Below are 230,686 nucleotides of genomic sequence, written 5' to 3'. Positions count from 1 at the left end.
TCGGATCCACCGGCGTGACGAACGGAATACCGTGCTCGGCCGCGACGCGCGCGACGCTGCCGAACCAGATGTTCTCGGTCGCGCTGTCTTCGTGCGTGACGACGAGCGCGACGTCGACGCCGCGCGCGAGCAGCGTCAGCAGGCAGCGGACGCCGACGTTGTGATAGGCGAAGACGACGGCGCGCGGTTTCATCGTTCGGGTCCCTGATCGGCGGTGGGGCGGCTGTGCGTGGTGGTGGTGAGCGGCGACGGCTGCACCGCCGGCTGCACGCTCATGTAGCCACCGCCGCCCGCGCCGCGCTCTTCCAGGATGGTCTGCACCAGATAGCGCGGCCGCGCGCGCACCTGCTGGTAGATGCGGCCGATGTACTCGCCGAGCAGGCCGAGCGCGAAGATGATCACGCCGAGCAGGAAGAACGTGATCGCGAACAGCGTGAACACGCCCTGCACTTCCGCGCCGATCACGAAGCGGCGAATCAGCAGCAGCACGAAGAGGGCCGCCGAACCCGCCGACAGGATCACGCCGATGAACGACAGCCATTGCAGCGGCACCACCGAAAAACCCGTGACGAGGTCGAAGTTCAGACGGATCAGGCTGTAAAGCGAATACTTCGATTCGCCCGCGAAACGCTCCTCGTGCGCGACGTCGATTTCGACCGGGTTCTGCGCGAACGTGTACGCGAGTGCCGGGATGAACGTGTTGATCTCGCCGCAGCGGTTGATCGTATCGACGATATGGCGGCTGTACGCGCGCAGCATGCAGCCCTGGTCGGTCATCTTGATGCGCGTGATGCGTTCGCGCAGCCGGTTCATCGCGAGCGACGCCTTGCGTCGCCACAGGCTGTCCTGGCGCTGCATGCGGATCGTGCCGACGTAGTCGAACCCTTCGCGCATCTTCGTGACGAGCTTGCCGATTTCCTCGGGCGGATTCTGCAGGTCGGCGTCGAGCGTGATGACGATGCTGCCGCGCGACTGCTCGAAGCCCGCGAGAATCGCCATGTGCTGCCCGTAGTTGCCGTTCAGCAGGATCACACGGGTCGCGTCGGGTCGCGCGCGGAACTGCTCGGCGAGGATCGCGGCGGAGCGGTCGCGGCTGCCGTCGTTGATGAAGATCACCTCGTAGCGCGTGCCGAGCGCATCGAGCGCCGGGTAGAGGCGCGCGAAGAGCGCGGCCAGTCCGGCCTCTTCGTTGTAGACCGGGATGATCACCGAGACTTCCGGTGCGCTCGTCGCGTGATGTTCCGTTTGACTCATGTGTACCTGTGTTCCGATTGTTCTTGGCGCTCGCCGCCGGTGTGCGCGTTCGCGCTCACCTCATGTGCCGCATGTGCTGCGCCTGTTTTTCGACTGCCGTCCCAAACCCTTGTTGCGACTGCTGTTCCGAAACTGGTGCCGGTTGGCCGCCGGATCAAGCCTGCTTCGCGAACTGCGTACAGATGTCGTTCACTGCGCGGCAGACGCGTGCGATGTCGTCGCCGGTCATCTGCGTGAAGAGCGGCAACGTGACCGTGCTCGCGCCAAAGCGCTCCGCATGCGGGAACATGCCCTCCTTGAAGCCCCGTGCGCGGTACAGCGAGAACAGGTGCAGCGCCGGGTAATGCACGCCCGAACCGATGCCGCGCTGCTTCAGTTCTTCCATGAACTCGCCGCGGCTGATCGACAGGCGCTCGATCGGCAGCGTGATCTGGAACATGTGCCAGTTCGTGTGCTCGAAGTCGCGCACCGGCAGGCCCACGCCGAGCTTGACCGCCGCGCCGCCCTCGAAGCCGTCGAAATACGCGCGCGCGAGTTTCCTGCGCTGCTGCGTAAAGCGTTCGAGATGCGGCAACTGGCCGAGGCCGACACGCGCCGCGACGTCCGTCAGGTTGAACTTGCCGCCCAGCACGTCGCAATCCATGCCGTCGTGGCCGCTGCGCGTGATGCCCTGCAGCCGGTACTTCTGCGCGAGCTTCGCTTCGTCCTCGTTGTTGAGCACGAGCGCGCCGCCTTCGATCGACGTCAGGTTCTTGTTCGGATGGAAGCTGAAAGACACGATGTCGCCGATCGCGCCGATCCGCTTGCCGTGCCACGTGGAGCCGAGCGCCTGCGCGGCGTCTTCGATCACCCGCAGATTGTGCGCCTTTGCGATCGCGTACAGGCGGTCCATGTCGACCGGCGCGCCCGCCAGATACACCGGGATCAGCGCCTTCGTTCGCGGCGTGATCGCCTTTTCGAGCAGGTCGAGGTCGATGTTGCGCGTGACGGGATCAATATCCGCGAACACCGGCGTCGCGCCGACTTCGAGGATCACGTTGCTGGTCGCGACCCACGTGGCGGGCGTGGTGATCACTTCGTCGCCGGGCCCGACGCCCGCGATCCGCAGGCCGATTTCGAGCGTCGCGGTGCCGGAGTTGAAAGTGCGCACCGGACGGCCGCCGCAGAAGGCCGAGAGCGCCGCTTCGAACGCCTGGTTCTGCGGGCCGGTCGTGATCCAGCCGGAGCGCAGCACTTCGACGACACCCGCGATCGTCTCATCGTCGATTTCAGGGCGCACGAACGGCAAAAACGGAGCGGAGGACTGGGTCATGAATGCAGGTCTCGTTGAAGGTGGAGCGTGTCCGGTTCAAAGGCGAGCCACGCTGGCGCGCCCGCGTGGCTCGCCGGTTGCCGCGCGCCGGTTGCAATGATCGGGCGGCAGCGGCCGGCTGGCGACATGCGCTGCGATCGCGGCCCAAGCGGCGGCACGAGCGGTTGTGCAGGGCGTCGAACGCCGGATCCCGCATCAGCTGCGCGCCAGGATAAACACGCCGACGAGGATGATGCCGATGCCGATCAGCCGCTGCACCGACAGCACTTCGCCGAACAGATACCACGCGGCGATCGCGTTGACTACGTAGCCGAGCGACAGCATCGGATACGCGATCGACACGTCGACTCGCGACAGCCCGACGATCCACACGCCCACGCTGACCACGTAGCACGCGAGTCCGCCCATGATCGGCAACTGCATCGCAATCTTGAAGCCTATGGGCAGGATGTTCGCACGGGTGAATTCGAAGTGTCCAACGGCGTTCACGCCCGCCTTCAGCAGCAGTTGGGCGCACGCGTTCAGCGCCACGCCGAGCAGGATACAGAAGAGGGAAACCGGGTTCATCAACGGTCAGACTCCGAAAGGTTCGGTAAACGGGGTTCAGGAAGGCTCGTGCCGCACCGCGCGTCCGTTCGAAGGCGATCCGTAAGAACGATGCGGCGGCGCGTCATGGCCGGGCGGCGCAAGCGCGCCGCGCGAGACTGTAACTCAATGCTGGGGCGGCGTGGCAAGCGGCGTGCTGGCCGCGCCCGATGCAGCCTGCGCGGACGATGCCGAGGCGGCCGCGGCCGGTGCGCTCGCGTCCAGCGGCGGCTTTTCGACGATCACGCGGCGCAGGTCCCGCGCCACCACGACCATCGGCAGATGCTCGGCGGACAGTTTGCGGTAGCGGTCGGGCGGCATCAGCGCGAGCGCGTAGCGGTCGGCCATCCAGCGTTGCTTCCATTCGGCGACGGTCGGCACCCATTTCTGCGGTTCGACCGATACGCCGAACGCCAGTTCGTCCGCGTGCTCGACCATGATCGTCGTGTGGCCGACGTAGAACGGCAGCGTGTGATCCAGCACGCCGACCGAATAGAACGGCGTGTCGGGCGGCATCGTTGCGAGCGCAGCTTTGACCGCCGGCGCGAGCGGCGCGCCCGAACTCAGTTTGCCGAACACGTCGTGGCCGGTGCCCGCGATCGTGCCGAGCAGCAGCCAGCCGGCGCCGAACGCGATCGCGGCGCGCGCCACGGTGCCGTTGCCCGCAGCGGGGCGAACCGGCGCTGCGACGGCCGACGCCGCATCCGCAGACGCGCTGCGCCGCAACAGCCACAGCGCGACCAGCGTCAGCAGCAATCCGACGGCGATCGCCGCCCACACCCACACGCGGAATTCGACCCACAGCGCATTCGGATTGCGCGCATCGCCGAGGCTGCCGAGGAAGGTCGCGCCGATCAGACCGGCCGCGAGACCGACCGCGTAGCCTGCCAGATGCTTGCGCAACCGTTCGCGCCCAACCAGTGGCAGATACATGCCGATCACGAGCGCGAGCGACGGCGCGACCGGCAGCGTGTACGACACGAGCTTCGAATGCGACGCGCTGAAGAACAGGAAGATGAACGCGGACCAGATGAGGAGCAGCGGCACCGGCGCGAAGCCGTTGGGCTGGCGCGGCACGCGCAGCGCATGGCGCACGCTCTGCACGCTGACGGACAGCCACGGCAGGAACCCGACCAGCAGCACCGGCACGAAGTACCAGAACGCGCCCGGGCGGTTCTGCTCGGGCGTCAGGTAGCGGCGGAACTGCTGCACGATGAAGAAGAAGTTGAAGAACTCGGGGTTGCGGTCCTGCACGAGTACGAACCACGGCGTCACGATCGCGAAGAACACGATCAGGCCGCTCACCAGGTACAGGCGCCGCCACAGCGCCCAGTTGCGCGTCGCGAGCGAGTACAGCACGAGCACAGCACCAGGCAGGATCAGCCCGACCAGGCCCTTGGAGAGCACCGCCAGCGCCATCGACGCCCAGCACACCCACATCCAGCCGCGCACGCTGCGGTCGGGCAGGTTCGGGCGCTGCGCGAGCAGCAGCGAGCAGAGCGTGAGTTCCATCCAGAACGACAGGGCCATGTCGAGCGTGTTGAAGTGGCCCATCAGGTTCCAGTACGGGCAGGTCGCGAGCACGACCGCGGCGAAGAGGCCCGTCGACGCATTGAACACGCGGCGGCCCGTGAAGCCCACCAGCAGCACGCCGGCGAAGCCGGTGAGCGCCGTATAGAGGCGCGCCTGCCATTCGCCGATGCCGAACCACATGAAGGTCAGCGCGTTCGCCCACGTCTGCAGCGGGGGCTTCTCGAAGTACTTGTAGCCGTTGTAGCGCGGCGTGATCCAGTCGTGCGTGATGAACATCTCGCGCGCCATTTCGGCGTAGCGGCCTTCGTCGCTCGGCAGCAGATGGCGCCAGCCGAGCGGCACGAACCAGACGACGGCGAGCGCCAGGATGAGCAGCAGCAATGCGGTGCGGTTGAGCGGTAGCCGGTCCGGCGTATCGTTCATAAAAGATTCAGCCTGTTGTTTCTTTTCGACGCCGGGCAGGGCGTGGCGGAGGGGCGGTCGGACGGATGCTGCCCGACCAGAGTTATAGCAACCTGTGCTGCAGGCGCTGTCAGATCGCGATCCGCGAACGCCGCGGATCGCAAAAGCGAAAGCGGCTCGCAGTTTACGCTATTCGACTGATCGGAACCTTAACTGGCTCGACTGCGTGGCCTCAACCGCGCATCGGGCGTCCGCTCCCCGACCCGCGGCGGGTGCCCGATGGTGCTCACGGCTCGATCAGGATCGCGGCCGCGACCTTGCGGCCCTCGGCCATCAGGATGTTGTAGGTCCGGCACGCGGCCTGCGAGTCCATCGTCTCGACGCCGATGCGGCGCGCCGCGAGCGCGGCCGTGAGGCGCGGATGCGGAAAGCGCAGCCGGCCGCCACTGCCGAACACGACCACCTCCGGCGCGGGTTCGATCAAGAGCGCGAAGTGTTCGGCCGAGAGCGCATCGAACGACGATACCGGCCACGGCATGACCGGTGCCTGAGGCATCACGATGATGCTGTGTTCGTGGCGTTCCAGATTGATTTCGACGTAACCGGCGCCGTAGGCGGTGACGGTGTTGAGCGCGCCGCTCGTGTCCTGATGCAGTTTCAACTTGATGGTCCGTCAAGGCATCGCGTGCGGCTGCCGTGGCTGCCCGCGGTGGTTTTTCAGGCAGAACGGCTCGTGGCCGTGCACGCCTGGTGGATTCGGAAATCGCGAGGATGGGTGCAACGCGACGCGCGGGAGGTCCGCGCGGCCGGCTTGCCGCATTGCGGAAACCAGCCAATATCCGCTAAATTATAACTTTTTAGCCGTCCGCCCGTGCCAGGGCTCCGCGCACCGCCACAAGCCGCGTGCCGCCGTGCTAAAGCCACTGGCCTCAATCGGGCCTGAAAACGGGCCTGAGAATGGGCCTACAGTCGGTTTTGATCCGCGGCAACATCCCGCCGCCGTGCCAGTTCACCGCGCCAGAGTCACACCCCAACGTTTCTCCTGGTTCGCCAGGCCCATTGATCCACGCAGTATCCACGCTGAAGTGCCCGCCGTGAAACCGATCCTGAAATCCAACAAGCTGTTGAACGTCTGCTACGACATCCGTGGGCCGGTTCTCGAACACGCGAAGCGCCTCGAGGAAGAGGGGCATCGCATCATCAAGCTCAATATCGGCAACCTCGCGCCGTTCGGGTTCGAGGCGCCGGACGAGATCATCCAGGACATGATCCGCAATCTGCCCAGTTCGTCGGGCTATTCGGATTCGAAGGGCGTGTTCGCGGCGCGCAAGGCGATCATGCATTACGCGCAGCAGAAGGGCGTGCTGGGCGTGGAACTGGACGACATCTACATCGGCAACGGCGCGTCCGAACTGATCGTGATGGCGCTGCAGGCGCTGCTGAATGACGGCGACGAAGTGCTGCTGCCGGCGCCGGATTACCCGCTGTGGACGGCGGGCGTGAGCCTCGCGGGCGGCACGCCGGTGCACTACATCTGCGACGAGAACAACCGCTGGATGCCGGACCCGGACGACATCCGCCGCAAGATCACGCCGAACACGCGGGCGCTCGTCGTGATCAACCCGAACAACCCGACCGGCGCGCTGTATTCCGACGAACTGCTGCTCGAACTGATCGGCATCGCGCGCGAGCATGGTCTCGTGATCTTCGCCGACGAGGTGTACGACAAGATCATCTACGACGGCAAGACGCACACGGCGATCGGCGCGCTGTCGGAAGACGTGCTGACGGTCACGTTCAACAGCCTGTCGAAGAGCTACCGCTCGTGCGGCTATCGCGCGGGCTGGATGTACCTGTCGGGCTTGAGCGGAGAAAATCGCCGCCGCTCGAAAGATTATTGCGAAGGGCTCGGCATTCTGGCTTCGATGCGCCTGTGCCCGAACGTGCCGGGCCAGTACGCGATCCAGACGGCGCTCGGCGGCTACCAGAGCATCAACGAGCTGATCCAGCCGGGCGGCCGCCTGTACCGGCAGCGCGAACTCGCGTACGACATGCTCACCGCGATTCCGGGCGTCACGTGCGTGAAGCCGGAAGCGGCGCTCTACATGTTCCCGAAGCTCGATCCGAAGCTGTATCCGATCGAGAACGACCAGCAGTTCATCCTCGATCTGCTGCTCGAAGAGCGGGTGCTGCTGGTGCAGGGCACCGGTTTCAACTGGAAGTCGCCGGATCACTTCCGCGTGGTATTTCTGCCGAACGTGGATGACCTCGCGGATTCGATCAACCGCATTGCGCGCTTCCTCGACGGCTATCGCAAACGGCATTCGGTCTGAGCGCGCTCCATACGGGCACGGTAGAGCGGATGCAGGACGGAATTTCAATCACTTAATCGACATACACGCTGCATGGAACCGATCAGAGTTGGACTGCTGGGCTTCGGCACGGTAGGCAGCGGCACCTTCACGGTACTGCGCCGCAATCAGGATGAGATCAAACGTCGCGCGGGCCGCGGCATCGAGATTGCGCGCATCGCCGTGCGCAATCCGGCGAAAGCCACAGCGGCCCTCGGCAACGAAGCGGGCACCGTCGAAGTCACCGACGACTTCAACGCGGTGGTCGACGATCCGTCCATCGCGATCGTCGCCGAGATGATCGGCGGTACGGGCATCGCACGCGAACTCGTGCTGCGCGCGATCAAGAACCGCAAGCATGTGGTGACGGCGAACAAGGCGCTGCTCGCGGTGCACGGCACCGAGATCTTCGAGGCAGCGCGCGCGAACGGCGTGATGGTCGCGTTCGAGGCGGCGGTGGCGGGCGGCATCCCGATCATCAAGGCGCTGCGCGAGGGCCTCACGGCCAACCAGATCGGCTACATCGCCGGCATCATCAACGGCACGACGAACTACATCCTGTCGGAGATGCGCGACCGCGGCCTCGACTTCGCGACCGCGCTGAAGGCCGCGCAGGAACTGGGCTACGCGGAAGCGGACCCGACCTTCGACATCGAAGGTGTCGACGCCGCGCACAAGGCGACGATCATGAGCGCGATCGCGTTCGGTGTGCCGGTGCAGTTCGACAAGGCGTACGTGGAAGGCATCAGCAAGCTCGCCGCGATCGACATCAAGTACGCGGAAGAGCTCGGTTACCGGATCAAGCTGCTCGGCATCGCGCGCCGCTCGCCGAAGGGCATCGAGCTGCGCGTGCACCCCACGCTGATTCCGGCGAAGCGCCTGCTCGCGAACGTGGAAGGCGCGATGAACGCAGTCGTCGTGCATGGCGATGCGGTCGGCACGACGCTCTACTACGGCAAGGGCGCGGGCGCGGAGCCGACGGCGTCCGCCGTGGTCGCCGATCTGGTCGACGTGACGCGCCTGCATACCGCCGACCCCGAGCACCGCGTGCCGCATCTCGCGTTCCAGCCGGACCGCCTGTCCAGCACGCCGATCCTGCCGATCGACGAAGTGACGAGCGGCTATTACCTGCGTCTGCGTGTGGCGGATGTGACCGGCGTGCTCGCCGACATCACGCGCATTCTCGCGGACGCGGGCATTTCGATCGACGCGTTGCTGCAGAAAGAATCGGAGCAGGTCGACGCCGCGCACAAGGGCGAGACCGACATCATCCTGATCACGCACGAGACGGTCGAAAAGCAGGTCAACGCGGCGATTGCGCGTATCGAGGCGCTGCAGACGGTCGTGTCGAAGGTGACGAAGCTGCGCATGGAGTCGCTCAACTGAAGCTTCGCTGAGGCGCGCCGGGCGCGTTCCGTGCGTGCCCGGCAGGCTTTCCCGGGCGTTCCCAACCACGACTCGGCTCAACGCAATGCACCCCGAACGATTCGCGCGGGGTTCAACAAGGTCAGACAGATGAATTACATTTCCACGCGCGGCGCCGGAGCGGGCGAGCGCCATACGTTCTCGGACATCCTGCTCGGCGGCCTCGCGAAAGACGGCGGCCTGTACCTGCCGGCGCAGTATCCGCGGGTGAGTGCCGACGAACTCGCGCGCTGGCGCGCGCTGTCTTACGCGGACCTCGCGTTCGAGGTGCTGTCGAAATTCAGCGACGACATTCCCGCCGCCGACCTGCGCGATCTCGCGCAGCGCACCTACACCGCCGCGACCTACTGCAACGTGCGCAACGACGAGAGTGCGCAGCAGATCACGCCGCTGAAAACGCTCGGCGTTGAGAACGGCGCGCCGCTGTCGCTGCTGGAGCTGTCGAACGGCCCGACGCTCGCGTTCAAGGACATGGCGATGCAGCTGCTCGGCAACCTGTTCGAGTACACGCTGAAGAAGCACGGCGAGACGCTGAACATCCTGGGCGCCACTTCCGGCGACACCGGCAGCGCAGCCGAATACGCGATGCGCGGCAAGACCGGCGTGCGCGTGTTCATGCTGTCGCCGCACAAAAAGATGAGCGCGTTCCAGACCGCGCAGATGTACAGCCTGCAGGACCCGAACATCTTCAACCTCGCGATCGAAGGCAACTTCGACCAGTGCCAGGACATCGTCAAGGCGGTGTCGAACGATCACGCGTTCAAGGCGAAGCACAAGATCGGCACGGTCAACTCGATCAACTGGGCGCGCGTGGTCGCGCAGGTCGTCTACTACTTCAAGGGCTATTTCGCCGCGACGAAGTCGAACGACGAACGCGTGTCGTTCACCGTGCCGTCGGGCAATTTCGGCAACGTCTGCGCGGGGCACATCGCGCGCATGATGGGCCTGCCGATCGAGAAGCTCGTCGTCGCGACGAACGAGAACGACGTGCTCGACGAGTTCTTCCGCACGGGTATCTACCGCGTGCGCGAAGCGAAGGAGACGTATCACACGAGCAGCCCGAGCATGGACATCTCGAAGGCGTCGAACTTCGAGCGCTTCGTGTTCGATCTGCTCGGCCGCGATCCGGCGCGGGTGTTGCAGCTGTTCCGCGACGTCGAGGAGAAGGGCGGCTTCGACCTTGCCGCAAGTGGCGATTTCACGCGGGTGCAGCAGTTCGGATTCGTGTCCGGACGCAGCAGCCATGACGATCGTGTCGACGCGATCCGCGACGTGTTCCAGCAGTACGACACGATGATCGACACGCACACGGCGGACGGCGTGAAGGTGGCGCGCGAGCATCTGCAGCCGGGCATCCCGATGATCGTGCTCGAGACCGCGCAGCCGATCAAGTTCGGCGAGACGATCCGCGAGGCGCTCGAACGCGAGCCGGAGCGGCCGGCCACGTTCGTCGGACTCGAAGCGCTGCCGCAGCGCTTCGAGGTGCTGCCGGCGGATGCGCAACAGGTGAAGGCGTTCGTCGCCACGCACACGGCCGACGCCGCATAAGCCGTCGAATAAGCAGCTGAATGCGCGCTTGAATGTGCATTCGGGCGATGCGGACCCAACGCACCGCCCGCGCGCCGCTACAATGATCCTTTCTGCTCACGCATGCACGGATCGATGTCCACGCCCACTCAAGCGGCGCCCCGCGCGCCGATGATCTCGACCGCCGAGGCGCTCGCGACGCTGCTCGACGGCGCCCGCCCCGTCGGCGGAACGGAAACGCTGCCGACGCTCGACGCGTTGAACCGCGTGCTCGCAGCGGACGTCGTGTCGCCGCTCGACGTGCCGCCGATGAACACCAGCGCGATGGACGGCTACGCGGTGCGCGTCGCCGATCTCGCGTCCGGCGACCGGCGTCTGCCCGTTTCGCAGCGCATTCCCGCCGGACACGCGCCGCAGCCGCTCGCCGCGGGCGCGGCGGCACGCATTTTCACCGGCGCGACGGTGCCGCCCGGCGCCGATGCGATCGTGATGCAGGAACAGACCGAAACCGCCGGCGACACCGTGACGATCCTGCACACGCCCGTTGCCGGCGAGTGGATCACGAAGCAGGGCGCGGACATCCGCAGCGGCTCGACGATCCTGCCGGCCGGCACGCGCCTCACGCCGGCGGCGCTCGGGCTCGCGGCGTCGGTGGGCTGCGCGGAACTGCACGTGATGCGGCGCGTGAAGGTCGCGGTGTTCTTCACCGGCGACGAACTGACGATGCCCGGCGAGCCGCTCAAGCCCGGCGCGATCTACAACTCGAACCGCTTCACGCTGCGCGGGCTGCTGCAGAAGCTCGGCTGCGAGATCACCGATTACGGCATCGTGCGCGACCAGCTCGATGCGACCCGCGCGACGCTGCGCGAAGCGGCGCGCGAGCACGATCTGATCGTCACGTGCGGTGGCGTGTCGGTGGGCGAGGAAGATCACGTGAAGCCCGCCGTCGAAGCCGAAGGGCGGCTCACGATGTGGCAGATCGCGATGAAGCCGGGCAAGCCGCTGGCGTTCGGCGCGGTGCGGCGCGAGGGTGCCAAAGCAGGTGCCGACGCGGCGCAGGAAAGCGAAGCATTCTTCATCGGCCTGCCGGGCAACCCGGTGTCGAGCTTCGTCACCTTCCTGCTGTTCGTGCGGCCGTTCGTGCTGCGCCTCGCCGGCGTGCAGACCGTCGCGCCGCGCGCGGTCACGCTGCGCGCGGACTTCACGCAGTCGAAGGGCGACCGGCGCAACGAGTTTCTGCGCGCGCGGATCAATCCCGCGGGCGGCCTCGACCTGTACTCGAACCAGAGCTCGGCCGTGCTGACCTCGACCGTGTGGGGCGACGGCCTGATCGACAATCCGCCGAACCATCCGATCACGGCGGGCGAGACGGTCCGCTTCATTCCTTTTTCCGAACTGCTGAACTGACGTGGTAGTGATGAAGATCGACCTTCGATATTTCGCGAGTGTGCGGGAAGCGCTCGGCAAGGCAGACGAAACGGTGACTGTGCCGGAAGGCGTCGCGACCGTTGGCGACGTGCGCGCATGGCTGCGCACGCGCGGCGGCGCGTGGGCCGAGACGCTCGCCGAGGGGCGCGCGCTACGCATGGCGTGCAACCACGAGATGACCGATGCTGGCACGCGCCTCACGGACGGCTGCGAGGTCGCGTTCTTTCCGCCCGTGACGGGAGGCTGAGCGCATCCACCACGGCACGAACGCAAGGAGAATCGAGCGATGACCGTACGCGTGCAAACCGGGGATTTCGACCTGAGCGCCGAAGTGGCGGCGCTGCGCGCGCGCAATCCGAAGATCGGCGCGGTCGCGTGCTTCGTCGGCACCGTACGCGATCTGAACGACGGCAGCGCGATCGAGACGATGGAGCTCGAACACTATCCGGGCATGACCGAAAAGTCGCTCGAAGCGATCGTCGATGAAGCGCGCGAGCGCTGGCCGGGCATCGACGTGCTGATCGTGCATCGGGTCGGCAAGCTCGTGCCGCTCGACCAGATCGTGCTGGTCGCGACCACGGCCGCGCATCGCGGCGACGCGTTCGCGTCGTGCGAGTTCGTGATGGACTATCTGAAGACCCAGGCGCCGTTCTGGAAGAAGGAAAAGACGCCGGACGGCGAGCGCTGGGTGGACGCGCGCGTGTCGGATGACGCGGCGATGGCGCGCTGGGAGCGTTGAACTGCTGTACTGCTACTGCCCGAAAGAGCAGCGAATAAGCACGCTCACACGTTATCGTCAGTGTCCGGTTCGTCGAGCGGACGCCCGATGATCTTCGCCGGGAACGGCTCGCCGCGCGGCCGCTTCGCTGCCGCGTCGCGCTCGTCGTCGCCTTCGCGCGGCAGCCGCGGCGCGACGCGATCGAGCAGCGCCTGCTGCTCCGCCGGAATCTGGTAATCCCAGCCGAAACGGCTCAGCTGAAGGCTCTGCGCGATGCGCAGCGCCGGCTCCATGAAGCGCACCGCCGCGGCGGGCTCGTAACGGCCTTCGACCGTATCGAGGAACAGATACAGCCAGTGGCTGAAATGACGCGGCTCGATGCCCGGCAGCGGCGCATGGGCCTGCTGCACGTTGCCGCGATACTGCTTCGCGCCAAGCACGAGGCTCGACCAGAACGCGGTCATCTTAGGCATATGCTCTTCCCAGCGGCCGTCGAGCGCGGCGCCGAAGATCGGACCGAGCAGCGCATCGGCGCGCACGCGCCGGTAGAACGCGTCCACCAGCTCGCGGATGTTGTCCGGAGTCGGCTCGGCTTGCCGTTCGACGGCTTCGGCGGGAGGAAAAGACGGCTTCATACGATGACGGCTGGATGACGGCCTGCTGCGACGGCGGCAGGCCTGGAACGGCGGCGGCCGTTTGCCTTCTCGCGTCGTGCACGCGCGCGCATACTGCCGCAATGTGACGCGGATCAAGTCAGCTTATCACGCGATGTCGTATGAATACGGGGCGGCCTTGCCGCAGGCAGGGGCAATGAAACGTATGAACCCGTCGACCTGCAGGCGGTCATGGATGCAGACAGAGTCGCCGTGTGATGCGGTCGTCACGTGGTCGTCGCGATCCGGAACGGACCAAACTTCGGCCTGGCCAAGATTTTGCAGTTTGTCACGAAAAAAGCGCTTGAAACCCACTTAAATCGCCTCATTTTGGTGCTATTCAGAAATTCAGAAACTGGAGGTCTCTTGAATGAGAGTCGACAAACTCACCACCAAATTCCAGGAAGCACTGGCGGATGCCCAGAGCCTCGCGGTCGGGCGTGACAATCAGTACATCGAGCCGGTTCACCTGCTCTCGGCCCTGATCGCCCAGCAGGATGGCTCCGCGCGTTCGCTGCTGTCGCGCGCGGGCGTGCATACCCAGGCGCTGCAGAGCGGCCTGAGCGAGGCGATGTCGCGTCTGCCGCAGGTGAAGGGCACCGACGGCAACGTGCAGGTCAGCCGCGAGCTCACGGGTCTGTTGAACCAGGCCGACAAGGAAGCGCAGAAGCTCAACGACACGTTCATCGCGAGCGAGATGTTCCTGCTCGCGGTCGCGGACGACAAAGGCGAAATCGGGCGCCTCGCGCGCCAGTACGGCCTCACGCGCAAGTCGCTCGAATCGGCCATCGCGGCTGTGCGCGGCGGCGCGCAGGTGCACAGCCAGGACGCGGAGAGCCAGCGCGAAGCGCTCAAGAAGTACACGATCGACCTGACCGAACGGGCGCGGGCGGGCAAGCTCGACCCGGTGATCGGCCGTGACGACGAAATCCGCCGCTCGATCCAGATCCTGCAGCGCCGCACGAAAAACAATCCGGTGCTGATCGGCGAACCGGGCGTCGGCAAGACGGCGATCGTTGAAGGGCTCGCGCAGCGCATCGTCAACGGCGAGGTGCCGGAAACGCTGAAGGGCAAGCGCGTGCTGTCGCTCGACATGGCGGCGCTGCTCGCCGGCGCGAAGTATCGCGGCGAGTTCGAGGAACGCCTGAAGGCCGTGCTGAACGACATCGCGAAGGACGAAGGCCAGACCATCGTCTTCATCGACGAAATCCACACGATGGTCGGCGCGGGCAAGGCCGAAGGCGCGATGGATGCGGGCAACATGCTGAAGCCGGCGCTGTCGCGCGGCGAGCTGCATTGCGTCGGCGCGACCACGCTCGACGAATACCGCAAGTACATCGAAAAGGACGCCGCGCTCGAGCGCCGCTTCCAGAAGGTGCTCGTCGACGAACCGTCCGTCGAGGCGACCATCGCGATCCTGCGCGGTCTGCAGGAGAAGTACGAGCTGCACCACGGCGTCGATATCACCGACCCGGCGATCGTCGCCGCGGCCGAGCTGTCGCATCGCTACATCACGGACCGTTTCCTGCCGGACAAGGCAATCGACCTGATCGACGAGGCCGCGTCGAAGATCAAGATGGAAATCGACTCGAAGCCGGAAGAGATGGACCGGCTCGACCGTCGCCGTATCCAGCTGAAGATCGAGCGCGAGGCGGTGAAGAAGGAGAAGGACGAAGCGTCGCAGAAGCGTCTGCAACTGATCGAGGAAGAGATCGAGCGGCTCGACCGCGAGTATGCCGACCTCGACGAGATCTGGACCGCGGAGAAAGCTGCGGTGCAGGGCAGCGCGGCGCTGAAGGAAGACATCGAGCGCACGCGCGCCGAGATCGCGCGGCTGCAACGCGAAGGCAAGCTCGAGAAGGTGGCCGAGCTGCAGTACGGCAAGCTGCCGAAGCTCGAAGCGCAGCTGAAGGAAGTGGCGCAGGCCGAGGCGCGCGAGCAGAACAATCCGACCCGTCCGCGGCTGTTGCGCACCCAGGTGGGCGCGGAAGAAATCGCCGAAGTGGTGTCGCGCGCAACCGGCATCCCCGTGTCGCGGATGATGCAGGGCGAGCGCGAGAAGCTGCTGCAGATCGAGACGAAGCTGCACGAGCGCGTGGTCGGTCAGGACGAAGCGATCAGCGCCGTCGCGGATGCGATCCGCCGCTCGCGCGCTGGCCTCGCGGACCCGAACCGGCCGTACGGTTCGTTCCTGTTCCTCGGGCCGACGGGCGTCGGCAAGACCGAGCTGTGCAAGGCGCTGGCGTCGTTCCTGTTTGATTCGGAAGAGCATCTGATCCGCATCGACATGAGCGAATTCATGGAGAAGCACAGCGTCGCGCGGCTGATCGGCGCGCCGCCGGGCTATGTCGGCTACGAAGAGGGCGGCTATCTGACCGAGGCCGTTCGCCGCAAGCCGTATAGCGTGATCCTGCTGGACGAGATCGAGAAGGCGCATCCAGATGTGTTCAACGTGCTGCTGCAGGTGCTCGACGACGGCCGCATGACCGATGGCCAGGGACGCACCGTGGACTTCAAGAACACGGTGATCGTGATGACGTCGAACCTCGGTTCGCAGGTGATCCAGGCGATGGTCGACCAGCCGCAGGATGCGGTGAAGGATGCCGTGTGGGAAGAAGTGAAGCTGCATTTCCGCCCGGAATTCCTGAACCGGATCGACGACGTCGTGGTGTTCCATGCGCTCGATCGCGCGAACATCCAGTCGATCGCGAAGATCCAGTTGCAGCGTCTGCAGGAGCGGCTGGCAAGGATGGACATGCAGCTCGACGTGTCGGAAGACGCGCTCGAGCAGATCGGCAAGGTGGGCTACGATCCGCTGTTCGGCGCGAGGCCGTTGAAGCGCGCGATCCAGCAGGAGATCGAGAACCCGGTCGCGAAGCTGATTCTCGCCGGCAGGTTCGGTCCGAAGGACGTGATTCCGGTGGGCGTGCAGGACGGCAAGTTCATGTTCGACCGCGTCGTGCATTGATCGACGCGGCGGCTTGGGTAGCTTGAGCTGTTTGTGACGAAGGGCAACGGAGGGATCCGTTGCCCTTTTTGTTGGGTGGGTAGGTAGAAAATCTGCGCGCTCGCAAGGATATCGTCAAAATCACCGTCCACTGGGGTTAAATCCGTGCAATCGCATGGAATATCCATTTTGGCAGCTTGTAGACAGGATAATCCATGCAATTGCATGGATTATCGGAGTGTCCTACAATGATTCAATTAAAATCCATCCGATTGCAAGGATTTTCAATGAACATCCGTGTCAGCGATCCTGCCGATCTTGGCGTTTTCGTGCGTGCTGCCCGTAAAGCTCAGCAACTGCGGCAGGACGACGCAGCAGGCAGTCTCGGTGTCAGCGAAAGCTTTCTCGGCAAGGTCGAGAACGGCGCGGACGGCGTCCATTGGGGCAAGTTGTTCGGCGTGCTCGAAGGACTTGGCGTGCGGCTCAGCGTGGACCTGCCTCGCGATGCGGCCGCGCTCGTCGAGGACGAGCGGCGCAAGCTCGCTATGCGCCTCGCTCGTGTCGCGAAACGTGAGGCGGGGGACGACGAACCGGATACCGCCCGTATGCGCCGCAGCGATGAAGGCGACCAATGATGTCGCCGGACCAACATGACGGCGCACCGCCATCGAAGGGGCTAGCGGTTCACGAAGCGTCACAGGGCAGCAGCGCGTCAGCAACGCCGAGCGCGTCGCGTGAACTCATCGCCAGCATCAACGAGGTGACTGTCGGCGCATTGCGCGACGAGAATGACATCTGGAGCTTCACATACGCGCCCCGTTGGCTCGAACGCGCCGACCGATATCCGTTGAGTCCCGCATTGCCGTTGCAGGTCGAGCCGCTACGCGACGGCAGCAGCCGCCGCCCGGTGCAGTGGTACTTCGACAATCTGTTGCCCGAGGAAGGCCAGCGCGTACTGCTCGCGCGCGACGCGCACCTGCGCAGCGAGACCGACGCGTTTGCGCTGCTCGCGCACTATGGTGCGGAGTCTGCGGGTTCGGTGACGCTGCTGCCTTCGAGCGTCGCAGCGTCAGACCGTTCTCGCGGCGGTTTGCGTCCGCTGTCCGATGCGCAGCTGTTCGCGCGCATCGCCGCGTTGCCGCAGCTGCCGCTCACGCACGATGCGATGAAACGTATGTCGCTGGCAGGCGCACAGCACAAACTTGCCATGGTGCTGCGAGATGGCGAACTCTACGAGCCGTCGGGCCCTACGCCCTCGACGCACATCCTCAAGCCCGATCATCAGGATCGCGATGACTACCCGCATTCGGTAATCAACGAGTGGTTCGTGATGCGGCTCGCGGCGCGCGTGGGTCTCGAGGTGCCCGCGGTACACCGGCGTTACGTGCCGGCGCCTGTATATCTCGTCGACCGCTTCGATCGCGTCGAGGAGCGTGGCGAATGGTTGCGGCGGCATACGATCGACGCATGCCAGCTGCTCGACCTTGCACGCACGTTCAAATACGAGCAGGGCAGTGTCGAGCGGCTGGCGACGATCGCATCGCTTTGCCGCAATCGGGCCGTAGCGCGTACCCGGATCTTTTCGTGGCTCGTGTTTAACGTGCTGACCGGCAATTCCGATGCACACCTGAAGAATCTGAGCTTTCTCGTGTCGGACGAGGACTTTCAGCTCGCACCGTTCTACGACCTGTTGAGCATCGCGGCGTGGAGCACGCCGATGTATCAGAAAGGCGACTGGCCGGACCGTGTGCCTTTCGCCTGGGATATTGCCGGTAAGCGCTACTTCGCGGATTTCGATCGCGCATTGCTGCTCGGCGCTGGTGCGACCATCGGACTCGCATCACGCACAGCCGAACGCCTGCTCGACGCGCTGCTGGATCAAATCGAAAGTGCGGCCGCAGCCTTGTACGAAGAGACGGAACGGGACAACACTGCAATCATGGGTGAACGTCCCGAACTCACGGCGACACTGGGCGGCGAATTGACATGCCTGCGTGTGATCCGGTACACCATCATCGCGGAGATGGTGCGCCGGTTGTCGCGGTGAACTACCTCACCCCTGCTTGTTCCCAAACAGCGAAGCCAGCCCGCCCAGCGCGCCGAGCACCGTATCGGAATTGAGCTTGCCATCGGCGGGCACTTCGCCTTGCGGCGTGGCCGCGTTGACGACGTGCGGCAGGATCTGCGACAGCAGACCGCCGGCCTGCTGCGGATCGATGCCGGCCTTCGACGCGAGATTCGCGACGACGTCCGAGCCGAGCACGTTTTGCACGGTGTCCGCCGAAATCGGCTGGTTCTCTCCGTTGCTGACCCACGAATTGATGATGTCGCCCGCGCCGTTCTCGTGGAAGCGCTGGATCAGGCCGTTCAGGCCGCCCGGCTGGTTGTTGACGAATTCGAGGGCCGCCGAGACCAGCGCCTGCTGGCTGCCGCCCTGGGCGTTGCCGCCCATCAGGGAACCGAGGGTATCGAGTAGGCTCATGATGTTCTCTCTGTCAGGCCGGCACGCGAACGCGCACCGGCGGAAACGCCGCGCGGGACGCGCGGCAGGGAATGGGTCGATTGTGTTTGCCGCGGGTTTGTCACTGCAGCAAGCTCAGCGACACGCAACGCGGTAACGGCTAGCGGCATCAGCCGCCGGAAGCCGCGGCAGCGGATGCCGCCTTGCTCTTCTTGCCTTTCTTCTTCGATGCCTTTGCCGACGAAGCGCCCGACGCCGCAGCAGCCGTCGGCGTGCTCGCCGCCGGAGCAGCGGCCGCCATCGTGCCGGCGGGCGCCGATGCCGCTTCGGCATCCTTCGCTTTCTTCTTCGACTTCGTCGCCTTGGTGCCCGACGCGGCCATCATCATCATCGCGGGCGCGGCGCCGGACGATGCGCCGTTGGACGGCGCGGCCGACGTCTGCGCGGCGGGCGCGGGAGCCTTCATCGAAGCAGCCTTGCTGGCGTTCGACGACGCACCCTTGGCGCCCGTGGGCGGCGCGGACGAGCCGTTGACCGTGAGGCCCGCCGTTTCGAGATTCGTGACCGACTTCTGGCCGAGGCCCTTCACGCGCGAAGCCAGGTCGTCGGCGTCCTTGAACGGACCATTTTTCGTGCGTTCGTCGATGATCGCTTTCGCGTGCACCGGACCGATGCCCTTAACCGACTCGAGCGCGGTTTCGTCCGCGGTATTCACTTCGACGGCGTTCGCGAGGGCGGACCCGAGCGACAGCAGGACGATGCAGAGCATCAACAGCTTCTTCAGCATGGCACACACTCCATTGAGGGCAAAAGTTGAGCCGGGAACGGATTGCAGTCAGCGGACGCTGCCAACAAGGATAGGACAGAATCGCGCCCGTTTCGTGAAAGCCGCCGATTTATACCGGTCCGCGCAGGCGCTGTAAATTGCCTGCCGCACGATTTGACACTTGATGACATCTTCACCGCCGGTCGCGCGTCGCGCGAAGCCCTTCGTTTGGGCTTCGTCGCTGCGCACGACCCGTCACCCCTGCGCAGGCCGACGCGAAGCTGCCGCGCCGGACGCACCCGCCGGTCCAACAGGCCCCGCCGCCTTGCGGGCTGTCGCGCCGCGCACTTCGAAGTGCACGGTATCGGCGACGTTCCCGTTCGGATCGAGCAGTTCCAGCGTATGACGGCCGGGCCACGGCAGCCACGCCACCCGTTCGATCTCGCCCATCGGTTTGCCATCGAGCCGCCACGCGCTCTTCGGCGGGCTGCCGCTCGCGCGCTCGAAGCCGATGCGCTGACGGCTCGCGGGAATGTCGGGATCGAGCGCGAAAATGGTGCCGTCGGTGGGCGATGCGATGCGCGGCGAGCCTTTCGTCGATGGCCCCGTGCGCGCGCTGCCGGCGTCGGCAGCCAGCGCGACGTTGTCGATCTGCGTGCCGGCGAGGAACCAGTCGTCGCGCGCGGGTTCGACCGCGTTCTCGAAGGTCACGTGACTGCGCACGACGCCCGCGGGCGGCGCAGGCGGGCGGCTCGGAAACTGCCGGTGCAGATAGCCGACGACCGCGGCCCAGATCGGCGACGCGCCGGTCACGCCCGACACGTCCCACATTGGCGAGCCGTCCGCGTTGCCGACCCACACGCCAACCGTATAGCGCGACGTGAAGCCGACCGTCCAGTTGTCGCGCATGTCCTTGCTGGTGCCCGTCTTCACGGCCGAATAGAAGCGTGTGGCGAGCGGACTGTCGAAGCCGAACGTGCGCGTGCGCGCGTTGTTGTCGGACAGCACGGTGGTCACGATGTACGCGGCATCGGCGCTGAACACACGCGTGCCGGCGGGTGGGTGCGTAGTCGACCCCCGCGGCAGATCGAACGTCGGCCGCGCAACGCCGCCATTCGCCAGCGCTCGATACGCGTTGGTCAGCGACAGCAGCGTCACGTCCGCGCTGCCGAGCGCGAGACTGAAGCCGTAGTAGTCGCCGTCGTGCGTGAGCGGCAGGCCGAGTGTGGCGAGCGTGCGGCCGAAGCGGTGCGGCGTCACCATCACGAGCGTGCGCACCGCGGGCACGTTCAGCGATGAACCGAGCGCCGTGCGCGCGCTGATCCAGCCCTTGAAGTCCTTGTCGTAGTTCTGCGGAATATAGAGGCCGCCGCCCGCCGGCAGATCGAGCGGCGCATCGTTGAGCAGCGACACGGTGGTGAGACGCCGCTCGTCGATCGCCTGCGCGTACAGGAACGGCTTCAGCGTCGAGCCGGCCTGGCGCAGCGCGAGCACCGAATCGACGTCGCGCGCCGCCGACAGCGCGCCCGACGAGCCCACCCATGCGAGCACGTTGCCCGTCGCGTTGTCGAGCACCACGACCGCGCCGTCCTGCACGTTGCGCCGATGCGCAGGCGCGTTCAGTTCGGTGAGCGTGCGCGTCAGCGTATCGCGTGCGAAGCGTTGGAGCGGCGCATCGAGCGTCGACGTGACACGCTGTCCTGCGACAGGATGCAGTTCGGCGGCGACGCGTCGCGCGAAGTGCGGCGCGAGCATTTCGTCGGCGGGCGAGGTGGTCAGCAGCGCGGGAGCAGGGCGCGCGAATGCGAGCTGCAAGAACGCGTCGAGCCCTTTGCATTCGCCGTCGTCATGCATGTCGTGCAGGATCCGGCACGCGCGCGCGCTGACCTTCACGGCGGGCGCGTTCGGCGAGCGCACCAATGCGGCCGCGACCGCGGCCTCACGATCGTCGAGGCCCGATGGCGCCTTGCCGAACAGCGTGAGCGACAGCGCGGAGAGGCCGACCGTCTCGCCGCGAAACGGCACGAGATTCAGATAGGCCTCGAGAATCTGGTCCTTGCGCCACGATCGCTCGAGCCACAGCGCGCTCATGGCCTGGCCCGCCTTCTGTGTAATCGAGCGCTGGCCGGAGTGCTGCGGATCGTCGTCGAGCAGGCCGGTCAGCTGCATCGTCACGGTCGACGCGCCGCGCGTGCGCGAATTCCACAGGTTCGCCCACGCAGCGCCGGCCGCGCCGCGCCAGTCGACGCCGCTATGTTCGTAGAAGCGCTTGTCTTCCGACACGACGATCGCTTCGCGCAGCGCCGGCGACACGTCCGCGAGCGCGACCCATTCGCCGCGCCGCGCGCTGCGGTCTACGCGCGTGCGTTCGAGCACTTCGCCATCGCTCGCGAGCAGCAGCCAGTCGGAGCTGCGCCACTGCGCGTGCACCTGGTCGAACGACGGTAGCGCGGAGGCTGCGGAGGGCATCGCGAATGCAAGCACGAGCGCGGCGCGCAACATCACACGAACGCGGACAACGTCACGCTTCATCTCGTTGTGTCCATCACGTTCTCCACCTTTACTTTGCCGCAGCCACCGGCTGCACAGTCACCGGCGCATTCGGCACTACGCCGAACGCGGACGGCGCGTACAGCGCTTCGACGCGCGTCGGCGGCAGACCGAACGTGCCGACGTTGTTCAGGCGCACCGTGTACTCGACCGAGAAACGTCCCTTCGGCAGATAGTCGTAGTACGCGCGATAACCGTCGAAGCCGCGCTCGATGAACGCGGGCCACGCACCCTTCGGCGACTTCTCGTCGTTGGTCGCGGCAGCGGAATCGCGGCCGAGCCCCGAGCCGAGGATTGTCGAACCCGCCGGCACCGGGTCGTTCACAACCACCCACGTCATGTCGCTCTGCGCATCGATGTCGAGATGCACGCGCACGATGTCGCCGCGCGTCAGCACACCCTTCACCGCGGGGTCGACCGGCGTCACGGTCTTCGTGATCCGGTAGCCGGACGCGAACGGCGCCTTCAGCGCGACGGCCGCGAGGCTCTCGATCGTCGCCCACGGCTTGCCGGTGCCTTGCTGCGTGAGCGTCAGCGTCGACGGTGCGCCTTGCGCGGTCTTCGGATCGGGCCACGGCAACAGCGTACTGCGCGCCGCAGCGCTTCGGGTCGCGGGCGTTGCAGAAGCGGTAGAGGCCGCAGCGGCACCCGAAGCAGCCGGCGCGCCCGCCGACCAGCCGATCGCGCGCTCGATCGCATCGAGCTGCAACTTCGTCTGCCCGTTGACTGGCGTGCTCTCGAACACCTGCGAGAAGCGCTCGACCGCGAGCGAGCCCCACAGGTTCGCGGTCGTCGTGTCCCACGCGCCGCGCTGCTGCAACGCGAGCAGCCCGGCCACGACGCGCGGCATCTCGTCCTTCCACGCGGGCGCATCGACGAAGGTCAGCGCGAGCCGCGCGGCGTTGGTCTCGGGGCCTTCCATCAGCCACCAGAGGTCGTCGTCGGCTTCGGTCGAAAACGTGAGGCGCGTGCCCTGGTAGGTGAGCCGCGCGCGCAGGATCTGTTCGACCTGCGCGAGCTTTTCGTCTCGCTGCGGAATGTCCTTCACGCGCGACAGGATCCCGTAGTAGTCGATCACCGCCGAGGTCGGCCACTGGTTCGGCGCGATCTCGATCGAGCCGAGCATGCGGCCCTGCGCGGCCCCGTAGCGCGACAGCGCGTCGATCGCCGCGAGCTTGCGCAGGTCGAGGTCCTTGCGCGGCGACCACGCATCGCGCTGGATGCGGCCTTCGACGAAGCCGGTCAACCCGCCTTCGAGCTTGCTGACGAGGTCGTCGGGCAGCGCGAAGCGGTCATCGAGCTTCGACGCTTCGTCGGCGATATCGAGCAGGTACGCGGTCAGCGTGACGCTGCCGGTCGCGCGGCTGTCGTCGTACGGCGGGAAGTAGTTCGCGAGGCCGTCGGAATCGAGATACACCGGCATTTTCGCGATCACTGCCTGCCACTTCGCGGGGTCACGCAAACCGAGCGCGATCGAGCTCTGCTGTTCGAGACAGCCGTACGGATAGCGCTGGAACCAGCGGCGCACGCCAGGCAGTCCGTCGGCGAGCTTCGACTGCAGCGACACCGCGATGCCGCCACGCAACTGGCCCGCATTCGGACCCGCCTGCGACGACGTGGCATCTGGCGGCGGTGCGACCGGCAACGACAGCGTGCCGTCGACCTGTGCAAGCGTCGCCTGCTGCACCGTGACGGGCACGGCCGCCATCACGCGCTGCGCGACTTTCAGCGCATCGCTCGCGTGCGGGCCGCCTTGCTCGGCCGCGGTGAGCGTCCACGTGAGCGACGGCGTCGGCGTATCCGCGAGACCGTCGGGCACCGTGACGGTCCACGAGATTTCGCGCGACGAATCGGGGCCGAGCTGTACCGTTTGCGGATTCAGCACGACACCCGGCGCGTTCGGCGTGACGACGACCTGCATCGTGCGCGTGGTGGTATTGCGCAGCGTGAACTGCGCGCGGAACGCGTCGCCTTCGCGCACGAGCGGCGGCAGACCCGAGATCACCTGCAGGTCCTGGGTGCTGCGGATCGACGTGCTGCCGGTGCCGAACTGTCCGCTGCCCACCGCCGCGATCGCGACGATGCGGAAGCTCGTCAGCGAATCGTTGAGCGGCACGTCGAGCGTGGCGTCGCCGTTTGCGTCGAGCGTCACGCGCGGGTTCCACAGCAGCAGCGTGTCGAACAGTTCGCGCGTCGCGGCATGTCCGCCGCCGCCGCCCGCCGGCACCGCCTTGCGCCCAAAGTGGCGGCGCCCGACGATCTCCATCTGCGCAGTGGCGGTTTCGACGCCGTACGCCCGCCGCTGCAGCATCGCGTCGAGCAGGTCCCAGCTCTGGTTCGGCATCAGTTCGAGCAGCGCTTCGTCGACGGCGGCAACCGCGACCTGCGTGCCGCCCGGCGCCGCCTTGCCGTTCGGCAACGTCACATGCAGTTTCACGTGCGCCTTGCCGCGCACGGTGTACGACTTCGCGTCGGTGGTGACGGTCACGCCGAGGCGATGCGCGGCGGTGCCCACCTTGATCTCCGCGAGCCCGTAGCGGAACGCGGGCTTCGACAGGTCGACGAGCGGCGTGGGCGCCTCATACTGGCGGCCTTCGTACCAGAACGCGCGCACCCATTCGAGCGGCTGTTTCCAGCCCCACGTGAAGAACGAGTACCACGGCACTTCGTGAATCCGGCCGCGCAGCGCGAGCACCGACACATAGACGTTCGGCCCCCACGACGGATCGACCTTCAGCTCGACGGTCGGGTTCTTGCCGTCCAGCTGCACGACGCGCGTATCGATGATGCCTTCGCGTTCGATCGCGACGAGCGCCGTCGCGAAACGGAACGGCGTGCGCACCTGGAAGCGCGCGGTTTCGCCCGGCTCGTAGGTGGTTTTCTCGGGCAGCACGTCCATCCGGTCGGTGTTGTCGCCGCCGAACCAGAGGTCTTCCTCGCGCGTGACCCACATCGAAGTGGTGGCGGTCGATGCATGGCCGTCGCCGTCCTTCGCGGTGACGACGAGGTCGACGTTGCCCGCTTCCTTCAGCTTCGCGTCGCACAGCATCAGGCCGTGGTCGTCGCTCTTGCCGCTGCACAGCGTGCCCAGATCCTTCGTTTCGGTGTGGTTGTCGTACGCATAGAAACCGCCGACCATCCGCTTGCGGGTCGTCGTCGTGATGCGCGCGATGCCGCGTACTTCGAGCGGCACGCCGGCGCGCGGCTTGCCCTGCAGATCGACCGCGAGCGCCTTCACCGGCACCGTGTTGCCGACCGACACCCACTGCCCGGACTTCACGCCCGCGACCACGGCCGCCGGCCATAGCGTTGCGTTGCCGCTGATGGTCTGCACCTCGCCGTTCGGATCGGCGAAGGTCGCTTCGAGCGCGAGCTGCTTCGGCGCCTTCACGTCGGGCAGATCTTTCAGCGTCAGCGTGCCTGAGCCGTTGCGATCGAGCGTGAGCGCGAGCTTGTCGGCGATCAGCTTCGCTTCGTCGCTGTCGGGCGTGGAGTCGGCGGTGTTGTCCCCGGGGTTGTCTTCGTCCGACGTGGTCTGGTCGTCGTTGGTGCTCCTGCGCGGCTGCCACGACACGAAGCTGAAGTCGGGGTAGGTGTCCTCGAACGACGGCGACGTGCTGCGCATCAGCGCGGACACCTGCACCGGCAGGTTCGACGCGGCGCCGCCCGACACATAGTCGAGCTGCACGGCCACATCGGCGGATTTCGCGGCGACAAGCGGCTGGGTCTTCTCGTTGCGTACGCCGATCGTTCCTTTGAACACCGGCAGGCGGAATTCCTCGACGCGGAAGCTGCCGGAGTCGTAGCTCATGTGCACCGACGCGTCGCTGCTGTCGCTGTCGCTGTCGTCGTTGCTGTTGTTGTCGCCGCTGTTGTCGTTATTGTCGGCATCGTCGCTGGTGGCGTTCGGGTCGCCGTCGTCGAGCGTTACGTCGTATTCGCCGAGCTTCGCGGCGGTCGGGATCGTGAACGTCGAGTCGGCGCTGTGATCGGCGGACCACTTGAGCGGCAGATGGTAGGTCTGGCCGCTGCCGAGATGGCGGATCGTCACGCGGGTCGGATAGCGCTTCGGGAAGTCGAGGCCGTGCATCGTCTCGACGCGAATGAAATGCTTCATCGACACGGTCTCGCCCGCGCGCAGCAGCGTGCGGTCGAACACGGTGTGCGCGCGCACGGTGTCGTTGCTGCTCGTGTCCGTCGGCACGTTGAAGCGCCACGCCTCGATGCCCTGATTCCAGTCGGAGCGCACGAAGGCCATGTCCGGGCCCGTCTTCGGATCGTTCACGCGGGCCGACACGAAGAAGCCGGAGAAGCTGTCTTCGCCGCAACGCTTCAGCGCTTCGAGCGGCTTGCCGATCGTCAGTACGCCGCGCGGGTCGGTCTTGCCGGTCGCGATTTCGTCGCCGTTGCAGTCGGTCACGCGCACGTCGGCGTTCGGCACCGGCTGACCCTTGTCGAGCGACGTCACCCACACGACGCTGTTTTCACGGCCGGCCTTCAGATGCACGCCGAGGTTCGTGATCAGCACGGCGGTGCGCACGTACATCGGCAGCGGCCGGCCGAGCAGCGACGCGCCGAGGCGCGGCGACGACAGTTCGATCACGTAGAAGCCCGGCTTCGCGACCGGCACGCCGACCACTTCGAACGGCCGCAGCTGCTTCGGATCGGCCTTCGGCAGCGTGAGCGCTTCGACGCCTTGCTGGCCCGCCAGCAGCGACAGGGAGCGGATGTCGATCTGCGGGTCCTTGTTGCCCGCATCCTCGCCGTCCGTATGGCGCACGATGATCGAGCCTTTCGAGCGCTTCAGCAGCCCCGGGTCGAGCTTCTCGATGCGCGAGCGCGACATGTCGTAGCCATCGAACTGGTCGACGAGATCCATCCAGCGGCGGACCTGGCCGTCCTGATCGATGCGCAGCTTCGCGAACTGCGCGTTGGCCGTGTTTGCGTTGAGTCCCGCGATATGCAGGTCCGCTTCCACGTTGCGCAGCGTGACCGGCACGAGCGCGGGCGAATCCGGCTCGGCAAAGCGCTCAATGATGCCGAAGCTGCCCGACGAGAACTTCGCGAGCGGCGGCATCGGCGCGGTGGGCGTCTTGAACGGAAACTGGTCCGCGTTCGACAGCGGCCGGCCGCTCACATCCTTGAGGCCGGGCGGCACGGTGATCGTCAGGTCCGCGTGCTCGGGCAGCGGCGCGGCGAATTGAACCGTCGAGGTTTCGGTGTCCTTGTCGTCCGGAGAGAAGGTCGGCGCGATCGCGCCGTTCGGGCCGTTCAGGCGGATTTTTTCGGCATCGCTGCGCGCGATCGGCGCGTTGAACTCTAGCCGGATCGGGCTCAGCGGCGTGCACGCCGCTTTCTCATTCTCGCGCTGGCAGGAGAAGCTCGCGGCAAATGCCTGACGCACGTCGAAATCGAAGCGGCGTTCGACGTCGTTCGCGATGCCGCTCGGGCTCGCGACGCCCTTGCCATACACGAGCTGCATCTTCGTGCCAGCCGGCATCAGTTGCGCGCACGACAGCGTCAGCACGCGCGCGGCGTCTTTTTCGAGCGAGAAGCGCTTGAGGAGCGCGGCGCGGGCCGCGTTGTCGAGCGACTTCACCGGCACGCGGTTGCCGAGCCCGCTGGATTCGCACCAGATGTGCTCGCGCACAGACGCATCGGTGGCGGGGCCGTTCAGCGTCAGCACGAACGCCTGGTTTTCCTCGATCTCGCCGCCGTACGGCTGGACGTTCTTCACGAACGGACCGCCGGTCTGGAACGCGTAGCGCGCGGCGCCCGTCACCGGGTGGCCGCTCACCGCCTTCAGGTCCGGCGTCAGGTTGACGGTGCAGCGCACGCCCGGTGGCATGTCGGCCGCGAAGTCCCACGCCCACGTTTTCTCGTCGATCCAGCGGCCCTGACCGACGCCCGCGGCGGCGTCGCTGCACTGCACGCGGCCGGGGGCGGCCGCGCCGGGCGAGCCGAACGGCACCATCGCCTCGTCGAACTTGACGACCACCTGGCGGACCTGCGCGACCTTGCCCTGCGGCGTGACGCTGACCGCGCGTGCCGCGTCGGCGCGCCATGCGCTGCCGGCCAGCGTGAACGCAAGCGCGGACATCGCCGCGGCCAGGAACCATTGTTTTCGTTGACGACGGGTGCCGCTACGCATTGACCGCGCTCCTGAGGCTTTCAGAATGCCCGCGATTCTACCGACGCTTGTTGCGCTTCATGCAATGCTTGGTAAAAAAATTTGCGATGGATCAGGTCGGACGTCGCTTGAAGCGTGCATTACGTGCAAGGGTAGGGCGTCAGCGCGGGTGACAGCATCCAGTGCTTGACTTAGAGTGCACTCGAAGTCCTAACCTGAGTTCCGTCATGTCGAAAGCACTCACGATCGGTCAGGTGGCCGCGGCCACCGGCCTCACCGCACACACGCTGCGCTACTACGAGCAGGCCGGCCTGCTGCAGGCGACCGGCCGTACGGCGGCGGGGCATCGGCTCTATTCGCCGGCGGATCTGGACTGGCTGCAGTTCGTGATGCGTCTGAAGGCGACCGGGATGCCGATCGTCGGAATGCAGGCGTTCGCGAAGCTGCGCGCGCAAGGCGCGGCGACCTACGACGCGCGCCGCGAGATGCTCGACGCGCACCGTAGCGCGGTGCTCGCGCGGATCGGCGAACTGCAGACGAATCTTGCCGCGATCACGGACAAGATCGACTGGTACGACGATGCGATCCAGGCCCCGCCGGCGGTCACGACGCAGCAGCCTGGCCAAGACGCCGATCGGCATGACGAATTTTCTCAATCGCAACCACAGGACGAGGATTCGCCATGGATAACGCACACAACACCCGCTACACGCAGGGCTGGCAAAAGCTGAAGGAAATCGACGGGGAGGTCGGCGAGAAGGTGATCGCCGTGCTCGCGCCCATCGCACCGGATTTTGGCCGGATGCTGATCGAGTTCGGCTTCGGCGATATCTACAGCCGGCCGCAGCTGGACCTGCGCGCACGCGAAATCGCGACCATCGCGGCGCTTGCCGCGCTCGGCAACGCGGCGCCGCAGCTGAAGATTCATATCGAGGCGGCGCTGAACGTCGGTTGCACGCGCGACGAAATCGTCGAGGTGTTCATGCAGATGGCGCTGTACGCGGGTTTCCCGGCGGCGCTCAATGCGCTGTTCGCCGCGCGCGAGGTGTTCGCGGCGCGAGGGATGGCGGATCTGCCGCCTGAAGAGGTCGCGATGCTGGAGACGGCGTAGCCCGGACGAGCGGGTGACGTTCAACGCTGATCGGGCGCGCTGACGGCGCGTGATAGCGGAGCGCGCTAACTGAGCGTAGTAACTGAGCGTAGTAACGCCGTGTACAGCGATTCTGCGCCAGCTATGCAGCCGGATCGCCGTGCGTCGCGCGGTCGGAGAGGAGCCGCCGGCCGCTGATCACACGCCAGTACACGAGCAGCCCCGCGCCGGCGACCGCCAGACTCGCCATGTTCGCAAGCCAGAAACCGCGCGCGCCGGTCAGCGCGACCGGCACGCCGCCGCTCACGTTGAAGCCGAGTAGATACCCGCCGCCGAGCCCGACGCCCCACAGCGCGACCGCGTAGATCACCGTCGGCACGACCGCCACGCGGTACGCGCGCAGCACGAACGCGGTGGTAACCTGCAGCGCGTCGAACAGGTGATAGAACACGACGATCAGCACGAGCGGCATCGCGGCCATCGCGACCTGCGCGTTCGGCGTATAGCCGGCGATGATCAGCGGGCGCAGCGCGAGCACGATCGCGCCGTACACGAACGCGATCGTCACCGCCATCGCGATGCCGTGGCGTGCGATCGTATGCGCCGCCTGGATGCGGCCGCCGCCGAGCGCCTGCGCGACCAGCGTCGACGACGCGATGCCGATGGAAAGCGGCGTCATGTACAGCACCGCGCCGACGTTGCCGGCAATCTGATGGCCGGCGAGCGTCGTCGTGCCGAAGCGCGCGATGAAGAGCGCCATGAACGTGTACGACGTCACTTCGATCAGGTACGACAGGCCCATCGGAATGCCGAGCTTCAGCAGTTCGAGCTGCCGTTTCCATTCGGGCAGACAGAAGCGCGAGAAGATCGCGAAGGGCGTGAACACTTCCACCCGGGCGAGTAGCGTCATGCCGACGACGGCGAGCAGCCAGTTGATCCCGGTGCTCGCGAGCGCGCAGCCGGGGCCGCCGAGCGCCGGCACGCCGAGCCCGCCGAAGATGAACCAGGTGTTGAGCGGAACCTTGATGAGGAGCGCGCCGACCTGCAGGATCATCACGAGCCGCGGCTTGCCGACCGCGTTGGTCAGGCTGCTGTACACGCGAAACGCGAGGCTGGCGGGCAGGCCGAACGCGAGAATCTGCAGATACGACACCGTGCGCTCGCGCAGCGCCTCGGGCGCGTGCGCGATCTGCAGCAGCGGCTGAGGGTGGTACAGCAGCACGAAGCCGATCAGCATCAGCGCGAACGCAAGCCACAGCGCCTGGCGCACTTCCGCGCCGATCTCGTCGTAGCGCCGCGCGCCGTAGAGCTGGCCCGCGATCGGCTGCAGCGCGGTGAGAATGCCGGTGAGGCCGATATAGATCGAGATGTAGATCGACGAGCCGAGGCCGAGCGCGGCCAGATCGGTAGCGGAATAGCGTCCGACCATCGCGGTGTCGATCACGCCGAACGCGATGATCGCGAGCTGGCCGATCAGCACGGGCCACGCGAGTGCGGCGATCTTCCGCACATCGGCGAGCATGCCCGGCACGGTCACTGTTTCCTGTAGTGCTGTTCGTGGCGCTTGACCGGCGGCACCGGCCGGTCGATGCGCACGTACAGGCGGAAGCGCTCGTCGCGGTCGGCGACACGGCGTCCTTCCCACACGAGCTTCCAGATGTAGGTGGGCATCGAGCTCGGCTCGCCGAAGTCCTGGGTGTCCTGGCGCAGGATCACGTCGCAGTCGTCGTCGAACGAGAAGTGCATGTTGCCGAAGTACGCGAACGTCGCGATCTGAGCATCGCCTAAGCGCACGGGCGAGATGCAGGTGTAGTCGGCGGGCAGGTGGCTTGCAATCTGCTGCGCGACGTCCTTGTACGTACGGCTGTAGTTGACGACCGGCAGCCACAGCGTCATCAGCAGCACCCACATCAGCGTGGTGCCCGCGCTCGACAGCACGACACTGCGCCACAGCACCTTCGGATGCCGCGCGATGCGCCATTGCACGAGCGCGATCCAGCACACCGTGACCGCGATCGCGCAGACGAAGGAGAGAATCTTGAACTCCGGCGTGAAGCCGGGCGCGAGACGCGCGAGGTTGCGCGCGAGCGGATGCGGAAAACCGGTGAGACCCGCGAGCCACACGAGCCACACGAAGCTGCCGAGAATCGTGAAGCTCAGCACGGCGAACCAGTCGAACGCGTTGATCGCGCCGCGCTTCAACGTGGGCAGCGCAAACGTGGCGAGCACCGACAGCGCCGGCAGCAGCAGCATGTACAGCCGGTTCGACTGATGCGCCTGCAGCACGACGAGAATCAGCAGCGGCACGATCACGGACAGCGGAATCGCGACGTGCGGCGCGCGGCGCAGGCCGGCCCAGCTGAAGAACGCCCACAACGCGAGCGGCCACGCGGGCCACGTGAAGAGCGGCATGTTCTTCAGCGCATATTGCAGCGCGGGCCCGGCCGAGCCACCGACCGACGCGAGGCTCGCGTAGACCCACTGGTTCAGGAACCAGACGCCGTCGTCCGGGAAGCGTGCGATCGCAACGAGCGGCCACGACAGGCCCAGCACCAGCGCAACCGGCAGGCCCACGAGCGCGAGCCAGCGCCAACGCCAGCGCGATTCGCGCACGAACACGCACATCGCGATGGTGCCGACGATCAGCGCGCCCACCAGCACCGGATTGCTCGCGAGGGTGACGAGACCGACCGCGAGGCCCCACCAGAGCGCGCCCTGGATCGGCTTGTCGATCATCCGCACGAGGCCGTAGACGAGCATCGCGACGAGCACGAACTGCATGACCTGCGGCGTGGTTTCGTGGCCGCGTTCGGCGAGACCGAAGCAGGCGAGCAGGATCAGCAGCGCGCCGTCGGCGAGCGTGCGGCCGTAGTCGCGCGGCTCGGGTTCGCCGCCGAACGCGTACTTGAACGGCTGCACTTCGGCGCGGCGGCCGAGCAGATAGGTTGCGTACCAGACGAACGCGCACGCGGCGCAGAACAGCAGGCCCGTGAATACGCGCGACGCGTTGCTCGCATCGACCCACGGCGCGAGCCCGCGGATCGACGCGGCGCCGAGCCAGTAGCCGAGCGGGCCGTCGGCGGTCATGTATTTGCCGACGAGGTTCGGCAGCAGCCAGTCGTGCAGGCCGCCTTTGGCCATCGTCCACATTACGCCGAAGCCGGCGGCGTCTTCGTTCTTCCACGGGTCGCGGCCGAACAGCCCGAACGATGCGTACACGATGCAGATCGTGAGCAGCAGCGAGCGCGGCAGGGCGCTGGTCGCAGAGGCTGTGAGACGAACGACTGGTTTCATGCGGATGTGAGCGACGAGGAAAGCGGTTCAGCCGGCGCGGGCGGGCAATGTTCGAATGGGTACGCGGCGTAGGTCATGACGTCTGGCGCGTGCTGTTATTGCATGCGCGCCGCGCGCTGCATCGGTTACCCCGTGCCGCGAAGCTGGCCGATCTGGAGCATCCGGCATTGTAGACGGGGCGGGCAGCCAGCGTCATCTCGGCTAAAGCGGGTGTTTCCGGACTGTCTTACCGATATGCAAGGCGCGTAACTCAGGGCGCTAATTCAGGGCGCTAATTCAGGGCGCTAATTCAGGGCGCTGATTCAAGGCGCTGATTCAAGGCGCTGATTCAAGGCGCGGTATGGCTAGCCCGAAATGCAGCGCGCATTGGCTGGCGCATTGATCGGCGATGAAATGCGCTGCCCCAGCCTTGCGCGAAACAGGCGCCGGAAACGAAAAGGGCAGCCTGGGCTGCCCTTTCGATAGACCGGCCGATTCGTTGATCCGCCGGTGTGAAGCCTTGCAGGCCGGCGCGAACTTACTTCGTGACCTTGCCCGTGGCGCGTGCGCCGAACTTCTTGTTGAACTTCTCGACGCGGCCGGCCGTGTCCATGATCTTCTGCTGGCCCGTGTAGAACGGGTGCGATTCCGACGACACTTCGATCTTCGCGAGCGGGTACGTCTGGCCGTTGAATTCGGCCGTTTCGCGCGTCTGGATCGTGGAGCGCGTCACGAACCTGAAGTCGTTCGACACGTCGACGAACAGGACTTCGCGGTAATTCGGGTGAATGCCTTCTTTCATGGTCTTTCCTTTATCTGGCGGTAGCCAGCCCGCGACGGCTGTTCCGGCGGGATGCCGGTTGACCGGGGTGCGAACCACTTGCCTGAGGTCGAAAAACGGCGATTATGCCAGATAATCAGACGCTTGGCGAATACCTGGGGAGTTTTTTGCGAGGCAATCAGGGCGTGCCGCCCTCCAGCGCGCCGACCTTCGCCGGGTCCTGCCGGTAATAGCGCGCGAGCAGCCGGTACAGCTCCGGATATTCGGCCTCGAACCCCTTCGGCTGGACGAACAGCGCCTCGCTGCAGACCGCGAAGAACTCCGACGGGTGGTCGGCCGCGTACGGGTCGATCAGCGATTCGCGCTCGAAGCGCGCCCAGCGGCGCTCCGGCACCGCGTCGACGCGCGCGCAGAACTGGTCGTACGCGTGATCGAACACGTCGGCCCACGCGGTGTTGTCGAGCGGCGCGTGCCAGCGCCGGAAGAGGGGCGGATGGCCGTCCGCTTCGCCCGTCAGCATGTCGATCTTGTGCGCGAACTCGTGGATCACGACGTTGTACGCGTCGCGCCCGCCGGTCATCTGCGCGTCTTCCCACGACAGGATGACCGGACCGCCTTCCCACGCTTCGCCGCTCGCTTCCTGCTCGATTTCGTGCACGACGCCGTCCTCGTCCTCCACCGTCTTGCGGATCACGAACTCGCCTGGATACACGACGATCCCGACCCAGCCGCGATAGAGATCGAGGCTCAGGTTCAGCACCGGCAGGCAGGCCTGGACCGCGATCGCGACGGTCATTTCATCGGTAAGTTCGAGTTCGTGCGCGGTCGAAAACGACTTCTGCGCGATGAAGAGGCTCGTCAGCTCGCGCAGACGGACGAGGTCGCCGGCATCGAGGTGCGTGAGGAACGGCAGGCGCAGGAGCGTGGTCCGCCAGAGCGCATCGGCGATCGCGAAGTCGCGCAGCGTTCGTTCGCGACGGCGGGCGCCGAACCACTGGTTGAGTCTGGAAAGCATGAGCTACCTGGCTGGTCGATCGGTTGCTGCAGCCTTGGATTATAAGGAGTCGCGAGGTCGGCGAGATGTGTGTTGTGCAGCGCCTGAAATGAACAAGGCCGTCCGGTTGCCCGGACGGCCTTGTTTTGCCTGTGCAGACGCGCGCGCTTAACCGCCGCGACGCATCATGTCGAAGAATTCGGAGTTGTTCTTCGTCTGGCGGATCTTGTCGAGCAGGAATTCCATCGCCTCGACTTCGTCCATGTCGTGGATGAACTTGCGCAGCACCCAGATTTTCTGAAGGATGTCCGGCTTGATCAGCAGTTCTTCGCGACGCGTGCCCGACTTGTTCAGGTTGATCGACGGGTACACGCGCTTTTCCGCGAGACGGCGCTCGAGGTGCACTTCCATGTTGCCGGTGCCCTTGAACTCTTCGTAGATCACGTCGTCCATGCGGCTGCCGGTTTCGATCAGCGCGGTGCCGATGATGGTGAGCGAGCCGCCTTCCTCGATGTTGCGCGCGGCGCCGAAGAAGCGCTTCGGACGTTGCAGCGCGTTCGCGTCGACACCGCCCGTGAGCACCTTGCCCGATGCCGGCACGACCGTGTTGTAGGCGCGCGCGAGACGCGTGATCGAGTCGAGCAGGATCACCACGTCGTGCTTCATTTCGACGAGACGCTTGGCCTTCTCGATCACCATTTCGGCGACCTGCACGTGACGCGCGGCCGGTTCGTCGAAGGTCGATGCGATCACTTCGCCCGCCACCGAGCGCTGCATTTCCGTCACTTCTTCAGGACGTTCGTCGATCAGCAGCACGAACAGCACGACGTCCGGATGGTTCTGCTTGATCGCATGCGCGATGTGCTGAAGCATCACCGTCTTGCCCGACTTCGGCGACGCGACGAGCAGGCCGCGCTGGCCCTTGCCGATCGGCGCGATCATGTCGATGATGCGGCCCGTCACGTTTTCTTCGCCGCGCATCTCACGTTCGAGCAGCAGCACCTTGTTCGGGTGCAGCGGCGTCAGGTTTTCGAACATGATCTTGTGCTTCGACGCTTCCGGCGGCTGGCCATTGACCTTGTCCACCTTCACGAGCGCGAAGTAGCGTTCGCCGTCTTTCGGCGTACGGACTTCGCCTTCGATCGTGTCGCCGGTATGCAGATTGAAGCGGCGGATCTGCGAGGGGCTGATGTAGATGTCGTCCGTGCTCGCGAGGTACGAGGTTTCCGGCGAGCGCAGGAAACCGAAACCGTCCGGCAGGACTTCGAGCGTGCCGTCGCCGAAAATCGTCTCGCCCGTCTTGGCGCGCTTCTTGAGGATCGCGAACATCAGTTCCTGCTTGCGCAGGCGGTTCGCACTTTCGATCTCGAGGCCATTGGCCATCTCGATCAATTCGGACACGTGCAGAGACTTAAGCTCGGATAAATGCATACGGAGAACCCGCCGGGGAGGAGAAGCTGCGACGAAAGAATTTGGGAGGAGAAGTGAGCGGAACCGCTCAAAGACTTAGACGTCTTGTAGACGTTCTGTGGATTCTAGCATAGCACATGCCGATTTCCGCCTGTCGGGCAAACCGGCATGTGTTCACTGCGCGTGTTGTCGGGTCACAACAGGAACGGCTTAGAGATTGCCGTCGAGGAACGCGGTGAGTTGCGACTTCGACAGTGCGCCGACCTTCTGCGCGGCGACCGCGCCGTTCTTGAAGAGGATCAGCGTGGGGATGCCGCGCACGCCGAACTTGACCGGCGTCGATTGATGCTCGTCGACATTGATCTTCGCGATCTGCAGACGGTCCGCGTAGTCTTTCGCGACCTCGTCGAGGATCGGGGCAATCATCTTGCAGGGACCGCACCATTCGGCCCAGAAATCGAGCAGGACCGGCTTGTCGGATTTCACGACGTCCTGTTCGAACGATGCGTCGCTGATATGTTTGATCTGTTCGCTCATTGATGAAATACCTCTTCTGGTTCGAGGCCCGCCTGAATTGCTCGCCACGATACACTAAAAACGCACCTGGTTCCGCGCGCCTGCTTCAGCGCGCGACGTTCCGCTATGTTCCGGTTACGCAGCAGTCGAAACGGCCACCGAATCGCGGATGCGCAACACATCGGTACGCCAGTTTAGCCCAAATTGCTATGCGTTGCCCGTGGTGATAGTGCCCATACGGACAGTGGGGGTAGTTCCCTCGTAAAGCCTGTCCGGCGCGGGTTTCGCAGGATGCTCGTGCAGTGCTTGTTCCGCATCACGACGGCTAGATGGAGGCGTCCGCAGCGAACGCAAGAGGGCGCGTGCGCGCTGCCTGCTGGTGGCACGGCATTCTGCCTGTCGGCGGCGCGGCATTGTGCAAGTGCATCAATCGGCAGTCGCGTTGTGCGCTCACCAATGGTAGAATGCTTCGTGACGGGCCTCCTCGCATGGAGGGGCGGTGAACCTGGTCAGGTCGGGAACGAAGCAGCCACAGCCGTTATCCGCCAGTGCCGAGGGTTGGGCTCGTCACCTTCCTCCTGTAGTTCCTCTTTGGTGTTCCCCTTTAGCAGTTTCCCCTGTCGTTCCGCCACGCATGACAGACACGTCTTCGCACGGGTTTTTCGCAGTGTCGTCGCGGTGTCATGCTCGCTGGTCTCTGCGCTGGTTCCTGTTTTAGCTTCCGGTTTTTCCTCTCCAGGCACCTGCATTGCGCGTGGTCGCGCGTCGCGCTGTCCTGGCTGCCATCGCGCATAGGCCGCATGGCTCGATCCGGCCGTTTTGCGCGTCATTGTTACTGATACAATTTCCGGATGACCTATCAAGTTCTCGCACGCAAATGGCGGCCGAAGGATTTCGCGTCGCTCGTCGGACAGGAGCACGTGGTGCGCGCGCTCACGCACGCGCTCGACGGCGGCCGTCTGCACCATGCCTATCTCTTCACCGGCACCCGCGGCGTCGGCAAGACGACGCTGTCGCGCATCTTCGCGAAGGCGCTCAACTGCGAAACCGGCGTAACCGCCACGCCCTGCGGCGTGTGCCGTGCGTGCCGCGAGATCGATGAAGGGCGCTTCGTCGATTACGTCGAGATGGATGCAGCGAGCAACCGCGGCGTCGACGAAATGGCCGCGCTGCTCGAGCGCGCGGTGTACGCGCCGGTCGATGCGCGCTTCAAGGTCTACATGATCGACGAAGTGCACATGCTGACGAACCACGCGTTCAACGCGATGCTCAAGACGCTGGAGGAGCCGCCGGCGCACGTCAAGTTCATCCTTGCCACGACGGACCCGCAGAAGATTCCGGTCACCGTGCTGTCGCGCTGCCTGCAGTTCAACCTGAAGCAGATGCCGGCCGGACACATCGTGTCGCATCTGGAGAACATTCTCGGTCAGGAGCAGATTCCGTTCGAAGCGCAGGCGCTGCGCCTGCTCGCGCGCGCCGCGGAAGGTTCGATGCGCGACGCGCTGTCGCTGACCGATCAGGCGATCGCCTATTCGGCGAACCAGGTGACCGAAGACGCGGTGCGCGGCATGCTGGGCGCGCTCGACCAGAGCTATCTGATCCGCCTGCTCGACGCGCTCGTAGCCGGCGATGGCGCGGCCGTGCTGGCCGTCGCGGATGAAATGGCGCTGCGCAGCCTGTCGTTTTCCACCGCGCTGCAGGATCTGGCGAGCTTGCTGCATCGGATCGGCTGGGCGCAGGTCGCGCCGTCGTCGGTGCTCGACGAGTGGCCCGAAGCCGCCGATCTGCGGCGCTTTGCCGGCGAGGTGTCGCCGGAGCAGGTGCAGCTCTTCTATCAGATTGCGACGATCGGCCGGGCCGAGCTCGGTCTCGCGCCGGATGAATACGCCGGCTTCACGATGACGCTGTTGCGGATGCTGGCGTTCGACATGGCGTCGGGCGGTGCCGTCGGCGGTGCGAGCGGCGCGGGTCCCGCGGGCGCGACGGGTGCAACAGGCGGCGGTAGTCGTACAGGCGCGGCAGGCGTGCGGACGCCGCCGGTAGCTGCTGCGTCCGGCGCGACAGTCGAGACGCCAGCCGCACGCGCGGCGGCAGCAGCTCCGGCGCGCGAGGTTGCCGCGCCGGCGTCCACGTCCACGTCATCGGTCGATGCCGGCAAGCCGGCAGCCGATCGAAGCGGTGCAGCGGATCGGAACGCGGCCCCGACCCAGGCAGGCGCACCGGTCGATGAAGCGGCCGCCGTGCAGCCGCGCGAATCGATCGTTGAGGCCGTCGAAGCCCCGACCGATGTACAACCGCGTCAAGCCGACTCGCAAGCTGATTCGCTGGCGCAGCCCGAGGTTGCCGCGGACGCTTCAGCGTCGCGAACCTCCACGCCCACGCATGCCTCCGCGCCCACGCAACCCGTTGCGGCACAACCCAGCGCGCAAGCACCGGCCGAAACGTCTGCGCCTCGCCGGGGCGGCGGTGCGAGCGCCGCGCTCGACGTGCTGCGCAACGCCGGCATGAAAGTTTCGACGGACCGAGGCCGTGCAGGTGCAGCAGCGCCCGGCGCGACGTCCGCACATACAGCCACACCGGCGGCACCGGCGGCACAGAAACCCGCCGCCGCACCGCGCGTCAACGTGCCCGTGCCGACGGTCCCGACACCCGGCGCGCCACGCCGTCCAGACCCGTCCGCATCTCGCGATGCCGCGCCGGCGGCGCGCGCCGCAAAGCCGCAGTCGACCGACACCGGCGCGAGCGCGGCACCGCCCTGGGACGACGTGCCGCCAGACGACTACTTCGTACCCGCCAGTGCCGACGACGGCTACTTCGCACCGCCCGACGATCACTTCATGCCGGTCTTCGATAGCGGCCCCGACGACGTCCGCGTGCGCGAAAGCGCAACCAGCACACCCGCCGCGCCGCCTGTCGATTTGCGTCCGCTGCCGGCCGGGATCGCGCTGAACGCGATCGGTTTCGACGGCGACTGGCCCGCGCTTGCTGCGAGCCTGTCGCTGACCGGCATCGCGTATCAGCTCGCGTTCAACAGCGAGCTGACTGCACTCGACGGTCGCACGCTGAAGCTGAACGTGCCGGTCCCGCAGTACGCCGATGCGGCGCAGGTCGCGAAGCTGAAAGCGGCGCTCGTCGAGCGTCTGCCCGAAGCGGTCGACGTGACCGTCGAAGTCGGCCCGGCTCGCCGCACCGCGGCCGCGCTCGATGCGCTCGCGCGCGCCGAGCGTCAGCGCGAAGCGGAGCGCGAGATCGGCGCCGATCCGTTCGTGCAGTCGTTGATCCGCGATTTCGGTGCGAGCATCGTGCAAGGCTCGATCCGCCCGTTGTCGAACGACGCATCGCGTGGCGCGGCCAGTCCGCGCTGACGCCATGACCCATACGGCCGGCGAGGGCATCGTGCGCTCCCGGCCAGCCATCCCACACGATCCAGAAGGAGCACGTCCATGATGAAAGGCCAACTCGCCGGGCTGATGAAGCAGGCCCAGCAGATGCAGGAAAACATGAAGAAGATGCAGGAACAGCTCGCACAGATCGAAGTCGAGGGTCAGTCGGGCGCGGGCCTCGTCAAGGTCGTGATGACCTGCAAGAACGACGTGCGTCGCGTGTCGATCGATCCGAGCCTGCTCGCCGACGACAAGGACATGCTCGAAGACCTCGTCGCGGCCGCGTTCAACGACGCCGTGCGCAAGGCCGAGGCCACCGCGCAGGAAAAGATGGGCGGCATGACCTCCGGCCTGCCGCTGCCGCCGGGCTTCAAGCTGCCGTTCTAAACTGCGTCCGCCGCGCGTGCGTCGGGCCCGGGTCGTGACCGATCCGTGGCCGCGACGCGCGCCGGCAAGGCCGCACGCTCCCGCACCGTGACCGGCCAACCGTCCGACGATCCTGCATGAAACCACCTTCCGCTCTATCTGCGCTCGTCGAAGCGCTGCGTGCGCTGCCGGGCGTCGGGCCGAAATCCGCGCAACGGATGGCCTATCACCTGATGCAGCACGACCGCGAAGGTGCCGAAAAACTCGGCCGCTCGCTGCTGTTCGCGACCGAGCATCTGCGGCACTGCGAGAAGTGCAACACGTTCACCGAAGCGCAGATCTGCGAGGTCTGCCTCGATGAAGAGCGCGATCCGACGCTGCTGTGCGTCGTCGAGACCCCTGCCGACCAGATCATGCTCGAACAGACGATGACCTGGCGCGGCCTGTATTTCGTGCTGATGGGACGTCTGAGTCCGCTCGACGGCATCGGCCCGAAGGAAATCCATTTCGACCGGCTCGTGAAGCGCGCGTCCGACGGCATCGTGAAGGAAGTGGTGCTCGCCACCAATTTCACGAACGAAGGCGAGGCGACCGCGCATTACCTCGGCCAGGCGCTGAAGGCGCGTGGGCTTGCCGTCACACGGCTTGCGCGTGGTGTGCCGGTGGGCGGCGAACTCGAGTACGTCGATGCGGGCACGATCGCCCGCGCGATGCTGGATCGCCGCTCGTTGTGACGGGTCGGCAGCGACGGTTTTGCATGGGACCAGAGTAAGCGCTAAAGCGCTAACTGCGGTCGACAAGGAGACAACCATGAGCGTAACGCCTCCCGGCGCCACCGGCCCGCTCGCCGGCGTCAAGGTGCTCGAGCTCGGCACGCTGATCGCCGGGCCGTTCGCCGCGCGTTTTCTCGGCGAATTCGGCGCCGACGTGATCAAGATCGAAGACCCGAAAGGCGGCGACCCGCTGCGCAAGTGGCGCAAGCTGTATCCCGAAGTGGGCGGCACGTCGCTGTGGTGGGCCGTGCAGGCTCGCAACAAGAAGTCCGTGACGGTGAATCTGAAAGCCGACGAAGGCAAGGACATCGTACGGCGGCTCGCGAAGGAAGCCGACATCGTCGTCGAGAATTTCAGGCCGGGGCTGCTCGAGAAACTCGGTCTCGGCTACGACGTGCTGTCCGCCGAGAACCCCGGGCTCGTGATGGTGCGCCTGTCGGGCTACGGGCAAACGGGCCCGTATCGCGATCGTCCGGGCTTTGGCGCGATCGCGGAATCGATGGGCGGGCTGCGGCATATCACCGGCTATCCGGATCTGCCGCCGCCGCGCATCGGCATCTCGATCGGCGATTCGATCGCGGCGCTGCACGGCGTGATCGGCGCGCTGATGGCGCTGCATCATCGCCAGGTGAACGGCGGCAAAGGGCAGGTGGTGGACGTCGCGCTGTACGAGGCCGTATTCAACATGATGGAAAGCGTCGTGCCCGAGTACGGCGTGTACGGCATGGTGCGCGAGCGCACCGGTGCTTCGCTGCCGGGCATCGTGCCGTCGAATACCTATCCGTGCCGCGACGGCAGCATCGTGATCGGCGGCAACAGCGATCCGATTTTCCGCCGGCTGATGATCGCGATCGAGCGCGAGGATCTCGCCAACGATCCCGAGCTCGCGCACAACGATGGCCGCGTGCCGCGCACGGCGGAGATCGATGGCGCGATCGCCGCATGGCTCGCGCACCGCACGATCGACGAAGCGCTCGAAGTGTTGAACGCCGCCGATGTTCCCGTGGGCCGCATCTATTCGGTCGCGGATATGTTCACCGATCCGCAGTTCGCGGCACGCCAGATGATCAGCCATTTCAGTTGGCAGGACGGCCGCGATATCGCGCTGCCCGGCGTCACGCCGAAACTGTCCGACACGCCGGGTGAGACGCGCTGGCTCGGACCGGAACTCGGCGAACACACCGACGAGGTGCTGCGTTCCCTCGGCTTCGACGATGCCGCGATCGCGCAGTTGCACGCTCAACAGGTGGTGTGAAGCGTGTGAACGAGGGCGGGGCGGCCCGCCCGTTTACGGCACGATCACGATCTTCCCGGTGACCTTGCGCGCCGCCATGTCCTGCAGCGCGCGCGGCGTGTCGGCGAGCGCGTAGCGCGCCGACACGAGCGGGCGCAGCTTGCCTTCCCTCAGCCAGCCGAGCATCTGCGCGAAGCCCGCCGCATTGCGCTCGGGCTCGCGCCGCGCATAGTCGCCCCAGAACACGCCGACGATGCTCGCGCCTTTGAGCAGCGCGAGATTGAGCGGCAGCTTCGGGATCTCGCCGTTCGCGAAGCCGACCACCAGATACCTGCCGCGCCACGCGATCGAACGGAACGCGGGCTCCGCATAGTCGCCGCCGACCGGATCGTAGATCACGTCCGGGCCTTTACCATCGGTGAGCGTCTTGAGCTGCTCGCGCAGGTCGTCGCGCGCGTAGTTGATGGTCGCGTCGGCGCCGTGCTCGCGGCACACCGCGAGCTTCTCGTCGCTCGACGCCGCCGCGATCACGCGCGCGCCCAGCGCCTTGCCGATCTCGACCGCGGCGAGGCCGACGCCGCCGCTCGCGCCGAGCACGAGCATTGTCTCGCCGGCCTTCAACGCCGCGCGATCGACCACCGCGTGATGCGACGTGCCGTACGCGAGCGTGAACGCGGCGGCGACGGACAGATCGGCATCGGGCGGCAGCGCGACGCACGCCGATTCTGCGGCGCTCGCCTGTTCGGCGAAGCCACCGGTGCCGACGTACGCAACCACGCGGTCGCCAGCCCTGAACTGCGTGACGCCCGCACCGACTTCGCGCACGACGCCCGCGACTTCCGCGCCCGGCGTGAACGGCAGCGGCGGCTTCATCTGATAGCGGTTCTGGATGATCAGCACGTCGGGAAAATTCACCGCGGCCGCTTTCACGTCGATCACGACGTGACCGGGCTCGGTATGCAGGTCGGGGAGGTCGTCGAGCGCGAGGCTCTCGGGAGGACCGTACTGGTGGCAGCGGATGGCGCGCATCGTGTCTCCGGATCGAGGATGAACGGAATCGAACGACGAGTGTAACGGCAATGCGAACGGTCGTGCGGCGTAGTCGCGAACGCAGACACGAACGGCGCCGCGACGCCGCATCCGGTTTGCGGCAAGGCCGCGCGGGCATGTCGTTCGCGTGCCTTCTTTCCTCGGTTACAATCGCCGCATGCGAATCCTCCTGAGCAACGACGATGGTTACCTGGCGCCCGGCCTCGCCGCGCTTTACGAAGCGCTGAAGCCGTTCGCCGATGTTACCGTGATGGCGCCCGAGCAGAACTGCAGCGGCGCATCGAATTCGTTGACGCTGTCGCGGCCGCTGTCGGTGCTGCGCTCGTCGAATGGCTTCTACTACGTGAACGGCACGCCGACGGATTCCGTCCACATCGCGCTGACGGGCATGCTCGACGACAAGCCGGACCTCGTCGTGTCGGGCATCAACAACGGCCAGAACATGGGCGAAGACACGCTGTATTCGGGCACCGTCGCCGCCGCCACCGAAGGCATCATGTTCAACGTGCCGGCCATCGCGTTCTCGCTCGTCGACAAAGACTGGCTTCATCTCGATGCCGCCGCGCGCGTCGCCGCGGACATCGTCGCGCACTACGTGCGCAATCCGTTGCCGGGGCATCCGCTTCTCAACGTCAACATCCCGAATCTGCCGTACGCCGAACTGCGCGAGTGGCGCATCACGCGGCTCGGCAAACGTCATCCATCGCAGCCGGTGATCCGGCAGACGAACCCGCGCGGCGAACCGATCTACTGGATCGGCCCGTCGGGCAGCGCGCGCGATGCGAGCGAGGGCACGGACTTCCACGCGGTCGCGAACGGCCATGTGTCGATCACGCCGCTGCAACTCGACCTGACCCATACCCAGATGCTGCCCGCGGCGCGCGAATGGGTGCGCGCCGGGAGCGGCGGTTCATGACGGGCGAGCGCGCGAAGCGCTTTCCGCTTGGGCTCGCCGACGTGCGCGAGCGCCGTCGGCCCGACGCGCAGCGCAGCGATGCGCGCGCATCGAAACCTGGCGGCGCGAAGGCATCCGGCGCGGCGAGCCGTCCGGCTGGCGCGGCGGCAAACAACGGAACCCGCACGGGCACCAAAGCTGCCACGTCGCTCAAGTCCACCGGTTCGACGGCACGCGCGTCTTCATCTGGCGCGAGCGCCATCGCCAACCCAGCGAAGAAGGCGCCCGTCACGCCGATCGCTTCCACCATGAAGCCGCGCGTGTCCGCGCCTTCGCCTGCGCCATTGGCGGTCAAACCGCCGGTGCTCGCGAAACGCACCATCGTCACCGCGCCCGCATCGGCCGCACCGAAAGCGACCGCGACCGTCCTGCGCGCCGCCGCGCAGGCGAGCGTGGCGATGCCGCTCACGCAGGTCTCCGGCGCCGCGCAGCAGAGCGTCGAGATTGCGGCGCAGGCGTTGACGTCGGAACGGGTTCGCGAGCGCATGGTCGAACGGCTGCGGGCGAACGGCGTGACCGATCCGCGCGTGCTGCATGCGATGTCGGTGGTGCCGCGGCATCTGTTCGTCGATCCCGGCCTCGCGACCCAGGCCTACGAAGACGCCGCGCTGCCCATCGGTCATCACCAGACCATCTCGAAGCCGTCGGTGGTCGCGCGCATGATCGAACTCGCAGCGGGCGGACGCCAGCTCGCGAACGTGCTGGAGATCGGCACGGGCTGCGGGTATCAGGCCGCGGTGCTGAGCCAGGTTGCGCGCGACGTGTATTCGATCGAACGCATCAAGCCGCTGTACGAACGCGCGAAGACGAACCTGCGGCCGCTGCGCATTCCGAACATCCGCCTGCACTACGGCGATGGCAGACTCGGGATGCCGAAAGTCGCACCGTTCGACGCGATCGTGATCGCGGCCGCGGGGCTCGATGTGCCGCAGGCGCTCTTCGAGCAGCTCGCGATCGGCGGGCGGCTCGTCGCGCCGGTCGGCGACCAGCATGCGCAGTCGCAGGTGCTCACGCTCGTCGAACGTGTCGGGCCGGCACAGTGGCGGGAGTCGCGGCTTGATCGCGTTTTCTTTGTACCCTTAAAATCCGGAGTGATCTGAAACCGATGAGTATGTTGCGCATGATGCAAAGAACCAGTCCAACCGTGCGCCTGACGGTAGTTCAACGCAGCGTATGCGTGGCCGCGCTTTCCGTGCTGACCGCGTGCGCGACGCGGCTCGACAATGCGCCCGTCGTCGATCGCTCCAACACGTTCGGGACGCAGAACGCGCAGCAGCCGGGCGCGGCAGCGGCGCAGCCGCCTGCACCGCTCGGGCCGCCGCCTCCGGGTTACTACCGGGTGAAGCCGGGCGACACGCTTTACCGGATCGCGCTCGAGAACGGCCAGAACTATCGCGACATCGCGACATGGAACAATCTCTCGAATCCTAACCAGATCGAAGTCGACCAGCTGCTGCGCGTGGCGCCGCCGGGCGCGAACGTCGCCGCGGTTACGCCGGGTGTCGCGACGTCGCCGATCGGCGGCGGTACGGGTACGGTCGAAACGGCGCCGCTGAATCCGCCGCCCGCTCCCGGTGCAAACGCGGGCGCGCCAGGCGCGACGCCGCCGGTCTACGGATCCGGTTCCACCGCGACGACGATTCCGCCGCAGCCGCCCGCAAGCGGCGCAGCGGCCGCGGCGTCCGGCACACCGAACTTCGCGTGGCCGGTGCGTGGTCCGATTCTGAATACATTCGACGACTCCACCAACAAGGGTGTCAATATCGGCGGGGCTCCGGGCGATCCGGTGAAGGCCGCGGCGGACGGACGGGTCGTTTATGCCGGAAATGGGCTGCGCGGATACGGCAATCTCATTATCATCAAGCATGACGCGACTTACCTGACAGCGTATGCACACAACCGCGCTTTGATGGTAAAAGAGGGGGACGCCGTGACCAAAGGGCAGAAGATCGCCGAGATGGGCAACAGCGATTCCGACCGCGTGATGCTGCACTTCGAAGTCCGGAAGCAGGGAAAACCCGTCGACCCGTTGAAGTACTTGCCGCCGCAATAACCGATTACGACCATGCCGAAATCGAAGCGCCGCCCGCCGCAAGCCGAGACTGAGACGATCAGCCGTGCCACGCATGCCTCGGTGGAGGACGGCGGCGCTTCGGACGACGAGAGCAACGACGAACTCGAAGTTCGCGACGCCGAGGAATCGTCGGGCAACGACGAAGCCGAGGGCGACAGCGAGGAGGGCCGCGCCGAAGCGCCTTCCGACGCCGACGATTTCCGCGCGCTGCTGCAGGCCGAGCTCACGGCCGACACGATCCAGCACTACCTCAACCGCATCAGCGTGAAGCCGCTGCTCACCGTCGAGGAAGAGCAGCGTTACTCGCGTCTCGCGAAAGCGGGCGAGTTCGAAGCGCGCCAGGTGATGATCGAGCGCAATCTGCGGCTCGTGGTGAGCATTGCGAAGGGCTATCTGAATCGCGGCGTGCCGCTTCTCGATCTGATCGAGGAAGGCAATCTCGGCCTGATGCACGCGATCGAGAAATTCGATCCGACGCGCGGCTTCCGTTTCTCCACCTACGCCACGTGGTGGATCCGTCAGAGCATCGAGCGCGCGATCATGAACCAGGCGCGCACTGTGCGGCTGCCGGTGCACGTGATCCGCGAGCTGAACCAGGTGCTGCGCGCGAAGCGCCACCTCGAGAAGAATTCGATGAACACGGCCGAGGCGGGCGACCGCCGCGACGCGAGCATCGACGACATCGCGTACCTCACCGGCAAGACCTCCGACGAAGTCACGGACATCCTCGCGCTGAACGAGCACACCGCCTCGCTCGACGCGCCGCTCGATCTCGATCCGGCGAGCAGCCTGCTCGATCTGCTGTCCGACGACCAGAGCCAGTCGCCGGATGCGGAAGTGCAGCACCGCGAGCTCGAAACACTCACGCGCGCGTGGCTCGCGCGCCTGTCGGACAAGCATCGGCATGTGATCGAGCGGCGTTTCGGCCTCAATCACATCGAGCCCGCCACGCTCGAAGAACTCGCCGACGAAATGGGCCTCACGCGGGAACGCGTGCGGCAGATCCAGCAGGAAGCGCTGGTGCGGCTGAAGCGCTTCTTCGCATCCAACGGTGTGCGCAAGGACGCCGTTCTCTGACCGTTTTCCGATGACTCCGGTTCTGGTATTCGACATCGAGACGATTCCCGATGTCGACGGCATTCGCCGCCTCGAAGATCTGCCCGCGAACCTCACCGACGCCGAGGTCGCCGACTACGCGTTCAGCGCGCGCCGCGAGAAAACCGGCAGCGATTTCCTGCCGCATCACTTGCAGCGGATCGCCGCGATTTCGTGCGCGTTTCGCGACAACCAGGGCTTCCGCGTGCGCTCGCTCGGCACGCTGCAGGACGGCGAGGCCGCGCTGATCCAGTCGTTCTATCGCACCATCGAGAAGTACACGCCGCAGCTCGTGTCGTGGAACGGCGGCGGCTTCGATCTGCCGGTGCTGCACTATCGTGCGCTCGTGCACGGTGTGCGGGCGTCGCGCTACTGGGATCTCGGCGAGGACGACCGCGAATTCAAATGGAACAACTACATCAGCCGGTATCATTCGCGTCATACCGATCTGATGGATCTGCTCGCGATGTATCAGGCCCGCGCGAATGCGCCGCTCGATGCGCTCGCGAAGCTGTGCGGCTTTCCCGGCAAGCTCGGCATGGACGGCGGCCAGGTGTGGAACGCGTTCCAGCAGGGGCGCATCGAGGAAATCCGCAACTACTGCGAAACCGACGTCGTCAACACCTACCTGCTGTACTGCCGCTTCCAGCTGATGCGCGGCGGCTTTTCCGCGGACGAATACGCGGACGAAGTGGCGCTCGTGAAGCAGTCGCTGTCGACCGAAGCGGCACCGCACTGGGCCGAATATCTCGCGGCGTTCGAAAGCTGATCGCTTTGATGGCTGACCAAGGGCGCGCGAGGCAATCGCGCCGTCAGGCAAATTCCACGATAAGAGGCTGATGATCGGACGCATGCGAGTGCGGATCGATGTCGCAACGGCGCAGCCGGCCGCGCAGATCCTCCGTGACGAACACGAAGTCGCACGTCATCTCGCCCGACGACCATTGTTCCTTGTCGTACACCCCGGCCGACGGCGGCGGCGTTTTGCCCGGATGCAGCGTTGCCCATGCATCGACGAAGCGCGGGCTGTCCGGGATCGGTTCGAGCATGCGGTGATACGCGGCACTGTCGAATGGACTGTTGAAATCGCCGCAGACGATCGCGCTGGCCGGCCGTGCCGTCGCCGCGAACGGGCCGCTGTCGTTCTCGGCGGGCGCTGGCCGCGCCGCATGCGCGGCGGCTTCCTGCTGCAGGCGCCGCAGCGCGTCGACCTGTGCGAGCCGCTGCTGCTCCGAATAGAACTCGAGGTGCGTGACAAGCACGCGCAGCGCACCGATGTCCGACTGCAGCACCGCTTCGAGCGCGACGCGCTGCATCGACGGCGCCCGCGGATCCACCGGCCACGGCAGCGCGTGCCGGATCGCGAGCCCGACGGGCAGCCGCGTCGCGATCGCGTTGCCGAACTGGCGGCGCTTTTTCCCCGACTCAGCGCCCAATGCCGCATTTGATACTGGCGCGAGCGGGGGCAGATCGGCGCCGATCGCGTCGATCACCGTATAGCCCGGCAACAGCGCCTCGAGTTCGGCGAACTGGTCGTCGCCGGGATGGCCTGGCAGCGCGCCGAAGCCGCGCGTCACTTCCTGCATGCACAGCACGTCGAAGTCGCCGAACTGCCGGGCTTCGCGTACCGTCCGCGCGAGATCGACGACACCTTCCGCGCTTCGACCCCACTGCACGTTCCAGCTGATGAGCCGCATGTTGACCTCCGAGGTCGGGTCTTCGTTGCCCCATTCGTCTACAATCTCGCCTTTCCCCACGAATTCGCAGGTATCCGCAGGTGTCCGAAACCGCTTCTGAAACCCCTTCTCAACGTCCGTCGAAAGGCAAACGGGGCGCATCCAAAGGCAGCACGACGCATGCCCCGGCCGGTCCGCTCGACATCGATTCGCTCGACATGGAAGCGCGCGGCGTCGGCCGCGTCGTGACCGAAACCGGCGAGCCGGGCAAGGTGATTTTCGTCGAAGGCGCGTTGCCGGGCGAGCGGGTCACATACCTGAGTTTCCGCCGCAAGCCGAGCTACGAACAGGCCCAGGTGGTCGATATCCTGCGCGAAAGCGTGATCCGCACGAAGCCGCAATGCCAGTTCTTCGGCACTTGCGGCGGCTGCTCGATGCAGCATCTCGACGTGCGTGCGCAGATCGCCGTCAAGCAGCGCGTGCTCGAAGACAACCTCGCGCATCTCGCGAAGCTGCGCGCGGAGACGGTGTTCCGGCCGATTCACGGGCCGTCGTGGGGCTATCGCTATCGCGCGCGTCTCACCGTGCGCAACGTCGTGAAGAAGGGCGGCGTCCTGGTCGGCTTCCACGAGCGCAAGAGCAGCTATGTCGCGGACATGACGAGCTGCGAGGTGCTGCCGCCGCACGTTTCGGCGATGCTGGTGCCGCTGCGTCAGCTGGTGGAAGGGCTGTCGATCCGCGATCGCATGCCGCAGATCGAGCTCGCGGTGGGCGCGTCGGTCACTGCCCTGGTGCTGCGCATTCTCGAACCGCTCACCGACGCCGACGAAGCGCTGCTGCGCACGTTCGCGGATGAACACAACGTGCAGTTCTGGCTGCAGCCGAAGGGCCCGGATACCGTCGTGCCGTTCTATCCGCTCGACGCACAGCTCGACTACACGCTGCCGGAATACGGTATCCGGATGCCGTTCAAGCCGACCGATTTCACTCAGGTCAATCACCAGATCAACCGCGTGCTGGTGGGCCGCGCGTTGCGCCTGCTCGCGCCCGCGCCGGGCGACCGCGTGCTCGACCTATTCTGCGGCATCGGCAACTTCACGCTACCGCTCGCGCGGCTCGCGCGCGAAGTGGTGGGCATCGAAGGCAGCGACACGCTGACCACGCGCGCGCTCGCGAACGCGCGCGAGAACGGCGTGGACGGGCACACGTCGTTTGCGTGCCGCAACCTGTTCGAAGTCACCGCCGACGACATGCGCGCGCTCGGCCACTTCGACAAGTATCTGATCGACCCGCCGCGCGAAGGCGCGCTCGCGGTATCGAAGGCGCTCGCGGAGATCGCGCAGAGCGGCGAGGGTTCGCTGCCGAAGCGCATCGTCTACGTGTCGTGCAATCCGTCGACGCTCGCGCGCGATGCCGGGCTGCTCGTGCACGAAGCCGGCTACCGGTTGAAGGGCGCGGGCGTGGTCAACATGTTCCCGCATACGTCGCACGTCGAATCGATCGCGCTGTTCGAGCGGGATTGAGCACAGCGTTGCGGCTTTAGCGGGACACCGGTCATCGTGCGAGCTGCGACGCAAATACAAAAACGCCACGGCAGGATGTGACTGCCGTGGCGTTTCGCTTTGTAGTGCCGGTGTGCGTCAGAGGCTGATCAGAACTGCCACCAGGACTTCTGCTGCGTACCCGGCCGCGCATGACCGGTGATGTACGGGCTGTCCGGGAACGTTGCGGCGAGCACGCGCTTCGTGTCGTCGGCGAGTTGCGGCTCGTTCAGCTTCTGGTACGACAGCATCATGATGTGCAGCGCATCTTCGATGGCGGGCGCGCTCTTGTATTCCTTGATCGCGAGCTGCGCGCGGTTGATCGCGGCGACGTACGCGCCGCGGCGGTAGTAGTAGTCCGCCGCGTGCACTTCGTGCGAAGCGAGCGCATTCACGATGTAGCGCATGCGCTGCGCGGCATCCGGCGCGTACTTGCTCTGCGGGTACTTGTCGACCACCACCTTGAACGCGTCGTACGACTCGCGCAGCGACTTTGGATCGCGCTCGCTCATGTCCTGACCGGAGAAGCGGCCGAACAGGCCCAGGTCGTCGTTGAAGTGGATCATGCCCTTCAGGTAGTACGCGTACGCGATATCGGGGTGATCCGGGTGCAGCTGGATGAAGCGGTCGATCGCCTGATCGGCCTGCGCGGTTTCGTCATCCTTCCAGTGGCAGTACGCGACGTTGATCTGCGCCTGCTGCGCGAAGTGGCCGAACGGGTCGCGGCCTTCGAGCGCCTCGAAGTATTTCGCGCACTTTGCCCAGTCGCCGCCGTTCAGTGCGTCCTGTGCCTCGTTGTACAATTTATTGTTGGTCCACACGGCTGTTTCGTCGGTCTTTTCCGGCAGGCCGTGACAGCCCGCGAGGATGGCGACGGCTGCGACGCACGCAACAAATCTGGCCATGTTCCTGGCCATGTCTCGGGCCGTGTTAGTGATCGTATTCAAGGCTCGCATTTTCCAGTTCAGCTTTACGTCCAGGTGACCCTGTCTCAATGACCCGCTCAAGGAAGGTGGATACCGCTGCCGGTACCCGGAACAGCAGCAAGGATTATAGCCCAGGCGCAGACCCTCACGACGCTCGACCGGTGGGCGCGGTTCCCGCCGAAGCAACAGCGGGCGCGCCGGCCGGGGCGCGGAGCACGAGCGTTACAGCGTCTTCCTCGCCTGCTTCGGCAGGCAATCCCGATGAAACGCCGCGCCGCGCGCGGGTGCCGCCCGAACTCGCCGGCGAGCGACTCGACAAGGTGCTGGCGAAGGTATTCCCCGAATTTTCGCGTAGCCGCCTGCAAGGCTGGATCGAGTCGCAGCGCGTGAAGGTGGACGGCGCGCCGGCAAAGATCCGCCAACCCGTGCCGCTCGACGCGACGATCGAACTCGTCCCCGATCTGTTGCCCGAACAGCTTGCGTTCACGCCGGAGCCGGTACCGCTCGAGGTGATCTATGAAGACGACGCGATCGTCGTGATCAACAAGCCGGCGGGGCTCGTCGTGCATCCGGCCGCGGGCAACTGGAGCGGCACGCTCCTGAACGGTCTGCTGCATCGTTACGGCGACGCGGCGGCTGGGCTGCCGCGCGCCGGCATCGTGCACCGGCTCGACAAGGAAACCTCGGGGCTGATGGTGGTCGCGCGCACGCTGGAGGCGCAGACCGACCTCGTGCGTCAGATGCAGGCGCGTACCGTCAAGCGCCGGTACTTCGCGCTCGTGTGGGGCAACCTGCCCGACGAAGGCACGATCGACGCGCCGATCGGCCGCGATCCGCGCGAGCGCACCCGCATGGCGGTCGTCACGGGCGCCGCCGGCAAACCCGCGCGCACGCATTTCCGCCGCATCGATGCGACGGTCTGGCAGCGTCAGCCGGTGTCCGCGATCCACTGCGATCTCGAAACGGGCCGCACGCATCAGATCCGCGTGCATTGCGCGCACATCGGTCATCCATTGCTTGGCGATCCTGTGTATGGCCGCGTGCGCGGACAGCGCTCGGTCACGCCGCTGCCCGACGGGTTTGCGCGCCAGGCGCTGCACGCGTGGCGGCTCGGGCTGATCCATCCGCAGACGCGCCGCGCGCTGCACTGGGAAGCGCCGGTGCCCGACGACATGGCCGCGCTTGCAGCCGCGCTCGGTCTCGGCGAAGGCGAGGACGAAGCGGACTTCGATACGTTCGAATTCGACGCCGCGTACAGCGACGAAGGCTATGTGATCGGCAGCGACGAAGACGACTACGCGGACGAAGACGACGATGAGGGCGACAACGAATGAGCGAGCATCGGAAGTTGCCGGAAGACATGGCAGCGGACCCGGCGAATCTGCCGGAGCTGACGGAAGCAGACGTGCTGCGTCCAGCATGGCGCGTGTCGCCGCGCGTGAAGGCGCTCGTCACCACGCGTAACGGCGGCGTGAGCCTGCCGCCCTATGGGCGTTACGCGGATGGCGTGGATGGGCCCGGCGGCCTGAACCTCGGCGTGAGTACCGATGACGATCGCGACCGCGTCCTGATCAACCGCAGGCGTCTCGCCGCGATGACGGGGGCACCCGTCGCGTGGCTCCAGCAGATCCACGGCGCGGACGTCGTCGATGCGTGCGATGCGCTCGCCGCCACGCGCGAAGGCGTCGGTACGCTGCGCGCCGACGCGAGCGTGACCGACCGGTCGGACACCGTCTGCATCGTGATGATCGCGGACTGCATGCCGGTGCTCATCTGCGACAGCGAGGGGCGCGCGGTCGGCGCCGCGCATGCGGGCTGGCGGGGTCTTGCCGCGGGCGTGATCGAGAACGCGGCGCGGCGGGTCGCGTCGCTCGCGGGCGGCAGCACGGCGACGCTGCACGCGTACCTCGGGCCCTGCATCGGACCCACGGCGTTCGAGGTCGGGGCAGACGTCCGTGACGCTTTCATGACGGGTGTCGACGGCGAACAACGTGACGCGACGTCTGCCGCATTCATCGCTCATCCGCAGACGCCGGGCAAATTTCTCGCGAATCTGCCGGCGCTCGCGCGCGTGCGTTTGCAGGCAATCGGCGTGACGAACATCACCGGCGGCGATGCCTGCACGGTGACTGAGCGCGATCGTTTCTACTCCTATCGACGCGACCGCGTGACCGGCCGGATGGCAGCACTGATCTGGCTCTCCGACTAGCACGCCGTTGTTTCGAACACCGCGGGCGAAGCAGTCAAACGATTGATCTCGCGACGCGTTCGACGCGGGTCAAGCAGGAGTTCGGCGCGCGCCGGATCGAATCGCATCGCCCGCATCGCAGTGCGCAAATTGCTGCGCCCATGCTGCGCGGCGAGCCCCTTGCCGCGCGCCTGTTTTCAAACGTCTGAACGATGTTTTTCGAGGCCTGAAAACAGCGGGGTTTCCCTAATGATTTCAAGGCGCTTTGCGCATCGTCATGCGCCATGCACGCACATGGGGAAAACGATAATTAAAAAAATATCGCACTGCGTCAAAATCGGGAACAAGCATTGACATGCCTTGCGATGGGGAGCAAAAATGTTTCCCACACTGGGGCAGGGCGTGACGAGGTCGCGAGCAATCGCCCACGTGCGCGGTAGTCCTGCCTCTCCAACCAGTCCGCGATGACTAACCGGCATATGCGCGGCACATGCCGGTTCGAGCGGGGTCTCAAGCAGGGGTCAAAGGCAGGTATGGCTGCATCACAACGTTCCTCCAGTTCTTCCTCCAGCACCGACACTGCTTCGGAAAGCAACGCGCAAACCGCGAACGGCGCCGCCGGCATGCAGCAGATGTTCGACGCGTGGATGAACGCGTGGAGTTCGGTAGCAAAGACCGCGCAGGACAACATGACGTCGAGCGGCGGTCCGTCCGCCGCGCAGACGCACAACGCGTGGTGGCCCACCGGCGCGCCGATGGGAGCGCAGATGGGCGCGGCGAATGCAGCGAATCCGTTCTCGGCATTCCAGTCGTTCCAGATGCCCAACCTCGCGTCGATGCCGGACTTCAGCAAGGCCGCCGCGACGCTTTCGCCATTCGCGAACATCAAGCTGCCCGGCGCGATGCTGCCGCCCGAGCGTCTGCAGAAGTTGCAGTCCGACTATTCGCGCGAAGCGATGCAACTGCTCAAGCAGACCACGGAAAGCTCGTCCACCGCACCCGAACTGAACGACCGGCGCTTCAGCGCCGACGCATGGAAGGCCACGCCGGCCTATGCGTTCACGGCCGCGTGGTATCTGCTCAACGCGCGCTATCTGCATGAGCTCGTCGAAGCGATCGATACCGATCCGAAAACGCGCGAGCGCATCCGCTTCGCCGTGCAGCAGTGGACCGCGGCCGCGTCGCCCAGCAACTTCCTCGCGCTGAATCCGGAAGCGCAGAAAACGCTGCTCGACAGTCACGGCGAGAGCCTGCGGCAGGGCGTGATGAATCTGCTGTCCGATCTGCAGCGCGGCAAGATCTCGCAGACGGATGAATCGCGCTTCGTGGTCGGCAAGAATCTCGCGAACACCGAAGGTGCGGTCGTGTTCGAGAACGACCTGATCCAGCTGATCCAGTACAAGCCGCGCGCGGCTACCGTGCGCGAGCGGCCGCTGCTGATCGTGCCGCCGTGCATCAACAAGTTCTACATCCTCGATCTCCAACCTGAGAACTCGCTCGTCGCGCATGCGCTCGAAGCGGGGCATCAGGTCTTCCTCGTGTCGTGGCGCAACGCCGATCAATCGATCGCCGGCAAGACGTGGGACCACTACGTCGAAGAGGGTGTCCTCACCGCGATCGAGACGACGCGCCAGATCAGCGGCCGCGAGCAGATCAACACGCTCGGCTTCTGCATCGGCGGCACGATGCTGGCCACCGCGCTTTCGGTGGCGGCCGCGCGCGGCGAACATCCGGCCGCGTCGCTGACGCTGCTCACCGCGATGCTCGATTTCTGCGACACCGGCGTGCTCGACGTGTTCGTCGACGAGGCGCACGTGCAGATGCGCGAGCAGACCATCGGCGGCAAGAACGGCGCGCCCGCGGGACTCATGCGCGGCGTCGAGTTCGCGAACACTTTCTCGTTCCTGCGTCCGAACGACCTCGTGTGGAATTACGTGGTCGACAACTACCTGAAGGGACGCACGCCCGCGCCGTTCGACCTGCTGTTCTGGAACAGCGACTCGACGAATTTCCCGGGGCCGGCGTACGTCTGGTACCTGCGCAACACGTATCTCGAGAACCGGCTGCGCGAACCCGGCTCGTTGACGGTGTGCGGCGAGAAGGTCGACCTGTCGCGCATCGACGTGCCCACCTTCATCTACGGTTCACGCGAAGATCACATCGTGCCGTGGAAGACCGCGTACGCGTCGGTGCCGCTCCTGACAGGCCCGTTGCGCTTCGTGCTCGGCGCGTCGGGCCACATCGCGGGCGTGATCAATCCGCCGGCGAAGAAGAAACGCAATTACTGGGTGATGCAGGGCGAAGGACGCGAGCTGCCGGAAGACGCAGACGCATGGCTTGGCGAGGCGACCGAAGTGCCGGGCAGCTGGTGGCCCGAGTGGACAGCATGGCTCGATCAATACGGAGGGAAGAAAGTCAAGCCACGTGCGCAGCTCGGCTCGGCGGAGTACCCGGAGATCGAGCCCGCGCCCGGGCGTTATGTGCAGCAGCGCGACTGAGGCCGTTCTTTCTGGCTTCGGGTGGTGCCTGATGTTGCGATGAAGGCCGCGACCGACGTGGCGAAGGCTACGGCGGCGCTGCGCGGGTTGCGGCGGCAGAACTGGCGGCAAGGACTTGTTTTTTCAACTTGGACGGGCGAAAGCGCCGCGGGCCGGTAGGACACGGCAGGCAGGCGTGACGCCCAGAGGACATCGCAATGACTGACGTAGTGATCGTATCGGCCGCACGGACGGCCGTGGGCAAATTCGGCGGGTCGCTGGCGAAGATCGCCGCACCCGAACTCGGCGCGAAGGTGATCGTGGCAGCGCTCGAGCGGGCCGGCGTGAAGCCGGACCAGGTCAGCGAAGTCATCATGGGCCAGGTGCTCGCCGCGGGCTCGGGTCAGAACCCCGCGCGCCAGGCGCTGATCAAGGCGGGCCTGCCGGACATGGTGCCCGGCATGACCATCAACAAGGTGTGCGGCTCCGGCCTGAAGGCGGTGATGCTCGCGGCGAACGCGATCATCGCGGGCGACGCGGAGATCGTCGTGGCGGGCGGCCAGGAAAACATGAGCGCGGCACCGCACGTGCTGCCGGGCTCGCGCGACGGTTTCCGGATGGGTGACGCGAAGCTGATCGACACGATGATCGTCGACGGTCTGTGGGACGTGTACAACCAGTACCACATGGGTATCACGGCCGAAAACGTCGCGAAGGAATACGGCATCACGCGTCAGGCGCAGGACGAACTCGCCGCGGCGTCGCAGAACAAGGCCGAGGCCGCGCAGAAGTCGGGCCGTTTCGACGACGAGATCGTGCCGGTCGAGATCCCACAACGCAAGGGCGAGCCGCTGCGCTTCGCGACGGACGAATTCGTGCGTCACGGCGTGACGGCCGAGTCGCTCGCGGGTCTGAAGCCTGCCTTCACGAAGGAAGGTTCGGTGACCGCCGCGAACGCGTCGGGCATCAACGACGGCGCGGCAGCGGTCGTCGTGATGTCGGCGAAGAAGGCGGAAGCGCTGGGCCTCACGCCGCTCGCGCGCATCAAGGCGTACGCGAACGCGGGCGTCGATCCGAAGGTGATGGGCATGGGTCCTGTGCCGGCATCGCGTCGCTGTCTCGAGCGCGCGGGCTGGTCGCCGGCGGATCTGGACCTGATGGAAATCAACGAGGCGTTCGCCGCTCAGGCGCTCGCCGTGCACAAACAGATGGGCTGGGACATGTCGAAGGTCAACGTGAACGGCGGCGCGATCGCGATCGGTCACCCGATCGGCGCGTCGGGCTGCCGGATTCTCGTGACGCTCCTGCACGAAATGCAGAAGCGCGATGCGAAGAAGGGCCTCGCATCGCTGTGTATCGGCGGTGGGATGGGCGTCGCGCTGGCGGTCGAACGCGGCTGAATTCGGCTGGATTCGGCAGCGTGATGCCACGACAGGAGGCTGCCGGTCGGCACCTCGGACAACGATAATGGAGTGAGGTTTATGTCACAGCGAATTGCATATGTCACGGGCGGGATGGGCGGCATCGGAACCAGCATCTGCCAGCGCCTGCACAAGCAGGGGTTCAAGGTCGTCGCGGGCTGCGGCCCGAACTCGCCGCGCCGCGTGAAGTGGATCGAGGATCAGAAAGCGCTCGGCTACGACTTCATTGCATCGGAAGGCAACGTCGGCGACTGGGATTCGACGAAAGAAGCGTTCGACAAGGTGAAGGCCGAAGTCGGCGAGGTCGATGTGCTGGTCAACAACGCGGGCATCACGCGCGACGTCGTGTTCCGCAAGATGACGCGCGAAGACTGGACCGCGGTGATCGACACGAACCTGACGAGCCTCTTCAACGTGACGAAGCAGGTGATCGACGGCATGGTCGAGCGCGGCTGGGGCCGTGTCATCAACATCTCGTCGGTGAACGGCCAGAAAGGGCAGTTCGGCCAGACCAACTACTCGACCGCGAAGGCCGGTATCCACGGCTTCACGATGTCGCTCGCGCAGGAAGTGGCGACCAAGGGCGTGACGGTCAACACGGTGTCGCCGGGCTACATCGGCACGGACATGGTGAAGTCGATCCGTCCGGATGTGCTCGAGAAGATCGTCGCGACGATTCCGGTGCGCCGTCTCGGCCAGCCGGATGAAATCGGCTCGATCGTCTCGTGGCTCGCTTCGGACGAGTCGGGTTTCTCGACGGGCGCGGACTTCTCGTTGAACGGCGGTCTGCACATGGGCTGATCCGGCAGGCGCGCCGGCCGCATCCGTAACGGGCCGGCGCACCCGATGGGTCAGATGTTGATGGGCTGCGTTCCACTTTCAGGTGAACGCGGCTTTTGCGCTTCACGGGCGCTCAAAGGCGTTACATGACGACTACTACAAAGAAAACAGCCGAACGACTCATCAAGAAATATCCGAACCGTCGGCTGTATGACACGGAGACGAGCACGTACATCACGCTGACCGACGTGAAGCAGCTCGTACTGGACCAGGAGGATTTCAAGGTCATCGATGCGAAGAGCAACGAGGACCTGACGCGCAGCATCCTGTTGCAGATCATTCTCGAAGAAGAGAGCGGCGGCCTGCCGATGTTCTCGTCGTCGATGCTGTCGCAGATCATCCGCTTCTACGGTCACGCGATGCAGGGCATGATGGGCACGTACCTGGAAAAGAACATCCAGGCGTTCATCGACATCCAGAACAAGCTCGCGGATCAATCGAAGAACCTTTACGAAGGCAACGCGATGAATCCGGAGGTCTGGTCGCAGTTCATGAACATGCAGGCGCCGATGATGCAGGGCATGATGACCAGCTACATCGAGCAGTCGAAGAACATGTTCGTGCAGATGCAGGAGCAGATGCAGAACCAGGCGAAGTCGATGTTCAGCACATTCCCGTTCAAGCAGCCGGCGGGCGCGGATAATCCGGAGCCGGAGAAGAAGTAACTTCGAAGAGCGGTGCTTCTTCTTGCATCGGGCAAGGATGAACGTGACTGCGGAAAGGGCTGAATCGATTGGTCCGGCTTCGTTTTGCTTTCGAAAGTGTTGACGCATCGAATCTCGTCTATTACGATCTCCTCACGATCAGGCAATGCCTGAGTCGCTCGTCGAACGGGGAAACCTGGCGACAAATACGGTCACAGACCGCCAAACAGCCGCTTCAAGCGGCTGTTTTCATTTCCGGGGCCGATTTGTCGTATATCTGTTACATCGATGAGGCGGGTTGCAGCGCTCCGTTGCCCGGCAGGAAAACCGACATCCAGCCGCTGCTGGTGATTGCCGGTCTGATCGTCCAGCAGGATGCGCTTGCCGATATCACGCGCGAATTTCTCACACTGAAGCGCAGGTACTTTCCGGGGTCGTTCAAGTCGATCCACCTGCTCGATGACGTGCGGGAGGAAATCAAGGGTTCCAGCCTGTGAAGCTCGATCCGCAGAAAAGCGCATCACGCGCGCATCGAACTGCGGTTCATCGATGACACGCTCGAGCTGCTCGAACATTTCGAATGTCGCATCCTGGCGGACATCTGGGTCAAGGGCATTGCAATGCCATTCAAGGCACGGGAGACCTACACCGGATCGGTCCAGCATGCGTGCCGTACGTTTCAGGCGTTTCTGGAGAGCAAAAGGTCCAGCGGCTTCATCGTCGCGGATTTCCGGACGACGCAACTCAACGACCAGGTCGCCCATTCGATCTTCACGCAAAAGTACCGCGCAAGGGGCGACCCGTTCGCACGCATCCTCGAGCTACCGACGTTTGGCGTGAGCAACAATCATGTCGGCCTGCAGATGACCGACGTCCTGTGCTCGGCGTTACTGTTCCCCATGGCATCGTCGGTCTACTGCTTCGGTCACGTGAGCGGCGTCCACGTGAATGCGCGTGATCTTGTGGTACGGCGTCGCTATTGCAAACGCCTGAAGAAGCTTCAGTTCAAGGCAGGTGGCGGCTGGAGCGTATGGGTGTCGGACAAGCACTGAAGGCGCTCGTCGGCGGAGCTGTTCGTGAGCCCGCCCATTGTGTGCAAAGGCGGGACGGCGCCAGAATCCCACATGGCGGCGAGAGACAGGCCGGGTATCGAACTGCGGGCGGTGCTGGACAACCTGCCTCCAGGGTCCGATGACCACGTAGCTCCTGCGATGCCGCTGGGAGAAGGCGGATTCCGGTCGCAGGGCGATCCTGCGGGCGCGGTACAATGACGGGCTGCGTGTGCCGCACACGCCCACTCCGTCGTCGCTCACCCGCTGGACCACTCACATGTCGCAAACCGCTTCCCCCACCGCGCCCGCCACCGCATCGGCGAACGCCCCCAAAGTCGGCTTCGTCAGCCTCGGCTGCCCGAAAGCCCTGGTCGACTCCGAACAGATCATCACGCAGCTGCGCGCCGAGGGCTACGACATCGCCGGCACGTATAACGGCGCGGACCTCGTCGTCGTGAACACCTGCGGATTCATCGACGAAGCGGTGCAGGAAAGCCTCGACGCGATCGGCGAAGCGCTCGCCGAGAACGGCAAGGTGATCGTCACCGGTTGCCTCGGCGCGAAGCAGAGCGCGAGCGGCTCGAACCTGATCGAGGAAGTGCACCCGAAGGTACTCGCCGTGACCGGTCCGCACGCTGTTGGCGAAGTGATGCAGGCGGTGCACAGCCATCTGCCGAAGCCGCACGATCCGTTCGTCGATCTGGTGCCGGCCGCGGGCGTGAAGCTCACGCCGCGCCACTACGCGTACCTGAAGATTTCCGAAGGCTGCAACCACCGCTGCACGTTCTGCATCATCCCGTCGATGCGCGGCGATCTGGTATCGCGTCCGGTCGCGGAAGTGATGCTCGAGGCGGAAAACCTGTTCAAGTCCGGCGTCAAGGAACTGCTCGTGATCTCGCAGGACACGAGCGCGTACGGCGTCGACGTGAAATACCGCACCGGCTTCTGGAACGGCAAGCCGGTCAAGACCCGCATGACGGACCTCGTCGGTGCGCTCGGCGAACTCGCCGCGCAGTACGGCGCGTGGGTGCGCCTGCACTACGTCTATCCGTATCCGAGCGTCGACGAGATCATCCCGATGATGGCCGCGGGGCCGCTGAAGGGCCACGTGCTGCCGTACCTCGACGTGCCGTTCCAGCACGCGCACCCGGAAGTGTTGAAGCGTATGAAGCGTCCCGCGAACGCGGAGAAAGTGATGGAGCGGGTGCGCGCATGGCGCGAGATCTGTCCGGATCTCACCATCCGCAGCACGTTCATCGCCGGCTTTCCGGGTGAAACGGAGGAGCAGTTCGAAACGCTCCTCGACTTCATCCGTGAAGCGGAACTCGATCGCGTCGGCTGCTTTGCCTATTCGCCGGTCGAAGGCGCCAGCGCGAACGAACTCGACGGCGCGCTGCCCGACGAAGTGCGCGAAGCGCGCCGCGCGCGCTTCATGGAAGTCGCCGAGCAGGTGTCGGCGAAGCGCATCGCGAAGAAGGTCGGCAAGACGCTGAAGGTGCTCGTCGACGAAGTGAACGCGGATGGCGGCATCGGCCGCACGGCGGCGGATGCGCCGGAAATCGACGGCGTCGTGTACGTCGCGCCGGCTACCAAGGCGTCGAAGCGCTACAAGGTTGGCGACTTCGTGTCGGTGAAGATCACCGGCGCCGACGGTCACGATCTGTGGGGCGAGGTCTAAGCGCATGGCGACCGCCCCGGCTGGCCATCCGCAGATCCTCGCGCTCGGCGAGGCGATGATCGAATTCAATCAGGCGTCGGCCGGCAATCCGTCCTACCTGCAGGGCTTCGGCGGCGACACGTCGAACTTCTGTATCGCGGCGTCGCGTCAGGGCGCGCACACGGGTTTCGTGTCCGCCGTCGGCAACGACCAGTTCGGGCGTCTGTTGATCGAACTGTGGCAGCGCGAAGCGGTCGATACGTCGACGGTGCGCGTCGATCCCGCCGCGCCCACGGGCGTCTATTTCGTGTCGCACGGGCCCGCCGGCCACCAGTTCGACTATCTGCGCGCCGGCTCGGCCGCAAGCCGCTACGCGCCACAGGATTTGCCGCTCGATGCGCTCGCCGCCGCGAAGGTCGTGCATCTGTCCGGCATCAGTCTCGCGATCGGCACGCAGCCGTGCGATGCGGCGTTCGCCGCGATCGCGCATGCGCGGGACAACGGCGCACGCGTGAGCTTCGATACGAACCTGCGGCTGAAGCTGTGGCCGCTCGCGCGGGCGCGCGCGGTGATGCGCGAAGCGCTGCGCCAGACCGACATCTGCCTGCCGAGCTGGGACGACGTGACCGCGTTGACGGGCCTCACGATGCGCGACGACATCGTCGATCATCTGCTCGCGCTCGGGCCCACGGTGGTCGCGCTGAAGCTCGGCAAGGAGGGCGCCTACGTCGCGACGCCGACCGAGCGGCGCATGGTGCCGGGCCACATCGTCGAAGCGGTCGATGCGACCGGCGCGGGCGACTGCTTCGGCGGTGCGTTCATTGCGCGGCTGATCGAAGGCGACGATCCGTTCACGGCGGCGCGCTACGCGAACGTGGCCGCCGCGCTGTCCACGCAGGGCTTCGGCGCGGTCGCGCCGATCCCCGACCGCGCGCTGGTCGAGCGCGTGCTGGCAGGCTGACACGCCGCCGCGCGCGGCCGCCATGCATAACGACGCCCGTCGAACCTCGAACGGGCGCGGCAGCAGATCCGGTTCAACCTCATCTGGGAGCGAGCGATGCAACGTGAAGTCGTGGTGGTGAGCGGTGTACGGACGGCAATCGGCGATTTCGGCGGCAGCCTGAAAGATTTCGCGCCGACGGAACTGGGCGCGAAGGTCGTGCGCGAGGTGCTGTCGCGCGCGGGCGTCGGCGGCGACGAGGTCGGGCACGTGGTGTTCGGCAGCGTGATCCACACCGAGCCGAAGGACATGTACCTCGCGCGCGTCGCCGCGATGAACGGCGGCGTATCGAAAGACGCGCCGGCGCTGACGGTGAACCGGCTGTGCGGCTCGGGCCTGCAGGCAATCGTCTCGGCCGCGCAAAGCGTGCTGCTCGGCGATGCGGACATCGCGATCGGCGGCGGCGCTGAAAGCATGAGCCGCGCGCCGTATCTGGCGCCTGCCGCGCGCTTCGGTCAGCGCATGGGCGACGCAAAGCTCGTCGACATGATGCTGGGCGCGCTGCACGACCCGTTCCAGACCATCCACATGGGCGTCACCGCCGAAAACGTCGCGAAGCAGTACGGCATCTCGCGCGACGCACAGGACGCGCTCGCGCTCGAATCGCATCGCCGCGCGGCGAAAGCGATCGAAAGCGGCTACTTCAAGGATCAGATCCTGCCCATCACGCTCGCGTCGAAGAAAGGCGACAGCATGTTCGACGCCGACGAGCACGTTCGTCACGACGCCACCGCCGAAGACTTCTCGAAGCTCAAGCCTGTGTTTGCGAAAGAGAACGGCACGGTGACGGCGGGCAACGCGTCAGGCATCAACGACGCGGCCGCGGCCGTCGTGCTGATGGAGCGCAAGGTGGCCGAAGCACGTGGCGCGAAGCCGCTCGGCCGGCTCGTCGCTTACGCGCATGCAGGCGTCGATCCGGCGTACATGGGCATCGGCCCGGTACCGGCCACGCAGAAGGTGCTGCAGCGCGCGGGCCTCACGGTGAACGATCTCGATGTGATCGAGGCGAACGAGGCCTTCGCGGCGCAGGCGTGCGCGGTGAGCCAGCAGCTCGGCCTCGATCCGGCGAAGGTCAACCCGAACGGCTCGGGCATTTCGCTCGGCCATCCGATCGGCGCGACGGGCGCGCTGATCACCGTGAAGGCGCTCTACGAACTGCAACGCATCGGCGGGCGCTATGCGCTCGTGACGATGTGCATCGGCGGCGGGCAGGGCATCGCGGCGATTTTCGAGCGCATCTGACACGAGCGCGTGGCGTGGCGCGGCGCTGCGCGACGCCGCAGATCACACCGCCATCCGCGCCATCGCCAGTACCACAGCACTCCAGCACTACGAAGGAAGCAATACGATGCAGCAACCGCATTCGATCGACTCACTGCTCCAACGCCCGCGTCGCCATCGTGCATGGCCGGCGCTAGTCTGCTCGCTGGCGTGGCTGGCCGGTGCCGGCGCGCTGGTCGCGCTGCCGGTCACGGCACACGCCCAGAGCGACGCGGTGAAGGAACTGGCCGCGCCGCCGCCGATCCAGTTGCCGCTGAAACCCAATCCCGAATTCGCGAAGTTTCCGCGCTACGTCGGGATGCTCGGCAACCGCCAGATCGTGCTGCGGCTCGGCCCGAAAACCGACGATCCGTCGGGCGTGCACGGCGAATATCAGTACGCCGATAACGGCGAGGTGATCCTGATCGCGGGCGACCGCGAGGACACGACGCTCGAAGTCGAGGAATCGAACGACGGCACGCATATCACCGGCAACTGGGTCGGCAAGTTCGCAGCGAACGGCGTGCTGGACGGCGACCGGATGGACGTCGACGATTCGAACCCGCTGCCGTTCGACCTGCATCCGCTCGCGGCCGGGCAGCCGCTGCCGTCGAAGGACGAAAGCCAGCGCGAGGCCGCGGCGGCGCTCAAGGCCATGCCACCTGACGCTGCATCGGGCGCGGGCGATGCGGGCAACGCGGGCAACGCGCAGGACAACGCCGGCGCGCAGCAATCCGCACCGTCGCAGCAAAGCGCGCCAGCCGCAGCGGCGCAGGCACCCACCACGGCCGCGCCAGCGAAACCCCAACCCGGCCATCAGGTCAACGGCGTCAGCAACCTGACGACCGGCGACTGACACTTTCAAACGACGCCTGCACTGCGGCAGCCCATCACTGCGTACGAACCCACGGCGCTCGCCCCAACGCCGCCTGAACCCTACGTCGGCCGCCGCGCATCCGTCCTAACCAGAACCGTGACCTTCTCCCGTCCATCATGAGCCAATCCCGTTCCAGCCGGTCGCAGCAGACCCGCATCGTGCACGCCGAAGACAAGATCACGCCGGGCTTCGATTCGTTTTCGGTGCCGGTTGCGCGTGCATCGACCGTCGTGTTCCCCGATCTCGCGACCTTGCGCGCGCTCGACTGGCGAGATGACACGCAGTGGCGCTACGGCCTGCACGCGACGCCGACCTCGGCCGCGCTGACGCAGCGGCTCGCCGCGATCGAAGGCGGCGAGCACGCGCTGCTGTATCCGTCGGGGCTGTCCGCGATCTCGGGCGTGTACTTCGCGTTCGTCAAATCCGGCGACGACGTGCTGATTCCGGACAACGTCTATTCGCCGAACCGCGATCACGGCGACTGGCTCGCGCGCGACTTCGGGCTGTCGGTGCGCTACTACGACCCGATGATCGGTGCGGGCATCGCCGACCTGATCCGGCCGGAGACGAAGCTGATCTGGCTGGAAGCGCCCGGTTCGGTGACGATGGAAGTGCCCGACACGCGCGCGATCACCGCGGTCGCGAAGGCTCGCGGCGTGCTGACGGCCACCGACAACACCTATTCCGCTGGCCTCGCGTTCAAGCCGTTCGAACTCGGCATCGACATCTCGGTGCAGGCGCTGACCAAGTACCAGTCCGGCGGCAGCGACCTGCTGATGGGCGCGGCGATCACCGCGAACCACGACCTGCACCTGAAGCTGAAGGCGGCGCGGATGCGCGTCGGCATCGGCGTCTCCGCCGACGACTGCTCGCTCGTGCTGCGCAGCCTGCCGAGCATGAAAGTGCGCTTCGAGCAGCACGATCGCAGCGCGCTCGCGCTCGCACGCTGGCTCAAGACGCGTCCGGAGATTGCCGCTGTGCTGCATCCGGCGCTGCCGGACTGCCCGGGCCACGAGTTCTTCGCGCGCGATTTCAGCGGCGGCGCCGGCGGGCTGTTTTCCGTCGTGTTCGATGGCCGCTACACGCCCGCGCAGGTCGACGCGTTCTGCGAAGCGCTGGAGCTGTTCGCGCTCGGCTGGAGCTGGGGCGGCGCGCACAGTCTCGTGATGCCGTACAACATCGGCAGCATGCGCAGCGCGGCGCAATGGCCGCACGCGGGTACGCTGGTGCGCTTCTACGTCGGTCTCGAAGACGAGGCGGATCTGCGTGCCGACATCGGCCGGGCGCTGGATGGCCTCGACCAGCAACCGGAAATCGGCAGCGTGAAATAAGCGCTCGTACCTGCGCTCAATTCCGCGTTCGCAGCCGCGCTTATACCCTGTAACCCATCCGCAACCCGCCCCAGTGACGCCCCGCGACCGTCACGGGCGCGGAGGCATCCTTCATCAGCACGAACTCGCCGCCGCCCATGTCACGGCGATAAGTCTGCAGCAGGAAGCGTTTGGTGTTCGCGCCGGCCGCGGCGCCGGTGCGGTCGTTGAAGATGCGCCGGTTGCGGCAGTTCGCGGCGTTCCAGACCGGATCGTCGCGTTGCGGCTGTGAAAACTTCAGGTTGTGGGTCGGCAGATAGCCGCGCCGGTCGATCGCCGCGCAGAACGCGACACGTGGGTCGAAGCCGGAAAGCGGCTCCTGGATGGGCGGCAGCACGCGATCGGTGAACGCGGTGAAGCGTGTCATGTACTGCGGCGGATCGGTGCCGCGAATCGGCTCGTAGCGTTCGTCGAACAGGTCGGCGAGCGTGATCTCGCCGCGCTCCACTGCCGCTTCGAACAGCTTGCCAATCTTCGCGGCGGCTTCCTCGACGGCCGCGATGAAGCGCGTATCGTCAGTTTCGATGCCGGTCGCGGCCGTCAGCTCGATCAACGTTTCCGACACACCGAGCAGCCTGCCGAGCCGCGTCTTCGCCTGCACGAAGTTTTCGCTCGATTCCTCGACCTCGCCGGCCATTTCCAGCACCTGCGCCTCGAGCCCCGTGCAGCGCGTTTCGATGTCGCCGGTCAGGTTGGCGATCTGGTCCGCCTCGCCGTTCAGCTGGGTGATCGCGTGGCCCGTCGAATGCACGATGTCGCCGATCGTCCGCGTGCCTTCGCGAACCCGGTGCGCGCGCTCGGTGTTCACCGAGCCTTCGCTGATAAGCTGCTCGGTCTGCTGCCGCAACTGCGCGAGCGTGCTTTCGATCTGGCTCGTCGCCTGCGCGGTCTTCGACGACAGGTTCTTCACTTCCGCCGCGACCACCGCGAAGCTCTTGCCGGATTCGCCGGCACGCGCGGCCTCGATCGCCGCGTTGATCGCGAGCAGGTGGGTTTGTCGCGCGATCGTCGAGATTTCCTCGGACACGTTGCTGACATGCGCGAGCGCCGAGCGCAGCGCGTCGATCTGGCTTTCGATCACGGTCACGCCTTCGACGAGGCCGTGGATATCCGCAAGCGATGCCTCCAGCGTGCGCTGCGATTCCTGCACGCCGGTCGCCGCATGCGCGGTCACGTCGCGCATCCCGCGCGCGGCGCTCGCGATGCGACGGTTGCCTTCCATCGTCCGTGCCGCCGATTCGCGCAGTGCGCGGCAGACCTGCGCCTGGCGCTCGACGCGCGTCGCGACTTCGTCCACGTGGCCCGACACGTCGCAGATCTCGATGCCGAGCTTGCCGGCCTGCGCGGCGATATCGCCGACGATGCCCGGCGCGCGGCGGAACCGCGGGAACCCGAAACGCATGATGGCGTGCCTCCCTGATGTGCCTGCTGGTTCTGTTCGTCGATTCTCCATGCGCTATCGACCGCGGTGGCGCCGCGCCTTATCGGTATCGACCCTGCCTTCTGCATGCGCTGCGGTCTGATCCGCAAATGGGCGCGAAAGCTGAAAGGCCGCCGTCATGCATGCGCGGACGAACTCGGGTAACGTGAAGTGCTCAACCGCCCGCAGATCGACGAGCCCGCCCATGACCGCCTCCCGCCGCACCTTCATTCTCGCCAGCCTGAGCGCCGGCGCATCCGTCGCGCTGTCGCGCGCCGCGTTCGGCGAGGACGCGCAGAAGCTCGCCGAAAGCGACCCGAAGGCCCAGTCGCTCGGCTATGTCCGCGATGCGTCGCGGGTCGACAAGACGCGCTTTCCGAACTACGTCGCGGGTCAGACGTGCGCGAACTGCTCGCTGTACCAGGGCAGCCCGAAAGACGCGTGGTCGAAATGCATGCCGTTCGGCGACAAGCTCGTCGCGCAGCACGGCTGGTGCAGCGCGTACACGAACATGTGACGCAAGTGCCGGCGAGCGCGTGCCCGCCTGACTGCATGCGCGTGGACGTTGCAGTACCCTGATATTTCTTTCGCCACCTTTACGAGGATCAGCATGGAATATCGACATCTCGGCGCATCGGGCTTCAAGGTTCCGGTGCTCAGCTTCGGTACCGGCACGTTCGGCGGCAAGGGCGAATTCTTCCAGGCGTGGGGCGAGACCGATGTCGCCGAGGCGCGCAAGCTGGTCGACATCTGTCTCGACGCGGGCGTGACGATGTTCGACAGCGCGGACATCTATTCGAGCGGCGCGTCGGAGTCGGTGCTTGGCGAAGCGGTGAAAGGGCGCCGCGACAAGGTGCTGATTTCCACCAAGGCGACCTTCCGTTTCGACGACGAGCCGAACAACGTCGGCTCGTCGCGCTTTCACCTGATCAACGCGGTCGACGCCGCGCTGAAACGCCTGCAGACCGACTACATCGACCTGTTCCAGTTGCACGGCTTCGACGCGAAAACGCCGGTGCAGGAAGTGCTGTCCACGCTCGACGACCTCGTGCGCGCCGGCAAGATCCGCTACACGGGCGTGTCGAATTTCTCGGGCTGGCATCTGATGAAGTCGCTCGACGTCGCGGACCGCTACGGTTATCCGCGCTATGTCGCGAACCAGACGTACTACTCGCTGATCGGCCGTGACTACGAATGGGAGCTGATGCCGCTCGGCCTCGATCAGGGCGTCGGCGCGGTGGTGTGGAGTCCGCTTGGCTGGGGGCGTCTGACCGGCAAGATCCGTCGCGGCCAGCCGCTGCCGGCGGCAAGCCGCCTGCACAAGACGGCCGATATGGGGCCGCCGGTGCCGGACGAGTACCTGTTTCGCGTCGTCGATGCGCTCGACGCGATCGCCGAGGAAACCGGCAAGACCATCCCGCAGATCGCACTGAACTGGCTGCTGCAGCGGCCGACAGTGGCCACCGTGCTGATCGGCGCGCGCAACGAGGAGCAGTTGCGACAGAACCTGGGTTCGGTGGGCTGGAACCTGACGCCGGAGCAGGTCGCGAAGCTCGACGAAGCGAGCCGGCTGCGCCCGGCGTATCCGTACTGGCATCAACAGGGCTTCGACGAGCGCAATCCGTTTCCGGTCAACGTTTGACGCGTGCCAGGCGGCTCTCGCGCGCTAGCTACTCGGAAACGCGCAGAACGCGTGCAGATCCGTCAGCACCCGCTCCGGATCTTCCTCCATCGGGATGTGCCCGAGACCCGGGTACATCACCGACTTCGCGCCCTTGATGCGCTTCGCGAACTCGGCCGCGTGCGCCGGTGGAATCCAGCGGTCTTTCGCACCCCATAGCACGAGTGTGGGCACATCGAGCGTCGCGAGCACGTCGGTGTCGAGGTCGTCGAACACGAGCTTCGGCACCATCTTCGCGATCGCCTCGCGCGTGTGCTCGCCGTGAAAGAAATCGACGTAACGGCGCAGCGTCAGCGGATCGAGCCTGCGTGCGTCGCCATACACGTTGCGCACCGCGCTTTTCACGATCGACTCGGGCAACAGCCACGGCGCGCTCCACTGCACGAGGCGCCGGTTGAAGAGATCGATGTAGACGGGCAGCTTCATCGGGAAGCCGGCGGCATCGATCAGCACGAGCTTGTCCACTGCACCTGGATGGCGGACCGCGTAGTCCCACGACAAGAGCCCGCCGAGCGAGTTGCCGATCAGCGTCGCGCGCTCGATGCCGAGCGCCTGCATCAGGGTATCGAAGAAGCGTCGCAACACGTGGATGTCGATCGTTTCGATCGCCCCTGACGACGACCGCAGCGGACCCGTCACGCCGAACGGCGGCAGATCGAAGCGGATCACGCGATGCTCGCGCGCAAGGTCGGCGGCAACCGCATCCCACGTATGCAGCGACGACGCGAAGCCGTGAATCAACACGAGCACGGGCGCGTCGGGATCGGTTGCGCGGCCTTCGTCGAGATAGTGCACGTCGGTGCCCATGATCTCGACGAAGCGCGCATCGTGGCGCGTATAGCGGCGCACCAGTTCGAGTCGCGGCACGCTCGTGAAGCCGAAGCGCGCGGCCAGCGACCTGCGCGGCGGCGCACCGCGAGGCGCGGCATCATGCGTGGTTCGAAGCGATGGCGAAGCGGATCCGGCTCGTGTCATCTCTCTCTCTCCCTGAGTGATGGTGGGTCGAACATGCCTCGATGCGGCGCGCCTGTTGTCGGTATCGGCGCGCTCAGATCGCGAAGCGGTAATCGTCGGGGCGCATCCTGCGCGTGCGGCGGCGAAAGCCGAACGAAAAGCCCGGCCAGATCGCGGTGTTTTTGCCGCTCTTCGTCTGGTAGTAGCTGCGGCAGCCGCTCGCCCAGACCGAGCGCGCGAGCCGCGCCTGCAGCTGTGCGTTGTATGCGCGCTGCACGTCGGCGCGCAGTTCCATCGTGCGTGCGCCGCGGTGCTGGAGCGTGCGCAGGCAGTCGGCGATGTACTGGATCTGCGACTCGATCATGTAGATCATCGAGTTGTGCCCGAGCCCGGTATTCGGGCCGACGATCATGAAGAAGTTCGGGAAGTCCGCGATGCTGACGCCGAGATACGCTTCGGGTCCGTCGCGTAGCCAGCGCTCGCTCAAGTCCGCGCCATTCGCGCCCGTCACGGCGAACGGCGTGGGCACGTCGTTTACGAGGAAGCCGGTGCCGCAGATGATCGCGTCGGCAGGATGATGCGTGCCGTCCGCGGTGACGATGCCGTCCGCAACGATCTCGCGGATCGGCGCGGTCACGACTTCGACATTCGGCTTCGTCACCGCGCGGTAGTAGTCGCTCGACAGCAGCACGCGCTTGCAGCCGAGCGTGTGGTTGGGCGTGAGCTTCTCGCGCAGCGCCGGGTCCGTCACGCGCCGTTCCAGGTAGCTGCGAGCGAACCCCATCGGGATCGCGAGCAGCTTCGGCTGCAGTACGAAGGCGATCGCGCGGCTTTCGAGCTGCCAGTAAATGGCCTGCCGCACCACGCGCTGCGTGAACGGCAGCGTGCGGTACAGCCAGCGCGCGTGCTCGCCGACCGCATGATCGCCGCGCGGCATCACCCACGGCGCCGTGCGCTGGAACAGCGCGAGCTGCGCGACCTGCGGCTGGATCTGCGGTACGAACTGGATCGCGCTCGCGCCGGTGCCGATCACCGCGACGCGTTTGCCGGCGAGCGGATAGTCGTGATCCCAGCAGGCCGAGTGAAAAAACTTGCCGAAACGGTCGAGGCCTTCGATGTCGGGAAACTCCGGCCGCGACAATGGGCCGGTCGCGGCGATCACGATGTCGGCTTCGACGGTTTCCGTTGTGCCGGCCGGTTCACTGCGCCGCGCCAGCGTGAGATGCCACACCTGACGAGCGTCGTCGAAGCGGGCCGCGCGCACGGCGGTGTCGAAGCGGATGTAGCGCTCGACGTCGTACTTGCGAGCGCAGCGTTTCAGGTACTCGAGAATCTCCTGCTGCGGGCTGAAGATGCGCGACCAGTCGGGATTCGGTTCGAACGAGAACGAGTAGAGATGCGATGGGACGTCGCAGGCGGCGCCCGGATAGGTGTTCTCGCGCCACGTGCCGCCGACGCCGCTCGCCGCTTCGTACACGATGAACGATGTGATGCCCATTTTCTGCAGACGGATCGCCATCCCGATGCCCGCGAAGCCGCTGCCGACGATCGCGATGCGCGGCGCCTTGGCATGTGCCGCGCCGGACGTTGAATTCGGGGACGCGAACGGCATGAAACGGATCTCCTTCAGAGCACCCGACACAGGCCGCGCGGGCGGGGACAGACAAGCGGATATCAAGCGGGCGTCTACAGTTGTCTACAGCGTACAGGGAGAGGGTAGACAACTGTACACATCCCGTCAAGATCGGCTACAGTGACAGCCTGCGGCGCGCATCGGGTGACGCGCGTCATGCTGGCCACTCTGCAGAATAGACGAACCATGATGGACGAATTCGAAGCGGATCTCGCGCCCGGGAAGCGGCGTCTGATCGAGGCGGCGCTGCGGCTCACGGCCGGCGGCCGCAGCTTCGGCACGCTCGGGTTGCGCGAGCTGGCGCGCGAAGCCGGGCTCAATCCGAACACGTTTTACCGGCACTTCGATACGCTCGACGATCTCGCGCGCGAAGCCGTGGAATGGATCAGTCGCCGTCTGCGCCCGATGCTTCGGCGCGAACGCTGGCTGGCCGCGCATGACAAGCCGCAGAGCGTGCCGCGCCGTGCGTGCGCCGCGTTCTTCGCGTTCGCGCTCGACAACCGCGACGCGTTTCGCTGCGCGCTCGCCGAATATCACGGCACGTCGCCGGCGTTGCGCGACGCGGTGCGGCTGAATCTGAGCGAAGTCGCGTCGGAAATGGCCGACGATGTGGTCAAGCTGGAACTCGTGCCGGGCCTCGCGCGTGAGGTGATCGACGAAGTGTGCACGCAGATCGTGCTGCAGCTGTTCCATCTGTCGCACGAGTACATCGAGGACGCGGCGCGGCGCGATGCGCTCGTCGGCTACGCGGAGCGCTTCATCGTGCGGCTGTTCGCGGGGGCGTCGATGCTGGAGCAGGCCGGTTCGCGCGTTATATGAGGCGAACGCTGGTCGATGCTGAGTGATCCTGAGCGATCGCAGTTGTCTGTGACGCGTGCATGAAAAAAACCGGCGTGCGATTAGCTCGCACGCCGATTTTCGTTTTGCTGCCTCGATCGGTCGGTTATCGCAAACCGACGCAGCGCTTAGGTGTTCCAGTCGCTGGAGTCGTCGTTGCTGCCGTAGTCGACGCCGCCACCACCACCGCCATCGCTCCAGTCGTTCGAACCCTGGCCGAAGTCGACGCCCTGGCTCGGGTCGCCTCCGCCGCGGCGGCGCGCTTCTTCTTCCGGGTCGACGATCACGTCGCGTTCGATCACGCGGTCGCGGTTGCCCGACAGCGCCTCGCCGAGCAGCACGCCCGTCAGCAGACCACCGACGCCGCTACCGAAGCCGCCGCCCTGTTGCACGACGACCGGCGGCTGTTGCTGCGGCGGATACGGGTAGGGCGGTTGCTGCTGGCCAAAGCGTTCGGCTTCGCGCGCGTACGCGGAATCGCCACCCATGCCGGGCTGCGGCGCCGCGTTCGGATCGGGACGACCCTCGGCACGTGCCCGCAGGCTCGCGACCTGGCGGTCCAGCTCGTCGAGCTGATACGGCGGCACCGGATTGCTGCTGTTCGACAGCGTTTCCACGAGGCCTCGCAACTGCCCTTCGGTGCCTTCCACTTCGCGTTCCAGCGCTTCATGTCCAGGTTGCGTGGACAGCTTCACGTCGAGTTTCAGCGAGCGCACGGCGTTGAGCAGATCCGTCGCGCGTCGCAACTGCGCGCGGCGGTCTTCGTCGGCGCGCGAGTCGCCCGTCGTGCGTGCGCGCTTCAACGTCCAGCGCAGAATCAGCGCGATCGCGGCGAACAGCACGACGATGCCGATCCACAGGCCCATCGACGGACCATGCTTCACCGGTGCGGGCGCGGACTGCTGTTCGAGCGGGTTATTGGCGCGCGACGACATCATCGTGTTCGCCTGCGGCGTTTGCGGGCTCGGCACGTTGGTGGCCGCGGCGCCCGCGCGTTGCGCATCGTGGCGGACCTTCGATTCGACCTGCGCGAAACGCGACGCGTCGGTGAACTTCGTTTGCGGGTCGAGCGTCTTCGCCTGTTCGATCTGCGACAGCGCGTCCGCATAGCGGCCTTCGCGGTCGAGCACCTGACCGTACAGATAGTGCGCGCGGGCGCTGTCCGGATGCGCCTGCAGGACTTCGGTGAGCTGGGCATCGGCCTGAGGCCAGTTGCCTTGCCGCATCGACGACTCGATCTGGGTCGCGCTCGGCACCGCGAATGCGGCAACGGACACGAGCATCAACGATGCGAAAGCGGCTGCGAGAAACTTTTTCATAGGCGGCCGGGCGCTTTCGCGCCCGTCTCCATGCATGTACGTCGGTGTTGCAGCGTGATGCTGCATGCGTCGCAGTTCGCGTGCCTCGGCCGGTGTTCGGGCAGCAGCAGCGAACCGCAACGCGTGCCGGTCTTTACTGCGCCGGCGGGTTCATCTGCTTCTTCAGCGCTTCGAGGCGGTCGTCCACCGACGGACCGCGGTTCAGCGCCGCGAGCTTGTCGTCGAGCGCCTTGCCGCTCTTCGTGTCCGCCGAGTTGAGGCGAGCGTCCGCGCGTGCGTTGGACAGGTTCACCTTGTCTTCCATCTTCTGGAAGTCTTCCGACAGGTTGCGCCCGCCGATGCCGCCCAGCGCCGTCGCGGCGACGTCTTTCGCCTCCGCGATCTGCTGCTTCGCCTGCAGCACGTTCGAGCGCGAATTCAGGTCGTTGCGGCGCTGACGCATCTCGTCGATCTGCTGCTTCAGGTGATCGACCGACGGTTCGAGCGTGGACAGTTCGGCGCTCAGCGCGTCGCGCTCCTGCTCGGCGTTCGCCTGCGCGGCGAGCGCTTCGCGGGCGAGCGCTTCGTCGCCGCCTTGCAGCGCGCGTTTCGCGCCGTCTTCGTATTTCTTCGCCTTGTCGGCGGCGACATCGCGTTTGCTCTGCTGCGTCGCGACCTGCGCCTGGATCTCGATCAACGAGTTTTCCGCTTTGCCGATGCTTTCGTCGAGTTCACGCACGATCTGCCGTGCGTCGCGCGACGGGTCCTGCACCGAATCGGCGGCGTCGTTCAGAAGACCCTTCACCGTGCGCGAAATGCTGTCGAAAAGCGACATGGAATACCTCCGTAGTGTGGACCCGGCGCCTTGCATGGCGTCGCGTCCGTTGAACCCTGCGTGTCGAGCTGCCCCGTTGCGGCGTAGTGCCTCGAGGCCGCACGGACGGTGCGCATGACGGCGCAAGCGGCGGATCCATCTGCAAGCTTACGCCGCCTCGCGCTACGTGGCGCATGCGGCCGACGTGAAAATCGGGGCGCGCGGGTGAAATGCAATAGCGGCAATTGCAACTGTTCGATACCGCGTTGGCGTGGTGGCGCCACAGCACCTGACAGACGCACTCGCGCCGCTTGCAGCTCGCATGTAAAGATCCGCGCAACACCGCAGAGCGCGGTATGACACCGTTTTTCTGCACGCGGATATTACACCATGCATGCGCTTAAACGAGTCTTAAACACGGATATTGAAGCCGCTCTTTAAGGCCGCTCATTAAGGCCAATTCAATACGCTACGCTGACGCGTGCAGATACGATGAGCAGATGCGCAAACGGATGTGGACGCCGCTATGCGAAACGTCCGCCTTCGGCCGTCGGATCCGGGCTGGAATCGTCTTCGCTTTCGTCGCGCGCAGCTTGCGGTTTCGCGCGTCGCGCATTCTGGGTGGAAGCGGGCGAGGGCGGCTGCTTGCCGGATGGCGCGGCGTCGTTGCGGTCGCGCTCGCCATGCGCGCGCCATGCGGCGGTGACACGCGCGACGGCATCTTCGTCGGTGTCTTCGCCCTCGGCGCGATGCGCGATAGCGAGCGTATCCGCAAGCGACGACGCCTGTGTGTCGTCGGCATCGTCGGCGTGTGCGCGCGCGGCTGCGTCCGTATCGACAGGCTGGTGAGTGTCAGCATCCGTATCGACGTGTGCGCTGGCAGGAGCGTGACCGGTTTCGGTTGGCGTGGCGGCAGGTCGCTTCGCGTTCGCGAGCGCGTTCGGAGCGGTTGCAGCGGCTGGATTACCGCGCGCGTTCGTCCGTTTTTGCGCCGCTGCCACCCGTTGCAGCGCCGCGTTCAGCGCATCGGGTTCGCGCGGCGCGTTGAGCCGGTCGACGATGCTCGCGGCCTTCACCTGTTCGCTGGTCGCGCCGAAGTTGAGCACGGCGCGCCGCATGAGCTCGCTGACGCTGATGCCGAGACGTTCGGCGGTGGAAGCGATCGCGAGTTTCTGCGCGGGCGTCACGAAAACGACAATGCGTTCGCTGGGCTTGTTCATGATCTGCTTGCCTGCCTGCTTGCCTGCGTATGGGTGCCGGGGGCAATGACGATGCCCCTGTTCATGTGCCGGTGCGACGGTTCATCATAAGGCGACTTCCGCAATTGCGAAACCGTGGCACGCCGCTCGCCGCCGGGTTGACCACGGCCTGGCCACCGCGTGAGCGCCGCGCAAAAATGCCGTCGCCTCAACAGCTTGCAGACTTTCCAGGGCAATTGTCCACAGGCTTACCCGCATTTTCTGTGAACAACCGTGCGCGAACGGTGCGGCCCCGCGCGCAACGTCGGGGCACAGGTGTTGCGCAACCCGCTTTGCATGACCAATCGCCTGTGTCGAGGAAAGAATTGGGTGCAAAAGTACGGATAGGGTTCAATCGCGTGGAAATACTTACAAAAAAACAGGCGGTACCTCGGACGAATTCTTTAAAATGCGCTGTTGTTTTGCGTCGCTCCGGTTATCGCGCCACGCGGGGTTCGTGGCGAAAACGGGTGTAGCGGTCGCGTCATGCGAAAATGCGGTCGGCGTTCGCATCATGCTTACACCGCGATTACGAATCACCCGCGTAGCATCAGTGAACCACCAGCGAACCAGCGAGCAACCCGCAGTCGTCGCGCCGCACCGCGCCGTGCGCCGCGGCCCATGATCGACATGCACACGAGCAGCAGGTGCAGACGGCGCGCAGAGCGCGTCCACCCAATCAGTCATGCCTATTATCAAACGACCGCCTTCACCTAATTCGCCGGCCGATGACGACCGGTACTCCAACCACCGCAACCCAGGGCGCAGCAACGGCCGCGAGCCATCGTCGGGCACGCCCCGCCGGCGTCCGCTGATCGCGACGATCGGCCTCTGGTTCGCCGGCTTCATCGCCACGCTCGGCGTGGTCGGCGCGCTGATCGTCGGCTACGCGCTCGTCGTGATGGCGCCGCAGCTGCCGTCGCTCGATGCGCTCACCGACTACCGGCCGAAGGTGCCGCTGCGCGTCTACACGGCCGACCACGTGCTGATCGGCGAATTCGGCGAAGAACGCCGCAGCCTGGTGCGCTTCCAGGACATCCCGGACATCCAGAAGAAGGCGGTGCTCGCGATCGAGGACTACCGCTTCTACGAGCACGGCGGCGTCGACTTCATCGGCATCCTGCGCGCGGGTTTCGCCGATCTCGCGCATGGCGGCGCGTCGCAGGGCGCGAGCACGATCACGATGCAGGTCGCGCGCAACTTCTTCCTGTCGAGCGAGAAGACGTACACGCGCAAGATCTACGAAATGATGCTCGCGTACAAGATCGAGAGCGCGCTCACGAAAGACCAGATTCTCGAGCTGTACATGAACCAGATCTATCTGGGCGAGCGCGCATACGGTTTCGCCGCGGCGGCGCGCGTGTACTTCGGCATCGACCTGAAGGACATTTCGCTCGCGCAGGCCGCGATGCTCGCGGGGCTGCCGAAGGCGCCGTCCGCGTATAACCCGGTCGTCAATCCGAAGCGCGCGAAGATCCGCCAGGAGTACATCCTGAAGCGGATGCTCGAACTGAAGTACATCACGCAGGACCAGTACGATCAGGCGGTGAAGGAGCCGATCCACGCGAAGGTGTCGGGCACCGAGTACAGCGTGCACGCGGAATACGTCGCGGAAATGGTGCGGCAGATGATGTACGCGCAGTACAAGGACGAGACCTACACGCGCGGCCTGAACGTGATCACCACTATCGACTCCGCCGACCAGGACGCCGCGTACCGCGCGGTGCGCAAGGGCGTGATGGACTACGAGCGCCGTCACGGCTATCGCGGGCCGGAAGGCTTCGTGCAGCTGCCCGCGCCCGGCGACGATCGCGACGAGGCGATCGACGACGCGCTCACCGATCACCCGGACAACGGCGAGATCGTTGCGGCCGTCGTCACGGATGCCGGGCCGAAGCAGGTCAAGGCACAATTGCAGGACGGCACGGTCGTCACGATCGCGGGCGACGGGCTGCGCTTCGTCGCGGCCGCGCTGAGCCCGCGCGCGTCGCAGACGCTGCGCATCAAGCCCGGTTCGATCGTGCGCCTGATTACCGACGACAAGGGCAACTACTCGATCACGCAGCTGCCGCAGGTGGAAGGCGCGCTCGTGTCGCTGACGCCGCAGGACGGCGCGATCCGCGCGCTGATCGGCGGCTTCGATTTCAACAAGAACAAGTTCAACCACGTGACGCAGGCGTGGCGGCAGCCAGGCTCGAGCTTCAAGCCGTTCATCTATTCGGCGTCGCTCGACAAGGGGCTCGGGCCGGCCACCATCATCAACGATGCGCCGCTGTACTTCCCGCCGAGCGCGCCGGGCGGCGACGCGTGGGAGCCGAAGGACGACGACCAGCCGGACGGTCCGATGCCGATGCGTGTCGGCCTGGAAAAGTCGAAGAACCTCGTGTCGATCCGCATCCTGTCGTTCATCGGCACGAAGTACGCGCAGGACTTCGTCACGCAGCGCTTCGGCTTCGATGCGGACAAGACGCCGCCGTATCTGCCGATGGCGCTCGGCGCGGGTCTCGTCACGCCACTGCAGTCGGCGGGCGCGTATAGCGTGTTCGCGAACGGTGGCTACCGGATCAATCCGTATCTGATCTCTGAAGTGACGGACGCGCGCGGCCAGCCGCTGTCCGTCGCGAAGCCGCTTGTCGCGGGGCAAAGCGCGCCGCGCACGCTCGACCCGCGCAACGCGTACATCATGAACAGCCTGCTGCATTCGGTGGCGACCTCGGGCACGGGCGCCGGCACCAACGTGCTGCACCGTACCGATCTGCAGGGCAAGACGGGTACCACCAACGACGCGAAGGACGGCTGGTTCGCGGGCTATCAGCAGACGCTCGTCGCGGTCGCGTGGATGGGTTACGACCAGCCGAAGAGTCTCGGCAGCCGCGAGTTCGGCGCGCAGCTTGCGCTGCCGATCTGGGTCGACTACATGGGCAAGGCATTGAAGGGCGTACCGCAGACCGAACCGCCGATGCCGGATACGGTGACGTCGGTGAACGGCGAGCTGTACTACACCGACATGACGCCGGGCAACGGCTTCGTCGCGAGCATCGGGCTCGATTCCGCGAATCCGCTCGCGGGCGCGAGCGATGCGACGGGCAGCACGGGGCCGGCGGGCATGACGCCGCCACCGCCGCCGCCGAACGTCACGCAGAACGAGAAGCAGCAGATCATGGATCTGTTTGAGTCGAACAAGCCTTGATGGACACCCGTTGAGCGACACTTCGGGTTGCCTGGCAGGTTAGACCTGTTCATGCAGACCCGATCGTTACGACGCGTTGAACGCGGCACTCCGGCAACGGTGTGCCGCGTTTTGTTTCGGCGCGCCGTTTTGCGCGAACCGAGGCTTCACGGTTTCTGGCGACTGCGAACGTAACGGCGCCAAAGCGCTATCAACAGCAGGTATTCCGCACTGGCCGCGATCAGGTTCACCATTGCCACAGCGAAAAGATAAAAGCCCTCGGTGTCGGTCACACCCAATGTCGCAGCGATTTCGAACCACCGCTGTTGCTGACTGACGGCCATCGGCAACGGGCAGGTGCGAATGAATCGCATCGACACGCAGAACAGGCAGGCGAAGAGAGATGCTTTGAATAGGTAAGCTGGAGTACGTATACCGATCTAACCCCTCTGTTCGATTGTTGGTCCTGAGTGGGCATATCAGCACGAGACGACGGGAAGTGAACAATAGAGAACTGTTGAAGCATCGAAACGAACGGTCCGCTGGATACCATCCCGGCGCGCCGTTTTCTTAGGTGCTGCCGCAACGATGCACGCCGCGCAATCCGAATCGCGTCAAAGACTTGCGGCAGTCATGCGGCAGATACCCACAGGTTTCTCAACAGAATCTGGGGATAACCTTCTTCGCGCGCATTCGATGTGTGGCCCAGGCGACCAATCAATTGCTCGCCTGCCGCACCGGCTCCACCGGCGGATCGCCCATCGCCTCGAACAGCGCCGCCGTATCCGTGAGCCGCGTCGCGCTATAGCGGATCTCGTCGAGCTGCGCGTTGCGATACTGCTGCTCGCTCGCGCGCACCGACGACGCCGGCAACGCACCGAGCCGATAGCGCCCCGAGGTTTCGTCGAACGCCTCGCGCGCGTACTGCGCGGCGGTGCTCGACGCGTCGAGCGACTGCGCGTCGTGATCGAGCGACGCGAGCACGTCGGCGACGTTCTGGAACGCGGCGAGCACCGTCTGCTTGTACTGCGACACCGCAGCATCGTACGAAGCGAGCGCCGCGCGCCGCTGTGCCGCGAGCGCGCCGCCATGAAAGATCGGCTGCGACAGCGATGCGCCGATGCTCCACAGCGCGCCCGCGCCGGACAGCGCGGTCGGCCAGTCGAAGCCGCCCTGGCCGAACGACGCCGACAGCGACAGGCTCGGATACATCTGCGCAGTCGCGGCGCCCACTGCAGCCGACGCGGCCTTCAACGATGCATCCGCCGCTTCGATGTCGGGCCGCGATTTCAGCAGCTCGGTCGGCACGACGACGGGCACCTGCTCCGGCAGATGCAGCGACGCGAGGTCGAGATCGTCGGGCGCGGCATCGGGCGTGCGGCCGAGCAGCACGGCGAGCGCGTGGCGCGTCGAGATCCATTGCTGCCGCAGCGCGGGCAGGCTGGCCGCGAGCGATGCCGCCTGCTGCGCGGCGCCGAGCGCATCCGCATGCGATGCGGAGCCGAGCGCATAGCGCCGCTCGGTGTCGTGCGCCTGCTCGTTGGCGAGCGTGATGAGGCGCTCGGTCGTATCGATCTGCGCATGCAGCATCGCCGACGAAATCGCCGCCGTGACGATGTTCGCCGCGAGCGCGCGGCGCGCGGCCTCGAACTGCCAGCGCTGCGTGTCGACGCGCGCGGCGGTGGCCGCGTTGGCGAGCCGCGACGCGCCGAACAGGTCGAACGTGTAGTGTGCCTGGAACTGGCCCGCAAACACGTTGTAGAGCGCGGTGGGCGGCCCGAAGTCGGGCACCGACAGAGCACGTTGCCGGCTCACCTGGCCGCCCGCGTCGATCGACGGCAGCATCGAGCTGCCGACCTGCGCGCGCAACTGCTCGTGCGCCGCGACGAGACTCTTGTCCGCGGCGGCGAGCGTTGGACTATTCAAGAGCCCTTCGTCGACGAGCGCGTTCAGCGCATCCGACTGGTACAGCTTCCACCACTCGGGCACCGGCTTCGCACCGACGGCGAACTGCTGCGCGACACCTTGCGCGGCGACCGTCTGCGTGGGCTGCGCTTCGACGCCATAGTGCGCGGGTTGCGGCATCGCGGGCGCTTTGCCGTCGGGGCCGAACGCGCAGCCGGCCAGCGTGAGCGCAGCGTAGGCCGCGCTCAGCGAGAACGCAAGGGACAGCCGTTTAGTGCTGCGTGCATCGCGGCGCGCTTCGAGACGCAAACGGCTGCGAGAAACACGAGCGAAAGCTTCTTGCATGATGCTCAGTCTCCGTGATGCGGGGCGGGGGCGTCGTCGCGTTCGTTGCTGCGCACGCGGAACGACATCGCATACAGCGCCGGCAGATAGAACAGCGTCAGCACGGTCGCGCTCGTGATGCCGCCCATCAGCGCGGTCGCCATCGGCCCGAAGAAGTTCGAACGCAGCAGCGGAATCAGCGCGAGCACCGCGGCGGCGGCAGTCAGCGTGATCGGCCGGAAGCGCCGCACGGTCGCGCCGACGATCGCGTCGAAACGCTTGTGTCCGCTCGCGATGTCCTGCTCGATCTGGTCGACGAGGATCACCGAGTTGCGCATGATGATGCCGAACATCGCGATCACGCCGAGCATCGCGACGAAGCCGAACGGCTGATGAAACAGCAGCAGCGTCGCGACCACGCCGATCAGGCCGAGCGGCGCGGTCAGCACGACCATCAGCACGCGCGCGAAGCTCTGCAGCTGGATCATCAGCAGCGTCAGCACTGCGACGATCATTACCGGCATCTGCGCGTTGATCGACGTCTGGCCTTTCGCGCTTTCCTCGACCGAGCCGCCGATCGCGATCCGGTAACCGACCGGCAGCGCGCTGCGCACGGAAGCGAGCGCGCGATCCACCCGGTTCGTGACGTCGATGCCCTGCGCGCCGTTCGCGACGTCGGACTGCACGGTGATGGTGGGCTGGCGGTCGCGTTCCCAGATCACGCCGTATTCGAGGTCGTTGCGCAGATGGCCGAGCGTGCCGAGCGGCACCGCGCCGTTCGGCGTCGGCATCGCGAGCGTCAAGAGCTTCGACGGATCGACGCGTTCGTTGTCTGGCGCGCGCAGGTCGACGCTGATCAGCTTGTCGCGCTCGCGGTACTGCGTGATCGTGTAGCCGGATAGCGTCATCGCGAGGAAGTTCGACACGTCTTCGGAACTCACGCCGAGCTGCCGCGCCTTCTGCTGGTCGACCTCGAAGCGCACCGAGCGCTCGGCGGGTTCGTCCCAGTCGAACTGCACGTTCGCGGTACCGTGGTCGGCGCGCATCACGTCGGCCACTTTCGTCGCGATGCCGCGCACCGTCGCGATGTCGTCGCCGCTCACGCGGAACTGCACCGGGTAGCCGACGGGCGGTCCGTTCTCGAGCCGCGACAGGCGTGTGCGGATCTCGGGGAAGTCGTTGCGCAGTTTCGTCTGCAGCCAGCTTGCAAGCTTCTCGCGGTCCTTCACGGATTTCGCCGTGACGACGAACTGCGCGAAGTTCGGCTGCTGCAACTGCTGGTCGAGCGGCAGATAGAAGCGCGGCGCGCCGGTGCCGACGAAATCGATGCTGTGATCGATCTCGGGTCGGCCGACGAGCGCCGCTTCCACGCGCTTCGCCTCGCGCAGCGTGGCCGCGAACGAAGCGCCTTCGGGCAGCCGCACGTCGATCAGCAGTTCGGGGCGGTCCGAGCTCGGGAAGAACTGCTGCGGCACGAGGGTGAAGCCGCCGAGCGCCGCGACGAACAGTGCCACGGTAATCGCAAGCACGACGAAGCGCCGCTCAATGCACCACGTGATCCAGCCGCGCAGGCGCTGATAGAAACGCGTGTCGTAGATGTCGTGATCGAGGTGCTCGCCGTTTTCGTCCACGGGATGATGCGCTTCGCGCTTGCGCTCGGGCAGCAGGTGAAAGCCCAGCAGCGGAATCAGCACGACGGCGGCGAACCATGACGCGATCAGCGCGATCGCGGAGACCTCGAAGATCGAACGCGTGTACTCGCCGGTGCTCGACTTCGCGAGCGCGATCGGCAGGAAGCCGGATACCGTGACGAGCGTGCCCGTCAGCATCGGAAACGCAGTGCTGGTGTACGCGAATGCCGCGGCGCGCGTGCGGTTCCAGCCTTGTTCGAGCTTCACCGCCATCATCTCGACCGCGATGATCGCGTCGTCGACGAGCAGACCGAGCGCAAGCACCAGCGTGCCCAGCGATACCTTGTGCAGACCGATATCGAACAGGTACATGCACAGCGCCGTTACCGCGAGCACCACGGGAATCGAGATCACGACCACCATGCCGGTGCGAACGCCCAGCGACACAAGACTCACGACCAGCACGATCGCGACCGCTTCGGCCACGGCTTCGAGAAAGTCGTCGACCGAACGCGCGACCGCGTGCGGCATGCTCGACACTTCGACGAGCTTCAGGCCCGCGGGCAATGCCGCGCGCAGCTCGGCGTTGTTCTCGTCGAGTGCCTTGCCGAGCCGGATCACGTCGCCGCCGGGCTGCATCGTCACGCCGATGCCAAGCACCGCATGGCCGCCGTAGCGCAGCTGGGTGGCGGGCGGATCGTCGTAGCCGCGCTTGATCGTCGCGATGTCGCCGAGGCGGAACGAACGGCCGTTCACGGTGATCAGCGTGTCGGCAAGCGCCTTCACGTCGTTGAACTGTCCGCTCGGACGCACGAACACGCGGTCGTCGGTGGTGGTCAGCGTGCCCGCCGGCGACACCGAGTTCTGGCTGTTGACGGCCTGCGCGATCTGCTGCGGCGAGATGTTCAGGCGCGTGAGCTGCGCGTTGCTGATCTCGACGTAGATGTGCTGGTTCGGGTCGCCGAAGTAATCGACCTTGCCGACGCCCGGCACGCGCAACAGCACCGTGCGCAGCTGGTCCGCGTAGTCGTGCAGCTGCGCGGGCGAGAAGCCGTCGCCTTCGAGTGTGTAGATGTTGGTGTAGACGTCGCCGAACTCGTCGTTGAAATACGGTCCTTGCACGCCCGCCGGCAGCGTCTGCGCGATGTCGCCGACTTTCTTGCGCACCTGGTACCACGTTTCCGGCACGTTCTTCACCGGCGCCGAATCCTTCATGTTGTAGAAGATCAGCGATTCGCCGGGCCGCGAATAGCTGCGCAGGAAGTCGGTGTCCGGCGTTTCCTGCAGCTTGCGCGCGATGCGGTCGGTGACCTGTTCCTGCACCTGACGCGCGGTCGCGCCGGGCCAGAAGGTCTGGATCACCATCACGCGGAACGTGAACGGCGGGTCTTCGCTTTGCGCGAGCCTGGTGTACGCGAGGATGCCGAACGCGGTGGCGAGCGTGATCAGGAATACCACCAGCGCCTGGTGGCGCAACGCCCACGCGGACAGATTGAAATGGCCTTCGTCGTGCGCGGGACTCATGACGCGAAGTCCTCCGGATGCAGCGGCGGCACCGCGCGTACTTTCTCGCCGGCGCTCACCGTGTGCACGCCTTGCAGCACGACCCGCTCGCCGTCCTTCAGTCCCTGCGAGATATCGACGGTACGCTCGCCATAACGCGCGATCTGCACGCGGCGCAGCGACAGCGTGTCCTTGTCCTTGCCGTTGTTGTCGCCGTCGCTGACGACCCACACCGCGGGCGCATCGCCGTCGTGAAAGAGCGCGGTGGCGGGCAGCGTGTAGAGCGACGCGTGTGCGTCTGTCGACGCATTCGCAGGCGCGAATGAAACGCTCGCGGTCATGCCGAGCCGCACGTCGGCGCCCGGCTGTTCGAGCGTGAGTTTCGCGCGCCACGTGCGGCTTTGCGGATCCGCGGCGGGCGAGAGCTCGCGCACGCGCGCCGTGAACGTGCGACCCGGCAGCGCGGCGAGCGTGACGCTCGCCTGATGACCGACCGCGAGCGAAGCGAGCGCGGTTTCGGGCACGTCGCAGACCACGTCGATATCGCCAGACCACGCGAGGTTGTAGACGGCCTGACCCGACGACACATTCTGGCCGGTATCCGCGTTTTCCGCGGTGATCACGCCGGCGTGATCGGCTGAAAGCGTCGTGTACTGGAGCTGGTCTTTCGCGAGCGACGCCTGTTGGGCCGCCTGATCGCGCTGCGCGAGCGCCGATGCGTACGCGTCTTCGGTCTGTTCCAGCTGGGCCTGCGCGATCAGGTTTTCCTTCGCCTGTGCGCGGTCGCGATCGAGCTGCTGTTTCGCGTACACGTAGCGATGCTGCGCGGCGTCGAGCTGTGCCTGCGCGCTCGCGTCGTTCTTCTGCTCGTCCGCCGGATCGAGGCGCGCGACGACTTCGCCTGGCTTCACCGTGTCGCCGAGCCGCACGCGGCGCTCGACGATCTTGCCGGCGATGCGGAACGACAGCGGCGTCGAATAGCGTGCCTCGACGTCACCGGGCAGCAACATCGCCGCGGGTTGGCCATCGCCATGCACGGCGACCGCGACGACGGGACGCGGCGCAGCTGCTTCGGGCTCCTGCCGATGGCAGGCCGCGAGCAACGCGAAGGTGCAGAGCGAAAGCATGGAAACGGCGCGGCGAGCCTGTACGAGGCTGCCATGCCGGCGTAACTGCCTGCGCACCGAAGACGATGCGCCACAACCGAAACGATCCACAGTCACTCCAGTCAGGGGAAGGCGAGCGGACGGGCGTGCCCGAAACGCGGACGCAAGCATTCACACGCGACGGGCGATCACGTGTTGCGTTGCGGATGCGCCAGTGCACAGCGAAGAGGTCTTGCCTGAGATGTTGGTCTGGATTCTAATACACACATGTATCCGAATGCAAAGATGGATCAAAATTTTTCGATGCTAGACTTCACGCCATGAAACGGACACGACTCACCCGGGAACAAAGCCGCGACCAGACGCGGCAGCGCCTGCTCGATTCGGCGCAAACGCTGTTCATGAAGAAGGGGTTCACGGCGACGAGCGTCGAAGACATCGCGGAAGCCGCGGGGTACACGCGCGGCGCGTTCTATTCGAACTTCGGCAGCAAGACGGAGCTGTTCCTGGAACTGCTGCGGCGCGATCACGCGGAGATGCAGGCGGGGCTCGACGACATCTTCGTGGCCGGCACCACGCGCGAGGATATGGAGGCGCGCGTGATCGCGTACTACAGCCGCCTGCCGCAGGACGAAAAATGCTTTTTGCTATGGATCGAAGCGAAGCTGCTGGCGGCGCGCGACGCGCGCTTTCGCACGCGCTTCAACGCGTTTCGCCGTGAGAAGCTGGATCAGCTCGCGGCGTATATCCGCGAGTTTTCGGCGAGAGTCGGCACGCCGCTGCCGTTACCGGCGGAAGTGCTCGCGCTGGGTTTGATGGGGCTGTGCGAAGGCATCCAGTTCCTGCACACCGTCGATCCGCAAAGCGTGACGACCACGCAGACCGAAGTGGTGCTGTCGGAGTTCTTCGCGCGTGTGGTGTTTCAGCGCGGTGCGGGGATGTCGTTCGAAGAAGCGGTGCAGTAGGCGGCCGAAGCCGCCTGACAGCTGTTCGCAGAGTTGGGCCCGTTCAGATCCACACGTCGTTCGGCGCGGTGCGTTCCCCGCCCACGTCGCCGGTATTCACCACGCCACGCGGCTCGATCAGCATCATCTTCACTTCCCTGGCCGCATACGGCTTGTGCTCGACGCCTTTCGGCACGATCGCCATCTCGCCGGCGCGCACGAGCACCGCGCCATCGCGGAAGTCGAGCCGCAGTTCGCCTTCGAGCACGATGAAGGTCTCGTCGGTATCGGCGTGCTGATGCCAGACGAAATCGCCTTCGATCTTCACCACCTTGAACTGGTAGTCGTTCATTTCGGCCACCACGTGCGGCAGCCAGTGGCCATCGATCTGGCCGATCTTGCCGAGCAGGTCGATGGTTTTGCGCTGGCCGCGGTCGGCGGGCGCCTGGGTGGTGGGAGAAGCTTGGGCAGGGGCGTACATCGCGTGGTTCCTCGTTCGAAGTGGCCTGAATGACGGGAGCTTAGCGCTGCGTCACGCGTGCGTCTTGAACGATTGTGCGAGTCGGCTGTGTCGAGACGCGGCCGCTCAAGGCAGGGACTTCACCGCGCCCGCCGCCTCCATTGCCCGCAGCCAGCGCGCCGGAGGGATGCCCCAGGTCTTCGCGAAATGGCGGGTCATGTGGCTTTGATCCGCGAAGCCGGCATCCGCGGCCGCATCCGCGAGCGACACGCCGGCGAGCGCGGCGCGCCGCACCGCGTCCAGACGGCGCATCGTCAGATAGCGGTGTGGGCTCGTGCCGAAGAACGTGCGGAAATCGCGCGACAGGCTCCAGCGGTCGCGCCCACTCGCGGCAGCAAGTTCCTCCAGCGTCACCGTGTGCTGCCACGACGCATGCAGATAGTCGCGGGCACGCTGCGCCGCGGCAAAATCAGCCGCGGCACGTGCCGGCTTCGTGCCCGCCACGGCGGCGAGCGCCAGCGCGAGTTCGACGATCGCGTCGTCCTGTTCGAGCGGCTCCAGCTCGCAGCCCATGCGCTGCAGCAGCGTATCGGTGGCGGCGAACAGGCGAGGGTCGGTCGAGATGCCGCCTTCGACGAACGGCAACGCCTGACCGCCGAGTACCGCCTGAAAGAGCGCGGGCTCGACATAGATCATCCGGTAGCGGAAACCTTCGTCGGTGCCGGCCTGGCCATCGTGAGCCTCGTCCGGATGCAGCACGATCGTGCGGCCCGGCAGGCTGTTGCAGAGGCCGCGCCGGTAGTGAAAGCTCTGCACGCCCGCGAGCGTGCGGCCGATCGCGTAGGTGTCGTGGCGGTGCAGCGCATAGGCGCGGTCGTGAAAGAACGCTTCGATCCGCTCGATGCCGCGCGACGCGCTGCTTTCCGGCGCGCGCTGGATCCAGTCGCCGGCGGTGTCGGGCAGCGTTTCGCGCGCGGGCGTGGGCGCATGCGTCACGGTGGCAGTACGCGTGGCGTCGTCGTCAGTGGCGGGTGTCCAGAGGGTCACGAAAGGAAGAGCGGCGGGAATACCGGCGGAGTCGTCTTCAGATGCCGAGCCCCGGCCCGAAGCTGCCGGCGAGCAGCGGCACGACGGCAGCGGCATTCGCGTAGTCCTGCTCGGGCAGACCGTCGAACATCGTCAAGACTTCATTGCTCGCACCGATCTCGCGCGCGACGTCGACCAGTTCGTCCTTGTTCGCGGGCCAGTGTGCGGACTGCAGCACGTCAGATATCTGCGTGTCGATCGAAAGGTCCTGCGGCGATGAAGGGGAGGCAGGCGAAGCGGCGGTCATGCGAAATCCTCGTGAGCGGGACGGAGCGACGAAAACCCTATGAAACCCGGCGAAAACATGCGGCGAAGCGGGCAGAAACAGGCAGAAGCGGGCACGCAGCACCCCGCGCGTGCCGCCCTGAGACGGCTGCGATGAACAACCGGTGTCGCGACCGCCATCCTCATGTCTGCTGGTGCTCGTCCTGAACCATGAAGCGCTGGTCCAGCCGGTGCGACTTCGGCAGCGTGATGTGCACCCAGCGTTGCTGCGACGGGTCCGTGGCGGTGACGCCAGGGGCTGCGGGCGCAACCGGCGCCGCGTTCACGTCTTCAGGATGAACGGCGCCCGGGGGCGCCGCCGTCGCTTCGTTCGCGGTATGCATCGGCGCGGCAAAACATGAAGCGGACAGCATCACCATCGTCATCAGTGTCGAGGTTTTCATCGCCCGACCTCCTTTCCTCATGCAGCCCGTGTCAAGCCGCAATCGCTGTGCCAAAAGCACAGCGTGAATCCCTATCATGGCAGGAAAATGGAAAGTGCGTCGCGAACGCTCGTACGCGTGATGACGCGACGCAACATCACACTGTGATGAAACAGCGGGCGAGGTCCGAGCCGATGCCGCGGTGCGGCACGCTCAGCGCAACGCTTCGAAGCGCGTCCACGGCCACGACGGCCGGTCGCGCATATAGCCGTTGAGCCAGTTCCATTGCGGGTGACGCTTCATGAACGCCTGCGCGTCGAATGGCCGGCCGCACGGATGACCCCAGCGCGCCCAGAACGACAGATTGCGCGCCATCTCGCTGTCGACCACCTTGCCGTCGTTCGCGCCCCACGGATTGAACGGCCCTTGATCCGAGCCGCCGAAGCGCGCGTCGTCGAGTTCGAGGTGGCCGCAGATTGTGCGCGAACACGGATTGTCCGCGCGGTCCAGGTACACGTCGTGATGGTCCGCGATCATTTCTTTCGCGACGTCCATGTCGATCTTGCCATGGTGCAATTCCGCGAGCTGCATGAAGCGCAGACGCCGCGCGCCGTTCTTGCGCACGTCGGTGTAATCCTCGCCTTCGCCGACGCATTCCTGGTTGCGGATCTTGAGATCCGTCGCGGTGTTGTAGCCGCTGTAAAAACCGTCTTTCGTGCTTTCGAAGCCGGAGAAATGCAGGCCCAGTTCGTAGCGGGCGATCTCGCCCGTCTTCACGTCGCCGAGCAGCCAGCTGTTCGCATAGCCGCCGTTGTTCGCGATCGCGAACATCTCGCACCATTCGCCGATGCTGTTCGCGTACTGCGTCGCGCGCCGGGAGCGGTAGAACTCCGGCGCGCCGGCCGGGTTATAGCCGACGAAGTTGGAAATCGTCGTTTCGGTCACCATCAGGCCGCCGCCCGTGACCCAGAAGTCGGTCAGGCTCGAGATGCAGCCCGGCAGCCCCTGCATCAGGATCCGGTGGCCGTTGTCGGGCACGATGTCGAACACGACGTTGAACGCGTCGCCCGCCGCGTAGCGGTCCCACGAGTTGTGCGCCATCACGATGCGGCCGTCGCGCGTCGCGCTGCCGGTCGCGACGAACGCGCTGCAATGGTGGCCGCGCCGCCCGCGCCAGGGTTTCGTGCCGAGCCGCGGCTCCTTGCTGGACGCATGACTCGGCCACCAGCTCTGCAGCAGGTCCATGTAGCCGTTCCACGCGAGCACCTCGGCGAACGACAGTTTCGCGCCATCGGCGATGCCCTGGATTTCGTCGGCGAATTCGGTGTCGAGCTTCGGCGCGAACTGCGCGACCGCGGCGTTGACGAAGGTGTCGAAGTCTTCGCCCGTGTCCCACTTCGCGAGGTAGCGGGCCGTGTGGATCGCGTTGCGAATTTCGGTCGCGAGTAGCTGGCCGTGCTGCTCGCCACGGTCGTAAGGCTCGCCTTCGATATGCACGTAGATCCAGCCGGCGTGATCGCGGCGGACGGCATCGATGGACGGTTCGCTCATCTTCGCTCCGAATCTGGACGCTCGTTTGACACTGCGTCGCGGCCACGCCAGAACCGGTTAAACGAAGCCGCGCACAGCTTTATTGCATTCTAGAAAAAAAGGCGCGCTTTGCCACGGGGGCAGCGCCTTACTGCGTACGAATGCGCGCGTGGGGTAGGTCCCGATTGCGGAAGCGAACGATGATCGCGCTCGCGATGTGCGCTGAGCGTGTGGCAATGCAGCAGAGCGCGCGCGACGTTGCCGCAGCGCACAAAGCGCAAACGGATGCGGTCTAGCGCGCCGGCCCCAGCCGGAAGTACGCGTCGAGCAGCGAGGTCTTGTAGACGACGCCCGCGAGCGTGGGCCGCTCGATGCTCTCGATCACCGGCAGCCGTTCGCCCTGGTGCGCCATGAAATGCTGGAGCGCAACGGAGAGCGGCATGTCCGGCGTCAGCACGTCGAAATGCGGCTGCAGGTAATCGGCCGCGGTGTGCGTGGCGGTGTCGCGCTTGTCGAGCAGATCCGACGTGATGTCCTTCAGCGCCACCACGCCGAGGAACGCGTTCGCGTCGTCCGTGACGTACAGGTACTTGACCGGGTATTCGAGGAACACGCGGGTCATTTCCTGCACCGTCGCGGCGGGCCGCACGACGGTGTCTGCGGGCCGGATCAGCTCGCGCATCTGGGTGGCGCGCAGTCGCAAGCGTTCCTGCTCTTCGCGGCTGCGATGCTGCGTGATCTCGTACATCGAGTGCTGCGCGATCGCGCGCGACGCGAAATACGCGACCACGCACGACAGCATCAGCGGCAACACCACCTGATAGCTCAACGTCATCTCGAAGATCATCAGGATCGCCATCAGCGGCGCCTGGGTTGCGCCCGCGAGGAACGCGCCCATGCCGACCATCGCGTACGCGAACGGCGCCGAGGTGGCGTGCGGCCACAGCGCGTGCATCCCCTGGCCGAACAGCGCGCCGAGCGTCGCACCGACGAACAGCGTCGGCGTGAACACGCCGCCGACGGCGCCCGAGCCGACCGTGGCCATTGTCGCGATCACCTTGAACACGAGCACCGCGACGATCGCGGTCCACGTCCACGGCGAGTGCAGGATCGAGTTCACGACGCTGTAGCCGTTGCCCCACACTTCGGGAAACCAGATCGACAGCACGCCGACCACGAACCCGCCAAGCGCGAGCCGCACCGGCAGCGGCAGCTTCACGCGGCGAAAGGTGGCTTTCGCTGCGTCGAGGAGCCGCAGGAACTGCGGCGCGGCGATCCCGCACAGCAGGCCGAGCGCGACGAACAGCAGCACCTCGACGCCGGCGACGGGCGGAAACACCGGCATCTCGTACGGCGGTCGGTAGTTGGTGAACTCGCGCATCGTGATGTTCGCGACCACCGACGACACCACGACCGGCCCGAAGCTTTCCATCGCGATCGAGCCGAGCACGATCTCGGTGACGAAAAACGCGCCGGCGATCGGCGCGCTATACGCGGACGTGATACCGGCCGCCGCGCCGCACGCGACGAGCAGGCGCAGCCGCGGCGGATCGAAGTGCACGACGCGGCCGATCAGCGACGCCGACAGCGCGGCCAGTTGCACCATCGAGCCTTCGCGGCCGATCGAACCGCCGGTCGCGATCGTGAACAGCGACGACACGCTGCGCCACAGGCTCAGCCGCACCGGCACCACGCCATCGCCGATCGCGACCGCTTCCATGTAGTCGGTATGCGCCTTCGGGTCGGCGCCGCGCCGCGCGATCAGCAGCATGCCGCCGGCAATCACGCCGCCCGCGGCCGGCAGCCAGATCCGCACGGTCCACGGCAGATGCCGCGCCATCTCGACGAAGCTGCCCGAGCTCCCGACGATCAGCCGCTGCAGGAGCGCGATGCCCTCGCGGAACGCGATCGTCGCGAACGCGCCGGCCACGCCGACGATCACCGACCACACGAGCATCGTGTGCGCGTCGGACAGACGGAACAACTCCTGGGCGCGGGTGCGCAGTTTCAGCAGGAACGAAAGCACGTGCTAGGCGGGCATCATGAGTGAAATGGGGCGAGCGCAAGAATAGCATCGCGGGCGGGCGCTGCGGGCCACCGCGAGCGGGTGACCCGCGTCGAGTCGGTTCAGGACACGTCCTTGTCGAGTTCCGGATAATGGCGGAAGACGCACGACTCGTTGTGCGGGATACGGCGCTCCGAGTCCAGATACGCCACGATGCGCGGCCGCTTCGCGACCTGCACGTACAGTTGCGCGAGCCGCGGATAGTGCTTGCCGAACTGCGCGGTGGCGCGCGGAAACGCATAGTGCAGCCCGTCGATCAGCTGGAACATCGACAGGTCGACATAGGTCAGCGCATCGCCGACCAGATGCTCGTCGCCGTCCGCGCTCGTGTGCGGGTTCTGCTTCAGCACGCGCTCGAAGTAGCTCATGAACTTCGGGATCCGGTGGTCGATGAAGTCGGCCGCGCGCGCCTTCGCTTCCTGCTTCTGGTCCTCGTAGTAGAGCGCGCTCGCGATCGGATGGTGCGTGTCGTGCGCTTCGGTCACCACGTCGGCGATGGTCAGCTGCAGGCCGTTCGCGACGTATCGCAGGCCTTCGTCGCGCGGCGCGAGTTTGAGCTTCGGGCCGAGGTACATCAGGATGTTCGCCGTCTGCGGCACGATCAGGTCGCCGTCCTTCAGGAACGGCGGCGCGAACGGCGGGTTCGCGACGTGCCGGTCGCCGAGCAGCGTCATCATTGCGCGTGCATCGTCGCGGGCGACGTCGACGTAGTCGGCGCCGGCTTCCTCGAGCGCGAGCCGCACGAATTCACCGCGGCCCTGCAAGCCATCCCAGTAATACAGTTCATAGCTCATCGATCGTTCCTCGCTGTCAGGGGTTCGGTGCACGGCATCGAGCATGCAGTCCGCGTGCCCGTCGAGCCGTGGAGCGTGCGTCGTCCATCTTCCCGATTGCGCCATGCCTGTGCGATTGGACCACGCTACGCGGCGCGACGTGCGCCGACGCATCCAATCCCCAAAACGCCGGCACCCCGCGCGAAGGCGGGGTGCACAGCGAAGCGTTTGCAGGTTCAGCCGAACAGCTTTTCGACCGCCCATGTAATGCCGAGTCCGCCGCCGAGCAACCACACATAGACGATCAACCCGGCGCCGAGCGCCCGCGGACCGGCCGCGCGAATCTGCGAGAAGCGCGTTTCGATGCCGAGCGCCGTCATCGCCATCGTCAGCGCGAAGGTGTCGAGCAGGTTCAGCGTATCGGTCGCGGCGTGCGGCAACACGTGCAGCGAGTTGACGACGACCAGCGCGAGAAAGCCGACCGCGAACCAGGGCACCGCGAGCTTGCGGCCGCCGGCGTGCTTGACCGCAGCATCAGCACCGTCATGCGCGTCGCGGCTCACAGCGCCCGCAGCGGAACGGCTCAGCCACACGCCGAGCACGAGCAGTACCGGCACCAGCAGCATCACACGGGTCATCTTGACGATCGTCGCGATGTGGGTCGCTTCCGGGCTCACGTTGCTCGCCGCGCCCACCACCTGCGCGACTTCGTGAATCGTGCCGCCGAAGAAGAGGCCCGCGCCGAGCGTGTCGAGATGCAGCCAGCCGGCGCGATAGAGCACCGGGTAGAGGAACATCGACAGCGTGCCGAACAGCACGACGCTGCCCACCGCCATCGCGCTCTTGTGCGGCTTCGACTGCAGCGTCGATTCGAACGCGAGCACGGCCGCCGCGCCGCAGATCGCGCTGCCGGCCGCGGTGAGGATCGCGGTGTCGCGGTCGAGCTTCATCAGCTTCATGCCGACCCAGGTGCCGATCAACAGCGTGCTGACGACGATCAGCACGGATACGGTGAGCCCCGGCAGGCCGACCTGTGCGATTTCCTGCAGGCTCACGCGTAGCCCGAAAAACGCCACAGCGATGCGCAGCAGCTTGCGCGCGGAGAAGTTGACGCCGGCGGCCCAGCTGTCGGGCATCCCGTCGCGCAGCGCGTTGCCGTAGATCATCCCGGCGACGATGCCGACGATCAGCGGGCTCAAGCCCAGGCCGGCGATGGCGGGCAACGCGGCGAGCCGCGTGACGGCCGCGGCGAACAGCGCGACGAACAGCACGCCGTTCAGCTGGCCACGGCGGAAGGAAGGATTGCCGGCGACGGCGGACGAATGATTGGGAATGGAACTCACGATGGCGGCTCGTTTCAAGAGTGTCGGAACATGCGCTTATCCTAATTTGCATATATCGATATGAAAAATTGTCATTTGTGACGTAAAATATCGGCTACACGGATAGTTTTTCATCATGACCCCGGACCAGCTTATAACGTTTGCCGCCGTCGCCGAGCACCGCAACATCAGCCGGGCGGCCATTGCGCTGCACCTGTCGCAGCCCGCTGTGTCGGGCCAGTTGCGGCAGCTGCAGGACGAATTCGGCGAGCCGCTGTACGTGCGTGACGGCCGCGGCGTGAAGCTCACGCCCACCGGCGAACAACTGGCGAGCTACGCGACCCGCCTGCGCGACACCTGGCGCCAGGCGCACCAGTACCGCGACGCGCTGCGCGGCCTCGAGCGCGGCACGCTGCGCGTCGGCGCGAGCACCACGCCCGCGAGCTACCTGCTGCCGTATCTGATCGCCGATTTCCACCGGCAGCACCCGGACGTGACGCTGCACACAATCGACGGCAATACGGCCGACATCGTCGCGGCGCTCGGTTCGCTGGACGTGGGTTTGATCGAAGGCCCGGTCGGCGCCGATCTGCCGCCGGACACCGCGGTTCATGCATGGCGCGAAGACGAGATCGTCGCGATCATGCCGTGTGGGCATCCGCTCGCGCAGCCGCAGCGGGCTTCGGGGCCGCGTGCGCAGTTACGCGCGAAGGAACGCGCGGCGCCGCGCGAAGGGCAGGCCGCGAACGAAACCGCTGACCAGCTGGAGATGGAAGCGTTCGCGGGCCTGCCGATCGTGCTGCGCGAGGAAGGCTCCGGCGTGCGGCAGCTCGTGGAGCGTGCGTTCGCCCGCGCGGGCGTGCCGCTCAATGTCGCGCTGGAAATCGCGGGCGTCGAAGGCGTGAAGGAGGCGGTGCGCGCCGGCATGGGCATCGGCTTCGTGTCGGCGATGTCGATGCGCCACGAAGACGCGGCGCTGTGCCGGCTGTCGCTGAATCCGCGTCTGGCGCGCCACTTTTCGATTCTGGTGCCGCATGCGAGCGCGCCGTCGCGGGTCGCACAGCGCTTCGTCGCGATGAGTCTGGGCGCGGAGTGAATCCGCTGGAAGCGCCAGGCGTGAGCCGCCAGACCAGGCCTGGGGATTTCCATGATGGCGGCGACGACCGTCCGCGCGCAGTATTTTGTCAAAGCACAGCGCCCTAGGCGCTTTTTTGAAACCCATTCTTGGAACCGGTTCCAAAGTCCGCGACGGCAACGAAAGCGCGGCAAAAGAACTGAGGATTGAAGGCATGCCAGATATTGCGATCGTCGCCAGCGCATTCGGAGCAGAGGCCGTGCGGCGCGATGGTCATCGTGCGTGGATCGACACGGCGGTGCGCGCGGGCGCGGCGGGCTTCGAGGTTCGCCGCGAACTGTTCGCGACGCCCGAGCAGACGGAACTCGCGAGCCTGTGTTTTCTCGGCTCGTCGATCCTGAATGCCGGGCTGTGGACGGTGTACTCGACGCCCGACGAGCTGTTTGCCGAAGACGGCACGCTGAACCTGCGCGCGCTGCGTCTAGCGCGCGATGAAGCCGCCACGCTGCGCGCCCGCATCGTCAAGCTGCAGCTAGGCAATTTCCAGGGCGACGCACACGCGCCCGGTTTCGCGGACGAAATCGCCGAGTGCGTTGACGGCGCGCCGGTGCGGGTCGTGGTCGAAAACGGTCAGCTGACAAAGGGCGGCGCGCTCGCGCAGTTCGTCGAGCTGTTCCAGGGACTCGCCGCGGCGGGCCGCGAAGGCCTCGTCGGCATGACGTTCGACGTCGGTAACTGGCTGTGGGCCGGCGAAGTGCCGCTGGACGCGGCGACGCGGCTCACGCCGTACGTCGAGTACATCCACTGCAAGGCCGTACAGGGCGTGAACGGCCGCCGCTTCGCCGTCGCGCCCGCGCCGGACGATGCGTCGTTCGCGCAGGTACTGCGTCGTCTGCCGGGCAACGTGCCGCGCGGCATCGAGTTTCCGTTCGACGCACGCGAACCCAACCGGATTGCAACCGAGGCCGGCCGCTATGTGGAGTGGCTGGCTGCCGTATGAACCCGTCTGACCGCATCGTGATAGCGGTCGGGACCTGAGAGAAATGCGAGATGAAGCAAGCTGTCTACATTCTGGATGCGCAGCCGGAACCTCAAACGAAGGCGCGGCCGCTCGACGTGATTACCTGCGGTGAAGCGATGGCGATGTTCGTCGCCGCGGAAACCGGGCCGCTCGCGGGCGTCGGCCAGTTCACGAAACGCGTCGCGGGCGCGGACCTGAACGTCGCGATCGGACTCTCGCGGCTGGGTTTGAACGTCGAGTGGATCAGCCGCGTCGGCCGCGATTCGTTCGGCGATTTCGTGCGCGACACGCTTGCGAAAGAGGGTATCGACGCGCGCGGCGTGACTACCGACGATCGCTACCCGACCGGCTTCCAGCTGAAGTCGAAATCCGACGACGGCAGCGATCCGGCGATCGAGTATTTCCGGCGCGGCTCCGCGGCGAGTCATCTGTCCGTGGCCGATTTCGTCGCGGCGGACGTGCTGTCCGCGCGGCATCTGCATCTGACTGGCGTGATGCCGGCGTTGTCGGCCAGCTCGCGTGAACTGGCGTTCCATCTGGCGCGTGAAATGCGTGCAGTGGGCAAGACGGTGTCGTTCGACCCGAACCTGCGGCCCACGTTGTGGCCATCGCGCGCGGAGATGGTCGCGACGCTCAACGACATTGCCACGTTCGCCGACTGGGTGCTGCCGGGCATTGGCGAAGGCGAGATTCTCACGGGCCACACAGAGCCGGATTCGATCGCGCGGTTTTATCTCGAACGCGGCGTGCTCGGCGTGGTCGTGAAGCTTGGCGCCGAGGGCGCGTATTACCGCACCGCGGATGGCGAGCACGGCGTGATCGCGGCGCAGCCGGTCGAAAAAGTCGTGGATACGGTAGGCGCGGGCGATGGCTTCGCAGTCGGCGTGGTGAGTGCGCTGCTGGAAGGGCGGCCGCTGCGCCAGGCGGTGGCGCGCGGCAATCTGATCGGCGGTCTCGCGATCCAGGTGATCGGCGACTCGGAAGGCCTGCCGACCCGCGCCGAACTCGATACGCTCGAAGCGCTGCAGTCCGGCGCCGCGAGCGGAGCCCGCGCGTACGCGTAAGCACGAAAGATCGAGCAGGAACGACACAAGGAGACAGCATCATGACAGCAACGCTTGCGGCTCGCCGCTGGTGGACGATCATGCCGATCGTGTTCATCACCTACAGCCTCGCGTATCTCGACCGTGCGAACTTCGGTTTCGCATCGGCCGCGGGCATCAATCACGATCTCGGCATCAGCAAGGGGCTCGCGTCGCTGATCGGCGCGCTGTTCTTCCTCGGCTACTTCTTCTTCCAGATTCCCGGCGCGATCTACGCGGAACGCCGCAGCGTGAAGAAGCTCGTGTTCTGGAGCCTCGTGCTGTGGGGCGGCTGCGCGGCGCTCACGGGCGTCGTCAGCAACGTGCCTTCGCTGATGGCGATCCGCTTCGCGCTCGGCGTGGTGGAAGCGGCGGTGATGCCCGCGATGCTGATCTTCATCAGCAACTGGTTCACGAAGCACGAACGCTCGCGCGCGAACACCTTCCTGATTCTGGGCAATCCGGTGACGGTGCTGTGGATGTCCGTCGTGTCGGGTTATCTCGTGAATTCGTTCGGCTGGCGTCACATGTTCGTCGCGGAAGGCGTGCCGGCGATCGCGTGGGCGGTCTGCTGGTGGTTCATCGTGAAGGACCGGCCTGCCCAGGTGAGCTGGCTCACCGACGACGAGAAGCGCGACCTCGATGCCGCGTTGCGCAAGGAGCAGGCGCAGATCAAGCCGGTGCGCAACTATCGCGAGGCGTTCCGCTCGTCGGCGGTGGTCAAGCTGTCGGCGCAGTATTTCTGCTGGAGCATCGGCGTGTACGGTTTCGTGTTGTGGCTGCCGTCGATCATCAAGAACGGCATGGAGAGCGGTCTCGCCAGTGGTTCCCACTTCGGCATGGTGGAAACCGGCTGGCTGTCGGCGCTGCCGTATCTCGCGGCGACCATCGCGATGCTGGCGGTGTCATGGGCGTCGGACAGGATCGACAACCGCAAGGTGTTCGTATGGCCGTGCCTGCTGATCGGCGCGGTCGCGTTCGCGGCGTCGTACGCGCTCGGCGCGCATCATTTCTGGGAGTCGTACGCGCTGCTCGTGATCGCGGGCGCGGCGATGTACGCGCCCTACGGCCCGTTCTTCGCGATCGTGCCGGAACTCCTGCCGAAGAACGTCGCCGGCGGCGCGATGGCGCTGATCAACAGCATGGGCGCGCTCGGCTCGTTCGTGGGCTCCTACGTGGTCGGCTATCTGAACGGCGCGACCGGGTCGCCATCGGCGTCGTACGCGTTCATGAGCGTCGCGCTCGTCGCTTCGGTGGTGCTGACACTTGCCGTCAAACCGCAGGCGCGCGACACTCACGCGCTGGCTACTCCGATGCCGGGAAAGTGAACCGATGACCGAATCCGTGAAGCAGAAGAAGATCGTCGTCTACAAGTCCGTGCCGGACGACGTTCTCGCATGGCTGAAAGAGCATGCCGACGTCGTCGAAGTGGACGGACGCCAACGCGATCAACTGGTTGCAGCGCTGAAGGATGCCGACGGCGCGATCGGCGCGAGCGTCCACATCACGCCCGATATGCTGGATGGCAATACGCGGCTGAAAGCGCTGTCGACGATCTCGGTCGGCTACGACAACTTCGACGTGCCCGATCTCACGCGCCGCGGCATTCTGCTCGCGCATACGCCGGACGTGCTGACCGAATCCACCGCGGACACCGTGTTTTCGCTGATCCTTGCCACTGCGCGGCGCATCGTGGAACTCGCGGACTGGGTGAAGGCAGGGCACTGGAAACACAGCGTCGGCCCGGACGAATATGGCGTCGACGTGCAGGGCAAGACGCTCGGCATCATCGGCATGGGACGCATTGGCGGGGCGGTCGCGCGGCGCGCGGCGCTCGGCTTCAACATGCGCGTGCTGTACGCGAACCGCAGCGCGAACGAGCGCGCGGAGAAAGCGTATAACGCGCAGCGCGTGAGCCAGAGCGAACTGCTCGCACAGGCGGATTTCGTCTGCCTGCAGGTGCCGCTTACGCCCGATACGCGCCGCATGATCGGCGCCGCCGAGCTGCGTGCCATGAAGCAGAACGCGATCCTGATCAACGCATCGCGCGGTGCGACCGTCGACGAGGCCGCGTTGATCGAAGCGCTGCGCGCGGGCACGATCCGCGGCGCCGGGCTCGATGTGTTCGAAACCGAGCCGCTGCCCGCCGATTCGCCGCTCCTGAAGATGCCGAACGTGGTGGCGTTGCCGCACATCGGCTCGGCGACGCACGAGACCCGTCACGCGATGGCGCAGAACGCGGCGGAAAACCTGATCGCGGCGCTCGACGGCACACTCGCGAACAACATCGTCAACCGCGACGTGCTGGGCTCATGAGCGAAAGCGGCACGCCAGCTCCGGCACCGGGCCACGCAACGCCGCCGCGGCGCGCGACGATCAGCGACGTCGCGCGCGAAGCCGGCACGGGCAAGACCAGCATCTCGCGCTATCTGAACGGCGAGTTCGACGTGCTGTCGCCGCAGCTGCGCGCGCGCATCGAAGCGGCCATCAAGCAGCTCGACTATCAGCCGAACCAGATGGCGCGCGGGCTGAAGCGCGGCCGCAACCGGCTGATCGGCATGCTGGTCGCCGACCTGACGAATCCGTATTCGGTGGAAGTGCTGCAAGGCGTCGAGGCCGCGTGTCACGCGCTCGGCTACATGCCGCTGATCTGCCACGCGGCGAACGAAGTCGAGATGGAGCGGCGCTATCTGCAGCTGCTCACCACGTATCGCGTGGAAGGCGTGATCGTCAACGCGCTCGGCGTGCGCGAGGAAATGTTGCGGCCGGTCGGGGCGAGCGGCATTCCGGCCGTGCTGGTGGACCGGCGCGTCGAAGGGCTCGAAGCCGACATGGTCGGGCTCGACAATCCCGCGGCGACCACGCTGGCCACCCGGCATCTGATCGAGCGAGGCTATGCCGAGTTGCGCTTCGTCGTGCAGCCGTTCGAACGCGTCAGTTCGCGGCGGCAGCGTGTGGAGGCGTTCGAGGCGGCCCTTGCGGCGAATGGTGCGAACGGAGCAGCAAGTGGCCGCACGCTGATCCTCGATCTCGACGACGATGCCGGAGGGCTCGCCGCGCTGGATCGCGATCTCGACGCGCTGGATGCTTTCGACGCTGGTGTGTCCTATGCATCCGATGCACGTGCAACGTCCGCGGGCGACGAGCAGGCCGCCCCGCGCCGGCTCGCGCTTTTCGCGGCGAATGCGCCGGTCGCGATGCGCCTCGCGCTGCATTTGAACGCGCGCTACGGCGCGGCGTGGCAGACGCGCGTCGCGCTGCTGTCGATCGACGACCCGGAATGGGCCGAACTCGCCGGCATCACGACGGTGCGCCAGCCGACCTACGACATCGGTTATCGCGCGGTCGAGTTCCTGCACGAACGGATCGCCGGGCTCGTGACCCAGGCGCGCGACTGTCTGCTGCCTGGCGAGCTGATCGAGCGCGCGTCGACATCGGCGTCAGCACGCAGTTCACCCTGAGTCCACCTCGACCTGTCTTTCAGGATTCTGCGATCATGGCGGACTGCGGCGCGCCGGTGCGCCGCTTTGCGCAAGGATCTCCATGCTGGTCGAACCCCTCACGCTGACCTGTCTGTCGCTCGCGACGCTGTTCATCGCCGCGTTGCCGATCGTGCTGTATCGCCGCCTGCGCGGCCCGTTCGGCTTCGACTGGCGCGACACCGTGGCGGGCATCGCCGTGTTCGCGCTGTTCGCGATGGTGATCGAGCGCGTGGCGAACGCGTATCTGCTGGGCGGCAATCCGGCCACCGCTGCGATGCTGCACGATCCGCTTTACTTCGTCGTCTACGGCGCGCTGATGGCAGGCCTGTGCGAGGAAAGCGGTCGCTACCTTGCGATGACGATGCTGCTGCGTCGCAAGGGCATCGCGCGCGCCGATGCGCCGCCCGGCACCGCGCTCGCGTACGGCATCGGGCACGGCGGCGCGGAAGCGTGGCTCGTCGGTGTGCTGGTGCAGGTGCAGTGGATCGTGTTCGCGGTGCTCGCGAACCGCGGCGAGCTCGACGAGCATCTGTCGAACCTGCCGGTCGAATCCGCGATGCGCATTCATCTGCTGCTCGGCACGCTATCGCCGACCTTCGCCGGCATTTTTGCGCTGGAACGCATCTCGGCATTCGTGTTCCAGCTGATGTTCACGACGCTGATGTGGCGCGGGCTGCGCGCGAACTGGCACGGCATCCTGCCGCTCGCGATCGTGGTGCACGCGGTGTGCGACCTGCCCGCGGTGTTCTTCCAGGCGCATCTGCTGTCGCTGATCTCGGTAGATATCGCGTACGTGGTCGCGGCGATCGTGGTGGCGGGCGCGCTCGTGCAGATCTATCGACGGCCCGCGCAGACGGCATAATGGTGCGCACGGCATGGCCTGCCACTTTTTCCCGGATTGCCAGACGGATGGACGACTACCAGTACGAATGCACGAGCATCGAGATCGACGAACTCGCGCACGTGATCACCGACCTGTTTCCCGAGCAGACGCGCTTCGCCGAACAGGCGGCGGACGACGGCACGCCGTCGCTCGTCGTGCACTGGGTTGCGATGCGCTTCGGTTCGACCGCGCGCCGCATGACCTTCACGGTGCGCTTCGCGAAAGACGCGTTCGCGCGCTACCGTGCGACGCCGGCGAGGCTTCGAGGCCGCGGGTTCGCGGTGCTGCGCGCGTATGTGGAAGCGACGCTCGGTTCGCTCGAAGAGCAGTACGCGGAGGGGCATACGGTGCCGCGCGAGGTGGACATCGAACTGGGCGACGATTTCGCCTGAGCGTCTGCCTTCAGCCTCAGGTGCCGGACACCACCCGATACACCCGCGCGAAACGCGCGGCCTGCACGACGCCATAGTCGCCGGGCGCGTACTGCATCACCCAGTCGCCGGGTTCGCCGCGCAGCACGTCGCTGCCGGCGGCGCGCGCGATCGAAAACGGCTCGTGCATCTGTTTTGCGAGCAGCACCGCGGGGCGGTTGCGATACGCGCCGGGCTCGCCGTGCGTGAGTCCTTCGGCCGCCGGCAGGTACTTCGCGTCGAAGCGGTCGCGCGAGACGACCCAGCGGTCGCCTGTCGAGCCGGTGATCAGCGCGTCGCCGCTCGCGTAGCGGTTTGGACCTTCGAGGCTCATCAGCTCGCCATCGGCGGCGGCGAAAGCCACCTCGACGGTTTCATCCTTGACGACGTGCTGCGCGGCGGGATCGGTGCGCAGGTCGACCTGCGTGAGCTGGATCATGACAATGGCGTGTAAAAGCGGATCAGGCCGCAAGCGTAGCGCGAAACCGGCCGCTATGCACGACGAATCGATTGCCGCGCGGTCAGCGTGACGCCAGCGCAAAAGCACCTTGAAAAAGACAACGCCTGCTCGATGAGCAGGCGTTGTCCGTGGGCGGCGACCTTAAGCGCTTACTGGCTTTGCGCCGGCTTCGCGGCCTTGCCGTGGCCGTGTTCGTGACCGTGGTGCTCGCCCGTCTGGTGGAACGTGGTGTCCGCAAGCTTCTTCTGGTCCGGCGAGAAGCTGTTGTACAGCGGCTCGAACGCGTCGACGAGCTTCTTCATGCCGTCCGCGTGCGCCTGCGCGATGTCGGAGTACTGCTTCATGTCATCGAGCGCGGACTGGTTCGTCGCGGCCTTGCGCTGCTCGTACAGGTTCGCCATCGTCGTGCCGTTGTTGCGCATCACGTCGGCGAAGGCATTCCATTGCTGCTCCTGCGCCGGCGTGATTTTCAGCTGCTGGTGCAGATAGGTGATGCGCTGCTCGACGCGCGCTTCATGCGGCGTGGCCGACGAAGCGGCGGCCGGTGCCGAGGCCGGTGCGTTCTGCGCGAACGCGACGCCTATCGACAGGCTGGACAGCGACAGTGCGCAGGCGAGGGCTAGCAGTGTTTTTTTCATTGAGACTCCCGATGTCACGCAGTTCATGAACGGACGCTTTCGCGCCGGGCCGGCACGCGAGCATAGGCTCCGTACGGCCGGGTGCGTTATTAGTATCACGTTATCCTTGCAATGCGGCTGCATTGCGACAAACGCTTACAACCGAAACCAGGGGGAAATAGCGGGTGGACAGGCTCGTCAGCATGGAGATCTTCGTTGCGGTCGTCGAAGCGGGTAGCCTAAGCGCGGCGGCGGAGCGCTTCGACATTTCGGCCGCGATGGTCGGCAAGCACATCCGTGCGCTCGAAGCGCGTCTGTCGACGCGGCTCATCACACGCACCACGCGGCGTCAGAGCCTGACCGAGATCGGTCGCCAGTATTACGAACAATGCCGGCAGATCCTCGCCGACGTGAAGACGGCCGAGTCGCTCGCCGAAGCGATGGCCGCGTCGCCGCGCGGTCTACTGCGCGTCACCGCGCCGCTCACTTACGGCGTCGAAGTCTTTGCCCCTGCGATGACGGATTATCTGAGCGCGCATCCCGACGTGAGCCTCGAACTCGACCTGTCGAACCGCATCACGGATCTCGTCAACGAGGGCTTCGATGCCGCGGTGCGGATCGGCAGGCTGCCGGATTCGAGCTTCGTCGCGAGACCGCTCGTGCCGTACCGGATGCGCGCGTGCGCGTCGCCCGCGTATCTGGCGCGCGCTGGCACGCCGCGCACGCCGGCCGATCTCGCGCAGCACGAGTGCCTCGGTTTCCTGCACTGGGGACGCGAAGGCGCATGGCGTTTCGACGGCGATGGCGACGGCAAGGCCGTCACCCACACGCGGCCCGCGCGATTCCGCGCGAACAACGGCCAGGCGCTGAAGGTGGCCGCGCTGCGCGGCTTCGGCCTGATCATGCAGCCCGAGGCGCTGGTTGCGAAGGAGATCGAGAGCGGGGCGCTCATACCGGTGCTCGACGCGCATCTGCCGCCGGGCGCCCCAGTGCATCTGATCTACCCGCGCGATCGCCGCGCGACGCCGAAGCTCACGTCGTTCATCGACTTCGTCATGGAGCGGTTCGGCGCGCGATAATCGCGTCATTCACGACGGGCATTGCACGCGCGGTGCTTCGTTGTCCAACGCCTGAGTCATCTACATCCACATCCGCCATCACGATGAGACCACCGCGCCTCGACCAGCTCGACGACCTCGACCGCAACCTCGTTGCGCTGCTGCAAGCCAATGCGCGCGAAAGCGTCGCGAACCTCGCGCGCCAGCTGGGTGTGGCGCGCACCACGGTGATCGCCCGCATTGCGCGGCTCGAGAAGAGCAACGTGATCGCGGGCTATAGCGTGCGGCTCGGGCAGGACGTGCTCGACTCGAGCATCGTCGCGTACGTGGGCATCATCACCGCGCCGAAGTATGGCGCGGACGTGCTGAAGCGGCTCGGCCGGATGCCCGAGGTGCAACTGCTGTGCGCGGTCAGCGGCGAGTTCGACTACGTCGCGTGGCTGCGCGCGCCGTCGCCGGAAAAACTCAACGATCTGCTCGACCAGATCGGCGGACTCGAAGGCGTGGAGCGGACCACGACGTCGATCATTCTGGCGCGCAAGATCGACCGCGGGATGATCGGAGGGTGAGCGCGTCGCTGTGCGTCGCATCAAGTCGCATCCCCGGCCAGGGCGCCGCGGTGCGCGCAGCATGGCCCGCGGCCCCGGCGTTGACACTATTTTTATATGTTTTCGACATATCGTCGCGTTGACTGGTCATAACGTCGAAACCAATGGTCATAGCGCAGCATTTTGCGTCTAGGATCAGTATCGCCGTCTCCCTAAACTGTGCTGGAGGCTTTAGCCCGAGGGCCGCGCCGCAAGCGCGCGGCGCACCATCGCGCCGCTCAGGCGCCAACACAGAACAAGGAGAACCGCATGAAGATCGCCATCGTCGGCGCCGGCCTGATCGGCCACACCATCGCCCATCTGCTGCGTGAAACCGGCGACTACGAAGTCGTCGCGTTCGACCGCGACCAGCATGCGCTCGACAAGCTCGCCGCCCAGGGTATTCCGACCCGCCGCGTGGATTCCGCCGACGCGGCCGCGCTGCGCGCCGCGATGCAGGGCTTCGACGCGCTGATCAACGCGCTGCCGTACTACCTCGCGGTGAACGTCGCCGCGGCGGCGAAGGGCGCGGGCGTGCACTACTTCGACCTGACGGAAGACGTGCGCGCAACGTCCGCGATCCGCACGCTCGCCGACAACGCCGAACACGTGTTCATGCCGCAGTGCGGACTCGCGCCGGGCTTCATCGGTCTTGCGGCGCATGAGCTCGCGAACCGCTTCACCGAAATCCGCGACGTGAAAATGCGGGTGGGTGCGCTGCCCGAGTTTCCGACCAATGCGCTGAAATACAACCTGACGTGGAGCGTCGACGGTCTCATCAACGAATACTGTCAGCCCTGCGAAGCAATCCGCGACAGCCGCACGCAATGGGTGCAGCCGCTCGAAGGCTTCGAGCATTTCTCGCTCGACGGCACCGAATACGAAGCGTTCAATACATCGGGCGGACTCGGCACGCTGTGCGAGACGCTGGCCGGTCGCGTCGAATCGCTCGACTACAAGTCCGTCCGTTACCCGGGCCATCGCGACCTGATGCAGTTCCTGCTGGAAGACCTGCGGCTCGCGTCCGACCGCGATACGCTCAAGTCAATCATGCGTCGCTCGGTGCCGTCCACCGCGCAGGACGTTGTGCTGATTTTCATCACGGTGACCGGCATGCGCGACGGTCAGCTCGTGCAGGAAGTGTTCACGCGCAAGATCTTCGCGAAGACGATCTGCGGCGTGCCGATGAGCGCGATCCAGATCACCACCGCGGGCGCGATGTGCGCGGTGCTGGACCTGTTCCGCGAGAAGAAGCTGCCGCAGCAGGGCTTCGTGCGCCAGGAGCAGGTGTCGTTGCGCGAGTTCCTCGCCAACCGTTTCGGCCAGCTGTACGAAGGCGCATCGCTCGATGCGATGGCGACGGTTTGAGCGCCTGAGACACACAGCCGGCGCGCTGCGGGCGACAAGTGCCGCAACAGGCGAAGCGGCAGAGCGCGGCGACAGCGCGCTTCGCTCTGGACCGCTGACGGCCTGCGCGATTACATCAATGGCGTCGGGCATTTCAGTACCCGGGTCGTGGCATCGATACACGCACGGCTGGGGTTATAGCGGCCGGCAGGTCCCGCAGCATGGTATGTGTGAAGACGCGGTGCGAAGCTTCGCGCGGCCTCTTCAGCGGCTCGGGTCCGGCGTAGCGGCAGGCTCGGCAGCCAGCACGGCCAGCAACGCATCGTAGTCCGCTGACGTGGCCGACGTCGTGTTCACCGAGAGCAGGCCGCGGCGCGCGTCGCCGGTGGGCACGAAGCGGCGCTGCAGGTACGCGTCCCAATGCGCGAGCTTGTACGCATCGGCCGGATCACCGCGCGCGGCGATCCGCTCGCGCACCGTGTGATCGTCCGCTTCGACCCACACGACGTGGATCGCCACGTCGTCGCCCACATCGAGCCACGCTCGATCGACGAGCCTGCGCTCGCGGATTTCGCGCGACAGCGGCGCGACTGCGATCACGTTGATGCCGAGCGCGAGGTTATCCCGCGCGGTATCGATCAGCGCACGATACTCGGGGTCGCGAAAATGCTGGAGATAGAGCGGGCTGTCGCGGTCGTTCGGATCGCCGATCAGCGCCTGCATCGCGGCTGCGCCCACCGGCCCGTACATCACGTCCTTGTCGAGCAGGCAGAACGCTTCGCCCGTCGAGCGGATCAGCGGGCCGATCAGGCGCTTCGCGAGCGTCGTCTTGCCGGTGCCCGCGTGGCCGCAGAAAAAGATCAGCCGCGTCACTGAGGTTGATCAGTGACGTCGGGGACGGCGGCCGCGTCGCGCTGGAACCTGCCGTTCGCTTCGAGCCACATCACGTTGATGATGCCGAAGCCCAATGCCACGCCGATACCGAGAATCCAGCTGAAATACCACATCGTGCGTCTCCGCTTGCAGTGTCCTTCGTCCATCATGAACAGGTTGCACCGGCAGCGCAATAGCGGCGGGCGTCACAGCCCGCCACAGCCTGCGATCCGCAGGTATGATGGTCCACACAACGACGGAGACTCACGATGCCACTGCGCCGCTCGTCCGCGTGCCGCGTTTCCGCGCCAGCCGTCGCCGCACTGCGGGCGATGACCGTTGCCCTGTCCTTCGTGCTGATGCTGGCCGGCTGCGCGCCCGAGCCCGCGGCGCGCGTGCCGTACAAACTGGTGCCCGCCGAACGCATTGTCAAGTCCGGCTATACCGACCCCGGCCAGAACCGGATCGCGGTCGACGTGCGCCGCGAACGCACCGACAACGTGATCGTGCGGTTCCGCGATGCACTGGTCTATGTGGACGGCGTGCAGGTCACCGACCTGATGAACGGCGAGCACGTCACCTTCTGGCTGACGCCCGGCCAGCACCGGATCGCGGTGTCCACGCAGTTCGATCCGGTGGTCGAGATTCCGTTTCCCGTCGATTCGCGCTACACGAATTTCGCCAGCGTCACGTTCGGCAAAGACGACCGGATCGGGCTGAAACGCGTGCCGCATTAGGCGCTTATTCGCGCGTCACGATCTGGGCCTGCGCCTTGCGACACATTCGCACAGCACAAAACCTCTACCATACCGACTTCGCGTTCGCCCCGAACGCCCCATTGCGACATCGCAACTACGAGACACGGGTGACGACATGCTGATCAACTGCGCGGCGTACCAGGACGGCCGGAAGCTAGGCGACATCGAGGTCGAGGACATCAGCATCTACGTGGAGAAGCCGGAGTGCTTCGTCTGGGTGGCGCTGAAAGACCCCGAGCCGGCCGAGCTGGACAAGATGAAGGAAGAGTTCGGGCTGCACGAACTCGCCGTTGAAGACGTCCGGCACGGCCATCAGCGGCCGAAGATCGAGGAGTACGGCGAGTCGCTCTTCGCCGTCATGCACACGATCGAGATGAACGACGACGGCGAACTGTCGGTGGGGGAAATGGACGTGTTCGTCGGACCGAACTATGTGCTGTCGGTCCGCACGCGGACACTGCACGGTTTCCAGGAAGTGCGGGCGCGCTGCGAGCGGGAGCCGCAACTGTTGAAGCAGGGCGCCGCGTTCGTGCTGTACGCGCTGATCGATCATGTGGTGGACAACTATCTGCCGGTGCTCGATCGCCTCGGCGCCGAGATCGACGACGTCGAAGACCGCATCTTCGAGCGCCATAACCTCGCCGCGTCGCGGCAGATCATCGAAGATCTGTACTCGCTGAAGCGCCGGCTCGTGATGATGCAGCACCACGTCGCGCCGCTCGTCGAGGCGGTCGGCAAGCTGACGGGCGGCCGCATTCCGGCAATCTGCGAAGGCATGCAGGCGTATTTCCGCGACGTGTACGACCACATGGACCGCGTGGTGCGGATCATCGACGGCCGCCGCGAAATGATCGTGACGGCGATCCAGGTGAACCTCGGCATGATCTCGCTCGCGGAGAACGAGGTGACCAAGCGGCTCGGCTCGTTCGCCGCGCTGTTCGCGGTGCCGACCATGATCGCCGGCATTTACGGGATGAATTTCCAGAGCATTCCGGAGTTGCACCTCCAGTACGGCTACCATGTGTGTCTCGCGGTGATGCTCGGCATCGACATCGTATTGTTCTGGCGATTCCGCAAGGCGGGCTGGCTGTAGCGGCGGGCGTCGAAACGCGCTCGATGTGCCCGCATCCAAGTGCGCCGCAACACCTGACGTCGATACGTCGGCGTTGACATGTGAATCTCCTCCCGCTACAACTCAAGTCGCGCAAACGTTTGCGGTTTGCGCGAAGACAACGCTCGGTGGTTCGAGCCCGCAACCGGGCCGAGTACCCGGCCGAACAAGAAGATCGCCATGTCGTACGGATCCGGTCCGGCGCCGCTGCGCGAATCCGGATCTCGCGCCACATGGCTTACCCAGGAGATATCGCATGAACGATTGCCACGGCCGTCACAGCCGCACCCGCCGCCGCGTACTGAACGCGGGTGCCGCGCTGGCGGGCGCCGCCCTGTTGCCGCTCGGCGCCACGCGCGCACTCGCGCAGGCCGCGAAGAAACCCAAGGTCGCACTGGTGATGAAGTCGCTCGCGAACGAGTTCTTCCTGACGATGGAAACCGGCGCGAAAGACTACCAGGCGCACAACACCGGCAAGTTCGATCTGGTGACGAACGGCATCAAGAACGAGACGGATACCGCGGCGCAGATCCAGATCGTCGAGCAGATGATCGTGTCCAAGGTGGATGCGATCGTGCTGGCGCCGGCCGATTCGAAGGCGCTGGTGCCGGTGGTGAAGAAGGCGGTGGATGCGGGCATCATCGTCGTGAACATCGACAACCGGCTCGATCCGGACGTGCTGAAGTCGAAGGACCTGAACGTGCCGTTCGTCGGCCCGGACAACGCGAAGGGCGCCGAGAAGGTGGGCGATTTTCTCGCGAAGAAGCTGAAGTCGGGTGACGAGGTGGGCATCGTCGAAGGCGTGTCGACCACGACCAACGCGCAGCAGCGCACGGCTGGCTTCAAGACGGCGATGCAGAAGGTGGGCGCGAAGATCGACTCGGTGCAGTCGGGCGAATGGGAAATCGACAAGGGCAATGCGGTGGCTTCCGCGATGCTCAACGAGTACCCGAACATCAAGGCGCTCCTGTGCGGCAACGACAACATGGCGATCGGTGCGGTGTCCGCCGTGCGTGCGGCCGGCAAGGCAGGCAAGGTGTATGTGGTGGGCTATGACGACATCGACGCGATCAAGCCGATGCTGAAGGACGGCCGCGTGCTCGCCACCGCGAACCAGTATGCGGCGAAGCAGGCGGTGTTCGGTATCGATACGGCGCTGAAGGCGTTGTCCGAGCACAGGAAGCAGTCGGATCTGGCGGGTGTGGTGGAAACGCCGGTCGATCTCGTCACGGTTTGACATTTCGACGCGTCGCAAATACCGCTCAAGAAAGCCGCCACGCGGCCGTTAAATCGGCGAATAGGGGTCTTTGACGTGTGCAGCCGCGGTTGGTAGCTCCGTCGGCAGCCGCGCGCATCGCGCCGCACATCGCCGGTCAACTTTCGCGTGATGGTCCACGCGCCGCTTCGTTACCGCGTCTTTCGGCAGGTGTCCGAAGGACGGGCGAAGCGGCTGGGGAAGGTCACCGGAACCGGAATCGCCATGGATTCGAACGCTGAAGACGGACCCACGCAAGCGCACCCGGTGCTGACGGTCGAAGGTATGGGCAAGACCTACGCCGTCGATCCGGTGCTGGCGGACGTCAGCCTGTCGCTGTCGGCGGGCGAGGTGCTCGCGTTGACGGGCGAGAATGGCGCGGGCAAGAGCACGCTGTCGAAGATCGTCGGCGGTCTGGTCGAGCCGACGACGGGCACGATGCAATTGAACGGCGCACCGTACTCGCCGGCGAGCCGGAAGGACGCCGAGGCGCTCGGCGTGCGGATGGTGATGCAGGAGCTGAACCTGCTGCCCACGCTGACGGTCGCGGAAAACCTGTTCCTGAACCGGCTGCCGCAGGCAGGTCCGCTCCGGTTCGGGTGGATCGACCGGCGCACGCTGCGGCAGCACGCGCGCGATGCGATGGCGCAGGTCGGGCTCGACGCGATCGATCCGGATACGCTCGTCGGCGAACTCGGCATCGGGCATCAGCAGATGGTCGAGATCGCGCGCAACCTGATCGGCGATTGTCGCGTGCTGATTCTCGACGAGCCGACCGCGATGCTGACCGCGCGTGAGGTGGACCTGCTGTTCGAGCAGATTGCCGCGCTGAAAAAACGCGGCGTCGCGCTCGTCTACATCTCTCACCGGCTCGAGGAGCTCGCGCAGGTGGCGGAAAAGGTGGCGGTGCTGCGCGACGGTCGGCTCGTGAAGGTCGACGCGATGGCGAACCTGTCGAGCGACCGGATCGTCACGCTGATGGTGGGCCGGGAACTCGGCGAGCGGATTGATCTGGGCGAACGCCGGATTGGCGCGCCGCTCCTGAAGGTGGACGGGCTCGGTCGCGGCCAGGTGGTGCGCGACGTGTCGTTCGAGGCGCGCTCGGGCGAGATCGTCGGCGTGAGCGGGCTGATCGGCGCGGGCCGCACCGAGCTGATGCGCCTGATCTATGGCGCGGACCGGAAGGATCGCGGCACGGTGGCGGTCGCGCCGGCGCCGGGCGAGACGCCGGTCGAAGTGAAGATCGAGTCGCCGGCGGACGCGGTGAAGCACGGCATCGCGCTGATCACCGAAGACCGCAAGGGCGAAGGCCTGCTGCTGCCGCAGCCGATCGCGGCGAACGTGTCGCTCGGCAACCTGCGCAGCGTGTCGCGCCATGGCGTGGTCGATGCGAAGCGCGAAAGCGCGCTGGCCGGCCGGCAGATCGCGGCGATGCGGATCCGCACGTCGGGGCCGGCGCAGCCGGTCGGCGAACTGTCGGGCGGCAACCAGCAGAAGGTCGTGATCGGCCGCTGGCTCGCGCGCGACTGCCGCGTGCTGCTGTTCGACGAGCCGACGCGCGGCATCGATGTCGGTGCGAAGTTCGACATCTATGGATTGATGGGCGCGCTTGCCCGGGAGGGACGCGCGCTGGTGGTGGTATCGAGCGACCTGCGCGAGCTGATGCTGATCTGCGACCGCATCGTCGTGATGTCCGCCGGGTGGCTGACGGGTATCTTCAGCCGCGACAGCTGGACCCAGGATGCGCTGCTCGGCGCGGCGTTCGCCGGCTACCGCAACCGCGAGGCGATGATGCACGCGCCGCTCACCGACGCGAACCAGACTGGGAGCGTGTGATGAACGAACCATCGGCGGAGCGCGGAACGGGTGGGACAGGTGGAACGCAAGGCGGCGCGACGGGCGTCGGCGACGATCCGTCGGCGCCGGTCGCGAGCGGCAAGCCGGCCGGCACGCGGCTCGGGTTCTCGAATTACCTGGGGCTCGCCGGCGCGCTGATCGCGATGATCGTGCTGTTCTCGTTCCTGAGTTCGCACTTTCTGACCTACGACACGTTCAGCACGATCGCGAACCAGATTCCGGACCTCGTCGTGATGGCCGTGGGCATGACCTTCGTGCTGATCATCGCGGGCATCGACCTGTCGGTCGGGTCGGTGCTTGCGCTGGGCGCGTCGGTGGTGAGCGTCGCGGCGCTGAAGTGGCACTGGGGCGCGCTGCCGTCGGCGCTCCTCGGTCTGATTGCGGCGGGGCTGACAGGCGCCTTCACGGGCGGGGTGACGGTGGGCTGGCGGATTCCGTCGTTCATCGTGTCGCTGGGCGTGCTGGAGGCGGCGCGCGGCGTCGCGTACCAGCTGACGAACTCGCGCACCGCCTACATCGGCGACGCGTTTGACTTCCTGTCGAACCCGATCGCGCTCGGCATCTCGCCGGCGTTCCTGATCGCGGTCGCAGTGATGGTGGTCGCGCAGCTGGTGCTCACGCGTACCGTGTTCGGCCGCTATCTGGTCGGCATCGGTACGAACGAGGAAGCGGTGCGGCTCGCGGGCGTCGACCCGCGGCCGTACAAGGTGATCGTATTCGCGCTGATGGGCGCGCTGTCCGGACTCGCGGCGCTGTTCCAGATCTCGCGGCTCGAAGCGGCTGATCCGAACGCGGGCGACGGCCTCGAGCTGCAGGTGATCGCCGCGGTCGTGATCGGCGGTACGAGTCTGATGGGCGGACGGGGGTCCGTGATCAGCACGTTCTTCGGCGTGTTGATCATTTCGGTGCTGGCGGCCGGTCTCGCGCAGATAGGGGCGAACGAACCGACGAAACGGATCATCACCGGTATCGTCATCGTCGTCGCGGTGGTGCTGGACACCTATCGAAGTCGCAGGAAGAAGCCGTAAACGTATGAAGGACGGCTGTCATCGAGGCGGCTGGCGCGCGACGGGGGTCGCGCGCGCGGCCAGAAAAGAGCAGGGAGCAACAGGAAATGGCGACGATCAAGGATGTGGCGGCGATAGCCGGCGTGTCGTTTACGACGGTGTCGCACGTCGTGAACAACTCGCGCCCGGTATCGGCGGACGTACGTGCGAAGGTCGAGCGGGCGATTCACGAACTCAACTACGTGCCGTCCGCGGTGGCGCGCTCGCTGAAGGCGCGCGCAACGGCGACGATCGGCCTCGTGGTGCCGAACAGCACGAACCCGTACTTCGCGGAGCTGGCGCGCGGCGTCGAGGACGGCTGCGCGCGCGCGGGCTACTGCGTGTTCTTCTGCAATTCGGACGACGATCCGATGAAGCAGCGCAACTACCTGCGCACGCTGCAGGAAAAGCGCATCGATGGGCTGGTAGTCGCGTCGGCCGGCGACGACGCCGTGCTCGCGCAGACGCTCGTCGACGCGCGCGAGCCGCTCGTGATCGTTGATCGCAACATCGAGGGACTCAACGCCGACCTCGTGCAGATCGACCACGAGAAGGGCGCGTATCTGGCCACCCGCCATCTGCTGCAGCTCGGCCACGTGAGGATCGGCTGCATCACCGGTTCGGTCGAGACGGCGGTCAGCGCGATGCGTGTGCACGGCTTCATCCGCGCGATGGCGGAGCGCGGCATCGAGATCATGCCGGAGGCGATCGTCGAGAGCGATTTCTCTGGGCTGGGCGGCCATCGCGCGGCGACGCAGCTGTTCGACACGATGCAGCCGACCGCGATTTTCGCGTGCAACGACATGATGGGCATCGGCGCGCTGCGCGCCGCCGCCGAGCGCGGCATGAGCGTTCCGCGCGACTGCTCGGTGATCGGTTTCGACGACATCGAACTGGGCCGCTTCACCTATCCGTCGCTGTCGACGGTCGGGCGCTCCGTGCGCGCGCTCGGCGAAGCGGCGGCGCAGACGCTGATCGAGCGGATCACCGGCGGCGCCGACGCCGCACGGGCGCCGGCGCGCCGCCGCGTGCTCGCGCCACGCCTGATCCTGCGCGAATCGACGGCCTCGTGGTCTACCGGCGACCGGCAGGGGCTCGCAGCCTGATTTCAGTGAATCTTTAAATTACCGCGCGTTACCGCTGGTCCAGCTGTCAAGGCCGCCGTTGTGTCCGCAACGGCGGCCTTTTCACGTCGATCACCCGCGATGCATCGAATCGGTCGACCCAAGGCGGTCCCGTTCCGGTACATTGACATCCGCAAACCGTTCCACGCTTCCCGTCGTGCCGCGCAGCAGCAATGCCGCGCGAGTCGTCCCGCCGCGGCCCGCGCCGCCGTTTTCCGCTCCGGCTCACCCATTCCAGCCGTCTGAAAGGACCCGACATGACGCATTCCGAACTTGCGCCACGCCTCGTCGAAGCCCGCCGCCAGCATCGCCTGATCGATACCCTGCCGCCCGACAGCCTGCCGCCCGACGCGGCGACCGCCTACGCGATCCAGCAGGCCGTGCTGGCCGGGCTCGGCACGGGCCCCGGGGGCTGGAAAATCGGGGCACGCTCGCCAGGCGGCGCGGCGGCGGGCGCGCCGATTCCGGCGCCGCTCGTGCTGCGCTCGCCTGCCGCGGTCGAGCACGGTGCGTTCTTCCGCGTGCTGGTCGAACTGGAAATCGCGTTTCGCTTCGCCGAACCGATTACGCCGCGCCGCGACACCTGCGACCGCGACGAAGTGCTGGCGCGCGTCGGCTCGGTGCTGCCGGCGATCGAGATTGTCGACAGCCGGTTCGCCGAGTGGCCGAACGTTGCGCCGCTCGCGCAGCTGGCCGACGCGCAGAACAACGGCGCTTTAATCGTTGGCCAGGCGCTGCCGTATGCCGCTACGGCGCGCAGCTTCGACTACGTGTCGCCGGTCGTCGAACTGTCGTTCGATGGCGAGTCGCTGACGCCCGAGGCGATCGGCAACCCCGCGGGCGACCCGCGCGAGCTGCTGGTGTGGTTCGTCAATCATTGCGCCGCGATGGGCATCTCGATCGAGCCGGACTGGACCATCACCACAGGCACCTATGTGGGCGCGCATCGTATCGAAGGGCCGGGCGTCGTGCGCGGCAGCATCGATGGCCTCAGCGAGGTCGAGCTCACGCTGACCTGAGCCGCGCAAGCGGTCTCATGGATAACCCTTCCTGGATTGCTGATGTCACTGGTCGATGTCATCGGCGACGGCCTTTCGCGCGTTGTGGCGAAAGGATGATGTACGCGACAGCAGGCGATGCCGATGCCGTGTGAGTCTTGCACGGAACGGAATAAAGGTTGCGTACCGGCGTTTGCATTGCGTACTGCATGCAAGGCGTATTCTGTAGCGCGGGACGGGGTGTGAAGCAGGGACGTGAAGCAGAAACTGAAGCGGAGCGTAAAACGCTGAACATCCCCGCGTTTTTCGTTCTGTTCAGCGCTTCGAACGCAGTGCACGGGTTGCAGAGTGTGGATCAGCAGGATCGCGTTTCGGACGCTCACGCGAGTGCTGGAACGCAAGATTGTAGGTGAGCGAAACCCTGTTACCAAGAGAGGAATGACACTGACTTCGTTGCGATACATTTTTCACAACGTTGTCGGTGAAAAAAAATTTAAAAGGGTTTAGGATGAATTCGAGCGATGTCGTTTCCGAATAGCGCGCCGCGCACGGCATCGGTCGCAGACTTTGGCCAGGAGGTAGCATGGATATCTACGGCAGTTTCGCGAACCGCTTCGAAAAAACGCGGGAAGAAGAATTCTCGCTTGAGGAGTATCTCGCGCTCTGCAAAGACAATCCCTCCGCGTATGCGACAGCAGGCGAACGCATGCTGGCAGCCATCGGGGAACCCGAGCAGGTCGATACACGCAACGATCCGCGTCTGTCGCGGATCTTCGCCAACAAGGTCATCAAGGTATATCCGGCGTTCCGTGAGTTCTACGGAATGGAAGAGGTCATCGAGCAGGTTGTGTCGTACTTCCGGCATGCTGCCCAGGGCCTCGAAGAAAAGAAGCAGATCCTCTATCTGCTCGGTCCGGTCGGCGGCGGCAAGTCGTCCATCGCCGAGCGCCTGAAGCAGCTCGCCGAACGCGTGCCGTTCTATTCGATCAAAGGCTCCCCCGTCAACGAATCGCCGCTCGGTCTGTTCGACTACGACGAAGACGGCCCGATCCTCGAGGAACAGTACGGCATTCCGCGCCGCTACCTGAAAAGCATCCTGAGCCCGTGGGCCGTCAAGCGCCTGCATGAATACAACGGCGACATCCGCAAGTTCCGCGTGGTGCGTCGCTATCCTTCCATCCTTCGCCAGATCGGTATCGCGAAGACGGAACCTGGCGACGAGAACAACCAGGACATCTCGTCGCTCGTCGGCAAGGTCGATATCCGCAAGCTTGAGCAGTACGCGCAGGACGACGCAGACGCATACAGCTACTCCGGCGGCCTGTGCCTCGCGAACCAGGGTCTGCTGGAATTCGTCGAAATGTTCAAGGCTCCGATCAAGGTGCTGCACCCGCTTCTCACAGCCACCCAGGAAGGCAACTTCAAGGGCACCGAAGGCTTCGGCGCAATTCCGTTCGACGGCATCATCCTCGCGCACTCGAACGAGTCCGAATGGAAGGCGTTCCGCAACAACCGCAACAACGAGGCGCTGCTCGACCGGATCTTCGTCGTGAAGGTGCCGTACTGCCTGCGCTATTCCGAAGAGATCAAGATCTACGAGAAGCTGATCCGCAACTCGTCGCTCGCGAGCGCGGTGTGCGCGCCGGGCACGCTCAAGATGATGTCGCAGTTCTCCGTGCTCACGCGTCTCGCGGAACCGGAAAACTCCAGCCTCTTTTCGAAGATGCAGGTGTACGACGGCGAGAACCTGAAGGACACGGACCCGAAGGCGAAGTCGTATCAGGAGTACCGCGATTTCGCGGGTGTGGACGAAGGCATGACCGGCATCTCGACGCGCTTTGCGTTCAAGATCATGTCGCGCGTCTTCAATTTCGACTCGAGCGAGGTCGCCGCGAACCCGGTGCACCTGATGTACGTGCTCGAACAGCAGATCGAACGCGAGCAGTTCCCGCCGGAAACCGAACAGAAATACCTGTCCTTCATCAAGGACGTGCTGGCATCGCGCTATGCGGAGTTCATCGGCAAGGAGATCCAGACCGCCTATCTGGAGTCGTACTCCGAGTATGGACAGAACATCTTCGACCGTTACGTCACGTACGCGGACTTCTGGATCCAGGACCAGGAATTCCGCGACCACGACACCGGCGAAAGTTTCGACCGCGCGGCGCTGAACGCGGAACTCGAGAAGATCGAGAAGCCCGCGGGCATCAGCAACCCGAAGGACTTCCGCAACGAGATCGTCAATTTCGTGCTGCGCGCACGGGCTGCGAACGCGGGCAAGAATCCTGCGTGGATCAGCTACGAGAAGCTGCGGGTCGTGATCGAAAAGAAGATGTTCTCGAACACGGAGGAACTGCTGCCGGTGATTTCGTTCAATGCGAAAGGGTCCGCGGAGGAACAGCGCAAGCACGAAGACTTCGTCAACCGGATGGTCGCGAAGGGCTACACGCCGAAGCAGGTGCGCCTGCTGTGCGACTGGTATCTGCGCGTGCGCAAGTCGTCATGACACGCTACGCGTCATGTCCGCGTGCGCGGTTCGCGCGGACGCCCGGCGGGGCGCAGGCCGCATGCACCTGAAACGGTGTCGTGCCAACCCTGCGTTCCGCACTTCCGAAATCAAGGCGGGAGACCGGATGTGCTTCATCAGATCATCGACCGCAGGTTAGCTGGCAAGAACAAGAGCATCGCCAATCGCGAGCGTTTTCTGCGCCGCGTCAAGAACTACATTCGCCGTGCCGTTTCCGAAGCGGTGCGCGACCGTAGCATCAAGGACATTCAGAACACCCAGAGCATCACGATTCCGCGCAAGGACATCGCGGAACCATCGTTCCGTCACGGCCCGGGCGGCCGGCGCGAGATGGTGCACCCCGGCAACGAGGAGTACATCCGCGGCGACCGCATTCCGCGTCCGCAGGGCGGCGGCGGGGGTGGCGGCTCGCAGGCGAGCAACGAAGGCGAAGGACAGGACGATTTCGTGTTCGAGCTGTCGCGCGAAGAATTCATGCAATACTTCTTCGACGACCTCGAACTGCCGCGCCTCGTGAAGACGCACCTGCTTGCGGTGCCGACGTGGAAGAGCATCCGTGCGGGCTGGGCGGCGGAGGGCACGCCGAACAACATCGACGTGGTGCGTTCCCTGCGCAGTGCGCTCGGGCGCCGCATCGCGCTCGGCGCGCCGCTCGTCAACGAGCTGCGCGAGCTGGAGCAGCAGCTCGAAGCGCTGAAGGAAGACCCGGCCGACCGTCGCGACGAGATCAAGGCGCTGGAGGAGCAGATCCATCACCTGAAGGGCCGCATCTGGCGCATCCCGTTCATCGATCCGTTCGACCTGCGCTACGTGAACCGCGTGAAGCAGCCGCAGCCGTCGAGCCAGGCGGTGATGTTCTGTCTGATGGATGTGTCCGGCTCGATGGACGAGCAGCGCAAGGACCTCGCGAAGCGCTTCTTCATCCTGCTGTACCTGTTCCTGAAGCGGAACTACGAGCGCATCGAGGTGGTGTTCATCCGCCACCACACACGCGCCGAGGAGGTGGACGAAGACACGTTCTTCCATTCCACGGAGAGCGGCGGCACGGTGGTTTCCAGCGCGCTCGAGCTGATGCGGAAGATCGTCGACGAGCGTTATTCGCCGAGCGAATGGAACATCTACGGCGCGCAGGCGTCCGACGGTGACAACTGGACCGACGATTCGCCGAAATGCCGCAAGATCCTGTCGGATGACATCCTCGAGAAGGTGCGCTATTTTGCGTATATACAGGTCGCTCCCGAAGAGCAGAACCTGTGGCTTGAGTACGCGCAGCTCGCGGAAACGGTGCCGCATCTGGCGATGAAGAAGGTCGACAACGCGGCCGACATCTACCCGGTGTTCCGGGAGCTGTTCGAAAAGCAGGCGGCGTCCGCATGACGAGCCGGGACGCGAAACACGACGCGGGCGCCGCGGCAGGCGCCCGAGACTACAACGCGGAACACGCCGGCGGCAACGAAGCAGAGCCGTCGCCGGCGCAGGCCGCGTCACCCATTGCGGGGCAAAGGGAAGTCCGTATGAACGTAGCCGACCGACGGCCTCTGCCGTGCCCGTCCGACTGGACCTTCGAACTGATCGAAGAGTACGACAGCCATATTGCGATTGCTGCGGAGCAATATGAACTGGACACGTATCCGATCCAGCTGGAACTCATCAGCGCCGAACAGATGATGGACGCGTACGCGTCCGTCGGCATGCCGGTCAACTACCGGCACTGGTCGTTCGGCAAACACTTTCTCGCCACCGAAAAAAGCTACCGTCGCGGGCAGATGGGGCTGGCGTACGAGATCGTGATCAACTCGAACCCCTGCATCGCGTATCTGATGGAAGAGAACACGATGACGATGCAGGCGCTCGTCATCGCGCACGCGGCGTACGGGCACAACTCGTTCTTCAAGGGGAACTACCTGTTCCGCTTGTGGACCGACGCGCACGCGATCGTCGACTACCTCGTGTACGCGAAGAACTATATCGCCGAGTGCGAAGAGCGCTTCGGGCTCGACCGCGTGGAAGAGCTGCTCGATTCGTGCCACGCGCTGATGAATTACGGCGTGGACCGTTACAAGCGGCCGCAGAAACTGTCGCTGGAACGCGAGGCGGCCGCGCGCCGCGAACGCGAGGCGTATCTGCAGTCGCAGGTGAACGAACTGTGGCGCACGCTGCCGCACCGCCAGGCGCCGCTGGAGGAAGAACCCGAAGGGCGCTTCCCGCCGGAGCCGCAGGAAAACCTGCTGTACTTCGCGGAGAAGAATGCGCCGCTGCTTGAGCCGTGGGAGCGCGAAGTGATCCGCATCGTGCGCAAGGTCGGGCAATACTTCTATCCGCAGCGGCAGACCCAGGTGATGAACGAAGGCTGGGCGACGTTCTGGCACTACACGTTGCTGAACACGCTCTACAACCAGGGCAAGCTGGAAGACGGCTTCATGATGGAGTTTCTCCATTCGCACAGCAACGTCGTCTATCAGCCGCCGGTGACGAAGCCGTATTACAGCGGCATCAATCCGTATGCGCTCGGCTTTTCGATGATGAGCGACATTCGCCGCATCTGCGAAAGCCCCACGGAAGAAGACCGCAAGTGGTTCCCGGAACTCGCGGGCAGCCCGTGGCTTCCGGCCATGCACTACGCGATGAACAACTTCAAGGACGAGAGCTTCGTCGCGCAGTATCTGTCGCCGCATCTGATCCGTGAAATGCGGCTCTTCTCGGTGCTCGACGACGACATGCGCGATGCGCTCGAAGTCTCGGCAATTCATGACGAAAGCGGCTACCGCTACGTGCGCCAGGCACTGTCACGGCAGTACGACATGCACCACCGCGAGCCGAACATCCAGGTTTGGTCGGTGAATACGCGCGGCGATCGCAGCCTGACGCTGCGCCATTTCATGAGCGACAACCGGCATCTGTCGAACGACAGCGAAGAGGTGCTCAAGCACATGGCGCGGCTGTGGCAGTTCGACGTGTACCTGGAAAGCGTCGATGAGAACGGCACAGTACGCAAGCGCTACGACTGCCGCTATGTGCCGCCGGCGGTGAGAGCGTAGCAAGGCACTGCGCAACTCAACCGCTGCACAACTCCTGAGCAACCGCTACGCGACCACGAGATCCACCGCGATCTCGTGCAGCAGGTCGCGCAGCATTTCCGCCTGCGCCATGCGCGCGCCGTCGCGCAGATGGATCTGCAACGCGCGGCCCTCGATACCGTCCACTGGCCGCGCGAGCCACAGTTCGACCGCGAGGCCGAGGCCTTCGGGCGCATGCTGCGTCACCGGTTCGATCACACGGGGCTTGAAACAGGCACCTTGAGACATCGCGACGCTCCTTGGCGAAAGCACGTGAGCGATCGTAGCGATAGCCTGTGCTTTTCCCAAACAACGATTCAGCGATTGCAAATCACGAGGGCACTGCGAGACATTGCGCGCGAGACGCGCACATGGGACTGGTGCTGAACTCAATCGCAGTCGCGCGGGCGTTGACGTTCGCGCGAATCGTGCGGCGGCATTTTTGCGAGCAGCAACCACGCGGCGGCAATGAGCAGATACAGGAGAAAGGCGCTCATAGCGGCTCCGTTCGATTCGTCGGTGTCCATCGTAGCGAGGATGGCAGCGTCAATGGTTTCATACGGGTATCAGACCGTTACCAGACGTGACCGACAGTACGGAAAGCCACTCAGCCGCCGCCGCGGCGGCAGGCTCAACCCCGGGTTCAGCCCACTGGCGGTTCGCCTTCGCCGGTCTCTTTGCCGGGCCGGTCGGCGGGGCTCGACTTGTTCGCGTTCTCGTGACGCTCCGGCATGCGGCTCTTTTCGTTGTCGCTGTGAATAGCTTTGTCCGGATGCTTCGGATCGGACTTCGATGGGTCGTGTTCGGACTTGCTCATCGCGTTCCTCCAGATCGTTCCCTCGGATATGACTGTGGAGCAATCGTCGGGCCAGACGATGGCAGCGCGCGCTTATCCCGCTGCGCCGACCGCCATGACGATCTGTTGCCGGATCGCGGGGTCGGGATATTCGCCGAGACCGGCGCGCGCATTCTCCGCCATGTAGTCGGGGCGGCCGGTGCCGGGAATCACAACGGTCACGGACGGATTCGCGAGCACGAACTTGAGCAGCACTTGCGCCCACGATGTGCAGCCGATATCCGCGGCCCACGGCGGCAGCGTCGTGTGGCTCATCCGCGCGAGCAGACCACCGCCGCCGAACGGCTGGTTCACGATCACCGCGATACCGAGGTCGGCAGCGAGCGGCAGGATGCGCGCTTCGGCGGCGCGGTCGTCGGCCGAATAATCGATCTGCACGAAGTCCGGCTTCTCGCTGCGCATCACCGCTTCCACCTCGGCAAACGCGCTCGACGTGTAGTGCGTAATGCCGATGTGACGGATGCGGCCTCGCGCCTTCCAGTCGCGCAGCGTTGCGAGCTGCGTGCGCCAGTCGAGCAGGTTGTGCACCTGCATCAGGTCGATGCGCGGTTGCTGGAAGCGGCGCATCGATTCCTCCATCTGCGCGATGCCGGCTTCGCGTCCCTCGGTCCACACCTTCGTCGCGACGAACGCCTTGTCATGCGCGTGCAGCCGCGTGAGCAGCGTGCCCGCGACCGCTTCCGACGATCCATACATCGGCGACGAATCGAGCACCGAGCCGCCCGCCGCGAACAGCACGCGCAGCACATCGGCGAGCCGGTCGAGTCCGGCTGCGTCGCCGCCAACATCAAAGGTTCGCCACGTGCCGCAACCCACTACGGGAAGCGGTTCTTTCGTCGATGGAATCGTGCGGCGTTCCATGGGTGCGGAAGAATGATCGTCGGCGTGCGCAAGCATGGAGGCCGCAAGAGCGGCAAGCACGGTTTCGTGCGGTACGCCGAACGCGACGGCCACGCGCAGCGCGTCACGCAGAAAGCTTCGGCGTGCGGTGAGTTCGTCCTGTTCGTGCTGAAGATCGTGCATTGCGTCGCTCCGCCGGATCGCCCAGTCGTTGTGCGCACGATAAGCGATTTCTCTTCATGACGCCGCGAGCAGGACGCCCGCCGCATGCTCTACACTTGCGGGTTCTCGCGCCGGCATGACCGGCGCATCGCGGTTCGCGCAGTTCGATCGACCACAACAACCACTCATGACCAGCCCAAGCGCCGACGTCTCCAGCAGTCTGATCCGTTATCCCGCGTTCCAGCGCTTCTGGGGCAGCCGCGTGCTGTCGTCCGTGTCGTTCCAGATGCTCGCCGTCGCGATCGGCTGGCACATCTATGGGCTCACGCATAGCGCGTTCGCGCTCGGGCTCGTCGGGCTCGCGCAGTTCCTGCCGATGTTCGTGCTGACGCTCGTCGTCGGTCATGTCGCGGACCGTTACGACCGCCGGCGGATCGCCGCGATCTGCCAGGGGCTCGAAGCACTCGCGGCAGCGATCTTCCTTGCCGGCACGCTCGGCGGCTGGTTGACGGCGTCCGCGATCTACGCGCTGGCCGCAGCGGTCGGCGCCGCCCGCGCGTTCGAATCGCCGTCGGTGTCGTCGCTGTTGCCGGGCGTCGTGCCGCGCGGCGAGCTGCCGCGCGCGACCGCCGTGTCGACCTCGGCCAACCAGGCCGCGCAGATTCTCGGACCGGCATGCGGCGGCTTCCTGTACGGCGTCGGGCCGTCGGCGGTGTATGCGGTCTGCGTGCTGTCGTTCGCGCTCGCTGCGATGCTGATGGTCGCGATTCCGCTGCGCACGAAGCCGCCGGCACGCGCGCCGGTCACGCTCGAATCGGTGTTCTCGGGCATCGCGTTCATCCGCCGCGAACCCGCGATTCTCGGCGCGCTGTCGCTCGATCTGTTCGCGGTGCTGTTCGGCGGTGCGACCGCGCTGCTGCCGATCTTCGCGCGCGACTTTCTTCACACCGGACCGTGGGGCCTCGGCCTGCTGCGCTCCGCGCCCGCCGTCGGCGCACTGCTCGGTTCGATCTGGTTCGCGCATTTCCCGCTGCGCCGCCGTCCCGGCATCGCGATGTTCGGCGGCGTGATCGTGTTCGGCATCGCGACCATCGTATTCGGGCTGTCCGGTCATTTCATGGTGTCGCTCGTTGCGCTCGCAGTGCTCGGCGCATCCGACGTGATCAGCGTCGTCGTGCGGCTGTCGCTCGTGCAGCTGCGCACGCCGGACGCGATGCTCGGCCGCGTCAGCGCGGTCAACGCGCTCTTCATCGGGACCTCAAACCAGCTCGGCGAGTTCGAATCGGGGATCACCGCGGGGTGGTGGGGTGCGAAGGCCGCGGTGCTGGTGGGCGGCTTCGCGACGATCGGCGTCGCGCTGCTGTGGATGCGGCTCTTTCCGGAGCTGGTGCGTACGCGTTCGCTCGGACGCGAGTGAAGGGCGTCACGCACACTTTGAGCGCTTTGAGCACGTAGCGCCGCTTAACGTGACGATCGTCAAGCCCCCAATCTTAGTCAGCTTGGGGCCAAATTCCGCGTGCTATGCTTGAAGCACGGCACGAACCTTTCCCCCCAATGGACTATCGTCATCTACCGCAACGCAAAAGCCTGCATGGCCGCATCGTGCAGGAGCTCGGCATGGACATCGTCAGCGGCCGCGTTCAGCCCGGCCAGCGTCTGCCCGCCGAAGCGGAGCTGTGCGAGCGCTACGGCGTGAGTCGTCCGGTGCTGCGCGAGGCGACGCGGGTGCTGGTCGCGAAGGGACTCGTGATCTCGAAGCCGCGTGTGGGCAGCGTCGTGAAGCCGCGCGCGCAATGGCACATGCTCGATCCCGACGTGCTGTTCTGGACACTCAGCACCATCCCCGAAGGCGAGTTCTTCAATTCGCTGATGACGGTGCGCCGCATCATCGAACCCGCCGCCGCAGCGCTCGCGGCAAGCGCGGCCACCGCCGACGATCTCGACCTGATCGCATCCGCATACAACCGCATGGAATCGGCCGACACCGCGGCCGGGCTGCTCGAGCCCGACCTCGAGTTCCACCGCGCGATCATGGCCGCCACCCATAACGACATGCTCGCGTACATCGGCAACATGCTGTCGCTCGCATTGTCGGAGTCGATCAAGCTGACGAGCCGCCACCCCGACACGCACGCGCTGTCGTTGCCGCGGCACAAGGCGATCCTCACCGCGATCCAGAGCCGCGATCCGCTCGGCGCGCGTCACGCGAGTCTCGTGCAGCTCGAAAACGCACGCGCCGATGCCGAGAACGTGCTCGAAGTCGGCTCGCATTATCCGGCCTGACCGTTCGCGTTGTGTTCTGCGCCGGCCGACAGAACGCGCCGATGTGCACTGACTTTTCGTTTCCCTGCGAGGCCTCCGTCCGATGCGACGAACCCGCCCGCGTGCTCGGCTCGGGTTCGCATCGCCCCATCGCGCAGAGTTCGGCAAGCGCGTTGCGCGCCGTCCCACGGATTGGTTAAAAGTAAGACTATTTTGGCGAAAAATGCAGGGTGATTCAGATGCTTGATCGCGCTCGCGATCAAGCCTGCATGATCAGCGCGGCATAGCGTTCATCGACGTCCGAAGCACCATTCCGCTCGCTCAGACGCGGCTGCGTTGATCGCCTGCGCACAGCATGTGCGGTTGGTGCAGCGCAATCGCTTCAAGCGAGCGCGCGTCTCGTTGAAAATTGCATTCGACGTCGGTCGAACAAGGCGCTCAGCCTTTCGAAAGCTTGCGCGCGCAGCGTGAGATCGATGCCGAAGCAGGCATCCCGAATCGCATGACGAACCCAACCCAGATAGTGAGCATTGGCACGTGCCGACGTCGCTCGAGCCCGTTGCGTCCGCATGGATCACTTCACGATATATTCGCGATGCGCCGCATCATTCGCGTGGGCTCGCATTGTCATGGAAAAAGCATTCAATAGTTTGACTAGTTAAGGGTATACATCGATTAATCGACCTTGGGGCGTGATATAGGATTTTCAGCGAGGTCGTCAAGGGTGCGCGTAGCCTGTTCTGCGCACAGGTTTCGAGGGGACCTGATGCCCGGCCCGGCGCCGTTGCGATACGTTCGCCAGGGTCGTCATCCGTAGTCAATGCAGTAGTTCGCCATACATCACTGCGACAACTGAAAGACCACTGAGAAGACGGGAGATAGAGATGACGCAACAGCGGGACGACGACGTGACCCAGGGCGGCGCGCGGGAGACCGAACTCAACGACAGGCAGGCCACGCGACGCGGTCTGCTGCAAGGCGCGGGACTCGCGACCGCGATGGCGCTGCTCGGCGGCGCGGCGGCCACGCCCGCGTTTGCCGCCGAAGGCGCGGCATTTCCGAATCACAAGCGCTGGAAGATCGTGTTCGTCAACCACGTGACGACGAACCCGTTCTTCGTGCCGACCCAGTACGGCATTCAGGACGCGACGTCGCTGCTCGGCATGGACTATCAATGGACCGGCTCGGCCAACGCCGACGTCGGCGAGATGGTCAACGCAATGAACGCCGCGATCGCCGCGAAGGCCGACGCGATCGCCGTGCCGATCGTCGATCCGAAGGCGTTCGATGCGCCGATCCGCAAGGCGCTCGACGCCGGCATTCCGGTGTTCGCGTACAACGCGGACGCGCCGCGCGGCAGCACCAATCCGCGTCTCGCCTACATCGGCCAGGACCTGTACCTGTCGGGCTACCAGATGGGCGAGCGGATCGCGAACCTGATCGACAGCGGTCTCGTCGCGCTCTTCATCGCAACGCCCGGCCAGCTGAACATCCAGCCGCGTCTGGATGGCGCGAGCGACGCGATCAAGAAGTCCGGCAAGAAGATCGAGATCCAGACCATCGCGACGGGCGCTACCGTCAACGAGGAACTGTCGAAGATCAAGTCGTTCTATCTCGGCCACCAGGACCTGAAGGGCATGTTCGCGGTCGACGCGGGCAGCACCCAGGGCGTCGCGCAGGTGATGAAGGAAAACAACCTGCAGAGCAAGGGCGTGCATGGCGGCGGCTTCGACCTGCTGCCGCGCACGGTGGAACTGATCCACGAAGGTGTGCTCGATTTCACGATCGACCAGCAGCCGTACGTGCAGGGCTTCTACACCGTCGTCGAAGCGTTCACCTATCTGGCCTCGGGCGGTCTCGTCGGACCGGCTGACGTCAACTCGGGTCTGAAGTTCGTCACGAAGGATTCGGTGGATCCGTATCTGAACACCGAGACGCGCTATGAAGGCAAGTCGACGAAGGCGCAGATCGTACCTCGCTCCGGACCGATCAAGGGTTGATGAAATAAGTGAGTGACCAGACCAAGACCGCCGCAAAGGCGGAAACCCGGCCCGCCACACGCTCGAGCGTGTGGTCGGGTTTGCTGGAGCGCGGCGCCGAGATCCGCATTCTCGTCGTCGCGCTGATCCTGTGCGCGTACTTCGAAACCGCGAATCACGATTTCCTGCTGACGAGCGCGAGCCTCGAAAACCTGTCGCAGTTCATCGCGCCGGTCGCGATCATCGCGTTCGGCGAGATCATGCTGATGATCGGCGGCGAGATCGATCTGTCGGCGGGTATGGTGTTCGCGTTCGCGCCGTTCATCATGTATTTCGCGCATGATGCCGGCGCGCCCGCGTGGCTCGCGCTGATCGCGGGGCTGGCCGCGGCGGCGTTCGTCGGCCTCATCAACGGCGCCGTGACGGTGTACCTGCGCATTCCTTCGTTCGTGACGACGCTCGGCACGCTGTTCTTCGTGAACGGCTTCACGCTGACGATCTCGCGCGGCACACCGGTGTCGCCGCCGGGCGACGCAGGCTTCGCCGCGTTCATGGGCGGCTGGGGCTATAGCGAGATCATCTGGTGTGGCGTGATCGTCGTGATCATGCATGCGTTGCTGAGGCATACGCGCTGGGGTCTGCATACCATCGCGGCCGGCGCGAACCAGCTGGGCGCGAGCGAAGCCGGTATTCACGTGAAGCGCCTCGCGCTCGGCAACTTCGTGCTCGCGGCGTTTTTCGCGGGGCTCACCGGCATCCTGGAAGGCTTCCGCATCACGTCGGTGGACCCGCAGGCGGGCGGCAACCAGATCATGTTCCTCGCGGTCGCGGCAGCGGTGATCGGCGGCACGCCGCTCGCGGGCGGCTCCGGCACGATGATCGGCGGGCTGATCGGCGCGGCGGTGCTCGGTATCCTGAACGACGGCTTCACGCTGATCGGCATCAACGCGTTCACGTTCAACATGATTCTTGGCGCCGCAATTCTCGCCGCGATGATCTTCAACATTCATTCGGTGCGGCTGTCGCGCAAGGGAGCGCGATGATGGCGGACACTCCGGCAGTGAACACGCCGCTCGCATTGCGCGCCGACAATATCGTGAAGCGCTTCGGCGCGGTGACGGCGCTCGACGGCGTGAGCCTCACGCTCAAGCCCGGCGAGATTCTCGGCGTGCTCGGCGACAACGGCGCGGGCAAGTCGACGCTGATCAAGATATTGACGGGCTTTCAGCAGCAGACCACCGGACAGTTGTTCATTCACGGCGAAGAGACGCTGCTGCGTTCAGTCGATCATGCGCGCGCGCTCGGCATCGAATGCGTGTATCAGGATCTTGCGCTCGCGAACTCGTTGTCGATCTATCACAACATGTTCCTGAACCGCGAGATCGTGCATGGCGGTCCGTTCAGGTTCCTGAACCATCGCGCGATGCGCGCGCGGGCCGCCGAATGTCTGGAGGAAATCGGCGTGCACGTGCCGTCGGTCGATCTTCCCGTGGAGCGGCTGTCGGGCGGTCAACGACAGGCGATCGCGGTGGCACGCGCGGTGAACTCGAACGCGAAGATCCTGCTGCTCGACGAACCGCTCGCGGCGATGGGCGCGCGCGAAGCGGCGCTGATCATCGATCTGGTGCTGCGGCTGAAGGAGAAGGGCGGCCTGTCGATCGTGATGATCATGCACAACTACGCGCAGACGCTCGATATCGCCGACCGCGTGATGCTGATGCAGCGCGGCCGCGTCACGTACGAACGCGAGGCGGCGAGCACGTCGGTCGAAGAGCTGATGGACATCGTGCGCCGCGAGTATCGCGCGATGCGCGGGGCGGCGGCGTGACCTTGCGAATGAGCTTGCGCGTGAGCTTGAGCACGCTGAACTGAGCGGCTGCTACAGCCGGTGCGGTCCCACGATGCCGAACCTCGCGATGCGCCGGTAGAGCGTCGCGCGCGACATGCCGAGCGCTCGCGCCGCGTCATTCGGCCTCCATTGATGCAACGTCAACGCGCGAACGATGCGGTCGCGCTCGTCGTCGGGATCCCCGGCGGCGAGCGTGTCCACACCGATCGCGGGCACGAGTTGCGCTGCCATGTCCGGCGACACATGGCGCAATTCCACACGCGTCGAATCGCACACCGCGCACGCATAGCGGACCACGTTGCGCAGCTGCCGGATATTGCCCGGCCATGCGTGCTGCGCGAGGCACTCGGCCAGACGCGCGTCGAGCGTCAATACATGACCGGCCGCCTGCGCTTCTTCGTCGAACACCGCTGCGATCACTTCGTCGATATCCGCGCGTTCGCGCAATGGCGGCATCGCGAGCGTCGCGCCCGTCAGCCGATAATAGAGGTCTTCGCGGAAGGTGCCGGCTTGGACCATCTGCTCAAGATTGCGGTGCGTCGCGCAGATCACGTCGACGTCGACCCGCACCGGCGTGTCTCCACCCAGCGGCAACACTTCGCCTTCGGCCAGCACACGTAGCAGCCGCGTCTGCAGATTGAGCGGCATGTCGCCGATCTCGTCGAGGAACAGCGTGCCGCTGTCGGCCAGCGCGATCTTGCCGCGCGCGCCGCGGTTGCGCGCGCCGGTGAACGCGCCCGGCGCATAACCGAACAGCTCGCTCTCGATCAGCGATTCGGGTATCGCTCCACAATTCACCGCGACGAACGGACGCGCGTGGCGTGCACCGGAGTCGTGGATCGCGCGCGCGAAGACTTCCTTGCCCGCGCCGGTTTCGCCGAGAATCAGGATGGGCAGCCGGCGGCCAGCGATCCGCAGCGCGACTTCCGCCATGCGCGCGATACGCGTGTCGTCGCTATGCAGGAAGCGGCGCATCGCGCTGCTCATCGGCTGCTCGCGGAGCGTGCTTGGGTTCGTGCCTGATGAAACGGTAGTGGACGAAGCGGCTGCCGCGCCGTGACCCGTCGGCGCTCCATGTGCGCCATGCGACCGGCGCCGCAGCGGCGCGCGAATCCGTGCGTGCAGCGTCGTACCGTTCGCGCGCAGCCGCAATCCAATGATGAAATCGGTGCGTCCGACGTCGCGCAGATGCGCGTCCGACGTATCGAAGATATCGTCGATGTGACGCGGCCCATCGAGTCCCGGCACGCATTCATGCGCACGGCGATTCGCGGCGACGATGGCGCCGGTTTCGTCGAACGCAATCAGGATCTCCGGCTGCGCCTCCACGTAATTGCGGTTCTGATGGCCGAACAGGATCCAGTGCTCGGCCGTCTGGTTCAGGAAGTAGCCGTCCTCGATCAGCCCGGCGCTTTGTCTCACGAGTTGATAGACCAGATGCTGGCTGTCGCGGTTGTCCGGCGAATGGATCGCGGACGCATCGAGCACGCCGATCAGTTCGCCCGTCGGCGCGAAGATTGGCGCCGCGCTGCAGGTGAGCGTGGTGAACGCCGCGCGGAAGTGATCGATCTTGTGCACGGTGATCGGTGCGAGATCGGTCAGCACGTTTGCTATGCCGCAGGTGCCTTCCTCGCGCTCGGACCAGCACGAGCCCAGATGCAGACCCGCGTGCCGGAAGTCGCCGCGCCGTTCGCGGTCGATCCGGTAATCGATCGTCACACCGTGCGCGTCGCTCAGCATCACGCAGTAGTCGGCCACGCGAATCATGTCGTGCAGCCGTGTCAGACACTGGCCCGATGCACGCAGAAACGCCTCTTCCTTGCCCTGCACCTCGCGCAGTTCGGCGGCGGTCAATACGCGCGGTCCGATCGCGGAGCCGGGGTCGAGCTGGTACTGCTCGAACGAACGCTGCCACGACGACACGAGCCGCGCCGAGTTGGCAGGCGCGGGCAGGCGGCCTTCGATCGCGCCGCGTACGCGGTCGACATGCTGGTTTTGACGGACATAGGGCATCGGACACTCCAGCGAAGCGCAATGCAGTCTGGACAGTTCTTGTAGCACATCCGCCCGCGCCGATCACACCGCAGTGCAGCACGTGAGACGCCTGAGACGTTCGTCTCAGCACGTTGAGACGAATGCAGGAGACGCCTGAAAGCGCCTGTATGCAGGGCTTTGCGCCAAGGTGCGCCCGTCGACACGCTCGGCAGAGCTGAGACACGCCGTCTCGACGAACGCTCGTGCTGGACCACGACGCACGTGTCGCCACTCACAAAACCCCTTGTTTTCAGGGCTTTTCTCGCCACAGCGAAAGCACCGCGGAGTCGCTGCACATTGGCACGCCTGTTGCAGATTGCATGGACCATCCGGCGCACGCTCGACGCCGGCAGGAACAGGCCGTCGATGCGCGGCCAGGAGACAACGCAGTGCCATCGCCCGTCACGGTCGGCGTGGTCGCGAATCCGGCTTCCGGTCGCGACATCCGCCGCCTCACCACGTATGCATCCGTATTCCCGACGGCGGAAAAAGCCAACATGGTCGTGCGACTGCTCGCAGGACTTGGCGCGCTCGGCATCGAACGCGTGCTCGCGCTGCGCGACGAAACCGGCGTCGCCGCGTTGTTGCTGCGCGCGCTGGAGACCCACGCCGCGGTGGCCGCGCACGAACACTGGCCCGACGTCGAATTCCTCGATCTGCCGATCACCGACAGCGCGGCCGATACGCATGCCGGCGTCGCGCAGATGAAGCGCGCCGAAGTGAGCGTGATCGCGGTGCTGGGCGGCGACGGCACGCATCGCGCGGTGGCTGCGCATTGCGGACGCATTCCGCTGCTCACGCTGTCCACCGGCACCAACAACGCGTTTCCCGATCTGCGCGAGGCGACCGTCGCGGGCCTCGCCGGTGCGCTCGTCGCGCGTGGCGCGGTGCCGCCCGACATCGCGCTCACGCGCAACAAGCGGCTCGTCGTGCGCTGCGTCGAAGGCTCGCAGGCAGGCCGCGAGGAGATCGCGCTCGTCGACGTCTGCGCGAGCCGTCAGCGCTTCGTCGGCGCCCGCGCGATCTCCGCGCCGTCGGATATCGATGCGCTGTTCCTCACGTTCGCGGAGCCCGACGGCATCGGCCTGTCGTCGATCGGCGGCGCATGGGCGCCGGTGGAGCGTGGCGCGTCGCATGGGTTGTCGATGACGTTTGCCGGCGACGGCGAAACCGGCATGCCGCTGATCGCGCCGATTGCGCCGGGCCGTGTAGACCGCGTGACGCTCACCGGCTGCGAACGGCTCGAGCCCGACGTGTGGATGCCGATCGTGTTCGAACGCGGCACGCTCGCGTTCGATGGCGAGCGCGAGATCGAAGTGGAGCGCGGCGACCGCTATGAAATCCGGCTCGACTGGCAGGGACCGCTGACGGTCGACGTGGAGCGCACGCTGCGCTTTGCCGCTTCCCGACAGCTATTACGTGAGGCGGCAGCACGCGTCACGTAGGCAACCGCAACACCAGCACGACACGAAGCACAGCACCGAAACACACACAACCGGCAGTCCAATCAAGGAGACGACCATGGCTGTTTCGAATCAGTTGGGCAAGGAGACGCTCATCGAAGCGTATCGACGCATGCGCACGATACGCGAGTTCGAGGAGCGTCTGCATACCGAATTCGCAACCGGCGAAATCCCCGGTTTCGTGCACCTGTATGCGGGCGAAGAGGCCTCCGCGGTCGGCACGATCCTGCATCTGAACGACGCCGATTACGTCGCGACCACGCACCGCGGTCACGGCCACTGCATCGCGAAGGGCGTCGACGTGCACGGCATGATGGCCGAGATCTACGGCCGCAAGACCGGCGTGTGCCACGGCAAGGGCGGCTCGATGCACATCGCCGATCTGTCGAAGGGGATGCTCGGCGCGAACGGCATCGTCGGCGCGGGCGGTCCGCTCGTGTGCGGCGCGGCGCTCGCGGCGAAGCTGAAGAAGACGGGCGGCGTCGGCGTGTGCTTCTTCGGCGACGGCGCGTCGAATCAGGGCGTGATATTCGAGTCGATGAACCTCGCGTCGGTGTGGCGGCTGCCGGTCGTGTTCGTCGCGGAGAACAACGGCTATGCCGAGGCCACGTCATCCACCTGGTCGGTGGCGAGCGACAACATCGCGGACCGCGCGAACGGCTTCGGCATGCCGGGCGTGATCGTCGACGGCTTCGATTTCTTCGCGGTGCACGAGGCAGTCGGCGAAGCGATTTCGCGGGCCCGCAATGGCGGCGGCCCGACACTGGTGGAGGTGAAGCTGTCGCGCTATTTCGGCCACTTCGAAGGCGATGCGCAGACCTATCGCGCGCCCGGCGAAGTGCAGAAGCTGCGCGATGAGAAGGACTGCCTGAAGCGTTTCGAGGAGCGCGTGGTGCGCGCCGAAGTGCTTACGACGAGCGATCTGCGCGCAGTCGACGCCGAGGTAAAAGCGCTGATCGACGACTCGGTCGTGAAAGCGAAGGCTGCGCCGCTGCCCACCGCGGACGATCTGCTGACCGACGTCTACGTGTCGTATCCGTAACCGGACTGAAGACGCTTCATTCCATCAGGAATCCAAAGGAGACAGACATGGCACGGAAAATCACTTACCAGCAGGCGATCAACGAGGCGCTCTCGCTGGAAATGGCACGCGACGAAAGCGTGATCGTGATGGGCGAGGACAACGCGGGCGGCGCTGGCGCGCCCGGCGAACAGGACGCATGGGGCGGCGTGCTCGGCGTCACCAAAGGGCTCTTTCACAAGTATCCGGGGCGCGTGTTCGACACGCCGATCTCGGAGGGCGGCTTCATCGGCGCAGCGGTGGGCGCGGCCGCGTGCGGTATGCGGCCGGTGGCCGAGCTGATGTTCATCGACTTCATGGGCGTGTGCTTCGACCAGATCTTCAACCAGGCCGCGAAATTCCGCTACATGTTCGGCGGCAAGGCCGTGACGCCGGTCGTGATCCGCACGATGATGGGCGCGGGTCTGCGCGCGGCCGCGCAGCACTCGCAGATGCTGACGTCGCTGTTCACGCACGTGCCGGGGCTCAAGGTGGTGTGCCCGTCGAACCCGTACGACGCGAAAGGCTTGCTGATCTCAGCGATCCGCGACAACGATCCGGTGATCTTCTGCGAGCACAAGCTGCTGTATTCGCGCGAGGGCGACGTGCCCGAGGAGTCGTACTCGATTCCGTTCGGCGAAGCGAACATCCTGCGCGACGGCGACGACGCGACGATCGTCACCTACGGGCGGATGGTGCATCAGTCGATGGATGCGGCCGAACAGCTCGCGAAGGACGGCATCCAGGTCGACGTCATCGACCTGCGCACCACGTCGCCGCTCGATGAGGACACGATCCTGGAGAGCGCGGAGCGCACCGGGCGCGTGATCGTCGTCGACGAGGCGAACCCGCGTTGCTCGATCGCGACCGACATCGCGGCGCTCGTCGCCCAGCGTGCGTTCCATGCGCTGAAAGCGCCGATCGAACTCGTGACCGCGCCGCACACGCCGGTGCCGTTCGCGAGCGTGCTGGAAGACCTGTACATCCCGTCGTCCGCGCAGATCGCGGCCGCCGTGCGCAAGACAAGGAGCTGACGCAATGCCGATCCACATGATCACGATGCCCAAGTGGGGCCTGTCGATGGAGCAGGGGCTGGTGAACGGCTGGCTCAAGGCCACCGGCGACAAGGTGACGAAGGGCGAGGAACTGCTCGACGTGGAAACCGACAAGATCTCGTCGGGCGTCGAATGCGCGTTCGACGGCACGCTGCGCCGGCAGGTTGCGCAGGAGGGCGACACGCTGCCGATCGGCGCGCTGCTCGGCGTTGTCGCGGACAGCGATGCAACCGACGCCGAGATCGATGCCGCGGTGGAGACGTTCCAGCGCGATTTCGTGCCGCTCTCCGCGGACGCCGGCGACGGCAGCCCGCAGCCGGAGAAAGCGCAGATTGCCGGCCGCACGGTGCGTTTTCTGAAGATGGGCGAGGGCGGCACGCCGGCGGTGCTGATCCACGGCTTCGGCGGCGATCTGAACAACTGGCTCTTCAATCACGCCGATCTCGCGCAGCATCGCGAAGTGTGGGCGCTCGATCTGCCGGGGCACGGCGAATCCGCGAAAGCGGTGGAAACCGGCAGCGTCGACGAACTCGCCGATGCGGTGCTCGCGTTCCTCGACGATCGCGACATCCAGCGCGCGCATCTGATCGGGCATTCGATGGGCGGTCTCGTCGCGATGACGGTTGCGCGCAAGGCGCCCGCGCGGGTCGCATCGCTCGCGTTGATTGCGAGCGCGGGGCTCGGCGACGAGATCAACCGCGCGTATATCGAAGGCTTCGTGGCGGGCAACAGCCGCAATTCGCTGAAGCCGCACGTCGCGCAGCTGTTCGCGGATGCATCGCTGGTGACGCGGCAACTGGTGGAGGACATCGTCAAGTACAAGCGGCTCGAAGGCGTCGACGACGCGTTGCGCAAGATCTCTACCGCGGCGTTCGAAGGCGGGAAGCAGCAGCGTAATCACCGCGCGCAACTGGGTGAACTTGCACCGCGCGTGCAGGTGATCTGGGGCGCGCAGGATCAGGTGATCCCGGCGCAGCACGCGGAAGGGCTGCCGGCGAACGTGCGCGCGAAGGTGTTCGACGGCAAGGGGCACATGGTGCAGATGGAGGCTGCATCAGACGTGAACCGGCTGCTGAACGACTTCCTCGGAGGCTGACGATGAGCGCGAGCACCACCGCGCTTGGCCAGCACGGCGCGCGCAGCCGCGACAAGCTTGCGCGCATTCCGGTGAAGATCGTGCCGATGCGCGATGGCGACGCGCTGCCCAAACCGCCCTGGCTGCGCGCGCGGCCGATGATGAGCGAGACGGTCGCGTCGATGGCCGCGGTGCTGCGCGAGCATCGGCTGCATTCGGTGTGCGAGGAGGCGATGTGCCCGAACATCGGCGAATGCTTCGGGCAGCGCACCGCGACCTTCATGATCATGGGCGGCATCTGCACGCGCCGCTGTCCGTTCTGCGACGTCGCGCACGGCCGCCCCGATCCACTCGATGCACAGGAACCCGAGCGTCTCGCCGATGCGGTCGCGGCGCTCGGGCTGCGCTATGTGGTGATCACGTCGGTGGATCGCGACGATCTGCGCGACGGCGGCGCCGCGCATTTCGCGCGTTGCGTGGCGTTGCTGCGCGAACGCGTGTCGGGCATCGGCATCGAGATCCTGACGCCGGATTTTCGTGGCCGCATCGAGCGCGCGCTCGACGCGTTGTCCGCGGCATGGCCCGACGTGTTCAACCACAACATGGAGACGGTGCCGTCGCGCTATCGCGCGGCGCGCCCCGGCTCCAACTACGCGGGCTCGCTGCGCTTGCTGGCCGAGGTGAAGCGTGCGGCGCCCAACGTGCTGACGAAATCCGGCTTGATGGTGGGTCTCGGCGAAACCGACGACGAACTGCGCGCCGTGTTTGGCGATCTGCGCGCGCACGACGTCGATGTGCTGACGCTCGGGCAGTATCTCGCGCCTTCGCGGTTTCATCTGCCGGTGCAGCGCTATGTGAGCCCTGACGCATTCGCCGCGCTTCGCAATGACGCGCTGGCGATGGGCTTTCGCGAGGTGGTGGCGGGGCCGCTCGTGCGCTCGTCGTATCACGCCGGCGACGTGCTGCGCTAGACGCACACGGCAGCCACCCGGGCGGCCGCCATCCGCCCGCCTCGCGCGTAAGCCCAACGCACACCCTACGCCAATCTCGCGCAGTTCGCAGACATCGTTCACGACGTTCGGTATCATTTCGCCGGTCTGTCGCACGCGTATCCGCGTCGCACCGACCCGCGAGGATCCGGCGCTGCCCGGCTTGCAGCGCCCAGCGATAACCAATACCGACAACGACGCCATGCTGACCCGCACCCGCATCGACCAGACCGCGTTTCGCCGCATCCTTCAACGCAACATCGCGCTGCCGCTCGGCGCCGGTATCGCCACCGCGATCACCTTTCTCGCTCTCGTGCTGTACCTGCTATCCGCGCTGAACTGGGTCGACCATTCGGAGCGCGTGATCGGCGACGCGCAGGAGATCGCGGGGCTCGTCGGCGACAAGGAAAGCGCGCTGCGCGGCTTTCTGCTGACGGGCGACAACGCGTACCTCGACACCTTCAACACCGCGCGGCCGAAGCTCACGGCGGAAATCGCGTCGCTCGCGAAACTCGTCGACGACAACGCGCCGCAGGTCGACCGGATGATCCGCATCGGCGCGCTGCAGCAGCAGTGGGACCAGGTCGCCGACCGCCTGATCGCCGAGCGGCGCGCGGGCTCGAACGTGACGACGCTCCTCGCGACAGGCCCGGGAAACGCGGAACGCAAGGAAACCAGCCGAGAGCTGGAGATGTTCCTGAACATCGAGCAGACGCTGCGCCTCGAACGCGTTGCGTCGTCGCGCGACCTGACGACCATCACGGTCGCGGTGTTCCTCGTCATTAGCCTGTCGCTGTCCGCGCTGCTCGCGTGGTTCGGGCGGCGCGAACTCACGCAGCTGTCGGGCGCGTACGACGCGGCGCTCGGCGAGCACGAACTGCAGACCGCGCGCCTGCAGGAGCAGGCGTGGCTGCGCACCGGGCAGACCCAGCTCAACGATCGCGTGATCGGGCGGCAATCGCTACCGGCATTGAGCCAGGCGGTACTGGAATTTCTTGCCGAATATCTCGACGCGCCGGTAGCCGCGTTCTACGTCCGCAACCGGGACGGTGAACTGCAGCGCACCGCGCTCATCGGCGGCGGCGCGGCGGCCAATGCACCGGCCAGCCTGAGCGGTGCGGCGAATCTCGCCGGCCAGGCGGTCGCGACACGCAGGCTGATGGTGATCGACAGCGTGCCGGCGAGCTACTGGAAGGTGAGTTCGGCGCTGGGCGAAGCGGTGCCCGCGAGCGTCGCGGTGCTACCGGTGGAGAACGGCGGCACGCCAAACGGCGTCGTCGAACTTGGCTTCATGCATCCGGTTGCCGAGCGCGACAGCGAATTCCTGAAGCTCGTCGCGGCGAACATCGGCGGCTTCGTCGAGGCGGCGCAGTATCGAGAGCGTCTGCAACGCGCGCTCGAAGAGACGCAGCAGCTGAATGAAGAAATGCAGATGCAGCAGGAAGAGCTGCGCACCTCGAACGAGGAGCTCGAGCAGCAGACCTCGGCGCTGGTCGAATCGCGCGCCTATCTCGCGAACCAGAAGGCCGAACTCGAACAGGCCAACGATCATCTGTCGGAACAGGCGCGCCTGCTCGACGAGAAGAACGGCGAGCTCAATCTCGCGCAGCTGGAACTGGAGCGACGCGCGGCGGATCTGCAGCGCGCGAGCCGCTACAAGTCGGAGTTCCTCGCGAACATGTCGCACGAACTGCGCACGCCGCTCAACAGTTCGCTGATCCTGTCGAAGCTGCTCGTCGACAACAAGGGCGGCAACCTCACCGACGAGCAGGTCAAGTATGCGTCGACGATCTACTCGGCCGGCAACGACCTGCTGACCCTGATCAACGACATTCTCGACCTCTCGAAGGTCGAAGCCGGCAAGCTCGACCTGCAGCTCGAAACGCTGCCGCTCGACACGCTGCTCGACACGATGCGCCGCACCTTCGAGCCGATGGCGAAACAGAAGCAGCTCGCGTTCACCGTGCAACGCCTGCCCGGCACGCCCGCGACGATCGCGACCGACGGGCGGCGTCTCGCGCAGATCCTGAAGAATCTGCTGTCGAACGCGATCAAGTTCACGGACAAGGGCTTCGTCGCGCTCACGCTCGGCATGGACAGCGCCGATACCGTGCGTTTCACCGTGCAGGACTCCGGCATCGGCATCGAGCCGAAGCACATGGAGTCGATTTTCGAGGCGTTCCAGCAGGTGGACGGTACGACGAGCCGCCAGTACGGCGGCACCGGGCTCGGGCTGTCGATCTCGCGCAGCCTCGCCGCGCTGCTCGGCGGCGCCGTTACGGCGACGAGCGAGGCGGGCGCGGGCAGCACCTTCACGCTGACGCTGCCGGTCCACGCGAGCGCGGCGCTCGCCGCGGCGGCGGCCGCGACGGCGCTGGTCGATGCCGTGGCGCCGTCCACCACATCGCCGGAGGCTTCGGCTGCGCATCAGCTGGAATTCACGCCGGCCATCGGAGCCGCGCTGCCTGGCGAGCGGGTGGTCGCGTCAATGGACCTGCCCGCCGCAACGATCGCCGACGACCGCGATCTCGATCCCGGCGACCGCCGTCTCGTACTCGCGATCGAAGACGACACCGAGTTCGCGCAGGCGCTGCTCGATCTCGCGCACGACCTGCGCTACCGCTGCATCGTCGCGACCACCGGTGCGGATGGCCTGAAGCTCGCGGAGCACTACCAGCCGCACGCGGTGCTGCTCGACATCGGCCTGCCGGACCGCTCGGGGCTTTCGGTGCTGCAGGAGCTGAAGGCGAATCCGCGCACGCGGCACATTCCGGTGCACGCGGTGTCCGCGTACGACCGCAACGAGACCGCTTTGAAGCTGGGCGCGATCGGCTATGCGATGAAGCCGACCACGCGCGAGCAGCTGGCCGTGATCTTCGAGCGGCTGGAGGCGCGCAGCCGGCAGGCGGTCAAGCAGGTGCTGGTGGTGGAAGACGACGCGCGGCAGCGCGACAGCATCGTGCAGCTGATCAGCGAGGAAGACGTGGTGGTGAAGGCCGTCGATTCCGGCCAGCAGGCGCTCGATGCATTGAAGTCGACGATCTTCGACTGCATGATCGTCGACCTGAAGCTGCCCGACATGCAGGGCGGCGAGCTGCTGCAGCGAATGACGGAAGCGGACAACCATTCGTTTCCGCCCGTCATCATCTACACGGGACGCAGCCTCGCCGAGCACGAGGAAGCGGAGCTGATGCGCTATTCGCAGTCGATCATCATCAAGGGCGCGCGTTCGCCTGAACGGCTGCTCGACGAAGTCACGCTGTTCCTGCATCAGGTGGAGACGAGTCTCTCCAGCGACCGGCGCACGATGCTCGACGTGTCGCGCGCACGCGATCGCGCGCTGGATGGCCGCAAGGTGCTGCTCGTCGACGACGACATCCGCAACCTGTTCTCGCTCAGCAGCGCGCTCGAACATCAGGGCATCCACGTGCAGATCGCGCGCAACGGCATCGAGGCACTGGACGTGCTCGAGCGTGTGCCCGATATCGACATCGTGCTGATGGACGTGATGATGCCGGGCATGGACGGCATCGAGGCGACGCGGCGCATTCGCGCCACGCCGCGCCTGCGCAAGCTGCCGGTGATCGCGATCACCGCGAAGGCGATGCGCGACGATCAGGAGCAGTGTCTCGATGCGGGCGCGAGCGACTACCTCGCGAAGCCGATCGACGTCGACAAGCTGTATTCGCTCTTGCGGGTGTGGATGCCGAGGCTGGGGTGAGGCGGGCGCGCGGAGCCTAGCGCGATTCGGTGCGTTCGCGGCAGAGGTTGAGCATCCGCTGGATCATGGTGCTCGAATAGTTGAGCCCCATTTCTTCGGTAAACAGTGCCTGGACGCTCGACAGGCGCACCGCGATACCGGCGTCCAGCAGTTCGCGATCGGCGATGCGGATGGCCAGCTGGCCGATCGTCAGGCGCTCGAGCCAGTCCATCGACACCACGTGCCGCGCGAGCCACGCGCGGCAGTTCGCGACCACATGGTCGACGCGCCACTCCTGGGTCAGCGCGTACGACGCCGCGGCCGTTGCCACTAGAAAGCAGAGCAGGTCGGCGCGTCCGTCGGGCATCGAATCGATATCGCGGTTGTGCATCCCGGTTGTGCGTCCTTTTCGTTCCGAACACGGGGAGTGGGGCGCGAAGGCGTTTGGGTTCCGGCCCTCGCGACGCTTGCGGCCATACTCCAGCGATGTGAGGGCAGGCGGGCCGGGATTCAACCAGTATCGGCCCGGGTGCGTGCCCCGATGGGAAACGGTTAAGTGTAGCTGAGTCTGACGTGAGGGCACGTCTTCTGCGCTATGCCCCGATGTCGGGCGACGGGGAGGTTTGATCAACGCGATTCAAGCTACGCGGCGCGCGTCAAGGATTCGCGTGACCGTCGTCGCTGTCGGGACGTGCGACCAGTAAATGCTCGAGTAAGGTCGGTAAAGCCGTTTGCACGGTGTCCCACACGACGTCGAGGTTGATGTCGAAGTAGCCGTGAGCAATGCGGTTTCTCATGCCTCGCATACTGCGCCACGGGATTTCCGGATGTGCCTCGGCGAACGCCGCGTATCCTTCCATCACTTTTGTGGCTGCCTCACCGATGATAACGAGGCTCATGATTACGGCCTGCTACGTACGCTTGTCGGCGAGGAAATCGTCCTTGGCCAATCCTTTCGCGAAGTCGCACGCATTCGTCGCTGCCTGCTGCATGTGATCGAGGTAGTCGGGCAGGCGGTTTTCGGTCATACCGGTCGCGCCTCGGCAAGGACTTTGGCTCGGAACTTTGGCGGCAGATCAGCCGGAGTCAACAGATCGACATGAACGCCGAGCAACGATTCCAGTTCGTCCTGCAGGCCGCCGAGGTCGAACAGCGTCGCGCCGGGCAGCGCATCCACCAGCAGGTCGAGGTCGCTGCCGTCCTGGTCAGTTCCGTGCAAAACGGATCCAAACACGCGCGGATTGGCCGCGCGGAAACGACCGGTCGCCTCGCGCACTGCGCTTCGCTTCGTGTCGAGCACTTCTGACGGCCGCATGAACATCCCCTCGCATATCAACGAAATGTGATGATAAGCAACCGCGGGTTGTCGATCAACCGTCCGGGAGTTCTGGGGAGACGTTGCCCGGACAGCGGGCCCCTGTGGGGCAGTCTTGGGTGAGGCCCGGCAAATGCGCCGCAGGCTGGCCGGAGAGGCAAAAGGAACGGTGGCTGGCAGCCACGGCAATCCGGTTGATCGCTGAAGATGCCGCCGTGGTGGGAAATTCGATGTCGACGCGATGGAAAGGTCCGACCGACGTCGCCGGAGAGCTGCCACCGCGACACCCGCCGCGGCAGCGCCCAAAAACCACCCTTACGCGTGCTCGTGCTCTTCCTTGCCCGGCACCGCGTGGCCGCGCAACGAACAGCCTTTCGTTTCGATCACGAAGCACAGCGCGAGCGCGCCGATCGCACACGCGGCCATCACGTAGTACGCCGGCACGAGCGGGTTGCCGGTCTTGCCGACGAGCCAGTCGTTGATGATCGGCGCGGTGCCGCCGAACAGCGACGTCGAAATGTTGTACGCGATCGCCATGCCGGCATAGCGTACGTGGGTCGGGAACATCGCCGGGAACATGGCCGAGATGCTCGCGAGCTGCGGCACGTACAGCAGACCCAGCACCGCGAAGCCGATGAACGCACCCATCACGCCATGATGCATCAGCACGAACATCGGCAGCGCTGCGACGAACAGGCCGACGAGCGAGAACCACCACATCGTCTTTCGGCCGAAGCGATCGGACAGCGCACCGGCGAGCGGCAGGAACGCCATCATCGTGAGCATGCCGATCAGCGGAATCAGCAGCGACAGGTTTTCGCTCACGCCGAGCTGGCTGTGCATGAAGGTCGGCATATACGCGAGCAGCACGTAGTTCACCACGTTGAGCGCGACGACGAGACCGCCGAGCAGCAGCAACGGCCTGGTATAGTGCGCGAACAGCTCCTTCAGCGGCACCGGCGCGTGCTTCTCGTGCGCGGCCTGCTCTTCGAGTTCGCGGAACACCGGTGTTTCCTCGAGACGCGAACGCAGATAGAAGCCGACGAGACCCAGCGGCGCCGCGACGAAGAACGGCAGACGCCAGCCCCACGAGTGCATCGCGTGATCGCCGAGCAGCAGCGAGAAGCCGAGCATCAGCAGCGCGCCGAGCGAAAAGCCCGCGAGTGTTGCGAATTCGAGGAAGCTGCCGCAAAAGCCACGGCGTTTGTCCGGCGCATATTCGGCCATGAAGGTCGCCGCGCCGCCGTATTCGCCGCCAGTCGAGAAGCCCTGAATCATTCGGAGCACGATCAATGCAGCGGGCGCGATCCAGCCGACGCTCGAATAGGGCGGAATCACGCCGACCAGCAGCGTCGCGGCCGACATCATCAGCACGGTCAGCGCGAGCACGCGCTTGCGGCCGAGACGGTCGCCGAGCGGGCCCCAGAAAAGGCCGCCGAGCGGACGGATCAGGAACGAGATCGCAAACGTGCCGAGCGCGAACAGCGTCGCGCTCGCGGCGTTGCCGGGAAACAGCGCGGCTGAAATGTAGGCGAGGCCGTACGCGTAGATGCCGTAGTCGAACCATTCGGTCGCATTGCCGAGCGCGGCAGCGGCGATCGCGCGTTTCAGCAGGTTCGAGTTCGCGGCCTCGCGGTCGGGCTGATGGACGCTGCGGTCCTGCGGAGCGGCCGCGGTGGAAGCGGGGTTCCATGATTGCGCGTAACGCATGGGGAGTCCTCGGTCTGGCTGCGGCCCGTCGGGCCGCTTCGTGAACCAAGATACCCGCGCAAATTGCCCTGGCCGATGTTATAGGACGATGTTGATATCGGGGGTTTCCCCGATATGGAGAAGGGGCAAACGCGCTGGAGCATTGCAGCATTCCGTCAAATTATATACGATATGTATATCATGATAAGGAGGCGCAATGAGCCGCATTCTGATTGATTTACCGGATGAGCAGATCGATGAACTGGCCGCCATCGTCGAGACGGAACAACGTCCGCGCGCAGCGTTGATCCGCGAAGCGATCGAAGCCTATATCGCGCTGCACAAGCGAGGTCTAGGCGCCGATGTGTTCGGGCTATGGAAGGGCCGGAAAGTCGACGGTCTCGCCTACCAGCAGGAGTTGCGTTCCGAATGGTGAAAGCGCTCTTCGATACGAACATCCTGATCGACTATCTGAACGGAATCGCTGCCGCGAAGAAGGAACTCGCGCGCTACGAGCATCGCGCGATCAGCGTGATCACGTGGATGGACGTGCTGGTCGGCGCATCCGCCGGGCAGGAGGCCGCGATTCGCGCGTGGCTCGCGTCGTTCGACGTGATCGTCATCGATAACGCGGTCGCGAACCGGGCGGTGGAAATTCGCCAGGCCCGGCGGATTCGCCTGCCCGACGCCATCGTGTGGGCGTCGGCGCAGGTGCACTCGCAGCTTCTGGTCTCCCGCAACACGAAAGACTTTCCCGCGGACGAGCCGGGCGTCCGCGTGCCGTACAAGGTTTAGCCCTAGAACTGCTCCTTCCCATACAACGTCTTCGCGTTGTCCTTGTCGATCCGTTGCGTCGGCACGGTCACGTTGCGTGGCACGTCGGTTGCGCAGTCGATCAGGATCTTTTTCGCGAGTTCCAGCGCCTGCGCGGCGCCGGTCGGATACGTGTAGGTCGCGGCCCACTGGCCGTCCGCCACCGCGCGAATCCCGCCTGAAGGACCGGGCAAGCCATCGGTGCCGATGATCTTCACCTGATCCAGCTTGCCGGCCTGTTTCGCGGCGATATACGCGCCGGCGGCCGCGAGGTCGTTGCTGGTGTACACGAGCTTGATGTCCGGATGCGACTGCAGCATCGCGGAGAACACCGTCACCGCCTGATCCTCCATCCAGTCCACCGGCTGCACGGCCACGAGCTTGATCTTCGGATTGGTCGCGATGCCTTCCTTGAAGCCGTCGAGCCGCTCGATAGCCGGCGACGAGCTCGGCAGTCCTTCGAGCACGGCCGCTTCGCCGCCCTCGGGCATCAGCGTCTTCGCCGCCCAGATGCCGGCTTCCTTCGCGATCTCGCGGTTGTCGCCGCCGACGAACGACGTGTAGTCGTTGCCCGTCGTCTTGCGGTCGAGTTCGATCACCGGCACGCCCGACTTGTACACCGCCGATACCGACGGCGTGAGCGGCGCTGCTTCATACGGCGAGATCATCAGCAGGTCGACGTGCTGGGTCTGGAAGTTCTCGACCTGCGAGACCTGGGTATTCACGCTCGCCTGACCGTCGGCGATCACGAGCTTGAATTTCGGGTAGTTCTTCACGAGCCGTTCGAGCTCGTGATTCACGTGCTCGCGATACGGCTCCTTGAAATTCGCCTGGCTGAAGCCGATCACGTAGTCGTTGTTCGGTCCGCATTCCTTCGCGAGCGGCTTGCCCGCCGCCCACGTGCTCGTGGCAAATGCCGCGCTGGCCAGCAGCACCGTCGTATGCCGAAGTACCTTCATGTCCCAGTCTCCTGTGTTTTGATTAACCTCGATCGGCTCGACATTGGTTCATGCTCAAGGCGCGCCGAGACTCACCGCTTCGCTCCTCCACGTCCAACCACATAGGTTTGCAGGGCAGCGGCGATCACGATGATCGCGCCCGTCGCGAGCAGCTGCATCGCGGCGCTGACGTCGTTCAGCTGCAGGATGTTGGCGAGCGCGCCCAGCATGATCGCGCCGGCAATCGTGCCGATCATCGAACCCGATCCGCCGAACAGGTCCGTGCCGCCAATCACGACGGCCGCGATCGCATTCAGCTCGTAGCCGGTGCCATCGTTAGGGCTACCGAACGAAAACTGGCCCGCGTGCACGATGCCCGCGATCGCCGACGCGAAACCCGTCAGCGCATACACCGAGATGCGGATCGTGCTGACCGGGATGCCCGACAGCCGCGCGGCCTTTTCGTTGCCGCCCACCGCGACCACGTAGCGTCCGTAGCGCGTGTTGTTCAGCACCAGCGCCGCGATCACTGCGAGCACCAGAAACACCAGCGTCGCGACCGGAAACACGCCGCCGATGCGCGTGCCGAGAATGCCGAACGCGGCCGGCGCGTTGCCCGGCCCCGCACCGTAGGTGATGTTGATAAACGCGTTGTTCGATGCGATCAGCGACAGCCCGCGCGCCACCTGCAGCCCCGCGAGCGTCACGATGAACGCCTGGATGCGGAACCGCGTCGAGATCAGGCCTTGCACCGCGCCGAACACCACACCCGTCACCACGACCACGGAGAGCGTGCTGACGAGCCCCCAGCCCTCGTTGATGAAGAGCGTCGCGGTCAGCACCGAACACAGCCCGAGCACCGCGCCGACTGACAGATCGATGCCCGCCGCGATGATCACGAACGTCATGCCGAGCGCGAGGATGCCGGTCTCCGACACCGAGCGGATGATGTTCGCGACGTTGTCCGGCGCGAGGAACAGGATGTGGCCATGCCGGTGCGGCGAAAACAGGATGCCGGCGCCGACGACGAGAATCAGCCCGAGGAGGCTCTGGAAGCGCACTAGGTAAGCGAGCACGTTCTGGCTCGGACGCGGCGCGCCGGTGGACGGCGACGAGGGCGCGGCGCTCATGCTGCGAGTTCCTCCTGTTCGCTGATGCGACGTACCTCGTCTTCGCTCGGGTTCGGCCCGAACTCGTGGATCGTGCGGCCGCGGCGCATCGCGACGATGCGGTCGCACAGCCCGATCAGTTCCGGCAGTTCCGACGATGCGACCAGCACGCCGAGCCCATCTGCGGCCAGGCCGCGCAGGCGTCGATAGATTTCGGCCTTCGCGCCGACGTCGACGCCGCGCGTCGGTTCGTCGAGCAGCAGCAGGCTCGGGTCGTTCAGCAGCTCTTTCGCGAACACCACTTTCTGCTGGTTGCCGCCCGACAGGTTCACCACCTTCGCGTCGGGCAGACGTGGACGCACGTCATACTCGTTCAGCGCGCGCACGACTTGCCTGCGCTCCAGCGCGCGCGACACGAGACCGAACGGCGTCACCTTCCGCAGCGTCGACATGACCGCGTTCTGCGCGACGGTCTGGTGGAGCACGAGGCCAGCGCCGCGCCGGTCGTCGGTGACGAATGCGATGCCGGCATGGCGCGCCGCGTGAATGTCGCCGAGCCGGACCGGCTTGCCGTGCATATCGACCGTGCCGCGCCAGCGTCCGTTGGCGCCGAAGCCGTACAGTGCCGACAGCAGTTCGGTGCGGCCCGCGCCCATCAAGCCCGTCAGGCCGACGATCTCGCCGCGATGCACGGTCAGCGACACGTCGCGCGGCGCTTGCCAGCCGGCTCGCGGAATGGCGGGATCGAACGCTGCATGATCGAGGCGCAGGATCAGATCGCCGACCTTGTCGGCGCGTGGCGGAAACAGATCGGCGAACGGACGGCCCACCAGCAGTTCGACCAGCGTCGCCTGCGGCGCATCAGGACCCGCGGTGCCGACGACGGCGCCGTCGCGCATCACCGTCACGCGATGCGCGATGCGCGTCACTTCTTCTAAACGATGCGAGATATAGACGATGCCGACGCCGCGCTCGGACAGCTCCTTGATGACGCCGAACAGATGGTCCGCCTCGAGCGCGGACAGTGCCGCGGTCGGCTCGTCCATGATCAGGATGCGGGCATTCGCGGACAGCGCCTTCGCGATCGCGACGAGTTGCCGTTCGCCCATCCGCAGGCTGCTGACGGGCAGCGTCGCGTCCAGCGACACGCCCGCGCGCGCCAGCAGCGCCTGCGCATCGCGACGCATGTCGCGGGTGGCGAGCACGCCGTGGCGCGTGATTTCGTTGCCGAGGAACAGGTTGGCCGCGATGTCGAGACCCGGCACGAGGTCGAGTTCCTGCGGGATCATCGCGATGCCCGCCGCGTGCGCGTCGCGCGGGCTCTGGAACGACACGTCGGCGCCGTCGAGGCGGATCGTACCTTCGTCCGGCGAGACCGCGCCGGAGAGCACGCCCATCAGCGTCGACTTGCCCGCGCCGTTTTCGCCGAGCAGCACGTGCACTTCGCCGGCCGCGAGGTCGAAATCCACACCCTTCAGCGCGTGCACGCCGCCAAAGCGCTTGTGAACGCCGCGCACTTCGAGCAGGCGCGCGCTCATGACGAAGCTGGCCGGCCCTGCGGTTCGGGCATGCTCATGTGTCTCCTCCGAACGATGGGATTCTCCATCGCATCGCTGTACAGGTTAGGAAGCCGCAAGCGGTTGCGCAAGCGCTTGCCTTGCCCTGTTTACCCTTATATGCACGCAAGTACCGCTTGCCGGAAGATCGCATTCGCGGGCATCCGGCACCAGTACGCGGGTGATCCATCGGCGTTCTGCGAATGTCCTGGCGCATGTAGTAAACGCGCAGCAAAAGAGGAGGGGGAGATGGCGACGCTCGCTGATGTCGCGCGCGTGGCAGGCGTGGCGACCTCGACGGTTTCCCATGTGCTGAACGGCACGCGCTTCGTCAGTGCGGAGACGACGCTCGCGGTGCAGAACGCGATGCGCGAAGTCAACTACACGCCCAACACGCTGGCGCGGGCGCTCGCGCGCTCCACCACGAACACCATCGGCCTCGCGATTTCATCGACGAAGAACTGCTACTTCGCCGACGCGATCAATGCGATCGAAGAAGAATGCGAGCGGGCCGGCATGATGGTGCTGCTCGCCAATACCCGCGACGATCCGGAGTACGAACTGAAGATGGTCGCCGAGCTGCACAAGCGGCGCGTGGACGGCCTGATCATCGCGCCGGCCTGCGGGCCCGGCAACGCGTCGCTTACGTACCTGCGCGAGCGGCACATTCCCACCGTGATGGTCGACCGGCTGCCGGACGTCGCGCTCGATGGCGTCGCGGTGGAAGGCCGCCGCTCGCTCGCGGCGATCGTCAGCCATATCGTCGGGCATGGGCATAAGCGCATCGGCTTCATTGGCGGGCCGGCCAGCTTCACGACCGCGCAGGAGCGGGTGGAAGGCTTTCGCGACGGCCTGCGCATGCATGGCCTGACCATCGACGAAGCGTGCATCTCGATCGGCCACAACGAATTGACCACCGCCACCGAAGCGGCGGTGCGCATGATCACGGCCGCGAAGCCGGTGACCGCGATGATCGGCGGCAACGACCTGACTACCGTCGGCATCATGCTCGCGGTGCGGGAGATCGGCCTGCGTGTGCCGGCTGATCTCGCGGTGGCGGGCTTCGACGATTTCGCGTGGGCCGACGCGTTCGAGCCGCGTCTCACCGCGATGGCGCAGCCGTATCACGCGATCGGCCGGACCGCGGCCGAGTTGCTGAAGAGCCGCATCGAATCCGCGCACGGCGAGCCGAGAATCGTGCGGCTGGATCCGCACTTTGTGATCCGCAATTCGTGCGGCTGCCCGTAGCGACAGACGCTAAGCGGCGTCGATCAATTTGAGCCCCGCCGGCAAAGACTCGCCGAACACGCGCCCGCTGTCCGCCGCTTCGAGCTCCACCACTTCGCGCAGCATCGTGATCCACACCGGCGCGGCGCCGAGCGTCGCGAGACGCTTCGCGACGGCCTCGCGCGCGTCGTCGGGCAGATCGCGCGAGCGGTCGCCGGTCAGCCGCGCGAGCTGCACCGCGGCGAACGCGGCGGGTTCGACCTTCTTCCAGTCGAGTTCGAGCACCTGGTCGAGCCAGCTCAGCGCGACCTCCGGCGGCACGACGCGATGCGCGCTGCCGTAGAACGGCATGCGCGCGCCGATGCGGCCGATCGCCCACCACGTCTGCGCATGTTCTGACGGCTTGCGCAGGCGCTCGAACAACTGCGTGGCGAGCTCGATCTTGCGCTCCACCGGAATCCGTTCGAGCGACGCCTGCACACGGATCATGTCCGCATAGCCGACCTTCGCCGGATCGAACGGCAGCTTGCGTTTCTTGATGCTGGCCGCCTGCAGGAAGTCCATCGCGTCGAGCAATTGCAGCTGCGCGTCTTCGCTCAGACCGCCGGCCGCGCGGCGCCACAGCGTCCACCATTCCGACCACACGCGGCTTTCATGGATGTATTGGATGCCGTCGTCGAAGATCGTCCACAGTTCGCCGACGCGCCATTCGTCGAGCGGATGGCCGAAGCCCGGCCGCGCGCAGAAGCCCGCGAGGTTGAGCCACAGGCGCTCGTGATCCGCCGAGCGGCGTCGGCGTTTCGCGCGTTCCCACAGCGCGTCGAACAATGCGCGCAGCTGCGCGAGGTCCCATTGATCGCGCGGACCGAGCGTCTGCTCCAGCTGCGCGCGCAACCGCTTGATCTCACCCGGCGCGACCTCCGCGGCGCGCGCGCCGAACGAGCGCTCGATCAGTTCGATTGCATGCGCGAGCGATGCATTTGACTGCGTTTCCTCTTGCTTCGAATCCGACGATGCCTCGTCGCGCCTTAGCTCGAACTGCAGCTTCCAGCGTTGCGACGGATCGTCGATTGCGATGCAGGTCATCTCCAGCGTGCCGACCTCGGTCATCGATGCGGTCAGCCGCACCGCGCGTTCATCTTTGTCGCTCGCGTGCTGCCGTTGCACGACGGTGGCGAGCGGCGGCAGCCGCACGAAGTCGCCGTCCGACAGATCGGTGAGTTCGCCCGCGCGAAACGCGGTGTCGGCGACCGTGGAGACAAGCGGGAAGCGCACCGGCTGACCGAGGCGCAGCGCGAACACGCGCTCGTCGAGATGCACGTCGTGGCCTTCTTCGGTGCCGCGCGGCAGCAGGCACACGCCTTGATCGTCTTCGAGCACCAGAAAATAGCTGCGCGCCGAGCCGCCGCCAATCCGCGGCGCAGTGCCCGCGCGCGCCAGACCATAGGCGACCGCGCCGCGTGCGACCGCGACGTCCGGGCGTTCGTTGTTGAGCACGTTGAGCGGTGTGCCGCGCCATGTGCTCAAGGTATCGGCGAGCCTCGCGGTCAGCGCGTGTGCGCGAAACACGCCGCCGTTCAGCAGCAGCGTATCGGGCACAGTCAACGCACCACCATCGCCAGTCGCGCCAAGCGCTTCGCGCGACTGCGCCACGTGCCGTGAGAGAAACGCCGCCACGTGCCGGGTGACCGCGGGATCGCTCGCATACGGCAGCCCGAATTCGACGATCGCCGCGCGCGAACGTCGCGGCAGATCATCGGCCGCGACCTGCGGAAAGAAACCGTCGACAACCACCTGTGCCACTTCGTCGCGTGAGAGATGCGTCGTGCGCGCGCCGCCGACGAGCCTCGACCCCGCGCCAAGCACGGTGATCGCGACCGATGCGGGCGCATCCGATGCGAGCAGCTGCTCCTTCGCTACCCGGCAGCGCTCGACGAGCTGCGCAAGACTCGCCGCCGAAAGCCGCGCCGGTTCCTGCGTGCCTCGCGTTCCTTGCGCCGCCTGCTGCCCCTGCACGAGCCGCGATTCCACGAGCCGCGCGAGCGCGAGGTCCATGTTGTCGCCGCCGAGCATCAGGTGATTCCCGACGCCGATACGCGTCAGCCGCGGCGTGCCGTCGGCGTCGATCTGCACCTTGATCAGCGTGAGATCGGTGGTGCCGCCGCCCACGTCGCAGATCAGCACGAGCTGCGTCGTAGCAAGCGCCATCGCGAGTTCATCGCGGCGCTCGAACAGCCAGTCGTAAAGCGCGGCCTGCGGTTCTTCCAGCAGCCGCAACGCGGGCAGACGCGCGAGCTTCGCCGCTTCGAGCGTCAACGCGCGCGCGCCTTCATCGAACGATGCAGGCACTGTGAGCACCACGTCCTGGCGTTCGAGCGGCGCATCGGGAAAGCGCGCGTTCCACGCGGCCCGCACGTGCGCGAGATAGCTCGCGCTCGCCACCACCGGCGACACCTTTGCGACGTCGTCGGGCGCGCCCCACGGCAGGACCGGCGCGAGCCGGTCCACCGACGGATGCGACAGCCAGCTTTTCGCGCTCGTCACGAAGCGCCCCGGCACCTGCGCGCCGAGCGCGCGCGCGAGCTGGCCGCCTACGGACGCAGGCAGATCGCCCGGCACGCGGTGGTCCTGCTGCTGCGCGTGCCACGGCGGCTGCAGGTCGCCCGGATTCAGCTCGCCCGCCGCCGGGTGATAGCGCACCGACGGCAGCAGCGGCTGCGCGCCGACCTGGCCGGGCGCGACCAGCTGCTCGACGTCGAACACGCGCATGTCCGTCGAGCCGGCCGCTGCGTACGCAACGACCGTGTTGCTGGTACCGAGGTCGATGCCGACCGTATAGCGTTTCATCGGCGAAGCGCGCTCACATGTCGCTAGCGCCGCCCGCGCCGCCGCGCACGTCGAACTCGACCTTCCAGCGTTCGTCCGTGCCGCGCGGGATCGCTTCGAGTTCCAGCGTGCCGGCTTCGGTCACGCGCGCGTGCAGCCGCACGGGGACCACTTCGCCGGTGCCGCGGCCCTCGGCGGGCAGCGATGCCTCGATCTCGTCGAGCTCTTGCAATTCGTCCGCAGACCAGTAGTCAAGCATCGTGCCCACCTGGTCCTGGCGCCGCACCGACGAGCCGAAGAAACGAAAACGCACCGGCTCGCCGACGACGAGGCCGAACTCCTGCTCCGGCAACGGCGCATCGGTGCCTTCCTCCATGCCGAACGGCGCGACGCACAGCGCGGACACGGGCGGCTCCATGCCGGGCACGGCCGGCATCGCCGATTCGATCGCGACGTAGTACGAACGCGCGGTGCCGCCGCGAATCCGCACGCCGCGGCCGCGCTTCACGAAGCCGTAGTACGCCGCGCCGCGTGCGACCGCGAGATCAAGGTCCGCGCCTTCGAGCAGCCGCGCCGGCTCGCCGCCGTCCGCCTGCAGCCAGCCATTGAGCGTCGTCATCAGCCGCTCCACCAGCAACGGCGACTTGAACACGCCGCCGTTAAACAGCACGGCGGTCGGGTGCAGGAACGTCGAGTTGGTTTCGAACGGCGCAGCCGACGAGCCATGCATGCCGTCGAGTTCCGCGAGCGCGCCGACCTGGCGGCCGAGGAACGCGGCGAGATGGCGCGTGATGCCCGCGTCCTGCGCATACGGCAGACCGAGCTGCGTTAGGCCGGTGCGCGCGCGGCTCACCGGACGCGCGGCCGAATCCACCGGCGGGAAGAAGCCTTCGAGGATGATCTGCGTGAGCTCCGCGCGCGTCAGCTCGGTGCGGATCGACCCGCCGATCAGCTTCGAGCCGCGGCTCGGCACGACGAGCGGCACGGTCTCCACCGACGGATCGGACAGCAGCGTTTCCTTCGCGCTGCGGCACGCGTAGGTGAGGGCACGCAGCTGCCACGGATCGGCCTGGGTGCCCTGCGACGCGAGCTTGCGCGCGACCACGTGCGCGAGCGCGAGGTCCATGTTGTCGCCGCCGAGCAGGATGTGATCGCCGACCGCGACGCGATGCAGTTCGAGATTGCCGTCGCGTTCGATCACGGCGATCAGCGACAGGTCGGTCGTGCCGCCGCCCACGTCGACGACGAGAATCACGTCACCGACCTTCACCGACTTGCGCCAGCCGCCGGTGCTTTTCTCGATCCAGCTGTAGAGCGCGGCCTGCGGCTCTTCGAGCAGCGTCATCGCGCCGTAACCCGCGACGCTCGCGGCTTCGGCGGTCAGCTCGCGCGCGGCCGGATCGAACGACGCGGGAATCGTTACCGTCACGTGCTGCTGGTCGAACGGCGCATCGGGATGTGCGTGGTTCCACGCTTCGCGCAGATGCGTCAGATAGCGGACCGACGCATCGAGCGGCGACACGCGCGCGACTTCGGGCGGCGCATCCGACGGCAGGATCGTCGCGCGACGGTCGACGCCCGGATGGCACAGCCAGCTTTTCGCGCTCGACACGAGCCGGATCGGCGTGCCCGCGCCTCGGCTGCGCGCCATTTCGCCGACCGCGAAGTCGCGCTCGCCAGTCCACGGCAGCGCGAGGTCGCCAGGCTTCAGTTCATCGGCGTGCGGCAGATACAGGAACGACGGCAGCAGATCGAGCTCGGCGATCGCGCCGGGCGTGGTCAGCTGCGCGATCGGCATCACGTGCTGCGTGGTCTTGTCTCCGTCGCTCGCGGCGAGGTCGACGTACGACAGCGCGCTGTGCGTGGTGCCGAGGTCGATACCGATCGAATAACGCGGCTCGCTCATAGTTCCACCTCCGCAGGCGCGATCACGGCCGCGTCATGGCTTTGCGTGAGCTTCGGCAGCCGCACGTCGGTGACGCGCCAGCCGCGGTGGCTGATGCTGCCGTTGAACGGCGGCTTGCCGACCACGTTGCCCGTCAGACGGATCGCGGTGGCGTCGAAGCCTTCGGCGATCGTCACGCGCGTGCCTTCGGTTTCGTCGCGCACCGGGCGAATGGTGAAATGCTCGCGCAGCGTCGCGCGGCAGCCGTCGTGGACGAGGCGCGCAGCCGCGCCGATGTCGGCGTCCGCGTAGTTCGCGATGTTTTCCTCGAGGAAGTCGACGAAGCGGCCGCCACGTTGCAGCAGGCCGAGCAGTTGCAGCGCGGCGTCGGGGCCGGCTTCGCGGAGCGTCGGGGCGGGCACGGGTGCTGGTGCGGGTTTGACAGGCGCAGCTGCGGGTGCGGGCGCTTCGGCTTGCGGCGGAATGGTGCCGCGCTTCAGGCGCAGCACGTCGGCGGCGAACCCGCCGTCGCCGAGAATGCTGAAGAAGGTGCTGAATGCAAGCGAAAGCCTGCCCGTCAGCGACAGTCTGGATTCGGTCATGAAAAGATCGCTCCTGATCGGCGTGGGTCGTGCGGCGCGCATGGGCGCCATGCGCGCACCGGGTTTGAGCGTGACAGCGCGGCAGAGTGGCCGCGCGCCGAGCGTCGAAACCCGTATTTTGCCTTGTTGCGGAGGGAAGACTGTCCGCGGCGACGCCTGACGCGTCATCAACGCGTCATTCAGCGTGCCGATGAGCGTCGGATTGGGGCGTCGACGTGCGCGGATAGAGCGAAGCATGACGGGTTGGTCGTGATCGCTGGTGGGCGAACTGAGTTCGTCACTCAGACAGCAACTCGCGCTCCAGAGGTCAGGGCGAGCGCGTCGGCGATCATTTCCGCCGACGTGCGGCCGAGATGCCCGGTTGGGTGCCACCCAAGGCGGCGAGCCTGCGTGCGGCTTCGCGTTCGACAAGCGCCTTCAGCGCTTCGCGCACAAGTTCGGACATATCGCTCAATCCGGTGTAATCCTGGGCGCGAGAGACCAGATCGTCGTCCAGAACGATCGTCGTTCGTGTAGCGCCCGTCAAGGCAAATTCTCCGCCAGCACGATATTGATCCGCGCGGGCTCCACGCCATTCAGCGCCGGCCGCCCGTCGCGCAGATTCGTGAACACGCGCACGGTATTGAGCACCAGCGTTTGCGGATAGATATTGATGACGGCGTCGATGGTGCCGTCGATCAGCAGCGCGCGCGTATCGGGCGTGAGTCCGTGCGCGATCAGCACGACGTTGCGCGCGCGGCCGGCTTCGGCCATCGCGCGCGCGATGCCGTCGGACGCGCCGCCGACGTTGTAGATTCCCGCCAGGTCCGGATGCTCGCTCAACAGCTGCCGCGCCTGCAGATAGTTGCTCTGCGCGTCGTCGTAACCCTCCCGCAGGCCGACCACGTGCGCGCCCGGAAAGTGCTCGCGCAGGAAGTGGCGGAACCCCATCTCCCGTTCCTCATGGCCGCGATACGCGAGCGAACCCGCGAACAGCGCGATCTTGCACTCGCGCTCGGGCGGTGCCGCGATGAAGCGGCTGAGCAGCAATCCGGCTGTTCGCCCGGCCGCGCGATTGTCCATTCCGACGAAGGCCGCGCGATGCGAATGCGTGAGATCGGAAATCAGCGTGACGATCGGCACGCCGCGGGCGTCGAGTTCGTTCGCCGCTTCGCGCACCACCGGATGTTCGAGCGGCATGAACGCGATGCCGTCGCTGTGACGCGCGAGCTTGAGCAGCGCGGCCGCCAGCGCGTGCGGATCGAAGCCTTCGGTCGTATGGCAGCGGCACCGCACGTTGTACGGCTTGATCAGGTCGCTGCCCCGGTTGATCGAATCGGCGAGCATGTGCAGATAGCGGTTGGTGCCGGACGGCAGCAGGAACGACAGCCGCATCGGTTCGGCCAGCACGCTCGCGATCGACGCGTCCTGCGGCACATACCCAAGCTGCCGCGCCGCGCTCAGCACGCGTTCGGCCGTCATGCCGCGCACGCCGCCGCGCTGGTTCAGCACGCGGTCCACCGTGGCGGTCGAGCAGCTGGCCACGCGCGCCACGTCGTCGATACGCGGCCGCGACGCGATGACGGTTGCATCCGCGACGGACGTCGATGCGGCCGATGTGGAAGATTCAGAGCGCGGCAGGTAAGAGACTCGCCTCATGATGGAGCATCAAAAAACATCATTTTGTGGATTTGACGACAGGACGCGCACATCTTAACGTTGGTCGCGTGATTTTCACAGCGTGGAGACAGGATGGGCACGGAACAGAAGGGCAAGCTCGACGGACGCGTGGCGATCGTGTTCGGCGCCGGCTCGGTCGGCGATGGCTGGGGCAACGGCAAGGCGGCGGCGGTCGCCTATGCGGAAGCGGGCGCGCGCGTGGTGTGCGTGGACCGGCAACGCGCGGCCGCGCAGGTCACCGCGGAGATCATCGCCGGCGTGGGCGGCGACGCGATCGGCGTGGCGGCGGACGTCGTGTCGCTTGCCGAGGTGCAGGCCGCGGTCGCCGCGGCGCTGGAAACCTACGGCCGGATCGACGTGCTGCACAACAACGTCGGCATCACGTCGCAAGGCGGCCCGGTCGAAACGGACGAAGCGACGTGGGACCGCGTGATGACGGTCAACGTCAAGAGCATGTTCCTGACCAGCAAATGCGTGCTGCCCATCATGGAGCAGCAGGGCAGCGGCGCGATCGTCAATATCGGCGCGCTGGGCGGCGTGCGCTGGACCGGCTACGCATACTGCGCGTATGCGGCGTCGAAAGGCGCGGTCAACAGCTTCACGCAGAGCGTCGCGCTGCAGTACGCGGCGCGCGGCATTCGCGCGAACTGCATCCTGCCCGGCGTGATGGACACGCCGCACATCTACCAGCAGATCTCGGGCTTCTACAACGATCATGCGGAAATGGTGGCTGCGCGCAACAAGCTTTCGCCGACGGGACGCATGGGCGACGGCTGGGACGTCGCGCGCGCGGCGGTGTTTCTCGCATCGGACGACGCCCGCTATATCAACGGCGTCGAACTGTTCGTCGACGGCGGGATGCATGCCCGCTGCGGTTGATTGGAGACCTCAAAAACCATCAACACCGTCAATTGACGTCGGGTCGGGACGACGCTAAAAGAGAATCCAGGTGCACCCGACACATCGAGCGTCCAACGAGGCGCGAGACATAACCAAGGAGACAGCAGTGAAGGATTCCGCAGATCGCCCCGATCCCCGCCGCCGCGCCGTACTGCGCTCGCTTGCCGCTGTGCCGGTGGCGGGCGCCGCCGGCCTGATATTGCCTGCCGCGGCGCGCGCGGCCCAGGCGCCGCAGTTCACACTTAAGTACGGCAACAACCTGCCCACCTCGCATCCGCTCAACATTCGCACGCAGCAGGCGGCGAAGCGGGTCGAGCAGGAGAGCAACGGCCGCGTGGTCATCAACATCTTTCCGAACAACCAGCTGGGCGGCGATACCGACATGCTCGCGCAGGTGCGCAGCGGCGGTATCGACATGTTCACGCCGGGCACGATGGTGATCGCGCCGATCGCGCCGGTCAGCGCGATCACGGCGGTCGGCTTCGCGTTCCAGAGCTACGACCAGGTGTGGGCCGCGGTCGACGGCAAGCTGGGCGATCACATCCGCGCGACCTTCGCGAACGCCGGTCTTCACACGTTCGAAAAGATGTGGGACAACGGCTTCCGGCAGATCACGACGAGCACGAAACCGGTACAGAGCGCGGCGGACCTCGTCAACATGAAGATCCGCGTGCCGGTCAGCGCGATGGGCATCTCGCTGTTCAAGTCGTTGTCCGCGGCGCCGACGAGCCTGCAGTTCAGCGAGGTGTATTCCGCGCTGCAGACGAAGGTCGTCGACGCGCAGGAGAATCCGCTCGCGATCGTGCAGACGGCCAAGCTGTACGAAGTGCAGAAATACTGCTCGCTGACCAACCACAGCTGGGACGGCTATCACTTCGTCGTCAACGGCCGCTCGTGGGACGCATTGCCGGCCGATCTGAAGACGATCGTGTCGCGTGCCTTCAACGAAGCCGGCATGCAGCAGCGCGCCGACGTCCGCAAGCTCAACGATGGCCTGCAGGCGCAACTGGCTAAGGACGGTCTCGCTTTCAACCCGGCGCCCGCCGAATCGTTCCGCGACGCACTGCGCAAGGCGGGCTTCTACGCGCAATGGAAAGGCAAGTTCGGCGACGACGCGTGGGCGCTGCTCGAAACCTACGCGGGCAAGGTCGCGTGATGAACGCCGAACACGTGGCAACGCCGCCGCTATCCACAGAACGTTCGCATGCCACGCGGGGCGTGCTCGATCGCATCGAAGTCGCGGTCGGCGCGCTCACCGAGTATGCCGCGGCCGTGCTGGTGCTCGCCGAAATCGTCGTGCTGTTCTGGGGGATCGTCGCGCGCTACGTGTTCAACAGCCCGCTCGTGTGGTCCGACGAAGTGGCCGGCATGTGCTTTCTGTGGCTGTCGATGCTAGGCGCGGTGGTCGCGTTGCGGCGCGGCGAGCATATGCGGATGACGGCGCTGGTGGCGCGGCTCGGGCCGTCGGCGCGCGCCAGCATGGACTGCATCGCGATGACGGCGGCGCTCGCGTTTCTGGTACTGGTCGCGTATCCGGCCTACCAGTACACGAGCGACCAGGCGATCGTCACCACGCCCGCGCTGCAGATCAGCGACGCGTGGCGCGCGTCGGCGCTGCCCGTCGGCATCGGGCTGATGCTGCTGGTCAGCGTGCTGCGCCTCGCGCGCGTATGCCGCGTGCGCGACATCGTCGTGTCGCTGGTCGCGGTGGGCGCGATCATCGCCGCGTTCTGGGCGCTGGGTCCGCTGCTCGCGCCGCTCGGCAAGCTCAATCTGCTGATCTTCTTCGTCGGCGTGGTCGGCGCCAGCGTGTTCGGCGGCATCCCGATCGCGTTCGCGTTCGCGCTCGCCACCTTCGGCTTTCTCGCGTTGACTACGACCACGCCGATGAGCGTGCTCGTCGGGCGCATGGACGAGGGCATGTCGCACCTGATCCTGCTCGCCATCCCGCTGTTCGTGTTCCTCGGCCTGCTGATCGAGATGACCGGCATGGCGAGCGCGATGGTGCGGTTTCTCGCGAGCGTGCTCGGGCGCGTGCGCGGCGGCATGTCGTACGTGCTGGTCTGTGCGATGTATCTGGTCTCGGGCATCTCGGGATCGAAAGCGGCCGATATGGCCGCGATCGCGCCCGTGCTGTTTCCGGAGATGAAGGCGCGCGGCACCAAGCCCGGCGAGCTCGTCGCGCTGCTCTCTACCGCGGGTGCGCAGACCGAGACGATCCCGCCATCGATCGTGCTGATCACCGTCGGCTCCGTGACGGGCGTGTCGATTTCCGCGCTGTTCACGGCGGGCGTGCTGCCGGGGCTGTTGCTGGGCCTCGTGCTGTGCGCGGTGATCTGGTGGCGTTACCGCGGCAGCGATCACGGCGATGCTGCGCCTGTCGCGCGTAAAGAGATCGGCAGGGCGTTCGTGTTCGCGCTGCCGTCGCTCGTGCTGCCGTTCCTGATCCGCGCGGCAGTGGTGGAAGGCGTGGCCACCGCCACCGAGGTGTCGACCATCGGCATCGCGTGGTCGGTGCTGGTCGGCCTGCTGATCTACCGGAAGTTCGACGCGCGCCGGCTGCCCGCGATGCTGATCGAAACGGCGGCGCTGTCCGGCGCGATCGTGTTCATCATCGGCTCCGCGACCGCGATGGCGTGGGCGTTGACCCAGTCCGGCTTCGCGCAGGACATCGCGCACGCCGCGTCGTCGCTGCCGGGCGGCAAGGCGGACTTCATGGCCTGCTCTGTGATTGCGTTCATGGTGCTCGGCAGTGTGCTGGAAGGCATTCCCGCTATCGTGCTGTTCGGCCCGCTGATGTTCCCGATCGCCCGCGCGGTGGGCGTCAACGAGATCTACTATGCGATCGTCGTGGTGCTCTCGATGGGCGTGGGGCTGTTCTCGCCGCCGTTCGGCGTCGGTTATTACACCGCGTGCGCGATCAGCCGCGTCGACCCGGCGGAGGGCCTCCGCCACATCTGGGGTTACCTCGCCGCATTGATCGCCGGACTTGTGCTGATTACCGCCGTTCCGTGGATCTCGACCTGTCTGCTTCATTGAAAGGAGTTCGAAGCATTATGAGCCGATTCTTTGGCGCGGTGCGCCAGGTCGCCTACCTCGTGCCCGACATCGAAGCGTCGATGGACTACTGGGCCAATACGCTCGGCGTGGGCCCGTGGTTCTACAACCCGCGGGTGCCGATCGAGAACTACCGCTACCGCGGTCAGCGCTACGAGCCGCACAATTCCGTCGCGCTCGCGAATTCGGGCGGGCTGCAGATCGAACTGCTGCAAACGCGCAACGCCGTGCCGTCGATGTACCGCGATTTCCAGCAGGCCGGCCACGTCGGCGCGCAGCACTTCGCGTACTGGACCAAAGACTTCGACGCCGATCTCGCGCGCGCTCGCGCAGCCGGCTTCGAGGTGCTGATGAGCGGCGAAGTCGGCGAAAAAGGGCGCTTCGTATATTTCGCGGAACGGGACGGGCATCCCGGCCTGCACCCTGGCGCGGTGATCGAACTGTCGGAAGTTGCGGGTCCGAAGGGACGTCTGTTCGACATGATTCGTCAGTCATCCCGGGGTTGGGACGGCAGCGACCCGGTCCGTCCGTTTCCGGAGCTCGCGAGCCTATGACTACGGTGCGTGCCCGTTACCGGATCGAAACGCCGCTGGATCCCGCCCGCGTTGCGGAGGTGCTCGCGGGCGAGCAGAGCAGCGGAACCTTCGTGCGCGTACACGGCGAGAGCGAAGCGTTGCAGGCACGCAGCGGCGCGACGGTGCACCGTGTCGACGTGGTGGGCGAAGCGGCGGCGCCGGGTTTGCCTAGCGCTTACCTCGAGCGCCGCGGCGCGAGTGGCCCCTGGCGGCAGGCACTGGTGGAAGTCGACTTTCCCATCGCGAACTTCGGCGACAACCTGCCTACACTTGCCGCGACCCTCGCGGGCAATCTCTACGACCTCGGCGAGACGACCGGCGTGCGGCTCGAGCACATCGAGATCCCGGCGTCGTTCCGCGCGCGCTTCGACCGGCCGAAACATGGCGCGGCCGGCACCCGGCGTCTGGCCGGCGTCGCCGGAGGGCCGTTGTTCGGCACGATCATCAAGCCGAACGTCGGGCTGCATGCCGACGAAACGGCGGCGCTCGTCGCCCGGCTGTGCGAGGCCGGCATCGATTTCATCAAGGATGACGAAGTCTGTGCGAACCCCGTGCATGCGCCGATCGGCCAACGCGTGCCGGCCGTAATGGACGTCGTGCGGCGCTGGCGCGACCGTTCGGGCAAGGCGGTGATCGTGGCCTTCAATATCACGGACGAACACGATGCGATGCTCCGGCACGCCGAGCTGATCGAACGTGAGGAGGGCGCCTGCGCGATGGTGAGCCTCAACTGGTGCGGATTTTCGTCGGTGCAGTCGCTGCGCCGACGGACCGGCCTCGCGATTCACGGGCATCGCAACGGCTTCGGCATGTTTTCGCGGCACCCCGGCCTCGGCATCGCGTTTCAGGCGTACCAGTTGCTGTGGCGCCTCGCGGGCGTCGATCACATGCACGTGCACGGGTTGAACGGCAAGTTTTCGCAACCCAACGACGAAGTCGTGTCGTCCGCGCAGGATTGCCTGACGCCGCTCGCCGATCCGCGGGATCTCGCCGACCGGGTGATGCCGGCGTTTTCGTCGGGGCAGTGGGCGGGAACGTTGCCCGAGACGATCGCTGCCGTGCCGTCGGGCGATCTGCTGTTCATGTGCGGCGGTGGCATTCTCGCGCACCCTGGCGGCCCGGCGGCGGGCATCCGCAGTCTGCGCGACGCGTGGCAGGCTACGCAGGGGGGTGAGACGCTCGACGCGTATGCGACCCACGCTCCCGCGCTCGCCGACGCGTTGTCGTTCTTCGGGAACGCGCATGGCTGACGCGGCGTCGGCTTCGTTGCCACCACCGCGACTCGCGTACTACGGCGACGACTTCACAGGCGCGAGCGACACCCTCGCGACGCTCGCCGAAGCCGGGCTGCGCGCGCTGCTGTTTCTCGGCGTGCCGACCGCTGCGCGCGTCGCGCAATGCGGGCCGCTCGATGCGATCGGCGTGGCGGGCGCGGCGCGTTCGATGGACCCGGCCTCGATGCGCGACGAACTGCGGCCGGTCGCGCGGTTCCTTGCATCACTGGGCGCGCCGGTGGTGCAGTACAAGTGCTGCTCGACCTTCGATAGCGCGCCGCACGTCGGCAATCTCGCGGTTGCGCTGGAGGTTCTTGGCGAGCCGCTTGGCGCGCCGTGGGTCGGCATCGTCGGTGGTCAGCCGAGCCTCGGGCGCTACTGCGCGTTTGGCCAGCTGTTCGCGACAGCGGGCGGCGAGGCGGCATTCCGGATCGACCGACACCCGACGATGAGCCGTCATCCCGTCACGCCGATGCACGAGGCGGACCTGCGCGCGCATCTGCAGGCGCAGGGCATGGCGGAGATCGGGCTGACCGATTTCCGGCGCTATGGCGATGCCGGCGAGCTGCAGCTTGCCGGTGCACGGATGCTGTTCGACGTCACGGAGGCCGCACAGCTGGGCTCAATCGGCCGCGCGTTGTGGCAAAAGGCGACGCGTGAACAACCGGTGCTGGCGCTGGGCGCGAGCAGCGTCGCACAGGCGCTGATCGCGTGCTGGCGTGAGAGTGAGATATGTTCAGCGGCGTCGGAGGCGGCTAGCATCGATGCACCGCAGGGACCGGTGCTGGTGCTGTGCGGCAGTCAGTCACCGGTCACCGCGCGTCAGGTCGACGCGAGCAGCAGCGTGTTCGACTACCTGAGCTTCGATCCGGAGCGCGACGCCGACGCAGTCATCGAAACGGCCGAGCGCGTGCTCGGCGATGGACGGCATCTGTTGATCCAGACTACGCCGCCCGTCGTATCAGGGCCGAGCGGGCTGAGCCCACGACACGCAGCGCTGGCGACGGGCGCGATGCTCGTGCGGCTGCTTCGACGCGTGCCTTCCGTGCGGCGCGTGGGCATCGCCGGCGGCGATACGTCCAGCTTCGCCGTGCAGGCGCTCGGGGGCTGGGGATTGCAGCATATCGGTCGGCTTGGAAGTGGCGTGTCGCTGGTGCGCTGTCTCGCCGACGACGATCGCTTCGATGGGCTCGAACTGATGCTGAAGGGCGGGCAGATGGGCGACGATGGGTTGTTCGGGCGGTTGGTGGGCTTTCCTGAAGGTTCTCCCAAAGGTTCTTTTGACCGGTAAGTAACCGGTAAGTCGAACGCCTATAGAGTCGCTGTCGTTCTATCTACCGACTCTCTGGGAAGCCCACGTGAAAATGAAGCCCCTGCGCTTGTTGCCGCTGTTCGTGACCATCACATCGATTGCATTGTCGTCCGGCGCGGCGCGGGCAGAGGGGGAAGGCGGTTCCGACCAGCCCGATGCCGGGAATTCCGGCCTGACCATCCTGAACGATGCGACCAATGTGACGCACTGGGGACTTGGCGCGGGCGTCGGGCTGCGGGAGTCGCCCTACAAGGGCGATGGCATGCAGGTCATGCCATTCCCGCTGGTGTCTTTCGACGATAAATGGGTGCATCTCATCGGCACCACGGTCGACCTGAAGATCGGCGACTGGAGCGGAGTGAGCGTGGCGCTGCGCGGCAGGTATTCGCTCGCCGACGGCTACCGCCAGTCCGACGCCCCGATCCTGAACGGCATGGAGAATCGCAACGGCGCGTTCTGGTATGGTCCCGCGCTCGCGTGGCACACTGCGTACGGAACGCTTTCCGGCGACTTCCTGCTGGGCGGCAACAAGGGCGAACGCGCCGGTCTGGACTACAGCAAGTCCTTCGGACTCGGCCAGTTTTCAATCACGCCGCACGTGGGAATCGACTGGCTTAGCAGCCAGTACGTCAACTACTATTACGGCGTTCGCCCGTCAGAAGCGCGATCGGACCGCCCGGCGTACACCGGCACCGCCACGTGGAATGTGTCGCTCGGAACGCGGGTCGACTACCGGTTGACGGCGCATCAGCGCGTGCTGCTGGACGTCGGCGTGTCGCATCTCGGCAGCGGCGTCACCGACAGTCCGCTCGTCGGCAAGCGGTTCATTCCGGAAGTCAGAATCGGCTACAACTACCAGTTCAAGTAAGGACGGCGTCATGTCTCGCGTTGCCATTGTCGAGGATCACGAACGGCTTGCCGACATGGTGCGACGTGCGCTCGCGGGCGTGGGCGTCGAGGCGGATCTGTTTCGCAGCGTCTCCGAGGCGACGCTGGGCGTGAGCCGCGCCGATTACGCGGTGCTGATCATCGACCGCGGCTTGCCGGATGGCGATGGGTTGAGCTTCCTGCGCACGTTGCGCGCGGCAGGGCGGATGACGCCATGCCTGATTCTGACCGCCCGCGATGCGCTGCGCGACCGCGTCGACGGCCTCGAAAGCGGCGCGGACGACTACGTAACGAAGCCGTTTGCGATGAGCGAGCTCGTGGCGCGCGTCCGCACCTTGATGCGCCGGCCTGTAGCGCTGACTGCGCTGGTGGCGTCGTTTGCCGGCGTGACGATCGATCCCGGTACCCGCGAAATGCGCTGCAGCGAGTTGTCGGCATTGCTCGCGCCAGCTGAACTGCAGGTCATGCTGTGCCTGATCGAAGCGGCCGGCCGCACGGTCCGGCATGGCGCACTCGAACACGCCGCGTGGGGATTCGGCGAAGCGGTCACACCCAATGCGCTGGAAGTGACTGTGCATCGCCTGCGCAAGAAGCTTGCGGCCATCCGCGCCAACGCGCGTCTCGTCAATCTTCGCGGTTCGGGTTTTGCCCTCGAACCGACGTCGGAATCCGCAATCGCCTCCATCCGGTAGCCGGAGCGTGCATGAAACGACGGTTTGCGATCGGGCTGCGGCGCCCGATCTTCGGCGGAGAATGAAGACCTCATGTTCAAGCACTGGATTCACAGTCTGTCGATAAGACTATGGGCGACGACAGTCGTCGCGCTGGCGGTCAGCCTGGCGGTGCTGGGCGGGCTGGCCAACTACCTGATTCCCCATTTTCCGGAGGAGACCATCGGGCGGCGCGAGCAGGCGGAATACGTGCACAAGGTCGTGGGCGGAATCGTCTTCAGCGACGCGGGTGTGCCCGTCTCGGTCAAGCTGTCGGAGCGCGAAGCGTGGATGTTCCAGGTGGCGGCCACCGAACTCAAATACCGCGTGCTCGACGGGCAAGGACGCGTGCTGCTGTCGTCGACAGGCGCGGAGAAAGATGGGCCGTGGCTCGCGGCCAATCCCGAGGAGGCCGTCGGCAAAATGGGGTATGTGGCGATCGACGGCAGGCGGTTTTCGGTCGCGACGCAGCGTGTGACGCGGAATCAGTCGGTGTTCTACGTGGAAACCGCGACGAGCGCGCGTTTCGTCGAAGCGCTGGTGGGGCTGAAGATGAAGCCGATACCGGCAATCGTGCGCGTGATCTTTCTTCTCGCGATCGCGATTTTTGGGCTGGTGCTGCCGTTTTCGCTGCGGCGGGCGCTCAAGCCATTGCGCGATGCATCCAGTGCGGCTGCGCACATCACGCCACGTCATCTGAAAACCCGCCTCTCGACCGTTGGCGTCCCAAGCGAAATCAAACCGTTGATCGATGCCTTCAACGAGGCGCTAGGACGGCTGGAAAACGGATTTACGGTTCAGCAGCAATTTCTCGCGGCTGCCGCGCACGAGCTTCAAACCCCGCTGACCTTGATTCGCGGTCAGATCGAGTTGCAGCCGGATGTCGGCGAAAAGGACCTGATGTTTCGCGAGATCGATCTGATGTCGCGGCAAGTGAGGCAGCTGTTGCATCTCGCTGAAGTCAGCGAGGCGCAGAATTTCAACTTCGTCGAAGTGAGCGGCATCGACGTGGCGCAGGATGTCGTCACGTATCTCGCACGCAAGGCCGACGCCAGACAGGTGAAGCTGCATGTCGAAGAGCGCGGGTCGCCGATGCCCATCTGGGCGGACCCGGGCGCATTGTTCATTCTGCTCAAGAACATCGTCGAGAACGCGATCAACGCGTCGCATGGAAATGGCGTCGTGTCGCTGGCGGTGAACACCGCATCCATCGAGATTTCCGACGACGGCCCTGGCATCCAGAAGGACCATCTTCCGTTTCTGTTCGAACGGTTCTGGCGGGCGCCGGGTGCGGGGTACGATGGTGCCGGGTTGGGACTCGCGATATGCAGGGAAATCGCGTTGACGCACGACTGGCGATTGACTGTCAGCAGCCTGACACGGGGAACGCGATTCACGGTCTGGCTGTAGCGCATTGGGATAGAACCCGCAGGTTTATAGAATGGAAGAGCGCGAAAAACTGAAGCGAGCCGCAACATGGCTACGCGAGGCAGATGGCCTGATCGTGACGGCGGGCGCCGGGATGAGTGTCGAGTCGGGCTTGCCTGATTTTCGTGGCGCAGACGGATTTTGGCGCGCCTATCCGGCGCTGAAGAATCATTTGCTCACCTTTCAGGACATGGCAAACCCACGAGCACTCTTTACTCACCCCGCGCTTTGCTGGGGGGTTTACGGGCATCGACTTAACCTCTATCGTCAGACTGCTCCGCATCGGGGATTTCAGATACTGCGCGAGTGGGCTGCCAGCATGTCACACGGGTCGGCTGTCTTCACCAGCAACGTAGATGGTCAGTTTCAGAAGGCCGGTTTTGATGACGGCCTGATTGCGGAGTGTCACGGCTCGATTCACGTTCTGCAGTGTGCGGAGGTCTGCTGTGACCTGCTGTGGGCCGCTGATGACGTGCAGCCGATCGTCGATGAAACGCGGTGCGAACTCGTCAGCGAACTTCCGCGCTGCCCCCACTGTGGTGCGCTCGCGCGCCCGAACATCGTGATGTTCGGTGACTACGACTGGATTGCTCTGCGCACGGAGTACCAGGAAGCCCGGTTGCGTGCATGGTTGTCTGTGGTCGATAGACCGGTTGTGGTGGAGATCGGTGCCGGGAAAACGATCCCCACTGTTCGGGCATTTAGCGAGCGCAATGGCGCTCGCGTTATCCGGATCAACCCACGAGACTGTGGCATTCCGTCGAGCCGGGGCGTGGGATTGGCACGAGGGGCCGTGGAAGGTTTGACGATGCTGGACGAGGCATGGAGGCACTGTGACAATGTGGGATTTGGGCGCGAATGACTGCAGTCGGCGCGTTTCCGGGCCGCCTCGAATGAACGCAGACCTATTGAACCGTCGTCGGGTCGAATCCGCACCGTTTCGGGTGACACCATGAGGAACACTTTCGCAGCGCTGTTTTTTCGGCCTGGCAGCGTCGAGCACGCTTGCTGCAACTTCAGATCCGTTCAGCTTCTATGGAACATGGAGCGTCGATTCGATCGTTGGATACAGCGAAGTGTCGGTTGGAGAAGACCAGCTGCGTGGTCTGATCGGTCAGCACGTGGTGATCAGCAAGAGTGGGATGAAAGTTGAAGACGACGATTGCAGGGCGGACAACATGCGGGTTGCCAGCAAGGCCACGGCATCGATTCTCCTGCAAGAATATAAAGTCGGCCCAAAGGACGCCCACCTGCCAGCTCGCACGCTGGTGCTGGACGCTGATCCCTGCGGCTACGTGTTCCGCTCAGGAAAAAGCATTGTCTTTACTCAGGACGGGGCGTTTTATCGCGCAACCCGGGTCAGTCAGTAGCGTCGCCTGACCCAACGCCGTCCACACCCTACGACACCGAATCCGCCGCATCATTCTGCGCGCGCCCGCCATTCATGATCCGGTAAAGCGTCGCGCGCGACACACCCAGATCCGCCGCCGCACCCGAGAGATTGTGCCCATGCCGGCGCAACGCGTCGTCGATCGCGCCGATCTCCGCGCGCGCGCGCACTTCGGCGAGCGTCAGTCCACGCGATGGCGAAGCATCCGGAAGTCCAAGGTCGCCTGCCGTGATGAACCGGCCATCGGCCATCACGATCGCACGCCGCACGCAGTTGAGCAGCTCGCGCACGTTGCCCGGCCACGCGTAATTGCACAGCGCGCCGATCGCATCCGTCCGGAAGCCGCGAATCCTGCGCGCGTTGTCCTGCCGGAACATCGACAGCGCGTAGCTGGCGAGCAGCTTGATGTCGCTGCCGCGTTCGCGCAGCGGCGGCGCCTTGAGCCGCAACACGCAAAGACGGTGATAGAGGTCGGCACGGAACCGTCCGTTGCGCACGGCCGCGTCGAGATCCACGTGCGTCGCCGAAATGATCCGCACGTCCACCTTGATCGATTCGGTTCCGCCCAGACGCTCGATCGTGCCTTCCTGCAGGAAGCGCAGCAACACGGCCTGGCACTCGATGGGCATGTCGCCGATCTCGTCGAGAAACAGCGTGCCGCCATGCGCTGCCTCGACACGTCCGATCTTGCGTTGCGCCGCGCCCGTGAACGCGCCGCGTTCATGGCCGAACAGTTCCGACTGCAGCAGCGTGGCAGGAACGGCGGCGCAGTTTATTGCGACGTGCGGGCGTGTCGCGCGCGACGAGAGCGTGTGAATCGCCAGGGCCGCCAGTTCCTTACCGGTGCCTGACTCGCCGGAAATGAACACGGGCGCGTCGCACGGCGCACACCGTTCTATCTCGCGATAGAGCCGCAGCATCGCGTCGCACTCGCCGATCATCCCGTGCTTGCCGATGGCGGTATCCGGCGCGGCATGCGAGCGGCGTAGCGTCGACAGACCATACGCGTGGCCGAGTGCGAACGTCAGACGTTCCTCCGCGCACGGAGCCGTGACGAAATCGAAGCAGTGCTCGAGGATGAAGCGCCGGATCGATTCGTCCTCGGTCTGTCCGGGCATCACGTGCGCGATCCAGACGGTGTCGGTGTCTTCCATCGACTCGACGAACTTGTGCAGATATTCCGCCGGACATTCCTTCGGGAGATCGACGAGGCCAACCGGAAACGCGGCGCGTCCGAACCTGCTGCGCAACTCCGCGAGCGAACACACGCGTTCGACGCGCCAGCCGGCATCCGCGAGCAATGCCTGCTCGCGGTCGTTATGGGCGGACGAAAGATGAACTATGGCGCGCGACGGCGCGCCCGATGCACAGATGCTGCTCATGCATCCCCCGATCTGTTGGTTGTACGTACGGATTGGTCATCGCATATCGTTCGTACGATTTGCTATCGATCAGCATGGCGCGGCACGGCGCGTCTCGTCGGATGAATGTTCATCATGGGGGCCCCCTGTGAATCGATGTGTTCCACTGGTACGACTATTGGTCTGCATTGCCGGATTTTTAAATTTTCGGCGAGTGCTTCGTTGAGCACCTGTCTCTCAACATACGGCAAAGCACGCGAAATCGACAAGGGACAAATCGCAACATTCGGGTTTCCTCGCACGCGCAAACAGCATCAACGAACATCGATCGAAACGTTTTGCGTCTGTCTTGTTTAACGGCGCCGCGTGTGTGTTACTTGATTGGCACATCGTAGTTCTACCAACCATTAGTCTGCGAATGAGAATACAGTGCTCGCTCGACGCATCGTGAAGAAGCAGCGCTGCACTATCGATGTGCAAAACATGCGGGCTTACCCCAACCGTTCGACGAACGAATGCGCAGTGGAAGCGATTCCTGTTCGACCGCGAGATGAAATGTGCATCACGCGTAGGTGTTTTCCATGCGGCGCATGCGCTTCGACATTCCCCGGCGACGCGTCTCAGCTTTGCGACACGTTTTCCTCTGCCGCACGATCCGTCGATCATCGTCGCGCTCACTCGCGCAAATCGTCGGCACACATGCGAAGAGCGAATGGCGGCGCGCCTCGCGCAAATCGCAACCGCTTCGATGTCGTGCTCGCGCGCCGGGCGCGTCGTGCCCGGCGTCGCCCGAATTCATGTATAGCCGATGCAACGCCTGCTGCGAGCTGCGTCGTTGCGCGTTCGTGCTGCCTTCGCTGAAACCCTTGTCGCACAAGGATTTGCGCCGCAGTGGCACACACGTTGCAAATACCCGGCGCAACGAAGGCCGATGTGGCCGACGTGAACGGGTAGCACAACAGCGAAGCGTAGACCGAACGACAAAGCAACGCTTCCAGCTGCGGCGAACAGGAAACCGGCGCATACGGAACGCGTTGGATCGTTAGCAACCCGTACGGAGTCCAGGTTTCACGAAGCGAGTCAGAGCGCTATGTTCCGTCGAACACATCGTTTGGTAAGACTTTTTTGCAGGGCGCCTTCGGGCAGACAGGTTTCAGGTGACGCAGGGTTGACGGGGAATTCACCCCTCGTCGCGTGAAAACTTCGTCACGTATCGGTCCGCATGACGGTGCGTGGCGAAGTCCGGGAACAGCGAGGGGCGGCGCAGACCGCGATCGAGGTTTTCGCAGGGGAAAAAAATCGAAGTTCTTCAACCTTTCTTAAGGAGTACAGATATGAAAGTCGCTCAATCGATTCGCGCATTCGCCCGTGATGACAGCGGTGTAACGGCCATGGAATACGGCATGATCGCCGGCTTCCTGTCGCTCGTGATCGTGGCCGGTCTTACTGTGGGTGGCCCGGCGCTTAAGGCCATCTTCAACTCCATCGGTGCCCAGCTTGCTGCCGCGCAGGCGGCGATGACCGCGGCCTGATCTGCCGCTCAGGCAGAACGGGCGGATGGTTCCCGCGACCGCGGCAGTCGAGGGCTGCGGAAGGGCACGGCACCCGTCGCGGGGACTGTCTGTCGACCGTATGCGTTGACTGCTCGAAGGAGTACGGAGATGCAATTCACACAGATGATCCTTGACCTTGTCAAGGAAGAAAACGGCGTAACGGCCATGGAGTACGGGCTGATCGCAGGATTCCTGTCGCTCGTGATCGTGGCAGGTCTCACCGTGGGGAGTCCGGCGTTGCAGGCGATGTTCAACTCGATTGGCGCGTCTCTGACGAACGCGCAGGCTGCGGCGGCTTAAGGCCGCGGATTGGAACTGCTTCGTCAGCGGGGCAGTTCCATCCGGATCAAACCGGAGCGGCAGTCGACACTGCTGGCCGGATAGCAAAGAACAGCACGCCGGCTCGATACAACAGGGGCCGGCAACGGGAAGCGACAGCGTGTGCCTTGCGCAACGCTGCGAACAGTGTCGGGGGACGCGATGAACGCTCTGCAATTTCCGGTCGGCTTGTGCCTGCTGGCGCTCGTGGTCGCAGCGTCGTGGACGGATCTGCGCGCGCGCCGCATCCCGAACGCGCTGGTGCTGACGGCGGTGGCGATCGCGTTGCCGGTGCAGTGCTGGCTGCACGGTTGGGGCGAAGGTTTCCATGCGTGGTGGAGCGGTCTGCTGACCGGCGGCGGCTTCCTGCTGCCGATGTATCTGCTGCGCGCGATGGGCGCGGGCGACGTGAAGCTGATGGCCGCGGTCGGCGCGCTCACCGGCGCGGCGGTCGCGTTCCGCATCGCGCTGCTGACGTTCATCGTCGGCGGAATCTGGTCGCTCGCGGCGATTGTGGCCGGCAGGAAAGTGAAGCCGGCGCTCGCGAATCTCGGCAGCATGCTGTGCGCGTGCATCGGCCGCGTCAGCGCGGCACATCAGGAACAGAAAGCAGGCGACGGGGCCAGCGTCGGTTCGTTGCCGTTCGCAGTGGCGATTGCACTGGGAACGGTGGGTGGAATGGCTCTGCAGACGGCAGGTGTGCCATTCGGCATGCCGCTCTGACGGGCGAAGAACGATTCGGGGATAGAGGAGAGGGCAATCATGAAAAATGCACGCGCACTGCTGATGCTGCTGATCGCGGCCATCGCGGGTCTCGTCGGTGTGGCGATGGCGTCGCGTTGGATCGTCGACCGTTCGTCGGGCACCACCGAGAAAGTGGCGGTCGCCGCGATCGACGTGAATCTCGGCCAGCGGCTCAATCCGGAGTTCATCAAGATGGTCGACTGGCCGGCGGGCAGCGTGCCGCCGGGTGCGTTCACGAGCGAGGACAAGCTCGAAGGTCGCGTGCTCAAGACGACCGCGCTGCGCGGCGAGCCGATCCTCGAGGGCAAGCTGAGCCCGGTCGGCACCCAGGGCGGGCTGTCGGCGGTGATCGAGGAAGGGCACCGCGCGATCACGGTGCGGGTCAACGACGTGATCGGCGTCGCGGGCTTCGCGCTGCCGGGCAACTATGTCGACATCATCGTCAGCACGCAGAAGGACAAGGGTAACGAGAAGTCCGACAAGGAAGAGACGATCTCGAAGATCGTGCTCGAAAAGATTCTCGTGCTCGCGGTCGCACAGGAAGTGGGCCGCGACGAGACCAAGCCGAAGGTCGTCAACGCGGTGACGCTCGAAGTGACCCCTGCCCAGGCGGAAGAACTCGATCTCGCGCGCAGCGTCGGCACGCTGTCGCTCGTGCTGCGCAATCAGGTGGACAGCGCGACGCAAACCACCGATGGCGCAACCAAGCTCACGCTGTTCGGCCAGCCCGCGCCCGCCGCCGCACCGAAACCGGCCGTACGTCCCCGCGTGATCGCACGCGTGGCGGACAAGCGCGACTGTGTCGGCGTGCTGTCGGGCACCCTCAGCAGCCTCGAATGCTTTTGATCATGCTTCGACGCCTGCATAGCGGGCGCCGCAAAGAATGGAACAACCAGAAAGACCACCCAGGCGGCCCGGCCGTCTGACAGCGGGAAACAGGGATAACGGGGGAACCACGCAATGAACACCACACAGCAATTTCGTGCGAGCATGCCGGCGCAGCGCGGTGTGCGAGCAGCGGTCGTCGCCGGCACCGTATGTGCGGGACTGCTGACGGCGCACGGCGCCGCCGCGCAACAGGCAGGACACGCACCGCAGCCGATGACCATCAGCATGGCGCCCGTGCCAGCAGCCGCCGCGGGCGGTGTCGCGGCAGTGCCGGTGCCGATGCGCGGCCCGAACTGCTCGGGCGAGATCCGCCGGCAATCGAACGTGCTCGTCGCGGTCGGCAAGTCGGAGCTGATCCCGCTTGCCGAGCCGGTGCGCAACCGCTCGATCGGCAATCCGACCATCGCGCAGGCGTCGCTCGTCGCGCCGCGCACGCTGTACGTGGTCGGCTTGAACGTCGGCACGACCAATATGATCGTCGAGGGCCGCAGCGGCAACTGCCAGATCATCGACGTGACGGTGAACATCGATCCCGACGGTGTGCAGCAGTCGATCGCGCAGCTGATGCCCGACGAGCGCGGCATCCGCGTGTCCACCGCAGCGGGCAACCTCGTGCTGTCCGGGCATGTATCGAGCGGACCAGCCGCGCAGCAGGCGATGGAAATCGCCCGCGCGTATGCCGCCGCGCAGCCGACCCAGCAGTCGCAGTCGGCATCGGGCAGCTATGGCAACGGCACGAGCGTGAGCCAGCAGATGAGCAGCACGACGAAGCCTTCGGACGTGCTCAACATGATGGTGGTGGACGCGCCGCAGCAGGTGATGCTCGAAGTGAAGGTAGCCGAAGTATCGAAGACGCTCATCAAGCAGCTCGGCTCCGCGGTCAACATCCAGGGCGGCTTCGGTTCGTGGACCGGCGCGCTGGTGTCGAACCTGCTCGCGGGCGTGACGAGCGGCTTCGTCGCGAACAAGGCGAACAACAGGCCGTTCAACCTCGCGGTGGACGCGCAGAAGACCGACGATCTCGTGAAGATCCTCGCGGAGCCGAACCTCGTGACCGCGAGCGGACAGGAAGCGTCGTTCCTCTCCGGCGGCAAGATCTTCATTCCGGTGCCGCAGAGCAGCAGCGTCGGCTACACGTCGGTCACGCTGCAGGAAGAGGAGTTCGGCGTTGGCCTGAAGTTTACGCCGACCGTGCTCGCGAACGGCCACATCAGCCTGAAGGTCGCGCCCGAGGTGTCCGAGCTTTCGCCGACGGGCGTCACGCTGAGCGCGTCGAACGTCAGCGGTGTGTCGATCATTCCGCTGATCACGACGCGGCGCGCGTCGACTGTCGTGCAGATGGCCGATGGCGAATCGTTCGCGATCGGAGGCCTGATACAGAGCAACGTGACGGGCGCGCTGAAGGCGGTGCCGGGCCTCGGCGAAGTGCCGGTACTCGGCGCGCTGATGCGCAGCACGTCGTTCCAGCAGGATCTGACCGAGCTCGTCTTCATCGTCACGCCGCATCTCGTCCAGCCGTTGCGCACCGCGAACCTGCCGCTGCCCACAGACAGCTTCTCGCAGCCGAGCGATGCCGACGTCTACGCGACCGGCAACATGGAAGGCCGCCATCCGAAGTCGGTTCCGAACCCAGCGGCCCCCATGGCTCCGGCGAACGATCTGGCGCCAGCCATGCCGCAACCTGTGCCGCCTGCGCCTGCCGCATCGCCCGCACCCGTCTCGCAGGAACCCGTGCGCCCTGCAACCATCAGCACGCTCCCGCCCGCGGGGCCGGAAGCACCACGGCCCACGTCGAACGACGACCAGCGCATCGCGCGGATCGAGCACGACGCGGCCCGTCTCGCCCGTCTTGCCGGAACGCAACCGCAGGACGACAGCACCGCGCAGGACGCGACGAATCACGCGTCCGTCCATTGAGCGAACGTCGAAGGAGACTCTCATGAAACTCGTACCTGTCATCTCCGCGCGCCGTGTCGCGCTCGTCATCGCGGCATGCGTGCCGATGAGCGGCTGCATGTCCAGCACGCCGATCTGGGACGCCCATTTCGGCGAAGCCGCGCGCAGCGTCGCAGCGGCGCAGATTATCCATCCCGACGCGCCGGAAGGTCCGGCCACACCTGGCGGCATCGACGGCAAGGCCGCTGCCGCCGCGATGGACAACTACGACCGCTCGTTCGTCCAGCCAACGCCATCGCAGAACGTCTATGTGATCGGCGTCGGCAACGGCAGTAGCGGCGGCTCGGGCGGTCAGTAAGCGTCAGCACGGGGAGACGACGATGCGTCGCGCAATCAGGCCAGCCCGCCGTCATGCGGGCCGCGAAAAGCAGCAGGGCGCCGTGGCGGTCATGGTCGCGCTGTCGCTCGTGCTGCTGATCGGATTCACGGGACTGGCGCTCGATGTTGGCAAGCTCTATATCGTGCGCAGCGAGCTGGCGAACGCGGCGGACGCCTGCGCGCTCTCCGCGGCGCGGGACCTGACCGGCGCCGTCGGGCTGACGACGCCGGAAGCGGCCGGCATCACCGCAGGCGAGCAGAACAAGGTGCTGCTGCAAAGCCAGGCGACGTCGCTCGCGGTGAACAGCAACGTGATGTTCAGCAAGACGTTCGGTGGTCCTTTTCAGATCAAGACCAGCTACACGACCTCGGATCTGCCGCAGATCGCGTACGTGCGCTGCACGGTCACGCAGCCGGGCGTCGCGAACTGGTTCATGAGCGTGGTGTTTCCCACGCTGGCCACGTCTACCGTCGCCGCCACCGCGGTCGCGTCGACGACCCAGGCGCAGACCACCTGCGCACTGCCGATGTACGTGTGCAAGCCGCCGTCGCCCGCTACCGTCAACGTGTACGACTGGCTGTGCAGCAAGGTCGGCTCGACCTCGCCCGCGCCGTGCAACAAGATCAGCGGCAACTTCGGCTGGATCGATCTGGGGCAGGGCAACGGCGCAAGCGCGAACGCCGCGCTGTTCTCCGGCCCCGGCCAGTGCAACCTGCCGACCTCGACCACGCTCACCACAAGTCCGGGCATGCAGAACTCGGTGCCCAACGCGTACAACACGCGCTTCGGCATCTATGCCGGCGGCCAATACAAAGGACCTGCGGATGGTCCGTCGGATTTCACCGGCTACGCGTACACGAACACGTGGCTCAGCGCAGGCAATTCGCAGCAAAGCAGCTTCACGGATTTCCTCGCCGAGCGCCAGAAGTTCACGCCGTATCAGGGCGACTCGGCCGCGAATCTCTATACCGGCACCTCCAGCCCGCCGTCGTCCAGCTACTACACGCAGGGCGCGGACCGCCGGCTCGCGGTGATCCCGATCGTCGACAACTGCTCGGGGCTCAACGGCAACACGAGCGTGACCGTCAGCGAGTGGGCGTGCGTGCTGCTGCTGCATCCGATGACGACCAACTCGAACAAGGACCCGATGCAGGGCATCACGATGATCCAGTACCTGGGGTCCGCATCGAACGCTGGCACGCCGTGCGCGACGCAGGGCATTCCCGGCAGCACCTCGCTCGGCATCGGGCCGAAGGTGCCGGTACTCGTGCAATAGGAGCAAGATCGTGCGCCAACGCCATATCCGTCTTCGCCGCATGCAGGGCGCTGTCGCGATCGAATTCGCGTTCCTCGCGATCCCGATGGTGCTGCTGCTGCTCGGCATCGCCGAGTTCGGCCATGCGTTCTACCAGTACAACACGATCGACAAATCGGTGCGCGACGCGGCGCGAATGCTGTCGTCGTACAGCCCGCTGCAGCCCGACTATCCATCGGCCGCCGCGCAGTGCCTCGTCGTCTACGGCAACACCGGCTGCAGCGGCTCGCCGCTCGTCAACGGTCTCACTACCGGCATGGTGGTGGTGTGCGACCAGGTCAACACGACCGGCTGCAGCGGGCAGTACAAGAACGTGCAGACGGACCCGGGCGGCGACACGATCAACCTGGTGCAGGTGAAGGTGACCGGGTATCCGTACGCGCAGATCACGGGCTATTTCAACCTCGCCGGTCTGATCTTCGGCGACATCAGCTGCACGATGAGGCAGGCATGAACACCACCTTGATTCGACAACGCAGATACCGGCGGCGCGAACGCGGCGTGGCGGCCGTCGAATTCGCGCTCGTCGCGCCAATGTTCTTCATGCTGCTGATCGGCATCATGGAAATGGGACGTGTACTGTTCTACTGGAACTCCGCCGCAGAGGCGACACGCTTCGGCGCGCGCGTCGCAGTGGTGTGCGACGTCAACGCGAGCCAGTCATCGACCAACCCGGTCGTGAAGGACATGCAACGCATCCTGCCGGTGCTGCAGCCGTCTAACGTGACCGTCGCCTATTCGCCGTCGGGCTGCGATGCGACTTCGTGCGTGTCGGTCACGGTCAGCGTCGCGAATATCAACGTGAACACGCTCGTGCCTTTCGTGCCGTTTTCGGTGGTGCTGCCGTCGTTCTCGACGACCTTGCCGCGCGAAAGCCTGAGCAGCCAGGGCGGCACCAATCCGACCTGCAGCTAACCACAGGCCGATGCCCGGAGGACGCCAACATGATCGCCATTCTCGCCATCTCACCGGACCCCGCGCACGCGGGCGAGATCGGACGCGCGCTCGCGGGCGCCGATTCGCACTATCAGGTGCGGACCTCGCACGCGTCGCCTGCGGATCTGTGCTCGCACAAACAGGAACTCGACGGCGTCGACCTGCTGCTCGTCGACGGCGCGCGGATGCGCGCACAGGATTTCGACGCGCTCGGCTCGCTCACCGCGCGGCACGCGAGCGTGACCTGCGTGCTGCTGACGCCGGAGCCGTCGGCAGACGTTGCGCTTCGCGCGATGCGCACGGGCGTGCGCGACGTACGGCAATGGCCCGCGCCGCGCGAAGAACTGCAGCACGCGATCGCGGAAATCGCCGACCGCATCCAGGGTGGCCGCCGCGCGGCGAAGGTGATCTCGTTCGTGTCGTGCAAAGGCGGCAGCGGCACCTCGTTTCTCGCGGCGAACCTCGGCTTCGCGGCGTCGGCCGCGGGCAGGCAGGCGCTCGTGATCGACCTGAGCCAGCAATACGGCGAAGCCGCGTTCCTCGTGACGGAAGCGACACCGCCCGCGACGATCGCCGACGTCTGCATGCAGATCGACCGGCTCGATCCAGCGTTTCTCGATGCGTGCCTCACGCGCGTGAGCGAGGGTTTCGACGTGCTGGCCGGCGCGCCGGACCCCGCGCGCGCGAAGGAAATCAAGCCCGAGCACCTGCAGCGCATCGTGCAACTGGTGCGGCATCGCTACGACCTCGTGATCTTCGACATCGGTCAGACTATGAGCAACGTGTCGATCGCCGCGCTCGACGTCAGCGAAGGCATCCTGCCGGTCGTGCAGCTGAGCCTGCCGTACCTGCGCGGCGCGCGGCGGCTGCTCGACATGTTCCGCTCGCTCGGTTATGGCAACGACCGCATCCGGCTGGTGGTGAACCGCTATCACCGCAAAGGGCCGCTCGGTCTGCCTGAGCTTGAGAAAACGCTCGGCATTCGCGTGCAAAGCGTGATTCCTGAGGATAGCGAATCCGTATCGGAGTCGATCAACCAGGGCGTGCCGATCCTGCGCCTCGCGCGCGGCAGCGGCGTTGCCAAAGGCCTGAGCGCGCTCGCGCTCGGCATTCTGCCACAGCAGGAATCCAGTGGTGACGGCTTGCTGGGCAGACTGTTTCGCAGGCCGGCGGCGGCACGGGCCTGATTCGAGAGGAGATGAACATGGAAAACGTGACCACTTTGCGCGAGCAGTTCTTCCAGGACGGCGACGCGTCCTTGCGCGACGAAAACGGCGCCCGGATGCGGATGGCGAGAAAGGCCTACCAGGAGATGCGTCGCAACGTGCATCAGACCATCATCGAGCGGGTGGAGCTCGAAAAGCTGCAACGCCTGTCCCCGGACAAGATCCAGCATGAGATCGCGCGGCTCGTCGAGCACATCGTCGACGAGGAGAAGATTCCCGTCAACGAAGTGGAGCGGCGTCATCTGATCCGCGACGTGCGCGACGAGATGCTCGGCTTCGGTCCGCTCGAGCCGCTGCTCGCGGACCCGACCATATCCGACATTCTCGTGAACACCAGCCGGCAGGTGTACGTGGAGCGGCGCGGCAAGCTCGAACTGACCGACGTCACGTTCTACGACGACGGTCACCTGATGAAGGTGATCGAGAAGATGGTGTCGAACGTGGGGCGCCGGATCGACGAATCGAACCCGATGGTCGACGCGCGTCTGCCGGACGGCTCGCGGATCAACGCCATCATCCCGCCGTCCGCGATCGACGGGCCGTTGCTGTCGATCCGCCGTTTCGCGGTGAACCCGCTGACCATCGACGACCTGATCGGCAACCAGAGCTTCACGCCGCAGATGATCCAGATGCTCGAAGCGCTGGCCGCCGCGAAGGTCAACATGCTGATCTCGGGCGGCACCGGCAGTGGCAAGACCACGCTGCTCAACGTGCTGTCGGGCTGCATTCCTTCGTACGAACGCATCGTGACGATCGAGGACGCGGCCGAACTGCAGCTGCGTCAGGCCCACGTGCTGCGGCTCGAAACCCGTCCGCCGAACATCGAGGGCAGGGGCGAGATCACGCAGCGTTCGCTGGTGCGCAACGCGCTGCGGATGCGGCCGGACCGCATCATTCTCGGTGAGGTGCGCGGCGCGGAAGCGCTCGACATGCTGCAGGCGATGAACACCGGCCACGAAGGTTCGCTCGCCACGATCCACGCGAACACGCCGCGCGACGCGCTGACGCGCCTCGAAAACATGGTCGCGATGGCGGGCCTGAGCATGCCGCAGAAAGCCGCGCGCCATCAGATCAGCTCCGCGATCACTGCGATCGTCCAGGTCGCGCGACTGACCGACGGCAGCCGGCGGATCACGAGCATCCAGGAAATCACCGGCATGGAAGGCGAGGTGATCAACATGCAGGAGATCTTCGCGTTCCGGCGCACCGGCGTGGACCGTAACGGCAAGGTCAACGGTTATTTCGCCGCGACCGGCGTGCGGCCGAACTTCTCCGACCGGCTGCGCGAATTCGGCGTGCCGGTGCCGGACGATCTGTACGACCCGGCGCGGCGTCTGATGGCGTAGCGCGCGGTCATTCGACACAGACAGAAGAGGGGAGCGTCGTGAACTTTTTCTTCTACGGATTTGCCATCCTCGTGTTCTTCTCGATCACGCTGATGATCGAGTCCGGCTACCTGTGGTGGCGCAGTCATCACAGCAACGCGGCGAAGCGGTTCGGCAACCGCATCCGCACGATCGGCGCGGAGGGAACCGCGGGGCAGCACGCTGTATCGATCCTCAAGGAGCGCACGCTCAGCGCATCGCCGCTCGTCGATCGCGCGCTGCAGCGCATCCCACACATTCAGGCGCTCGATGGGCGGCTCGTGCAGTCGGGCCTCGACTGGTCGATGGAGCGCTTCATTCTCTACACGATCTGTCCGCCCGTCATCGTGTTCTGCGTGGGCAGCCTGTTTCATGTGCCGATGCTGCTGCTGATCGCGCTGATGCTGTTTTCCGCTGCCGCGGCGCCGTTCCGCGTGAGCCGCGCACGGGAGAAGCGGCTCGCGAAGATAGAGGAACAGCTGCCCGAAGCCGCGGACATGCTGAGCCGCACGCTGAAGGCTGGTCACTCGTTTACGACGGCGCTGGGGATCGTCGGAGACGAGATGCCTGATCCGATCGGGCGGGAGTTTCGCATCGTGTTCGACCAGACGAGCTTCGGCGTGCCTTTAGGCGATGCTCTTGGCGATCTGGCCGCGCGCGTGCCGCTCGCGGACCTGCGCTACTTCGTGATCGCGGTGCTGATCCAGCGCGAGAGCGGCGGCAACCTCGCGGAGATTCTTGGCGGCATCGCGCAGATCGTGCGCAGCCGGCTCGCGCTGCTCGGCAAGGTGAGGGCGCTCTCGGCGGAAGGACGGCTCTCGGCCTGGATACTCGGGCTGATGCCGTTCGGCCTCGGCGGGTTGATGTCGATCATCAACCCCGAGGTGCTGCCCGTGCTCTGGAACGACCCGGCCGGCCAGAAAATGGTGGAGGGATCGCTGGTTGCGATGATGTTCGGCTTCGTCTGGATGCGGCGGATCATCCGCATCCACGTGTAGCGCTCGGGAATGCCGATGAACTCTGCGGAACGAAAAGAGGTGAAATCATGCCGGCGATGACCACCGTGCAACTCCTGCTGCTGGGCGCGGTTTTCGTGATCGTGCTGACGGTCACGTTCGCGGCGCTCGCGATCCTGACGCCAAACTCGGTGCAGCGACGGCTAGACCGCCTGCAGAGCGCCGCGCGCACGCCGTCGGATGAAGAGCCGCGCGACACGCAATGGGTCGAGCGGATCGTCGAGGCGTCGAAGCCGTTCGCGAAGCTGTCGGTCCCGAAAGAGGGCTGGGAACAGTCGGCGCTGCGAACCCGCTTCATGCATGCTGGCTGGCGCGACCCGTCGGCGCCGGCGCTGTACTTCGCCGCGAAAACGCTCCTGATCTTCGGCGTGCCACTGACGGTGCTGGTCGCGGTCGGACCTTACCTCGCGGGTCAGGAGAGCTATCTGCTGATCGGTCTCGTGCTGGTGCTGGCCGCGCTCGGCTACTACGCGCCGAACCTGTATCTCCGCCACCGGGTGAAACAACGCCAGCGCGTGATCTTCGAGGACTTCCCGGACGCGCTGGATCTGCTTACGGTCTGCGTGGAAGCCGGGCTCGGTCTCGATGCGGCGATCGTGAAAGTCGCGGATGAAATCCACATCAAGAGCCCGAAGCTCAGCGAAGAGTTCGAGCTGCTGACGCTCGAACTGCGCGCCGGTTTGAGCCGCGACAACGCGCTGAAGAACCTCGCGATGCGGACCGGCGTGGACGACCTGAACGTGCTGGTCGCGATGCTGATCCAGACCCAGCGATTCGGCACGAGTGTCGGCGACTCGCTGCGCGTGCATTCGGAGAACCTGCGCCAGAAGCGCCGGCTGCGCGCGGAGGAGGCCGCGGGAAAGATCGCGGTGAAGCTGCTGTTTCCGCTGATCTTCTGCATTTTTCCGTCGCTCGTACTGGTGCTGCTCGGACCGGCGTTCATCCAGATACTGCGCCAGTTGCTGCCGGCGATCGGCACGCAGATGGGCATTGCGGTGCCTTGATTGTGCGTGGGACGCGGCGGAACGCATAGATCCATAGTCAGGAAAGGAGAGCACCATGAATGGCATCAGCGGCGCACCGGCCGCGCACGCGATTGCACCGACCGCGACCATCGGGCTGGCTGAGGCGCCGGAACGCATTCGCGTTTCGCGTGTGCCGAACGTGCTGCTCGAACTCGTGGCGCGCGGCTCATCGGCGTTTCTGCTCGGCACCTTCGCATGGTTCGCGATCGTGCACTGGCGCGCGGACCCCGCCCGCATCACGCTGCTGCTGCTCGTGGTGGCTGAATGCCTGACCGTCGGGCTGGCGCTGTTCGCGCGGGTGCCGGTACGGCGCGACTGGACGCCCATCGCGTTCGTCTGCGCGATCTGCGGCACGTACTACTTTCTCGCGATCCGGCTGACGCCGGGCGTGCGGCTCGTGCCCGAGACGGTCGGCGCGACGCTGCAGGTGATCGGCATCGGCTGGCAACTCGCGGCGAAGGCAACGCTCAGAGCGTCGTTCGGCATTCTGCCGGCGAACCGCGGCGTCGTCTCCGGCGGCCCGTACCGCCTCATGCGGCACCCAATGTACTTCGGCTACTTCGTCACGGACCTCGGTTTCCTGCTGACCAGCTTCGGGCTGTGGAATCTCGTCGTCTACGGGGTCCAGTTCGCGCTGCAGGCAGGTCGTATCGTGCGGGAAGAGCGGTTGCTTGCCGCTGATCCGAACTATCGCGCGTACAAGGCGCGGGTGAAGTTCCGGGTGCTGCCGGGGCTGTTTTGAAGAGCGATGGATCGCTCTTCAAACGCTATACGCGATGCAATCTTCGCTAGCGGTGGCCACTGAGTCGTTCGACATCGATTCACGTACATGGCGCGCGAATGCCTGCGCCGCCGGCTGTACCGTTGCGGGCAATAGCAGGCAGATCGCGACCCGAAGCAACACAGGCAAGCCGGCTGCCTGAGGCGTGAGCGTCTCCAGATCCGCCGGCACCGTGGAGACGAGCCAGGCCGTGACCGCAAGACCTGCACGTACCGTCGCGGCGGTCGCTTCAATGTTGCCGCTCTCGAACATCGAGCGCCACGCAATGCCTCCGTCCTCGAGCGCGCGGAGCACCAATGGACGGAACGCGCAACGTCCATCCACCATCGACAGCGGCAACGGGCGCTTGCGCCACGCATCGCTGCCGCGCCCGTTGACCCACACCAGCGGCTCGATGCGGACCACTTCACCTTCGGCTTCGCTCGCGGGACATTCGACCAGCGACACGTCCACACGGCCGCTGTCGACTGCGTCACGCAGTTCCGGCGACGCCGCGCACACCAACGAAACGTCGACGTGCGGATGCGCTTCGGCGAATGCCTTCATCGCGGGCCCGATCTGCGTCACGAGATCGTACGGCACGCCCACGCGCAGGACGCCGCGCAATGGCTGGCCCGTCACGTCGGCCCAGATTTCGTCGTTCAGCTGCAGCAGCTTGCGCGCATTCACGAGAAACTGCTCGCCGTCGCGCGAAAGCTCCAGCCTGCGCGTCTTGCGCACGAACAGCAGGCGATCCAGCACGTCTTCCAGGCGTTTCACCTGCTGGCTCACGGCGCCTTGCGTCATGTGCAGCAGATTCGCAGCGACCGTCATGCTGCCGCTATCGGCGACAGCAACGAAGGTACGGATCAGATCGAGATCGAGGTTCGGGTTCATTCAGGCCTCGTTCACGCATTAAGCGGCGTAATGGACCGCATCAATATTATTAGCTTTTGCGACGCGTTGCAGATTTGTACAGTGCACCTCTCACTCATCCGGATGCACACCGATGACCTCGATCCTGCCGCTTCTGCTGTTCGTCGCCGTCGCGACCGTGACGCCCGGCGGCGCGACCACACTCGCCACCGCATCCGGCGCGCGCTTCGGTTTCATACGGTCGATTCCGCTGATGCTCGGCATCGCGATGGGCCTCGCGTTGCTCGCCGCCGTCGCCGCGCTCGGGCTGAGCGGTCTGCTGCTCGCGATGCCGTCGCTGCAAACGGCGGTGAAGGCGATCGGCTCCGCGTATCTGCTGTGGCTTGCATGGCGTATCGCGCACAACGGGCCGCCGCACACGAGCGACGGTCCAGCGCGTCCTGTCACGCTCGTGAGCGGCGTCCTGCTGCTATGGCTCAACCCGAAAAGCTGGGCGATGACGGTCGGCGCGGCGGCTTCGTTCGCGCTGCTCGCAAGCAGTCCGCACCGGCTTGCGATGCTGCTCGGCACGGCCTTCGGCGTGGCCGCGTGCATCTCGCTCGCGCTGTGGTGCGCGCTCGGCGTGCTGCTCGCGCGGCTCTTTCGGACGCCTCGCCACTGGCACATCCTCAATCTCGCGATGGGCGCGCTGCTCGCCGCATCCGTCATTCCGACGTGGAGATAGAACGGCGCTGCCTGGTCGCGCCCGCTCGGGACGCACTAAACAAGCGTACACACTTTATTTAGCAATCTGTCTAACAGCCGGACCCAGGAAACCCGCAGACACTTTCAGCAAATAGCTGGAATGGTTAACCCCGATGCTCAGCAAGCGATAAATTCTTGTTGCGTATTTTTTAAGTGTGTACGCTATGAATCACAGGTTCCGCTGCTGGCTTCGCGGAGCGGATTCGTGCGCCTTCCAAATACCCGACTGGGGGACTGATATGTACGATCGCTTTGCTGTTGACCGTTTGATCGACCTTTGGCTGACTGAAGACATCGGCTATTGCGATCTGACCGCGCAAACCATGATCGATGCCGATGCGACGAGTGCCTTTGCGATGAACGCGCGCGAGCCGTTGATCGTCGCCGGCATCGACGTCGCGGCTCGCATCTTCGAACGCTACGACCCCACGCTCAAAATCGACAAGCGCCTGAACGACGGCGCGCACGCGGAACAGGGCGCGATCCTGATGACAGTCAGCGGCAACGCGCGCAGCCTGCTGACGGCCGAGCGCACGGCGCTCAACATCGTGCAGCGGATGTCCGGCATCGCCAACCTGACCGCGCGCTACGTGAAGGAAATCGAAGGCACCAGGGCGCGTCTGCTGGACAGCCGCAAGACCACCCCGGGCCTGCGGATGCTGGAAAAGCACGCGGTAGCGTGCGGCGGCGGCCTGAACCACCGTCTCGGCCTCGACAACGGTGTGATGATCAAGGACAACCACATCGCCGTCTGCGGGAGCATCAAGGCGGCGGTCGCGCGCGCACGCAAGACCGTGCCGATGCTCACGAAGATCGAGGTGGAATGCGACCGCCTCGATCAGGTTGCGGAAGCACTCGAAACGGACGTCGACGTGATCATGCTCGACAACATGTCGGTGCCCGACATGCGTCACGCGGTCGAACTGATCGCGGGACGCGCGAAGGTCGAAGCATCGGGCGGCATCCGGCTCGACACGATCCGTGCGGTGGCGGAGACGGGCGTCGACTACATCTCCACCAGCAAGATCATGCAGGCGGCGCCCGCAGTCGATATCGGCCTCGACGAAGCCGAGTAAGCGATGCCCGCCTCTGGCGTTTTCTTCTTCGTGGTCGGGCCGAGCGGAGCAGGCAAGGACACGCTGATCGACGGTGCGCGCGCCGCGTTCGCCGCGCGCGACGGCTTCGTATTCGCGACCCGCACCATCACGCGCCCGAGCGGCGCGCCCGGCGAAGCCCACATCGGCGTCACCGAAGCTGAATTCGCGACACTGGAAGCGACGCAGCGCTTTCTGATCACGTGGCATGCGCACGGTCTGCGCTACGGACTGGCCGCGTCGCTCGTCGACGATCTGAACGCGGGCCAGCATGTGATCGCGAACGGCTCGCGCGCCGCGATTCCGCTCCTGCAGGGCTGCGTATCGAAACTCGTCGTGATCGAAGTGACGGCGCCTGCGGGCGTGCTCGCCGCGCGCATCGCATCGCGCGGCCGCGAAACCGCCGCGGAGATCGCGGCGCGGCTGGCGCGCGGCGTCGCGCCAATGCCCGACGGCATTCGCGCGATCAAGGTCATGAACGACGGCAGCGCCGCGCTCGGTATCGAACGCTTCGTCGCGACGCTCGAAGCGGTCGCCCATGAACGCGCGGACGTGACACCCAGCGCCGGCTGGGACGATTTTCTCGCGAAGCGCGCCGGCGCGACGCTCGACGAAGCCGCGTACCGGCGTCTCGTCGACAGCATCGCGGCGCAACGCTTCACGCACGACGAATCCGCGGACATCCTGCGGGTGCTCGTCACCCAGCTGCAGGACGCCGAAGTCGGCGCGCTCGCGCGTGCGCGTACGCGCCGCATGCCGCGGCTCGACTGGGGCGAGCCGATCGTCGTCGACAAGCACTCGATGGGCGGCGTGCCCGGCAGCCGCATCACGTTGATCGTGGTGCCGATCGTCGCGGCGTTCGGGCTGCTGATGCCGAAAACGTCGTCGCGCGCGATCACGTCAGCAGCCGGCACGGCCGACTCGATGGAGGCGATTGCGCGCGTCGATCTGGACCCCGCGGAGGTGCGCCGCGTTGCGCACGCGGCGCGCGGCTGCATCGCGTGGAATGGCCGCCTCAATCACTCGTTCGTCGACGACGTGACCAACGCGATGGTGCGGCCCCTGCAGCTCGACACGCGGCGCTGGTCGGTCGCGTCGATTCTCTCCAAGAAGTATTCGGCAGGCGCGACGCACGTCGTGATCGATCTGCCGTATGGCCCTTATGCGAAGCTTCGCGACGAGCGCGAGGCGCGCGAGCTCGGCGACTTGTTCGAGCAGGTTGGCGCGGACCTGGGCATGATCGTGAAAGCGGTGCCCACCGATGGCCGCGAACCGATCGGTCGCGGCATCGGCCCGGCGCTCGAACTGCGCGATGCCTGCGCGGTGCTCGACAACGACGCGCATGCGCCTACGGATCTGCGCGAGAAAGCGCTGCGCTTCGCGGCGTACATTCTGGCGTGGTCGCCGACAATCGGCACGGTGCAGCAAGGCAGCGTTATCGCGGCGCAGTTGCTCGCAAGCGGCGCGGCACGTCGCGCGTTCGACCGGATCGTCGATGCGCAGGGCCGCATGACGCGCGTCGAGCCATCGGCATGCTGCACGGACGTCGTCGCGGAAGAGGGCGGCATCGTCACGCAGATCGACGGCTGGGCGATCGGCGGCGTCGCGCGGGACGCAGGCGCGCCCGCATGCAAGGGCGCGGGCGTGGACCTGCTGGTGCGCGTCGGCCAGCGGGTGTGCGCGGGCGACACGCTGATGCGCATCCATGCCGCCGATGCCGCGACGCTCGCTGCGATCGCAAGCGATGCGCGCGCGCAGCAGGCGATCGCGATCGGCGTGACGACGGAATCCTGACCGCGGCACGCGCATGCAATGCATGCACGCTGTAGCAGGTAGTAGTGGAAGCGGGTGAGCGGGGAGCGTTACGGAACGAGGCTTCGGCTGTCGTGCGGCCGGAGCGACGATGGTCGGTGACCGATGCGCCGCACGAGCGCGCTACACGCATGGGAGCGATTCATGTTGCACAACGTCAGCAATCTGCGCTGGAAGATCGTCGCGTTTCTCATTGCCCCGATTACCTTCGTGATGACGCTCGACCGCGCCGCCATGACGGTGGCCGCGCCGACCATCCAGAAAGAACTCGGGCTGTCGATCGTCGAGATGTCGATGATCCTCACGGTCTACTTCTGGGCCTATGCGGTCGGCCAGATGCCTGCGGGTCGAATGGCCGAGAAGATCGGCTCGCGCAAGGTGCTGTTCGGCACGAGCGCGCTATGGTCGCTGATGATGATCGTGACGCCGTTCGGCGCAACCTTCTCGTGGCTGTTCGGATGCCGGCTGGTGCTGGGCGGCGCGCAGTCGGGCGACTGGTCGAGCGGGGTGGTCGCGATCAAGCGCTGGTTTCCGCGCGCGGAACGCGCGAAGGGCAACTCGGTGCTGCTCGCCGGTCTCTATCTCGGCCCGATCATCTCCGCGCCGCTGACGGCATGGACGATTGCAGCGTTCGGCTGGCATACGGTGTTCTACGGCTTCGGTGCGCTCGGTCTCGTGCTCGGCGCGATCTGGTGGATCGGCTTTCGCGACACGCCTGCCGCGCATCCGCTGATCACGCAGGATGAGGCCGAATTCATCGCGGCCGGTCAGCCCGCGGACAATCCGCCGGTTCGCGGCGCATTCCTGCGCTGCTTCGGTCAGCCGCGCTTCTGGGTGTTCGGCATCCAGTACTTCCTGCTCGTGCTGATCCAGAGCTTCTACACGACGTGGCTGCCGACCTATCTGATGCGCGCCCGCGGACTGTCGCTCAAGGCGATGGGCATGTATGCGTCGCTGCCGTGGATCGCGGTGTTTCTCGCGGTATTCGTCGCGGGCTATATCTGCGACCGGATCCTCAAACGCACCGGCTCGATTTACTGGGCGCGCACACCGGTTGCGATGATCGGCTTCATCGTCAGTGCGGCGGCGCTGATCGGCGCGTCGCGCGCGAGCACGATCCCCTCGGTCATCGCACTGCTGTGCCTGTCGTTCGCGGCGGTCGGCTTCGTGCAGGTGGTGGTCTGGTCGGCCACGCAGGATCTCGGCCGCGAGTTCACCGGCGTGATGTCGGGCTGGACCAACGTGTGGGGCGCGCTCTCCAACGTCGCGGGCCCGGTGACGGTGGCGTACGTGGTGAAAGTGACGGGCAGCTGGGAAAGCGGGCTGTTCCTGATCGGCGTGGCCGCGGGTTGCGGCGCGCTGCTGTGGATCTTCCTGCATCCGGAAAGGCCGCTGCAAGGTCGTGTCGAGGCGGAGAAGACGACGCAGCCGCAGGGCTTCGACGCAGGCGCGACCGCGCGCGAGGGCGGGGCGCGCGTGCAGCCCGCGCGATTCTCGGAGCGCTAGCCGGCGCAACCGTGTTCGACTGCATGGGCGCGCGCCTTGCTAGTTTCATCATTGCGGCAATATAGTCACGACAGCCGGCGCGGTGGATCGCGGGTGGATCAAACTGCTTGCCGGCGGGAACAACGACCCGTGACACCGTCAGTTGGAAGGAGCCATGCAGACGACTGTTCTATCGAGCTGGAGCCAGTTTATGGAACTGACCTCGACGCTCGACGGTTGGGCTTTTCGCGGTCAGCAGACGTCGAGGTGGCTGCTGGAGAGTTCGCTGTCCCGCTATATGCGCGCCTACGTGCTGGACAGGAACGAGTGGCGCGCGCGCGAAGAGCGCGCAATCCGCGTGTTCAGGCGCAAGGCGCACAACTTTCTCGAACACCCGGAACTGCTCGTCAACGACCTGCGATGCCTCGCGCTGATGCAGCACCACGGCGCGCCGACGCGTCTGCTCGATTTCACGAAGAGCCCCTTCGTCGCGGCATTCTTCGCGCTGGAACGCGCCACCGACGATTCGGCCATCTTCGCGCTCAACACGCCGGCGCTCTGGAACAACCGCGCGCTGCCGAGGGCGAAGCCCGGGTTGACGCGCGACGTGATCGATCCGCGCGTGGAAGGGCATTTCGACCAGTACTTCTTCTGCAACACGAACGAGGTCATCTGGTTCGGCGAGCCGACGGAGATGGATGACCGGCTCATCGCGCAGTCCGGCACGTTCGTGGTGCCTGGCGTGATCGACCGGCCGCTGCAGGAGATTCTCGACGGCTACGAGACCTCCGAGGAGCTGCTGCACAAGATCGTGCTGCCGTTCAGCGTGCGCGTCGACGCGATGAAATGGCTGTACCGGATGAATATCACGAACGCGTCGCTGTTTCCGGGCCTCGACGGTCTTGCCCGTTCCATCGGCGTCGAGCTCGAGATCGTCTGGCCGGGCATGACGCAGCCACGCTGACGTGTCCGTGGGCTCCCGCTGGCTTTACGGTGTGTTCCCCGATTATTCCCCGTTGTGTTCCCAACCCGCACGTCCATGACGACACAGAAAGACCCATACGACTTTCACGACCAGATCGGTCATCTGCTGCGCCGCGCGTATCAGCGGCACGTCTCCATCTTCCAGGAGGCCATCCCGGACTCGGATCTGACCGCGGCGCAGTTCGTGACGCTATGCGCGGTCATGGAGCAGCGCTCATGTTCGCTCAACGACATCGTGAAGACGACGTGGATCGATCAGGCGACGATCCGTGGCGTGGTGGACCGTCTGAAGTCCCGCGCTTTGATCGAAGTGAACGCGGATCCGGAAGACGGCCGCAAGCTCGTCGTGCGTGCGACGGCGGCCGGCATCGCGCTGATCGAACGTACGATTCCGTTCGCCCAGGAAGTCACCGAGCGCACGTACGGCTCGCTCAATCCGGCTGAACGGATCGCACTGCTGTTCCTGCTGCGCAAGATGATGGAGGCTGACGGAGAGTAGCGGAGATGGGAGCAGTTGGGGATGCGATCAGTTATCCAGCCCCCGGTAAATCTCCAGTTGCGAGGACGGATTTGATCTGGTTAATTGGCAATTGGGTTGCAAGTCCAAACGGATGTTTGAGCGCCTCGCACATCTTGGACCGATCATGTTCGCCACGCGTAGAGGGTTCACTGCTTTGTTATGTGCGGGTGCGGCATGCGGCACGTTTGCGCTGTGGCGCTTCGACGTCGCGTCGACGCTGCGGACATGGCAGGGCTCGCAGCACCAAACCGCTTACCCGGTTCGCGATCGGCGTGAAGCGCGTGGCTTCTTCGAACGAGTCGACTTCGTTCTCGAGACCGCATCGCAGCCCAAGGCCGATGACGCGCAAAAGAAGCGCAAAACCCAGGAACGCCGCGCCGCCGCACCCAAGGTGGCCTCGGGCGGCAGCACCAGCGCACATGGTCCGGTTCAGTCCGGACAACCCGCGCCGTCCGACGCACAGCATCCATCGAAGGACACCGCTACGCCTCCCGCGATGCAGGACGCGCAGCAGGGCAAACGCGCTGCCGTAGCGGAGGGTGCATCGACGTCGCCAGCGCAACTGCAACCACCATCGGCGTCCGCACCCGCGCAGGCAATCCCCGGTCCGACGGCTTCGATCAACAGAGAGAACCCAGCTGCGCCTCTGCACCCGCCGGGTTCGTCGCTTCCGAGACTCACCCGGGCGGAGTTGCTGAACCTGTTGCCCGGCGCCGCGGTGTCGCGAATCAGTCTCTCGGGCGATTACCGCCGTTGGACCAACAAGCCGGACGGCACGCTGACCGCCTACTGGATGCGCGGCGACCCGTTCAAACGGCTGCGCGCTGCCAATGGTCGCTGGAGTATTTCCGCCGATGGTCGCTTCTGCCTTCACATCGATTGGGATGGCGACATCGAGGACTGGTGCAGATTTCTCACGCGCATGCCCAACGGCAAATACCAGCCGATTGCCGACAACGCGGGCACCAGCTGGACACCACCCCAAGGCGAAGACGAATGGCGCCCGATGGAGATCAAGCGCTAGCCTCGCGTGAATGGCAGTCGCCGCCTACGGCGCGTCATCCACGCAGAACGCCGGGTCGCTGACCAGGCAGTCGGCGCTCGGTGCGGCCGGTGCCATCCCCCGCGTTTTCAGACCCGCTTCCTGCGCAGCGATGTGCAGTCCTTTAGGCAACAGGATCCACATGCGAATCTGCTCTTTCGTGTGACTCGCCTGCGCCTGCGCCGTCTGACCGAAGCCGTAAAAGTAGTCCGCGCGCACCGCGCCCTGAATCGCGCCGCCGGAATCCTGCGCCATCATCAGCCGGTCGATGGCGCCGGGCGACTGGGGGTCGTCGCGCGTCGACACGAATACCGGCGCACCGAGCGGCGTCGTGCGCGGATCGACGGCGACGGAGCGTCCCGCCGATAGCGGCACACCCAATGCGCCCACCGGCCCGTACGGCGAATCGGGAATCACGCGGAAGAACACGTAGCTGGGATCGGAGGTGGCGAAGCCGTGGCGGGGCGGCGCTGTTGCGCTGGGCGTCGTTGCCGCGGGCGTCGTCGCGGTGACGAGACTGAAGCCGCGCAGCAGCGGCGATACCGGTTCGTCGTCGTCCGCCGCGGCAGCGGGTGCACCGCCTTGCGTGCCGCCGGCGACATGATTTGCGGGCGATTCCGGCGTGGTGGCGAGCGCGGCGGGGGTGTCGTCGTCTGTCACGTCGATCTGCATCTCCATGCCGCGCACGGTGATCCGGTGAGTGCCGCTCCGATTGTTGTGCGCGATGGGCGGCAGGAAAGGCCGGCCGTTCTGCTCGGCGTACGCGAAGCGGAGAATCGTGCCGTCGCGCATGCGCACCTTGCCGGCGCCCTGCAACTGCATCGAATAGAGCATCACGGGGTCGTCGACGTACGCAAGAATCGGCGCCTTCAGCGCGCCGCTTTCGATCTCGGCGCGGCTGTAGTAAGGGACGATACGATCGTGATCGAGCCGCAGGCGGATTTTCTTGTCGCGGATATCGGGAACGCTGTCGCGCAGATCCAGCGCGTATACCGCCTTGAGATTTCCCACGTCCACGTCGGCCAATGGAATCACCGAACGCCCGTCGATGCGGGCGGCGGTCGTGGTACCGCGCGCGCGATCGGGCAGACGGCGCGCGTCGAGGTAGAGCATGTCGTCCGGTGTGCCATACACCGGATAGATGTACGCGCCGCCGTATTGCCGGCTGCCGTTCAGGAGCGGCTCGTAGTAGCCGGTCAGCGTGCCGTCGGGCGTCCGGTCGGTATTGCGGATCTGGTACGCGTTGAAATTCGCTTCGAAAAATTGCCGGATGGCCGCGGCGTCGTGCGGATCCACCGCGCGCGACGCGGCACACGGCTCCGCCCAGCCGCTGCGCGTACCGAGCACCGAGCAGCTTCGTGTGAACGCGCCCCACGAGGCGCTGAGATCGTCGCTGCTCCATCCGGGCAGATCGGCGTAGCGCGCAGCCTCATAGGACGCGTGACGCGTCGCAAAGCCGGTTGGCGCGCCTGCGGTTGAATTCGCAACTGGGTTCTTGACCGCCGCTTTGCCAGTCTGGTCCGCAGAGGAGGGGGACCGGGCGCTCGTCACGGCCGGCATCTGCGCCTGCGGTACCGCATCGACCGGTGCCAGAACGGGCGGCGGTGGTGGCGATGCCGGTGACGGTGGAGGTGCCACGGTTTCCCGGGACGCGTTCGCCGTCTCCGCCGGTCCGAACGTGACGGTGGTGGCGGGATTGTTGGCCGCGCAGCCGGCCAGCGTCATCAACAGCGCGAACAGCGGACGGAACGTGCGCATGCTGTCTGCTCCTGCAACGTTCGGCGCGCGGACCCGGACGCGACTACGTGGACGAATTGACGACGTCGATCCGGAACGTCGTCGCGCCGAACGCGTCCGGACAGTCCGTAACGCCAGCCGCACAGTTCGGCTTGCCGGCGAATGGCGAATAGCTGGCGGTACGGCGCGCGGCGGCTTCGCGCTGTGCGTCGGCGGGGAATCCCTGGAACACCGAAGTACCGTGCAGACCGCCGTCGGAGAAATCGCGCTGCGCGGCCGACACGATCACCAGAAACTGGTTGGGTCCTGCTGGCGCGCCCGCAAGCATCGGCCAGTTCGCGCGCGGCAACGACAGTGTCTGCTGCGCCCCGATCGCGTTGTTCCGGTCGATGCCGTTGGGGAAGATCATCAGGTACTGTCCAGCCGGATCGACCATGAACACATACACGTAGCCGTTCCGGCTGCTGCTGACCTTGAACTGCAGATGGTCCTTGCCGATGCGCGCGGTAGCGCTGCGCAGCCCGACCGTCACGTGAAACGACGGGTCGGCCAGCGAGACGATCCGGTCGAACTCGCCGCCAGGCGTATAGGGCGGCAACGCTGCGGCTGCGGTCACTGCAGCCGCCGCTGCGCTGGCCGCGTTGTCGGGCGAAGCCGGTGGTTGAGCTGCGGCAGTTGTGCCTGTGTCAGGCGGTGCACTGGCTTGCGCAAGCGCACCCGGCGCGGTCTGCGGTTGCGCGGTCTCAGCTTGCGCGGGCGGTGGCGTGACCTGCGGAACGGCAGAAGCAGGCGCGCTGCTGGACGCCGTCGATGTCGTCGTGGCTGGGCGATGCAGCGCAACCCAGCCGCCGATGGCCACCAGCACCACGACACCTGCAGCCAGCCCCGCGATCATCCCCGTGCGCCCGCGCTTTGCGTCACCGCCAGCAAGCGCCGATGCCGCGCCGGGCGGCATCGGCGTTCGGGGCGACGCCTGCGAACTCCGCGCCGCTTCGACCGGTTGTGTCGCGGGCGGCGTCGCGGCTGCGCTGGCCTGACCCGTTCGCTCCGCGCGCGGCATCACGGTGCCTTCGCCGGCGAAGCTCATCGCGCTGCTCGTGCTGTTCGAGCCGTTCGCGTTCGCCGGCGTTTGCGTGGCGAGCTCCATTTCTTCGGCCAGCGCGTGAACGCTCTGCGGCCGGTCTTCGGGACGCACGGCAAGCGCATGATCGATCGCGCGCAGGAATCGCTCCGTGTAGCGGCCCGCGGCGGTCGTCGCGAGCGGCACGTAGTTATCGCTCAGCAGACGGCCTACCGAGGGCGGCGGCGTCTTTCCCTGGATCGCGAAGTACACGACCGCGGCGAGCGCATAGATGTCGGTCCACGGACCCTGTTTCATCGAAGCGACTTCCGCGTACTGCTCGACGGGCGCGTAGCCGGGTTTCAGGATCACCGTCAGCGCCTGCGTCATGTCGCCGATGACCCGGCGCGCCGCGCCGAAATCCAGCAGCAGCGGACGCCCGCTGCCTTTGAGCAGCATGATGTTGTCGGGCGCGATGTCGCGGTGGTAGCACTGTGCCGCATGCAATACCGCAAGGGCGTCGACGAGCGGGCCGAGCAGCCCGCGCAGCCACGCTTCGTCGGGCGCTTCACGCTGCTGACGCAGCGTATCGCGCAGCGTGACGCCTTCGTAGTACGGCATCACCATATACGCGGTGCCGTTGGCTTCCCAGAACCGGTAGACCTTGACGAGCGAGTGATGATCGAACTGCGCGAGGAGGCGCGCTTCGTTGATGAAGCTCTTCAGCCCCGCGCGAAAGGTCTCCGCATGACGCTCCGAGCGTACCGTCACTTCGGCGAGACCGACCCGCGCGGCCAGCGCGGCGGGAATGTATTCCTTCAGCGCAACGTTGCGGCGCAACTGGGTATCGTAGGCCAGGTAGACGATGCCGAAGCCGCCCTCGCCAATCAATCCGACGATTTCGAATTCGGCGAGACGCGTGCCGTTGGCGAGTGCCTGGTGCGCGCTGCCGGGCGCGGGAGGTGTGCTCATGACGACGGTACGGTCGTCGTCGTCCGTTGGCTCGGCGCTGGCGGGTTGACCGTCAGGTTCGGACGGCGGCCGCACTATTACCGTCTTGTCATCGGGGCTACTCATCGAGCCACGCTCCGTGGAAGGGTCCGGCGGCTGCACGCCGCGCACGCAAGCGCCAACCTCACGCGCACGCGCGTGTATCTGAAAGACGAATGACGGACCGTTTTTTTTAAACCGCCCGACGCTTCGCTGTGCTGTCGATCACGACAGCCTGCGCGTGGCCCGTTCGACTATATCGAGGTTCGTTGGATCGCGACAGGCGGCAACAGGCGGCCGGCGATTTAAAAAACCAGCGGGTTCATTCGTTTACCACTGGCAATTGACGGTTTTGTGCGATGGTCCGCGCTGGCGCATCGGCGCCGGCGGCGGGTCGTTCTGCGTCACCATCTTGCCCCGCAGGAACTCCATGTGAACGAACTCAAAGGTTTGTTGATCGGGAGGACGTGCATCGCCACGCACATCATGCGGGATAACGTTGGCCTGGCCGTTACGCGCGTTGCCGCGGTGCTGACGGTGCTCGCCGCGACGCTCGGCATGTGCGTGCCCGGCGGAGCGGTTCATGCCGCCTCTGCTGCCCCTGCAACTGGCGCACAACCGCCATCCGCGGCGCCCGCGGGCAACGGTTCGTCGGGCCCGGTCGGTGGAGGACTGCCGCCGGAATCGATCGGCTTCCGGGAGGCAAGCGAGCGCGAACGCGACGCGGAAACGCTCAAGTCGCTGACTGCCGAAGGGCACCTGCTGCTGTCCCGTGATCGCATCAAGCTGCCTGCGTACGATTACTGCAGCATGTCGGTTGCGGCAGCCGAACGCGGAGACTTCCGCGACAGCATCGACTCCGCGGCGCGGGCCCTGGTGGTCGCGCAGCAGACCGACAATGGCGACCTCGCCGCACTGTCCAAACGTGATCTCGCGATCGCCTACAGCTATGCGGGCGACCTCGACGACGCCGAGCGCTATGCCAAAGAAGCGTTGGCGTCGAATCCCAAAGCGCCCGAGCAGGTCTTTGCGCCGGCCAATAAAGTGCTCGGCGACATCGCGCTGCGCCGCGGCGATCCGCAGGCCGCGATCGCGGCCTATGACCAGGCACTCCAGACCGCCTCGCCACGCTACAAGCCGCTGGTCCTGCTGTCGGTGACCAGTGCGCAGATCGCCGCCGGCGATACCGCCGACGCACGCAAGACTTTCGATGCCGCGGGTGGAGCGGCCGCACCGGATGTCGCGCCGGAGTATCGGCGCATCGAAGGCAACCTGCTGCTCGCCGAGGGCAAACCCGACGAGGCGCGGCGCGCGTTCGAAAAGCTGCTGGCCGGCCGCGATTCGACCGATGCGAGCTATGACCGCCTGTGGGCTCACGAAGGCATCGGCCGCGCGTATCTCGCGCTTGGCGACAAGCCGCACGCGCGCGAGGCCTATCTGCACGCCGTGGACGATTCGGAAAAAATCCGTGCGCGGTTTCGTAGCGACGAATTCAAGACCGGCCTGTTCGGCGATACGCAATCGGTGTTCGAGAAGGCCATCAGCCTCACGCTCGATACGGGCGACTACGAGGCGGCATGGTATCTGTCGGAGCGCAGCCGTGCGCGCGCGCTGCTGGATGTCGTACGGAACCAGGTCGATGCCGGCGTCGACAACCAGCAGTTGAACGGTCAGGTGCCCGGCCTCGATGTGGTGCGGCGCATGCTGAAACCCAACGAAGCGATCGTCGAATATCACAGTCTCGCGAAGACGCTGGTGGTCTGGGTGATCCGCAGCGATGGATTGACCGGGCACACGTTGCCGATCGCGCGTGCCGACATGGACGCGGCGGTCACCGATTTTCGCAATGCGATCGTCCGGCGCCGCCCAACCGCGATCACCTACGGCGACAAGCTCGACGCGCTGCTCATCGCGCCGCTGGGTCTGCGCAAGGACGAGCGCCTGATCATCGTGCCGCACGGCGCGCTGCATTACCTGCCGTTCCAGGCGCTGCACGACAGCAACGGTTTTCTGATCCAGCGGCACCCGATCGCGCTCGAACCATCGGCGAGCATCGCGGTGCAGCTGTCGCAGCGGCAGCAGCGGGTCAGCGGCAATCTGGTTGCGTTCGGCAATCCGCAGATCGCGCCGCCGTTCGCGCTGCCGGGCGCCGAAGCCGAGGTGCGGGGCATTGCGCCGCTCTTCGCGAAGAACGAGATCTTCCTGCATAGCGACGCGACGCGGGTGAGCTTCCGCGATAACGCGCCCGGCGGCCGCGTGCTGCATGTGGCCACGCATGCTGAAGCCGACACCGTCGACCCTCTCCATTCGAGCATTCTGCTCGCGCCGGCCACGCAACCGGCGGATGGTCCCGATCTGATGCTGGCGAAGGATATCTACAACCTGAAGCTGCAGAACGTCGCGCTGGTGACGCTGTCCGCGTGCGAAACCGGGTTGGGCCGGATCGCGCGTGGCGATGAGATTCTCGGTTTTACGCGCGCGTTTTTCTACGCGGGCGCGACGAGCCTGATCGTGTCGATGTGGCCGGTTGCCGACGAATCCAGCGCGCTGACCATGCGCACCTTTTACACGCAGCTCACCGAAGGACAGGAAGCGATCGACGCGATGCGAACCGCACAGCTGGCGGTTCTGCGGGACCCGCGCTTCTCGCATCCGTTTTTCTGGGCACCCTTCGATCTGATGGGAGGCTGGCGGCTGACGGTCGCGCGCTAAAACAACAATGAACACACTCCGGATCATTGCTGGGGCGTTGTCCTGCGGCAGCGTCGTGGCGTGGGGCCAGACGGTGCCGAACGCCGGCAGCCTGCTCAACCAGACGCAGCCGTCCGAAACGCGTCCCGCGCCACAGGGCGGCGCGGCGGCCTTGCCCGCGGTGCCGCAGGCGACGTTGCCGGGTGTCGTGGCAAACGGCCCGACCTTCGTGCTGAAGACCATCACGCTCAAGGGTAACGACACCATCGCCAGCGACCAGCTGCTCGCGCCGGTACGGAACCGGTTGGGCACCGAGGTGAGTTTCGCGGATCTGCAGGCGATCGCGGCGGCTATCGCCAGCGTGTATCGCGAGCGGGGCTACGCGCTGGCTCAGGTGGTGATTCCGCCTCAGGACGTGAGCGCGGGCAATGTCGAGATGAGCGTGCTCGAAGGACGGATCGGGCACGTGCGCCTGAACGTGGCGGCTGGAACGCCGATCCGCGAAAGCCTGCTGCGCGAGCGGGTTGCGTTGATTCCGGTCGGTGCGCCGCTGCAGGAGCACGAACTCGAACGCACGATGCTGCTGCTCTCCGATCTGCCGGGCATCCAGGTGTCGTCGTCGATCGAGGCGGGTAGCGAACCGGGCACCGTCGATCTGACGATCAACGTGGCGCCGGCCAAGCGCTGGACCTTCGCGGTGAACGTCGACAACTACGGCGCGTCGTCGGCCGGGACCTGGCGGCTGGGCGCGATCGGTCGGCTGAATTCGCCGTTCGGCATCGGCGACAACCTGGATGTGCGGCTGCTGGCCAGCGAGCGGCTCGACACGGCGTTCGGCAGCGTGGGCTACGAGGCACCGGTCAATCCGTACGGCACCCGCGTGGGCGTCACGGTGTCGCGGCTGAACTATGCGCTCGGGAAGGAATTTTCGTCGCTCGATGCACAGGGCGAAGCGACCACCGTCGACCTGACGGTGACCCATCCGCTGCTGCGCACGCGCAATCAGAACCTGCTGTTGCGCACGAACATCGAGTATCGCGATCTGATCGACAACATCGGCACGGTGTCGGAGCACAACCACCGCTCGCTGGTGGAAGGCAGCGTCGGCGCGAGCTACGAGAGCCGCGATGGGCTGCTGGGCGGCGGCTTCAACAGCGCGGACGTGGCGCTGCTGGCCGGCAGTCTCGACTTCAGGTCGGAATCGAGCCTGCAGCTCGACACCTCCAGCTTCGGCCGCAATACGCAGGGTACCGAGGTGCGCACGACGTTCTTCGCGAACCGGCTCAACGCGGTGACGGATCGCCTGAGCATCTTCGCGGGCGTGGCGGGTCAATGGGCCGCGACGACGCTCGACGATTCGTCGCGTTTCCTGCTGGGCGGCCCGCATGCGGTGCGCGCCTATTCGCCTTCCGAGGCGCTGGTGGATGAAGGATTCGTGGCGACGCTCGAAGGGCGATTCGCGATCAATTCGAAGGTGACCGTATTCGGCTTTTTCGATTTCGGCTCGGGACGCTATAACGCGAATCCGCGTCCGGACGAAGGCTCCAACACGATCACGCGCAGCGGTGTGGGCGTCGGTGCGTTCTGGTCCGCGCCGGCGGGTATTTCGTTGCAGGGTACGGTGGCCTGGCGGACGACCTCGTCGGATACGACCGGCAACGATCATGTGCCGTATCTCTATGTGCAGATGTCGAAGGCGTTCTGAGCGCGTAGTGGGTGCGCGCAGGACTATCGGGTCGATGCATGTGCCGGAGCATATCCGGCGCTGGGGGCTGCCATGAGCAAGCCATGCAGGGTGCGATCGGGACGCGCCAGCGCGATTGCCGGCGCGGTCGCGGCGTTGTTTGCCGCGCCGTATGCGTCGCCGCTGTTCGCCAATCCGGTCGGCGGGCAGGTCGTCTCGGGCAACGTGAACGTCAGCACGTCAGGCCCGGGGCAGATGAACATCACGCAGAAGACGCCGAGCGCGATCGTCAACTGGAACTCGTTTTCGATCGGCTCGAACGAGGCCGTGAGGATCGCGCAGCCGTCGGCGTCGTCGACCTTGCTCAATCGCGTCACGGGCAACAATCCCAGCACGATCGCCGGATTGTTGCAGGCCAACGGCAAGGTGTTTCTGGTCAACCCGGCCGGGATCATCTTCGCGCCCGGGTCGTCGGTGAACGTCGGGTCGCTGGTCGCGTCCACGCTCAATATTTCGGATGCCGATTTTCTCGCCGGCAACTATCGCTTCGTGGGCGCGTCCACCGCGGCCGTCAGCAACGCGGGGGCGCTCACCGCGCAACCGGGCGGCACGATCGCGTTGCTCGGCGCGACCGTCAGCAACAGCGGGACCGTGAGCGCGCGCCTGGGCACCGTCGCGATGGGGGCGGGCAGCGACATCACGGTCGACTTCGCCGGCGACGGCCTGACGACGCTCAGGATCGATCAGGGCGCGGCGGGTGCGTTGCTCGGCAATACCGGCACGCTGGCCGCCGATGGCGGGACCGTGGTGATGAGCGCGCAGACGGCGGATGCGCTGGCGGGCACGGTGATCAACCAGCAGGGGATCGTGCGGGCGCAGAGCATCAGCGAACACGATGGGCACATTCTGCTGGATGGCGGCACGAGCGGCGTCACGCAGGTGGGCGGCACGCTGGATGCGACGGGCGGCGCCGGCTTGACCGGCGGCAGGATCGACGTGACGGGTTACGACGTCGCGTTGCTCGGCGGCGCGCGGGTGGATGCGAGCGGCGCGGCGGGCGGCGGCACGGTGCGCTTCGGCGGCGGCGCGGGCGGCGCGGACACGGACCTTCGCAACGCCAACGCGATCTGGATGGCGCCGACGGCAAGCATCCATGCGGATGCGCTCGACGACGGCAACGGCGGACACGTGGTGGCGTTCAGCGACACCGCGAGCCGGCTCTACGGCACGCTGTCGGCGACCGGCGGGCCGCAGGGCGGGAACGGCGGGTTGATCGAAACGTCGGGGCACTATCTCGACACGACGGGGCTGGTCGTCGACGCCTCGGCGGCGAAGGGGCAGGGCGGCACCTGGCTGCTCGATCCGTTCGACGTCGATATCGAACCCGGGACGCCCGAGGGCGTACCCGATTCGCCGCTATTCGGGCCGTACACGGGCACGACGACGATCCTCGACGGTTCGATCAACGACGAACTGAACGCCGGCGTCAGCGTGATCGTCAGCAGCGGAACCGGCGGCAGCATCCTGCTCGATTCCGGCTCGTTCATCCACAAGAGCAGCGGCGGCGACGCGGTGATCACGCTCTCCGCCGGCGGCTCGCTCACGCTGCTCGGCAATATCGAGGCGGACCAGAACGCGTCGGCCGGCAAGCTCGGCATCGTGCTCGAGGCGAACCAGGATGGGGCGGCGGCCGGTGTCGCGTCGATCACGAACACCGCGCCGGCGGAGGAAGAAATCGGTACCGTGTCCATCACGTTGCAGACGAACGGCGGCAACGTATCGATCGGCGCCGGCGCGAACGGAACGACGTTCGACGGATCGACCATTTCGCTGAATGGCGTCACCATCAATACGACGGGCATCGCGCCGGACGCGAACGGGGACGGCTCGGTCGCTATCCACGGGATGGCGCCAACGAATTCGACCGCGGTCGAGCTTGGCAGCAACACGGCGGTCACCTACAGCGTGACGGCCGGCTTCGTCACGACCACGACGCCCACCACCATCACGACGTCGACCGGAACGATCGACATCGAAGGCGGCCTCGGCGTGACGCCGAACGTCGGCGGGACGACGGGGTACGGCGGTGTTGCGCTGTTCGGTGTCGCGCTGACCACCGCTTCCGGGCCGATCAGGATCTATGGTGCGGGCGCGGGACCCACGACCGACGACGAGTTCAACGCACTGGGCGTCGACATCGAGGAATCGACCGTCAGCACGACGAGCGGGTCCATCGATATCCGCGGCGCGTACACCGGGACCGGTACGCCTGCGCAGAACGAGGGCGGCGAGGGCATCACGGCCGGGATCGGCGTGTATATCTTCGATTCGACCGTTCAGGCTTCCGGCGCGGGTACGTCGGTTTCGATTGCCGGTTCGACCGACCAGCCGTTGCCAGGCGTGGAGATCACCGGGGATGGCGAGATCCCGACCCTGATCTCGGCGGGTGCAGGCGGGCGCGTCTCGCTGCGTGCGTTGAACGACAACTCGACTGCGAGCCTCGTCGTTGACGGACCGACCGCGTTGCTGGGTTCCACCGGCGGTGTCCTGTCGGTGCTTCCCGGCGGCGTGGATCCGGATACGTTCGGCTTCACGAGCGGCGACGCGTTGCCGATCGGGCTGTTCACGACAGTCGCCGGCATGAGTATCGACGAGGGCACCTTCTTCGGGCAGTTTCAGGGATTCCAGACCATCGTGCTCGGCAGCACCACGCAGACCGGCAAGATCACGGTGGGCGGCGCGGGTTGCGGCGGCGTGGCGACCTGTACCCAGGAACCCGTGTTCAACACCAATCTGACGCTGGCCAACCCTGCGGCCGGCAGCCAGGGCATCTCGCTGCTGTATGGCGCATCGTTTCCCGGGCATACGCTGGTCCTGTCTTCGGGCGGCTCCGTCACGGACCCCGGCGGCATTCAGGCGGCTGGGCTGCTGCTCGCCGGTCCCGGCACCTTCACGCTGACCGATCCGCAGAACGCAGTCGGCGTGCTGGCGATGGTGGGGGCCGGCAATGTCGACTTCCTCAATTCAGGGAGCTTCGTCATCGGTCCGATCGTCGGCTCGACCTTCAATTCGGCCACCAGTCAGGTGTCGACGCTGGACGGCACCAATTCGACGCTCACGGGCGATCTCGTTGCGACCGCAGCGACCGGCAATCTGGGACTGGGTGGCGGAACGGCCTCGGCGGGAGGGCCGACGGGCGGACTCAACACGAATCTGAGCGCCGGCGGATCGATCGACCTGGTGATGGAGAACGGTGTCTTCACCGACGCGGGCACGGGCACGCTGAGCGCGGGCGACGCATGGCGGGTCTGGGGGCTGACGTGGAACGGCGAAACGCGCGGCAACGTTCAACCCGATACCGCGCAACCCAATTTCTATGGCTGCACGTTCGGCTCGGGATGCAGTTGGGGAGGAGCGGTTCCCACGACCGGCAATCACTTCGTGTACGTCGATCGTCCGACGGTGACGGTCACCGCGAACGGTGCGACGCGTATCGCCGGGGCGCCCAATCCGGCCTTTACCTATACGACGAGCGGTCTCATCAACGGCGATACCGCGTCGGGCGCGCTCACGGGCAGCTTGAGTTCACCGGCCACGCAGGGTTCGCCGCCGGGACAGTACGCGATCGATCCGGCTTTCGCTTCCGGCGTGGGCTACGTGGTGAACGACGTCCCCGGCACGTTGACCGTTATACCGATGACGGATGCGGTGGCGCAGAGCGGCGTGCAGGCACTGTTCGGCAGCCAGCAGCAGACGTTCGTGTATGAAAACAACCTGCAGGGCACGAACATCTGCATCGGCTCGAACCAGCCGGTGTTCACCACGGAACCGCCGGGAGACTCACAGGATCTGCTCGCGGTCGAATGGAAGCGCGTGCGCTCGCAACCGAATCTGAACAGCTGCATGTTGACGATCGGTCAGCATGGTTGCGGCGATTTCTGACGGGCTCACGCCGGTGTTCTCGTCAAGGTGCTCATCGTGTGCAGCTGACGGATTCCCGCTTCTACGGCCATCACGAATTCGCGCGTCAGCCGGATCCCTTCGCGGACCTCCACCGGGTCGGGCGCCTGCATGCCCATGCTGATGCGGAAGAACTGCGCGCCGTGGCTGCGCGCGTGGTGATGCATCCGTACGCGCTTGACGTCGACGAGCCGCGGATTGCCGAACAGACGCGACAGCGCGAGCGAGAACGCGCCGTCGTCGCCGCCATGGTGGCGGAAGAATTCGTCCATCGGAAAGCCGCCCATTGCCGCATAGACCGACCGGCGAATCACGAGGCTGCTCGGTATCGTATTGCTCAACGTCGCCGCATGCTTCGCGAAGTCGGGATGATCGACGATCTCCCGCGGAAATCCTGCGTACTCGACATCCAGCCGGACCGAGGCCTCATCCGGATGCTGCTCGAGAAACTGGCCGGCGACGGCCAGCGCGCCTGGCAGATATTCGTCGTCGGCGTCGATGAACGCGAGCACGGGGTGCGACGCATGCAACGCGGCCCAGTTGCGCGCGCGGGCGGAGCCGCCGTTGACCGGCATCCGCAGCAGCCTGATGCGTGCGTCGAACTGCTGCAAGCGACGCACGATGTCGATCGGGTCGTCGTTCGATGCATCGTCCACGACGATGATCTCGGCCGCGTGCGGCTGGATCACGCAGCTTTCGAGGGTGCGGGCAAGCGTTGCCGCCGCGTCGTAGCAGGGGATGATGACCGAGATGGGCAGCATCGGCCTCAACCCGGACTGGCCGCCTGTCCGGGCAGCCGTAATATCGTTGCCTGAGGGTCTTCAGCGTCGACGACCCAGACTGCCAACGCGCTGAAGTTGTCGTGATTGGCTTTCGCCGTTGCGCGCACCTGGGTGGCCAGCGCGTCGAGCCACGCATCCGGCGTGGCCGAGCGCGCGAGCCAGTCGCGCATGCAGTCTTCGTCGACGTACTCCCACAGTCCGTCGGTGCACATCAGAAAGGCGTCCCGGTCACGCAGTTCGAAAGTCTCCGCCCGGCCGGCGATATTCAGCCCGTCGCGGCTTCCCAGCGCGGACAGCAGCAGATTGCGGCGCGGATGATGGCGGACTTCGTCGGCTCTGAGCAACTGGGCGTCGACCATGTCCTGCACCATGCTGTGATCGCGCGTCTGCACGCAGATCTCGCCATCGCGAAAGCAGTAGAGCCGCGAGTCGCCGCAATGCGCCCACGCGGCCGTGCGGCACTCGATGTCGATGGCCAGCAGCACGGCCGTCGAGCGCATGTCCCTCACGTCGATGCTGCCTTGAACCTGTTCTTCGAGAATGTTTTCGTTCGCGTGCAACAGCGCGCTTGCGAGGCGCTCGCCGGTTGGCGGCAATTCCGCGACCGTCAGGTAGCGCAGATCGGCCAGCACGGTATCGACCACGATGCGCGACGCGGTATCGCCCCCGCCGTGGCCGCCGGCGCCATCCGCGATCACGCAATAGTAGAGCCGCTCGCTCGACCAGTTGCCGAGCGAATCCTCGTTGCGCTGCCGTCCACCCCGATCGGTCAGGCTTGCGGTGACGAGCTGCACAGGCGGCCTCTCATGAGATCAAACCGGTTCAGTCGATTGCTCGGACAGGATACCCAATGCCGCCAGAATCGCGAGGCGGTTCTCCAGCGTGATGTCGATACCGAGCATGTGTTCGACCCACTGACCGATCGCCGTGCGGGCGAAGTCGGCGGGCAGCGCGCATTTCTTCAGGATCACACCCAGCTTGCCAGCGCGATAGTGATACGACGCAATCCTGTAGCGCGCCGCGACTTCCGACAGGCCGCCTTTTTCGTCCGACAGCCAGCCGAGCGTGCCTGCCAGCACCAGCCGGTCCGACTCGTCGAGCCCGGCGATGAAGGCGCGCGCCGACTCGCGCACGAACGCTTCGTTGAGCCCGTATTGCATGAAAACCGATCCGATGGGATCTGGATGCATCGCCGTCTGCTGATCGATGTCGTATGCGAAGTCGTCGTCATCGAGGGAGACATTGCGTTGATGGCTCGCGCTGCGCAGGCAGTCGATCAGGTAGCGGCGGAAATACGCGCACACCGCGTGGCGGTTCGACGGCGCGCTATGCAGCGGGAAGGTCGTGGCGCTGCTGTGAGCGGCTTCGAGCCGGAACACCTTGAAGTAGATGAACTGCGAGATCAACTCTTCCTTGTCTTCGCCGAGCGCCTGCAGTTCCAGCGGGTGATACGCCGTCAACGCCTGCTGCACGAGGCTGTACATCGACGCCATTTCATCGTGACTGAGTCGCGCGCGGCGTTGCCAAAGCTCCGGCAGCGCGGGCTCCCCACTCCCCCAAACCGTCTCTGCGTTTTCGCTGTGTCCCACGGTCTCACTCCCGCAAGATCGGCTCCGTCCGGATGCTGACCGGCCCGGCCGAACTGGTTGCACTTTATGACGCTGCTGGTTCTATGGATCGGGCGGTCCTGCCTGGGCAAGACGGCATGCCATTCAACTCGCCGCTTTTGTCTAAATCAATAAAATGCGATCAAGGATCGGCATAACTTTATTTGCTTGAGTATCGGGGTTTTCCTTATGCAAATTCGCATTTATGCCCTACATGGAATGCGAGGATAAAGTGCACGGTCATTCGCGTTTTCATTCTACTTGGTGGAATTAGATCTTAATGCAGCAATGCCGGTCATGTTGCAGGAAATTTTCGAACCGTCAGCATGTCTACTTTATTTGTGGCTGGAAATCAATTAGCAGACTGTCTATGAATTACGGGCTGGCGGGGCGCGAGCGACATCACTACCGGAAGGCATTCCCGGGGGAGGCGCCGTTCCACGCAGTAGCGACCCGGAAGCATCTTGCATCGCATCTTCGAGAGTTCGCTGCATTACAGCAATACCGGTTTATTCATCTGATAAAACATAAAAAATACGACGAATGCCGTCATGTTTTATTAAACAATTGATAAAAAATACATGGCAACTTCATTACGACAATAAGTCAGAAAAAGGTGCGCCGGCGTAATTACGCTTGTCGCTTTTTTTTTGCAAATTGCGTGCTATGCTCCATACCGTCCATTGACGCAGACTGTGCGACAAGCGGAATGCTCCGTGATGCATCCGGGAGCAGGTATTCGAATTAAAAGACCAACACTGAAGGGAAGGTGATTTCCCGCAGCACGATGGCGCGCCGTACCTCTTGCGGCGCCTGTGAGTCACTCAATCGAGTCCGACAGAAAATGGCGACGCTAGATGCCGGGGTGCTGCTTGCCGAAATATCACCGGGGAATCCCTGCGGAGACGATGTCGAGTACGACCCGGACTTCCTCGAGCTCGAACTCGCTGTTCACGGCAAACCGGATGCGCAATACGGGCAGACCGTCGTAGCCGCCACACCACCCGACTGGAAAGCCGCGCAGGCGCTCTCGCTGGCATTGCTGGCGAAGAGTCACGACGTGCGCGTGGCGGGCCATCTGTCGCGCGCGTTGTTGCATCGACAGGGGTTCAGCGGTCTCGCCGAAGGTCTCACGTTGATCGAACAGATGCTGGAACAACGATGGGATCACCTCTATCCACAACTCGATCCCGACGATGACAACGACCCGACCGCGCGCATCAATGCGCTTGCGGTGCTCGCGGCAGCGGGCATGCTGGTCGACGTGCGCGATGCGCCGCTCGTCATGTCGCCGGTCGGAGAGATCGTCAGGCTGCGCGACATCGAATATGCAACGGGGGACGCGCCGGTCCCCGATGGCGTTGCGGTACTCCCGCTGGCGTCGATCGACGCGATCATCGCCGGCGCGAGAGATGCCGCCGCCGCGGTGCGCGACGCGTTGCTGGAGGCGCGGCAGAGCAACACGCGCATCGAAACGCTGCTGACCGAGAAGGTGGGCGCGGCCCAGTCGATCGATCTGTCGCCGCTGTCGAAGCTGTTGAGCCATGCCGCCAGCTTTATCGGCGAGCGCATCGGCACTGCGCCGGCGGACGAGGCGTCTGCACAACCCGCCGACCAGCCGGCAGGGCCAGGCGCAGCCAGCGTCTCCGCTTTCAATGCGCCGTCGGGCGAGGTCAACAGCCGCGAGGACGTGATCCGTTCGATCGAGCGCATCTGTGCGTACTACGCGCGGCACGAGCCATCGAGTCCGGTGCCGCTCCTGCTCGCGCGCGCGCGTCGTCTGGTGGACAAGAGCTTCATGGAAATCCTCGAGGATCTCGCCCCGGATGGGTTGGGGCAGGCGAGGCAGGTCGGTGGTGTCGAGAGCGGTTAAGCGGCGGATGTGTGTTCACTTCGCCAGTCACGCGCCGCGCTACCCGCGGCCCGTGCGGCGTCAACCAGGGGAACAGTCGTGGCAAAGGAAAGCAGCCAGAAATTCATCGCGCGCAATCGGGCCCCGCGCGTGCAGATCGAGTACGACGTGGAGGTCTATGGCTCGGAAAAGAAGGTGCATCTCCCCTTCGTGATGGGCGTGATGGCCGATCTGACGGGGCAACCGGCGGATCCGCTCGCACCGGTGGCGGACCGGAAATTCCTTGAGATCGACGTCGACAACTTCGACGAACGTCTGAAGTCGATGAAGCCGCGGGTCGCCGTTCAGGTGCCGAACGTATTGACCGGCGAAGGCAATCTCGCCGTCGACATGACGTTCGCCAGCATGGACGACTTCTCGCCGGCCGCCGTGGCGCGCAAGGTCGACGCGCTGTCGAAACTGCTCGAAGCGCGAGGGCAACTGCAGAACCTGCTGACCTATATGGATGGCAAGACCGGCGCCGAAGACCTGATCGCAAAACTGCTGAACGACCCAGCATTGCTGCAGTCGCTGGCATCGGCACCCAAGCCGCAAGAATCCGCCTGACCAAGGAGACCACCATGGCTGAACCTGGCATCCAGGGGCAAGCACAGCCCGGCGAGGGTGCGCTCGAAATGAGCGACTTCGCGAATCTGCTGCAGAAGGAATTCAAGCCGAAGAGCGACAAAGCCAAAGAAGCGGTCGAGACGGCCGTGCGCACGCTGGCGGAACAGGCGCTGCGCGACAGTAACGTGATCTCCGGCGACGTACTCGCGACGATCGAATCGCTGATCGCGCAGATCGACAGAAAACTGTCCGACCAGATCAATCTGATCCTCCACTCGGAGGAGTTCCAGAAGGTCGAATCGGCGTGGCGCGGCCTGCACTATCTCGTCAACAACACCGAGACCGACGAGTCGCTGAAGATCCGCGTGATGAATATATCAAAAGGTGAGCTATACAAGAATCTCAAGAAATACAAGGGTACGGCGTGGGATCAGAGCCCGTTCTTCAAGAAGCTGTACGAAGAAGAGTACGGTCAGTTCGGCGGAGAACCGTACGGCGCGCTGGTGGCCGACTATTACTTCGACAACAGCGGGCCCGACGTCGATCTGCTCACGCAGATCGCCAAGATTTCCGCGGCGTCGCACGCACCCTTCATCGCCGCGGCCGATCCGGCCGTGATGCTGATGGATTCATGGCAGGAACTGGCCAATCCGCGCGACCTGACCAAGATCTTCCAGACCCCGGAACATGCCGCGTGGCGCTCGCTGCGCGAATCGGAAGACTCGCGTTACGTCGGACTCGCGATGCCGCGCTTTCTTGCGCGCGCGCCCTACGGCGCCAAGACCAATCCGGTCGAGGAGTTCGATTTCGAGGAAGACACCGCCGGCGCGGACAGCAGCAAATACGCGTGGGCCAACGCGGCCTATGCGATGGCGACCAACATCAACCGTTCTTTCAAGATGTACGGGTGGTGCTCGCGGATTCGCGGCATCGAGTCGGGCGGTGCGGTCGAAGGACTGCCGGTTCACGCGTTCCCGACCGACGATGGCGGCGTGGACATGAAGTGTCCAACCGAAATCGCGATCAGCGACCGCCGTGAAGCGGAGCTCGCCAAGAATGGCTTCATGCCGCTGGTGCACAAGAAGAACTCGGACTTTGCCGCGTTCATCGGTGCCCAGTCGCTGCACAAGCCGGCCGAGTACGAGGACCCGGACGCCACCGCGAACGCCAACCTGGCCGCGCGTCTGCCGTATCTGTTCGCGTGCAGCCGCTTCGCGCACTACCTGAAGTGCATCGTGCGGGACAAGATCGGCAGCTTCAAGGAAAAGGACGAGATGCAGCGCTGGCTGCAGAACTGGATCCTGCAATACGTCGACGGCGATCCGCTGCATTCCACGGAAGAGTCGAAGGCGCGACGGCCGCTCGCCGCGGCTGAAGTCGTGATCGAGGAGGTGGAGGGGAATCCGGGTTATTACACCTCGAAATTCTTCCTGCGCCCGCATTATCAGTTAGAAGGCCTGACCGTGTCGTTGCGGCTGGTCTCGAAGCTTCCGTCCGCCAAGGCGGCTTGACGGAATCCCATTATCAGTGGCGAACCAATTTTGACTGGAGAAGAACATGGCCGTCGATATGTTCATCAAGCTGGGCGACATCAAGGGCGAGTCTCAGGACAAGACCCACAAGGAAGAGATCGATGTGCTCGCGTGGAGCTGGGGATTGAGCCAGAGCGGCACGATGCACGTCGGAACGGGGGGCGGGGCGGGCAAGGTGAACGTGCAGGACATCTCGTTCACCAAGTGGGTCGACAAGGCGACGCCGGCGATCATGCTGGCCTGCGCCAAGGGCACCCACATCGATTCCGCGGTGCTGACCGTGCGCAAGGCGGGCGGCGACAACCCGCTCGAATACTACAAGATCACGCTGACTGCGTTGCTGGTCAGTTCGTATTCGACCGGCGGGTCGGGCGGCGAAGATCGCTTCACCGAGAACGTGACGCTGAACTTCGAGCAGTTCCATGTCGAATATCAGCCGCAAAACGCCAAGGGCGCGAAGGAAGGCGGGGTCGTCGAAATGAAGTGGAACATCGTGAAGAACGATGCGACCAACGGTTAGCATCGGCGTGCCGCCGCGCCCCGAAGCTGGCGGCGCGACGGCTTGACCCGGCTTGACGGAGCGAACTGACATGACGGCGGAAGAAAGCTTGCGCGCGGGCAATCTGGAAGAGTGTCTGCGCCTGTTGCAGATGCAGGTCCGCAACGATCCGTCGAAGGCGGCATACCGCGTCTTTCTGTTCCAGCTGCTGGCGGTCATGGGCGCGTGGGACCGCGCGCTCACCCAGCTCGGCGTGACGGGCGAACTGGACCCCGCGGCCCTGCCGATGGTGCAGACCTATCGCGAAGCGTTGCAGTGCGAAGCGCTGCGTGAAGCCGTGTTCGAAGGCCGTCACGCGCCGCTCATCTTCGGCGAACCGACCGCATGGCTGGCGTTGCTGGTCGAAGCGTTGCGGCTCGACGCCGCGGGCGACGGTGCCGCCGCGGCGGCCGCGCGCGAGCAGGCGCTGGGCGAAGCGCCGGCCACGGCCGGCACGTTGAACGGCACGCCTTTCGAGTGGATTGCCGACGCCGACAACCGGCTCGGTCCGACGCTTGAAGTGATTCTCAACGGACGTTACTACTGGATTCCGTTTCTGCGCATCAAGCGCATCGAGATCGAAGCGCCAGCCGATCTGCGTGACCGCGTCTGGACGCCGGCGATCTTCACCTGGGCAAACGAAGGACAGGCAGTCGGCCTGATCCCGACGCGTTACCCCGGCACGCTCGGCGCAACGAACCACGCGTTGTGGCTCGCCCGCCAGACCGAATGGACAGAGGGCGGCGTGACGGGCACCGAGGGCGCGCGGCCGCTCGGGCAGCGCATGCTGACGACCGATATCGACGACTATGCGCTGCTCGACGTGCGAACCGTCGATCTACAGGTCGACGTGCCACCGACCGCTCACGAAGGCGTCGCCGGTGCACTGCCCGGTCATGGCTGAGCTGACCGCACGTGATCGCCTGCAACCCTCGCTGCTCGATCGCCTGACGGATCTCGAGCCCGAGGCCCAGCAGGAATCGCGCGAGCGCCGCGTGCTGTCGATGCGCGCGCTGCGTCAGAGCGTGCAGCGCGATCTGGCATGGTTGCTCAACGCGAATGGTCTCGGTTCGGTGCAGGACCTGAAGGGCTATCCGTACGTGCAGACCTCGGTGATCAACTTCGGGTTTCCGGATATCGCAGGCAAGACCGCGTCCGGTGTCGATCGACTGCAACTGGAGCGCCTGATCCGTGAAGCGATCTGGGCGTTCGAACCGCGCATCCTGCGCGACACGGTGCGCGTGACCTCCGTCCAGGCCGAAGAGACGACGGGCCGCCACAACACGGTATCGTTCATCGTGGAAGGGGATTTGTGGGCGCAACCGTATCCGGAGCGGCTCTACCTCCGGACCGAGCTCGATCTGGACGCGGCGGAAGTGAGGGTGATCGATCAAGGTGGGGTGCGCTGACGCCATGAACCCCGAACTGATCAAATACTACAGTCAGGAACTCCAGCATCTGCGCGAGATGGGTGGGGAGTTCGCGAAGGAATTCCCGAAGGTGGCGGGCCGCCTGGGACTCGAGAGTCTGGACTGCGCCGATCCCTATGTCGAGCGTCTGCTGGAGGGGTTCAGCTTTCTCGCGGCCCGTGTCCAGCTGAAAATCGATTCGGAGTTTCCGCGCTTCACGCAACATCTGGCGGAGCTGGTCTATCCGCACTATCTCGCGCCGACGCCGTCGATGGCGGTGGTGCAGATCCAGCCGGACCTGAGCAATGCGGGCCTCGCCGACGGCGTGCGGATTGCGCGTGGCAGCGCATTGCGCAGCGCGCTCGACAAGAATGGCTCGACCCGCTGCGAATATCGCAGCGCTCACGAACTGACACTCTGGCCGCTCGAGATCGCCGAGGCCAGATTCTTCACGCACACCGGCACGCTGGGCGGCACCGACATCGCGCTGCCGGCCGGCGTGAAAGCCGCGTTGCGGCTGCGTCTGCGAGCGACGGCCGGCCTGCGGATCAGCCAGCTCAAGCTCGACCGTCTGGTGCTGTATCTGCGCGGCACCGATGCCTTGCCGATGCGCGTGTACGAGCGTGTGCTCGGTTCCGTCACCGGCGTGGTCGCGATGCCGGCGAAGCGTCCCGCCACGTGGCACGAACGCTTGCCCGCTGCCGCGGTCATGCCGCTCGGCTTTGCGGACAACGAAGCGTTGCTGCCGCTTAGTCGTCAGTCGTTCCAGGGCTACCGGCTGCTGCAGGAGTATTTCGCCTTTCCGCAGCGTTTCCTGTTCATCGGCATCGATGGCCTGCAACCGGCCTTCCGCCGTTGCGGCGACACCGAGATCGAGATCGTCGTGCTGCTCAACCGTGCCGATCCGCTGCTCGAGCAGTCGCTCGATGCGTCGAACTTTGCGCTGCACTGCACGCCCGCGGTCAACCTGTTTTCACGGCGTACCGATCGCATCGCGCTGTCCAGCGAGCAGTTCGAATATCACGTGGTGGCCGATCGCACCCGGCCGATGGACTTCGAGATCTACCGGATCGACGAGGTGACAGGCTACGGCGCGGGCACGGCAGGCGAGCAGAAATTCGAGCCGTTCTACCATGCCCGCGATCTCGGCGCGGGCGTCCAGGCGCCTGCCTACTATCAGGTGCGGCGCGAGCAGCGCCTGCAGTCGTCGCGGCAGACGGAGCGCGGGCCGCGCACCAGCTACCTGGGCAGCGAAACCTTCATCGCGCTGGTCGACGCCGCGGACGCGCCGCTTCGCGGCGACCTGCGGCAGCTCGGCCTGCAGGTGCTGTGCACCAACCGCGACCTGCCGCTGACGATGTCGGTCGGCGCAGGCGCGGCGGATTTCACGCTCGACGTCGAGGCGCCGGTCGACACCGTGCGCTGCCTGAGCGGTCCAAGCCAGCCTTTGCCGTCGTACGCGCATGGCGCGGTCGCCTGGCGTTTGCTGAGCCATCTATCGCTGAATTACGCGTCGCTGCTGGACACGGATGCGCAGGAGGGCGCACGCGCGATGCGCGATCTGCTGAGCCTCTACTGTCCTACCCACGACGCGGCCGCCCAGCGCCTGATCGAAGGCTTGCGGTCGATCGATTCGCGCCCGGTGACGCGCCGTCTGCCCTGCGCAGGCCCGATCGTCTTTGGCCGCGGCCTGGAAGTTACGCTGACGCTCGACGAAGCGGCGTTCGAAGGCGCGGGGGTGTTCCTGTTCGGCGCGGTGCTGGCGCGTTACTTCGCGCAATACGTGTCCATCAATTCGTTCACCGAGACCATCGTGAAAACGGTGTCGCGTGGCGAAATCATGCGCTGGCCAGCGAGGATCGGACAATGCCGGACGCTCTGACACTGCTGCGCCAGCTCGAGGACGAAGCGTTCCGCTTCGACTTCTTCCAGGCCGTGAGGCTGCTCGAAAACGCTTATCCGGCGCTGCCGCGCGTCGGCGAATCGGTGCGGCCGCGCGACGACGCGGTGCGTTTTACGCAGGAGCCCGAACTGGTGTTCCATCCCACCACGCTCGGCGCGTTCACGCCGCCGCGGGACGGTCGCGCGGCGCGCCTCGCCGTCAGGTTTCTCGGCCTGCTGGGACCGCACGGACCCATGCCGACGCATCTGACCGAGTATGTGCGCGATCGCGCGCGCAATGCGAACGACCCGACCTTCGCGCGTTTTCTCGACGTCTTTCATCACCGGATGATTTCGCTGTTCTACCGGGCGTGGGCCAATGCGCAGCCCGCGGTGAGCCTGGACCGTCCGCGGCACGACCGCTTCTCGGTGTATGTGGGCAGCCTGTTCGGTCTCGGCGAGGCGGCACTGCGCGACCGTGACACGGTGCCCGATTTCGCGAAGCTTCATTTCGCCGGGCTGCTGGCCGGCCGCACGCGTCCTGCCGCGGGCCTGAAGCTGGTGCTCGCGCGGTTTTTCAACCTGCCGGTCGAGATCCACGAGTGGGTGGGCCACTGGATGCCGCTGCCTGCCGAAGCCGCGTCGCGGCTCGGCTCGCGGGTCGGCTCGTCCGCGCTGGGTGTGTCGACGCTGCTCGGTGCGCGCGTGTGGGATTGCCAGCACAAGTTCCGTATCGTCATCGGGCCGTTGACGAGGGCCGACTACGAGCGGTTCCTGCCGGGCGGGGAGAGCCTCGGCCGGCTCAAGGACTGGGTCCGCAACTACGTGCGCGACGGACTCGACTGGGATGTGAATCTGCAGCTCAGGGAGCAGGACGTGCCGCGCCTGAAGCTCGGGCGCCACACGCGGCTCGGCTATACCACCTGGGTGCTGAGCGGTGCGGCGCGCGGCGATCAGCGGCAGTTGCGGCTGAACCCCGCCGGCGCCGCGGAGCGAACGCGCGATGCCGCGCGCCACGAAGCGGCGGACGCGTCTGCCGGAACCGGGATATCACCAGAGGACTAGCGACATGGCCGAGATCAAGCGGGCGGCGTTGTTCGGCAAGCTGAACAAGCTGGGCTATCGTGCAATCGAGAGTGCAAACGTCTTTTGCAAGCTGCGCGGCAATCCTTATATCGAGCTCGTGCACTGGTTTCACCAGATCCTGCAGTTGCAGGACTCGGACCTGCATCGGATCGTCAGGCATTTCGGCCTCGATCCGTCGGCGCTGGCGCGCGACCTCACGGCCGCGCTCGACCGTTTGCCGCGCGGCTCGACCTCGGTGACCGACATCTCGTCGCAGGTGGAGGAGGCCGTCGAACGCGGCTGGGTGTTCGGCTCGCTGCTGTTCGGCGAGTCGCAGGTGCGCACCGGGCATCTGGTGGTCGGAATGCTGAAGACGTCTTCGCTGCGCAATGCGCTGTACGGCATCTCGCGGCAGTTCGAGCAGGTCAAGCTCGATCCGCTGGTGGACGACTTCGCGAACCTGTTGCGCGAGTCGCCGGAAGCGGGCATGAGCGCGAGCGACGGTTTCCAGGCCACAACGGCTTCGGGCGGCGCCGACGCCGACACGGCGCCGGTACCGGCCGCGATGGGCAAGCAGGAAGCCCTCAGGCGCTTTACGACCGATCTCACCGAGCAGGCGCGCAGCGGCAAGCTCGACCCGATCGTCGGCCGCGATGAAGAGATCCGCCAGGTCATCGACATCCTGATGCGGCGCCGCCAGAACAACCCGATTCTGACCGGCGAGGCAGGTGTCGGGAAGACGGCGGTGGCCGAAGGCTTCGCACAGCGCATCGTCGCCGGCGACGTCCCGCCGTCACTGCGCGACGTGCAGCTGCGCACGCTCGATGTGGGCCTGCTGCAGGCGGGCGCCAGCATGAAGGGCGAGTTCGAGAACCGCTTGCGTCAGGTGATCGAGGAAGTCCAGGCGTCCGAGAAGCCGATCATCCTCTTCATCGACGAGGCGCATACGCTCGTCGGCGCCGGCGGCGCTGCCGGCACGGGCGACGCGGCCAACCTGCTGAAGCCGGCGCTCGCGCGCGGCACGCTGCGCACGGTGGCGGCGACGACGTGGGCCGAGTACAAGAAGCACATCGAGAAAGATCCCGCGCTGACGCGGCGTTTCCAGGTCGTGCAGGTGCCCGAGCCCGACGAGGCGAAGGCGATCCTGATGATGCGCGGCATCACGTCGACGATGGAAAAACATCACAAGGTTCAGGTGCTCGACGAAGCGCTCGAGGCAGCGGTGCGTCTGTCGCATCGGTACATTCCGGCGCGCCAGTTACCGGACAAGGCCGTGAGTCTGCTGGATACGTCCTGTGCGCGGGTGGCGGTCAGTCAGCATGCCACGCCGCCGTCCGTCGACGACTCGAGAAAGCGCATCGCCGCGCTCGAGACGGAGCTGGAGATCATCGGCCGCGAAACGGCGGTTGGCGTCGACACGGGCGAGCGCCATGCGGCAGCGTCGGAAAAACTCGAGGCCGAGAAGGCGCGTCTCGCGGTCCTCGATGCGCGCTGGCAGGCGGAAAAGGAACTGGTCACCCGGATTCTCGATCTGCGTGCGCAACTGCGCGGCGAGACCGGCAAGGTCGAAGGGGCGGAAACAGCGGCCGAAGACAGCACGGCGGCCACCGCGCGCCACGAGCGGCTCGCCGAACTGCGCGAGCTGCAGGCGCAACTCAGCAAACATCAAGGCGAGGATCCGTTGATCCTGCCGAGCGTGGACCAGCAGGCGGTCGCCTCGGTGGTGCAGGACTGGACCGGCATTCCGGTCGGGCGCATGGTGAAGAACGAGATCGAGAGCGTGCTCAGGCTCGCCGAGAATCTGAACAGGCGGATCATCGGTCAGGGGCATGCGACCGAAATGATCGCGCGGCGAATCCAGACTTCGCGCGCCGGTCTCGACAATCCGAACAAGCCGATCGGCGTGTTCATGCTGGCCGGCACCTCGGGCGTCGGCAAGACCGAGACTGCGCTCGCGCTCGCCGAAGTGCTCTACGGCGGCGAGCAGAACGTGATCACGATCAACATGAGCGAGTATCAGGAAGCGCACACCGTGTCGTCGCTCAAGGGCGCGCCGCCGGGCTACGTCGGCTATGGCGAAGGCGGCGTGCTCACCGAAGCCGTGCGCCGGCGGCCATACAGCGTGGTGCTGCTCGACGAAGTCGAGAAGGCGCACCCCGACGTGCACGAAATTTTCTTCCAGGTGTTCGACAAGGGCTGGATGGAAGACGGCGAAGGCCGCGTGATCGACTTCAAGAACACGCTGATCCTGCTGACCACCAACGCCGGCACCGACCTGATCACCGGCCTGTGCAAGGACCCCGAACTGATGCCGGAACCCGAGGGCATCGCGAAGGCGTTGCGTGAGCCGTTGCTGAAGGTGTTTCCGCCGGCGTTGCTCGGCCGCGTCGTGGTGATTCCGTACTACCCGCTCTCCGACGACATGCTCGGCGCGATCATCCGGCTGCAGCTCGGACGGATCGAGAAGCGCGTGCGCGACTCGCACAAGATTCCGTTCACGTACGACGACGACGTGGTGAAGCTGATCGCGAGCCGCTGCACCGAACTCGAAAGCGGCGGGCGGATGATCGACGCGATTCTCACCAACACGCTGCTGCCTCGCATCAGTACGGAATTCCTCACAAGATTGATGAGTTCGCAGACGATTTCGAAGGTGCAGATCAGCGCGCGGGACGACGAGTTTATTTATATATTCGACTAGTGGCCGGCGGTTGCATGGATGTCTGTCGACGAACTCGCGTGGGAGAGTCTTCAAATGCCGCAACAGGTCAGCATGGGTGCGACGCTGCAGTGCTCGTTCGGGGTGGCCCCGTCGAGCCTCGTCGTCCTGCCGGTCAATCGGGTGATGGGGGAGGGGCCGCCCGCGGCCAACATCATGGACCATGTTCCGATGGTCAACATCCTGCCGTTCGGGATGTGCAGTTCGCCCGCCAATCCCACAGTCGCCGCGGCGACGGCCGCCGCGCTGGGCGTGCTGACGCCGATGCCGTGCATTCCGGCGACGCTGTCGCCGTGGGTGCCAGGCGCGCCGACGGTGCTGCTCGGCAACCAGCCGTCGCTCGACAATGTATCGAAATGCATGTGCAACTGGGGCGGAGTCGTCACCATCGTCGACCCCGCCACGGTCAAGACGATGATTCCGTGAAATGACCGCACAAGATCCTCTCCGTCACGTCACGTTCAGCTGCGCGGCCGCTGGGGGCGACCTGTTGGTTCTGCGCCTGACCGGCACCGAGGAACTCGGCCGGCTGAGTGAGTTTCAGGTTGAACTGGTCAGTCTGCGCAACGATCTGAGTCCAGGCACCCTGCTTGGACAGGATGCATCGGTCGCGATCTCGCTGACATCGGGCGGCGAGCGGCAGATCAACGGCATCGTCGTCGCGTTTCGCATCCTCGCGCCTGGCGACCGCACGCGCAATCGCATGGCGCGTTATCAGGCGGTGCTGCGCCCGCGCCTGTGGCTGCTCACCCGCGCCTCGCACGATCGCTTCTTTCACGAGATGACCGTGCCGAACGTCATCGCACGGGTGCTGCAGGATTACGACATCGACTTCAGCAACAAATGCTCGGCCACCTACCCGACGCTGGAGCACTGCGCGCAATACCGCGAGACGGACTTCGAGTTCGTCAGCCGGCTGATGGAGCACGAAGGGATCTACTACTACTTCGAACACCAGAACGGCAAGCACACGCTCGTCATGACGGACTCGGGTGACGTGCATGTGCCGATCGAGCACTACAGCACGATCGCCTACGATGGCTGGTACGTGCCTTCGAACGAAAAGGAGTGCGTGTATCAATGGTCGTCCGGCGCGGAGCTGCAGACCGGCAAGTACGAGGTCAACGAATACGACTTCGAGAAACCGTCGTCGAGCAACCAGCAGGGTCTGCTGTCGCGCTCGACGCGGCCCACGGTCTATGACGCGCCGGTGTACACGATGCAGGAGCATTTGAGCGGTCATGTCGAGTCCGGCGACGGCGATCGCTACGCGAAGGTGGGCATCGAGATCCGGGAGGCGCGCAACGACAGCATCTCCGGACGATCGACCGCCCGCGGCATCTGGCCAGGCGGATTGTTCAAGCTGCAGGGGCATGCGTGCGATGCGCAGAACCACGACTACCTGGTGGTCAGCGCCGGCTACGAAGTCAATTCGGATACCTATATATCGAGCAGCCAGAACAATGCGGCGCTGCCGTTCTTCGACTGCGGCTTTACCGCCGTGCGCAAGGAAAATCACTTCCGCGCCGAGCGCATCACGCCGCGGCCGCGCGTCAGCGGGCCGCAGACTGCCGTGGTGGTGGGGCCGGACGGCGAGGAAATTCTCACCGACAAATATGGCCGCATCAAGGTGCAGTTTCACTGGGAGCAGTTCGCGCCGCCATCGGGCGAGAACGACAGGATGCAGCGTTGCTGGGTGCGGGTGTCGCAGAACTGGGCCGGCAAACGCTGGGGCACGTTCTTCATACCGCGCATCGGCCAGGAAGTGCTGGTCGAGTTCATCGAGGGCGATCCCAACCGTCCGCTCGTGACCGGCTGCGTGTACAACGCGAACACGATGCCGCCCTACGATCTGCCCGCGAATGCCGCGTTTTCGACGCTCAAGAGCAATTCGACGAAGGGGGGCGGCGGCTACAACGAGATGCGCTTCTACGATACGAAGGGCGACGAGCAGCTGTTCTTTCACGCGGAGAAAGATCACGAGAGCTGGATCAAGAACGACGCGCTGATGAACGTCGGCAACGACCGGCATCTGAAGGTCACGGGCAACGAGTTCGTCGCGATCAGCGGCGCGCGCCACGATGCGGTGACGGGGGACCAGAACGCAAAAGTGGATGGCAACGCGTCGCTCAAGGTCGGCCAGAAGCTGCAGGAAAAGGTCGGCATGGATTACGCCATCGATGCGGGGATGAATATCCACATCAAGGCCGGGATGAATGTCGTGATCGAGGCGGGCGTCAGCATCACGCTGAAGGCGGGTGGAGCATTCGTGGTGGTGGGACCGGCGAGCGTGGCGGTATCGGGTACGCCGATCCTGCTGAATTCGGGTGGATCGGCCGGGTCCGGCGATGGTTCGTCGCCGACTGCGCCCACCGCGCCGAACGACGCCGACGACGGCACGAAGAAGTTGCAGTAGCGGTGGAGCACTCATTTGATGGGGTTCGGGGATGCAACTGAACAATCCGATTCTTTCGCTGCGCGTCGCGAAGTTCAACGACGAACCCGTGGCCGAGCCGATTACGGTCGAGTTCGGACCGGAGGGGGGCACCATCGGACGTGCCAGCGACTGCACGCTCGTGCTGCCCGATCAGCAGCGCGCCATTTCGCGTATTCATGCGCGCGTCGAGTTTCGCGCCGGCGAGTATCTGCTGTGCGATCTGGGCAGCAACCCGAGCGTGCTGAACGAGCGCGCGCTCGGCGGAACCCGTGAAGCGCGGCTGGCGGATGGCGACCGGGTGCTGATCGGCACGTACCTGCTCGAAGTGGGGCTTGCCGAACGCGGCAGCCGCGCGCAGGGCCTGACTGGCTCGCGCGATCCGTTGGCCTCGGCGGGTGTGCTCGGCGGCCTCTCGACGGGCGCCGTACCGGGCGATCCGTTTGGCCCCGGCCTGCTCGATCCGCTCGGACCGCCCGAGCGCATGTCGACGCAGCCGGGATTTGCCGGTTCGGAAAGCGATCATGTGTCGCCGGAACTGCAGGCCTTTTCGCTGCCGGTTCCAGCGTCGCCGCAGAGCGCGGCGGCGCCCGCGGCCATGGGTATTCCCGCCGACTACGATCCGCTCGCCGAGGCCCTCTCGCAATGGGAGTCGCACCACGAGGCGGCGTCCGCACCGCCTGCGCCGCTGCAGATGCCGGCGCCCGTATCGCCGCTGCCCGCTGCGCCGGCGTACGGCGCGACGCCGGCAAGCGGCCCAACCGGCCCGACCGGCCTGTCTTCCAGCTTGCTGGATGGAACAACGCCCGGTAGCGCGCCCACTCCGTTCGACGATCTGTTTGCGCCGATACCAGCGGGACGCGCTGCGCCGTCTGCGGATGCGCTTGTACCTGCGCCGGTACCCGCACCGGTACCTCCGCCTGCACCCGCACCAGCACTTTCCGTGGCGCCGCCCGTCGCGCCGCCGGCATCGAATCCGGTGCCTGCGCCAGCGTTTGCCGCAACGCCGGCGCCCGCAGCCGCGCCGCGTCCCGCCACCGCCACCGCCTCCGACAGCGCCGTCTTCGCCGCGCTGCTCGAAGGCCTGCAGCTCGATCCAACGCGCGCGCCGAACCTGCCCGCAGCGGATCTGGCACGCCTGACGGGTGCCATGCTGCGCGAGGCACTGCGTGGCGCGATGGCCGTATTGCGCTCGCGCTCGATGACCAAACGCGAGGCGCGTCTCGACGTCACGCTGATCGTCGCGCGCGATAACAACCCGCTGAAGTTTTTCCCTGACGTGGACGGCGCGCTCGCGCAGATGCTGACCGGCAGCGGAGCAGGGTATCTGCCGCCAGCCGAAGCGCTGGAGCGCGCATTCATGGACATCGAATCGCACGAACTCGCCGTCATTGCCGGCATGCGGGCAGCGTTGGCGCACGTGCTCACGCGCTTCGATCCGGCGCAGATCGAAGCGCAACTCGACAAGCCGGGCGTGATGGACAAGGTCCTGTCCAGCCGCAAGGCCAAGCTGTGGGACCGCTTTGTCGAGACGCAGGCCGGCATCGCGCGTGAGGCCGAAGACGATTTCCAGAAGCTGTTTGGCAAGGCTTTCAACGATGCGTACGAGGCGCAGATCGATACGCTCGCCAAGGCGCGCGGGCGCGGCAAACCAGACGCGCCGGAGCGGCGCTGACACCCCCATTCACAACGAGAAAAAATGTCCTGGAATAGCAAAGTCATCTGGTCGGAGGGCATGTTCCTTCAGCCGCAGCATCTGCAGCAGCACGATCGATATCTGCAGACGCAACTGGAGACGCGCGCGTCCGGCCTGCGTGCCTATAGCTGGGGCTTCACGGCGCTCGAACTCGACGAGCAGCTGCTCAAGCTCGGCAAGGTCGCGCTGTTGTCGTGCGCGGGCGTGTTGCCCGACGGCACCCCGTTCAACCTGCCTGCCGACGACGATCTGCCGCCGCCGATCGATATTCCCGAAGGCACCCGCAGTACGCTCGTCGTGCTGGCGTTGCCGGTGCGCCGCCCCGGCATTGCGGAAACAGGCAACGCCGAGAGCGGCGAGAATTTCGCGCGGCACCGTATCGACGAAATCGACGTCAGCGACAGCAACGACCCGAACGCAGGTGCTGCGTTGATGCAGATCGGCAAACTGCGCGTGCGTCTTGCGCTCGAGTCAGAGGTCGTCAACGCGTTCACCGTGCTGGGTGTCGCGCGCGTCGTCGAGCGTCTGCCGGATAACCGCGTCGTGCTGGAAAACGACTACGCGCCGCCGTGCCTCGACTATCGCGTCGCGCGTCGACTCGCCGCATTCGCCGACGACCTGGTGGGGCTGCTGCACCAGCGCGGCGAAGCGCTTGCCGCGCGCCTCGCGCAACCGGGCGTGACCGGCGTTGCCGAAGTGGCGGACTTTCTGCTGCTGCAACTGATCAACCGTAACGAACCGCTCGCGGCGCATCTGTCGACGATGACCGGCCTGCATCCGGAAGCGCTTTACCGGATCGCCGTACAACTGGCCGGCGAACTCGCGACCTTCAGCCAGAAGTCGAAGCGGCCGTCGACGTATCCGGTCTACCGGCACGAGCGGCTGAAGGAGACCTTCGCGCCCGTAATCGACGATCTGCGTGCGTCGCTCAGCATGGTGATGGATCCGCACGCGGTGCCGATTCCGCTCGAGGAGCGCAAGTTCGGCTTGCGCGTCGCGGTAGTGCCGGACAAGAACCTGTTCGTGTCCGCGACCTTCGTGCTTGCGGTGCGTGCGCAGATGCCCGCGGAAAACATCCTGACCGGCTTCGCGCCGCAGGTGAAGATCGGGCCGATCGAACGCATCCGTGACCTCGTCAACCTGCAACTGCCCGGCATCGGTCTGCGCGCGCTGCCGGTCGCGCCACGCCAGCTGCCGTTCCATGCCGGCTTCACGTACTTCGAGCTGGATCGCGGTAACGAACTGTGGAAGCAGTTCGCGACCTCGGCGGGGATGGCCCTGCACGTCGCGGGCGAATTTCCCGGCCTGGCGATGGAATTCTGGGCCATCCGGCGTTGACGCATAGAGAGGACCCTCATCGTGACTTCGAACGACCCGCTTGGTCCAGTTGAGGATCCTGGTGCAACGATCCTGATTCCGACGCCTGGCGGCGCGCGGGCGGCGTTTGTGGCGGCCGCCGTCGCGGTCGCTCCGATTCCTCCGACGGCGGGCGGTCTCTCTGCGCTGCTGCGCGCCGCCAATCCGCTGCTCGAACTCGCGGTACCGCTGCGCCAGCTGCCAACCCATCCGAACGTGCAGGAACTGCACACGCAGCTCATGCAGATGGTCCACACCTTCGAGACCCAGGGCCGCGCGAACGGGATCGACGACGAAAAACTCGGTGCTTCGCGCTATTGCCTGTGCACGTTTCTCGACGAAGCGATCTCCAGCACGCCGTGGGGCGCGGGACTTTGGGGGAGTCGCAGCCTGCTGGTGACGTTCCACAACGAGGCGTCGGGCGGCGAGCGCTTTTTCCTGATCCTGCAGCGGCTGGCGCAAAACCCGACGGCGAACATCGACGTGCTCGAACTGCTCTACGTGATCCTCGGGTTGGGTTTCGAAGGGCGCTACCGGCTGGTCGACGGTGGGCGCTCGCAGCTGGACGCGATTCGCGAGCGTCTCGAACAGATGATCCGTTCGCAGCGCGGCGCAGCCGACCGCGATCTGTCGCCGCACTGGCAGCCGGTGAAGGCAGAGCGCAAGCCGATGTTCCAGCTGGTGCCGCTGTGGGTCACTGCGGCGGTGGGTTGCGTGGTCCTCGTGATCGCGCATCTCGCGCTGAGCTTCAGTCTGAACGGCGCATCGGACAGCGTGTTCGAAACGCTGCATGGGATTCGTGTGACACCGCCGCCGGTGCTCGCCGCGAAACTGCAGGCGGCGCCCAGCCCCGCGCCGAAGCTCTCGCAGTTCCTCGCGCCCGAGATCGCCCGCGGCCTCGTGCGGGTCGCCGAACTGCCGGATCGCACGGTGGTGACGATCAACGGCGACGGGTTGTTCGCGTCGGGCAGCGCGGACCTTGAACCGACCTACGCGCAGTTGATCGAGCGCATCGGCGACGCGTTGAAAAGCGTGCGAGGCAACGTGGTCGTGTCAGGTCATACCGACAACCAGCGGGTCTTCTCGGCACGCTTCCCGTCGAACTGGCATCTTTCGCAGGCCCGTGCCGAGGCGGTGAAGGACATGCTGGTCGAACGCGCGGGGTCGCCGGGACGCTTCAGCGCCGAGGGACGCGGCGACGCGGAACCGATCGCGCCGAACGATTCGCCGGCGAATCGCGCGAAGAACCGTCGTGTCGACATTACTGTGCTGGCACCGGGAGCCGCATCATGAAACTCCTGCAATGGTTCCGACGGGCGATCGTGCTCTCCCTGCTCGGCGTGCTGGCGCTGGCGCTGATCGTCTGGGTCGAGGGGCCGCTCGTGTCCTACGCGGGGAACGCGCCGCTCGAAACGCCTCGCAGCCGCTGGATCCTGATCTTCGTGCTGTTGCTCGTGTGGGCGTTGTACTGGGGCCTGCGCTGGCTGCTCGCGCGTCTCGAGAACGTCCGGTTCACGCGGGTCGTCGCCGAAGGATCGGACGCGCCCGTGCCCGGCAAAAAAGAATCGGAGGCCGACGTCGCCGCGCTCAAGCAGCGTTTCGAAGAAGCGATGGCGATCCTGCGCAAGGCGCGCGTGAAGGGCAAGTTCGGCAGCCAGTGGGTGTACCAGTTGCCGTGGTACATGTTCGTCGGCGCACCCGGCACCGGCAAGACCACCGCGCTCGTCCATTCGGGGCTCAAATTTCCGCTCGCGGACCGGCTGGGCAAGCAGGCCGTCGGCGGCGTAGGGGGCACGCGCAACTGCGACTGGTGGTTCACGGATGACGCCGTGCTGCTCGATACCGCGGGCCGGTTCACGACCCAGGACAGTTTCGCCGAAGCCGATCAGGCCGGGTGGCAGGGCTTCCTGCAACTGCTGCGCAAGTACCGGCCGCGTCGTCCGCTCAACGGCGTGATCGTCGCGCTGTCGGCGCAGGATCTGCTGCAACTGTCGGAGACCCAGCGCGCGCTGCAGGCGTCCGCGGTGCGCGAGCGTCTCAAGGAGTTGTACACGCTGCTCGGCATGCGCTTTCCGGTCTATGTGGTCGTGACGAAGTGCGATCTGCTCGCGGGCTTCGTCGAGTTCTTCGACGACCTCGGGCGTGACGAGCGCGAACAGGTGTGGGGCGTGACGTTTCCGTTTGCCGAAAACGGCTCGCCCGACGATGCGCTCGCGGCCTTTCCGGCCGAATTCGACGCGCTCGAAAAGCAGCTGCAGGGTCGTGTGCTGCGCCGTATGCAGCAGGAAACCGACACGCGCCGGCGAGCGCTCGTCTATGGCTTCCCGCAGCAGTTCGCGGGCCTCGAAACCGTGCTGCAAAGCTTTCTCGACGAAACGTTCAGCACGTCGCGTTTCGAACAGTCGGCGCTGTTGCGCGGCGTGTACTTCACGAGCGGAACGCAGGAAGGACGGCCGATCGACCGTGTCATGAGCGCGATGGCCGCGGCGCTCGGCCTGCAGCGCCAGGTGGTGTTGCCCGATCCCTCCAGCGGGCGGGCCTACTTCATCACTCGCCTGATGCGCGACGTCCTGTTTCAGGAGGCTGGTCTTGCCGGCGCCAATCTCAAGCTGGAACGCCGGCGCGCATGGTTCCAGCGCATTGCGCTCGCGGCGATCGGCGTCCTGCTGGTGGTGGCGCTGGTGCTGTTCTTCGTCAGCTATCAGCGCAATCGCGCGTATATCGCCGACGTGCAGCAGCACGTCACCGCGTTGCAGAAGCTCGCGCAAAGCACCCAGCCCGGCGACAACCCGCTGACGCTGCTGCCGTTGCTCAATGCCGCACGCGATCTGCCGGGCGGGTACGCGGACCGCGACAAGCCGATACCGTGGCTGTCGCGCCTCGGGCTGTATCAGGGCGACAAGCTGGGTCTCGAAGCGCAGGCGAGCTATCGCAGGCTGTTGCGCCAGGCCTTGCTGCCGCTTGTCGTGCGCAGCATGGAGGACGAACTGCGCCGCGGCGACGCGAACAATCCGGACTTCCAGTACGAAGTGCTGCGTACCTATCTGATGCTCGGCGACGCGGTGCACTACGACGCCGATGCGGTGCGCCTGTGGGCCGACGTCGACTGGCAGCGCGGACCGTTGCGCGATGCGAGCGACGAACAGCGCAACGATCTCGACGCTCACCTGGCCGCGCTGCTGCAACCGGCGCAATTCGATGCGTCGTTGCCGCTCGACAAGGATCTGATCGCGCAGGCGCGCGCCACGCTCGCGAAAATGCCACTGGCGCAGCGCATGTTCAATCGCGTCAAGCGGGACCTCGAACAGCTGAAGCTGCCGGAGTTCACCGTCGCCAATGCGGCAGGACGCAACGCTTCGCTGGTGCTGACGAGAAAGAGCGGGGCGCCGCTGACGCGTGGCGTGCCCGGCGCATATACGCGGGCCGGTTTTCAGAAGTTCGGCCAGTTGCGCGACCAGGCCGTGATCGACGTCGCGAAGGACGACTGGGTGCTCGGCCGCGAAGAATCCGTGCTGACGCCCACCGGTATCGAGGACCTGAAGTCCGACATGACGGCCAAGTACTACGACGAGTACATCCGGCAATGGGATGCGTTGCTGAACGACATCGCAACAGTTCCGTTCAACGGCGTGGAGACCGGGGCGCGTGTCGCCAACGTGCTGGCCGCGCCCGATTCGCCGTTGCGCGCATTCACGCTCGCCGCCGCGCAGGAAACGACGCTCGGCACCGTCAAGACCGGCGGCTCGCTCACCGAACAGGGCGTTGCCGCGCTGACCGGCAAGCTCGACGCGGTGAAGAAGCGGCTCGAAAATGCGCTCGGCAATCAGTCCGACGAGACCGCGCCGCCACCTCCCGCGCAGCTCAATCCGGTCGATGCGCATTTCCAGGCGCTGCACGATCTGGCCGGCAAACCGGGCGCGCCCGGGCCGGTTCCGCTCGATACGCAACTCGCCGCGCTGAAAGATGCCGCCGCTTATCTTGAGGCGGCGGATTCGGCACGACGCCAGGGCTTGCCGCCTCCTCCGGGTGACGCGCTGAACAAGCTGAAACTGGCCGCGCAAGGCGCGCCCGCGCCGATCGCGACCGTCGCCGATCAGGTCGCGACCGGCGGTGCGTCGCTGATGGTCGGCGGCGAACGCGCGCGCCTGAACATGCTCTGGCAGGCGAACGTCGCACAGTTGTGCCGCCAGGCGCTCGCCGGCCGTTATCCGCTGGTACGCAGTTCGACCCGCGATGCCGCGCCGGATGACTTCGCCAGGATTCTCGGCCCCGGCGGATTGATCGACGATTTCTTCCAGAAGAACCTGGTCAGCTTCGTCGACATGTCGGGACCGCAATGGCGCTGGCGTGCCGGCACGGATTCGCTCGGCATTCCCGCGGATGTGCTGGTGCAGTTCCAGCGCGCCGCGCAGATTCGCGATGCGTTGTTCCGCGCGGGCGGACGGGACGTCTCCGTGCGCTTCACGATCAAGCCGTTGACGCTCGATCCGGCGGTAACGCAGTTCACGCTGGACGTCGACGGGCAGCAACTGGTGGTCAAGCCTGGCGATCTGCAACCGATGGTGTTCCAGTGGCCGAGCGGGAAGGGCACCGGACAGGCGCACGTCGAGTTCACCCCTACGGGCAGCGGCCCGGCAGTGCATACCGACGGACCGTGGGCGCTGCTACATCTGATGGACGACGCGCACATCGAACCCACCGCGCAACCTGACCGCTTCAAGCTGAACTTCGATTCCGATGGACACCAGGTCACGCTGGAACTCGATGCGAGCAGCGTGGTGAATCCGTTCCGGCGTGGCGTGCTGGACCAGTTCCGTTGTCTCGATCAGCTATGAGCGATGCCGCGACGCCGGGGCCGGGTTTCTTCGGCAAGGTCCGTACGTATGGCGATTTCGTGTCGCGGCGCTTGCCAGTGGACTTTCTGACGCCTTGGGATCGGAGCCTGCAGGAAGGGATGCTGTTTGCGCAGCGGCAGTTCGGCGCGCAGTGGTTGCCGGTCTATCTGAATGCGCCGGTGTGGTGTTTCGCGGTGGGTGCGCAGGTGTGCGGTGCGTCGGCCTGGGCGGGCGTGTTGATGCCGGGTGTCGATCGGGTGGGGCGCTATTTCCCGTTCACGATCGCTGCATCGCTGGAGCGCGTCGACGCAGCGAAGTGGATCGGCAGCGCTCAGGCCTGGTACGACGCCATCACGCGCCTCGCGCGCTCGACGTTGGCTGCGGATTTCGTGCTTGAACGTTTCGATGCTGAACTGGGTGCGCTCGAACTGGATGACGGTGGACCGGAAGCGATGCCGTGGCGGCTGGAAACAGCGGATGCGTCCGCCGTGTCCAGCCCCACCTTCGCCGAGTTGCTCGTTACGTGCATGACGCCGGGATCGAGCGGCTGGTGGAGCGAAGGATCGGTTGCCGTGCCCGCTTCGCTGCGCATCGGGCGAGGTCTGCCGGACGCGCCGCGCTTTACTGCATTGCTCGATGCCGCCGCGCCAGGATGGCAGACCGCGATACCGCTGATTGCTCGATGAAGGCGATGGTGTGGGGCCGGTCTGTGAATGATGCCGCCAGGTAGTGCGAGCACGTGGCGGACCCTGCTGGATGCTGGGAGCGTTTCAATTTCGAGGTCGTTTATTCGTCTTCCCTGTGGGGAGTTGTGTCGATTTCACGCTGGCGACCGGGGACGGTTTGCAACCGCTTCGGACGTCGATACGTCGCGTGCGAATTCTTCGGAGGCCGCCGTATGTCGCAGGTTCTTCAACCCCGCTTTGGCGCGAGATGGCTGGGCGCGCTGGTCCTCGCCACGCTGTGCATCCTGACTCCGGGTCGGCGTGCCAACGCTGAAGGACCCGTGATGAACGAGCAGGAAATCAATGAGCAAGCGGTGACCAAGGCGCTGACCCCGGACGAGTCCGGCGACAACATCGTCACACGTGGTTTCGTGCTGTCGAACAAGCAGCCCGGCGTTGCGCCCAAAGCGCCGGGGCCGCCCAAAAAGGCTTCCGCGCAGATACTGATCACGTTCGCGAGCAATTCGTCGACGCTGACCGACACCGCCGAGACCGCGCTGGACAAGGTGGCCAAGGCATTGCAATCGGATCAGCTGTCAGCGTACCGGTTCCGCGTCGAAGGGCATGCCGATCCGCGTGGCTCGCCGGATGCCAACATGAAACTGTCGGAGGATCGCGCCGCCGCGGTCGTCGAGTATCTGACCACGAAGGACGGCATTGCTCCCGAGCGGTTATCGTCGGTCGGCAAGGGATCGTCGGAGCCGCTGAACACACGCAATCCCGCGGCACCGGAGAATCGTCGAGTAACGATCGTGACGGTCACGGACTAGTCGCAATCCTAGGGGCGAGCCGAGATGAGCCTGACCGGTGCGCGACGTGTGCGGCTCGCAATCGCTGCGTTGACGTTGTGCTCCGGCGTGGCTGTGGGTTTTCAGTCGAGCCACGACGCACCACTGCATGACGCGCAACTCGACATTTCTCGCGAGCAGCAGATCGAGGCCGTTCGCCTGCCGCTCTCGCAACTCCGGGCGGGGTTGCCGGCTGACGCGAGATTGCGGTTGTTCACGATCACCGACCAGCCGGGACTGTACGTAATGCATGCGCCGAGTCTCGCGGAACAGGGAGCGATGTTTTCACGCGTCGTCGCGTTGCTCGAGCGCAAGGACATGCCACGGGATCGCGTGGTGTCGATGGGTGTGATCGCAGCCTACGCGCGGCGCTTTGGGACCGACCCGGCAGGCTTGACCGCGGGCAACAATTTCAGCTCGGTGCAGATTGCGTATTTCTTCGAGATGGCACGTCGTCAGCATATGACGTTGACGGAAGGCGAGCATGCGTTGCAGACGATCCTGGTGCGCTGGCATCTGATACGCGAAGAGAGTGGGGCGTGGAGAGCGGTGAGTTCGAGGGATTTCCTGATCACCATTCCTGGGCTCGGCCCTGCGCCCTGGGGAGAGACGATCGACGTGCCGATCCGTGCGGCGATCCTGAGTCATGAACTGGGCCACTGGGAATATTTCTCCGACGAGACCTACGCTCGCGCATGTCGCGAGTTCTGGTGGCGGGATCTGAATCTGTCGGAGCGCACGGAGGTGACGCGGCAGCTGGCGGGGATGGGCTACGACCCGAGCGACAGGATCGTCATCGACGAAATGCAGGCGTATCTGCTGCATACGCCTCCGCCGTATATGCCGATTGTGGATGTGCCGGGTGTGTATGGAATCGATACGGGAAGGATGCGGCGGCAACTCGAGGCAAGGATTGCGAAGGATGCCGGGAAGTGACTGTGGAAGTCTGTCGTGCATGGCAGCCATCGCGCGGGCCATGCATCAACCGTTGATTCACGGAGGCTCTGGTGGCTCTGATCAAGATGAAAGTACCGCTTCTGGCGCAGGAGAAGTCCATGTGCTGCTGGCACACCAGTGCGATGATGGTCTGGCTGTACTGGCAAGGGCAAAGTGGACGGCAGGGACCGATGAACACGCTCGCGCCAACCTACACGGGCAATACGGGTCTTTTTCCGCAGTCGTTCATCACGCTCGCGAAAACCGTCGGGCTGAATGCGCTGGGCAGCAGCAACACCTGGACGAACATGGAGCTGTTCCGCGCGCTACGCGACAACGGACCGATCTGGTGCGCGGGCTACTGGTACGGAGCGGGACATGTGATCGTGCTCACCGGGATCGATGGCGGCACCGTCTACATTAACGATCCCGACCGTGCGACGGCGAAGACCGGCACGCTGGCATGGTTCAACGAGAAGCTCGCAAGCAGTCTCGTCGGCTGCATGCAGGTCAAGGACCCGAAAGCGTATTGAGCGAAGCGGCAGATGGGCGCCCTGGATGGTGAGATCCTGGGCGCGGCGGATGTCGTGGTGAGTGTACGGATCTTTGAGTTGACATAATATAAATTAGCGCGCTTTTGTATGTGAGAGCTAGTTAGTAATGTCTGGTTTGAGCCAGTTAGAAATGTCTGGTTCAGGCCTGCCCGAGGCGCATGCTGGTCGTGCGCGATACGGCGGAGCCTGTCATGAACGAACCCGGACTGGTGACGATCAGCATGAACGAGCTGCGACGCGTCAAGATCATCGAAGCGGTCGTCGAGGGACGCCTGAGCGGCGTTCGCGCGGCGGAGCAACTGGGTCTGAGCGAACGTCAGGTGTCCCGTCTGCGACGCCGTTTCGAGGGTTCAGGTGCGGCTGGTCTGGTGTCCGCCAAACGTGGCCGGCCCAGCAACCGACAGTTGCCGATGAACCTGCGGGGCCGCGTGATCGCCATCATCCGTGAGCGCTACGCGGATTTCGGGCCAACCCTCGCGCGTGAGAAGCTGGTCGAGTGCCA

193 protein-coding genes, 1 other RNA gene and 1 pseudogene (1 of these 195 cut by a window edge) are annotated in these 230,686 nt (G+C 65.7%); 129 read left to right on the top strand and 66 right to left on the bottom strand.

Annotated features, from left to right (window positions below; translation table 11 throughout):
* The 6 genes from DVS29_RS02810 to DVS29_RS02785 all read right to left on the bottom strand — a co-directional run.
* Positions 1 to 193, bottom strand: the start of a protein-coding gene (locus DVS29_RS02810) for a formyltransferase (RefSeq protein ID WP_118178919.1). It extends 779 nt beyond the left edge of the window; 193 of the gene's 972 nt are visible here — the first part of the coding sequence; it begins with the start codon at positions 191 to 193; the stop codon falls past the left edge of the window.
* Positions 190 to 1,254, bottom strand: coding sequence for a glycosyltransferase (locus DVS29_RS02805; RefSeq protein WP_240655431.1), 1,065 nt, complete (start codon positions 1,252 to 1,254; stop codon positions 190 to 192). Before DVS29_RS02805 ends, DVS29_RS02810 begins: the two co-directional genes overlap by 4 nt.
* 154 nt (positions 1,255 to 1,408) lie before the next feature.
* Entirely contained in the window at positions 1,409 to 2,566 is a 1,158-nt protein-coding gene (locus tag DVS29_RS02800) for a DegT/DnrJ/EryC1/StrS family aminotransferase (protein WP_118178918.1), read from the bottom strand.
* Positions 2,567 to 2,761: 195 nt separating this feature from the next.
* Entirely contained in the window at positions 2,762 to 3,133 is a 372-nt protein-coding gene (locus DVS29_RS02795; RefSeq protein WP_118178917.1) for an SMR family transporter, read from the bottom strand.
* A 144-nt stretch (positions 3,134 to 3,277) separates the two neighbouring features.
* On the bottom strand, positions 3,278 to 5,107 hold the full coding sequence (locus DVS29_RS02790; protein WP_118178916.1) for a glycosyltransferase family 39 protein: 1,830 nt from the start codon (positions 5,105 to 5,107) through the stop codon (positions 3,278 to 3,280).
* A 265-nt stretch (positions 5,108 to 5,372) separates the two neighbouring features.
* Complete coding sequence (locus DVS29_RS02785; RefSeq protein WP_118178915.1) at positions 5,373 to 5,747, bottom strand: Mth938-like domain-containing protein; 375 nt, start codon at positions 5,745 to 5,747, stop codon at positions 5,373 to 5,375.
* A 424-nt stretch (positions 5,748 to 6,171) separates the two neighbouring features.
* Here DVS29_RS02785 and DVS29_RS02780 point away from each other — a divergent pair, with 424 nt between their 5' ends.
* The 6 genes from DVS29_RS02780 to moaE all read left to right on the top strand — a co-directional run bounded on the left by DVS29_RS02780 (position 6,172) and on the right by moaE (position 12,556).
* On the top strand, positions 6,172 to 7,419 hold the full coding sequence (locus tag DVS29_RS02780; protein WP_118178914.1) for a pyridoxal phosphate-dependent aminotransferase: 1,248 nt from the start codon (positions 6,172 to 6,174) through the stop codon (positions 7,417 to 7,419).
* 72 nt (positions 7,420 to 7,491) lie between these two features.
* On the top strand, positions 7,492 to 8,823 hold the full coding sequence (locus DVS29_RS02775) for a homoserine dehydrogenase (protein ID WP_118178913.1): 1,332 nt from the start codon (positions 7,492 to 7,494) through the stop codon (positions 8,821 to 8,823).
* Between the two features lie 129 nt (positions 8,824 to 8,952).
* Positions 8,953 to 10,410, top strand: coding sequence for a threonine synthase (gene thrC / locus DVS29_RS02770; protein ID WP_118178912.1), 1,458 nt, complete (start codon positions 8,953 to 8,955; stop codon positions 10,408 to 10,410).
* A gap of 150 nt (positions 10,411 to 10,560) precedes the next feature.
* Positions 10,561 to 11,796, top strand: coding sequence for a molybdopterin molybdotransferase MoeA (locus tag DVS29_RS02765; RefSeq protein WP_118178911.1), 1,236 nt, complete (start codon positions 10,561 to 10,563; stop codon positions 11,794 to 11,796).
* Between the two features lie 10 nt (positions 11,797 to 11,806).
* Positions 11,807 to 12,064, top strand: coding sequence for a molybdopterin converting factor subunit 1 (gene moaD / locus DVS29_RS02760; RefSeq protein WP_118178910.1), 258 nt, complete (start codon positions 11,807 to 11,809; stop codon positions 12,062 to 12,064).
* 39 nt (positions 12,065 to 12,103) lie between these two features.
* On the top strand, positions 12,104 to 12,556 hold the full coding sequence (moaE, locus tag DVS29_RS02755) for a molybdopterin synthase catalytic subunit MoaE (RefSeq protein WP_118178909.1): 453 nt from the start codon (positions 12,104 to 12,106) through the stop codon (positions 12,554 to 12,556).
* Between the two features lie 44 nt (positions 12,557 to 12,600).
* On the opposite strand, the gene DVS29_RS02750 is transcribed toward moaE, so the two are convergent.
* A complete protein-coding gene (locus DVS29_RS02750; protein WP_118178908.1) occupies positions 12,601 to 13,170 on the bottom strand; it encodes a group III truncated hemoglobin in 570 nt (189 codons plus the stop codon).
* 126 nt (positions 13,171 to 13,296) lie between these two features.
* Positions 13,297 to 13,503 (bottom strand): hypothetical protein, encoded by a 207-nt coding sequence (locus DVS29_RS02745; RefSeq protein ID WP_118178907.1) that lies wholly within the window; start codon positions 13,501 to 13,503, stop codon positions 13,297 to 13,299.
* Positions 13,504 to 13,558: 55 nt separating this feature from the next.
* Here DVS29_RS02745 and clpB point away from each other — a divergent pair, with 55 nt between their 5' ends.
* From clpB to DVS29_RS02730, 3 genes are all read left to right on the top strand, one after another.
* The gene (gene clpB, locus DVS29_RS02740; RefSeq protein WP_118178906.1) at positions 13,559 to 16,156 is read left to right on the top strand and encodes an ATP-dependent chaperone ClpB; all 2,598 of its coding nucleotides are present in this window, start codon (positions 13,559 to 13,561) and stop codon (positions 16,154 to 16,156) included.
* A gap of 266 nt (positions 16,157 to 16,422) precedes the next feature.
* Positions 16,423 to 16,770, top strand: coding sequence for a helix-turn-helix domain-containing protein (locus tag DVS29_RS02735; protein WP_118178905.1), 348 nt, complete (start codon positions 16,423 to 16,425; stop codon positions 16,768 to 16,770).
* Positions 16,767 to 18,182, top strand: coding sequence for a HipA domain-containing protein (locus tag DVS29_RS02730; protein ID WP_240655430.1), 1,416 nt, complete (start codon positions 16,767 to 16,769; stop codon positions 18,180 to 18,182). The genes DVS29_RS02735 and DVS29_RS02730 overlap by 4 nt, the downstream gene beginning before the upstream one ends.
* A gap of 6 nt (positions 18,183 to 18,188) precedes the next feature.
* On the opposite strand, the gene DVS29_RS02725 is transcribed toward DVS29_RS02730, so the two are convergent.
* The 4 genes from DVS29_RS02725 to DVS29_RS02710 all read right to left on the bottom strand — a co-directional run bounded on the left by DVS29_RS02725 (position 18,189) and on the right by DVS29_RS02710 (position 28,063).
* Positions 18,189 to 18,617, bottom strand: a complete 429-nt coding sequence (locus DVS29_RS02725; protein WP_118178903.1) for a YidB family protein — start codon at positions 18,615 to 18,617, stop codon at positions 18,189 to 18,191.
* Between the two features lie 148 nt (positions 18,618 to 18,765).
* Positions 18,766 to 19,383: a ComEA family DNA-binding protein gene (locus DVS29_RS02720; RefSeq protein WP_118178902.1), complete on the bottom strand. Its 618-nt coding sequence runs from the start codon at positions 19,381 to 19,383 to the stop codon at positions 18,766 to 18,768.
* Between the two features lie 234 nt (positions 19,384 to 19,617).
* Positions 19,618 to 21,894, bottom strand: coding sequence for a penicillin-binding protein 1C (pbpC, locus tag DVS29_RS02715; RefSeq protein ID WP_118178901.1), 2,277 nt, complete (start codon positions 21,892 to 21,894; stop codon positions 19,618 to 19,620).
* Positions 21,895 to 21,922: 28 nt separating this feature from the next.
* Positions 21,923 to 28,063: an alpha-2-macroglobulin family protein gene (locus DVS29_RS02710; RefSeq protein WP_118178900.1), complete on the bottom strand. Its 6,141-nt coding sequence runs from the start codon at positions 28,061 to 28,063 to the stop codon at positions 21,923 to 21,925.
* A gap of 206 nt (positions 28,064 to 28,269) precedes the next feature.
* Between DVS29_RS02710 and DVS29_RS02705 the strand changes: the two genes are divergently transcribed.
* Complete coding sequence (locus tag DVS29_RS02705; RefSeq protein ID WP_118178899.1) at positions 28,270 to 28,773, top strand: MerR family transcriptional regulator; 504 nt, start codon at positions 28,270 to 28,272, stop codon at positions 28,771 to 28,773.
* Complete coding sequence (locus tag DVS29_RS02700; RefSeq protein WP_118178898.1) at positions 28,725 to 29,153, top strand: carboxymuconolactone decarboxylase family protein; 429 nt, start codon at positions 28,725 to 28,727, stop codon at positions 29,151 to 29,153. The genes DVS29_RS02705 and DVS29_RS02700 overlap by 49 nt, the downstream gene beginning before the upstream one ends.
* Before the next feature lie 121 nt (positions 29,154 to 29,274).
* On the opposite strand, the gene DVS29_RS02695 is transcribed toward DVS29_RS02700, so the two are convergent.
* From DVS29_RS02695 to trxA, 6 genes are all read right to left on the bottom strand, one after another.
* Entirely contained in the window at positions 29,275 to 30,654 is a 1,380-nt protein-coding gene (locus DVS29_RS02695) for an MATE family efflux transporter (RefSeq protein ID WP_118179064.1), read from the bottom strand.
* Positions 30,655 to 30,665: 11 nt separating this feature from the next.
* Positions 30,666 to 32,426 carry a glycosyltransferase family 39 protein gene (locus tag DVS29_RS02690; protein ID WP_118178897.1) on the bottom strand — a complete coding sequence of 587 codons (1,761 nt, stop codon included), beginning with the start codon at positions 32,424 to 32,426 and terminating at the stop codon, positions 30,666 to 30,668.
* A 517-nt stretch (positions 32,427 to 32,943) separates the two neighbouring features.
* Complete coding sequence (locus tag DVS29_RS02685; protein ID WP_118178896.1) at positions 32,944 to 33,207, bottom strand: type B 50S ribosomal protein L31; 264 nt, start codon at positions 33,205 to 33,207, stop codon at positions 32,944 to 32,946.
* 157 nt (positions 33,208 to 33,364) lie between these two features.
* Positions 33,365 to 34,201: a M90 family metallopeptidase gene (locus DVS29_RS02680; RefSeq protein ID WP_118178895.1), complete on the bottom strand. Its 837-nt coding sequence runs from the start codon at positions 34,199 to 34,201 to the stop codon at positions 33,365 to 33,367.
* A 147-nt stretch (positions 34,202 to 34,348) separates the two neighbouring features.
* Positions 34,349 to 35,611, bottom strand: a complete 1,263-nt coding sequence (gene rho / locus DVS29_RS02675; protein WP_118178894.1) for a transcription termination factor Rho — start codon at positions 35,609 to 35,611, stop codon at positions 34,349 to 34,351.
* 189 nt (positions 35,612 to 35,800) lie between these two features.
* Positions 35,801 to 36,127 (bottom strand): thioredoxin TrxA, encoded by a 327-nt coding sequence (gene trxA / locus DVS29_RS02670; protein ID WP_006048864.1) that lies wholly within the window; start codon positions 36,125 to 36,127, stop codon positions 35,801 to 35,803.
* 452 nt (positions 36,128 to 36,579) lie between these two features.
* Between trxA and ffs the strand changes: the two genes are divergently transcribed.
* From ffs to DVS29_RS02645, 5 genes are all read left to right on the top strand, one after another.
* Positions 36,580 to 36,678, top strand: an RNA gene (gene ffs, locus DVS29_RS02665) — signal recognition particle sRNA small type.
* A 279-nt stretch (positions 36,679 to 36,957) separates the two neighbouring features.
* Positions 36,958 to 39,471, top strand: a complete 2,514-nt coding sequence (locus DVS29_RS02660; RefSeq protein WP_118178893.1) for a DNA polymerase III subunit gamma/tau — start codon at positions 36,958 to 36,960, stop codon at positions 39,469 to 39,471.
* A gap of 78 nt (positions 39,472 to 39,549) precedes the next feature.
* Positions 39,550 to 39,876, top strand: coding sequence for a YbaB/EbfC family nucleoid-associated protein (locus DVS29_RS02655; protein ID WP_118178892.1), 327 nt, complete (start codon positions 39,550 to 39,552; stop codon positions 39,874 to 39,876).
* A 116-nt stretch (positions 39,877 to 39,992) separates the two neighbouring features.
* Complete coding sequence (gene recR, locus DVS29_RS02650) at positions 39,993 to 40,589, top strand: recombination mediator RecR (protein WP_118178891.1); 597 nt, start codon at positions 39,993 to 39,995, stop codon at positions 40,587 to 40,589.
* Between the two features lie 76 nt (positions 40,590 to 40,665).
* Positions 40,666 to 41,883: a CaiB/BaiF CoA transferase family protein gene (locus DVS29_RS02645; RefSeq protein ID WP_118178890.1), complete on the top strand. Its 1,218-nt coding sequence runs from the start codon at positions 40,666 to 40,668 to the stop codon at positions 41,881 to 41,883.
* A gap of 33 nt (positions 41,884 to 41,916) precedes the next feature.
* On the opposite strand, the gene DVS29_RS02640 is transcribed toward DVS29_RS02645, so the two are convergent.
* Positions 41,917 to 42,891, bottom strand: a complete 975-nt coding sequence (locus DVS29_RS02640; RefSeq protein WP_118178889.1) for an NADPH:quinone oxidoreductase family protein — start codon at positions 42,889 to 42,891, stop codon at positions 41,917 to 41,919.
* 178 nt (positions 42,892 to 43,069) lie between these two features.
* Here DVS29_RS02640 and surE point away from each other — a divergent pair, with 178 nt between their 5' ends.
* Genes surE through DVS29_RS02615 form a run of 5 tightly spaced genes read left to right on the top strand, consistent with a single transcriptional unit; the run spans position 43,070 to position 47,805 of the window.
* Positions 43,070 to 43,828, top strand: coding sequence for a 5'/3'-nucleotidase SurE (gene surE / locus DVS29_RS02635; protein WP_118178888.1), 759 nt, complete (start codon positions 43,070 to 43,072; stop codon positions 43,826 to 43,828).
* The gene (locus DVS29_RS02630; RefSeq protein ID WP_118179063.1) at positions 43,825 to 44,967 is read left to right on the top strand and encodes a protein-L-isoaspartate(D-aspartate) O-methyltransferase; all 1,143 of its coding nucleotides are present in this window, start codon (positions 43,825 to 43,827) and stop codon (positions 44,965 to 44,967) included. Before surE ends, DVS29_RS02630 begins: the two co-directional genes overlap by 4 nt.
* A gap of 5 nt (positions 44,968 to 44,972) precedes the next feature.
* Entirely contained in the window at positions 44,973 to 45,920 is a 948-nt protein-coding gene (locus DVS29_RS02625; RefSeq protein ID WP_118178887.1) for a peptidoglycan DD-metalloendopeptidase family protein, read from the top strand.
* 12 nt (positions 45,921 to 45,932) lie between these two features.
* Positions 45,933 to 47,018 carry an RNA polymerase sigma factor RpoS gene (gene rpoS, locus DVS29_RS02620; RefSeq protein ID WP_118178886.1) on the top strand — a complete coding sequence of 362 codons (1,086 nt, stop codon included), beginning with the start codon at positions 45,933 to 45,935 and terminating at the stop codon, positions 47,016 to 47,018.
* Between the two features lie 10 nt (positions 47,019 to 47,028).
* The gene (locus tag DVS29_RS02615) at positions 47,029 to 47,805 is read left to right on the top strand and encodes a 3'-5' exonuclease (RefSeq protein ID WP_118178885.1); all 777 of its coding nucleotides are present in this window, start codon (positions 47,029 to 47,031) and stop codon (positions 47,803 to 47,805) included.
* Positions 47,806 to 47,848: 43 nt separating this feature from the next.
* Here DVS29_RS02615 and DVS29_RS02610 read toward each other — a convergent pair whose 3' ends face one another.
* Positions 47,849 to 48,733 carry an endonuclease/exonuclease/phosphatase family protein gene (locus DVS29_RS02610; RefSeq protein WP_118178884.1) on the bottom strand — a complete coding sequence of 295 codons (885 nt, stop codon included), beginning with the start codon at positions 48,731 to 48,733 and terminating at the stop codon, positions 47,849 to 47,851.
* A gap of 197 nt (positions 48,734 to 48,930) precedes the next feature.
* Between DVS29_RS02610 and rlmD the strand changes: the two genes are divergently transcribed.
* Positions 48,931 to 50,235, top strand: coding sequence for a 23S rRNA (uracil(1939)-C(5))-methyltransferase RlmD (rlmD, locus tag DVS29_RS02605; protein ID WP_240655442.1), 1,305 nt, complete (start codon positions 48,931 to 48,933; stop codon positions 50,233 to 50,235).
* 128 nt (positions 50,236 to 50,363) lie between these two features.
* Here rlmD and DVS29_RS02600 read toward each other — a convergent pair whose 3' ends face one another.
* The gene (locus DVS29_RS02600; RefSeq protein WP_118178882.1) at positions 50,364 to 51,209 is read right to left on the bottom strand and encodes an outer membrane protein assembly factor BamD; all 846 of its coding nucleotides are present in this window, start codon (positions 51,207 to 51,209) and stop codon (positions 50,364 to 50,366) included.
* Positions 51,210 to 51,247: 38 nt separating this feature from the next.
* Between DVS29_RS02600 and DVS29_RS02595 the strand changes: the two genes are divergently transcribed.
* The 12 genes and pseudogenes from DVS29_RS02595 (at position 51,248) to DVS29_RS02540 (ending at position 65,926) form a co-directional block, all read left to right on the top strand.
* Positions 51,248 to 52,513 carry an RluA family pseudouridine synthase gene (locus tag DVS29_RS02595; RefSeq protein ID WP_118178881.1) on the top strand — a complete coding sequence of 422 codons (1,266 nt, stop codon included), beginning with the start codon at positions 51,248 to 51,250 and terminating at the stop codon, positions 52,511 to 52,513.
* The gene (pgeF, locus tag DVS29_RS02590) at positions 52,510 to 53,388 is read left to right on the top strand and encodes a peptidoglycan editing factor PgeF (RefSeq protein ID WP_240655429.1); all 879 of its coding nucleotides are present in this window, start codon (positions 52,510 to 52,512) and stop codon (positions 53,386 to 53,388) included. The genes DVS29_RS02595 and pgeF overlap by 4 nt, the downstream gene beginning before the upstream one ends.
* A 512-nt stretch (positions 53,389 to 53,900) precedes the next feature.
* On the top strand, positions 53,901 to 55,865 hold the full coding sequence (gene phaC, locus DVS29_RS02585) for a class I poly(R)-hydroxyalkanoic acid synthase (protein WP_164707830.1): 1,965 nt from the start codon (positions 53,901 to 53,903) through the stop codon (positions 55,863 to 55,865).
* A gap of 197 nt (positions 55,866 to 56,062) precedes the next feature.
* Positions 56,063 to 57,244 (top strand): acetyl-CoA C-acetyltransferase, encoded by a 1,182-nt coding sequence (locus DVS29_RS02580; protein WP_118178879.1) that lies wholly within the window; start codon positions 56,063 to 56,065, stop codon positions 57,242 to 57,244.
* An 81-nt stretch (positions 57,245 to 57,325) separates the two neighbouring features.
* Complete coding sequence (locus DVS29_RS02575) at positions 57,326 to 58,066, top strand: 3-ketoacyl-ACP reductase (RefSeq protein ID WP_118178878.1); 741 nt, start codon at positions 57,326 to 57,328, stop codon at positions 58,064 to 58,066.
* Positions 58,067 to 58,191: 125 nt separating this feature from the next.
* Entirely contained in the window at positions 58,192 to 58,770 is a 579-nt protein-coding gene (phaR, locus tag DVS29_RS02570; RefSeq protein WP_118178877.1) for a polyhydroxyalkanoate synthesis repressor PhaR, read from the top strand.
* Positions 58,771 to 58,838: 68 nt separating this feature from the next.
* A pseudogene (locus DVS29_RS38215) lies at positions 58,839 to 59,801 on the top strand (DUF3800 domain-containing protein).
* Positions 59,802 to 60,078: 277 nt separating this feature from the next.
* Positions 60,079 to 61,479 (top strand): 30S ribosomal protein S12 methylthiotransferase RimO, encoded by a 1,401-nt coding sequence (gene rimO, locus DVS29_RS02560; RefSeq protein ID WP_118178876.1) that lies wholly within the window; start codon positions 60,079 to 60,081, stop codon positions 61,477 to 61,479.
* A gap of 4 nt (positions 61,480 to 61,483) precedes the next feature.
* A complete protein-coding gene (locus DVS29_RS02555; protein ID WP_118178875.1) occupies positions 61,484 to 62,419 on the top strand; it encodes a sugar kinase in 936 nt (311 codons plus the stop codon).
* A gap of 96 nt (positions 62,420 to 62,515) precedes the next feature.
* A complete protein-coding gene (bktB, locus tag DVS29_RS02550; protein ID WP_118178874.1) occupies positions 62,516 to 63,700 on the top strand; it encodes a beta-ketothiolase BktB in 1,185 nt (394 codons plus the stop codon).
* A 106-nt stretch (positions 63,701 to 63,806) separates the two neighbouring features.
* Positions 63,807 to 64,574 (top strand): hypothetical protein, encoded by a 768-nt coding sequence (locus DVS29_RS02545; RefSeq protein ID WP_240655427.1) that lies wholly within the window; start codon positions 63,807 to 63,809, stop codon positions 64,572 to 64,574.
* Between the two features lie 137 nt (positions 64,575 to 64,711).
* Positions 64,712 to 65,926, top strand: a complete 1,215-nt coding sequence (locus tag DVS29_RS02540) for a cystathionine beta-lyase (RefSeq protein WP_118178873.1) — start codon at positions 64,712 to 64,714, stop codon at positions 65,924 to 65,926.
* Positions 65,927 to 65,966: 40 nt separating this feature from the next.
* Here the strand turns inward: DVS29_RS02540 and DVS29_RS02535 are convergent, their stop codons facing one another.
* Positions 65,967 to 67,367, bottom strand: coding sequence for a methyl-accepting chemotaxis protein (locus DVS29_RS02535; RefSeq protein ID WP_118178872.1), 1,401 nt, complete (start codon positions 67,365 to 67,367; stop codon positions 65,967 to 65,969).
* A 223-nt stretch (positions 67,368 to 67,590) separates the two neighbouring features.
* Here DVS29_RS02535 and DVS29_RS02530 point away from each other — a divergent pair, with 223 nt between their 5' ends.
* Together DVS29_RS02530 and DVS29_RS02525 are read left to right on the top strand one after the other, a co-directional pair.
* Positions 67,591 to 67,902: a high-potential iron-sulfur protein gene (locus DVS29_RS02530; protein ID WP_118178871.1), complete on the top strand. Its 312-nt coding sequence runs from the start codon at positions 67,591 to 67,593 to the stop codon at positions 67,900 to 67,902.
* 93 nt (positions 67,903 to 67,995) lie between these two features.
* Positions 67,996 to 69,027, top strand: a complete 1,032-nt coding sequence (locus DVS29_RS02525; RefSeq protein ID WP_118178870.1) for an aldo/keto reductase — start codon at positions 67,996 to 67,998, stop codon at positions 69,025 to 69,027.
* A gap of 24 nt (positions 69,028 to 69,051) precedes the next feature.
* Here DVS29_RS02525 and DVS29_RS02520 read toward each other — a convergent pair whose 3' ends face one another.
* A complete protein-coding gene (locus DVS29_RS02520; protein ID WP_118178869.1) occupies positions 69,052 to 70,041 on the bottom strand; it encodes an alpha/beta fold hydrolase in 990 nt (329 codons plus the stop codon).
* Positions 70,042 to 70,114: 73 nt separating this feature from the next.
* Complete coding sequence (locus DVS29_RS02515; RefSeq protein ID WP_118178868.1) at positions 70,115 to 71,632, bottom strand: flavin-containing monooxygenase; 1,518 nt, start codon at positions 71,630 to 71,632, stop codon at positions 70,115 to 70,117.
* 207 nt (positions 71,633 to 71,839) lie between these two features.
* Here DVS29_RS02515 and DVS29_RS02510 point away from each other — a divergent pair, with 207 nt between their 5' ends.
* Entirely contained in the window at positions 71,840 to 72,472 is a 633-nt protein-coding gene (locus tag DVS29_RS02510) for a TetR family transcriptional regulator (RefSeq protein ID WP_118178867.1), read from the top strand.
* A 146-nt stretch (positions 72,473 to 72,618) separates the two neighbouring features.
* Here DVS29_RS02510 and DVS29_RS02505 read toward each other — a convergent pair whose 3' ends face one another.
* The 3 genes from DVS29_RS02505 to DVS29_RS02495 all read right to left on the bottom strand — a co-directional run bounded on the left by DVS29_RS02505 (position 72,619) and on the right by DVS29_RS02495 (position 75,822).
* On the bottom strand, positions 72,619 to 73,809 hold the full coding sequence (locus DVS29_RS02505) for a tetratricopeptide repeat protein (RefSeq protein WP_118178866.1): 1,191 nt from the start codon (positions 73,807 to 73,809) through the stop codon (positions 72,619 to 72,621).
* 133 nt (positions 73,810 to 73,942) lie between these two features.
* Complete coding sequence (locus DVS29_RS02500; protein WP_118178865.1) at positions 73,943 to 74,623, bottom strand: PspA/IM30 family protein; 681 nt, start codon at positions 74,621 to 74,623, stop codon at positions 73,943 to 73,945.
* A 503-nt stretch (positions 74,624 to 75,126) separates the two neighbouring features.
* A complete protein-coding gene (locus DVS29_RS02495) occupies positions 75,127 to 75,822 on the bottom strand; it encodes a plasmid mobilization protein (protein WP_118178864.1) in 696 nt (231 codons plus the stop codon).
* 703 nt (positions 75,823 to 76,525) lie between these two features.
* On the opposite strand from DVS29_RS02495, the gene DVS29_RS02490 reads away from it, so the two are divergent.
* The gene (locus DVS29_RS02490) at positions 76,526 to 79,030 is read left to right on the top strand and encodes a penicillin-binding protein 1A (RefSeq protein WP_118178863.1); all 2,505 of its coding nucleotides are present in this window, start codon (positions 76,526 to 76,528) and stop codon (positions 79,028 to 79,030) included.
* Between the two features lie 146 nt (positions 79,031 to 79,176).
* Here the strand turns inward: DVS29_RS02490 and DVS29_RS37170 are convergent, their stop codons facing one another.
* From DVS29_RS37170 to DVS29_RS02475, 4 genes are all read right to left on the bottom strand, one after another.
* On the bottom strand, positions 79,177 to 79,353 hold the full coding sequence (locus tag DVS29_RS37170; RefSeq protein WP_164707829.1) for a hypothetical protein: 177 nt from the start codon (positions 79,351 to 79,353) through the stop codon (positions 79,177 to 79,179).
* A gap of 373 nt (positions 79,354 to 79,726) precedes the next feature.
* The gene (locus DVS29_RS02485; RefSeq protein WP_118178862.1) at positions 79,727 to 81,259 is read right to left on the bottom strand and encodes an efflux transporter outer membrane subunit; all 1,533 of its coding nucleotides are present in this window, start codon (positions 81,257 to 81,259) and stop codon (positions 79,727 to 79,729) included.
* Positions 81,260 to 81,264: 5 nt separating this feature from the next.
* A complete protein-coding gene (locus DVS29_RS02480; protein ID WP_118178861.1) occupies positions 81,265 to 84,393 on the bottom strand; it encodes an efflux RND transporter permease subunit in 3,129 nt (1,042 codons plus the stop codon).
* Complete coding sequence (locus DVS29_RS02475) at positions 84,390 to 85,499, bottom strand: efflux RND transporter periplasmic adaptor subunit (protein WP_118178860.1); 1,110 nt, start codon at positions 85,497 to 85,499, stop codon at positions 84,390 to 84,392. Before DVS29_RS02475 ends, DVS29_RS02480 begins: the two co-directional genes overlap by 4 nt.
* A 299-nt stretch (positions 85,500 to 85,798) precedes the next feature.
* Between DVS29_RS02475 and DVS29_RS02470 the strand changes: the two genes are divergently transcribed.
* Positions 85,799 to 86,443 (top strand): TetR/AcrR family transcriptional regulator, encoded by a 645-nt coding sequence (locus DVS29_RS02470; protein WP_118178859.1) that lies wholly within the window; start codon positions 85,799 to 85,801, stop codon positions 86,441 to 86,443.
* A 43-nt stretch (positions 86,444 to 86,486) separates the two neighbouring features.
* Here the strand turns inward: DVS29_RS02470 and DVS29_RS02465 are convergent, their stop codons facing one another.
* The 8 genes from DVS29_RS02465 to DVS29_RS02430 all read right to left on the bottom strand — a co-directional run bounded on the left by DVS29_RS02465 (position 86,487) and on the right by DVS29_RS02430 (position 94,317).
* The gene (locus DVS29_RS02465; RefSeq protein WP_118178858.1) at positions 86,487 to 86,903 is read right to left on the bottom strand and encodes a cupin domain-containing protein; all 417 of its coding nucleotides are present in this window, start codon (positions 86,901 to 86,903) and stop codon (positions 86,487 to 86,489) included.
* 105 nt (positions 86,904 to 87,008) lie between these two features.
* Positions 87,009 to 87,845 carry an AraC family transcriptional regulator gene (locus tag DVS29_RS02460; RefSeq protein ID WP_240655440.1) on the bottom strand — a complete coding sequence of 279 codons (837 nt, stop codon included), beginning with the start codon at positions 87,843 to 87,845 and terminating at the stop codon, positions 87,009 to 87,011.
* Positions 87,846 to 87,966: 121 nt separating this feature from the next.
* On the bottom strand, positions 87,967 to 88,215 hold the full coding sequence (locus DVS29_RS02455) for a DUF2795 domain-containing protein (protein WP_118178856.1): 249 nt from the start codon (positions 88,213 to 88,215) through the stop codon (positions 87,967 to 87,969).
* A gap of 160 nt (positions 88,216 to 88,375) precedes the next feature.
* Positions 88,376 to 88,636, bottom strand: coding sequence for a hypothetical protein (locus DVS29_RS02450; protein WP_118178855.1), 261 nt, complete (start codon positions 88,634 to 88,636; stop codon positions 88,376 to 88,378).
* 192 nt (positions 88,637 to 88,828) lie between these two features.
* On the bottom strand, positions 88,829 to 90,166 hold the full coding sequence (locus DVS29_RS02445) for a C45 family autoproteolytic acyltransferase/hydrolase (protein WP_118178854.1): 1,338 nt from the start codon (positions 90,164 to 90,166) through the stop codon (positions 88,829 to 88,831).
* Positions 90,167 to 90,437: 271 nt separating this feature from the next.
* The gene (locus tag DVS29_RS02440) at positions 90,438 to 92,171 is read right to left on the bottom strand and encodes a ClcB-like voltage-gated chloride channel protein (RefSeq protein ID WP_118178853.1); all 1,734 of its coding nucleotides are present in this window, start codon (positions 92,169 to 92,171) and stop codon (positions 90,438 to 90,440) included.
* A 101-nt stretch (positions 92,172 to 92,272) separates the two neighbouring features.
* A complete protein-coding gene (locus DVS29_RS02435) occupies positions 92,273 to 93,004 on the bottom strand; it encodes a glutathione S-transferase (RefSeq protein ID WP_118178852.1) in 732 nt (243 codons plus the stop codon).
* Positions 93,005 to 93,219: 215 nt separating this feature from the next.
* A complete protein-coding gene (locus tag DVS29_RS02430; protein ID WP_118179060.1) occupies positions 93,220 to 94,317 on the bottom strand; it encodes a YeiH family protein in 1,098 nt (365 codons plus the stop codon).
* 124 nt (positions 94,318 to 94,441) lie between these two features.
* On the opposite strand from DVS29_RS02430, the gene DVS29_RS02425 reads away from it, so the two are divergent.
* The 8 genes from DVS29_RS02425 (at position 94,442) to DVS29_RS02390 (ending at position 102,240) form a co-directional block, all read left to right on the top strand.
* On the top strand, positions 94,442 to 95,401 hold the full coding sequence (locus DVS29_RS02425) for a LysR family transcriptional regulator (RefSeq protein ID WP_118178851.1): 960 nt from the start codon (positions 94,442 to 94,444) through the stop codon (positions 95,399 to 95,401).
* Between the two features lie 193 nt (positions 95,402 to 95,594).
* Positions 95,595 to 96,380 (top strand): sugar phosphate isomerase/epimerase family protein, encoded by a 786-nt coding sequence (locus tag DVS29_RS02420; RefSeq protein ID WP_118178850.1) that lies wholly within the window; start codon positions 95,595 to 95,597, stop codon positions 96,378 to 96,380.
* Positions 96,381 to 96,430: 50 nt separating this feature from the next.
* The gene (locus DVS29_RS02415; protein WP_118178849.1) at positions 96,431 to 97,465 is read left to right on the top strand and encodes a sugar kinase; all 1,035 of its coding nucleotides are present in this window, start codon (positions 96,431 to 96,433) and stop codon (positions 97,463 to 97,465) included.
* Positions 97,466 to 97,506: 41 nt separating this feature from the next.
* Positions 97,507 to 98,811 (top strand): MFS transporter, encoded by a 1,305-nt coding sequence (locus DVS29_RS02410; RefSeq protein WP_118178848.1) that lies wholly within the window; start codon positions 97,507 to 97,509, stop codon positions 98,809 to 98,811.
* 4 nt (positions 98,812 to 98,815) lie between these two features.
* Positions 98,816 to 99,799: a 2-hydroxyacid dehydrogenase gene (locus tag DVS29_RS02405; RefSeq protein ID WP_118178847.1), complete on the top strand. Its 984-nt coding sequence runs from the start codon at positions 98,816 to 98,818 to the stop codon at positions 99,797 to 99,799.
* On the top strand, positions 99,796 to 100,944 hold the full coding sequence (locus DVS29_RS02400; protein WP_118178846.1) for a LacI family DNA-binding transcriptional regulator: 1,149 nt from the start codon (positions 99,796 to 99,798) through the stop codon (positions 100,942 to 100,944). The genes DVS29_RS02405 and DVS29_RS02400 overlap by 4 nt, the downstream gene beginning before the upstream one ends.
* Before the next feature lie 82 nt (positions 100,945 to 101,026).
* Entirely contained in the window at positions 101,027 to 101,827 is an 801-nt protein-coding gene (locus DVS29_RS02395) for a YhfC family intramembrane metalloprotease (protein WP_118178845.1), read from the top strand.
* A 47-nt stretch (positions 101,828 to 101,874) separates the two neighbouring features.
* The gene (locus DVS29_RS02390; RefSeq protein WP_118178844.1) at positions 101,875 to 102,240 is read left to right on the top strand and encodes a DUF3022 domain-containing protein; all 366 of its coding nucleotides are present in this window, start codon (positions 101,875 to 101,877) and stop codon (positions 102,238 to 102,240) included.
* A gap of 16 nt (positions 102,241 to 102,256) precedes the next feature.
* On the opposite strand, the gene DVS29_RS02385 is transcribed toward DVS29_RS02390, so the two are convergent.
* Both DVS29_RS02385 and DVS29_RS02380 read right to left on the bottom strand, forming a co-directional pair.
* Complete coding sequence (locus tag DVS29_RS02385) at positions 102,257 to 102,697, bottom strand: PGDYG domain-containing protein (protein WP_118178843.1); 441 nt, start codon at positions 102,695 to 102,697, stop codon at positions 102,257 to 102,259.
* A gap of 170 nt (positions 102,698 to 102,867) precedes the next feature.
* Positions 102,868 to 103,356, bottom strand: a complete 489-nt coding sequence (locus DVS29_RS02380; RefSeq protein WP_118178842.1) for a Spy/CpxP family protein refolding chaperone — start codon at positions 103,354 to 103,356, stop codon at positions 102,868 to 102,870.
* Positions 103,357 to 103,520: 164 nt separating this feature from the next.
* Here DVS29_RS02380 and DVS29_RS02375 point away from each other — a divergent pair, with 164 nt between their 5' ends.
* The 3 genes from DVS29_RS02375 (at position 103,521) to DVS29_RS02365 (ending at position 106,348) form a co-directional block, all read left to right on the top strand.
* Positions 103,521 to 104,414 carry a LysR family transcriptional regulator gene (locus DVS29_RS02375; RefSeq protein ID WP_118178841.1) on the top strand — a complete coding sequence of 298 codons (894 nt, stop codon included), beginning with the start codon at positions 103,521 to 103,523 and terminating at the stop codon, positions 104,412 to 104,414.
* Positions 104,415 to 104,497: 83 nt separating this feature from the next.
* Positions 104,498 to 104,962, top strand: a complete 465-nt coding sequence (locus DVS29_RS02370) for an Lrp/AsnC family transcriptional regulator (RefSeq protein ID WP_118178840.1) — start codon at positions 104,498 to 104,500, stop codon at positions 104,960 to 104,962.
* A gap of 288 nt (positions 104,963 to 105,250) precedes the next feature.
* Positions 105,251 to 106,348, top strand: coding sequence for a saccharopine dehydrogenase family protein (locus DVS29_RS02365; RefSeq protein ID WP_118178839.1), 1,098 nt, complete (start codon positions 105,251 to 105,253; stop codon positions 106,346 to 106,348).
* Between the two features lie 243 nt (positions 106,349 to 106,591).
* Here DVS29_RS02365 and DVS29_RS02360 read toward each other — a convergent pair whose 3' ends face one another.
* Together DVS29_RS02360 and cydX are read right to left on the bottom strand one after the other, a co-directional pair.
* Complete coding sequence (locus DVS29_RS02360; RefSeq protein ID WP_118178838.1) at positions 106,592 to 107,200, bottom strand: P-loop nucleotide/nucleoside kinase family protein; 609 nt, start codon at positions 107,198 to 107,200, stop codon at positions 106,592 to 106,594.
* Positions 107,197 to 107,334, bottom strand: coding sequence for a cytochrome bd-I oxidase subunit CydX (gene cydX / locus DVS29_RS02355; protein WP_118179059.1), 138 nt, complete (start codon positions 107,332 to 107,334; stop codon positions 107,197 to 107,199). The genes DVS29_RS02360 and cydX overlap by 4 nt, the downstream gene beginning before the upstream one ends.
* 135 nt (positions 107,335 to 107,469) lie before the next feature.
* On the opposite strand from cydX, the gene DVS29_RS02350 reads away from it, so the two are divergent.
* The 10 genes from DVS29_RS02350 to DVS29_RS02300 all read left to right on the top strand — a co-directional run bounded on the left by DVS29_RS02350 (position 107,470) and on the right by DVS29_RS02300 (position 120,914).
* A complete protein-coding gene (locus DVS29_RS02350; RefSeq protein WP_118178837.1) occupies positions 107,470 to 107,937 on the top strand; it encodes a hypothetical protein in 468 nt (155 codons plus the stop codon).
* A gap of 136 nt (positions 107,938 to 108,073) precedes the next feature.
* Positions 108,074 to 109,051, top strand: coding sequence for a magnesium/cobalt transporter CorA (gene corA / locus DVS29_RS02345; RefSeq protein ID WP_118178836.1), 978 nt, complete (start codon positions 108,074 to 108,076; stop codon positions 109,049 to 109,051).
* Between the two features lie 274 nt (positions 109,052 to 109,325).
* A complete protein-coding gene (locus DVS29_RS02340; protein WP_118178835.1) occupies positions 109,326 to 110,306 on the top strand; it encodes a sugar ABC transporter substrate-binding protein in 981 nt (326 codons plus the stop codon).
* Positions 110,307 to 110,549: 243 nt separating this feature from the next.
* Positions 110,550 to 112,160 carry a sugar ABC transporter ATP-binding protein gene (locus tag DVS29_RS02335; protein ID WP_118179058.1) on the top strand — a complete coding sequence of 537 codons (1,611 nt, stop codon included), beginning with the start codon at positions 110,550 to 110,552 and terminating at the stop codon, positions 112,158 to 112,160.
* On the top strand, positions 112,160 to 113,209 hold the full coding sequence (locus DVS29_RS02330; protein WP_118178834.1) for an ABC transporter permease: 1,050 nt from the start codon (positions 112,160 to 112,162) through the stop codon (positions 113,207 to 113,209). The genes DVS29_RS02335 and DVS29_RS02330 overlap by 1 nt, the downstream gene beginning before the upstream one ends.
* 86 nt (positions 113,210 to 113,295) lie before the next feature.
* Positions 113,296 to 114,333, top strand: coding sequence for a LacI family DNA-binding transcriptional regulator (locus tag DVS29_RS02325; protein ID WP_118178833.1), 1,038 nt, complete (start codon positions 113,296 to 113,298; stop codon positions 114,331 to 114,333).
* 275 nt (positions 114,334 to 114,608) lie between these two features.
* Positions 114,609 to 115,370, top strand: a complete 762-nt coding sequence (locus DVS29_RS02320) for a 2-keto-4-pentenoate hydratase (protein WP_118178832.1) — start codon at positions 114,609 to 114,611, stop codon at positions 115,368 to 115,370.
* A gap of 562 nt (positions 115,371 to 115,932) precedes the next feature.
* A complete protein-coding gene (locus DVS29_RS02310) occupies positions 115,933 to 117,855 on the top strand; it encodes a PrkA family serine protein kinase (RefSeq protein ID WP_118178830.1) in 1,923 nt (640 codons plus the stop codon).
* A 129-nt stretch (positions 117,856 to 117,984) separates the two neighbouring features.
* Positions 117,985 to 119,253 carry a YeaH/YhbH family protein gene (locus DVS29_RS02305; protein WP_118178829.1) on the top strand — a complete coding sequence of 423 codons (1,269 nt, stop codon included), beginning with the start codon at positions 117,985 to 117,987 and terminating at the stop codon, positions 119,251 to 119,253.
* A 137-nt stretch (positions 119,254 to 119,390) separates the two neighbouring features.
* Positions 119,391 to 120,914, top strand: coding sequence for a SpoVR family protein (locus DVS29_RS02300; protein WP_118179057.1), 1,524 nt, complete (start codon positions 119,391 to 119,393; stop codon positions 120,912 to 120,914).
* Positions 120,915 to 120,959: 45 nt separating this feature from the next.
* Here the strand turns inward: DVS29_RS02300 and DVS29_RS02295 are convergent, their stop codons facing one another.
* The 3 genes from DVS29_RS02295 to DVS29_RS02290 all read right to left on the bottom strand — a co-directional run bounded on the left by DVS29_RS02295 (position 120,960) and on the right by DVS29_RS02290 (position 122,649).
* Entirely contained in the window at positions 120,960 to 121,181 is a 222-nt protein-coding gene (locus DVS29_RS02295) for a hypothetical protein (RefSeq protein WP_118178828.1), read from the bottom strand.
* Between the two features lie 394 nt (positions 121,182 to 121,575).
* Entirely contained in the window at positions 121,576 to 121,749 is a 174-nt protein-coding gene (locus tag DVS29_RS37165) for a hypothetical protein (protein WP_164707828.1), read from the bottom strand.
* Positions 121,750 to 121,821: 72 nt separating this feature from the next.
* Positions 121,822 to 122,649 (bottom strand): aldo/keto reductase, encoded by an 828-nt coding sequence (locus tag DVS29_RS02290; RefSeq protein WP_118178827.1) that lies wholly within the window; start codon positions 122,647 to 122,649, stop codon positions 121,822 to 121,824.
* A 328-nt stretch (positions 122,650 to 122,977) separates the two neighbouring features.
* On the opposite strand from DVS29_RS02290, the gene DVS29_RS02280 reads away from it, so the two are divergent.
* The 5 genes from DVS29_RS02280 (at position 122,978) to DVS29_RS02260 (ending at position 128,859) form a co-directional block, all read left to right on the top strand.
* Complete coding sequence (locus DVS29_RS02280) at positions 122,978 to 124,207, top strand: MFS transporter (RefSeq protein ID WP_118179056.1); 1,230 nt, start codon at positions 122,978 to 122,980, stop codon at positions 124,205 to 124,207.
* Between the two features lie 137 nt (positions 124,208 to 124,344).
* Complete coding sequence (locus DVS29_RS02275) at positions 124,345 to 125,073, top strand: FadR/GntR family transcriptional regulator (protein WP_118178825.1); 729 nt, start codon at positions 124,345 to 124,347, stop codon at positions 125,071 to 125,073.
* An 863-nt stretch (positions 125,074 to 125,936) separates the two neighbouring features.
* Positions 125,937 to 127,052, top strand: coding sequence for a sugar ABC transporter substrate-binding protein (locus tag DVS29_RS02270; protein ID WP_118178824.1), 1,116 nt, complete (start codon positions 125,937 to 125,939; stop codon positions 127,050 to 127,052).
* Positions 127,053 to 127,120: 68 nt separating this feature from the next.
* Positions 127,121 to 128,074 (top strand): ABC transporter permease, encoded by a 954-nt coding sequence (locus DVS29_RS02265; protein ID WP_118178823.1) that lies wholly within the window; start codon positions 127,121 to 127,123, stop codon positions 128,072 to 128,074.
* Positions 128,074 to 128,859 (top strand): ATP-binding cassette domain-containing protein, encoded by a 786-nt coding sequence (locus DVS29_RS02260; protein WP_118178822.1) that lies wholly within the window; start codon positions 128,074 to 128,076, stop codon positions 128,857 to 128,859. The genes DVS29_RS02265 and DVS29_RS02260 overlap by 1 nt, the downstream gene beginning before the upstream one ends.
* A gap of 51 nt (positions 128,860 to 128,910) precedes the next feature.
* Here the strand turns inward: DVS29_RS02260 and DVS29_RS02255 are convergent, their stop codons facing one another.
* Positions 128,911 to 130,893 (bottom strand): sigma-54-dependent Fis family transcriptional regulator, encoded by a 1,983-nt coding sequence (locus DVS29_RS02255; RefSeq protein WP_118178821.1) that lies wholly within the window; start codon positions 130,891 to 130,893, stop codon positions 128,911 to 128,913.
* 410 nt (positions 130,894 to 131,303) lie between these two features.
* Here DVS29_RS02255 and DVS29_RS02250 point away from each other — a divergent pair, with 410 nt between their 5' ends.
* The 6 genes from DVS29_RS02250 to DVS29_RS02225 all read left to right on the top strand — a co-directional run bounded on the left by DVS29_RS02250 (position 131,304) and on the right by DVS29_RS02225 (position 140,277).
* Positions 131,304 to 132,359, top strand: coding sequence for an ATP-NAD kinase family protein (locus tag DVS29_RS02250; RefSeq protein ID WP_118178820.1), 1,056 nt, complete (start codon positions 131,304 to 131,306; stop codon positions 132,357 to 132,359).
* Positions 132,360 to 132,435: 76 nt separating this feature from the next.
* Positions 132,436 to 133,419: a thiamine pyrophosphate-dependent dehydrogenase E1 component subunit alpha gene (locus DVS29_RS02245; RefSeq protein WP_118178819.1), complete on the top strand. Its 984-nt coding sequence runs from the start codon at positions 132,436 to 132,438 to the stop codon at positions 133,417 to 133,419.
* 47 nt (positions 133,420 to 133,466) lie between these two features.
* Entirely contained in the window at positions 133,467 to 134,471 is a 1,005-nt protein-coding gene (locus DVS29_RS02240) for an alpha-ketoacid dehydrogenase subunit beta (protein ID WP_118178818.1), read from the top strand.
* 4 nt (positions 134,472 to 134,475) lie between these two features.
* Positions 134,476 to 135,588: an acetoin dehydrogenase dihydrolipoyllysine-residue acetyltransferase subunit gene (locus DVS29_RS02235; protein ID WP_118178817.1), complete on the top strand. Its 1,113-nt coding sequence runs from the start codon at positions 134,476 to 134,478 to the stop codon at positions 135,586 to 135,588.
* 2 nt (positions 135,589 to 135,590) lie between these two features.
* Complete coding sequence (gene lipA, locus DVS29_RS02230) at positions 135,591 to 136,538, top strand: lipoyl synthase (RefSeq protein ID WP_118178816.1); 948 nt, start codon at positions 135,591 to 135,593, stop codon at positions 136,536 to 136,538.
* A gap of 220 nt (positions 136,539 to 136,758) precedes the next feature.
* On the top strand, positions 136,759 to 140,277 hold the full coding sequence (locus DVS29_RS02225; protein ID WP_118178815.1) for a response regulator: 3,519 nt from the start codon (positions 136,759 to 136,761) through the stop codon (positions 140,275 to 140,277).
* 16 nt (positions 140,278 to 140,293) lie between these two features.
* On the opposite strand, the gene DVS29_RS02220 is transcribed toward DVS29_RS02225, so the two are convergent.
* The 4 genes from DVS29_RS02220 to DVS29_RS02205 form a co-directional block, all read right to left on the bottom strand.
* Positions 140,294 to 140,647, bottom strand: coding sequence for a hypothetical protein (locus tag DVS29_RS02220; RefSeq protein ID WP_118178814.1), 354 nt, complete (start codon positions 140,645 to 140,647; stop codon positions 140,294 to 140,296).
* Between the two features lie 265 nt (positions 140,648 to 140,912).
* Positions 140,913 to 141,155: a HepT-like ribonuclease domain-containing protein gene (locus tag DVS29_RS02215; RefSeq protein ID WP_476704095.1), complete on the bottom strand. Its 243-nt coding sequence runs from the start codon at positions 141,153 to 141,155 to the stop codon at positions 140,913 to 140,915.
* Between the two features lie 125 nt (positions 141,156 to 141,280).
* Entirely contained in the window at positions 141,281 to 141,571 is a 291-nt protein-coding gene (locus DVS29_RS02210) for a nucleotidyltransferase family protein (protein ID WP_118179055.1), read from the bottom strand.
* 315 nt (positions 141,572 to 141,886) lie between these two features.
* The gene (locus DVS29_RS02205) at positions 141,887 to 143,281 is read right to left on the bottom strand and encodes an MFS transporter (protein WP_118178813.1); all 1,395 of its coding nucleotides are present in this window, start codon (positions 143,279 to 143,281) and stop codon (positions 141,887 to 141,889) included.
* 196 nt (positions 143,282 to 143,477) lie between these two features.
* Between DVS29_RS02205 and DVS29_RS02200 the strand changes: the two genes are divergently transcribed.
* A complete protein-coding gene (locus DVS29_RS02200; protein WP_118178812.1) occupies positions 143,478 to 143,696 on the top strand; it encodes a ribbon-helix-helix protein, CopG family in 219 nt (72 codons plus the stop codon).
* Complete coding sequence (locus tag DVS29_RS02195) at positions 143,690 to 144,055, top strand: type II toxin-antitoxin system VapC family toxin (RefSeq protein WP_118178811.1); 366 nt, start codon at positions 143,690 to 143,692, stop codon at positions 144,053 to 144,055. The genes DVS29_RS02200 and DVS29_RS02195 overlap by 7 nt, the downstream gene beginning before the upstream one ends.
* Positions 144,056 to 144,057: 2 nt before the next feature.
* Here the strand turns inward: DVS29_RS02195 and DVS29_RS02190 are convergent, their stop codons facing one another.
* The 3 genes from DVS29_RS02190 to DVS29_RS02180 form a co-directional block, all read right to left on the bottom strand.
* Positions 144,058 to 145,032 carry a substrate-binding domain-containing protein gene (locus DVS29_RS02190; protein WP_118178810.1) on the bottom strand — a complete coding sequence of 325 codons (975 nt, stop codon included), beginning with the start codon at positions 145,030 to 145,032 and terminating at the stop codon, positions 144,058 to 144,060.
* Positions 145,033 to 145,103: 71 nt separating this feature from the next.
* Positions 145,104 to 146,141 carry an ABC transporter permease gene (locus DVS29_RS02185; RefSeq protein WP_118178809.1) on the bottom strand — a complete coding sequence of 346 codons (1,038 nt, stop codon included), beginning with the start codon at positions 146,139 to 146,141 and terminating at the stop codon, positions 145,104 to 145,106.
* Positions 146,138 to 147,658 carry a sugar ABC transporter ATP-binding protein gene (locus tag DVS29_RS02180; protein WP_118178808.1) on the bottom strand — a complete coding sequence of 507 codons (1,521 nt, stop codon included), beginning with the start codon at positions 147,656 to 147,658 and terminating at the stop codon, positions 146,138 to 146,140. Before DVS29_RS02180 ends, DVS29_RS02185 begins: the two co-directional genes overlap by 4 nt.
* 267 nt (positions 147,659 to 147,925) lie before the next feature.
* Here DVS29_RS02180 and DVS29_RS02175 point away from each other — a divergent pair, with 267 nt between their 5' ends.
* Positions 147,926 to 148,924, top strand: coding sequence for a LacI family DNA-binding transcriptional regulator (locus DVS29_RS02175; protein WP_118178807.1), 999 nt, complete (start codon positions 147,926 to 147,928; stop codon positions 148,922 to 148,924).
* 9 nt (positions 148,925 to 148,933) lie between these two features.
* Here DVS29_RS02175 and DVS29_RS02170 read toward each other — a convergent pair whose 3' ends face one another.
* The 5 genes from DVS29_RS02170 to DVS29_RS02150 all read right to left on the bottom strand — a co-directional run bounded on the left by DVS29_RS02170 (position 148,934) and on the right by DVS29_RS02150 (position 155,854).
* Positions 148,934 to 151,750 carry an Hsp70 family protein gene (locus tag DVS29_RS02170; protein WP_118178806.1) on the bottom strand — a complete coding sequence of 939 codons (2,817 nt, stop codon included), beginning with the start codon at positions 151,748 to 151,750 and terminating at the stop codon, positions 148,934 to 148,936.
* Between the two features lie 13 nt (positions 151,751 to 151,763).
* Positions 151,764 to 153,635, bottom strand: a complete 1,872-nt coding sequence (locus DVS29_RS02165) for an Hsp70 family protein (protein ID WP_118178805.1) — start codon at positions 153,633 to 153,635, stop codon at positions 151,764 to 151,766.
* A complete protein-coding gene (locus tag DVS29_RS02160) occupies positions 153,632 to 154,216 on the bottom strand; it encodes a DUF2760 domain-containing protein (RefSeq protein ID WP_118178804.1) in 585 nt (194 codons plus the stop codon). Before DVS29_RS02160 ends, DVS29_RS02165 begins: the two co-directional genes overlap by 4 nt.
* A gap of 328 nt (positions 154,217 to 154,544) precedes the next feature.
* On the bottom strand, positions 154,545 to 154,742 hold the full coding sequence (locus DVS29_RS02155; RefSeq protein WP_118178803.1) for a type II toxin-antitoxin system VapB family antitoxin: 198 nt from the start codon (positions 154,740 to 154,742) through the stop codon (positions 154,545 to 154,547).
* Positions 154,739 to 155,854 (bottom strand): LacI family DNA-binding transcriptional regulator, encoded by a 1,116-nt coding sequence (locus DVS29_RS02150; protein ID WP_118178802.1) that lies wholly within the window; start codon positions 155,852 to 155,854, stop codon positions 154,739 to 154,741. Before DVS29_RS02150 ends, DVS29_RS02155 begins: the two co-directional genes overlap by 4 nt.
* A gap of 93 nt (positions 155,855 to 155,947) precedes the next feature.
* Here DVS29_RS02150 and DVS29_RS02145 point away from each other — a divergent pair, with 93 nt between their 5' ends.
* From DVS29_RS02145 to DVS29_RS02095, 11 genes are all read left to right on the top strand, one after another.
* Positions 155,948 to 156,754, top strand: coding sequence for an SDR family NAD(P)-dependent oxidoreductase (locus tag DVS29_RS02145; protein WP_118178801.1), 807 nt, complete (start codon positions 155,948 to 155,950; stop codon positions 156,752 to 156,754).
* Positions 156,755 to 156,881: 127 nt separating this feature from the next.
* Entirely contained in the window at positions 156,882 to 157,931 is a 1,050-nt protein-coding gene (locus DVS29_RS02140) for a TRAP transporter substrate-binding protein (protein WP_118178800.1), read from the top strand.
* Positions 157,931 to 159,814, top strand: a complete 1,884-nt coding sequence (locus DVS29_RS02135; RefSeq protein WP_118178799.1) for a TRAP transporter large permease — start codon at positions 157,931 to 157,933, stop codon at positions 159,812 to 159,814. The genes DVS29_RS02140 and DVS29_RS02135 overlap by 1 nt, the downstream gene beginning before the upstream one ends.
* Positions 159,815 to 159,831: 17 nt before the next feature.
* Positions 159,832 to 160,386: a VOC family protein gene (locus DVS29_RS02130; protein WP_118178798.1), complete on the top strand. Its 555-nt coding sequence runs from the start codon at positions 159,832 to 159,834 to the stop codon at positions 160,384 to 160,386.
* Positions 160,383 to 161,657, top strand: a complete 1,275-nt coding sequence (locus DVS29_RS02125) for a ribulose-bisphosphate carboxylase large subunit family protein (RefSeq protein WP_118178797.1) — start codon at positions 160,383 to 160,385, stop codon at positions 161,655 to 161,657. The genes DVS29_RS02130 and DVS29_RS02125 overlap by 4 nt, the downstream gene beginning before the upstream one ends.
* Entirely contained in the window at positions 161,650 to 162,972 is a 1,323-nt protein-coding gene (locus DVS29_RS02120; RefSeq protein WP_118178796.1) for a four-carbon acid sugar kinase family protein, read from the top strand. The genes DVS29_RS02125 and DVS29_RS02120 overlap by 8 nt, the downstream gene beginning before the upstream one ends.
* Positions 162,973 to 163,045: 73 nt before the next feature.
* Positions 163,046 to 163,861, top strand: a complete 816-nt coding sequence (locus tag DVS29_RS02115; protein ID WP_118178795.1) for a MipA/OmpV family protein — start codon at positions 163,046 to 163,048, stop codon at positions 163,859 to 163,861.
* A 10-nt stretch (positions 163,862 to 163,871) separates the two neighbouring features.
* Positions 163,872 to 164,573, top strand: a complete 702-nt coding sequence (locus DVS29_RS02110; RefSeq protein WP_118178794.1) for a response regulator transcription factor — start codon at positions 163,872 to 163,874, stop codon at positions 164,571 to 164,573.
* A gap of 72 nt (positions 164,574 to 164,645) precedes the next feature.
* The gene (locus DVS29_RS02105) at positions 164,646 to 166,001 is read left to right on the top strand and encodes a sensor histidine kinase (protein WP_118178793.1); all 1,356 of its coding nucleotides are present in this window, start codon (positions 164,646 to 164,648) and stop codon (positions 165,999 to 166,001) included.
* A gap of 31 nt (positions 166,002 to 166,032) precedes the next feature.
* Entirely contained in the window at positions 166,033 to 166,881 is an 849-nt protein-coding gene (locus DVS29_RS02100) for an SIR2 family NAD-dependent protein deacylase (RefSeq protein WP_118178792.1), read from the top strand.
* Between the two features lie 280 nt (positions 166,882 to 167,161).
* Positions 167,162 to 167,389 (top strand): hypothetical protein, encoded by a 228-nt coding sequence (locus DVS29_RS02095; protein WP_124800585.1) that lies wholly within the window; start codon positions 167,162 to 167,164, stop codon positions 167,387 to 167,389.
* Positions 167,390 to 167,417: 28 nt separating this feature from the next.
* On the opposite strand, the gene DVS29_RS02090 is transcribed toward DVS29_RS02095, so the two are convergent.
* On the bottom strand, positions 167,418 to 168,791 hold the full coding sequence (locus DVS29_RS02090) for a sigma-54 dependent transcriptional regulator (protein ID WP_118178790.1): 1,374 nt from the start codon (positions 168,789 to 168,791) through the stop codon (positions 167,418 to 167,420).
* A 1,313-nt stretch (positions 168,792 to 170,104) separates the two neighbouring features.
* On the opposite strand from DVS29_RS02090, the gene DVS29_RS02085 reads away from it, so the two are divergent.
* The 14 genes from DVS29_RS02085 (at position 170,105) to DVS29_RS02020 (ending at position 182,172) form a co-directional block, all read left to right on the top strand.
* On the top strand, positions 170,105 to 170,302 hold the full coding sequence (locus tag DVS29_RS02085; protein WP_118178789.1) for a Flp family type IVb pilin: 198 nt from the start codon (positions 170,105 to 170,107) through the stop codon (positions 170,300 to 170,302).
* 129 nt (positions 170,303 to 170,431) lie between these two features.
* The gene (locus DVS29_RS02080) at positions 170,432 to 170,623 is read left to right on the top strand and encodes a Flp family type IVb pilin (protein WP_240655426.1); all 192 of its coding nucleotides are present in this window, start codon (positions 170,432 to 170,434) and stop codon (positions 170,621 to 170,623) included.
* A gap of 180 nt (positions 170,624 to 170,803) precedes the next feature.
* Positions 170,804 to 171,364: an A24 family peptidase gene (locus tag DVS29_RS02075; protein ID WP_118178788.1), complete on the top strand. Its 561-nt coding sequence runs from the start codon at positions 170,804 to 170,806 to the stop codon at positions 171,362 to 171,364.
* Between the two features lie 39 nt (positions 171,365 to 171,403).
* Positions 171,404 to 172,231 (top strand): Flp pilus assembly protein CpaB, encoded by an 828-nt coding sequence (cpaB, locus tag DVS29_RS02070; protein WP_118178787.1) that lies wholly within the window; start codon positions 171,404 to 171,406, stop codon positions 172,229 to 172,231.
* Positions 172,232 to 172,345: 114 nt separating this feature from the next.
* On the top strand, positions 172,346 to 174,190 hold the full coding sequence (locus DVS29_RS02065; protein ID WP_118178786.1) for a type II and III secretion system protein family protein: 1,845 nt from the start codon (positions 172,346 to 172,348) through the stop codon (positions 174,188 to 174,190).
* A 22-nt stretch (positions 174,191 to 174,212) separates the two neighbouring features.
* The gene (locus DVS29_RS02060) at positions 174,213 to 174,527 is read left to right on the top strand and encodes a hypothetical protein (RefSeq protein WP_118178785.1); all 315 of its coding nucleotides are present in this window, start codon (positions 174,213 to 174,215) and stop codon (positions 174,525 to 174,527) included.
* 22 nt (positions 174,528 to 174,549) lie between these two features.
* The gene (locus DVS29_RS02055) at positions 174,550 to 175,824 is read left to right on the top strand and encodes a pilus assembly protein TadG-related protein (protein WP_118178784.1); all 1,275 of its coding nucleotides are present in this window, start codon (positions 174,550 to 174,552) and stop codon (positions 175,822 to 175,824) included.
* A 40-nt stretch (positions 175,825 to 175,864) separates the two neighbouring features.
* Positions 175,865 to 176,317: a TadE/TadG family type IV pilus assembly protein gene (locus DVS29_RS02050; protein WP_118178783.1), complete on the top strand. Its 453-nt coding sequence runs from the start codon at positions 175,865 to 175,867 to the stop codon at positions 176,315 to 176,317.
* The gene (locus tag DVS29_RS02045; RefSeq protein ID WP_118178782.1) at positions 176,314 to 176,778 is read left to right on the top strand and encodes a TadE family protein; all 465 of its coding nucleotides are present in this window, start codon (positions 176,314 to 176,316) and stop codon (positions 176,776 to 176,778) included. Before DVS29_RS02050 ends, DVS29_RS02045 begins: the two co-directional genes overlap by 4 nt.
* Before the next feature lie 29 nt (positions 176,779 to 176,807).
* Complete coding sequence (locus DVS29_RS02040; RefSeq protein WP_118178781.1) at positions 176,808 to 177,986, top strand: CpaE/TadZ family protein; 1,179 nt, start codon at positions 176,808 to 176,810, stop codon at positions 177,984 to 177,986.
* Between the two features lie 17 nt (positions 177,987 to 178,003).
* Positions 178,004 to 179,371, top strand: a complete 1,368-nt coding sequence (locus DVS29_RS02035; RefSeq protein ID WP_118179053.1) for a TadA family conjugal transfer-associated ATPase — start codon at positions 178,004 to 178,006, stop codon at positions 179,369 to 179,371.
* Between the two features lie 38 nt (positions 179,372 to 179,409).
* Positions 179,410 to 180,387 (top strand): type II secretion system F family protein, encoded by a 978-nt coding sequence (locus tag DVS29_RS02030; protein WP_118178780.1) that lies wholly within the window; start codon positions 179,410 to 179,412, stop codon positions 180,385 to 180,387.
* A 47-nt stretch (positions 180,388 to 180,434) separates the two neighbouring features.
* Complete coding sequence (locus DVS29_RS02025) at positions 180,435 to 181,409, top strand: type II secretion system F family protein (RefSeq protein WP_118178779.1); 975 nt, start codon at positions 180,435 to 180,437, stop codon at positions 181,407 to 181,409.
* A gap of 55 nt (positions 181,410 to 181,464) precedes the next feature.
* Positions 181,465 to 182,172, top strand: a complete 708-nt coding sequence (locus DVS29_RS02020) for a methyltransferase family protein (protein ID WP_118178778.1) — start codon at positions 181,465 to 181,467, stop codon at positions 182,170 to 182,172.
* Positions 182,173 to 182,190: 18 nt separating this feature from the next.
* Here DVS29_RS02020 and DVS29_RS02015 read toward each other — a convergent pair whose 3' ends face one another.
* Positions 182,191 to 183,087, bottom strand: a complete 897-nt coding sequence (locus DVS29_RS02015) for a LysR substrate-binding domain-containing protein (RefSeq protein WP_118178777.1) — start codon at positions 183,085 to 183,087, stop codon at positions 182,191 to 182,193.
* A gap of 112 nt (positions 183,088 to 183,199) precedes the next feature.
* On the opposite strand from DVS29_RS02015, the gene DVS29_RS02010 reads away from it, so the two are divergent.
* The 7 genes from DVS29_RS02010 to DVS29_RS01980 all read left to right on the top strand — a co-directional run bounded on the left by DVS29_RS02010 (position 183,200) and on the right by DVS29_RS01980 (position 190,729).
* Positions 183,200 to 183,790: a LysE family translocator gene (locus DVS29_RS02010; RefSeq protein WP_118178776.1), complete on the top strand. Its 591-nt coding sequence runs from the start codon at positions 183,200 to 183,202 to the stop codon at positions 183,788 to 183,790.
* Between the two features lie 259 nt (positions 183,791 to 184,049).
* Positions 184,050 to 184,886 carry a carboxylating nicotinate-nucleotide diphosphorylase gene (gene nadC / locus DVS29_RS02005; protein ID WP_118178775.1) on the top strand — a complete coding sequence of 279 codons (837 nt, stop codon included), beginning with the start codon at positions 184,050 to 184,052 and terminating at the stop codon, positions 184,884 to 184,886.
* A 3-nt stretch (positions 184,887 to 184,889) separates the two neighbouring features.
* Positions 184,890 to 186,698: a phosphonate metabolism protein/1,5-bisphosphokinase (PRPP-forming) PhnN gene (gene phnN, locus DVS29_RS02000; protein ID WP_118178774.1), complete on the top strand. Its 1,809-nt coding sequence runs from the start codon at positions 184,890 to 184,892 to the stop codon at positions 186,696 to 186,698.
* A 162-nt stretch (positions 186,699 to 186,860) separates the two neighbouring features.
* Positions 186,861 to 188,222: an MFS transporter gene (locus tag DVS29_RS01995; RefSeq protein WP_164707827.1), complete on the top strand. Its 1,362-nt coding sequence runs from the start codon at positions 186,861 to 186,863 to the stop codon at positions 188,220 to 188,222.
* Positions 188,223 to 188,412: 190 nt separating this feature from the next.
* Positions 188,413 to 189,165, top strand: a complete 753-nt coding sequence (locus DVS29_RS01990; RefSeq protein WP_240655424.1) for an FRG domain-containing protein — start codon at positions 188,413 to 188,415, stop codon at positions 189,163 to 189,165.
* Between the two features lie 75 nt (positions 189,166 to 189,240).
* Complete coding sequence (locus tag DVS29_RS01985; protein WP_118178771.1) at positions 189,241 to 189,684, top strand: MarR family winged helix-turn-helix transcriptional regulator; 444 nt, start codon at positions 189,241 to 189,243, stop codon at positions 189,682 to 189,684.
* 145 nt (positions 189,685 to 189,829) lie between these two features.
* Positions 189,830 to 190,729: a hypothetical protein gene (locus tag DVS29_RS01980; RefSeq protein ID WP_124800584.1), complete on the top strand. Its 900-nt coding sequence runs from the start codon at positions 189,830 to 189,832 to the stop codon at positions 190,727 to 190,729.
* Between the two features lie 24 nt (positions 190,730 to 190,753).
* Here DVS29_RS01980 and mltA read toward each other — a convergent pair whose 3' ends face one another.
* Both mltA and DVS29_RS01970 read right to left on the bottom strand, forming a co-directional pair.
* Positions 190,754 to 192,505 (bottom strand): murein transglycosylase A, encoded by a 1,752-nt coding sequence (gene mltA, locus DVS29_RS01975; protein WP_118178769.1) that lies wholly within the window; start codon positions 192,503 to 192,505, stop codon positions 190,754 to 190,756.
* Between the two features lie 43 nt (positions 192,506 to 192,548).
* Positions 192,549 to 194,621: a protein kinase domain-containing protein gene (locus DVS29_RS01970; protein WP_118178768.1), complete on the bottom strand. Its 2,073-nt coding sequence runs from the start codon at positions 194,619 to 194,621 to the stop codon at positions 192,549 to 192,551.
* 345 nt (positions 194,622 to 194,966) lie between these two features.
* On the opposite strand from DVS29_RS01970, the gene DVS29_RS01965 reads away from it, so the two are divergent.
* The 3 genes from DVS29_RS01965 to DVS29_RS01955 all read left to right on the top strand — a co-directional run bounded on the left by DVS29_RS01965 (position 194,967) and on the right by DVS29_RS01955 (position 202,851).
* Positions 194,967 to 197,246 carry a CHAT domain-containing protein gene (locus tag DVS29_RS01965; protein ID WP_338069318.1) on the top strand — a complete coding sequence of 760 codons (2,280 nt, stop codon included), beginning with the start codon at positions 194,967 to 194,969 and terminating at the stop codon, positions 197,244 to 197,246.
* A 7-nt stretch (positions 197,247 to 197,253) separates the two neighbouring features.
* The gene (locus tag DVS29_RS01960; RefSeq protein ID WP_118178767.1) at positions 197,254 to 198,930 is read left to right on the top strand and encodes a ShlB/FhaC/HecB family hemolysin secretion/activation protein; all 1,677 of its coding nucleotides are present in this window, start codon (positions 197,254 to 197,256) and stop codon (positions 198,928 to 198,930) included.
* A gap of 72 nt (positions 198,931 to 199,002) precedes the next feature.
* Positions 199,003 to 202,851 carry a two-partner secretion domain-containing protein gene (locus DVS29_RS01955; RefSeq protein ID WP_118178766.1) on the top strand — a complete coding sequence of 1,283 codons (3,849 nt, stop codon included), beginning with the start codon at positions 199,003 to 199,005 and terminating at the stop codon, positions 202,849 to 202,851.
* Between the two features lie 5 nt (positions 202,852 to 202,856).
* Here DVS29_RS01955 and DVS29_RS01950 read toward each other — a convergent pair whose 3' ends face one another.
* The 3 genes from DVS29_RS01950 to DVS29_RS01940 are packed head-to-tail and all read right to left on the bottom strand — an operon-like array spanning position 202,857 to position 205,240.
* Positions 202,857 to 203,630, bottom strand: a complete 774-nt coding sequence (locus DVS29_RS01950; RefSeq protein ID WP_118178765.1) for a glycosyltransferase family 2 protein — start codon at positions 203,628 to 203,630, stop codon at positions 202,857 to 202,859.
* Between the two features lie 5 nt (positions 203,631 to 203,635).
* On the bottom strand, positions 203,636 to 204,445 hold the full coding sequence (locus DVS29_RS01945) for a PP2C family protein-serine/threonine phosphatase (RefSeq protein ID WP_118178764.1): 810 nt from the start codon (positions 204,443 to 204,445) through the stop codon (positions 203,636 to 203,638).
* Positions 204,446 to 204,463: 18 nt separating this feature from the next.
* A complete protein-coding gene (locus tag DVS29_RS01940; RefSeq protein ID WP_205962390.1) occupies positions 204,464 to 205,240 on the bottom strand; it encodes a hypothetical protein in 777 nt (258 codons plus the stop codon).
* Positions 205,241 to 206,102: 862 nt separating this feature from the next.
* Here DVS29_RS01940 and tssA point away from each other — a divergent pair.
* The 20 genes from tssA to DVS29_RS01840 form a co-directional block, all read left to right on the top strand.
* On the top strand, positions 206,103 to 207,131 hold the full coding sequence (gene tssA / locus DVS29_RS01935) for a type VI secretion system protein TssA (protein ID WP_118178762.1): 1,029 nt from the start codon (positions 206,103 to 206,105) through the stop codon (positions 207,129 to 207,131).
* A gap of 78 nt (positions 207,132 to 207,209) precedes the next feature.
* Positions 207,210 to 207,716 carry a type VI secretion system contractile sheath small subunit gene (tssB, locus tag DVS29_RS01930; RefSeq protein ID WP_118178761.1) on the top strand — a complete coding sequence of 169 codons (507 nt, stop codon included), beginning with the start codon at positions 207,210 to 207,212 and terminating at the stop codon, positions 207,714 to 207,716.
* Between the two features lie 14 nt (positions 207,717 to 207,730).
* Entirely contained in the window at positions 207,731 to 209,227 is a 1,497-nt protein-coding gene (gene tssC, locus DVS29_RS01925; RefSeq protein WP_118178760.1) for a type VI secretion system contractile sheath large subunit, read from the top strand.
* A gap of 46 nt (positions 209,228 to 209,273) precedes the next feature.
* Positions 209,274 to 209,768, top strand: a complete 495-nt coding sequence (locus tag DVS29_RS01920; RefSeq protein ID WP_118178759.1) for an Hcp family type VI secretion system effector — start codon at positions 209,274 to 209,276, stop codon at positions 209,766 to 209,768.
* A 70-nt stretch (positions 209,769 to 209,838) separates the two neighbouring features.
* Complete coding sequence (locus DVS29_RS01915) at positions 209,839 to 210,690, top strand: type VI secretion system accessory protein TagJ (protein WP_118178758.1); 852 nt, start codon at positions 209,839 to 209,841, stop codon at positions 210,688 to 210,690.
* The gene (tssE, locus tag DVS29_RS01910; protein WP_118178757.1) at positions 210,683 to 211,195 is read left to right on the top strand and encodes a type VI secretion system baseplate subunit TssE; all 513 of its coding nucleotides are present in this window, start codon (positions 210,683 to 210,685) and stop codon (positions 211,193 to 211,195) included. The genes DVS29_RS01915 and tssE overlap by 8 nt, the downstream gene beginning before the upstream one ends.
* Before the next feature lie 4 nt (positions 211,196 to 211,199).
* Positions 211,200 to 213,077, top strand: coding sequence for a type VI secretion system baseplate subunit TssF (tssF, locus tag DVS29_RS01905; RefSeq protein WP_118178756.1), 1,878 nt, complete (start codon positions 211,200 to 211,202; stop codon positions 213,075 to 213,077).
* A complete protein-coding gene (tssG, locus tag DVS29_RS01900; RefSeq protein ID WP_118178755.1) occupies positions 213,062 to 214,141 on the top strand; it encodes a type VI secretion system baseplate subunit TssG in 1,080 nt (359 codons plus the stop codon). The genes tssF and tssG overlap by 16 nt, the downstream gene beginning before the upstream one ends.
* 4 nt (positions 214,142 to 214,145) lie before the next feature.
* Entirely contained in the window at positions 214,146 to 216,842 is a 2,697-nt protein-coding gene (tssH, locus tag DVS29_RS01895) for a type VI secretion system ATPase TssH (RefSeq protein WP_118178754.1), read from the top strand.
* A gap of 54 nt (positions 216,843 to 216,896) precedes the next feature.
* Complete coding sequence (locus tag DVS29_RS01890) at positions 216,897 to 217,286, top strand: DUF4280 domain-containing protein (protein ID WP_118178753.1); 390 nt, start codon at positions 216,897 to 216,899, stop codon at positions 217,284 to 217,286.
* 1 nt (position 217,287) lies between these two features.
* Positions 217,288 to 219,276 (top strand): type VI secretion system Vgr family protein, encoded by a 1,989-nt coding sequence (locus tag DVS29_RS01885; RefSeq protein WP_118178752.1) that lies wholly within the window; start codon positions 217,288 to 217,290, stop codon positions 219,274 to 219,276.
* A gap of 31 nt (positions 219,277 to 219,307) precedes the next feature.
* Positions 219,308 to 220,969, top strand: a complete 1,662-nt coding sequence (gene tagH / locus DVS29_RS01880; protein ID WP_164707826.1) for a type VI secretion system-associated FHA domain protein TagH — start codon at positions 219,308 to 219,310, stop codon at positions 220,967 to 220,969.
* 24 nt (positions 220,970 to 220,993) lie between these two features.
* Entirely contained in the window at positions 220,994 to 222,328 is a 1,335-nt protein-coding gene (tssK, locus tag DVS29_RS01875; RefSeq protein WP_118178751.1) for a type VI secretion system baseplate subunit TssK, read from the top strand.
* A 21-nt stretch (positions 222,329 to 222,349) separates the two neighbouring features.
* Positions 222,350 to 223,639: a type VI secretion system protein TssL, long form gene (tssL, locus tag DVS29_RS01870; protein WP_118178750.1), complete on the top strand. Its 1,290-nt coding sequence runs from the start codon at positions 222,350 to 222,352 to the stop codon at positions 223,637 to 223,639.
* Positions 223,636 to 227,181, top strand: coding sequence for a type VI secretion system membrane subunit TssM (gene tssM, locus DVS29_RS01865; protein ID WP_118178749.1), 3,546 nt, complete (start codon positions 223,636 to 223,638; stop codon positions 227,179 to 227,181). The genes tssL and tssM overlap by 4 nt, the downstream gene beginning before the upstream one ends.
* Positions 227,178 to 227,867 (top strand): type VI secretion system-associated protein TagF, encoded by a 690-nt coding sequence (tagF, locus tag DVS29_RS01860; RefSeq protein ID WP_118178748.1) that lies wholly within the window; start codon positions 227,178 to 227,180, stop codon positions 227,865 to 227,867. The genes tssM and tagF overlap by 4 nt, the downstream gene beginning before the upstream one ends.
* A gap of 323 nt (positions 227,868 to 228,190) precedes the next feature.
* Positions 228,191 to 228,676 carry an OmpA family protein gene (locus DVS29_RS01855; protein ID WP_240655423.1) on the top strand — a complete coding sequence of 162 codons (486 nt, stop codon included), beginning with the start codon at positions 228,191 to 228,193 and terminating at the stop codon, positions 228,674 to 228,676.
* A 24-nt stretch (positions 228,677 to 228,700) separates the two neighbouring features.
* Positions 228,701 to 229,630 (top strand): hypothetical protein, encoded by a 930-nt coding sequence (locus DVS29_RS01850; RefSeq protein WP_118178746.1) that lies wholly within the window; start codon positions 228,701 to 228,703, stop codon positions 229,628 to 229,630.
* A gap of 71 nt (positions 229,631 to 229,701) precedes the next feature.
* Positions 229,702 to 230,163 carry a papain-like cysteine protease family protein gene (locus tag DVS29_RS01845; RefSeq protein ID WP_118178745.1) on the top strand — a complete coding sequence of 154 codons (462 nt, stop codon included), beginning with the start codon at positions 229,702 to 229,704 and terminating at the stop codon, positions 230,161 to 230,163.
* A 212-nt stretch (positions 230,164 to 230,375) separates the two neighbouring features.
* On the top strand, positions 230,376 to 230,686 hold a 311-nt coding region (locus DVS29_RS01840; protein ID WP_164707825.1), incomplete at its 3' end, for a helix-turn-helix domain-containing protein.

Source organism: Paraburkholderia phosphatilytica, assembly GCF_003443895.1.
GTDB classification, from domain to species: domain Bacteria; phylum Pseudomonadota; class Gammaproteobacteria; order Burkholderiales; family Burkholderiaceae; genus Paraburkholderia; species Paraburkholderia phosphatilytica.
This window is presented reverse-complemented; position numbering and strand designations above follow the sequence as displayed.

Coding starts and splice junctions, on each gene's coding strand:
- DVS29_RS02085 (WP_118178789.1), top strand. CDS start 170,105: ATGAAAGTCGCTCAATCGATTCGCGCATTCGCCCGTGATGACAGCGGT.
- tssA (WP_118178762.1), top strand. CDS start 206,103: ATGGCGACGCTAGATGCCGGGGTGCTGCTTGCCGAAATATCACCGGGG.
- DVS29_RS02290 (WP_118178827.1), bottom strand. CDS start 122,649: ATGGAACGCCGCACGATTCCATCGACGAAAGAACCGCTTCCCGTAGTG.
- DVS29_RS02240 (WP_118178818.1), top strand. CDS start 133,467: ATGGCACGGAAAATCACTTACCAGCAGGCGATCAACGAGGCGCTCTCG.
- DVS29_RS02190 (WP_118178810.1), bottom strand. CDS start 145,032: ATGAAGGTACTTCGGCATACGACGGTGCTGCTGGCCAGCGCGGCATTT.
- DVS29_RS02610 (WP_118178884.1), bottom strand. CDS start 48,733: ATGCGGCTCATCAGCTGGAACGTGCAGTGGGGTCGAAGCGCGGAAGGT.
- DVS29_RS37165 (WP_164707828.1), bottom strand. CDS start 121,749: ATGAGCAAGTCCGAACACGACCCATCGAAGTCCGATCCGAAGCATCCG.
- DVS29_RS02465 (WP_118178858.1), bottom strand. CDS start 86,903: ATGTACGCCCCTGCCCAAGCTTCTCCCACCACCCAGGCGCCCGCCGAC.
- rimO (WP_118178876.1), top strand. CDS start 60,079: ATGTCGCAAACCGCTTCCCCCACCGCGCCCGCCACCGCATCGGCGAAC.
- DVS29_RS02435 (WP_118178852.1), bottom strand. CDS start 93,004: ATGAGCTATGAACTGTATTACTGGGATGGCTTGCAGGGCCGCGGTGAA.
- DVS29_RS02235 (WP_118178817.1), top strand. CDS start 134,476: ATGCCGATCCACATGATCACGATGCCCAAGTGGGGCCTGTCGATGGAG.
- DVS29_RS01855 (WP_240655423.1), top strand. CDS start 228,191: ATGAACGAGCAGGAAATCAATGAGCAAGCGGTGACCAAGGCGCTGACC.
- DVS29_RS02725 (WP_118178903.1), bottom strand. CDS start 18,617: ATGAGCCTACTCGATACCCTCGGTTCCCTGATGGGCGGCAACGCCCAG.
- recR (WP_118178891.1), top strand. CDS start 39,993: ATGAAACCACCTTCCGCTCTATCTGCGCTCGTCGAAGCGCTGCGTGCG.
- DVS29_RS02010 (WP_118178776.1), top strand. CDS start 183,200: ATGACCTCGATCCTGCCGCTTCTGCTGTTCGTCGCCGTCGCGACCGTG.
- surE (WP_118178888.1), top strand. CDS start 43,070: ATGCGAATCCTCCTGAGCAACGACGATGGTTACCTGGCGCCCGGCCTC.
- DVS29_RS01995 (WP_164707827.1), top strand. CDS start 186,861: ATGTTGCACAACGTCAGCAATCTGCGCTGGAAGATCGTCGCGTTTCTC.
- DVS29_RS02060 (WP_118178785.1), top strand. CDS start 174,213: ATGAAACTCGTACCTGTCATCTCCGCGCGCCGTGTCGCGCTCGTCATC.
- DVS29_RS02600 (WP_118178882.1), bottom strand. CDS start 51,209: ATGCGAGCCTTGAATACGATCACTAACACGGCCCGAGACATGGCCAGG.
- thrC (WP_118178912.1), top strand. CDS start 8,953: ATGAATTACATTTCCACGCGCGGCGCCGGAGCGGGCGAGCGCCATACG.
- DVS29_RS02275 (WP_118178825.1), top strand. CDS start 124,345: ATGGACTATCGTCATCTACCGCAACGCAAAAGCCTGCATGGCCGCATC.
- lipA (WP_118178816.1), top strand. CDS start 135,591: ATGAGCGCGAGCACCACCGCGCTTGGCCAGCACGGCGCGCGCAGCCGC.
- DVS29_RS02040 (WP_118178781.1), top strand. CDS start 176,808: ATGATCGCCATTCTCGCCATCTCACCGGACCCCGCGCACGCGGGCGAG.
- DVS29_RS02645 (WP_118178890.1), top strand. CDS start 40,666: ATGAGCGTAACGCCTCCCGGCGCCACCGGCCCGCTCGCCGGCGTCAAG.
- DVS29_RS02380 (WP_118178842.1), bottom strand. CDS start 103,356: ATGAAAAAAACACTGCTAGCCCTCGCCTGCGCACTGTCGCTGTCCAGC.
- DVS29_RS02185 (WP_118178809.1), bottom strand. CDS start 146,141: ATGAGCGCCGCGCCCTCGTCGCCGTCCACCGGCGCGCCGCGTCCGAGC.
- DVS29_RS02685 (WP_118178896.1), bottom strand. CDS start 33,207: ATGAAAGAAGGCATTCACCCGAATTACCGCGAAGTCCTGTTCGTCGAC.
- DVS29_RS02525 (WP_118178870.1), top strand. CDS start 67,996: ATGGAATATCGACATCTCGGCGCATCGGGCTTCAAGGTTCCGGTGCTC.
- DVS29_RS02790 (WP_118178916.1), bottom strand. CDS start 5,107: ATGAACGATACGCCGGACCGGCTACCGCTCAACCGCACCGCATTGCTG.
- DVS29_RS01885 (WP_118178752.1), top strand. CDS start 217,288: ATGACCGCACAAGATCCTCTCCGTCACGTCACGTTCAGCTGCGCGGCC.
- tssM (WP_118178749.1), top strand. CDS start 223,636: ATGAAACTCCTGCAATGGTTCCGACGGGCGATCGTGCTCTCCCTGCTC.
- moaE (WP_118178909.1), top strand. CDS start 12,104: ATGACCGTACGCGTGCAAACCGGGGATTTCGACCTGAGCGCCGAAGTG.
- DVS29_RS02225 (WP_118178815.1), top strand. CDS start 136,759: ATGCTGACCCGCACCCGCATCGACCAGACCGCGTTTCGCCGCATCCTT.
- DVS29_RS02130 (WP_118178798.1), top strand. CDS start 159,832: ATGAGCCGATTCTTTGGCGCGGTGCGCCAGGTCGCCTACCTCGTGCCC.
- DVS29_RS02160 (WP_118178804.1), bottom strand. CDS start 154,216: ATGACCGAATCCAGACTGTCGCTGACGGGCAGGCTTTCGCTTGCATTC.
- pgeF (WP_240655429.1), top strand. CDS start 52,510: ATGAGCGAGCATCGGAAGTTGCCGGAAGACATGGCAGCGGACCCGGCG.
- tssF (WP_118178756.1), top strand. CDS start 211,200: ATGAACCCCGAACTGATCAAATACTACAGTCAGGAACTCCAGCATCTG.
- DVS29_RS02795 (WP_118178917.1), bottom strand. CDS start 3,133: ATGAACCCGGTTTCCCTCTTCTGTATCCTGCTCGGCGTGGCGCTGAAC.
- DVS29_RS02540 (WP_118178873.1), top strand. CDS start 64,712: ATGAGCCAATCCCGTTCCAGCCGGTCGCAGCAGACCCGCATCGTGCAC.
- tagF (WP_118178748.1), top strand. CDS start 227,178: ATGAGCGATGCCGCGACGCCGGGGCCGGGTTTCTTCGGCAAGGTCCGT.
- DVS29_RS02210 (WP_118179055.1), bottom strand. CDS start 141,571: ATGCGGCCGTCAGAAGTGCTCGACACGAAGCGAAGCGCAGTGCGCGAG.
- DVS29_RS02105 (WP_118178793.1), top strand. CDS start 164,646: ATGTTCAAGCACTGGATTCACAGTCTGTCGATAAGACTATGGGCGACG.
- DVS29_RS02385 (WP_118178843.1), bottom strand. CDS start 102,697: ATGATCCAGCTCACGCAGGTCGACCTGCGCACCGATCCCGCCGCGCAG.
- DVS29_RS02485 (WP_118178862.1), bottom strand. CDS start 81,259: ATGCAAGAAGCTTTCGCTCGTGTTTCTCGCAGCCGTTTGCGTCTCGAA.
- DVS29_RS02165 (WP_118178805.1), bottom strand. CDS start 153,635: ATGAGCGAGCCGCGTTATTCGATCGGTATCGACCTCGGCACCACGCAC.
- DVS29_RS02195 (WP_118178811.1), top strand. CDS start 143,690: ATGGTGAAAGCGCTCTTCGATACGAACATCCTGATCGACTATCTGAAC.
- DVS29_RS02775 (WP_118178913.1), top strand. CDS start 7,492: ATGGAACCGATCAGAGTTGGACTGCTGGGCTTCGGCACGGTAGGCAGC.
- DVS29_RS02690 (WP_118178897.1), bottom strand. CDS start 32,426: ATGAAACCAGTCGTTCGTCTCACAGCCTCTGCGACCAGCGCCCTGCCG.
- DVS29_RS02035 (WP_118179053.1), top strand. CDS start 178,004: ATGGAAAACGTGACCACTTTGCGCGAGCAGTTCTTCCAGGACGGCGAC.
- DVS29_RS02580 (WP_118178879.1), top strand. CDS start 56,063: ATGACTGACGTAGTGATCGTATCGGCCGCACGGACGGCCGTGGGCAAA.
- DVS29_RS02615 (WP_118178885.1), top strand. CDS start 47,029: ATGACTCCGGTTCTGGTATTCGACATCGAGACGATTCCCGATGTCGAC.
- DVS29_RS37170 (WP_164707829.1), bottom strand. CDS start 79,353: ATGGCCGTCAGTCAGCAACAGCGGTGGTTCGAAATCGCTGCGACATTG.
- DVS29_RS02695 (WP_118179064.1), bottom strand. CDS start 30,654: ATGCTCGCCGATGTGCGGAAGATCGCCGCACTCGCGTGGCCCGTGCTG.
- DVS29_RS02150 (WP_118178802.1), bottom strand. CDS start 155,854: ATGAGGCGAGTCTCTTACCTGCCGCGCTCTGAATCTTCCACATCGGCC.
- DVS29_RS02320 (WP_118178832.1), top strand. CDS start 114,609: ATGACGCATTCCGAACTTGCGCCACGCCTCGTCGAAGCCCGCCGCCAG.
- DVS29_RS01850 (WP_118178746.1), top strand. CDS start 228,701: ATGAGCCTGACCGGTGCGCGACGTGTGCGGCTCGCAATCGCTGCGTTG.
- phaR (WP_118178877.1), top strand. CDS start 58,192: ATGACGACTACTACAAAGAAAACAGCCGAACGACTCATCAAGAAATAT.
- DVS29_RS02425 (WP_118178851.1), top strand. CDS start 94,442: ATGACCCCGGACCAGCTTATAACGTTTGCCGCCGTCGCCGAGCACCGC.
- DVS29_RS02630 (WP_118179063.1), top strand. CDS start 43,825: ATGACGGGCGAGCGCGCGAAGCGCTTTCCGCTTGGGCTCGCCGACGTG.
- DVS29_RS02025 (WP_118178779.1), top strand. CDS start 180,435: ATGCCGGCGATGACCACCGTGCAACTCCTGCTGCTGGGCGCGGTTTTC.
- DVS29_RS02310 (WP_118178830.1), top strand. CDS start 115,933: ATGGATATCTACGGCAGTTTCGCGAACCGCTTCGAAAAAACGCGGGAA.
- phaC (WP_164707830.1), top strand. CDS start 53,901: ATGGCTGCATCACAACGTTCCTCCAGTTCTTCCTCCAGCACCGACACT.
- DVS29_RS02065 (WP_118178786.1), top strand. CDS start 172,346: ATGAACACCACACAGCAATTTCGTGCGAGCATGCCGGCGCAGCGCGGT.
- DVS29_RS02280 (WP_118179056.1), top strand. CDS start 122,978: ATGACCAGCCCAAGCGCCGACGTCTCCAGCAGTCTGATCCGTTATCCC.
- tssG (WP_118178755.1), top strand. CDS start 213,062: ATGCCGGACGCTCTGACACTGCTGCGCCAGCTCGAGGACGAAGCGTTC.
- DVS29_RS02480 (WP_118178861.1), bottom strand. CDS start 84,393: ATGAGTCCCGCGCACGACGAAGGCCATTTCAATCTGTCCGCGTGGGCG.
- DVS29_RS02080 (WP_240655426.1), top strand. CDS start 170,432: ATGCAATTCACACAGATGATCCTTGACCTTGTCAAGGAAGAAAACGGC.
- DVS29_RS02530 (WP_118178871.1), top strand. CDS start 67,591: ATGACCGCCTCCCGCCGCACCTTCATTCTCGCCAGCCTGAGCGCCGGC.
- DVS29_RS02300 (WP_118179057.1), top strand. CDS start 119,391: ATGAACGTAGCCGACCGACGGCCTCTGCCGTGCCCGTCCGACTGGACC.
- DVS29_RS02415 (WP_118178849.1), top strand. CDS start 96,431: ATGAAGCAAGCTGTCTACATTCTGGATGCGCAGCCGGAACCTCAAACG.
- DVS29_RS02260 (WP_118178822.1), top strand. CDS start 128,074: ATGGCGGACACTCCGGCAGTGAACACGCCGCTCGCATTGCGCGCCGAC.
- DVS29_RS02335 (WP_118179058.1), top strand. CDS start 110,550: ATGGATTCGAACGCTGAAGACGGACCCACGCAAGCGCACCCGGTGCTG.
- DVS29_RS02800 (WP_118178918.1), bottom strand. CDS start 2,566: ATGACCCAGTCCTCCGCTCCGTTTTTGCCGTTCGTGCGCCCTGAAATC.
- nadC (WP_118178775.1), top strand. CDS start 184,050: ATGTACGATCGCTTTGCTGTTGACCGTTTGATCGACCTTTGGCTGACT.
- DVS29_RS01950 (WP_118178765.1), bottom strand. CDS start 203,630: ATGCTGCCCATCTCGGTCATCATCCCCTGCTACGACGCGGCGGCAACG.
- DVS29_RS02545 (WP_240655427.1), top strand. CDS start 63,807: ATGCAGCAACCGCATTCGATCGACTCACTGCTCCAACGCCCGCGTCGC.
- DVS29_RS02410 (WP_118178848.1), top strand. CDS start 97,507: ATGACAGCAACGCTTGCGGCTCGCCGCTGGTGGACGATCATGCCGATC.
- DVS29_RS02730 (WP_240655430.1), top strand. CDS start 16,767: ATGATGTCGCCGGACCAACATGACGGCGCACCGCCATCGAAGGGGCTA.
- clpB (WP_118178906.1), top strand. CDS start 13,559: ATGAGAGTCGACAAACTCACCACCAAATTCCAGGAAGCACTGGCGGAT.
- DVS29_RS02145 (WP_118178801.1), top strand. CDS start 155,948: ATGGGCACGGAACAGAAGGGCAAGCTCGACGGACGCGTGGCGATCGTG.
- DVS29_RS02365 (WP_118178839.1), top strand. CDS start 105,251: ATGAAGATCGCCATCGTCGGCGCCGGCCTGATCGGCCACACCATCGCC.
- cydX (WP_118179059.1), bottom strand. CDS start 107,334: ATGTGGTATTTCAGCTGGATTCTCGGTATCGGCGTGGCATTGGGCTTC.
- DVS29_RS02535 (WP_118178872.1), bottom strand. CDS start 67,367: ATGCGTTTCGGGTTCCCGCGGTTCCGCCGCGCGCCGGGCATCGTCGGC.
- DVS29_RS02120 (WP_118178796.1), top strand. CDS start 161,650: ATGGCTGACGCGGCGTCGGCTTCGTTGCCACCACCGCGACTCGCGTAC.
- DVS29_RS02510 (WP_118178867.1), top strand. CDS start 71,840: ATGATGGACGAATTCGAAGCGGATCTCGCGCCCGGGAAGCGGCGTCTG.
- DVS29_RS02765 (WP_118178911.1), top strand. CDS start 10,561: ATGATCTCGACCGCCGAGGCGCTCGCGACGCTGCTCGACGGCGCCCGC.
- DVS29_RS02215 (WP_476704095.1), bottom strand. CDS start 141,155: ATGAGCCTCGTTATCATCGGTGAGGCAGCCACAAAAGTGATGGAAGGA.
- DVS29_RS02640 (WP_118178889.1), bottom strand. CDS start 42,891: ATGCGCGCCATCCGCTGCCACCAGTACGGTCCTCCCGAGAGCCTCGCG.
- DVS29_RS02660 (WP_118178893.1), top strand. CDS start 36,958: ATGACCTATCAAGTTCTCGCACGCAAATGGCGGCCGAAGGATTTCGCG.
- DVS29_RS01990 (WP_240655424.1), top strand. CDS start 188,413: ATGGAACTGACCTCGACGCTCGACGGTTGGGCTTTTCGCGGTCAGCAG.
- DVS29_RS02350 (WP_118178837.1), top strand. CDS start 107,470: ATGCCACTGCGCCGCTCGTCCGCGTGCCGCGTTTCCGCGCCAGCCGTC.
- DVS29_RS02555 (WP_118178875.1), top strand. CDS start 61,484: ATGGCGACCGCCCCGGCTGGCCATCCGCAGATCCTCGCGCTCGGCGAG.
- DVS29_RS02625 (WP_118178887.1), top strand. CDS start 44,973: ATGAGTATGTTGCGCATGATGCAAAGAACCAGTCCAACCGTGCGCCTG.
- DVS29_RS02705 (WP_118178899.1), top strand. CDS start 28,270: ATGTCGAAAGCACTCACGATCGGTCAGGTGGCCGCGGCCACCGGCCTC.
- DVS29_RS01985 (WP_118178771.1), top strand. CDS start 189,241: ATGACGACACAGAAAGACCCATACGACTTTCACGACCAGATCGGTCAT.
- rpoS (WP_118178886.1), top strand. CDS start 45,933: ATGCCGAAATCGAAGCGCCGCCCGCCGCAAGCCGAGACTGAGACGATC.
- DVS29_RS02115 (WP_118178795.1), top strand. CDS start 163,046: ATGAAGCCCCTGCGCTTGTTGCCGCTGTTCGTGACCATCACATCGATT.
- rho (WP_118178894.1), bottom strand. CDS start 35,611: ATGCATTTATCCGAGCTTAAGTCTCTGCACGTGTCCGAATTGATCGAG.
- tssK (WP_118178751.1), top strand. CDS start 220,994: ATGTCCTGGAATAGCAAAGTCATCTGGTCGGAGGGCATGTTCCTTCAG.
- DVS29_RS02340 (WP_118178835.1), top strand. CDS start 109,326: ATGAACGATTGCCACGGCCGTCACAGCCGCACCCGCCGCCGCGTACTG.
- tagH (WP_164707826.1), top strand. CDS start 219,308: ATGCAACTGAACAATCCGATTCTTTCGCTGCGCGTCGCGAAGTTCAAC.
- DVS29_RS02400 (WP_118178846.1), top strand. CDS start 99,796: ATGAGCGAAAGCGGCACGCCAGCTCCGGCACCGGGCCACGCAACGCCG.
- corA (WP_118178836.1), top strand. CDS start 108,074: ATGCTGATCAACTGCGCGGCGTACCAGGACGGCCGGAAGCTAGGCGAC.
- DVS29_RS02200 (WP_118178812.1), top strand. CDS start 143,478: ATGAGCCGCATTCTGATTGATTTACCGGATGAGCAGATCGATGAACTG.
- DVS29_RS02045 (WP_118178782.1), top strand. CDS start 176,314: ATGAACACCACCTTGATTCGACAACGCAGATACCGGCGGCGCGAACGC.
- DVS29_RS02095 (WP_124800585.1), top strand. CDS start 167,162: ATGAAAGTTGAAGACGACGATTGCAGGGCGGACAACATGCGGGTTGCC.
- DVS29_RS02295 (WP_118178828.1), bottom strand. CDS start 121,181: ATGTCTCAAGGTGCCTGTTTCAAGCCCCGTGTGATCGAACCGGTGACG.
- DVS29_RS02445 (WP_118178854.1), bottom strand. CDS start 90,166: ATGAGCGAACCGTCCATCGATGCCGTCCGCCGCGATCACGCCGGCTGG.
- DVS29_RS02135 (WP_118178799.1), top strand. CDS start 157,931: ATGAACGCCGAACACGTGGCAACGCCGCCGCTATCCACAGAACGTTCG.
- DVS29_RS02470 (WP_118178859.1), top strand. CDS start 85,799: ATGAAACGGACACGACTCACCCGGGAACAAAGCCGCGACCAGACGCGG.
- DVS29_RS02180 (WP_118178808.1), bottom strand. CDS start 147,658: ATGAGCGCGCGCCTGCTCGAAGTGCGCGGCGTTCACAAGCGCTTTGGC.
- DVS29_RS02270 (WP_118178824.1), top strand. CDS start 125,937: ATGACGCAACAGCGGGACGACGACGTGACCCAGGGCGGCGCGCGGGAG.
- bktB (WP_118178874.1), top strand. CDS start 62,516: ATGCAACGTGAAGTCGTGGTGGTGAGCGGTGTACGGACGGCAATCGGC.
- DVS29_RS01915 (WP_118178758.1), top strand. CDS start 209,839: ATGACGGCGGAAGAAAGCTTGCGCGCGGGCAATCTGGAAGAGTGTCTG.
- DVS29_RS02330 (WP_118178834.1), top strand. CDS start 112,160: ATGAACGAACCATCGGCGGAGCGCGGAACGGGTGGGACAGGTGGAACG.
- DVS29_RS02075 (WP_118178788.1), top strand. CDS start 170,804: ATGAACGCTCTGCAATTTCCGGTCGGCTTGTGCCTGCTGGCGCTCGTG.
- DVS29_RS02515 (WP_118178868.1), bottom strand. CDS start 71,632: ATGCCGTTCGCGTCCCCGAATTCAACGTCCGGCGCGGCACATGCCAAG.
- DVS29_RS02220 (WP_118178814.1), bottom strand. CDS start 140,647: ATGCACAACCGCGATATCGATTCGATGCCCGACGGACGCGCCGACCTG.
- DVS29_RS02655 (WP_118178892.1), top strand. CDS start 39,550: ATGATGAAAGGCCAACTCGCCGGGCTGATGAAGCAGGCCCAGCAGATG.
- DVS29_RS02495 (WP_118178864.1), bottom strand. CDS start 75,822: ATGAACAAGCCCAGCGAACGCATTGTCGTTTTCGTGACGCCCGCGCAG.
- DVS29_RS02520 (WP_118178869.1), bottom strand. CDS start 70,041: ATGACACGAGCCGGATCCGCTTCGCCATCGCTTCGAACCACGCATGAT.
- tssH (WP_118178754.1), top strand. CDS start 214,146: ATGGCCGAGATCAAGCGGGCGGCGTTGTTCGGCAAGCTGAACAAGCTG.
- rlmD (WP_240655442.1), top strand. CDS start 48,931: ATGGAAGCGCGCGGCGTCGGCCGCGTCGTGACCGAAACCGGCGAGCCG.
- DVS29_RS02125 (WP_118178797.1), top strand. CDS start 160,383: ATGACTACGGTGCGTGCCCGTTACCGGATCGAAACGCCGCTGGATCCC.
- DVS29_RS02205 (WP_118178813.1), bottom strand. CDS start 143,281: ATGCGTTACGCGCAATCATGGAACCCCGCTTCCACCGCGGCCGCTCCG.
- DVS29_RS02175 (WP_118178807.1), top strand. CDS start 147,926: ATGGCGACGCTCGCTGATGTCGCGCGCGTGGCAGGCGTGGCGACCTCG.
- cpaB (WP_118178787.1), top strand. CDS start 171,404: ATGAAAAATGCACGCGCACTGCTGATGCTGCTGATCGCGGCCATCGCG.
- DVS29_RS02455 (WP_118178856.1), bottom strand. CDS start 88,215: ATGACCGCCGCTTCGCCTGCCTCCCCTTCATCGCCGCAGGACCTTTCG.
- DVS29_RS02505 (WP_118178866.1), bottom strand. CDS start 73,809: ATGAAAAAGTTTCTCGCAGCCGCTTTCGCATCGTTGATGCTCGTGTCC.
- DVS29_RS02450 (WP_118178855.1), bottom strand. CDS start 88,636: ATGAAAACCTCGACACTGATGACGATGGTGATGCTGTCCGCTTCATGT.
- DVS29_RS02680 (WP_118178895.1), bottom strand. CDS start 34,201: ATGCTTTCCAGACTCAACCAGTGGTTCGGCGCCCGCCGTCGCGAACGA.
- DVS29_RS01970 (WP_118178768.1), bottom strand. CDS start 194,621: ATGAGTAGCCCCGATGACAAGACGGTAATAGTGCGGCCGCCGTCCGAA.
- DVS29_RS01980 (WP_124800584.1), top strand. CDS start 189,830: ATGTTCGCCACGCGTAGAGGGTTCACTGCTTTGTTATGTGCGGGTGCG.
- DVS29_RS01920 (WP_118178759.1), top strand. CDS start 209,274: ATGGCCGTCGATATGTTCATCAAGCTGGGCGACATCAAGGGCGAGTCT.
- phnN (WP_118178774.1), top strand. CDS start 184,890: ATGCCCGCCTCTGGCGTTTTCTTCTTCGTGGTCGGGCCGAGCGGAGCA.
- DVS29_RS02170 (WP_118178806.1), bottom strand. CDS start 151,750: ATGAAACGCTATACGGTCGGCATCGACCTCGGTACCAGCAACACGGTC.
- DVS29_RS02805 (WP_240655431.1), bottom strand. CDS start 1,254: ATGAGTCAAACGGAACATCACGCGACGAGCGCACCGGAAGTCTCGGTG.
- DVS29_RS02015 (WP_118178777.1), bottom strand. CDS start 183,087: ATGAACCCGAACCTCGATCTCGATCTGATCCGTACCTTCGTTGCTGTC.
- DVS29_RS02370 (WP_118178840.1), top strand. CDS start 104,498: ATGAGACCACCGCGCCTCGACCAGCTCGACGACCTCGACCGCAACCTC.
- DVS29_RS02710 (WP_118178900.1), bottom strand. CDS start 28,063: ATGCGTAGCGGCACCCGTCGTCAACGAAAACAATGGTTCCTGGCCGCG.
- DVS29_RS02390 (WP_118178844.1), top strand. CDS start 101,875: ATGGACGACTACCAGTACGAATGCACGAGCATCGAGATCGACGAACTC.
- trxA (WP_006048864.1), bottom strand. CDS start 36,127: ATGAGCGAACAGATCAAACATATCAGCGACGCATCGTTCGAACAGGAC.
- DVS29_RS02020 (WP_118178778.1), top strand. CDS start 181,465: ATGAATGGCATCAGCGGCGCACCGGCCGCGCACGCGATTGCACCGACC.
- DVS29_RS02595 (WP_118178881.1), top strand. CDS start 51,248: ATGACCCGCTCAAGGAAGGTGGATACCGCTGCCGGTACCCGGAACAGC.
- DVS29_RS01960 (WP_118178767.1), top strand. CDS start 197,254: ATGAACACACTCCGGATCATTGCTGGGGCGTTGTCCTGCGGCAGCGTC.
- DVS29_RS02475 (WP_118178860.1), bottom strand. CDS start 85,499: ATGCTTTCGCTCTGCACCTTCGCGTTGCTCGCGGCCTGCCATCGGCAG.
- DVS29_RS02255 (WP_118178821.1), bottom strand. CDS start 130,893: ATGCCCTATGTCCGTCAAAACCAGCATGTCGACCGCGTACGCGGCGCG.
- DVS29_RS02090 (WP_118178790.1), bottom strand. CDS start 168,791: ATGAGCAGCATCTGTGCATCGGGCGCGCCGTCGCGCGCCATAGTTCAT.
- mltA (WP_118178769.1), bottom strand. CDS start 192,505: ATGCGCACGTTCCGTCCGCTGTTCGCGCTGTTGATGACGCTGGCCGGC.
- tssE (WP_118178757.1), top strand. CDS start 210,683: ATGGCTGAGCTGACCGCACGTGATCGCCTGCAACCCTCGCTGCTCGAT.
- DVS29_RS02050 (WP_118178783.1), top strand. CDS start 175,865: ATGCAGGGCGCTGTCGCGATCGAATTCGCGTTCCTCGCGATCCCGATG.
- DVS29_RS02750 (WP_118178908.1), bottom strand. CDS start 13,170: ATGAAGCCGTCTTTTCCTCCCGCCGAAGCCGTCGAACGGCAAGCCGAG.
- DVS29_RS02420 (WP_118178850.1), top strand. CDS start 95,595: ATGCCAGATATTGCGATCGTCGCCAGCGCATTCGGAGCAGAGGCCGTG.
- DVS29_RS01890 (WP_118178753.1), top strand. CDS start 216,897: ATGCCGCAACAGGTCAGCATGGGTGCGACGCTGCAGTGCTCGTTCGGG.
- DVS29_RS02405 (WP_118178847.1), top strand. CDS start 98,816: ATGACCGAATCCGTGAAGCAGAAGAAGATCGTCGTCTACAAGTCCGTG.
- DVS29_RS02575 (WP_118178878.1), top strand. CDS start 57,326: ATGTCACAGCGAATTGCATATGTCACGGGCGGGATGGGCGGCATCGGA.
- DVS29_RS01955 (WP_118178766.1), top strand. CDS start 199,003: ATGAGCAAGCCATGCAGGGTGCGATCGGGACGCGCCAGCGCGATTGCC.
- moaD (WP_118178910.1), top strand. CDS start 11,807: ATGAAGATCGACCTTCGATATTTCGCGAGTGTGCGGGAAGCGCTCGGC.
- DVS29_RS02735 (WP_118178905.1), top strand. CDS start 16,423: ATGAACATCCGTGTCAGCGATCCTGCCGATCTTGGCGTTTTCGTGCGT.
- DVS29_RS02720 (WP_118178902.1), bottom strand. CDS start 19,383: ATGCTGAAGAAGCTGTTGATGCTCTGCATCGTCCTGCTGTCGCTCGGG.
- DVS29_RS02395 (WP_118178845.1), top strand. CDS start 101,027: ATGCTGGTCGAACCCCTCACGCTGACCTGTCTGTCGCTCGCGACGCTG.
- DVS29_RS02055 (WP_118178784.1), top strand. CDS start 174,550: ATGCGTCGCGCAATCAGGCCAGCCCGCCGTCATGCGGGCCGCGAAAAG.
- DVS29_RS02100 (WP_118178792.1), top strand. CDS start 166,033: ATGGAAGAGCGCGAAAAACTGAAGCGAGCCGCAACATGGCTACGCGAG.
- pbpC (WP_118178901.1), bottom strand. CDS start 21,894: ATGAAGCGTGACGTTGTCCGCGTTCGTGTGATGTTGCGCGCCGCGCTC.
- DVS29_RS02700 (WP_118178898.1), top strand. CDS start 28,725: ATGGATAACGCACACAACACCCGCTACACGCAGGGCTGGCAAAAGCTG.
- tssC (WP_118178760.1), top strand. CDS start 207,731: ATGGCTGAACCTGGCATCCAGGGGCAAGCACAGCCCGGCGAGGGTGCG.
- DVS29_RS02500 (WP_118178865.1), bottom strand. CDS start 74,623: ATGTCGCTTTTCGACAGCATTTCGCGCACGGTGAAGGGTCTTCTGAAC.
- DVS29_RS02325 (WP_118178833.1), top strand. CDS start 113,296: ATGGCGACGATCAAGGATGTGGCGGCGATAGCCGGCGTGTCGTTTACG.
- DVS29_RS02245 (WP_118178819.1), top strand. CDS start 132,436: ATGGCTGTTTCGAATCAGTTGGGCAAGGAGACGCTCATCGAAGCGTAT.
- DVS29_RS02110 (WP_118178794.1), top strand. CDS start 163,872: ATGTCTCGCGTTGCCATTGTCGAGGATCACGAACGGCTTGCCGACATG.
- DVS29_RS02490 (WP_118178863.1), top strand. CDS start 76,526: ATGCCTATTATCAAACGACCGCCTTCACCTAATTCGCCGGCCGATGAC.